We start from the raw sequence: 230686 nt of genomic DNA, 5'->3' as shown, positions 1-230686 counted from the left end.
TCGACGAAATTGCCGGTGAACTGGTTGCCGCTGGCGTCGAAGCGCTGGCCTTCGCCGTTGGGTTTGCCGTTGACGAACGGCCCCTGGTATTGGCTGCCGTCCTCAAGCTCCAGGCGCCCGAAGCCGGAATAGCGGTCGGCCTTGAATTCGCCGCGGTAGACCATGCCGTGTTCCTTGAGCGTACCTTCACCGTCGCGCCGGCCTTGCTTGAAGCCGCCGGTGTAGCTGCTGGTGGGCGTGGTCAGGCTACCCTGGCCGTTGAACAGGCCCTGCTGGAACTGGCCGCGATAGACCTCGCCATTGCTGCCGTGCCATTCCCCGGTGCCGTGCCACTGGCCTTTGTCGAACTGCCCGGCGTACCAACTGCCGTTGGGGTAGTCGACACGCCCCTGGCCTTGCAGCAAACCGTCCACCAGGTCGCCGCGATAGCGTCCGCCGTCGGGCAGGCGCGCGTCGGGAGGCAACAGCGATTCGCCGTCGCCGCAAGCGGTGAGCAGCAGGGTCAGGGCCAAAGGGAGAAATGAGCGCATAACGGGATCCAGATAATCAGGTCACGAGTATGCCGTAGCAATGCGCGTCAGGAGAAGCGATGCGAAACTGCCGCAGCGGCTTCGCATCCGCGAGGGGCTACATGAAGCAGAGCGACAGGGGCTCAGCGATGTAGGCCGGTTTGTCCGAACCTTCGATTTCCAGGGTGGCGGTGGCCTTGAGCAGCCATTGGCCGGGTTTCTTCTCGGTCACGTCCACCAGGTCGACCTTGAGGCGGACCTTGGAGTCGACTTTCACGGGCTGGATGAAGCGCACGCTGTCCAGCCCGTAGTTGACGACCATCTTCACGCCTTCGGGCAGGATCAGGATGTCTTCCATGAGCTTGGGCATCAGCGACAGCGACAGGAAACCGTGGGCGATGGTGCTGCCGAACGGTGTCTGCGCGGCCTTGACCGGATCGACGTGGATGAACTGAAAGTCGCCAGTGGCTTCGGCGAACAGGTTAATGCGATCCTGATCGATGGTAAGCCATTCGGAACGTCCAAGTTCCTTGCCGACATAATCTTTGAGCGCTGCAACGGGAACGTAGGGCATTGAGACTCTCCTTGGGTTCATCGGTTTTGTCTTTTTTGGAACGGGGATCGGCGTCCCCGGAGAACCACTGTAGATCAACATGACGGGCAGGGCAGGTCATCGACCATGCTTTTTACGAATGCCGACCCATAGCGCGGGCGTGCTTATAATGCGCGCGCATTGTTTGCGTACGTGTTGCTGGGGAGGATGAAGGATGTTGCTACGGGGCCTGACCTGGCTGGTGCTGTTCCAATTGCTGGGCACCGCCATCAATCATTTGTTCCTGCCGGTGCTGCCGGGGCCGATCATTGGCCTGCTGTTGCTGCTGGGCTATCTGGTCATCCGTGGTGAAGTCGGCGAGCCATTGAACCTGGCGGCCGGCAGCCTGTTGCGCTACTTGCCGTTGCTGCTGGTGCCGCCGGCGGTGGGGGTGATGGTGTACGCCCGGGCCATCGCTGCCGATTTCTGGGCCATTGTCGGTGCGTTGGTGCTGTCGTTGATCCTGTCCATGGCGTTTACCGGTGTGCTGATGCAACGCCTGGCCCGGCGTCACGCCCCCGAGTCGGAGGATGGGCAATGATGCTTGATTGGCAGGGCGCCTGGAGTTCGGTGATCCATCATCCGCTGTTTGGTATCGGCATCACCCTGGGCGCCTATCAACTGGTGCTGGCGGCGTTCGAAAAGACCCGCTGGGTGTTTCTGCAGCCGGTGCTGATGTCGATGTTGCTGCTGATCGGTGTGCTGGTCGGCTGCGGCATCAGCTACGCCGAGTACCGTGAGAGCACGGAAATTCTCAGCATTCTGCTGGGGCCGGCCACCGTCGCGCTGGCGGTGCCCTTGTACCTGAACCTGCGACGGATCCGGCAATTGTTCTGGCCGATTTTTACTACGCTGGTGATAGGCGGGGTGTTCGCCACGGGCTCTGCGGTGGTGTTGGGCTGGGCTTTTGGCGCCGAACACATGATCCTGATGACCATGGCGCCCAAGTCGGTGACTTCACCGATCGCCATGCTGGTGGCCGAGCAGATCGGCGGCGTAGCGGCCATGGCGGCGGTGTTTGTGTTGATCACCGGGGTGCTCGGGGCGATTCTGGGTCCGAGCATTCTGACTAGGCTTGGGGTCCATAGCCCTGAAGCCCGTGGCATGGCCCTGGGCCTGACCGCTCACGCGGTCGGCACGTCCGTGGCGTTGCAGGAAAGCGAAGAGTCCGGCGCCTTTGCGGCGCTGGCGATGAGTCTGATGGGCGTGGCCACGGCGGTGTTGCTGCCGTTGGTGGTGTCGATGACGGTTTAAGGAACTGCTTATGAGCTTGCCGCTTTTTCCGTTGAACACGGTACTGTTCCCCGGTTGCATCCTCGATTTGCAGATTTTCGAGGCGCGTTACCTCGATATGATCGGTCGCTGCATGAAAATGGGCGAGGGGTTCGGCGTGGTGTGCATCCTCGATGGCGAGGAAGTCGGTATCGCCCCCGACGGCTTTGCGCGGGTGGGCTGTGAAGCGCGAATCACCGATTTCTCCCAGCAGGACAACGGGCTGCTGGGCATTCGTGTGCAGGGTGGACGACGTTTTATCGTACACAGCAGCAGTGTCCAGGCCGATCAACTGACCGTCGCTGAAGTCGAGTGGCTGGAGGATGAGCCGGAACAGCCGCTGCAGGATGAGGATGCCGATCTGGTGGCGTTGCTCAAGGCCCTGGCCGAACACCCGATGGTCGAGGCCCTGAACATGGGCACCGAAGCCACCGGCCAGCAGTCGCTCGCCAATCAACTGGCCTACCTGCTGCCCTTCAATGAACTGGACAAGCTCGACCTGCTGCAACTCGATGATCCTCAGCAGCGGCTGGATGCAATCCAGGCGTTGCTTGATGAATTGCAGGGCGAACTGTTCGCCTGAGGCGCTCATCACTGACCAGGCTGATCTCTTGTGGGAGCGAGCTTGCTCGCGATAACGGTGGCTCAGTTTGCATCAATGCTGAATGTACCGACGTCATCGCGAGCAGGCTCGCTCCCACAGTTGATCTTCAGTGACCACAAAGGGGCGTTTCACGGCCGATTCCCTGTGGGAGCGAGCCTGCTCGCGATAGCTGGCTGCCGGCCTCAATAGGCATACCGCAGCATCCCATTGGGCAGGTGGCGCAGTGCGAAGAAGCTGAACGCCGCCACCATCGCCGGCAGAATCAACCACCAGATTTTCGGCGGCATGGCTGGCAGCGGGGTCTGGCGCTGGCTCAGCCAGAGCATCGCTGCGCAGACACAGGCGGCGAGCATGGCGCCGGCGACGATGTCGCTCGGCCAATGGGCGCCCAGGTACACCCGTGACAGGGCAATGGCCAGCGCTGGCAAACAGCCCAGCAACAGCCAGGTCAGGCGCAGGCGTGGCGGTTGCCCGCGACCGGCCAGGATGGCCAGCGCCAGGAACAGGGCAAAGGCGCCGGAGGCATGACCGCTGGGCATGCTGTAGCTGGTCAGCGGCTCGCTCAGGACTTCCGGGCGTACACGGGCGAAAAAGTGCTTGGTGCCGGTATTGGCCAATGCGGTGAACAGCATCGTGGCCCCGGCAAAGATTGCCTGGCGCCATTGGCGCGCCAGCAATAGCAACCCGGTCAGCAGGGCGCTGAAAATCAGCATGTAGTGGAATTCGCCGATCAGCGTGAAGGTCACGGCGATTTCGTCCAGTGTCGGGCTGCGATGTTCCTGGACCAGCGCCACCAGCCCCTGATCGAAAGCTGTGAGGTAGCGAAAGCCGATGAACAGTCCGATCAGGATCACCAGGCCCAGACCTGCGATCAGCGCTGAGGCATGTCGATGGCGCCGCAGGCTGCTGTTGACGCTCAACGCGATCATCACCGCGATGCTGCCAATCACGACACCGGCCTGTGGCCAGAAACCCTCGGGCAACGGCAGGCGGATCGCTGCGCCAGTGGCCCAGCCGGGCAGCAGGTACGCCACGCTCCAGCCGGCGGCGGCCAACAGGCTGACGGCGGCGAAGCGCGGGAAGGGCATGTCGAACATCCCGGCCACCATCGGCAACATGGGCCGCAACGGGCCAATGAAGCGCCCCACCAGCAGGCTGGCGATGCCGTAGCGCTGGAAATAGCTTTCCGCCGCGCTCATCCATTCGGGGTGATGCCGCAGCCCCGGCAGGCGCCGGATGTTCTGGTGAAAATGCCTGCCCAGGAAATACGACACCAAGTCCCCCAGCAAACCGCCCAGCAGGCCCAGCAGCAAAGTCTCGCCCAGGGACAACGCGCCGCTGCCGGCCAGGACCGCGACCGCAAACAACAGCACCGTGCCCGGCACGAGCAACCCGGCGATGGCCAGGCACTCTACACACGCAACGATAAACACCGCCGCCGCCAGCCATTGCGGGTTGGCGGTCAGCCAGCCAGTGATGCTATCGAGCCATGGGCCCATAAAAACAACTCCATTTCCATTGAGCATTAAGCGGCATGCATTATTTACTGTGGGGGCGAGCCTGCTCGCGATAGCGGTGTATCAGCCAACCTCTGATTCGACTGACCTGGCGCCATCGCGAGCAGGCTCGCTCCCACAGGGTTGGGCAGTGTGGCGTTCAGGAAAGCAAAAAATAATCCCGCCCTTCGACCTGTCCGCGACGCAGCGGGTTCCGCGTGCACCAGGGTGCGTAGGCCGCGTCGACGAAGCGGTAGAGCAGGTGTTCATCCCGTCCCAGTGGGATGCCCAGGCGGGTAGTCTGGATCACATTGACTGTCGGCACGCCCACGTCTTCCACCAGCAAGCGTTCCGGGTCGAAGCGTTTGGCATCCCACTGCGGCACTTTCAGCCCCAGGGCCTTGCACAACAACGTCTGGCCGGCGCAAAGCTTTTGCGAGGGGCGCGGGCGGCCTTGGGCGTCGGGGTTGTTGAGCAGCATCTGCGCCAGGCTCGCCGGGCCGGAAACAGTATCGACCCACGGGTATGCCGATTTGATCAGCACCGCATTGCCAGGGCCATGGGCGCTGAAATTCAGCGAATCGCCACCCCGGGCGTAATACATATAGATGTGGCCGCCATCCAGAAACAAAGCCTTACGTTTTTCCGTGTAGCCCAGCGAGGCGTGGCTGCCCTTTTCAGCGAAGTAATAGGCTTCGGTTTCGATGATCCGCGCGCTGAGCCACAGGTCACCGACCTTGTGGCGAATGACTTTGCCCAGCAGGTCCCGGGCGAGCACTTGGGCATCGCGATCAAAAAAACCGTCGGGCAGGGCGTTTGGCAGTGGAGGCGAATCGGTCATGGCGTGAGACGAAGGGAGGCCAAAGGAAGCGCGATGATAGCAATGGAAAGCTTAATCGGCGCTGAACAGCGACTATTTGCACAGGTTTTGCTCTTCCGCCGGTCACCACTGTGAGTCCACGCTGTTAGTCGAGGGATACGACAGCTATAATCTGCCGCTTTCCCCTTTGCCAAGACCACACAGACCATGACTGAGTCCGTTCTTGACTACATGACCCGCCTGGGTCGCGCCGCTCGCCAGGCGTCGCGCATCATCGGCCGTGCCAGCACCGCGCAGAAAAACCGCGCCCTGCTGGCCGCCGCCAATGCGCTGGACGCCGCTCGCGCCGAGTTGTCCGCCGCCAATGAGCTGGACCTGGCCGCCGGCCGGGCCAACGGCCTCGAGCCGGCCATGCTCGAACGCCTGGCGCTGACCCCGGCACGCATCGACGGCATGATCGTCGGTCTGCGCCAGGTCGCGGCGCTGCCGGACCCGGTCGGGGCCATCCGGGACATGAGCTATCGGCCGTCGGGTATCCAGGTCGGCAAGATGCGCGTGCCCCTGGGCGTGGTCGGCATCATCTACGAGTCGCGGCCGAACGTGACCATCGATGCTGCGAGCCTGTGCCTGAAGTCGGGTAACGCGACCATCCTGCGCGGTGGTTCCGAGGCCATTCATTCCAACCGCGCGATTGCCGCCTGCATCCAGCGCGGTCTGGCCGAAGCCGATCTGCCGGCGGCCGTGGTGCAAGTGGTGGAAACCACCGACCGCGCCGCGGTCGGCGCACTGATCACCATGCCCGAGTTCGTCGACGTCATCGTGCCCCGTGGCGGCAAGGGCCTGATCGAACGAGTCAGCCGCGACGCCCGCGTGCCGGTGATCAAGCACCTGGACGGCATCTGCCACGTTTACGTCAGTGCCCACGCCGAGTTGCCCAAGGCCCAGCGCATTGCCTTCAACGCCAAGACTTACCGCTATGGTATCTGCGGCGCGATGGAAACCCTGCTGGTGGACCAGGCCGTTGCCCAGGACTTCCTGCCGGCGATGGCCGCCCAGTTCCGCGAAAAAGGCGTCGAGCTGCGCGGTTGCCAACGCACCCGGGCAATCATTGAGGCGGCCGAGGCCACCGAAGAAGACTGGAACACCGAGTACCTGGCGCCGATCCTGTCGATCCGCGTGGTCGACGGGCTGGACCAGGCCATCGAGCACATCAATCGCCATGGTTCCCACCACACCGACTCCATCGTCAGCGAACACCAGGGCGAAACCCGGCGTTTCGTGGCCGAAGTGGACTCGGCGTCGGTGATGATCAACACCCCGACCTGTTTCGCCGACGGCTTCGAATACGGATTGGGTGCCGAGATCGGCATTTCTACTGATAAGCTGCACGCCCGTGGCCCGGTGGGCCTCGAAGGCTTGACCTGCGAGAAGTACATCGTGGTCGGTGACGGCCAGTTGCGCGGACAGGAGCCGGTCTGACTTGGGCGACCTTGACCCGTCAGCCGCAGTGACGACGACAACTGCGCCCCAGCGCATCGGTATCCTGGGCGGCACGTTCGACCCAGTGCACATCGGCCACTTGCGCGGTGCGCTGGAAGTCGCCGATGCCCTGGCCCTCGATGAGCTACGCCTGACGCCCAGCGCCAGGCCGCCTCACCGGGATACGCCGCAGGTATCGGCCCAGGACCGTCTGGCGATGGTCGAGTGCGCGGTGGCCGGTGTGGCGCCGTTGGTGGTGGACGCCCGCGAATTGCTGCGGGACAAACCGTCCTACACCATTGATACCCTGGAGCTGATGCGCGCCGAACTGGCCGCCGACGCCCAGGTTTTTCTGCTTTTGGGCTGGGACGCATTTTGCGGCCTGCCCACTTGGCATCGCTGGGAAGAGTTGCTCCAGCATTGCCACATCCTGGTGTTGCAACGCCCGGATGCCGACAGCGAGCCGCCGGATGCCTTGCGCAACCTGCTGGCGGCGCGTTCGGTGAGCGACCCGCTGGCCCTGAAAGGGCCGAGCGGACAGATTGCATTCGTCTGGCAGACGCCGCTCGCGGTATCCGCCACCCAGATCCGTCAACTGCTGGCCAGCGGTAAGTCGGTACGTTTCCTGGTGCCCGACGCGGTCCTGGCCTACATCGATGCGCACGGGCTGTACCGTGCGTCGAACTGAAAAAAGGGCGCGCTTCAAGGCACGTGAATGCGTGTAGCGAAGCGCCCGAACATACGAGCAAAACGAGTTTTATATGACTGACAAAGACGTAAACAAAGTAAAGCGCAAGGGCACATTCAAGAGCGCCCCGCTTCCCGTAGAGGCTCATACTGGCGTGGTACTGGCCGGCGAAGAGCTGGTCAAGGTTGCCGTGGCGGCCCTGGAAGACGTCAAGGCCCAGGACATCCAGGTGATCGACGTTCGCGAGAAGCAGAGCATCACGGACTACATGATCATCGCCACCGGTACCTCCAACCGCCAGATCGGCGCGATGCTGGATAAGGTTCGCGAAGCGGTCAAGGCCCAGGGCGTCAAGCCACTGGGTGAAGAAGGCAAGGGCGACAGCGACTGGGTGTTGCTGGATATGGACGACGTCATCGTGCACATGATGACCGCCTCGGCGCGCCAGTTCTATGACCTGGAGCGCCTGTGGGCCGGTGCCGAGCAAAGCCGTTCGGCCAGCGCCGCGCACCACAGCCCGGAAAATACCCATGAGCATTTCACCAAGCTCAACAAAGACCAGCAATAAGGGATCGCTGTGCGACTGCGCCTGATCGCCGTCGGTTCCCGCATGCCCAAGTGGGTGGAAGAAGGCTGGCATGAATATGCCAAGCGTCTTCCTTCCGAGCTGGCCCTGGAACTGGTGGAAATTCCGCTCAACACCCGCGGCAAGAACGCTGATGTGGCGCGCTTTATCCGTCAGGAAGGCGAAGCCATGTTGGCCAAGGTCGGGCCGAACGAGCGGATCGTCACGCTCGAAGTGCACGGCAAGCCTTGGAGCACCGAGCAACTGGCGGTCGAGCTCGATCGCTGGCGGCTGGACGCGCGCACGGTCAACTTCATGGTGGGTGGCCCGGAAGGGTTGGCACCGGAAGTCTGTGCCCGGGCCGATCAACGCTGGTCGTTGTCGCCTTTGACGTTGCCGCACCCGCTGGTGCGGATTCTGATCGGCGAACAGTTGTATCGTGCCTGGACAGTCCTGTCCGGGCACCCTTACCACAAGTAATCCTGCCCTCATGCCTCAGCCGATTCGCATCAAGGACCACGAAAAAGACGCCCGCCTGGTGCGTGGTCGCGTCGTGTTTGGTGCAATTGCGGTCGTGGCGCTGATTGGTGTGCTGATCGCGCGCCTGTATTTCCTCCAGGTGATTCAGTACGAGTACCACTCGACCCTGTCGGAAAACAATCGCGTGCATGTGCAGCCGATTCCGCCGACTCGCGGGTTGATTTTCGACCGCAACGGCGTGGTGGTGGCCGATAACCGGCCCAGCTTCAGCCTGAGCATGACCCGTGAGCGGTCCGGGGATTGGCAGAAGGTGCTCGACGTGATCGTCGAAGTGCTGCAACTGACCCCCGAGGACCGGGCGATTTTCGAGAAGCGCATGCGCCAGGGCCGGCGCCCGTTCGAGCCGGTGCCGATCCTGTTCGAGCTGACCGAAGAGCAGATCGCCCTGATCGCTGTGAACCAGTTCCGCCTGCCGGGCGTTGAGGTGGTGGCGCAGTTGGTGCGTCACTACCCCCAGGGCGCGCACTTCGCCCATTCGGTGGGTTACATGGGGCGGATCAACGAAAAAGAGCTCAAGAACCTCGACCCGGTCAATTACAGCGGTACCCACCACATCGGCAAGACCGGCATCGAACGCTTCTACGAGGCCGAGCTGCACGGCCAGGTGGGCTACGAGGAAGTCGAGACCAATGCCCGTGGCCGCGTGTTGCGGGTGCTCAAGCGCACCGACCCGATCCCCGGCAAGGACATCGTCCTGAGCCTGGACATCAAATTGCAGGAAGCCGCCGAAGCGGCGTTGGGCGGCCGGCGCGGCGCTGTCGTGGCGCTGGACCCGAACACCGGCGAGGTCCTGGCGATGGTCAGCCAGCCGAGTTTCGACCCGAACCTGTTCGTCACCGGCATCAGTTTCAAGGCCTACGCCGAGTTGCGCGATTCCATCGATCGGCCACTGTTCAACCGCGTGTTGCGCGGCCTCTATCCGCCGGGTTCGACCATCAAGCCGGCGGTGGCCATTGCCGGGCTGGACGCGGGTGTGATCACCGCTTCCAGCCGGGTCTACGACCCCGGTTATTACCAACTGCCGAACTACGACCACAAGTACCGCAACTGGAATCGCTCCGGCGACGGGTACGTGGATCTGGAAACGGCGATCATGCGGTCCAACGACACCTACTTCTATGACCTGGCCCACAAGCTGGGGATCGACCGGCTGGCGTCCTACATGGGCAAGTTCGGTCTCGGTCAGAAAGTGTCCCTGGACATGTTCGAAGAGTCGCCGGGCCTGATGCCATCCCGCGAGTGGAAGCGGGCGACCCGCCGCCAGCCGTGGTTCCCGGGTGAGACGTTGATCCTGGGGATCGGCCAGGGCTACATGCAGGCGACGCCGCTGCAACTGGCCCAGGCCACAGCCCTGGTGGCGAGCAAAGGCAAGTGGTATCGCCCGCATCTGGCCAAGACCATCGAAGGCCAGAAGCCCGTGGACCCCAACCCGGTGCCGGACATCATCCTGCGTAATCCGTCGGACTGGCAGAAGGTCAATATCGGCATGCAGCAGGTGATGCACGGCGCCCGGGGCACCGCGCGCAAGGCTGCCATCGGCGCGCAATACCGGATTGCCGGCAAGAGTGGTACGGCCCAGGTGGTCGCGATCAAGCAGGGCGAAAAGTACGACCGTTCCAAGGTTCAGGAGCGCCACCGCGACCACGCCTTGTTCGTTGGTTTCGCACCGGCCGAAAACCCGAAGATCGTCGTGTCGGTGATGGTCGAGAACGGCGAGTCCGGCTCCGGCGTTGCCGCGCCGGTGGTGCGCCAGATCATGGACGCCTGGCTGCTGGATGAACACGGCCAGCTCAAGCCCGAATACGCAAGCCCCATCACTGCGGAGGCTACGGCCCGTGAAGAATAATTTCGACCGGATCCTCTCCAGCGAAGATGTGATGCGTCGTCGCGCCACTCTGTTGCAGCGCATGCACATCGACGGTCCGTTGTTGATCCTGTTGCTGACACTGGCCGCCGGCAGCCTGTTCGTGCTGTATTCGGCCAGCGGCAAGAATTGGGACCTGCTGGCCAAGCAGGCCACTTCATTCGGCATCGGCCTGGTATCGATGATCTTTATCGCCCAACTGGAGCCTCGGTTCATGGCGCGCTGGGTGCCACTGGCCTATGTGGGCGGCGTGGTCTTGTTGGTGATCGTGGACATCATGGGCCATAACGCCATGGGGGCGACACGCTGGATCAACATCCCTGGGGTGATCCGCTTCCAGCCTTCCGAGTTCCTGAAAATCATCATGCCGGCGACCATCGCCTGGTATCTGTCCAAGCGCACCTTGCCGCCACAGCTCAAGCATGTGGGCATCAGCCTGCTGCTGATTGGGGTCCCGTTTATCCTGATCGTGCGCCAGCCCGATCTCGGCACCTCGTTGCTGATCCTGGCCGGCGGCGCCTTCGTGCTGTTCATGGGCGGGTTGCGCTGGCGCTGGATCCTCAGCGTGATCGCTGCCGCCGTGCCGGTGTCCGTGGCCATGTGGTACTTCGTGATGCACGACTACCAGAAGCAGCGGGTCCTGACGTTCCTCGACCCGGAGAGCGATCCGCTGGGCACCGGCTGGAACATCATCCAGTCCAAGGCCGCCATCGGCTCCGGCGGTGTGTTCGGCAAAGGGTGGTTGCTGGGTACCCAGTCGCACCTGGACTTTCTGCCGGAAAGCCACACCGACTTCATCATCGCCGTGTTGGGCGAAGAGTTCGGTCTGGTGGGTATTTGCGTGCTGCTGCTGATCTACCTGTTGTTGATCGGCCGTGGCCTGGTGATTACCGCCCAGGCCCAGACATTGTTCGGCAAATTGCTCGCGGGCAGTCTGACTATGACGTTTTTTGTTTATGTTTTCGTCAATATCGGTATGGTCAGTGGCCTGTTGCCGGTCGTGGGGGTGCCGTTGCCATTCATTAGCTACGGAGGAACTTCGCTGGTGACGCTACTGTCAGCGTTTGGGGTTTTGATGTCGATCCATACCCATCGCAAGTGGATCGCGCAGGTTTGAATAAGGTGAAGAGTTCAATGCAAGCAATGCGTGGCTGGTCGACGCGATTTGCGCCGTGGGTCGGCCTGTTCGGCCTCCTGGGCGGTGCGTCGCACGCCCTGGCCGGCGAATATGAAGGCTCGCCGCAAGTGGCCGAATTCGTCGGTGAAATGACCCGCGACTACGGTTTTGCCGGTGAACAGCTGATGGGGGTGTTCCGCGAGGCCCAGCGCAAGCAGTCGATTCTCGACGCGATCTCCCGGCCCGCCGAGCGGGTCAAGCAGTGGAGCGAGTATCGGCCGATGTTCATCTCCGAGGCGCGCATCGCCCGGGGCGTGGACTTCTGGCGCCAGCACGAGGCCGTGCTGGCTCGCGCCGAGCAGGAGTATGGCGTGCCGGCGCAGGTCATCGTGTCTATTATTGGTGTCGAGACGTTTTTTGGTCGTAATACCGGGAATTTCCGGGTGGTCGATGCGCTGTCGACCCTGGGCTTCGATTATCCGCCGCGCGCCGAGTTCTTCCGCAAGGAGCTGCGCGAGTTCCTGCTGCTGGCTCGTGAGGAACAGGTCGATCCGTTGACCCTCAAGGGCTCCTATGCCGGAGCCATGGGCTTGCCACAGTTCATGCCCAGCAGTTTCCGCGCCTATGCGGTGGACTTCGACGGCGATGGCCACATTAATATCTGGACCAACCCGACCGATGCCATCGGCAGTGTTGCCAGCTACTTCAAGCGCCACGGCTGGGAGCCTGGCGAGCCGGTGGTCAGCCGTGCAGACGTGCGTGGCGACCAGGTAGACGAAGGCCTGACCACAGGCATCGAGCCGACGAAGACCGTCGGGGAGTTGCGGGCGCTGGGGTGGTCGAGTCATGATGCGCTGCGTGACGACATGCCAGTCACCGCGATTCGCCTGGAAGGCGAACAAGGCCCTGAGTACTGGATGGGCCTGAAGAATTTCTACGCGATTACGCGTTATAACCGCAGTGTGATGTACGCCATGGCCGTGCATCAGCTGTCTGAAGAGCTGGTCAAAGCACGGGGCGTCAAATAATGCAGGCATTGCCTACCTATCAACCCCTGAAAGCCGGACCCCTGAAGCTGGTAGCGCTGGCTGCGCTGTCGTTGCTGGTCGTCAGTTGCTCCACCAGTCGCCCGCCGGCCCAGAAAACCTCCACTGCCGTGCGCGCCACGCCAGGCCTGGACATCAACCGGGCCCACAAGGACGGCGCGCCGTGGTGGGACGTGGATGTTTCGCGCATTCCCGACGCCACGCCAACCCTGCACACCGGCCCGTACAAGGCAAATCCGTACACGGTGCTGGGCAAGACGTATTTCCCGATGGCCGAATCCAAGCGTTACGTCGCTTCGGGCACGGCGTCCTGGTATGGCACCAAGTTCCACGGTCAGAACACCGCCAATGGCGAGGTTTATGACCTGTATGGCATGAGCGCGGCCCACAAGACCTTGCCGCTGCCCAGCTATGTGCGGGTGACCAACCTGGACAACAACAAGGCTGTGATCCTGCGGGTCAATGACCGCGGGCCGTTCTATTCCGACCGCATCATCGACCTGTCGTATGCGGCGGCAAAAAAACTCGGTTACGCTGAAACCGGCACCGCGCGGGTCAAGGTCGAAGGCATCGATCCGCAGGAATGGTGGGCCCAACGAGGCCGTCCGGCGCCTTTGATGCTCAACGAGCCAAAAGTGGCGCAAAATGCCGCGCCGACCGTGACGGCTTCCACCGGTACGGTCGAGCAATGGTCCCCGCCGCCGCAGCAACATGCCGCCGCCGTGGTGCCCGTGCCGCTCGACGCAAAAAAAAACGCTTCTGCAACAGCGTCTGGCCAGTATCTGCAAGTCGGCGCGTTCGCCAACCCGGACGCTGCCGAACTGTTGAGATCCAAGCTCAGCTCGATGGTCAGCGCACCGGTGTTCATCAGCTCCATCGTGCGCAACCAGCAGACACTGCATCGGGTACGCCTGGGGCCGATCGGTTCTCCGGATGAAGTCCAGCAGGTGCAGAACAGTGTGCGCCTGGCCAATCTCGGTTCGCCGAGCCTGGTCAGCGCGGAATGATTTGATTGAAGGCCCGCTAGCGGTTGGAGCGGGCCAGGTTGTTGGCTCTACGAATAACAAAAGCCCGGCAAGGGATGTGAGTGAGCAACTTAAATACGCGGCGACCCGTTAGAAGGTTGCCTGTTTAGTTTTGCCTTCGGGCAGTTTCCATTAGCGATTTCGAGAGACGGATGAACATCACCACCTTTGCCAAACGCCTTTGCCTGCTAGTCCCGCTGCTGCTCTCACCTGCCGCGTTCGCGGTCGAGATGATGCCCGCACCCCCTCAACTGGCCGCCAAATCCTTTGTGCTCATGGATGCCAGCAGCGGCGAGGTCCTGGTGGAGAGCAATGGTGACCAGCGCCTGCCACCGGCCAGCCTGACCAAACTGATGACCGCCTACATCGCCACCCTGGAAATCCGTCGTGGCCAGATCGGTGAAAACGATCCGGTGACCGTCAGCGAAAACGCCTGGCGCACCGGCGGTTCGCGGATGTTCATCAAGGTCGGTTCGCAAGTGACCGTCAGCGACCTGCTGCACGGCATCATCATCCAGTCCGGCAACGACGCCAGCGTCGCCCTGGCCGAGCACATCGCCGGCAGCGAAGATGCGTTCGCCGACATGATGAACAAGACTGCCAGCGACCTGGGTCTGACCAACAGCCACTTCATGAACCCGACCGGCTTGCCGAACCCGGAGCACTACTCTTCGGCTCACGACATGGCGATTCTGGCGCGAGCGATCATTCACGAAGACCCGGCGCACTACGCCATCTACTCCCAGAAGGAATTCTTCTGGAACAACATCAAGCAGCCTAACCGCAACCTGCTGTTGTGGCGCGACAAGACCGTCGATGGCCTGAAGACCGGCCACACCGAAGAGGCCGGCTATTGCATGGTGTCTTCGGCCGTTCGTGACGGCATGCGCCTGATCGCCGTCGTTTTCGGCACCAACAGCGAAGTGGCCCGTGCCGCCGAAACCCAGAAGCTTCTGACCTACGGTTTCCGCTTCTTCGAAACCCAGACCTTCTACCAGAAGGGCACCGAACTGGCCCAGGCCCAGGTGTGGAAAGGCACCACCAATCAGGTGAAGGCCGGTCTGGCTCAGGACCTGACCATGACCCTGCCAAAAGGCCAGCTCAAAAAGCTGGTCGCGACCATGACCATGAATCCGCAAATGATCGCGCCAATCGCCAAGGGCGACGTGATCGGCAAGGTGGAAGTCAAACTGGACGACAAAGTGGTGCACAGCGCCGACCTGATTGCGCTGGACGCGGTCGAGGAAGGTGGTATCTTCCGCCGCATGTGGGATAGCATCCGTCTATTCTTCTACGGCTTGTTCAACTGATTGAAGTGTTGACCTGCATGGCCCCGTTCCTTTCCGGTGCGGGGCCATGTGCGTTATCACGGCTTACGAGGCCGTTACGCCATGACAGACTCAGAAGTAAAGGCGCCAAAGATCGAGTTTCCTTGCGAGGATTATCCGATCAAGGTAATTGGCGACACCGGTGTGGGATTCAAGGACAAGATCATCGCGATTCTTGAAAAACACGCCACCGTTGATCACAAGACCCTGGCCGAACGCCAGAGTACCAACGGCAAGTACACGACGATTCAGTTGCACATCATTGCCACCGGTCAGGAGCAGCTGTACGACATCAACAGCGAGTTGCGAGCGACCGGGTTCGTGCACATGGTGTTGTGATGCCGGGCACGCTGGGCTTTCGCGAGCTGGGCCAGATGGCTTACGAGCCGGTCTGGCATGCCATGCAACGCTTCACCAACGACCGCGGCACCACCGCCGGTGACGAAGTCTGGCTGGTGCAACACCCGCCGGTGTTCACCCAGGGCCAGGCCGGCAAGGCCGAACACCTGTTGCTGCCGGGGAATATCCCGGTGGTGAAGACCGACCGCGGTGGCCAGGTGACCTACCATGGCCCCGGTCAATTGGTGGCCTATCTGTTGCTGGACGTACGCAAGCTGGGGTTCGGCGTGCGCGAGCTGGTCACCCGCATGGAGACCTGCCTGATCGAACTGCTGGCCAGCTACGGCGTGACAGCAGCGGCCAAGCCGGATGCTCCGGGTGTCTACGTCGACGGGGCGAAAATTGCCTCTCTGGGTTTGCGCATCCGCCATGGTTGTTCGTTTCACGGCCTGGCGTTGAACGTGGACATGGACATGGAGCCGTTTCGACGGATTAATCCCTGTGGCTATGCAGGGCTGGCGATGACCCAGCTGTGCGATCACACAGGATCGATTGAATTTGCCGAGGTAAGTGCCCGGCTGCGCGCGCAGCTCGTCAAACACCTCGACTACGCTGAGCAGACGACCCTCACGGGCGGAATCGACTGATATGACTACTGATGCTGTGCAAACCATGATCCCGACGCTGGATGTTACCGAGCGTCCGGCCCCGCGTGCCAAGGTCGAGGCCGGCGTAAAGCTGCGCGGCGCCGAGAAAGTTGCACGTATCCCGGTCAAGATCATCCCGACCACCGAACTGCCGAAGAAACCTGACTGGATCCGCGTGCGCATCCCGGTTTCGCCGGAAGTCGACCGCATCAAGGCGCTGCTGCGTAAACACAAACTGCACAGCGTCTGTGAAGAAGCGTCCTGCCCGAACCTGGGGGAATGCTTCTCCGGCGGCACCGCTACGTTCATGATCATGGGCGACATCTGCACCCGTCGCTGCCCGTTCTGTGACGTCGGCCATGGTCGGCCGAAGCCATTGGACGTGAACGAACCCGAAAGCCTGGCCATCGCCATTGCCGACCTCAAACTCAAGTACGTGGTCATCACCTCGGTGGACCGCGACGACCTGCGTGACGGTGGTGCCCAGCACTTTGCCGATTGCATCCGCGAAATCCGCAAGCTGTCACCGAACGTGCAGCTTGAGACGTTGGTGCCGGACTATCGCGGTCGCATGGACATTGCACTGCAAATCACCGCCGCCGAGCCGCCGGATGTCTTCAACCACAACCTGGAAACCGTACCGCGCCTGTACAAGGCTGCGCGTCCGGGTTCGGACTACCAGTGGTCGCTGACCTTGCTGCAACGTTTCAAGCAGATGATGCCGCACATTCCGACCAAATCCGGCTTGATGCTGGGCCTGGGGGAAACTGACGAAGAAGTCATCGAGGTCATGAAGCGCATGCGTGAGCATGACATCGACATGCTGACCCTGGGTCAGTATCTGCAGCCTTCGCGTAGTCACCTGCCGGTGCAGCGTTTTGTGCACCCGGATACCTTTGCCTGGTTTGCTGAGGAAGGGTACAAGATGGGCTTCAAGAACGTTGCTTCCGGGCCGTTGGTGCGGTCTTCGTATCATGCGGATGAGCAGGCGAAGTTGGTTAAGGCTGAGTTGCTCGGGTCTTGATTTTCTAGGGTTGTTTTTTGGGGCGGTGTGTATATCCGTTGCTGCGGTAACGGCTACTTATGGTTCCGCCCTTACGGCGGGTCACTTTTGAAAATCCGGAAGCCGGCCCAGGCAAAAGTAACCAAAACGCTCTTGCCCCACCACTCGGTGCCTCGCCTAGGCTCGGCATGCCTTCACTCCGGCATTGGTTCGTGGGCCCGCCGCGAAGGGCCATCCATGGCCCAGCGCGGCTAACCCGGCATCCATGCCGGGTTACCCACGAACCAATGCCTGCGTTCAGCCAGCGTGGTTAACGGGGCGCCCCAGATCAACGTCCACCGCGAGGCGGCCTGACAGCCGGCCTGGTTTGGGGGTATCGCGTTTCCCCTATGGGAGCGGGTTTGCTCGCGAAAGCGGTGGTTCAGATACATGGATACTGGCTTTGCTGGCCTCATCGCGAGCAGGCTCGCTCCCACAGTGGGTCTGCGGTTTACATGAGTTTTGTGGCTGCTGAAGATCAAGTGTGGGAGCGAGCCTGCTCGCGATAGCGGTGGTTCAGCCACATAGATGCTGGACATGCCCAGCTCTTGCTTTGCTTTGCTTTGCTTTGCTTTGCTTTGCTTTGGATCTTGATCTTGATCTTGACGCCCCGTTAAACCACGCTGGCCGAACGCAGGTATTGCGCAGTGGGCATCCCGGCATGGATGCCGGGATAGCCGCGCTGGGCCATGGATGGCCCTTCGCGGCGGGCCCACGGAGCAATGCCTTCGTTCGGGCACACCGAGCCTAAGCGAGGTGCCGAGTGGTGGGGCAAAGCGTTTTTGGTTACTTTTGGTTGGTCCGGCATCCGGCTCTTCCAAAAGTGACCCGCTGTAAGAGCGGAACCGCCAGCCGCCGTTACGCAAAAAACGGATATACACCCATAAGCATGCCTAAAAACCGGGAGACTCATGGAACCCACTCACACCCTAAATCCACATCACCCCGTCCCAGCACTCCCGACCGAAGGCCTGATCGCCGTGATCGCCCCCGCCGGCCCAGCAAACCTGGAAACGGACAAAGCCATCCAATGGATGCGCGCCCGGGGCCATGAGCTGCGTATATTCCCAGGTGTGTACGAAAAGGACGGCTACCTGGCCGGCAGCGACGAAGTACGCCTCAACGACCTGCATGCCGCCTTCGCCGACCCAGAAGTAAAAGCGATCATTTGCCTGCGCGGCGGCTACGGCACCCCGCGTTTGCTGGATCGCATCGATTTCGACCTGTTGCGGCGCAACGCCAAGCCCTTCGTCGGCTACAGCGACATCACCGCCTTGCACCTGGCCATCAGCCGCTATGCAGGGTTTGTCACCTTTCATGGCCCGTTGCTAAACGCCGATCTTCTCGGCGACAAGGAACCCTCCACCGTCACTTCTTTTTTCAGCCTGTTGCGTGGGCAGTTGAAGGCCGGCAGTGTGCTGAGCCATCCCGCAGCTTATCCATTGACTACCGTCGCACCCGGCATCGCCTGCGGGCGTTTGCTGGGGGGCAATCTGTCGATGATTGCCGCGACCATGGGCACGCCCTACGAAATCGACGCCGAAGGCGTGATCCTGTTGGTGGAAGACATCAACGAGCCGCTTTACCGCATCGACCGTCTGCTGACCCAGTTACGACTGGCTGGCACGCTGGCAAAGCTGCGGGGTGTGTTGCTGGGGGATGTCGCCGGGGTGGACCTTGAGGCGTTGAACAAGCTGTTCCAGCAGACCTTCGAGCCGTTTGGCATCCCGGTGTTGTCCGGTTGGCGCAGTGGGCATTGCGATCCGAACCTGACGTTGCCCATGGGCGCGTTGGTGACGCTGGATGCGGGGGAGAAGAGGTTGGTGCTGGAGCAGGATGTGGTGGTCAGCCGAGCGCTTGTTGCCTGAAAGTCCCTCATCGCGAGCAGGCTCGCTCCCACACTGGACCGCGTTTGGTAGTCAGCTGTGGGAGCGAGCCTGCTCGCGATGAGGGCAGCGGCCATAAGGCGATCTAGCGGTTACGCAACCCTTCCAGCAGCTTGTGCGTCGGATACCCATCCGCGGGCCAGCCGAACGACTGCTGGGCGCTGCGTATGGCCTTGCGGGTGTTGGCGCCGATGATGCCGTCGGGCGTGCCTGCGTCGAAGTTGTGTTTGCCCAGCAAGGTTTGCAGTTCAAAGCGTTCGCTACGGCTCAAGGGCAGATCGTCCTTTGGCCATTGCCCGCTGATCAGCCCCGCGCCGGCGAAGCGTTCTGACAGCAAACTCACCGCCAGGGCGTACGACGAGGAATTGTTGTACTTGAGGATGGCGCGGAAGTTATCGAGCACCAGGAAGGCCGGCCCGCGATAGCCGGCCGGCAGCAGCAGGGCTGCCGACAAGTGTTCGGCGCCGGCTGGGACCTGGCTGCCGTTGGGCAGGCTGACGCCCAGTTGCAGCCATTCGGAGACGGGTTTGCGGATCGCGCCGTCGGCCAGCGGGTAGTCGAACCCTTCTCTGAGTCGTACCTCGAAGCCCCACGGCTGTCCGCGCTGCCAGCCAGAGCTTTGCAGGTAGTGTGCGGTCGAGGCCAGGGCGTCGGTGGCGCTGCCCCAGATATCGCGGCGGCCGTCACCATCGAAATCCACCGCGTGGGTGTTGTACGTGGTGGGAATGAACTGGGTCTGGCCCATGGCTCCGGCCCAGGAACCGAGCATTTTTTCCGGAGCGATGTCGCCGTCTTGCAGGATCTGCAGTGCGGCGATCAGCTGCGCATGGGCAAACCCCGGGCGTCGCCCTTCATAGGCCAGGGTCGCCAGGGAGTTGATCACCGACTTGGTGCCCTGGAACTGACCGAAGTTGCTTTCCATGCCCCACACCGCAACCAAGGCCTGGCGGTCGACGCCATAGCGCTGCTCGATGCTTTGCAGGATGTCGGCATGCTGTTGGACCAGTGTCTGGCCCCGGCGTACTCGCAGCGGCGACAGCGCTCCATCGAGGTATTCCCACACCGGACGGCTGAATTCCGGCTGGCTGCGGTCGGCTTTGATGACGCTCATGTCCGGGCTGACGCCGATAAAGGCGCGATCAAACAGGTCGGCACGGATTCCCGCGGCCAGGGCTTGCTTGCGAAACCCGGCTTGCCATTCGGCGAAAGTTTGCGTGGGAGCGATGACCAGGTTGTCACCGGTCGGGACCGCGGGCGGCACGATGGCAGGAGCAGGCACGGCAGGGACGGTCTTGAGCGGTTGGGCGTCGGCGGCGGTAGGTTTTTCTGCGCAGGCGACAAGCAGAACGACGCTTGTGGCTGCAATCAATTGGCGCAGGGGCCAACGACGGGAAAGACAAAAGGGCATGCACGGGTCCAGATAAACAAATCAGATGCTGACCTTATCATGCGCAAAGGAGAATAGGGCTGGTCCGGGTGTTTCAAGCCGCCACAAAGCAAGAAGCCTCCCAGTTGTCAGACTGGAAGGCTTCGCGGCGGTAGCTGCCTTTGCCCTTGGCGGGTCGTTCCTGGCGGCTGCGGAACAGGGGCTGGGCGATGATGGATTTGGCCTTGTTGGGGCCATGCTTGGATGGCTTTTTGCTCATGATGGGATCTCTCGTGGGGTGGTTTTTGCGGGGTAAATCATGGGACAGAGTCGGGAGGTTGTCCAGTCCCTGGGGTGTGCAAGAAGTGTCATCAGACGGACACGCAACTTGTGGTGGAAGATGACCCGTGGCGAGGGGATTTATCCCCGCTGGGGCGCGAAGCGTCCCCATTACAAACTGCCTGACACTCCACGGCGCCTAGTTTTGGGGTTGCTTCGCAATCCAACGGGGATAAATCCCCTCGCCACAGGTATGCAGTGTGCTTCTGCCGAGTGACTACTCAGCGGGCAAAGGGAGTCGCTGCCCAGCCATCAACAGCGACAAGCGGCTCAGGCTCATCCATGGCGACCCTGCCGCCTGACCTTTGATCTGCGCATCGATGCGCTGGGCTTCGAGCAGCAGTTGTGCCCAGCGCGGTGCCGAGTAGCGTTGCAGGGCCTTGCTCATCAGCGGCTTGCGTTTGTCCCACACCGGTGGCCTGGCCTGGCTGAAGGCCTTGTCCAGTGGTACACCCTGGCTGTATTGCAATGAGAGGTTGGCCAGCAGGCGCAACTCTCGGGCCAGGGCCCAGAGGATCACCGGAGGCTCGACGCCTTCGCCCCGCAAGCCCTCGAGCATGCGCAGGGCGTGGGCGGCTTCACCGTTGAGGATCGCATCGGTCAGCCCGAACACATCGAAACGCGCACTGTCGGCCACGGCGGCCTGTACCGTTTCCACGGTGATCTGCCCGCCCTCGGCCATCAGCTTGAGCTTTTCGATTTCCTGAGCGGCGGCCAGCAGGTTGCCTTCGACCCGGGCGGCGATCAGTTCCACCGCATCCTGGCTGGCTGATAAGCCGGCCTGGGACAGGCGCTGGCGGATCCAGCTGGGCAACTGGCTGACGTCCACCGGCCAGATCTGTACGAACTGGGTCTGCTGACCTTCAACCAGGGCCTTGCCCCATTTGGTTTTTTGCGCGCTGCCGTCGAGTTTTGGCAGGCTGATGAGCAACAACGTGTCTTCAGCCGGTCGTGAGCAATATTCGATCAGCGCGGCGGCGCCCTTGTCACCGGGTTTGCCGGATGGCAAGCGCAGTTCCAGCAGGCGTTTTTCGGCGAACAGCGACATGCTCGCCCCAGCCTGCAACAGCGTACCCCAGTCGAAACTGGCGTCGGCGGCGAACACCTGGCGTTCGTCGAAGCCTTGCTGACGGGCGGCAGAGCGAATGGCGTCGGCGGCTTCCTGGCACAGCAGCGGATCATCGCCACTGATGATGTAGACCGGCGCGAGGGCGCCTTGCAGGTGTTTGCCGAGTTGGGCGGGAGCGAGCTTCATAAGAGAAGGCGAGCGGGGCGCCGGAGCGCCCCGCAAGGCTTATTCAGAGGGGATTTGCATCGGCGACTGTTGCGGGGTTTCCGCTTCAGCCTTGCGTGCCGCTTCCAGTGCGTCGGCTTCTGCCTTGGCGCGGGCGTCGGCGGTCTGCTGCAACTGGTCCAGTTGGGCCGGGCTCAGTTGTTGCAGGCGCAGCATCATGCGTTGCACGAGGTCACGACGCATTTCGACACGCACTTCGCTCGACTCCTGGTCGGAACCGGTGATGTTGTTGCCATCGTGCAGGTAGACCTTCTGCACTTGCAGTTTGTCGTCCAGCAGCACCAGGTTGTTCTGGCCGCGGATCTCATAGCTCAGGACGTTGTTGAGTTCGTACTCGGCCGAGCGACCGGCACCGGCGTAACTCAGGCTGCGCTGGCTTTGCTGTTCACTGGTCAGCACCAGTTTGTACGGCGCGCCGTTGTAGACCTTCACGCCGCTGTTTTCCAGTGAGTCGCGCAGCATCTTCACGGTCTCGCCATAAGCGTCCCGGGCGCTGAGGTCCAGCTCCGTGATGGCCAGCTCGGTGGTGCCGGTGCCGCGCAGCTGGAAGCCGCAGGCGCTCAACAGGACCGCCAGGCCCATTACCAGCAGATTACGTTTGATCATCTTGTTGCTCCCCTTGAAACCCTATGGCTCGACAGTGCGGCCCCGCAGGTTATATTCGGCGCCCGGCCCAAGCCGGCGCCCGATCCAATTAGCTTGCGACGATGTTGACCAGTTTGCCGGGCACGACGATCACTTTGCGGATCGTCAGGCCATCGACGAAGCGCAACACGTTTTCATTGGCCCGTGCGGCGGCTTCGATTTCTTCGCGAGTGGCGGCGGCTGGCATTTCGATCTGGCCGCGCAGCTTGCCGTTGACCTGGATGACCAGGGTCAGGCTGTCCTGCACCAGCGCGGTTTCGTCCACCACCGGCCAGCTGGCGTCAATCACCGGGTCAGCGTGGCCCAGGCGGTTCCACAGCTCGTGGCTGATGTGCGGCGTGATCGGAGCCAGCAGCAGCGTCACGGCTTCCAGACCTTCGTGAACCAGTGCGCGATCCTGTTCGGTGCCTTGCGCGGCTTTTTCCAGAACATTCATCAGCGTCATCACCTGGGCGATGGCGGTGTTGAATTTGTGGTTCTGGCCGACGTCATGGCTGGCCTGCTTGATGGCCAGGTGGATCGAACGGCGAACGGCTTTCTGCTCGTCGTTCAGGCCGGCGACGTCCAGTTTGCCCGGCAGGCCCTGAGTGACGTGGGCTTGAGCCAGACGCCAGACGCGCTTGAGGAAGCGGTGCGAACCTTCGACGCCGGAGTCGGACCATTCCGCGCTCATGTCGGGTGGCGAGGCGAACATCATGAACAGGCGGCAGGTGTCGGCGCCGAACTGGTCGATCATCGACTGCGGGTCGACGCCGTTGTTCTTCGACTTGGCCATCTTCTCGGTGCCGCCGATTTCCACCGGCAGGCCGTCGGCGATCAGTTTGGCGCTGATGACTTTGGCTTTGCTGTCGCGTTCGAGTTCGACGTCGGCCGGGTTGTACCAGGTGTAGGCACCGTTGGCTTCGCGACGATAGTAAGTCTCGGCGATCACCATGCCTTGGGTCAGCAGGTTCTTGAACGGCTCGTTGGAGCTCACCAGGCCTTCGTCACGCATCAGCTTGTGGAAGAAACGCGCGTAGAGCAGGTGGAGAATGGCGTGTTCGATGCCGCCGATGTACTGATCCACCGGCAACCAGTGGTCAGCCGCGGATTTTTCCACCAGGCCGCCTTCATAGTGCGGCGAGGCGTAGCGGGCGTAGTACCACGAGGACTCGACGAACGTGTCCATGGTGTCGGTTTCACGCCGGGCCGGCGCGCCGCATTTCGGGCAACTGCACTCGTAGAACTCGGGCATGCGCGCCAGGGGCGAGCCGGCGCCGTCGGGTACCACGTCTTCGGGCAGGACCACGGGCAGTTGATCTTCCGGTACCGGTACGTCACCGCAAGTATCGCAGTGCACGATCGGAATCGGGCAGCCCCAGTAGCGCTGGCGGCTGATGCCCCAGTCCCGCAGGCGGAACTGGGTGCGGGAGGCACCGAGGTTTTTCTTGATCAGGGCCACTTCGATGGCGTCGAACGCGCCGGGGAAGTCCAGGCCGTCAAACTCGCCGGAGTTGATCAGTTCGCCGTGTTCGCCATAAGCGTCCTGCCATGGCGCCGGGGTCTGGTCACCGGCGCTGGTACGCACCACAGCCTTGATCGGCAGGTTGTACTTGTGGGCGAATTCGAAATCGCGCTCGTCGTGGGCCGGAACAGCCATGACGGCGCCGTCGCCGTAGTGCATCAGCACATAGTTGGCGACCCATACCGGGAGTTTTTCGCCGGTGAGCGGATGCTCGACGAACAGCGAGGTCGGCAGGCCTTTCTTCTCTTGAGTGGCGACATCGGCTTCCGCGACGCTGCCACCTTTGCATTCGGCAATGAACGCCTGCAGCTCGGGGTTGTTGCGGGCGGCCAGGGTCGCCAGCGGATGCTCGGCGGCCACGGCGACATAGGTAGCGCCCATCAGGGTATCCGGACGGGTGGTGAAGACTTTCAGATTGCCCGCTTCGCCAATGGAGGCGACGTCGTAGGGGAACTGCACTTCCATGCCCCGGGACTTGCCGATCCAGTTGCGCTGCATGGTCTTGACCTGTTCAGGCCAGCCGGTCAGCTCGTCGAGACTCTCCAGCAGTTCATCCGCGTAGGCGGTGATCTTGAAGTAGTACATCGGGATTTCGCGCTTTTCGATCAGCGCGCCGGAGCGCCAGCCGCGACCGTCGATCACCTGCTCGTTGGCCAGTACGGTCTGGTCCACCGGGTCCCAGTTCACGGTACCGTTCTTGCGGTAGATCACACCTTTTTCGAACAGGCGGGTGAACAGCCATTGCTCCCAGCGGTAGTAATCAGGCTTGCAGGTGGTGACCTCGCGGGACCAGTCCACCGCCAGGCCCAGGCTGCGCAGCTGGGTCTTCATGTAGGCGATGTTTTCGTAGGTCCACTTGGCGGGGGCCACGTTGTTCTTCATCGCGGCGTTTTCCGCCGGCATGCCGAAAGCGTCCCAACCCATGGGTTGCAGGACATTCTTGCCTTGCATGCGCTGGTAGCGGGAGATCACATCGCCGATGGTGTAGTTGCGCACATGCCCCATGTGTAGCTTGCCGCTGGGGTAAGGGAACATCGACAGGCAGTAATAAGTCTCCTTGCCTGGCTGTTCACTGACTTCAAAGGACTTTTGCTCGTCCCAGAACGACTGGGCGGCGGCTTCGATTTCACGGGGCTGATAGTGTTCGTGCATGGCTACTTTTGTACTGAATGGGGTGGCCCAATCCTCTTCGTTGCCATGCTGGACGCAGACGACGCCTGATGCGGCGTTTTCGATGCCCAGCCGAGCTGGAAGTGGAGTTACAGGAAGCGCCGTAGCATACATGACCGTGCTCTGCCGAGGGAAACCCTGATTGCGTGCCGGGGCATTGTCGATATCCGGTGACGGCCGCTGTTCAGGGCCGTTGGTCGCGGCGCCCTGCCGGTTTGCCCAGCGAAGCTAAGCTTCTCAATGGGGAGTGAGTCTTATCTTCAATGAGGTGAGGGATGGTTGAATCACAACGTAAAGTAACTACACCTGAGTTGTACGAAAAACTGATCGATCGTCTCGGGGTGGCCCTGGACGCTGCAAGAACCGCCGGTCGCTTGCGCGATGAACGTCCGGCAGAGCTGGAACTGCGTGGCTTGACCCCCGCAGAGTTCGAGCTGGTCAAGGCTTACCTTGAGCAGGTCGGGCATCAAGCCCCCACAAGTGGGGCTCAGCTACTCAAGCGCCTCGATACGCCCCGTTCGGCCAAGGTTGTATGGCTCAAGGATCGGACGCCCACCAGGGATGCTGTAAAAGTCCGGTCACTGCAGTTCAAGTAAAGCCGGATTCACGCTTGTCGCTTTTTTTGATTCAAGATTATTTCGAATCTGTTGTCGCTTTGCGTCAACCCACCTAGGCTTCGGGCATCTATGGAGATGCCCGATGCCGTTTCGCTATTTCATCAAACAACTTTTATTGCCGCCCGGCATTCTTTTGCTGCTGTTGGTGCTTGCCTGGTGGTGGCGCAACTCCCGGCCGCGCCTGGCTCGCCTGTGTTTCATTGCAGGGGTGGGCGGTTTCTGGCTGATGAGTTTGCCTGTGGTGGTGCAATGGAGCGCCAAGGCGTTGGAGCGCGAGCCACCGCTGCCTCGCAGCGAATGGGGGACGCTGGCGCAACGTGCCGATGCCATCGTGTTGCTTGGTTCGGGCCGCGATCGCGGTGACCTGGCCTGGGGTACCGACCAGCCCACCGGCATCGGTCTGGAGCGCCAGCGGTATGCGGCGCGACTGGCCAAGGCATCGGGATTGCCGGTGCTGACCAGCGGCGGCTTGCATTATGGCTCCCCGCCGAGTGAAGCGAAATTGATGGCCGATTCGATGCTCGATGATTTTGGTGTCACCGTGCGCTGGCAGGAAGGGCGCAGTCGCACGACCTGGGAAAACGCCCAGATGAGCGCCGAGATGTTGCTGCCGCAGGGCATCAGACGAGTCGTGGTGGTGACCCATGCGTCGCACATGCCACGGGCAGTCTGGAGTTTCGAGCGCTCGGGGTTTGAAGTGGTTCCTGCACCGGTGGGCTTTCTGGGGCAGGACAATGCCCGCCCGCTGGGCGGCTGGATGCCGGAGTTCAAGTCGATCTGGCAATCGGGGCAGTTGATGAACGAGGCGGTGGGGCAGGTGGGGTATAGGTTGTTTTATCGTTGAAGTGTTCCCGGATCGTTCCCACGCTCCTGCGTGGGCACGCCTCAAGGGACGCTCTGCGTTCCAAGGCGGGCTGGCGTCGGCCACCAATGACGCGGAGCGTCACGGGCTGCATTCCCACGCGGAGCGTGGGAACGAGCAACCTTAAACCGTCTTGGCCATCCGTCCCGCCATCAACGCCCAGCCCAGCAGCAACACGCACACGATGATCAACGGCCACGAGCGCCATTGCAGGTAGGGCGTCAGCCCGTGCATCGGCACGACTTCGCCGTACAGTACGCCACGCTCGAATTGCGGGATCTGTGCGGTGATCTGGCCGAAGGGGTTGATCAGGCCGGTGACGCCGTTGTTGGTGGAGCGGATCATCCAGCGACCGGCTTCCAGGGCGCGCATCTGCGCCATTTGCAGGTGTTGCAACGGGCCGATCGAGGTGCCGAACCAGGTGTCGTTGCTGATGGTCAGTAGCAGGTCGCTGCGCGCCGAGAGGCCGGCGGCGAACTCCGGGTAGACCACTTCATAGCAGATGAACGGTGCGATCTGGTAACCCTTGGCTTGCAGCAAAGGCTGGTCGGCCGGGCCTCGGGCAAAGTCCGACATGGGGAGATCGAAGAACGCGATCAACCCCCGCAGAATGTCCTGCAACGGCACATATTCGCCAAATGGCACCAGTTTTTGCTTCAGATAAGTGCCGTCACCTTCACCGGTCACGGTGATGCCGTTGAAGTAACGCTTCTGCTGGTGCACCAGTTGGCGAATCGGAACGCCGGTAATCAGCGCCGAATTTCGCTCGGCGGCGAAGGTGCCCATCATGTCCAGATAGCCCTGGGCAGACTCCTTGAGCACCGGCACAGCTGTTTCCGGCCAGATCAGCAGGTCGACCCGTTTGGAGGCAAAGCTCATGTCGCGGTACAACGCCAGTTGCGCGTTGAGCTGCTCGGGATCCCACTTCATGCTTTGTTCGATGTTGCCCTGGATCGCCGCGACGCTCAGCGGATCACCCGAAGGGCTGGTCCAGGCATGGTCTTTGAGCGCCATGCCGGCGCCCCACGGGCCGATCAGCAGGACCACGCCCGCTGCGATAAAGCCTTTGCGCCCGGCGCGGATCAACCGTGGCGCGTTGTACAGCAGCGCGGCGGTCAGGGCCAGGGTGAAGGAAATCAGCCACATTCCGCCCAGCGGCGCGAGGCCGGCCAAGGGGCCGTCAAGTTGGCTGTAACCGGAATACAGCCACGGAAACCCGGTGAGGAACCAGCCGCGAAAGGCTTCCTGGCCCAGCCACAGGGCGGCGAAGGCCAAGGCGTCGGCCAGCGGGGCTTCGTTACGCCGCAACCATCGGGCCCAGAGCCAGGCGGGCAGGGCGAAAAACCAGGCAATGGCGGCGATGAACAGCAGCATCAAGAAACCGGCGAGCAGCACCGAGGCGCCGCCGAAGTTGTGAATGCTGACGTAGATCCAGCTGGTGCCGGCGCCAAACAGGCCGAAACCGAAGCACCAGCCACGGCCGAGGGCCTGGCGCGGTGAAAGCTCGCGCAGACCGGCATAGAACAGTCCGACCGCCAGCAGTGCCAGCGGCCAGATGTCGAACGGCGCCAGGGCCAGGGTGGTGATCGCGCCAGCCGCCATGGCCAGCAGGTTACCGGGCCAGCCGGGGCGGGTTGTCCAGCGCATGTGTGTCCTTAGCGGGTCTCGCAGGGTTTATCGGGCAATGGGTGACAGGCGCAGCAAGTGAATCCGACGGCTGTCGGCGTTCAGGATGCGAAAGCGCCAGGAACCGATTTCCGTGGTTTCATTACGCTTGGGCAGGTGCCCGAAAGCACTCATCACCAAGCCGCCGACGGTGTCGAACTCATCGTCGGAGAATTGACTGTCGAAGAACTCGTTGAAGTTCTCGATCGGCGTCAGGGCCTTGATCAGGAAGTCGCCGCTGGGCAGCGGCTTGATGTAGCTGTCTTCCTCGACGTCGTGCTCGTCTTCGATGTCGCCGACGATCTGCTCAAGCACGTCTTCGATGGTGACCAGTCCGGCCACGCCGCCGTATTCGTCGATGACGATGGCCATGTGGTTGTGATTGGCGCGGAATTCACGCAGCAGCACGTTCAGGCGCTTGGACTCGGGCACGAAGGTGGCCGGGCGCAGCAAGTCCTTGATGTTGAAACTGTCGCCGTTCTCCTGAAGGATCAGCGGCAGCAGATCCTTGGCCAGCAGCACGCCCATGACGTCGTCATGGCTCTCGCCGACTACCGGGTAGCGCGAGTGAGCGGAATCGACCACGGCGGGCAGGAATTCGCGAGGTGTCTGGGTCGCCTTGATGCTGACCATCTGCGAACGGGGGACCATGATGTCCCGCACTTGCAGGTCAGCGACCTGGATGGCGCCTTCGACGATGGCCAGCGCTTCGCTGTCTAGCAGTTTGTTCTGGTGTGCATCGCGCAGCAGCTCCAGCAGCTCCTGGCGGTTTTTCGGCTCATGGGCAAAAGCCTGGGTGAGCTTGCCCAGCCATGACTTCTGCCCGTTGCTCGATCGATCTTCGCTCATAGCGATTACTCTGAATCCTTTGTCGTTACAGGTTGATGTATCAGTGTTCGTCGCCGGCGTAGGGGTCGGGGTGACCCAGCTCTGCAAGCAACGTTCGTTCCAGCGATTCCATTTCCTCGGCTTCGTCATCTTCTATATGGTCGTAACCCAATAGATGCAAGCAGCCGTGAATCACCAGATGGGCCCAGTGGGCCTCAGCGGTCTTGCCTTGTTCGGCCGCTTCGCGCTCCACCACCGGGATGCAGATCACCAGATCGCCCAGCAGCGGAATGTCGAGCAGTTCGTCGGGCACGTCGGCGGGGAACGACAACACATTGGTGGCGTAGTCTTTCTGCCGCCAGGTGTGGTTCAACTCGCGGCCTTCGGGCTCGTCCACCAGGCGGATGGTCAGTTCCGAGTCGGCGCTGCGCTGGCGCAGGGCCAGCTCGCACCATTGGCGTAACTGAGCCTCGCTGGGAGCGGGGCGTTCGCTGGCCAGTTGCAGGTCAAGTTCAAGCATCGTGGCGATTGCCCTTCTCAGCGGTCGCCAGCTCATCCTGATGATTCTCGAAGCGCTCGTAGGCTTCGACGATGCGCTGCACCAATGGATGGCGCACGACGTCCTTGGGCATGAAATGCGTGAAACTGATGCCCGGCACGTCCTTGAGCACCTGGATCACATGGTTCAGCCCGGATTTGGTGCCGCGGGGCAGGTCGACCTGGGTGATGTCCCCGGTGATCACCGCGGTGGAGCCGAAGCCGATCCGGGTCAGGAACATTTTCATCTGCTCGACCGTGGTGTTCTGGCTTTCGTCGAGGATGATGAAGCTGTTGTTCAGCGTACGGCCACGCATATAAGCCAGCGGTGCGACCTCGATGACCTGGCGTTCGATCAGCTTGGCGACGTATTCGAAGCCGAGCATTTCGTACAGTGCGTCATACAGCGGACGCAAGTACGGGTCGATTTTCTGGGCGAGGTCGCCGGGCAGGAAACCGAGTTTTTCCCCCGCTTCAACCGCCGGACGCACCAGCAGGATACGGCGCACCTGTTCGCGTTCCAGCGCATCGACGGCGCAGGCCACGGCCAGATAGGTCTTGCCGGTACCGGCCGGACCGATGCCGAAGTTGATGTCGTTGCCCAGGATTTCCTTCACGTAGCGCTGCTGATTCAAGCCGCGAGGGCGAATCATGCCTTTTTTCGTACGCAAGGCCACGGCAGGTTCCGACGGAGCGTGGTTCTCGAGTTCTTCGAGGGCCGACTCCTGCAGGAACAGGTGGACGGTGTCCGGCGACAGCTCGCTTCCCTTGGTTTCCCGATAGAGGCGGCGCAGCAGGTTTTCCGCGGAGGAGGTGTGCTTGGGTTCGCCGATCAGTTCGAACTGGTTTCCGCGGTTGCGGATCTCGATGGCCAGGCGCTGTTCGATCAAGCGCAGATGCTCGTCGAATTGCCCGCACAGATTGGCGAAGCGGCGAGCCTCAAAGGGCTCGAGAATGAAACGATGTGGTTCGATGGGTGCGTTCAAGGTCGTTTTTAGCCGCCCTGGGGCAATTAAGATGAAATCAAGGATAACGCCAGTAGGCTGGGTGCGAAAGCTCTTAAAGAGGCGAATCTGATCACAGGGTTGGCGCAACCCATTGTGGGAGCGAGCCTGCTCGCGATAGCGGCGTCACATTCAACATCGATATTGACTGTCACGCAGCTATCGCGAGCAGGCTCGCTCCCACACGAAACTTTGTGTTACTGGACCAACGAACCGCGCAACGAGTGCGGTTGCGCGGCATCGATGTGGACGTCGGCGAACTGGCCGATCAGGGCCGGAGTGTCGCAGCGGAAGTTGACGATGCGGTTGTTTTCGGTCCGCCCTTGCAATTCGCCCGGGTCTTTTTTCGAGTAATCGGTCACCAGAATCCGCTGGACGGAGCCGACCATCTGTCGGCTGATCTCGAAACCTTGCTGGTTCAAGCGATGTTGCAAGGCGTTGAGCCGTTCTTTTTTCACTTCTTCTGGTGTCTCGTCCGCCAAATCGGCGGCCGGAGTGCCGGGACGCTGGCTGTAGACGAAGGAGTAGGAAAAATCGAAACCCACGTCTTCGATCAGCTTCATGGTCTGCTGGAAATCTTTCTCGGTTTCGCCGGGGAAACCCACGATAAAGTCCGAACTGATGCAGATTCCCGGCACCGCCGCCCGCAGTTTGCGCAGCTTGGATTTGTACTCCAGCGCCGTGTGGTTGCGCTTCATGGCCGCCAGGATCCGGTCGGAGCCCGATTGCACCGGCAGGTGCAGATGCTTGACCAGCTCAGGCACTTCGGCATGGGCCTGGATCAGGCTGTCGGAGAACTCCAGTGGGTGCGACGTGGTGTAGCGGATACGGTCGATGCCCTCCACGGCCGCCACCACGCGGATCAGCTCGGCGAGGTCCGCCAGGCGCCCGTCGTGGGTCAGGCCGCGATAACCGTTGACGTTCTGCCCCAGCAGCGTCACTTCCCGCACGCCGTGTTCCGCCAGGTGGATGATTTCGGCGATGACGTCGTCGAACGGCCGGCTGACTTCTTCGCCACGGGTATAGGGCACCACGCAGAACGTGCAGTACTTGCTGCAACCTTCCATCACTGACACGTAGGCGCTCGGGCCGTCGATACGGGGTTCGGGCAGGTGGTCGAATTTTTCGATTTCCGGAAACGAAACGTCGACTTGCGGCAGTTTGGTGATGCGCGCCGCGTCGATCATCTCCGGCAGGCGGTGCAGGGTCTGCGGGCCGAAGACCACGTCTACGTAGGGCGCGCGGTCACGAATGGCAGCGCCTTCCTGGCTGGCCACGCAACCGCCCACGGCGATGACCATTTCCGGGTTGGCCAGTTTCAGTTCACGCCAGCGGCCGAGCTGGGAGTACACCCGGTCCTGGGCGCGCTCGCGAATCGAACAAGTGTTGAGCAGGATCACGTCGGCGTCTTCGGCACGGGCGGTGACTTCCAGGGCCTGGTGTTCACCCAGCAGATCGACCATGCGCGAGCTGTCGTACTCGTTCATCTGGCAACCGTGGGTTTCGATGTAAAGCTTCTTGGCCATGGACGGAGTCATCACGTGATTCAAAGAACCGCGCATTATAGGGAACAAGTCACCCGGTTCCTACCGCTGCGCGAGCAGTGGCTATGCTATAGTTCGCGCCCTCATTTTTACCCGCCGATGTGTTTCGCCTGCCATGACCAAACGTGAAGCTCCAATCTACAAGGTGATTTTCCTCAACCAGGGCCAGGTGTTCGAAATGTACGCCAAGCAGATCTATCAAAGTGATCTGTGGGGCTTCCTGGAAGTCGAAGAATTCGTCTTTGGCGAGCGCACGCAAATGGTCGTCGATCCGAGCGAAGAAAAGCTTAAGGCGCAGTTCGAAGGCGTGGTGCGCAGCTTCGTGCCGATGCATTCGATCGTGCGTATCGACGAGGTCGAGCGCTTGGGTACCCCGAAAATCAGCGAAGCCCGCGGCGCGGTCGGCAATGTCATGCCGTTTCCGATGCCGATGCCTGAGAAGTAAGCGCCAAGACTGAGTTGCCCCCAATCGCGAGCGGGCTCGCTCCCACACTGGATCTTCTGTGTGCACATTATTTGTGAACACCCGGGATTAACTGTGGGAGCGAGCCTGCTCGCGATTAGGCTCTCAAGGCCGTGGTGGATTCAGGGCAGTGGCGAGAAGGGCGTGCGCCCGTCGGCGTTCTGCAATTCCATCAGGTATTTGCGGAAGATCTGCCCCAGCACCTGGGTCGCGACTTCCAGTTCGTCGCGGGGCATCTGTTCGGCGACTTCGTCGGCGGTGTCCAGGGCTTCTTCGGCGCCATTGACCGCCGCCATCTTCAAGACAATGTAGGCCTGCACGTTGTTGGCCGGCACGCCTTCGCCATGGAAGAACATGCCGCCCAGCTTGTATTGCGCCTGGGCATGGCCTTGCAGTGAGGCTTTTTCGAAGTAGCTGAGGGCCAGTTTGAGGTCGCGCGGCGCAGCCTTGCCGTCGTAGTAGAACTCGCCCAACTCGTATTGCGCTTGTGCATCGCCCGCGTCCGCCGCTTTTTGACAGGCGTCGAGTGCCGGTGCGAGATCTTGTGGCTGGGTGTTGAGCGTGCAACGGCCCATCGCCGGGATCAACAACGAGTTGCCGCCTGCTTGTGCGTTCGCCAGCAGCGGCTGAAGGAGCAACAGGCAGCCCAGGGCAAGGGTGCGGCCGGTGCGGTTCATGGGAATCGACTTACCTCTGAGGGGCACGCGGACCCTCCGGGGGATCCAATAAGCGCGCATTATGAAATAAGCAGGGCCATCCTTACAAAGTCTTTACTCGTTTTTCTGCTGCGAGGGAGCGCTAACGGCAGCTTCGAGGGGTAATACGTAGGAAAAGGGGCAAGAGGTTGTCGTCAATCACTGACGCCAGCGTCAGCCGGCGTCAGTTATCCACAGGCTTACTTCAATGCGGCGAAGGCCCGCTCGGCGGCGTCGAGGGTGATCTTCAGCTCGGCCTCGCCATGGGCGATGGAGGTAAAGCCGGCTTCGAACGCGCTCGGTGCCAGGTACACGCCACCGTCGAGCATCAGGTGGAAGAAACGCTTGAAGCGGTCAGCGTCGCTGGCCATCACATCTTCGAAGGTCACGATGTCATCGGCGCCACTGAAGTACAGGCCGAACATGCCACCGGCCTGGGTGGTCACGAACGGAATGCCCGCTGCGTCGGCACGAATCTGCAAACCGTCGAGCAGACGGGTGGTGTAGTCGGTCAGCTCGGCGTGAAAGCCCGGGCGGCTGATCAGACGCAGGGTGGTCAGGCCGGCGGCCATGGCCAGCGGATTGCCTGACAGCGTACCGGCCTGGTAGACCGGACCCAGCGGCGCGATGCATTCCATGATGGCACGCTTGCCGCCGAAGCAACCGACCGGCATGCCGCCGCCGATGATCTTGCCGAAGGTGCTCAGGTCCGGTGTCACGCCGTAGTGGGCCTGGGCGCCGCCGAGGGCTACGCGGAAACCGGTCATCACTTCGTCGAAAATCAGCACCACGCCGTGCTGGTCGCACAGGCTGCGCAGGCCTTCGAGGAAACCCGGCGCCGGCGGTACGCAGTTCATGTTGCCAGCCACAGGCTCGACGATGATGCAGGCCACTTCCTGGCCGACTTCGCCGAGCATCTTCTCGACTTCTTCGAGGTCGTTGAACGGCAGGGTCAGGGTGTGCTTGGCAAACGCTGCGGGCACGCCGGCCGAACTTGGTACACCTTGGGTCAGCGCGCCGGAACCGGCCTTGACCAGCAGGCTGTCGGAGTGGCCGTGGTAGCAGCCTTCGAACTTGATGATGCTGTCGCGACCGGTGAAGCCCCGCGCCAGGCGAATCGCACTCATGGTTGCCTCGGTGCCGGAGCTGACCATGCGCACCATTTCCATCGACGGCACGATCGAGCAGACCAGGTCGGCCATCTCGGTTTCCATGGCGGTCGGGGCACCGTAGGACAGGCCATGCTGCAACTGGTTGCGCACCGCTTCCAGCACGTCTGGATGGCTGTGGCCGAGGATCATCGGGCCCCACGAACCGACGTAGTCCACATAGCGCTTGTCATCTTCGTCCGTGACGTACGCGCCTTCGGCGTGTTTGAAGAACAGCGGGGTTCCGCCAACGCTCTTGAACGCACGAACGGGGGAGTTCACGCCGCCGGGGATGTGCTTCTGGGCGTTGGCAAACAGGGTTTCGGAACGGGACATGGTTGGGCTCTCGAAATCGAAAAATTATTTGATCTGCAACAGATCGTTGAAGGCACGGGCGCGGCGCGTCACTTCCTGGGGGCTGTCGGCGCCGAACAAACCGTGGACCACGGCCAGCAGGTCGACACCGTGAGCCACCAGCGGGGCGGCGTTGTCCAGGGTGATTCCGCCGATGGCGCACACCGGTATATGCAGTTTGATCCGGGCCTGGTCGAGCAGTTCAAGGTTTGCACTGGGTGCGCCGGGCTTGGTGTTGGAGTTGAAGAACCGTCCGAACGCGACATAGCTCGCGCCCTCGCTGGCGGCCTGTTCGGCCAGTTCCAGGCTGGAGTGACAGGTGGAGCCGATGATTGCGTCGCGCCCCAGCAGCGCCCGTACTGGCGCCAGAGGGCCATCGGTCTGGCCCAGGTGAACGCCGACGCCCAGGCGCGCGGCCAGTTCGGCGTCGTCGTTGATGATCAATCGGGTCTTGTAGCGCTCGCACAGATTGCGCAGCGCTTCGGCTTCGCGCAGACGGCGGGCTTCGTCGCTGCTTTTATCACGGTATTGCAGCAGGGTGACGCCACCTTCCAGTGCCGCTTGCACATACGCGAGGAATTTGCCGGCCAGCAGTTGGCTATCGGTGATGGCGTAAAGGCCACGTAGTTTCATTCCACAGCCTCCGGGGCTACGAGCAGAAATCCAGCGGCAGGCGACGCGGGACGAACTGGCCTTTGCCCAGCTGTTCGGCATCGCGCAGGGTGCGCCAGGTGTAATCCAGCGCTGTCTTGACCGCGCTGGCGAGGTGTTCGCCCTGGGCCAGTCGTCCAGCCAGGGCGCTGGCCAGGGTGCAGCCGGAACCATGGTAGCTGCCGGGCAAGCGCTGGCAGGTGAACGTTTCGCGGCGACCATCGCGGCTGTACAGGCGATTGTGGACTTCATGTTCGTCGCCGTGACCACCGGTGATCAACAGGTGCTTGACGAAGGGCAGCAGTTTTTCGGCGCATTCATCGGCGCTGCCCTCGGGCAGTTCGGCGAGGATGCGTGCTTCCGGCAGATTGGGGGTGGCGATGATTGCCAGGGGCAACAGGCGTTCGCGCATGGCGTAGCCGACTTCATCCTTGCCCAATCGTCCGCCGCCACCGGCACGCAGCACCGGGTCGCAGACCATGGGCAAATGCGGGTGCGCCTGCAGCAGTTCGACCACCGTGTCGACCATTTCCAGTGAGCCGAGCATCCCCAGCTTGACCGCCGCTACCTGCGAATCGTTGAGCACGGCATTGGCTTGCGCCAGCACCCACTCCCGATCGAGCACGCGGAAATCGCTCACGTTAACCGTGTCCTGCACGGTCAACGCGGTAACGGCCGGGGCGGCATGACAACCCTGGGCGAGCAGGGCTTCGATATCTGCCTGCAAACCGGCGCCACCACTGGGGTCGTGGCCGGAGAGACAGAGGACAACGGGGCGAGAGCTGTAGATATTCATGGTGCGCGAGCTTACCACCAAACCTGTTTTGTCGGTGGTCGGACTCTGAGGGTTTTATGCGGAACTGCTTGCTCTGATGATCGCTTTTGAGCCACCCGTTGCCGACCTGACCAAAGCAACAGCTCTATCTCAATGCTTGGCGCTGGAACGCCCGTTCTAGAGCCATCTGTAGGAAAAATTTCAATGGTGCAAATTGGCCATCAGCGGCTATGCTAGAAATGGATCCAACCAATAACAGGTAATGCCGGTTTTACGTCTACTCAGGGAATGGGGGGCTTCCTGATTCAACCGGACAGGCCACGCTGGGGCTTAAATGCGCTATTTGCTGATGTTGCTGCTGTGCTTGCCCGCTTTGGCAAGCGCCCTCGAATTCGATGAGTTCACCCAAAGCCTGCCCTTGGGCCATGCCCTGCAGGTGTTCGAAGACACCCACGGTACGGCCACCATCGACGATGTCCTGGCAGAGGCCGCGGCGGGTCACTTCAAGCCCCATGACAAAGCCACGCTGAACGCTGGTTATTCGCGCTCGGCATTCTGGCTGAAAATAGACCTGCACTACCGTCCCGGCAATCCGGACGCCCAACGCACCTGGTTGTTGGAGCTGGCCTATCCGCCGCTGGACCATTTGGACTTGTATCTGCCTGACAGCGCCGGGGCGTATCGCCTGGTTCGCCAGACCGGCGATGCCTTGCCGTTCGCCAGCCGTGAAATTCGCCAGAACAACTACCTGTTCAGCCTGGACTTCAAACCCGAACAACGCCAGGCCGTGTACCTGCGCCTGCAAAGCCAGGGTTCGATCCAGGCGCCGCTGACGTTGTGGTCGAGCACGGCCTATCTTGAGCAACAACCTGTGCGCTTGTACGTGTTGGGCACCATCTATGGCGTACTGCTGGGGATGCTGGTCTACAACCTGTTCATTTACCTGAGCGTGCGGGACACCAGTTACCTTTATTACATCGTTTATATCGCCTCGTTCGGCCTGTATCAGTTGTCGGTCAACGGAGCGGCCGTGGAGTATTTCTGGCCGGACAACCCCTGGTGGGCCAATGCCGCAACCCCCTTTTTCATCGGCTGTGCGGGTCTGTTCGGCAGCCAGTTTGCGCGCAGCTTCCTGCAAACCGCGCAACACAGTCGTTGGCTTGACCGGCTGCTGCTGGCGCTGATCGCCTACAGCGCCGTAGTGGTGGGCCTGTCGCTGATGACCAGTTACGCCCTGGCCTTGCGCCTGGCGACGGCATTGGCGCTGGTGTTTACCGTGGTGATTTTCGCCGCCGGGCTGTTCGCCTGGTGGCGTGGCCTGCGGGTGGCGCGTTATTTCATCATTGCCTGGTCGGCGTTTCTGCTGGGGGGCGTGGTCAACACGATGATGGTGCTCGGTTATCTGCCGAACGTATTCCTGACCATGTACGCCAGCCAGATCGGCTCGGCCATCGAAGTAGCGCTGTTGTCCCTGGCCCTGGCCGACCGTATCAATGCCATGCGCGAGCAGCAGGCCCAGACGCTGTTCGACGCCGGGCAGAAACTTGAAGTGCTCAACCAGCAATTGGCCCATGGCAACAAACTCAAGGATGAATTCCTCGCCACCTTGACCCATGAGCTGCGCACGCCGATGAATGGCGTGATCGGTTCGCTGGAGTTGATGGAAACCGTCGAAATGAATGAGGAGCTGACCCAGTATCAACAGACCGCCGCAGGTTCTGCGCGGGACATGATGCGCATGGTCAACGGCATCCTCACCCTTACCGAGTTGCAGGCCGGCAAGCTCAAGGCCTACCCGGCGCCGTTCAGCCTGCGCGCGATGGTCGACGCCTTGCAGGTGCAGTTCGGTGCCAATGCGGCGGTCAAGAGCCTGGATTTCAAGGTCGACGTGGCACCCGGCCTGACGGACCGGCTGATCGGTGACAGTGGCAAGCTGGCCCAATGCCTGGAATGCCTGCTGGACAACGCCGTCAAGTTCACCCGCACAGGGGGCCTGGCGCTGCGGGTCAGTGGCAGGCCGTCGGGGCTCGATCGGCTGGTGCTGTCCTTTGCCGTGATCGACACCGGTATTGGTTTCACGGACCTCGGGGAGGCGAGCTTGTACCAGCGCTTCTTCCAGCTGGACGGTTCCATGACCCGGGAATACGGCGGCCTCGGTGTGGGGCTGGCGATCTGTCGGCAGCTGGTGGAGTTGCTGGGCGGACGCCTGACTCACACCTCCGAACCCGGTCGCGGCAGCCGATTCCAGTTGGATGTCGAGGTGGAAATGGCCGTGCCCGTGGAGGCGCCCACGCCATTTTCGTTCAGCCCGCGAGAAAGCGCGCGGTTGCCCCAGGATTGCACGGTGTTGCTGGCTGACGACAACAGCATTGATCTGCTGGTGATGCGCGGCATGTTGCTCAAGCTCGGTTACCGGGTGCGTACCGCCGACAGCGGCCGCGCGGCACTGGATATGCTGCAGGGCGAGAGTGTTGATGCCGTGCTGCTCGATTGCCAATCGCCACCGCTGGACGGGGTGTCGGTCTGCTGTCAGATCCGTACGCTCGCCGGCTGCGAGGACCTGCCGGTGTTTGTGGTCAGTCCCAATCCGAATCACGAGCGCTGCACGTCGGGCGCGTTGACCGATTACCTGAGCAAACCGGTGAAATTCGAGGTGTTGCGCACGATTCTGCAACGGCGGGTACTTTGTCCAAAACAGGGTGAAAGCGCCGATATTTAGGCGGGTATGACACTTTGTTCGACCTTGGGGCGGTGCTTAACTGAACCTCTGCTGGCCGACCAAGGAGCCCTGTCATGAACCTGCACCAGTTCGCCGAGACCCACGAGGTCACCAATCAGCCACCGTCCCTGGATGGCGCCAACCTCTATCGCATCGACCTGCCGCTGCAACAGTGGTCGCAGCGTTTTGGTGCGGGTTGGGCGCAAGGGCGGATCGATGCGTATGGCGCACTGGCCGGCGGGCCGCTGATGGAAGCGGGGTTTCTGGCGAACCAGAACAAGCCGGTGTTTTCCAGCCACGACCGCTACGGCCATCGCATCGATCTGGTGGAATTCCATCCCGCTTACCACCAGTTGATGCGCACCGCCGTCGAGCATGGCTTGCCCAGCCTGCCATGGGCCCAGCCGCAACCCGGCGCCCACGTCGCCCGAGCCTCGATGACTTATCTGCACAGCCAGGCTGAAGCCGGCACCGGTTGTCCGCTGACCATGACCTTCGCCAGCGTCCCGGCGTTGCGTTTGCAACCGGACCTGGCCGAGCTCTGGGTGCCCAAAGCGCTCGCCACCGAGTACGACCCGCGAAACGTCGGCATGGCCCACAAGGCCGGGGTGACCCTCGGCATGGCGATGACTGAAAAGCAGGGCGGCACCGACGTGCGGGCCAACACCACCAAAGCTTATCCGGTGGGCGCCAGCGGTCCGGGCCAGGCCTATGAGCTGGTGGGCCACAAGTGGTTCTGCTCGGCGCCGATGTGCGATGCCTTTCTGACCCTGGCCCAGACCGACAAGGGCCTGAGCTGTTTCCTGCTGCCGCGCCATCGTCCGGACGACACCCGTAATCAGTTCTATATCCAGCGGCTGAAGAACAAGCTGGGCAACTGTTCCAACGCCTCCAGCGAAGTTGAATTCCGTGGTGCACTGGCCTGGATGGTCGGTGAGGAAGGGCGAGGCGTGCCGACCATCATCGAGATGGTCGCCATGACCCGCTTCGATTGCATGGTCGGTTCCAGTGCTCTGATGCGCCAGGCCCTGACCCAGGCCAGCCATCACTGCGCGCATCGCAAGGTCGGTGGCAAGTTGTTGAGCGAACAGCCACTGATGCAAAACGTGCTGGCCGACCTGGCGCTGGAAAGCGAAGCGGCCCTCGCCCTGAGCTTGCGCATGGGCCGGGCGCTGGACCACTTGAGTGACGAACACGAGGCCAAGTTCGCGCGGCTGGTGACTGCGGTGGGCAAATACTGGATCTGCAAACGCGCCCCCGCGATGATCAACGAAGCCGCCGAATGCATGGGCGGCGCCGGTTACGTCGAAGACAGCATCCTGCCGCGCCTCTATCGTGAAGCACCAGTGAACTCGACCTGGGAAGGCTCCGGCAATGTGCAGTGCCTGGATGTGTTGCGGGCGCTGTCCAAGGAACCGGGCGTGCTTGAAGTGCTGTTCACCGAACTGGGTGACGGCCAGGGCGACAAACGCCTGGCTGCCCACATCGATCGGTTGCAGGCGGCGTTCAAGGATACCGCTGACATCCAGTACCGCGCCCGGCAATTGACTGAAGAAATCGCCATCGGCCTGCAAGCCAAGCTGCTGCTGGAAGCGGGCAACAGCGACGTCAGCGACGCCTTCATCGCCAGCCGCTTGGGTTCGGCTGGCCGGGCATACGGCGCCTTACCCCGAGGCCTGAATGTCGAGGCCATCGTGGCACGCTCCACGCCCCAAGGTTTCTAAACGCCGAACCTGTGGGAGCGAGCTTGCTCGCGAAGGCGTAGGCACATCCAACATCTCTGGTGACTGATACACCGCTATCGCGAGCAGGCTCGCTCCCACAGGGGATCTGCGACGAATGAAGAACCTGCGATTGGCGGCGATCAAGGGTGGGAGCGAGCCTGCTCGCGAAGGCGTAGGCACATCCAACATCTCTGGTGACTGATACACCGCTATCGCGAGCAGGCTCGCTCCCACAGGGATCTGCGGTGAATGAAGAACCTGCGGCTGGCGGCGATCAAGGGTGGGAGCGAGCCTGCTCGCGAAGGCGTAGGCACATCCAACATCTCTGGTGACTGATACACCGCTATCGCGAGCAGGCTCGCTCCCACAGGGATCTGCGGTGAATGAAGAACCTGCGGCTGGCGGCGATCAAGGGTGGGAGCGAGCCTGCTCGCGATGGCGTAGGCACATTCAACATCTCTGGAGACTGACACAGCGCTATCGCGAGCAGGCTCGCTCCCACATGGGGATTTGCGGTGAATGAAGAGTCTGCGACTGGTGGTGATCAAGGGTGGGAGCGAGCTTGCTCGCGATGGCGTCGGCACATTCAACATCTCTGGTGACTGATACAGCGCTATCGCGAGCAAGCTCGCTCCCACAGAGGATCTGCGGTGAATGAAGAATCTGCGGCTGGTGGTGATCAAGGGTGGGAGCGAGCCTGCTCGCGATGGCGTAGGCACATCCAACATCTTTGCTGACTGATACACCGCTATCGCGAGCAGGCTCGCTCCCACAGGGGATCTGTGGTGAATGAAGAATCTGCGGCTGGCGGCGATCAAGGGTGGGAGCGAGCTTGCTCGCGATGGCGGCGGCACATTCAACATCTCTGGAGACTGACACAGCGCTATCGCGAGCAAGCTCGCTCCCACAAGGGATCTGCGGCGAGTGAAGAACCTGCGGCTGGTGGTGATCAAGGGTGGGAGCGAGCCTGCTCGCGATGGCGTAGGCACATCCAACATCTTTGCTGACTGATACACCGCTATCGCGAGCAGGCTCGCTCCCACATGGGGATTTGTGGTGGATGATCGATCGCGCCCAATACGCCACTGTTCCCGTCGGCCGACGATGCAGGCAAGATGAAGGCCTGCAAGTCAGAACACAGGAAGCTGATCGTGACCGAAGCGTTTATTGTCGTTCAAACCGCCGAACAAGCCGTGGATCGTCTGGCGGCCCTGCACGAGCGTGCGACCACTGCGCTGAACCAGGCGCTCAAGCGGTACCTCAAGGATCGCATCGAGCCGGATGCCGAACAGCGGGCGTTGTTTCGCTATCCCGCCCTGCGACTGACCTATCACTGCCATGGCGAAGTCCCGCAAACCACCCGCGCCTACGCCAAGGTCCAGTTGCCGGGCACCTACAGTGTCACCGTCACCCATCCGGCTGCGTTCCGTAAATACCTGCTGGAGCAGTTGGTCCCGCTGATGCACGACTTTACCGTCACCGTCGAAGTGGGTGTCAGCGAGCAGAACATCCCCTATCCCTACGTGGTGGAGCAGGGTGATGAACTGGCCGGCTCCGGCGTGACTGCCGCGGTGCTGGCGCGAGTGTTCCCCAGCACCGACCTGTCGGCCGCCACCGATGGCATTGCCGACGGCCTCTATGACTGGGAAAACACCGACCCGCTGCCGCTGGCGTTGTTTGACGCGGCGCGGGTGGACTTTTCCCTGCGTCGGCTGGTGCATTACACCGGCAGCGACTGGCGCCATGTGCAGCCGTGGATCCTGCTGACCAACTATCACCGTTATGTGGATCAGTTCATTGTCCATGGCTTGGAGCAACTGCGCAGTGACCCGCGTTTTGTGCGCATGGTCCTGCCGGGCAACGTGATCATCGAAAAGAGCATGGACCACGGTGAAGCCTCGGCGATCGCCGCGGGCGTGGTCTGGCACCGCTACCAGATGCCGGCCTATCACCTGCAGGCCAGCGACGGCCACGGCGTGACCCTGGTGAACATCGGCGTCGGGCCGTCCAACGCCAAGAACATCACCGACCACCTGGCCGTGCTGCGCCCCCACTGCTGGCTGATGATCGGTCACTGCGGTGGGTTGCGGCAGTCCCAGACCATCGGCGACTACGTGCTGGCCCACGCTTACATGCGTCGAGATGGCATCCTCGACCGGGTCGTGCCGCCGAATATTCCGATCCCGGCCCTGGCTGAAGTGCAGATGGCCTTGCAGCAAGCGGCGGCCAATGTCACCGGTGAAAAGGGCGACGAGCTGAAGAAACGCCTGCGCACCGGCACTGTGCTGACCTACGACGACCGCAACTGGGAATTGCGCTGGGCCCAGGAGCGTCCGTTGATCAACCTGTCCCGCGCCGTGGCGGTGGACATGGAAAGCGGCACCATCGCCGCTCAGGGATACCGCTTGCGGGTGCCGTACGGCACGTTGCTTTGTGTCTCGGACAAACCGCTGCACAGCGAGATCAAATTGCCGGGTTCGGCCAACGCGTTTTACGAACGGGCGGTCAACCAGCACCTGAAGATCGGCATCGCGGCGCTGGACCTGTTGCGCAACGAACTCAACTCGCTGCACTCGCGCAAGTTGCGCAGCTTCGACGAGCCGCCGTTCCGCTGATGAACTGATCCCGGTTGAAGGGGCAGTGGTTATTTAACGGTCGGGCCACTAGCATGGTCGGCCCAGACCGTTAGATGTTGTGTTTGCCATGCCTCGTCCGCCACGTCCCGCTTCCCGCCGCCCTGGCGCGAAACCTCCCGCATCCGCCCCGCGCCGTGTGGCCAAGGCCCCGCCGGCCGAGCCGAGGCTGATCCTGTTCAACAAACCCTTCGATGTGCTGACGCAGTTCAGTGACGATCAAGGGCGGGCGACGCTCAAGGACTTTATCGACGTGCCCGGCATTTATCCCGCCGGGAGGCTGGATCGCGACAGCGAAGGGTTGCTGCTGCTCACCAACGACGGGCAGTTGCAGGCCCGCATCGCCGACCCCCGGCACAAACTGGCCAAGACCTATTGGGTGCAAGTAGAAGGCGAGCCCAGTGCCGAGCAATTGCAGCGTCTGTGCGCTGGCGTGGAACTGAACGACGGCATGACCTTGCCCGCACAAGCGCGACAACTGGACGAACCGCAACTATGGCCGCGCAACCCGCCGGTGCGCTTTCGTAAGAGCGTGCCGACCAGTTGGCTGGAACTGGTGATTCGCGAAGGGCGCAACCGTCAGGTACGGCGCATGACCGCCGCGGTGGGCTTGCCGACATTGCGTCTGGTGCGGGTCAGGATCGGTGACTGGACGCTCGACGGGCTGGATCAGGGACAGTGGAAGGAAGTGCCGGCGCGTTTATAAGGTGCCCGTCTCGATCAGGCCGATCACCACGCTCTTGATGACGAATGCCGCCACGCCCAGTCCCAGCACAAAAAACAGGATGAACGAGCCGAAACGCCCGGCCTTGGACTTCTTCGCCAGATCCCAGACGATAAAACCCATGAAAATGATCAGGATGCTGACAAGGCCAGTCATCATCCACTCTTCGAAAACCACAGGATCCATCGAAACACTCCGGCGTGGGCGAGGTTGAAAAGGCGGGGCGAGTATACGGCATGGGAAGAGGGCGAAGGATTGGGCTGCGACGGTGTGTCGCAGCTATTCATCGCCTGGGCTGACGCAGCGGTGTTCTCTTCAGTCGTGGTGGACACCGGCCCGCTTGAGCATCTGTTTGCAGCGTTCGGACAAGTGAAACACCCGCAGGTGCTTGCCGGCCTTGCTATAGCGTTCACGCAGGGTCTTGAGCGCCGCGATGGCCGAATAGTCGACAAAGCTCAAGTGACGGCAGTCCAGGGTCACCTGGGACGGATCGTTGGCCGGGTCGAACTGGTTGAGAAAGGGCGTGGTCGAGGCGAAGAACAGGGTGCCGTGCAGGCGATAGAGCTTGCTGCCGTCCGCTTCCAGATGCGTATCGGCGTACAGCTCCCGGGCCTGCTGCCAGGCAAAGTTGAGCGCCGCAATGATAATGCCGCACAGCACCGCGGTGGCCAGATCGGTGAATACCGTGATGGTCGTCACCGCGATGATCACCAACACGTCATTGACGGGCACTTTGTTGATCACCCGCAGCGAGGCCCAGGCAAAGGTCTGCTGGGACACCACGAACATCACGCCTACCAGCGCGGCCAATGGGATGCGTTCGATCAACGGCGACAGAAACAACACGAACAGCAGAACCATCACCCCGGCAATCACGCCGGATAACCGGCCGCGCCCGCCCGAACTCAGGTTGATCACGGTCTGGCCGATCATTGCGCAACCGCCCATGCCGCCGAACAGTCCTGAGGCCATGTTGGCCGCGCCCAACGCCACGCACTCGCGGTCCGGGTAGCCGCGGCTCTCGGTGATCTCGTCGGTCAGGTTCAGGGTCAGCAGGGTTTCCAGCAGGCCGACCATCGCCATCACCACCGCATAGGGCGCGATGATCCGCAAGGTATCCAGGCTCCAGGGAATGTCCGGCCAGACAAAAGCCGGCAGGCCGCCGGCGATATGCGCCATATCACCCAGGGTGCGGGTCGGCAGCCCGAAAAAGTACACCGCCAGGCCAACCCCCAGGATCGCCACCAGGGCCGGCGGAACACTGCGGGTCAGGCGCGGCAACAGGTAGACGATGGCCATGGTCAGCGCCACCAGGCCGATCATCAGGTACAACGGGCCGCCACTGAGCCAGGTCTCGCCGCTCTTGAAGTGTTCCAGTTGCGCCAGGGCGATGATGATCGCCAGGCCGTTGACGAAACCGAGCATCACCGGGTGCGGCACCATGCGCACCAGTTTGCCCAGCCGCAACAGCCCGAACGCCATCATGATCAACCCGCCCAGCAGCACAGTGGCCAGCAGGTATTGCACGCCGTGTTGCACCACCAGCGCGACAATCACCACGGCCATCGATCCCGCCGCGCCAGACACCATGCCTGGCCGCCCACCGAACAGCGCGGTCAGCGTGCAGATGATGAAAGCGCCATACAACCCCATCAACGGGTTGAGATGGGCCACCAGGGCGAACGCGATGCATTCGGGCAGCAAGGCAAAAGAAGTGGTGAGGCCGGCGAGGGCGTCGGCGCGAAGACGTGCTGGTTTCATGATTGTCCTGGCGGGGCAGCGCCTGAGAGTCGACTGCCGTGGGCGTGGTGCAAAAACAGGGTGGGGATGGTACGGAATTGAGTGCGGTGCGGCCAGTGGTTGGTCGTCGTATGGATGATTGCGGGGCGGCTTCGCAGCCCGGAAGGCGCACGCTTCCTCGCCACGGGAGACGGCCAGGGATGAAAATCCTGCGCTGAATTTACATGGCAGGTGGTGAGCGATGTCCGTCAGCGACATTTCTTGTCTGTGTACGAAAATTACTTTCAGCGCGTTTGAAGATTAATCCTCGAAATGATTTATGAGTTTCACAAACACAACGACGTGACCCCATTCGAGGAGTAACGCATGGCCCCTGCATTCGGTTATTGGCTGTTGGTCTACGCGGCCATCGCCATCATTGCGCTGATCGTTTTGATCGCCCGATATCGGCTTAATCCGTTCATTGTCATTACGCTGGTGTCCATTGGCCTGGCGCTGCTGGCCGGGATGCCGCCGTCCAGTGTGGTCGGGGCGTATGAGGCGGGCGTGGGCAAGACCCTGGGGCACATCGCGCTGGTGGTGGCCTTGGGCACGATGCTCGGCAAGATGATGGCCGAGTCCGGCGGGGCCGAGCGCATGGCGCAAACGCTGATCGAGCGCTTCGGCGAGCGCAACGCCCATTGGGCGATGGTGTGCATTGCCTTCCTGGTGGGGCTGCCGTTGTTTTTCGAAGTCGGCTTCGTGCTGCTGGTGCCCATCGCGTTCACCATTGCCCGGCGCGTGGGCGTGTCGATCCTGATGGTGGGGTTGCCGATGGTCGCCGGTCTCTCGGTGGTGCATGCCCTGGTGCCGCCGCACCCGGCGGCGATGCTGGCGGTGCAGGCGTTCCAGGCCTCGGTGGGGCAGACCTTGCTGTACGCGATTCTGATCGGTATTCCTACCGCGATCATTGCCGGCCCTGTGTATGCCAAGTTCATCGTGCCGCGCATCCAACTGCCGGACGATAACCCGCTGGAGCGCCAATTCCTCGACCGCGAGCCCCGCGCCAATCTGCCAGGTTTCGGGATAACCCTGGGGACAATCCTGCTGCCGGTGGTGCTGATGTTGATCGGCGGTTGGGCCAACCTGATTTCCGAGCCGGGCAGCGGCTTCAATCAGTTCCTGCTGTTCATCGGCAACTCGGTGATTGCCTTGCTGCTGGCGACCCTTCTCAGCTTCTGGACGCTGGGCCTGGCCCAGGGCTTCAACCGTGAGTCGATCCTCAAGTTCACCAATGAATGCCTGGCGCCAACGGCCAGTATTACGTTGCTGGTGGGCGCTGGCGGTGGTTTGAACCGGATCCTGGTGGACGCCGGAGTCACTCAACAAATCGTCGGCCTGGCTCAGGAATTCCAATTATCGCCACTGGTCATGGGCTGGCTGTTCGCCGCCCTGATGCGTGTCGCCACCGGCTCGGCCACGGTGGCGATGACCACGGCCTCCGGTATCGTCGCCCCCGTGGCGATCGGTCTGGGCTATCCCCATCCCGAGCTGCTAGTGCTGGCCACCGGCGCCGGCTCGGTGATCTTTTCCCACGTCAACGACGGCGGCTTCTGGCTGATCAAGGAATACTTCAATATGACCGTCACTCAAACTTTCAAGACCTGGACCGTACTCGAAACGCTGATCTCCCTGGTTGCGTTCGGCCTGACCCTAGGGCTTGCGCGCTTGCTTTAATCGCAGCGCTCCCACACAGGTGCCGTCATGGACATCCTTTACCAGATTCGCTCCCGTCAGGATTCCTTCAGCGCCGGCGAAGGAAGAATCGCCCGGCTGATGCTCGACGACGTAGGGTTCGCCGCCTCGGCCAGCCTGGATGAACTGGCCCAGCGGGCCGAAGTGAGCAGCGCCACGCTGTCACGGTTTGCCCGTACCGTTGGCTGCCGCGACCTGCGGGACTTGCGCCTGCAACTGGCCCAGGCCAGTGGCGTCGGCAGCCGATTTCTCGACCCCGCCGGCGCGCCCGAGCAGTCGGCGTTTTATGGGCAGATCGTCGGCGATATCGAGACGACCCTGCGTCAGCACCTGTCGGCATTCGAAGAGTCTCGGTTCAGCGACGCGGTGCGGATGCTCGGCAAGGCGCGGATGATTCACGCGTTCGGGCTCGGCGGTTGGTCGGCGTTGTGCGGCGAGGAGTTGCAGGTACGGCTGGTGCGTTTCGGCTACTCGATTGCCGCCTGCCGAGATCCGGTGATGATGCGCATCACCGCCACCTCATTGAGCCAGGAGCATTTGGTCATCGCCTGTTCACTCACCGGCATCACCCCGGAACTGCTCGGCGCGGTGGAACTGGCGCGCAGTTATGGTGCGCCCATCCTGGCCATCACCCGCGCCGACTCACCGTTGGCCCGACTGGCCGATGTAGTGTTGCCGCTGCAAGGCGCGGAAACCTCGTTCATTTATAAGCCCACGGCGGCGCGCTACGGCATGCTGCTGGCCATCGATGTGCTCGCCACCGAGCTTGCGCTGGCCCACCCCGAAGACAATCAAGAGCGTCTGCGGCGAGTCAAACTCGCCCTGGACGATTACCGCGGCGGCGACGATCACTTGCCGCTGGGAGACTGAGATGCTGTACGACACGCTTATCCGCAACGCACGGGTCATCGATGGCAGTAACACCCCCGGTTACAGCGCCGACGTGGCGATCCGTGCCGGTCGCATCGAGCGCATCGCCGACCTGCGCGATGCCCGGGCAATCGAAGAAATAGACGCCGCCGGCCGGGTGCTGGCTCCAGGGTTCATCGATGTGCACACCCACGACGACACGGTGGTCATTCGCCAGCCGCAGATGCTGCCCAAACTCAGCCAGGGCGTGACCACGGTGATTGTCGGCAATTGCGGTATCAGCGCTTCGCCGGTGAGTTTGCGGGGCGAGCCGCCGGACCCGATGAATTTGCTCGGCACCGCCCAAGCGTTCGTCTATCCACGTTTCGATGATTATCGTTCGGCGGTGGAAGCAGCCACGCCGGCGGTCAACGTGGCGGCGCTGGTGGGGCACACGGCGCTGCGCAGCAACCACATGGATGATTTGTTGCGCACCGCCAGCGTGGGAGAAATCGCCGCCATGCGTCAGCAACTGCGCGAAAGCCTGGAGGCCGGCGCACTGGGGTTGTCCACCGGCCTGGCCTACGCCAACGCATTTTCGGCCTCCACCGACGAAGTCATGCAACTGACCCAAGAGCTGAGCGCATTCGGTGCGGTCTACACCACCCATCTGCGCAGCGAATTCGAACCGGTGCTTGAGGCCATGGACGAAGCGTTCCAGATCGGCCGTCACGCCCGCAGCCCGGTGATCATTTCCCACCTCAAATGTGCGGGTGCCGGTAATTGGGGGCGCAGTCCGCAGGTGCTCGCGGCGCTGGAGAATGCGGCGAAAACCCATCCGGTCGGTTGTGATTGCTATCCCTATGCGGCCAGCTCCTCGACCCTGGATCTCAAGCAGGTGACCGATGCCCATCGCATCACCATCACCTGGTCGACGCCTCATCCGCACATGGGAGGGCGTGATCTGGCTGACATCGCTGCCGAATGGAATGTGCCGCTGTTGGAGGCTGCGCGGCGCCTGCAACCGGCCGGCGCGGTGTACTACGGCATGGACGAAGGCGACGTACGACGAATCCTCGCCCACCCGTTGTCCATGGTCGGCTCCGACGGTTTGCCGGAGGATCCGTTTCCGCATCCGCGCTTGTGGGGCGCTTTCCCGCGGGTACTGGGGCATTTCAGCCGAGACGTCGGGCTGTTTCCGTTGCACACCGCCGTGCACAAAATGACTGGCCTGTCGGCGGCGCGCTTCGGCCTGAAGGACCGTGGGGAAGTTCGGGAAGGGCATTGGGCGGATCTGGTGTTGTTCGATCCTCATACCATCAGGGATGTCGCCGATTTCAACGAGCCGCAACGGGCCGCCGAAGGTATCGATGGGGTTTGGGTCAACGGCGTCTTGAGCTACCGCGAGGGCCGGGCGAATGGGCGCAGGCACGGGCGGTTTCTGGCGCGAGAAGGGGATCTACGCCGTGGATTCAGTTCGTCACCCGGCGCTTGAGAGGTGGAAACACAATGGAATGCCCTTGTGATCTGCTTCTCAGTGGTGGCATTGCGATATTAAAGAAGCCGGTGATATAGCCGAAGCAATGAGTTCAACCCATCTAAACTGGGTCTTTTCAGCCAGGGAGCAACCCATGAGCTTCGGTAAAACCACCCCGATCCTGCGGATCTTCGATGAAACCAAGGCATTGGCGTTCTATGTCGACTTCCTGGGATTTACCGTCGACTGGCAACATCGCTTTGGTGACGATTTTCCGCTGTACCTGCAAGTCTCTCGCGACGGATGCGTGCTGCACCTGTCCGAACATCATGGCGACTGCACCCCGGGCTCGGCACTGCGTATCGAAACGGATGAACTGGAAGCTTTCCAGGCGCAACTGCTGGCCAAGCAATACCCCTTCGCCCGCCCTCAGATTCAGGCCATGCCGTGGGGTAGCCAGGACATGACGGTGGTCGATCCGTTTGGCAATCGGTTGGTGTTTACCAATGGGATTAGTGTGTAACGAGGTTGGATACATTGATGGGCGAGCGGGGGCGTTGGGCTAGATCTGCCGCCACGTGACGAAAGAGCCAAGGTGATGGATCTTTTTGACTGATTGTAATGACATTGCGCAAAGCGCCCATTTCTTCCGGGAAATGGGCGCTTGTCATGATCAGACCCGGAAGTGACTCACCATCATTTGCAATTGATTACCCAAACGTGCCAGTTCAACACTGGACGCTGCGGTTTCTTCGCTGGCGGCGGCGGTCTGTTCGGACACGTCGCGTACGTTGATGATGCTGCGGCTGATCTCCTCGGCCACGGCGCTTTGCTCTTCGGCAGCGGCGGCGATCTGCTGGTTCATCGACTGGATGTTCGACACCGTGCGGGTGATGTTTTCCAGTGAGACGCCGGCCTTGCGAGTCAGAGCTACGCTGCTGTCGGTGAGGCTGCGGCTGTTGTTCATCACGGCGGCCACTTGTAGGGTACCGTTCTGCAGACCGGCCACCAGGCCTTCGATTTCCTCGGTGGACTTTTGTGTGCGCTGGGCCAGGCCACGGACTTCGTCGGCAACCACCGCGAAGCCACGACCGGCTTCACCGGCGCGCGCCGCTTCGATTGCCGCGTTCAGGGCCAACAGGTTGGTTTGTTCGGCGACGGCCTTGATCACGTCCATGACACTGCCGATCTTGTCGCTTTCCTGTTGCAGCACGGTCATGGCGTCGGTGGAGCGCTCCACTTCACTGGCCAGGCGTTCGATCTGGGCGATGGCTTCGTTGACCACCTGGTCGCCGGCACGGGCTTCACCGTCTGCCGCGGCGGCTGCCTGGGATGCCTCTTCGGCGTTGCGGGCAACTTCCTGAACCGTGGCGGTCATCTCGTGCATGGCGGTCGCCACCTGATCGGTCTCGACTTTCTGGCTGTTGACGCCGGCGCTGGTCTGCTCGGTTACTGCGGACAATTGTTCGGCAGCACTGGCGATCTGGGTCACGCCATCACGGATGCCGCTGATCAAATCGCGCAGGGTCACGCCCATGCGTGCGATGCCCTGTTGCAGTACGCCCAGCTCATCGCGACGGGTAACGATGAGGTTGTGCGAGAGGTCGCCACTGGCAATGCGATCGACCACGGCCAGGGTTTCGCGCAGCGGTCGGGTGATCTGGCGAGTGATGATGACCGCCGCGATGATGCCTACCAGCAACGCCAACAACGTGCTGACCAGTTGCAGGGTGCGGGCCTGGGCGCTTTCGGCATCGCGACGGTCGAGCTGGATCTGATACAGCTGTTCGCTCAGGGAGACGATGGTCGTGCCCTGGTCGGTCATTTCCTTGCGGGCCTGCACCGCCTCGGCAATGGCCTGGGTGAAAGCCTGGACGGAGCTGCGGTATTGAGTCAGGGCAGCTTCGAGCTGACGCAGCTCACCTTGCCGGGTGCTGGCGAAATACGCATTCAGCGGTTGGAGCGAAGCGAGGGCGGCATCCAGTTGGGCGACGGCCTTGCGTTCGTTTTCGGGGTTGCTGTTGGCGGTGTAGCCGCGCACTTCATAGCGGGCCAACATGAACGCCTGCTTGGCCTCGGTGATGGCCTGGTACTGTTCCAGGCGCTGGTCGCTCGAGAGCATTTGCTGAACGTCGGTATTGATCGTCTCGATCAGCTGGTAAGCGGTCCCGGCGTTGGCAGTCATCGCGTCGCGGGCGGTGTTGGCGCTGCGGTAGGCGTTGCGCATTTTGTTCAGGGACACCTGATAGGCGCTGATCGTCGCGCTCTGCTCCTTGAGCAGCTTGACGTTTTCCGGGCTCTTGAAGCTGCTCAGCAGCGCGTTCTGTTGCGCAACGAAACTATCGAGGGTGGTTTGCACATTCTGTGCGGCGGTCTCGTCGCCATTGGTGAGCATGTATTGCAGGCGCACGACCCGAAGTTTGGTCAAGCCGGCATTGAGCTTGGTGATGTCGCTCATCCAGTTGCTGCGGTCGATCAGCCCTCCCAGGCTGGTCCCACTGGTCAGCGCCAGGACGCAGGTCAGTACCAGCACCAGGCCAAAGCCCAGGCCCAGTTTCATGTTGACGCTAATGTTGCCAAACCAGCTATTCATCATATTCCTCCAGGAACGTTGTGCTGCTTGATCGTCGGTACGCTGGAAGATTGTTGTTTTTGAGCCAGCTAAAACGTGTAACAGGGCTGTATCGGCTGCCGACTCTGGATCTGAAAGGATTTTTTTGGAGTGTCAGGCATTGGCTGGAGAACTTGCTGCGCGCCTCAGGGTTATCCTGAATTCCAGGCAAAAAAAAGCCCGCGGGAGGGCGGGCTAAAACCTTAGTTTCTTGAATGAGCGAGGGGACTTTACCCAATCACGCGAACGCGTGGGGTGAAGAAAAGTTCATGAGAGGCGGGTGGCAATGAGCAGAGAACGAAGCCCTCAACCTGGATCAGATTGAGGGCTTCTCTCAGCGCCTGACAACCTCACCTCAGATCAAACCGATCCAGGTTCATCACCTTGACCCACGCCGCGATGAAGTCGCTAACGAACTGCTCCTGCGCATCTGCGCTGGCATACACTTCGGCCAGGGCCCGTAGTTGGGCGTTGGAGCCGAAGACCAGATCGACACGAGTACCGGTCCATTTGACCTGACCGGTCTTGCGGTCGCGGGCTTCGAACGTTTGCTGGTCGTCTGAGAGCGGTTTCCATTCCACGCCCATGTCCAGCAGGTTGACGAAGAAGTCGTTGGTCAACGCACCTGGCCGTTGGGTGAAAACCCCATGCCGGGTTTGGCCGACATTGGTATCGAGCACACGCAGGCCGCCGATCAGTGCGGTCATTTCCGGTGCACTGAGGGTCAGCAGTTGCGCCTTGTCGATCAGCAGTGCCTCGGCGGATACGCGATACCTGCCCTTTAGGTAGTTGCGAAAGCCATCGGCGATGGGTTCAAGAAAGCCGAACGACTCGACGTCGGTCTGCTCTTGGCTGGCGTCCATACGCCCCGGCGAGAAAGGCACCGTCACGCTGAGCCCGGCATTCTTCGCCGCCTGTTCAATGCCGGCGCTGCCAGCCAGCACGATCAGGTCCGCCAGGGAGATTTTTTTACCACCAGACTGGGCCCCGTTGAACTCGTCCCGGATTTTTTCGAGAGTCGCCAGCACCTGCGCCAATTGTTCCGGCTGGTTGGCCGGCCAATCTTTCTGCGGGGCCAGACGCAGCCGGCCACCGTTGGCACCGCCGCGCTTGTCGGAGCCACGGAAACTGGACGCGGCCGCCCAGGCGGTAGACACCAGTTGTGAAACCGACAGGCCCGAGGCCAACAGTTTGCTTTTAAGGGACGCGATGTCGCTGTCGTTGACCAGAGCATGGTCCACTGCCGGGATAGGGTCCTGCCAGAGCAGCTCTTCGTTGGGCAGTTCCGGGCCGAGGTAGCGCGAGAGCGGGCCCATGTCGCGGTGGATCAGCTTGAACCAGGCCCGGGCGAAGGCGTCGGCCAATTGGTCCGGGTTCTCCAGGAAGCGCCGTGAGATTTTTTCGTAGATCGGGTCGAAGCGCAGCGCCAGGTCGGTGGTCAGCATGGTTGGATTGCGACGCTTGGACGGATCGTGGGCGTCTGGGATGATGCCCGCGCCAGCACCGTTTTTCGGGGTCCACTGATGCGCACCGGCCGGGCTCTTGGTCAGCTCCCACTCAAACCCGAACAGGTTCTCCAGATAATTGTTGCTCCAGCGAGTGGGCGTGGTGGTCCAGGTCACTTCCAGGCCACTGGTGATGGTGTCGGGGCCTTTGCCGGTGCCGAATGCGTTCTTCCAGCCCAGGCCCTGTTGTTCCAGGCCGGCGGCTTCAGGCTCGGCGCCGACATTGTCCGCAGGCCCTGCGCCGTGGGTCTTGCCAAAGGCATGGCCGCCGGCAATCAGGGCCACGGTTTCTTCATCGTTCATCGCCATGCGGCCAAAGGTTTCGCGGATATCCAGCCCCGCAGCGACCGGGTCCGGTTGACCCTCGGGGCCTTCCGGGTTGACGTAGATCAGCCCCATCTGCACGGCGGCCAGCGGGTTCTCCAGATTGCGCCCCAGATCGGTACGGCTTTCTTCATTGCCCGGCTCGGCCACCAGTTGTCCTTCGCCGGGATCTTGCATCGCGGCTTTATCCGGCTTGCCGTAGCGGGTGTCGCCGCCCAACCATTTGTTTTCGGAACCCCAGTAGACGTCTTCATCCGGCTCCCAGACGTCGGGACGACCGCCGGAAAAACCGAAGGTCTTGAAGCCCATGGATTCCAGCGCGACGTTGCCGGTAAGCACGATCAGGTCGGCCCAGGAGATGTTGCGACCGTACTTCTGCTTGATCGGCCATAACAGCCGGCGCGCCTTGTCGAGGCTGACGTTGTCCGGCCAGCTGTTGAGGGGCGCAAAACGCTGTTGGCCGGAGCCTGCGCCACCGCGCCCGTCGCCGGTGCGGTAAGTGCCGGCGCTGTGCCAGGCCATACGGACAAAGAGCGGCCCGTAGTGCCCGAAGTCCGCCGGCCACCAGTCCTGGGAGTCGGTCATCAACGCATTCAGGTCATTTTTCAGGGCCTGGAAATCCAGGCTTTTGAATGCTTCGGCGTAGTTGAAATCCTCGCCCATGGGGTCGGACAGCGGGGAGTGTTGGTGCAGGATTTTCAGATTCAGCTGGTTGGGCCACCAGTCACGGTTCGTGGTGCCACCACCCGCAGCATGATTGAACGGGCATTTCGATTCGTTTGCCATGAGGAGCTACCTTGGTCGTATTCATCCAGCTATCCAGCCCGCGGGGGCTCTATAGCGACAGGTGAAAATCAATACGTAGATGCAGGGCTCACAGTTCGCTCATTGATCGTTCGGCCTTCCGGCAATCGACGTCGATTGCCCACATCGTGGCCCACGGCAAGCCCAGTACGTTTCGAACGCTTTCGTATCTCTTATCAGGTCTGATCCGGCCAGCTTACGCTGGCGCTGAATCAAGGCTAGTCCTTCTGTGGCAGATCGCTAATAGCCGCAGTATTAATGGTTAATAGGCAGATTCTTTTACCCGGCTTGCCGGTCGAGGCAGATGATAAGGCCAGCGCTTGGTTACGGGAGAGGACCGGACCATGAACGAACGCCCCCGCAGCACGGCCATCCACGAAGCCGGCCACGCCTTGGCTTTTTGGTGGAACGGCCAGCCTATAAAACGCGTCACCGTACGCACCCGGGCTGAAGCCCGCGCGGGACCGATGTTCGACCTGCTCGGTCACCCGCAACACGCCGAAGGGTTAGTGGAGGCCGATTACCTCGTCCTGCGCCCGGCCTTCACCGCCCGGGGAATTGCTGAATATTTGCCATCGATGGTCGACTTTATTGAGCGCGACCTGATCCATTGCTTTTCAGGGCCTGTGGCCGAAGCGATCTACCGACATCGCCAATCCGACCGGCTGTTCCGAAGCAGTGGCCGCGCAGACCTCGTCCGCGGGCATGAACTGATCAGCCTGCTGCCCCCACGCCTGTTGCTCGACGCCGAATCCCGAGCCATCGCCCGTAGCAGTTGCCTTGTGCATCGTTACTGGTTTGCCGTCCGCGCGGTGGCGGACCTTTTGCAGGAGCAGGGGGCGATCGAGGGAGAGACCGTCACCGCACTGCTGCACGAGATTACTGGGGAGGCGCCGGTGCGGTTGGGGAATGAGGTGAGGAGCCTTGATGCTTGAGTTGTAGCGGATGATGCAAAAGCTTGGTGATGCCGGGGTTTGTGGGGGAAGCGTTGGCTGTGGCAAGCGGCAACCGAGCGGCTTACCATGCCAAGCAGAGGCCAAAGGAGCGAACTCATGCAAACGCTCAAAGTTGCAATCGCCGGATTCGGCGGCGTCGGACGTGCCACAGCCGACCTGCTCCTGTCCCGACGCGAGCGCTATCGCCAGGTTTACGGCGTGGACGTTAGCCTGGTCGCGGTGTGCGGATCACGTGCAGGCCTGGCTGACGCGAACGGCCTGCACCCGCATCAGTTGAATGCACTGCAGGCGGGTCTTTCAGGGCCGGATTTCGTGATGGCGAGCGGCGCAGACGTTCTTATCGAGGCAGGGCCGAGCGATTTTCGCAGCGGCGAGCCGGGTCTTGCCTACCTTCGTACGGCGCTGTCGGCCGGTCTGGACTGCATCGTTATATCGAAGGGCGCTCTGGTCCACAGCGGGCGACAATTGCGCGAACTCGCGCAGGCCTCGGGGGCGATGCTCAAACTCAGTGGTGCAGCCGCTGCCGCCCTGCCGACACTCGATCTTCTCGACCATAGCCTGGCCGGCTGCAAGGTGCTCGCCCTCGAGGGCATCCTCAACGCCACGACCAACTACCTGCTTGACGCCATGGGCACACAGGGCCTCAGCTTCGATGCGGCGTTGCGTGAAGCGCAGGCAGGAGGGTTCGCCGAAGCTGACCCGCGCAACGACACGGAAGGCTGGGATACCGCGTGCAAGCTCCTGCTACTGGCCAACTTCGGTCTTGGTGCCGATCTGACGATGGACGACCTGGTGGTCGAAGGTATTCAGTCGGTCACGGCAGAGCGCATCGAGGCGTGGCGCGAGAGGGGGCTCGTTCCCAAGCTGATCGCCAGCCTCACCCGCGCAGACGGTGTTATCCGCGCCAGCGTCGGCATCAAGGCCTATCCGCTGTCCGATCCGTTCGCCCACGTCAGCGCAAAGAGCAAGGCGATCCGTATCAGCAGCGACGCAATGGGCGAGACGCTGGCAATCGGCTGTGGCGCTGAGCCGATCGCCACCGCAGCGGCCGCGCTGAAGGACCTCGAACACATCCTCATGGCCAGGACTGCTCGGTATTCATCTCTTTCGCAACCCCCATCCTGACCCTGCGTACCTTGCCACTGTGCCGCAATCAGGCCTTCTCTCATGAGGCCAAACGTACTCGGTCTGCAGTTTCATCCCGAAGTCCGTGGCGCACGATGCGAGCACTGGTTACTGGGGCATGCGAGTGGGCTGGCCACGTCAGGCATGGACCCTGTCAAGAAGGGCCTGTAGAAACCAACGGCCCTAAAGCCACACATTCACCTCATAAATGTTCCAGAACCGTAAGCCTGTCCAATTCGCAGGCAGCCGCTCTGGAGATAGTACCCATGGCTTTCAGCAAGATTGAGGGACTGAGGGCCTACTAAAAATTGGCCTATCTACGACATCGCCATGACTGCAGCACTGCGTTTACGCCATGGCGATCATCAGCATTCACGCGCGAACACACCAGGTGATTGAAATGACCAATCCAAAACTCGAAGTGCTGACACCAAGCAATTGCCAAGTGATCTTCATCGATCAACAGCCGCAAATGGCATTTGGGGTACAAAGCATTGATCGGCAGACATTGAAGAACAACACCGTGGGCCTGGCCAAGGCCGCGAAGATTTTCTCTATTCCAACCATCATCACCACGGTCGAAACAGAAAGCTTTTCGGGTCATACCTATCCGGAATTACTGGCCGTTTTTCCTGAGGCACCGATCCTTGAGCGTACCTCGATGAACTCCTGGGACGACCAGAAAGTACGCGATGCGCTGAAAAAGAATGGCCGTAACAAGGTGATCGTCTCTGGCTTGTGGACCGAAGTCTGCAATACGACTTTCGCACTGTCCGCGATGCATGATGCCGGCTATGAAATTTATATGGTGGCCGATGCCTCTGGCGGTACCAGCCAAGCTGCGCACGATTACTCCATGCAACGCATGATTCAGGCTGGAGTTGTCCCAGTGACCTGGCAGCAAGTTCTGCTGGAGTGGCAGCGTGACTGGAAGAACCGCGATACCTACGACGCCGTTATGGCATTGGTCAAAGAGCACTCTGGCGCGTATGGCATGGGCGTCGACTACGCCTACACCATGGTGCACAAGGCTCCTGAGCGGGTAACACACGGGCCGACGCTGGAGCCTGTTGCGGCGAAGATCTGACCTCTGTCGGGTCGGCACTATAGGTCGACCCGACTTCAAATCAGTTCGGGTCTACCCGCCGTAACGGAGCTGGCTGGATTCGAGTGATCGCCAGGCGCCTGGCTCAACCCACAACGCCACGAGGAATGATCATGAGTGAAGATCTGTCAGACAAAGGCCGTCGCCGGTTTCTCGCTACCAGCTCCGTTCTCGGAGCCGCGGGAGCACTCTGGTCTGCCCTGCCTTTTGCCGGCTCCGCCGGCAGCTCTTTCGCCAACCCTGCGGGAGGTTCCATGGAAGCCGATCTGATTCTTTACAACGGCCGTCTGCACACCGTGGATCGTGAAAAGCCGCAAGCAACAGCTGTGGCCATTAAGGACGGAAAGTTCATTGCCGTGGGCAGCGACGCAGAGGCCATGGCGGTCCGCGGAGATGCGACCCAGGTTGTCGACTTGCAAAAGCGTACGGTGATCCCAGGTCTCAATGACTCGCACCTGCACCTGATCCGTGGTGGCCTGAATTACAACCTGGAACTGCGCTGGGAGGGTGTTCCATCTCTCGCTGACGCGTTGCGGATGCTCAAGGATCAGGCTGATCGCACGCCTGCTCCGCAATGGGTTCGGGTCGTGGGGGGCTGGAATGAATTCCAGTTTGCCGAGCGTCGCCTGCCTACTCTGGACGAATTGAACAAGGCCGCACCAGATACGCCGGTATTCGTTCTGCACCTTTATGACCGCGCCCTCCTGAATCGGGCGGCACTGCGCGTTGTCGGCTATACCCGCGATACGCCTAATCCGCCGGGCGGAGAGATTGTCCGCGACAGCAATGGCGAACCCACCGGCATGCTGGTAGCCAAACCCAACGCGATGATTCTCTATTCGACCCTGGCCAAGGGGCCAAAGCTGCCGCTGGAATACCAGGTCAACTCGACACGCCAGTTTATGCGCGAACTCAACCGCCTTGGCGTGACCAGTGCCATCGATGCTGGTGGTGGTTTTCAGAACTATCCGGACGATTATGAAGTGGTCCGCGAGCTGGCCAAGCACAACCAGTTGAGCGTGCGCATCGCCTACAACCTGTTCACCCAGAAACCCAAGGAAGAGCTGACCGACTTCAAGAACTGGAGCGCCATGGTCAAGCCTGGCGATGGCGATAACTTCTTCCGGCACAACGGTGCCGGTGAAATGCTGGTGTTCTCTGCCGCAGACTTCGAAGACTTCCTCGAACCTCGGCCAGACCTTGCGCCGACTATGGAGCAGGACCTGGAACCCGTGGTCCGTCACTTGGTCGAGCAGCGCTGGCCGTTCCGGCTGCACGCGACCTACGACGAATCCATTTCGCGAATGCTCGATGTGTTCGAGCGAGTCAATCGCGACATTCCGTTCAATGGCCTGCCATGGTTCTTCGATCATGCTGAAACCATCAGTCCGAAGAACATCGAGCGGGTACGCGCCCTTGGCGGTGGCATTGCCATTCAGGACCGCATGGCCTTCCAAGGCGAGTATTTCGTCGACCGCTACGGCAGCAAGGCCGCTGAACAGACCCCGCCAATTCAACGCATGCTGGCTGAAGGCGTACCAGTTGGGGCAGGGACTGATGCAACTCGCGTCTCCAGCTACAACCCCTGGACCTCGCTTTATTGGCTGGTCAGCGGCCGAACCGTTGGAGGGCTGGAGCTGTACCCTAACGGTCTTTCGCGTGACACCGCCCTGCAGCTCTTTACCCATGGCAGTGCCTGGTTTTCGTCAGAGCAAGGCAAGAAGGGCCAGATCAAGGTCGGGCAACTGGCTGACCTCACGGCCCTGTCGGCGGACTTCTTCAGTGTCGAGGAAGAGGCGATCAAGTGGATCGAGTCGGTGCTGACCGTCGTCGACGGCAAAGTGGTCTACGGCGCCGCGGAATTCGACCAGCTGTCGCCGCCGAGCCTGCCGGTCATGCCGGACTGGTCACCGGTTGCCAAGGTACCCGGCCACTGGCGTCCCGCTTCACCGCTGCTGACTCAGGTGCATCAATGCTCAGGCCCTTGCGCGGTGCATGCGCATAGCCATGACAAGGTGCGTCGGTCATCCGTACCCGTCAGTAACTACCAAGGTTTCTGGGGTGCCTTCGGCTGCTCCTGCTTCGCTTTCTGAACATGGACACGACTATCGAAAAGCGCTCCCCCTGGAGCGCGCTGCGCCATAGCACTTTCCGCTGGCTATGGCTGGCCAGCATTGCCTCCAACATCGGCACTTGGATGCACGAAGTAGGGGCCGGCTGGTTGATGACGACGCTGTCGGCCAGCCCCATGCACGTTGCCTTGGTGCAGGTTGCAGGCTCCGCGCCGATGTTCTTTCTTGCTCTTCCAGCGGGAGCCATGGCCGACATCGTCGACAAGCGTCGCTACCTGCTTATGGTGCAAGTGTGGATGGCCGCGGTGGCGATGCTCCTGGCTCTGCTCACGCTAAACGGCATGATGACCGTCGCGCTGCTGCTCCTCCTGACCCTGAGCATGGGCGTGGGGACTGCACTGATGATGCCGGCCTGGTCAGCTTTGACGCCCGAACTGGTCGACAAGCGCGACCTCGGTTCGGCCATCGCCCTGTCCAGCCTTGGCATCAACGTCGCCCGGGCCATCGGACCGGCGATTGCCGGGGTACTGGTCAGCCTCACCGGCCCCTGGGCCACCTTCGCGCTGAACGCCGTATCGTTCCTCGCGGTGATGGCGGTGCTGTATACCTGGAAACGCGAGCAGACACCCGCGTTGTTCCCGGCGGAACGGCTGCTCGGTGCCATGCGCGCAGGCTGGCGCTACAGCCGCAGCTCCCAGCCGTTGCAAGCGGTGCTGGTGCGGTCGGCGGCGTTCTTCGTCGGTGCCAGTGCCGGCATGTCGCTGCTGCCGCTGATCGTACGCGCTGAACTGAACGGCAGCGCCAGCGATTTCGGTCTGCTGCTCGGCAGTGTCGGCGTCGGTGCAGTGCTCGGCGCTACTTTACTGCCGCGCATCCGTGATGCGGTGAACCCCGATCACCTGGTGGCCGGCTCCAGCCTGCTCTACGCCCTGGTGCTTTGCGCGCTGGCCGGGGTGCGCAACCTGTACTGGCTGATACCTGTGATGATGATCAGTGGCGCGGCCTGGATCGCCGTGTTGTCGAGCCTGCAAATGGCAGCACAGACTTCCGTACCCAACTGGGTGCGGGCGCGGGCACTGTCGGTATACATCCTGGTGTTCTTCGGCAGCATGGCGGCCGGCGGCGCGCTGTGGGGCTTCGTCGCCAGCCACCTGTCGATCAGCCTCACCCTGCTGATCGCTGGCGGGGTTCTGCTGGTGGGCATCGTACTGACCCTGCACTTCCATTTGCCGGTCACCGAGACCGAAGACCTGGCCCCGTCCCTGCACTGGCCTGCACCGATCCTTGCCGATGACCAGGACCAGGAACGCGGTCCAGTGATGGTCACCCTTGAATACCAAGTCGATCCGTCGCAGGCAGAACAGTTTCGCCTTGCCATGCAGGATGTACGCAGCATGCGAATGCGCAATGGTGCCTTTTCCTGGGGGCTGGTCCAGGACAGTGAGCATCCGCAACGTTGGCTGGAGTTTTTCTTTGATGAGTCCTGGCTTGAACATCTGCGCCACCACGGCCGGGTAACCCGTGCCGAACAACGCGTCGAGGCTGCGGCTCGCCAGTTCCAAGCGGTCGGGGTCGCCATACGCATTCATCACTACCTGGCCCCCGCTAAGTCCCACACCTGAGCGCATTCACAAAGGAGTCAACGCATGAGCCGCAGTGACATGCGCAAGGTGGATCTCAATCTGCTGATTCTTATTGAGGCGTTGATGCACGAGCGCAATCTCACTCGCGCCTCGGAAAAACGCTTGTTATGGGATCAGGGATGAATACAACCGTGCTATTCATACATGGCGAATGGCTGTCTGCCGCCGCCTGGGATAATTTCTCCAGTCGCTATCGGGCATGCGGCTACACCTGTATTGCGCCACCTTGGCCCTTATCGGAGGGGCCGCCAGAGAGGCTGCGCAGCGCGCCACATACCGATTTCCCACGGCTTGGGATCAGACAAATTATTGAGCACTATGCAGCGCTGATTCGGCGCATGCCTCAGCCGCCCTTGCTGATTGGCCACTCGCTGGGTGGTCTGCTCGTTCAGATGCTGTTGGATCGTGGTCTTGGCTGTGCCGGCATTGCGATTGCAGCGATACCCCCGCGCGGGGTAATACCGCGCTTGAGCGTTCTCTCCAGGGCGATACCCATGCGCATGGCTTGGGGCAGTTGGAAGCGAGTCATGTATTTTCCGCTACCAGAATTTACCCAACAATTTACCCAGGCTATGGCGATCCAGGATATTGCGCTGCTATATGCAAACCATATCGTGCCAGCACCGGGGCGGATTTTCTTTGAAGCGGCTTTCGGTATTGGCACCTATGTCGATTTTGCCAATGACCGCAGAGCACCGCTGCTGTTGATCGCCGCCGAGAACGATCACAGCGTACGGCCATGCGTGGTGACGTCGAACTATCGGCACTACAACCGCTCTGCGGCCAGCACCTCGCTCAAGTGCTTTGCCGGGTACAGCCATTGGCTCATCACCGAACCAGGTTGGGAGCAAGTAGCTGACTACACAATTGAATGGGCGCAAACTCAGCTGGGTCGTTTTTGATTTTTTTCAGGTTCGCGCGGTGATTAGCGTATTGGGATCTTACCCAACCAAACAGCAGATGTTCACCCCAGGAAATCGCTGGCGCACATGCACGGCGTTGGCAATCCATATGCTGTTGGTTTGCCTGCCATGGTTCAGTACGACGGCAACGGCCTCCGACTACTTACTGGACACGCTGGAGCACCACCGTTGGACCGTCGCTGATGAGGGACCTAGCCAGGTAGGGGCTTTGGCCCAGACCCGAGACGGTTATCTCTGGCTCGGAACCAACGATTCGCTCTATCGCTTTGATGGTCTGGACTTCGCGCGCTATACCCCGCCAGACGGTAACCCGCTTGGCATCATTTCCGTACTCAAGGCGGAGGATGAGGGCCTGTGGGCCGGTCTCCGTACTGGGGGCATAAGCCTGATCACCGACACGGGCATAACCACTTACCCAGTCAGCGCTGGGTTGCCTGGCGGAGTGGTCTATAGCATCGCCAAGGATCACAGTGGCGCAGTCTGGATCGCCGCAAATGATGGCTTGGCACGGTTTGACGGTAACGCCTGGCAACGTATCGGTACCGACTGGAACTTTCCGGGACGACATGCTCGCGCGGTACTCCTCGACCGCGATGGGACGCTATGGGCAGCCAATGAAGATCGCCTGTTCTACCTGCCGTCGGGTGCCCGAGCGTTTGTCGATGCAGGCATTGCGGTGGGTTGGGTGAGTCAAATGGCTCAGGCTCCAGATGGGGCCATCTGGATGGCCGAACGATATGGCGGTTCGCTGCGCCGAATCGTGCCAAGCGAAGGCGATGCGGCGACCCAGGTGACCGTAATCGACGGTGCTAATGGTTTGTTATTCGACAGCGCCGGGGCGATATGGGTGGGTACCAGCGGTAAGGGCGTTCGCTATGTGCCAGCCTCTGCCAGCCTCAACGCGCTATCGATAACTGACGCCTTCGATCACCAAGAAGCGTTTATGGCCAAGGATGGCTTGAGTGCAGATAACGTTCTTCCAATACTCGAAGATGTCGACGGCAATATTTGGGTGGGCACTAGCGCCGGACTAGACCGTTTTCGGCCAAGTGCTATGGTCTCGGCCGCATTTCCACACAACGCCCAGAATTTCGCATTGGTTGCCGGTGCGGCAGGCAGTGTCTGGGCAGGTACCAGCAACCTACCTGCAATGCGCCTGAGCAGTACGGGGCTGACCACTCTGGATATACCGGCACCGATTAGTAATGCCTTTGGTGATGCTAACGGTGATATCTGGATGGCTGGCAGCAATGGTATCTGGCGTGCGCAAGGAGACAAAATCGAGCGAGTTGCCTCATTACCAACTCAGGATGCGCTTGACTCAGCCGTACGCGCGATGACTCTCGATCAGGCGGGCGACCTGTGGGTTTCGATCAACCGCAAAGGGTTGTTTGTTCTTCGAGACGGACGTTGGTCAATCGTTGCCCCGCCTAATGCTGATCCAAGCCAGTTAATGCCTGTCAGCGCTACCACTGATCCTCTTGGCAGGCTCTGGTTCGGCTACCGCAATAACCTGATTGTGACTCACGACGGCAAGGTACAACGACACTGGGGGGCGGACGAAGGCTTAAAGGTTGGTCATGTCACCGCGATGCTACATCAGGGCCATCTCACCTGGGTTGGTGGCCAGCGTGGAGTGGCCTTCTTCGATGGTGAGCGCTTCCACAGCCTTCACCTACCGGACAATGGACTGTTCGACAATATCTACGCGATTCTAGCCGTACCTCCCAGAGAACCTGAAGGTGACGGTAGCTATAATCTCTGGCTCCACGGCAAAGCCGGGGTCTATCAGTTGACCGCTCGTGAATTAAAGCGCGCCATCGCTGACCCGCTATACCAGATAGGTTACCGCAGCTATGAGGTGATTGGTGGCCTGGCCAACGACCCCCACCAAGTACTCCCATTACCCACTGCAGTGCGTAGTACGGATGGACGTCTATGGTTTAGCACCAGTAAGGGCGTGACCTGGATCGATCCAACTCGCTACGTGCAGAGTAAAGCCGCCCCCAAGGTAGTTATCCAATCATTCAATGTCGATGGTAAGGAACCCCCACCCAGTGAGTTGTCACGGCTGGGAGCAGAGCCAAGAAGCATCGAAATTTCTTACACAGCGCTCAGCCTCTCAGGCATGCAAGGCTTGCACTTTCGCTATTTGTTGGAGGGGTTCGACACAGACTGGCAGCAGGCGGGTTCAAAACGTAGCGCCATCTATACGGGGCTCGGCCCCGGAGATTATAGGTTCCGCGTATTAGCCTCCAATCAGGATGGGCTACTGAGCACCGAAGAGGCCGTGCTGAGCTTCAGTATTCGACCCGTTTTCTACCACACCCCACTGTTTATCGTATTGAGCGGTCTAGCAGTGGTAAGCGTTTTGTGGATGCTGCATCGCTTCAATATTCGCCGTTCAGCCCAGAATCTGCGGGACCGCCTCGAGGAGCGACACGCCGAGCGCGAGCGAATCGCCCGTGAACTGCATGACACCCTACTCCAGGGTGTGCAGGGCCTTATGTTGAGTTTCCAAGCCGCCACTGAGCAAATCCCCAGTACTCATCCGGCTCGAGGCAGAATGGAGAGAGCGCTAGACCGCGCAGATCAGGTTTTGGTGGAGGCACGAGAGCGGGTGAATAATCTGCGTGATCTGAACGAGCCTGCTCTGAACCTGATCGATGCATTTGCCGCTGTCACGAGTGAGCTGCAGCTAGAAGGCAGTACGCGCTTTACCCTGAGCAGCCACGGCACGCCACTGCCGCTGCACCCTATAGTCGGTGAAGAAAGCTACCGGATAGGCTGTGAAGCGATCATGAACGCCTTTCGACATGCCAATGCGCAGAACGTGGAAATCCAGATCGTCTACACCAAACACGCATTTCAGCTGAGCGTTGGCGATAATGGTAGCGGCATCAACCCACAGTATCTGCCGCCCAATATCCGCCCCAATCACTGGGGCTTACACGGCATGCTGGAGCGGGCCGAAAAAATCGGCGGGCGGCTGTCTATTCAAAGAGGAGCCCACAGTGGCACTGAAATTCAACTGACTGTACCCGCGGCAACGGCCTATCGACGTATCCCGCGACGACTTAGCCAGTGGCTACGTGTATTGACCCAATTGAGGCCCTGAGTGTGCACCCAGAGAATGAACAGATACGCGTGCTGGTCGTCGATGACCACCCTCTGCTGCGCGAGGGCATAGCGGCCGTCCTTGAAGCCCAATCAGACATAGCGCTGGTCGGCGAGGCGACCAATGGGCACGAAGCGCTTCAGCTATTTCGCTCGCTGCGCCCGGACGTCACCCTGATGGATCTACAAATGCCCGAGATGGATGGCATCGAGGCGATTCATGCCATTCGCGCCGAGTTTCCTTGCGCACGCATTGCCATTCTGACCACCTATCGGGGTGATGTACGGGCCTTACATGCAATCAAGGCGGGAGCTATCGGCTACTTATTGAAAAGTAGTCTACGCAAGGAGTTGCTGGATGCCATCCGCTCTATTGCTGCAGGCAACAACCATTTCCCGGCAGAGATAGCTGTTGAACTGGCTGATCACCTAAGCCACGACTGCCTGACCGCTCGTGAAATCCAAGTTCTGCAATGTGTGGCAATGGGTAAACCCAACAAGCAAATCGCCGCGGAACTCATGATCACGGAAGACACCATCAAGGGGCATTTAAGAAATATCATGGACAAGTTGGGTGCCAGCAATCGCACCCATGCGGTCACTCTCGGCATTCAGCGCGGCATCATCACTGTGTAATACCCCACTTTTGAGGGGGGCGCGCGCCCCCCATTGTTGTCTTATGTGCGATCAGTGCACGGCGTAGCATGGTGCCATGGACATAAAGATCCACAGTGGAGCACCGCCATGCGTGCCACCTTGCATGCCGTTACCCCGGCAACTGCAGTAGACAGCCAGACTCAGCGCTGTATTTCCGACGAGGCTTATGACGGCGTCATGCAATTGCTTAGAGATGCTCAAGCGCACCTGAGCATTGACCGTGACTCAGCCTGCCTATGCCTGACCCGCGCCCTGGTCATGTTGCAAAAGAGCGATAGTCAGTTAAAAAGCCGCCATGGCTGCCTATCCAGTTGGCAAACTAAACGGGTGGTTGACTACATCGACGCTAACCTCGACTCATCAATACGCACAAATCAGTTGGCTGCTGTTCTCAGCCTGAGTGTCAGTTACTTCTCGCATGCTTTCAAAAATACCTTTGGTGTAACGCCGCTGGTTTACGTCGCACGTCGTCGCATCGAATCTGCGCGTCAGATCATGCTCACGACCGACTCCTCGCTGACCGACATTGCCCACAGCCACGGATTCTGTGACCAATCCCATTTCATCCGTACCTTCCGCCGCCAGATCGGGGTTACACCTCAGGCTTGGCGACGTTTGTGCGATGCTGGGTTATACGAGGAACAGACCAGTTCCACCCCCAGAACACTGGCCATTGTCAGGGCCTCAGCGTGCAACGCATAGCGCAGGGCTATCGCCCCCGGATATCGAAGCGCAGGGGCTTGCCGCCAGCGCTCATCCAAATTGCGGAGTTCGAAACAATGAGCCCAGAGACCTTCGCTGCGGCAGGCGGATGACTGTGAGTTGGAAATCGTATGCCATCAGGGTGAGTATGTGCCGGGGTAATCTGAACTGAGGACAGAACCCTTTGATTTTAGGGGATATATTCATATCGCATTTTTTGATGGAATACCTTTTGGAATACTCAAAGCCAATACCTGCTCGGAGTTGCAGCGCACAGGGGAAAAGTACTCACTCCGTGAGATGAGAGCGGAAGGGAAATCGAAAAAGTAAAATAGCCCACCTCTGTTTTCGAGCATCTCAGCAGTTACCGGCGCTTGCTCGCGAGCTACATAGTCTCACTCGACAACTGGTCTCTTCCCGCAAAAAACAGCACGATTTTATGCGAAACGATTGCGCGGTCGCTGCTTGGCCTTGGGCATACCTTTTCCCCTTGCCGATGGCTAAGCAGGGTAGTACATTTGATTGGGTGGCTAAATGCCATAAGGACTGATGGATTCAAGGATGAGTTTTTGATTAAAAGATATCTTCCTGCTAAGAATAAACCATCACTCTTTCTAGTGCCTATTGGGCCGCTATTTATAGCACCTGTTTTTTACATTTTAATAATTATAATGTCGTAATGTCCGGGGTGGGTATGGAGCTTTCAAATCTAACAATAGATCGAATTATCATTCATCAGATTTTTCGCCGGGGTGAAGACGCGGAAAAAATAGAACCTATCCGGAGTCGTGATTTTACTCGGTTCGATCTAACTGCAATGGAGGCATTTAAGGGCAGGGTTCGTGATGCTCTTGGCAGTGGTTCAAAAGCAGTCCAAATGGAAATTGTCAACCAGGGACCAAATGACCTTCCAGTTATCATTGATCGTTTGGTTGATATGAATGATGCGGATTTTGCCTTTACCTCATACGACGTAGCAACCAAACTCAACGATGCTCAGCATCGGAAGGCTATTCCGGGGGGGATTGTTGTTGTATTTTCGGGACGCCAGGGTCATCCATTAAAGAGCTTTATTGGTATAATTAAAGCTGAAATTCATAGTGCTTATGAAAAAGAAGTAAATCAACGGACTAATGAGATTTCATTGAAGTTTGTTGAGGAGGTTTTGTTGACGCCTGGTACAAAGCTTTATAAAACAGCTGGATTTTTTGAAAGAGCTACTGCCGAGGCTTCGAGTGAGGACCTTAATGCGCGATGGGTAGTAATGGTTTCTGATAATCAGATCAGCCAGGCAGACGGCAAAGCTGCAGCTCAATACTTTTATTCGGGTTTTTTAGGATGTGGATATCCGCAAACTAGCGCTAGGACGACCCGTCAGTTTTATGAGGAGGCGAGCGAGTTTATTTCTAATTTGAACGTTTCAGCTTCAAATAAAAACGATTTTCTAAATGCCCTAACGACATATTTGAAGGTGAGCAATTCTTCCACGGTTAGCTGTGCGGATTTTGCCTCCCAGTATTTTGATGTGGATACTCAAGACGCTTTCTGCGATCATATGTATGAGGCTGGGATTCCCGAAATCGCTTTCACCAAAGACACCGCCCAAATTGAGAGCAAGCTAAAATTTAGAAAGGTTAATTTCGGTGGCAATGTTAAAATCACCGCGCCATCTGAAGCATTTAAAAATTTGGTCACTATTGAAACTATCGATGGTGATCCTGATGAGACCGGAGATCCTACAGAGTGGACTAAGGTGATTATCAAAGAAAAAGTGGTCGGTCAAGAATGAACGAAGAGGAATTCAAAGCTAGGTGGCATAATGATAAGCCTGTGTATCAGGCTTGGGGGGATTATGTTGTAGCCAAAATTAGCAATGAATTAACCTCTCTCGGAAAGGATGTAAATGTCTTCCTTAAAGTGCCTGCTAAAACTAGGCTCAAAGATGACTCGTCGCTGATAGACAAAGCTTTTAATCGTAAGAAAACTTACAAAGATCCCTATAATGATATCGAGGATAAGGTAGGCGCTCGCTTCGTTGTTCTCTTGCTTGATGATGTTGATCTTATATGCAGCGTGGTCCAAGCTCTAGGTGATTGGGCATTTGACGCATGTAAGAATTTCAAAGAGGATATGCGGACTAATCCGTTACTGTTCACATATAAATCTGTTCATTATATTCTGCGGCCGAAGCAAGACTTTGAGTATAATGGGGTTTTGTTACGTGCGGATGTTGCTTGCGAATTGCAGATTCGCACGTTGCTACAGCATGCGCACTCTGAGCTTACTCATGACTCTATCTATAAGTCTGAGCGTGAAGTTCGTCCGGAAGTGCATCGGACTGTAGCCAAGAGTATGGCTCTCATTGAGACTACTGACGAGTTTTTCTCGCAGGCCACTAAGTTAATTAATTATGGGCCATTTCAGGAGTTTGAGATAGGTGGTCGATTGGACTCGATCTACAAGAACTTGGTGGGGCTTGTAGCTCATAATCAGAAATCCTCATTCGTCGTTTGGAGTGAGTACGAATCTTTTGTTGATGCTGGTTTAGTTGATAGCATAGCTAAATTGCTGGCTAAAAGACCGGACTTAGTTGACAGGGTTTCTGAAAGATATTCGATAAACGTATTCTATCAGCAATCCGTTGTTTTCTTTCTGTATTGGATGTTGCTTAAGCGCAAGCAGAGATTGATTAAAGATTGGCCGTTGGATGAGTCAATATTAAATATGCTTGCTAACGATGTGGGTGTTAGTCTGAATGAGTGAGCTTCCAGTTCTAGGTGAAAATTTCTCGTTTGATGATGAGGCCAGGTAGAGACTAGTGGGGAAGTGACAGATTTATTTGTTTTGATAAATAAATCTATCTCCTGTTCTCTTTCTCACAGACTATGTCAAGTGCCCGTCAACCGCGCATATTCCGCATCCAGATAGGCATCCACCGCTTCCACATCCAGCGACCCCGCCATGTAGTAGGCTTTGACTTCCTTGATCGCCAGCGTCCCGAACCGGGTCCAGGCCACTAGGTTGCTGCGCAACATGAAGGCGACGATGTTGCCGCCCGAACGCAGGGCCGCATCGGTGGTATCGACCAGGCACAACGTGCCGTGGCCGATCAGCAGCATCCGGCGTAACTCCGGATTGTTGGCGGAAGGGACGCAATCGCGCCAATCCTGTTCATGATAAAAGCGCTGCTTCACAACCCACATCATTCGGGTGAGCAGTTCGGTGATCAGTACGGGGATCGCCATCGCCAACCCGTGGCGTAAGTCGTAGCCCGACTCGAAGACTTTCACCGCTATGGTCGAAAACGTCTGGCGATGCTGTCCGAAAGAGCCCACATTGATAAATTGCAGCAGCGAGTAGAAGGGCATTGGAATGCCTGAACCGCGCCCGGCGTTCACTTTGCCGCGCCCGCCCGACGAGCCGGCCATGTCGGAAAACAAATGCCCCAACCAATTCATAAAACCGGCAAATACCTTGGCGACTACGTTGCTGCCGCTGAGCTCGAAGGTGTCAGTATTGATGCTGATCAGCTTCCCCTTGTCGACGAAGTGCGCTGTGTTGCTGAACTGATCGAGGATGGAAAAAAACATTCCGACCAGATCCGGGGAATGGCCGAGGCTTTTGACGTGATGGTTGCTGAGCGACATATTCTTCACAGCTCCGCCCGTGTCATGGCTGGTGCCGTGGTCGTAATTGATCTTGAACTTTTTCTCGAGAAAACCTATGGCGCTGGCGGTCTCTTGGCCAGGCTTGCCCGGACCTTTCCAGCCGTTAAACTTGGCAAACCGCTGCACCGCGTTGTCGGTCTGGTTGTCTGCCCACTTGCTCAGCGCCCCTTTCCCGGGGACTCCGACGAACAGCACATCCACCAGGCCGCCGATCAGGCCGCAGGTGCCGGCAATCATGTAGTCGTATTTGTCGCAGGCCGCCGCTTTTATCGAAAATTCGTCCTTGATGCGTTTCTCCAGCGCAATGCGCTGGCTGTCGGTCATCAAGTCGCGGAACGGGTCTTGGGCGAAGGCGAGGTCGTGCCGCGTGGCGTAGTTCTCCAACTGCGACAGGTAGGACGGCCAGTCGGTGTCGGCATCGATGTCAATGGTGTCGAGCAGGGCTAGGGGTTGCAGCGTCGTTTGATAGTCCGACGGTGCATCCAGCAAGTATTCATCGAAGACCACCAGGTCCTGCTCTTCGACGACGAACACTGTGTCCTGCTCGTTGACAATGCTCTGCGCCTGGGCCAGCAGACTGTCGAGCAGTGTGTCGTTGCTGCGCTGGTCCTGGCTCAAGCTGTTGAGAGAGCTGAGCATACTGTCCAGATGAGCATTGGTCTTGTCGAGCTGGTGCTGCTGGACGAGCATGGCCTGCGCCTGATCGTCCAGAAAGCGCTTCTGCGTCATGAGAACAGACCGCTCAGTTTCTCACGCGCCTTGCCGGCAACGTCTGCCGCCGTGCCTTTGAGAACGTCGCTTACGTTGAAGTAACCAACGGCCTCGAAGGCCCTGGCAAGGCTTTCCAGATCCTTGCTGTTTTTATCGCGTTTAATACCGAGTTTGGTCACCGTTTGTTCTTCGGCGTCCTTACTGGTGACCACGACCGAGCGTTCCTCATAGAAGCCGCGGATGAAGTCATAGAGTTCGGCTTTGGTCGGTTCGCGAGTCAGCGACTTGAGCTTGCCTTCGTCCAGGTACTGGGCGCAGCGCAATTTGGTCGCGCTGGCCTGGGCGGAGTTGGATTTGTCGGTCAGTACCGTGCCGGCGCCGGTCATTTGCGTCATCAGGCCCAGTAGCTTCTTGATTTTCTCGTCCTGAGCGCCGTGGGCCAGGATGTATTCGTTGAGTTTGCCGGTGATGAAATTGATGTCTTTCATCACTAGGGAAATGGTCAGTTGGGTTTGTTTGATCACTTCATTGAGCATCAGCTCACGACGCTTGGAGCGGGTCAGCTCGTTGGCGCCAGTCAGCTTGCGCACGCCGGCATAGGTCCCTACGCCGATCAACACTGCGACGCCTATGCCCGTCATCATTCCTGACATTCCGAGCAAACCACCCATGCCCAAGCTAGCCAGACCAGACGTCAGCCCGGCGGCGGACATGCCCACCACCGACCCCGACAAGTACACCGCCGCCAAGGGAGTGCCTACGGCCGCAGCCTTGGCGGACAGTAGTTTGAGGGCCGAGACAATCTGGTCATCGGTCATGTCATCGCGAAGCATGTCGTGGTCGTTTTTGATTGCCAGCACGGCCAGTTCGATCTCTTCATCGCTGACTAATAACAGCCCGCGGTGTTTTTGCAGAAACCCGAATGCGCCAATATCCCGGCCACCGGTGCTGTAGAAGAGATTGATCAGATCCTTGACCAGGGAAATATGCAGCGCCTTGATTTGACCGCCCGGGCTGTGGTTATCGATTCGGGCCAGCAAGGTTTCCAGGGGGATTTGCGCATTGCTGGAGCCCATGTAGGCCCTCAGGGTAAAGCGAGTTTCGGGGCTCAGGTCCAGACGCGTCATCAACTGCAGGATTTCAGCGAATTCCTTGTCATCGATTATGTCGTCGTTGTCATAAGCCATATTGATGACAGCCTGGACGTAGGCCACTTTCAGCGCTTCGCTCAGTTCATCGATGGAAACTAGTTGGCGCTCTTCCCTGTACTCGCCGAAGTCCTGCACACAGGCTTGTAGCGTTTCCGCCAGTTTGCGGTAGTTACAGTTCAGTAGGCCGGTAATGGACAGGCTGCTACCTTCGTTGCGGTGGATCAGCAGCGACACTTCGATTTTGTCACTCTTGCTGCCGGTGACAGTTTCAACGTATTCCGCCGAGGCAATCGAGGCATAGGGAACATTGACTGGATCGGAGAACGAAGCGCGATAGATGAGCTGTTCACCAGTGAACAGAATGCCGTCCTTGCCGCTGCCCAGCAGTGTGTTATCGAGCAGGGCGACCACGTTGGAAGGGTTGCCACCGAAGGCGAATGATTTGACTGCGTTGTTGAGTTTTTTTTCGTCGATCTGCGGAGCGATGGACATTTTGTTCGAAACGCTGCCGAGGTTCTCGCGCAGGTAAACGTTAACGTTGGTCATCTCACGTCCTTGTCAGTAGTGATCAGTGGCTTTTTGCCATTAACGGAATCTAACAAGATGTGTCGTCCGGGTACAGACCTATCGATTGTTGACTGACGATGGCAGCCACAAAAAGTCCCCGTCTTTTTTGTCATTGCGGCGCTGTTCTTCGAGCACGTTCATTGGGCACGAGAGTATCCACGCTGTAACAGATGCAGGCGGGTAAGCGAGGCTGAAAAGTTGCCTGTCCAGAATTCGAGCGATTGATCAGCATTCTCGGTCATTCCCTAATCTCTTCCAGACCGATAGAGCGGTGAAGGTCACCATGGCTGAGGACGAAATCCTTGTCTTTATCTCGACCGGCTTGAGCTGACGGTCGGAGAGGCGGAGGCAGGCATGAGAGCTACCTCTGTCAGCGTTTTGGTATCCCAAAACAATGACTCGGATGGCTTGGAATACCATGGGAATACTCAACCGGTGAGAACTCACGACTCCTCTGCTGAGCTCAATGGCCCTGAAACCCCCGTATTTACTGGATTTCAGGCACAAAAAAAGACGTCCGTGGACGTCTTTAGATGATGAAGTGGTGGAGCCGGGGGGATTTGAACCCCCGTCCGCCAGTACTCCGCTGTCGGTACTACATGCTTAGCCGTGTCTATTAAGTTAACCCTCAGCGACCCGACGGGCAGGGTGCTTTGGGCGAGTTGTGTAAGTTTTAGCCGATTCGTCCACAACGTACTGCACGGCGATTCCGTTCTATATGACAATCACTTTGGGTTTACGGACATCCCCTGGTGATTGCTGGACCCGAAGGTACCAGAAGGGAAGGGCTAAGGCTGCTTACGCAGCGAGAGCGTATTCCCCGTAGGTTTCGTCATTGGCAACTATAGGAAGTTGCAACAGTGGATTTACGAGTTCTGTTACCAACTCGGCATGCACCTAAAGTTTCGCAACCGGCGTCGAATCCTAAACGGCCCCGAGCCTGTAGCTCCGTGAATCAACTGGAGCGACAAGCCTGTGCAGTGTACGCCAATACGCGGCTGAGGCCAACCCGAAGGTTGGCCTGACGCGAGGTTACTACTGATCGCCTTTGGTGTTGTTCTGCAATTTCTGAATGGCCTGAGTGGTCAGCGAGATGCAGTTCTTGGTGCCTTCCTCGGTGCCTTTGGCCTGTTCCGCCGTGGCTTGTCCGACGGTGGCGTCAATTTCGGTTTTCATGCCTTCGCTCATCTGCTCGGTGCTGACCTGGGCGTCTTTGATTTTCTGCAGATTGATCTGGCAAAGGTCTGCCTGGTTATCTGCGAACACCGGAGAGGCCAACAGCGCAGCGGAAATGAACAAGCCAGCAAATGCAGTGTGCTTCATGTGTATCTCCTTGAACGTTTGGTCTCGGTGCTGCCGGACATCGCCGCCAGGCCCGAGTCGGTAAAGGGCCCAACGGAGCTGGGCCTATTCAAGTGACTACAGCGAAACGTAGGAATTCGATTTTTCTTCGGGTGCGATGGGGAGCCCCTCAGCATCAGCAGATTTGGGCCGGGTGACGCGATCCACCAGATACACCAGGCCGTGGTAGTCGATTTCGCCATGGCGCGTCAGACCGATCTCGCAGGTGCGGCTGGTGGAGACGCCTTCGCTGCAATACTGCACCGCATCCTTGAGCGTTCGCAGTGAGTGGGCGTTGAGCTCCGGTGTGGTGAAGCCTTTGTCTCCGGCAAAACCACAGCAGTGGATGCCTTCGGGGATCACGACTTGCTTGCTGCATTTGCGCGCCAGGTCGATCAGCGCCTGGCTCTCGCCCAGGTGCTGGGTACTGCACGTGACGTGTACGGCAATCGGTGCATCCTGCGGGGTGAATTCGAGACGGTCCATTAAGTGCGTACGAATGAAACGCACCGGGTCGTACAGGTCCAGTCGAACATTTCCCAGGTCCTGGACCAGACGCAGCGTGCAAGGGCTGGTGTCGCAGTAGATCGGGTCGATCCCGCCGCGGCTGGCGTGGAGCAGGGCGCCGATCAACTCCTGGCGTTTGTGCTCGGCCTGTTCCGCGTAGCCTTTGGATGCGAAAGGCTGGCCGCAGCACAGGCTGTCCACGTTGTCTGGGAAGACCACTTGATAACCGGCTTTTTCCAGCAGTCGTTGGGTTTTTTCATACAGCGACATCTGTTCTTTGTCACCCGCCGCCGGCGCCATGGCGCGCGACACACACGCGGCCAGATAGACCACGCGCGGGCGTTCGTCGCAGACGGCAGGGCTGAAGCGAATGGCTTTTTCCGGCTGCGGCATGGCGTTGTCCCACTGGGGAACCTGACCCTTCGACAGCCGGGTCAGGCCGGCTGACAGGCGGGCCAGTCGCGGCGCGCCCAGCAGCATTCGGGCACCGTTGGCGACGTGCAGGGTAAAGCGTGCGCCTTGCAGGGCGATGGCGAAATTGCTTGCCAGCCAATCGGCGGTTTTCGTACGTGTTGCGCTGCGGCTACGGAGTTTTTTCACCAGCTCGCCGGTGTTGATGCCGACCGGGCAACGTTGTGCGCATAACCCGGTGGCGGCGCAGGTGTCGATGCCGTGGTATTGGTAGGCCGTTTCCAGCGCTGAAGTGTCGATGCCTGCGCGCTTTTTCGCCTGGATGTCCCGCCAGATCACGATGCGTTGGCGCGGGCTCAAGGTCAGGTCTTTGGACGGACAGACCGGCTCGCAGAAGCCGCACTCGATGCACTTGTCCACTATCTCGTCGGCCGCCGGCAGCGGCTTGAGGTGCTTGAGGTGAATTTGTGGATCTTCGCTGAGCACCACGTCCGGGTTGAGGATGCCGTTAGGGTCGAGCAGGCGTTTGAGTTGCCACATCAACTGGTAGGCGTCGCTGCCCCACTCCAGTTCGACGAATGGCGCCATGTTGCGGCCGGTGCCGTGTTCGGCCTTCAACGAACCGCCGAACTCCACCGCCACCAACTGCGCCACGTCATCCATGAATGCTTGATAGCGCGCAACTTCTTCGGCGTTGTTGAAGCCTTGGGTGAAGACGAAGTGCAGATTGCCTTCCAGCGCGTGTCCGAAAAGAATCGCTTCGTCGTAGTGATGTTTGTCGAACAGCTCAATCAGGCGGTTCACGCCAAGGGCCAGTTGCTCGACCGGAAAGGTCACGTCTTCGATGATCACCGTGGTCCCGGTTTTGCGTACCGCGCCCACCGCAGGGAAAGTGTCTTTGCGGATGGCCCAGAGTCGCGCGTTTTCTCGCGGGTCTTCGGTGAAGTCGACCTGTTTTTCCACGGGGAAACCGGCCAGCGATGCCATGATCCGGGCCAGTTGCTCTTGCAGCAAAGATGACGAAGCTGCGCGGGATTCAATCAGCAGGGCGCAGGCATTTGTCGACAGATGCTGTACGAAATCCGGCATGCCCGGTTTGTCCTGCACCGAACGCAAGCTGCGCCGGTCCAGCAGCTCCACCGCCGATACCGGTTGGCTTTTCAACACCGTGACTGCATGGCAGCAGGTTTCCACGTCCGGGAAGACGATCAGCGCCGAGGCTTTGTTCGGGTGATCGATGACGGTGTTGTAGGTCACCGCGCTGATGAAGCCGAGCGTGCCTTCGGAACCCACCAGCAGGTGGCTCAAGATATCCACAGGCTCGTCGTAATCCACCAAGGCATTGAGCGACAGGCCAGTGGTATTTTTCAGACGGTATTTGTGACGAATTCGAGCCGCCAGTTCGGTGTTGGCGCGGGTCTCGCGGCCAAGGGTTGCCAGACGTTCCAGCAGCTCGCCATGGCTTGTACGAAAGGCCGCCACGCTGGTTTCATCTTCAGTGTCCAGACGGGTGCCATCGGCCAGTACCAGGCGGATGCCGGCGAGGGTGTGATAGGTGTTTTGCGCGGTGCCGCAGCACATACCGCTGGCATTGTTGGCGACGATGCCGCCGATCTTGCAGGCGTTGATCGATGCCGGATCGGGACCGATCTTGCGGCCGAACGGTGCCAGCCAGGCATTGGCCTGGGCGCCGATCACGCCGGGCTGCAAGCGGATCTGCATGCCCTCGCCGCGAATTTCGCGAGCGTTCCAGTTATCCCCCAGCACGATCAGTACCGAGTCGCTGATGGCTTGCCCGGACAGGCTGGTGCCGGCGGCGCGGAAGGTGACTGGGACCTGGTCGCGTTGGGCCAGTTTCAGCAGGGCGATCACTTCATCTTCGGATTCGACGCGTATCACCAGTTTCGGAATCAGCCGATAGAAACTGGCGTCGGTGCCGAAGGCCAAGGTCGACAGCGGGTCGTCGAAACGGCGCTTTGGCGGGATCAGCTGCTGTACGTCGCGCAGGAAAGGGGCCGGAAGCGTCATTGGTCCTCCAGAATCAGAACCACCAGATCCTTCGGACCATGGGCGCCATAGGCCAGTACCTGTTCGATGTCGGCCGTCTTGGAGGGACCCGAGACCAGCAGGGCGTTGGTGGGCATGCCCTGGGCCCAGGCGAATTCCTGTTGCACTTCATAGAAGTTGTCGCGGATTTCGCTGGCCTTGAGCAAAGCAAAATGCACCGGCGGAACCAGGCTCATCAACCGCGGTTCTTCCCGCGTCGGCCAGAGAATCAGGCTGCCGGTTGCCGCGATTGCACCCAGGGTCCCGGTCAGGCTGGCGGGGGTGTCGTTGAACAGTTCGGCTTTCCATTGCTCGACAGGCCGGTCGTAGGCCTTGAGCGTTGGCAGCTCGGGATTGTTCGCCCAGAACTGTGTGATTTTTTGCCCGTGAGGCGTCGTCGGGGCGATGAGCAGGCTGGGTAATTGACGGTCGCGCAGCAACTGCGCCAGCAGCGCCGGCCAACCTTCGCCAGACGTCAGATGGATCTCGGTGTGCACCGCTTCCATCAGTTTGCGCAGTTGAGCGATGCGCTCCTCGGGGGCGTAGCGATAGATTTTCGTCACCAGGTCGACATCGAAGTTGTCGGCCACTGGTGTGGTGCCGGTCAGACTTTTACGCAGCTTGGCGAGGATATTGTCCTTGGCGCTCATCGACGGTCTCCCTGCTGGTTCAGGTGTTCGCGGGCCAGGTCATGCAATGAGCGGGCGGCGGGTTTGGGGGCGCTGTGGTTCTGCGTCCATGGGCCGACGTTGTCGGGCGTCAGGGCGCGCAGGCGCGTGGCGAGGAAAGCGAACAGCCGATACAGGCGCGGCGAACTGTTGAGTCGGGCCCAGGCATTCCAGATGAAGCGCTCCTTGGGCGAATACTTACTGCCCTGGCCACGCATCACCGGGTTTGGACTGTCCGGTGCCTTGACGTTTTCTTCGCGCAGGCGCCGCAACAGCGCCGGAATTGGAATCTTCACCGGGCACACTTCGCCGCAGGCACCGCACAGTGAAGAGGCGCTTGGGTGGTCCGGCACTTTGGCCAGGCCCACCATGTGCGGCGTGATGATTTTTCCGATAGGCCCCGGGTAAACCTCGCCATAGGCATGACCACCGATGCGGGTGTAGACCGGGCAATGATTCATGCAGGCGCCGCAACGAATGCAGTTCAGGGTCTGGCGCAGTTCGCTGTCGGCAAATGCCTGGCTGCGCCCGTTGTCCAGCAGGACCAGGTGCACTTGCTGGGGGCCGTCCAGTTCGTCGGCCTTGCGTGGGCCGGAGATCATGTTGACGTAGGTGGTGATCGGCTGGCCGAGGGCCGAGCGGGTCAGCAGCGAGAGCAGCGGCACCACGTCCCGCAGGTTCTCCACGACTTTTTCGATGCCGGTCACGGCAATGTGAACCGGTGGCACGGTGGTGGACATCCGCCCGTTGCCTTCGTTTTCCACCAGCAGCAACGTGCCGGTTTCGGCCACGGCGAAGTTGACGCCGGATACGCCGATGTCAGCCTCGAAGAATTTCTGCCGCAAGACCTTGCGACCGATCTGAATGAGTTGGTCAACGTCCTTGGTGTACTCCACGCCAAGTTTGTCGTGGAACAAGGACGCGACCTGACCGGCGTTCTTGTGGATCGCCGGCATAATGATGTGTGAAGGCTTCTCGTGGTCGAGCTGGACGATGTATTCCCCCATGTCGGACTCGAGACATTCGATGTCCCGACCCTCGAGGAAATGGTTCATCTCCATCTCTTCGCTGACCATCGATTTGCCCTTGATCACTTGCCGCGCCTCGTGAGCGCGGATGATCGAGAGGACGATGCCATTGGCTTCGTCCACCGTTTCCGCCCAGTGTACTTTCACACCGTTGCGGGTCAGGTTGGTTTCAAGCTGCTCGAGCAGGTCGGGCAACTTCGATAACGCACGAGCGCGGACGGCATTGCCCAGCACTCGCAGATGTTCTCTTTCGTGGGCATCGCTGAAGGACGCTGCCCGCTTGGTCATCAGTGAATCCATCGCTGTGCGAAAGTTGTTTCGCAGTTGCGTGTCGTCCAGTGCCTTGTGGGCCCTGGCGCGAAAATCTTCCTGCACCTCAACGGTCGGAATCAGCGTCGGTGTGCTCATACGACACCCCCGGTGCGCTGCCAGAGGAAGCTCGCCAGGTGCTGCCCCCGTAATGCTTGCTGCTGTTTCTCCAGGGCGCCATTGATATTCATCAGGCAACCGCAGTCGGCACTGACGACCTGGTGCGCGCCGGATTCCTTCAGCGCGCGGGTTTTGTCGGCCACCATCGCGCCGGAAATATCCGGCATGCGCACGCTGAACGTCCCACCAAACCCACAGCATTCACTTTCATGGCTGTGTTCGACGCGCTCCACGTTGTCCAGCTGCGCCAGCAAGGCGCGGCCATGCAGGTGGGTGTTCATTTCCCGTCGTGCCGAGCAGGAGGTGTGCAGCGCGACCTTCACCGGTTCGCCACTGTCGTTCAACTGCACCTTGCAGACAAACAGCAGAAACTCGGCCAATTCATAGGTCCTGGCCGCCAGGGCCTGGACCTGTTTGAGCGTATCGGGTTCGTCCTTGAACAGGTCGGCGTAATGCTCGCGCAGCATGCCGGCACAGGAGCCCGACGGCACCACCACCGGATAATCCCCGGCAAACAACGCCAATTGCGCCCGCGCTACCGTCCGGGCCTGCTCGGTGTAACCGGAGGTGTACGCCGGTTGTCCGCAACAGGTCTGCCCTTGCGGGTAGTCCACCCGGATCCCTTCGCGCTCCAGAAGATGAATCGCATCCATCCCGGCTTCGGGATAGAACAGGTCCACCACGCAGGTTCCGAACAGGTAAACCCGTTCGGGCTTGTTGCTGGGGTACTGCCGAGGCTCGGGCAATGGCGGGGCGACACGGGTCGCATTCGGCACGGCGTTGTAAAAAAGCTCGCTCATCAGGCGTGTCTCCGGGTGGTCCCGGTTATCCGTCCGCTGAGGCTGCTGAATATAGATAAGGAATCTTTCAACAGCCTTGCAGACCCGGTTATCAATAGCAGGCGTCGAATCGTGGTTCGACGTCGTTCTTTTCGGTGTTAGCTGTCGTGCTTAGTGCACCAGCATGCCGGTGAACCAGTAGGCCTGGGCCAAGGTGATCAAGCCCACGATCGTTGCAAAGAATAGGCTGTGTTTCAGGGTGAAACGGAACAGATCCGATTCCTTGCCCACCAGGCCGGTCGCAGCGCAGGCCACGGCAATGGACTGTGGCGAAATCATCTTGCCGGTCACGCCGCCACTGGTATTGGCTGCCACCAGTAATGTGTCGTTGACGCCGATCTGGTGCGCGGTGGTGGCTTGCAGTGAGCCGAACAGCGCGTTGGACGAGGTATCGGAACCGGTCAGGAACACCCCTAGCCACCCCAGGAAGGGCGAGAAGAATGGGAACGCCGCGCCCGTGCCGGCCAATACCAGGGCCATGGTGGACGACATGCCCGAGAAGTTGGTGACGAAGGCGAACGCCAACACCATGCCAATGGACAGGATAGGCCAACGCAGCTCGTAGAAGGTTTCTTTTAAAGTGGTAAGACCAGTTCTGAGGTTGATCTTCAGCACCAGCATCGAGATCAATGCGGAAAAGAAAATCGCCGTGCCGGTGGCGGAAATCGGATCAAGTTTGAAGATCGCCGGGATGGCTGTTGGATTGGTCACGATCGGCGCGACCTTGATCACCATCTGATCCAGGTGCGGGATGGCGAAATTGAACACCCAGCCGTACATCGATCCGCCCGGGGCGAACATCGCCTTGAACGGTTTGAGCGTCCAGATCGTCACCAGCACGGTGAGGATCAGGAACGGTGACCAGGCCTTGAGGATTTCTCCCAGGCTGTAAGGGGACGCCACGGTGCTGCGTGGCTGGCCGAAACCGCCGACGCTGGCGGTAATGGCTGCGCTGGAGGTGGCGCCGGCAATCTGGGCGCCTGCGGTGCGTTTTGGCTGCCAGATTTTCAGGAACAGGGTCAGGGAAACCAGGCTGGCAAGGGCCGACGTGATGTCCGGCAGTTCCGGGCCGATGAAGTTGGAAGTGAAGTATTGGGTGATGGCGAAGCTCAAGCCTGCCACCAGCGCCGCCGGCCAGGTTTCCCGAACGCCGCGCAGGCCATCCATCATGAACACCAGCCAGAACGGTACAAACAGCGACAGCAATGGCAATTGACGGCCCGTCATGGCGCCGATCTTGAACGCGTCGATCCCGGTGACCTGGCCGGCCACGATAATCGGAATGCCCAGGGCGCCGAAGGCCACGGGGGCGGTGTTGGCGATCAAGCAAAGGCCGGCGGCGTACAGGGGATTGAAGCCCAGGCCGACCAGCAGCGCCGCGGTAATCGCTACCGGCGCGCCGAAGCCGGCGGCACCTTCCAGAAATGCCCCGAAGCAAAAGCCGATCAACAGCACCTGCAGGCGCTGGTCATCGGTGATCGACAGCACCGAGCTGCGGATCACTTCGAACTGGCCGCTCTTGACGGTCAGTTTGTACAGAAACACCGCCGCGACGATGATCCAGGCGATAGGCCACAGGCCATAGGCAAAACCATAACCGGCAGCAGCGAACGCCATGTCCGCCGGCATTTGAAACGCGAAGATCGCCACGGCAATCGCCAAGGCCAGGGTGATGCTGCCGGCCACATGTCCCTTGAGGCGAAACACCGCAAGGGCCAGGAAGAAAAATACGATGGGGATGACGGCCGCAAGTGCGGACAAGCCGAGGCTGCCGAGCGGGCTGTAGAGCTGTTGCCAGGTTTGCATAGTGGGTGGGCCCCTAATTGTTGTTGGTCAGGCACTGGTCAGCGATTTTGGATAATTGGTAAGACCAATTTACAAGCGCTGTCGGCTAGGGTAAAAGCCTTGGTTGTCGCATGTCAATTTGCCGCTCTGAAACTTTCGTCGAATGAGTGCGGCCGATGGCATCTGATCTGTGGGTCGAAGTGGCTTCTGGAGGGTGTCGGCGGGGCGCGGATAGGCGAGAATAGAGAGCCCGGCGAGCCGTCGGGATCGTGGAGAGTCGAGTTATGGGGTTTGATCAGATTCGTCAGCGCCGTTTGTCTGACGATATTGTCGAGCGGCTTGAAGGAATGATCCTTGAAGGCACGCTGAAATCCGGCGAACGCCTGCCTGCCGAGCGTGCCTTGGCCGAGCAGTTCGGCGTGTCACGCCCTTCGTTGCGCGAAGCGATTCAGAAACTGGCGGCCAAGGGTTTGCTGGTCAGCCGCCAGGGCGGCGGCAACTATGTGGTGGAGTCGCTGGGCTCAACCTTCAGTGATCCCCTGTTGCAGTTGTTGGAAAGCAATCCTGAAGCGCAACGTGATTTGCTGGAGTTTCGCCATACGCTGGAAGCTTCCTGCGCTTACTACGCGGCACAGCGGGCCACGGACGTGGACCGCGAGCGGCTGACGGCGGCGTTCGAGGAGCTTCAGGATTGCTATTCACGCCATGAAAATGTGAGTCGGGCTGAGGAGGGCGCGGCGGATGCGCGGTTTCACCTGGCCATCGCCGAAGCCAGTCACAATGCAGTGTTGCTGCATACGATTCGGGGTCTGTTCGATCTGCTCAGGCGCAACGTCGTCACCAACATTGGCGGCATGTACAAACAGCGCAGCGAAACCCGAGACATGCTCATCAGCCAGCATCGGGAGTTGTACCAGGCCATTATGGGCGGGCACGCCGAGCAGGCGCGGGAAGTCTCCAGCCGGCATATTCTGTATGTGCAGGAAGTGTTGGAGGAGGTGCGTCAGGAAGTGCAGCGGGTGGCGCGGGCGGAGCGGCGCAAGGGGATGTAGTCGGTGGGTTCTATAGTGATTGGACCCTTGTGGGAGCGAGCCTGCTCGCGAAAGCGGTCTGTCTGACACATCAAGGTTGCATGTGCCTCCGTCATCGCGAGCAGGCTCGCTCCCACATTGGATCTTCAGCGAACGCATAACCCAGGCGAAAGAATCAGTCTTCCTTGCCCTTGTTGCGTACCGCGCGTTGCAGCTCGCGACCGGCGTCGCGCTCGCGCTCGGTATCACGCTTGTCGTATTCCTTCTTGCCTTTGCCCAGCGCAATTTCGCATTTGATCAAATGCTTGCTCCAGTACAACGACGTGCAGACGCAGGCGTAGCCTTTTTGCTGCACGGACGCGAAGAGCTTTTCCAGCTCGCGCTTGTTGAGCAGCAGCTTGCGCGAGCGTGTCGGATCGGCGATCACGTGGGTGCTGGCGGTGGTCAGGGGCGTGATATGGCTGCCCAGCAGCCAGGCCTCGCCGTCCTTGAGCAGCACATAACTGTCGACCAGTTGCGCCTTGCCTGCACGTAAGCTCTTTACTTCCCAGCCGGCCAGGACCATGCCAGCCTCGAAACGTTGTTCGATGAAGTAGTCGTGTCGCGCTTTTTTATTTTGCGCGATGGTCCCTGTGGGGTGTTTCTTCTGTTTAGCCATAGGGGCGGCATTATAGGCAGTTGCGGGCGTGTCGGCTACGGTGAAGCTACGTGCTTGAGCAGGTTGAATGAATCCCGGACAATGCGGCCTCTTTTTCGAACGCTTGGGCGTGATCACGATGTCGACAGACAAGGTTTCTGTCCACGGCAGTTGGGCTAGCCGCTGGGTCTTCATATTTGCCGCAACCGGTTCGGCCGTGGGGTTGGGCAGTATCTGGAAATTTCCCTACATGGTCGGCGTCTATGGTGGCGGTGCCTTTGTATTGATGTTTCTGGCGTGCATCGCGCTCATCGGCGCGCCGGTGATGCTGGCCGAAACCCTCATCGGTCGTCGCGCCCGACAAAGCCCGGCCAATGCCCTGAAGGTGCTGGCAGTGGAGGCCGGGCACTCGGCCAAGTGGTCGTGGGGCGCGTTTGCCGGAATGATCACGGCGCTGCTGATCCTGTCTTTCTACAGTGTGGTCGGCGGCTGGTCGCTGGACTACATCATCGATATGGGGCGCGGGGACTTTCAGGGGGTGACACCCGATCAGGTCGGCGCCTACTTTGGTGATGTGATCTCCGATCCCTGGCGGCTGACACTTTGGCATACGATTTTCATGCTGCTTTCTGCGGTAGTGATTGCCCGCGGGGTGGTTGCGGGGCTTGAGCGCAGCCTGCGAATCATGATGCCGCTGCTGTTCGTGATGATCCTGGTATTGCTGGGCTACAGCATGACCACCGGGCACTTCATGGAAGGCGTTCACTTCATGTTCGATTTCCAGCCGGAGAAAGTCATGGATGGCCTGCTGCCGGCCATGGGGCATGCGTTTTTCTCCCTGAGCGTGGGGGTGGGCTCGATCATGATCTATGGCGCCTACATGCCCAAGAGCGCCTCGCTGACCAAGACCGTTGTAGGTGTCGCGCTGCTGGATACCTTTGTATCGTTGCTGGCCGGGCTGGCGTTGTTTCCGATTGTCTTCGCCGCCGGCCTGAACCCCAGCGAAGGGCCGGGGCTGATGTTCGTCAGCCTGCCATTCGCCTTCGGCAACATGGCATTTGGTCAATTCATGGGGGTGGTATTTTTTCTCCTGGTGGCCATTGCTGCCTGGAGTTCGGCCATTTCCCTGCTGGAACCCATGGTCGCTTATCTGGTGGAGCGAACCCGGCTCAGTCGCGCCTGGGTGACGTTCTGGCTGGCCTTTACCTGTTGGTTCGTTGGCCTGGGGACGGTGTTTTCCTTCAATATATGGAAGCAAGCGAAGTTTTTCGTGAACGAAGGCGGGATGTTCCATCTCTACCAGTGGGGAGCAACCGGAGGGCTGGATTTCTTCGGCGTGATTGATTTCTTCACCTCACGGATCATGCTGCCGCTGGGTGGTTTGTGTTTCGTGGTGTTTGCAGGATGGGTCATGGGGCGTGAGGCGGTGCGTGACGAATTGTCGTTGCGCAGCCCTGTACTGTTTACCTTGAGCCTGTTCTTGATGCGCTATGTAGCGCCCATTGGCATTCTTGTAGTGTTTGCCGCCCAGCTGTGGAAGTGACGCTTACATGACGACACATATTCAACGCTCGGCCTTGCTGCCCTATCCGGCGCAGGCGTTGTACGACCTGGTCAACGATGTGGCAAGTTACCCGCAATTTTTGCCTTGGTGCTCGTCCGCCGAAGTGCTCGAAAGCTCTGAAGCCCATATGCGCGCCAGGCTCAATGTCGCCAAGGGCGGATTGAGCCAGCACTTTGTCACGCGCAACACCCTGGTGCCTGGACAGTCCATTGAAATGAACCTGGAAGAGGGGCCTTTCAATCAGCTCCACGGCGTCTGGGTGTTCAAGGCGCTAGGAGAGAAGGCCTGCAAGATCAGCCTGGATCTGTCGTTCGACTATGCAGGTCCGTTGGTGCGAGCCACGCTGGGGCCGTTGTTCAATCAGGCGGCCAATACTCTGGTCGACGCGTTCTGCCAGCGCGCCAAGCAAAACGCCGAGCTTGCCCGGTGATTGAGCTGGAAGTGGTGTATGCCGGCGTCGATCGTCAGGTCTTGCGCGTATTTTCCGTGCCGGAAGGCACCAGTGTTCGGGCGGCGTTAGAGGCGTCCGGCATTGCTGCTGAGTTTCCGCAACTGGATCTGGCCACTTGCCCGGTGGGGATTTTTGGCAAGGTGGTTGCCGATCCGGATCGCCAGGTGGTGCGGGCGGCTGATCGACTTGAAATTTATCGACCGTTATTGGCAGATCCAAAAGAGATTCGGCGGCTGCGCGCCGCCAAGGCCGCCCAGGCGCGCCAAGCTGATCAATAGTCAGCTCTGAATTGCAGGCAATAAAAAACCCGGTAAGCCGGGTTTTTTATTGAGCAATTTATTGCGGCGAAGTATCCAGTGGTTCTGGCGTCGGGACCGGTACGGTCTCGACGTTGTCCACGTCCTTCTGGATCTGATCGAGCAACGAGCCTGGCTTGACCGGTTTTTCCGGTTTCGGCTGCTCGGCATTCTGGGTTGGGTCGGTCACCGTAGTGCCGCTGTCCTGGCCCATAATGGCCTCGTCGCGGCTCACGCCGGGCATGAAATCGCCAGACAGGCTGACAAGTTGGTCATTGGCGTTGAAGATAACGCTGATGCGTTCCTGTTGGCGTTCACCACCACCTGGTTGCAGGCTGTACAAATAATCCCAGCGATCGGCATGGAACGTGTCGGTCAGCAGAGGGTTACCCATGATAAACCGTACTTGCCGACGGGTCATTCCCGGGCGTAACTGGTCTATCATGTCCTGCGTGACGACATTGCCCTGCTGGATGTCGATTTTGTAAACCCCGGGGAATGAACAACCGGCGAGTGCGAGCAGTCCCACAAAGGTGAAACTGGTTAGCAAGAGCTTGGTGTTTTGCATCGGTGGGCGACTTCCACTATCTTGGCTGGGACAACGTAAACGCCGATCATACCCGCATTAAGAGAAGCTGCGAAGCAGCATCGCGAGAAAGCTGACCATGGTTGAAAATAGCGAACTACGCAAAGCCGGCCTCAAAGTGACCCTGCCACGGGTCAAAATTCTGCAGATGCTCGATTCCGCCGAGCAACGCCACATGAGTGCCGAGGATGTCTACAAGGCGCTTATGGAAGCTGGCGAGGACGTCGGTCTGGCCACGGTTTACCGTGTCCTGACTCAGTTCGAGGCGGCGGGGCTTGTGGCTCGTCACAATTTCGATGGCGGTCATGCGGTCTTTGAATTGGCCGATGGGGAACATCACGACCACATGGTGGACGTGGAAACCCGTGAGGTCGTCGAATTCACTTGTCCGGCAATCGAAAAGCGCCAAAAGGAAATTGCTGAAGAGCATGGCTTCGAGTTGATCGATCACCATCTCGTCTTGCATGTGCGCAAGAGAAAGCCGGTTTAAAGCTGTTGAAACGCAAAAAGGCGACCCCAGGGTCGCCTTTTTGCGTTTGGGCTGTTCAGATTTTTGCCGCGACGACCATTTTTTTCGCGTGAGCCAGGGACTCCTTGGTGAGGTCGATGCCGCCCAGCATCCGTGCCACTTCTTCCACGCGCTCGTTCTTGTTCAGCTTGGACACGGCGGTGCGAGTGGCGTCCTCGTCACGCACCTTGTGCACAAATAAATGCTGGTGTCCTTGGGCTGCGACCTGGGGCAGGTGAGTCACTGTCAGCACCTGGCCGCGCTCCCCGAGTCGACGCAGCAACTGGCCGACAATTTCCGCCGTAGGGCCGCCAATACCCACGTCCACTTCGTCGAATACCAGCGTCGGCACACGCGAGGTCTGTGCGGTGATGACCTGGATGGCCAGGCTGATGCGTGACAACTCGCCGCCGGAGGCGACTTTGGCCAGGGCCTTGAGCGGTTGGCCAGGGTTGGCGCTGACCAGCAACTCCACCTGCTCCAGCCCGTTGGGTTGAAGCTCGTCCCCCGCGTTGGGGTGCAGCTCGATGGTGAAGCGCCCGCCGGGCATGCCCAGGCGCTGGATTTCCTGCTCAACGGCACTGGCCAGCCCGGTCGCGGCCTGCTGACGCAGCTCACTGAGCTCCCTGGCTTTTTCCTGATAATGACGGGCATAGGACGCCAGTTCGTCTCCCAGGCGCTCAATGGATTCGTCGTTGGCGTTCAGGGTTTCCAGCTCTTCAAGCAGGCGTTGCTGCAGTTCGGCGACATCGGTTGGCTGAACGCGGTGCTTGCGCGCCAGCGTATAGATAGTGTCCAGGCGTTCTTCCAGATATTGCAGGCGCGCCGGGTCGGCGTCGAAATGATCCAGAAACCGGTTCAGCTCCCCGACGGCCTCCTCGACCTGGATCTGTGCGCTCGTGAGCAGATTGGTCGCTTCGCTCAGGGCACCTACCGAATTGTTGACGCTGGACAGCCGGTTCAGGCTGGCGGTCAGCGCATTGAGCACGTTCCCCGAGTCGCTTTCACTGCATTGCTCGACCACTTGCCGGCAAATGCCCAGCAGCGTTTCGGCATTGGTGAGGTTCTTGTGTTCCTGTTCCAGTTCCGCCAGCTCGTTTTCACCCAGGGCCAGGTTCTCCAGCTCTTCGAGCTGATAACTCAGCAACTGGTGGCGGGCACGTTGTTCGTCGCCGGAGTTGGAGAGGCGATCCAGTTCCTGGCGGGTCTGGCGCCACCGCTGGGCGGCCAGTTGAACCTGGCGGGCCAGGTCGGTGGCGCCGGCGTATTCGTCGAGCAGGCGGCGATGGGTCTCGGTCTTGAGCAGGGACTGGTGTTCATGCTGGCTGTGAATGTCGATCAGCAGCTCGCCCAGGGCCTTGAGGTCGCCGAGGGGGCAGGGCGTACCGTTGATGTAACCCCGGGAGCGGCCTTCGGCGGTGATGACCCGGCGCAATATGCACAGGCCGTCGGTATCCAGGTCACGTTCCGCCAGCCAGGCGCTGGCCTCGGGGATGTCGATCAGGTCGAAGGTGGCCAGGATGTCGGCCTTGTCCGCACCGGGGCGTACCACGCCGCTGTCGGCGCGATCGCCCAGCGTCAGGCCCAGGGCGTCGAGCATGATCGATTTGCCGGCACCGGTTTCACCGGTGATCACGCTCATGCCCCGATCGAGCTCGAGGTCGAGGTGTTCGACGATGGCGTAGTTGTGTACGGACAGGTGCACCAGCATAAAGGCCGCTCCCAGGCTTAGGTCTGGTTATTTATACAGTGTTTTGTTTCGGCCTGACAATGCCTTCGCTTAGCTCGATTTGCTTGGGTGGAAGACTTTCTTAGCGCCGGGAGGAATGAATATGCAGGGGTTTTTTGTAAGGTTAATTCGTCGGACCGCCCTTGAAGCTGGAAAACACGGCCCCATATACCGGGGCAGAAGCGCGAGTTGAGCTCGCGGACGAAGTTGAAAGGAGAAATCTATGGCTGACGAACAGACGCAGGACACGCAAAATCTAGACGCCAATCAGGCTCCCCAGGATTCGGGTGACGACCTGGCGGCACGTGTACAAGTGCTCGAAGAGCAACTGGCCGGTGCGCAGGATCAGGCGCTGCGTGTAGCCGCCGACCTGCAGAATGTCCGCCGTCGCGCCGAGCAAGATGTTGAAAAAGCTCATAAATTCGCCCTGGAGCGGTTCGCAGGCGACCTGTTGCCGATCATCGACAGTCTGGAGCGCGGCCTGGAGCTGTCCAATCCGGACGACGAAAACATTCGTCCGATGCGTGAAGGCATCGAGCTGACCCTGAAGATGTTCCAGGACACGCTCAAGCGCTATCAGCTTGAAGCCATTGATCCGCATGGCGAGCCCTTCAATGCCGAGCACCATCAGGCCATGGCGATGCAGGAAAGTGCGGACGTCGAGCCCAACAGCGTATTGAAGGTTTTCCAGAAGGGCTACCTGCTCAACGGTCGCTTGCTGCGCCCGGCCATGGTTGTGGTCAGCAAGACGCCGGCGCCGGTTTCGCCTTCTATTGATGAGCAGGCTTGAAATTTAGCGCAGCGGCCCCATTTAGAAGTCAAGCGTTTAAGTGCTACCGCAGTTAGCCACCACTGCTGCGGCAACAAAATCCAAGTTCCGGGAGAGTTAACATGGGCAAGATTATCGGTATCGACCTGGGGACCACCAACTCGTGCGTCTCCGTGCTGGAAAACGGCAAGGCCAAAGTAATTGAAAACGCTGAGGGCGCGCGTACTACGCCGTCGATCATCGCGTACGCCAACGATGGCGAAATTCTGGTTGGCCAGTCGGCCAAGCGTCAGGCAGTGACCAATCCGCATAACACCCTCTACGCGGTGAAGCGTCTGATCGGTCGCAAGTTCGACGAAGAAGTCGTTCAGAAAGACATCAAGATGGTGCCTTACAAAATCGCCAAGGCTGACAACGGCGACGCCTGGGTTGAAGTGAACGGCCAGAAAATGGCGCCGCCACAGATCTCGGCGGAAATCCTGAAGAAAATGAAGAAAACCGCCGAAGACTACCTCGGCGAAGCGGTGACCGAAGCGGTCATCACTGTTCCGGCCTACTTCAACGACAGCCAGCGTCAGGCGACCAAAGACGCCGGCCGCATCGCGGGCCTGGACGTCAAGCGCATCATCAACGAACCAACCGCGGCCGCTCTGGCTTACGGTATGGACAAGGCCAAGGGCGATCACACCGTGATCGTTTATGACCTGGGTGGCGGTACCTTCGACGTCTCCGTGATCGAGATCGCTGAAGTCGATGGTGAGCACCAGTTCGAAGTACTGGCCACCAACGGTGACACCTTCCTCGGTGGTGAGGACTTCGACATTCGTCTGATCGACTACCTCGTCGACGAATTCAAGAAAGAAAGCGGCATGAACCTCAAGGGTGACCCGCTGGCCATGCAGCGTCTGAAAGAAGCTGCCGAAAAAGCCAAGATCGAGCTGTCCTCGAGCCAGTCGACCGACGTGAACCTGCCGTACATCACTGCAGACGCCACGGGGCCGAAGCACCTGAACGTGAAAATCTCCCGCGCCAAGCTCGAAGCGCTGGTGGAAGACCTGGTTCAGCGCACCATCGAACCTTGCCGCATTGCAATGAAGGACGCCGGTATCGACGTTGGCTCGATCAACGACGTGATCCTGGTCGGCGGCCAGACCCGTATGCCGCTGGTTCAGAAGCTGGTAACCGATTTCTTCGGTAAAGAAGCGCGTAAAGACGTGAACCCGGACGAAGCCGTTGCCATGGGTGCCGCCATCCAGGGTGCTGTTCTGGCCGGTGACGTGAAAGACGTTCTGCTGCTCGACGTCAGCCCGCTGACCCTGGGTATCGAAACCATGGGTGGCGTGATGACTGCGCTGATCGAGAAAAACACTACGATTCCTACCAAGAAATCCCAAGTGTTCTCGACCGCCGATGACAACCAGAACGCCGTGACCATTCACGTGCTGCAGGGTGAGCGCAAGCAAGCCGCGCAGAACAAGTCCCTGGGCAAGTTCGACCTGGCCGAGATTCCGCCAGCTCCACGTGGCGTGCCACAAATCGAAGTGACCTTCGACATCGACGCCAACGGCATCCTGCACGTTGGTGCGAAAGACAAGGCCACCGGCAAGACCCAGTCGATCGTGATCAAGGCCAACTCCGGTCTGTCCGAGGAAGAAATTCAGCAGATGGTTCGCGATGCTGAAGTCAACGCCGAAGAAGACCGCAAGTTCGAAGAGCTGGCCAGTGCCCGCAACCAGGGTGATGCCCTGGTGCACTCGACTCGCAAGATGGTCGCTGATGCTGGCGATAAAGTGACCGCTGAAGAGAAAACCGCCATCGAGGCAGCTGTGGTTGCTCTTGAAGCGGCTGTCAAAGGTGACGACAAGGCGGCCATCGAGGCGAAGATCGAAGAACTGTCCAAGGTCTCCGCTCCAGTGGCTCAGAAGATGTACGCCGAGCAGGCTCAGCCGGCTGAAGGCGCAGCGCAGCAAGGCGAGTCGGCCGAAAAAGCCGATGATGTCGTTGATGCCGAGTTCGAAGAAGTGAAAGACCACAAGTAATCGCTTGTTGGTCGGCCGGTTGACTGCATTTGTGCGGTGACTGGTAGGATGTCGCCGCGCGGGAGCTTGCTCCCGCGTTGGCGTGTCTGGAGTCAGTGAATTTTTACAGCATGCGACAGCGTTCGGATGCTGGCGGCGTGATCGGGAATGCTCCTGCTTTCCGAGCGAGAGACGCCGCGTTTTGGCCGGTTCCCTGGCTGAAAGATGTGGGTTTGTACGAATCGTCGCTCAGCCACTTTTCGTACAGGGCCCAAGACCAGGATCGTTGAATTGACGTGAGTTGGGTCCGGGCCTGTATTGGGGCTCAACGAGTTTGGCAAGGTTCAGGAGAGGTTTGCCGGACGTCCTATAAGAGTGCAAAGACTAATGGCAAAGCGTGACTATTACGAAGTATTGGGTGTTGAGCGTGGTTCAAGCGACGCGGACCTGAAAAAGGCCTACCGTCGTCTGGCAATGAAGCACCACCCGGACCGTAATCCCGACGACAAAGCGTCGGAAGAGTTGTTCAAGGAAGCCAACGAGGCTTACGAAGTACTGTCCGATTCCAGCAAGCGTGCGGCTTACGACCAGTACGGTCATGCCGGTGTCGACCCGAGCATGGGCGGCGGCGGTGCCGGTTTTGGCGGGCAGAACTTTTCCGATATTTTCGGCGATGTGTTCAGCGACTTCTTCGGTGGTGGTCGCGGTGGTGCTCGTGGTGGCGCCCAGCGTGGCAGCGATTTGCGCTACACGCTGGAGTTGAACCTGGAAGAGGCGGTGCGCGGTACCACCGTCAACATCCGCGTTCCCACGCTGGTCAATTGCAAGCCGTGTGACGGGTCGGGCGCCAAGAAGGGCTCCTCGCCCGTCACCTGTCCGACTTGCGGCGGCATCGGTCAGGTGCGCATGCAACAGGGTTTCTTCTCTGTGCAGCAGACCTGTCCGCGTTGCCATGGCCAGGGCAAGATCATTTCCGATCCGTGCGATTCCTGCCACGGCGAAGGGCGCGTCGAAGAGTACAAGACGCTGTCGGTGAAAGTGCCGGCCGGTGTCGATACCGGTGACCGCATCCGTTTGTCTGGCGAAGGCGAGGCGGGTGCCCAGGGCGGTCCGACTGGCGACCTGTACGTGGTCATCAACGTGCGTGAGCACGCGATCTTCCAGCGCGACGGCAAGCATCTGTTCTGCGAAGTGCCGATCAGTTTCGTCGATGCGGCCTTGGGCGGTGAGCTTGAGATCCCGACCCTCGATGGTCGCGTGAAGCTGAAAATCCCCGAGGGCACGCAAACCGGCAAGCAATTCCGGATTCGCGGCAAGGGTGTTGCGCCGGTACGTGGCGGCGGTGCGGGTGACCTGATGTGCCGTGTTGCGGTGGAGACTCCGGTCAATCTGAGTCGGCGTCAGCGCGAATTGCTGGAAGAGTTCCGCAGCTCGCTGGCGGACGATAACAGCCACTCCCCGAAAACCACCGGTTGGTTCGAAGGCGTGAAGCGCTTCTTCGGCGATCTGTAAGGAGCTCGCATGCGACGTATAGCTGTGATGGGCGCTGCCGGGCGCATGGGCAAGGCGTTGGTCGAGGCGGTGCAGCAACGCTCGCCGCTCTCGGGCCTGACAGCCGCTATCGTCCGGCCCGACAGTACGCTGGTCGGTGCTGATGCGGGCGAGCTGGCCTCCCTGGGGCGTATCGGGGTGCCGATGTCCGGTGGCCTGGAAAAGGTCTTGGATGAGTTCGATGTCCTGATCGATTTCACCCTGCCGCAAGTGATGCTGAAAAATCTGGCCATTTGCCGCAAGCATGGCAAGGCCATGGTCATTGGCACGACCGGGCTGGATGCTGCGCAAAAGCAGTTACTGGCCGAGGCTGGCAACGATATTCCGATCGTTTTTGCGGCGAACTTCAGCGTGGGTGTGAATCTGTCGTTGAAGCTGCTGGAGATGACGGCTCGGGTTCTGGGTGACGATGCGGATATCGAAATCATCGAGGCTCACCACCGACACAAGATCGACGCGCCTTCGGGCACGGCCCTGCGCATGGGCGAAGTGATTGCCGATACCTTGGGTCGCGATCTGCAGAAGGTGGCCGTCTACGGGCGCGAAGGGCATACCGGTGCCCGTGAGCGCGACACCATCGGTTTCGCCACGGTTCGTGGTGGGGATGTGGTGGGGGATCACACCGTGCTGTTCGCCACAGAGGGCGAGCGTCTGGAGATCACTCACAAGGCGTCAAGCCGCATGACCTTCGCCAAGGGTGCGGTGCGTGCCGCGTTGTGGCTGGATGGCCGCCCGGCTGGTCTGTACGACATGCAGGATGTTCTCGACCTGCGTTGATGTTCCGGTGTGCTGTCTGGCAAACCTTTTGCCAGACGCAGCGCCAGAAAGCGGGGTTCAGGTTATACTGAGCCCCGTTTTACACCGCCTCGCGACGACCTGTCGCATTCCCCTGCCTTTAAGGCTCATTAGCGGTGGACCAAAAAAGCCTTTTTCTGTAAGCTACAGCTTTAGTGTGTCCACTAAAAGCGCGCAGAATAATTCAGTGAACAAGCGGGGTGACGTGTCCATACGTCACTCCGCTTTTTTACAACCTGCGATCGCCCTTTCAGGCTTTATTTACGGGAGGTCTTCTTGACTAAGCCAGCCATACTCGCCCTTGCTGATGGCAGCATTTTTCGCGGCGAAGCCATTGGAGCCGACGGCCAGACCGTTGGTGAGGTGGTGTTTAACACCGCAATGACCGGCTATCAGGAAATTCTTACCGATCCTTCCTACGCCCAGCAAATCGTTACTTTGACTTACCCGCACATCGGCAACACCGGCACCACGCCGCAAGATGCCGAGTCCGATCGTGTCTGGTCCGCCGGCCTGGTCATCCGTGATCTGCCGCTGGTAGCGAGCAACTGGCGTAACACCATGTCCCTGTCCGACTACCTCAAAGCCAACAACGTTGTGGCAATCGCCGGTATCGACACCCGTCGCCTGACCCGCATCCTTCGCGAGAAGGGAGCGCAGAACGGCTGCATCATGGCTGGTGACAACATCACCGAAGAAGCCGCCATCGCCGCTGCCCAGGGCTTCCCTGGCCTTAAAGGCATGGATCTGGCGAAAGTCGTCAGCACCAAGAAGCAGTATGAGTGGCGCTCCACGGTCTGGGACTTGAAAACCGACAGCCACGCGACGATCGAGGCTTCCGAGCTGCCGTACCATGTGGTTGCGTACGACTACGGCGTCAAGCTGAACATCCTGCGCATGCTCGTGGAGCGTGGTTGCCGCGTGACCGTGGTGCCGGCGCAAACTCCGGCGGCAGATGTCCTGGCCCTCAATCCTGACGGCGTGTTCCTGTCCAACGGCCCGGGTGACCCCGAGCCTTGCGACTACGCGATCCAGGCGATCAAGGACGTGCTGGAAACCGAGATCCCGGTGTTCGGCATCTGCCTCGGTCATCAGTTGCTGGCCCTCGCTTCGGGCGCCAAGACCTTGAAAATGGGGCACGGCCACCACGGCGCCAACCACCCGGTCCAGGACCTGGATACTGGCGTGGTGATGATCACCAGTCAGAACCACGGCTTTGCGGTGGATGAGGCGACCCTGCCGGCAAACGTGCGGGCGATCCACAAGTCGCTGTTCGACGGCACGCTGCAAGGCATCGAGCGTACCGACAAGAGCGCATTCAGCTTCCAGGGCCACCCTGAAGCGAGCCCTGGCCCGAACGATGTAGCGCCGCTGTTCGATCGCTTCATCACCGAGATGGCCAAGCGACGCTGACCGCGTGAAGCCTGAGGGCGGCCCCGAAACCGGTGGTCCCCTTGGGCGCTGCAAAGATTGTTCGACGGCCTAGCCGACTGACCTGCGGATTTGAGTGACAAACCCATGCCAAAACGTACAGACATAAAAAGCATCCTGATTCTCGGCGCTGGCCCGATCGTGATCGGCCAGGCCTGCGAATTCGACTACTCCGGCGCCCAGGCCTGTAAAGCCCTGCGCGAAGAGGGCTATCGCGTCATCCTGGTGAACTCCAACCCGGCCACCATCATGACCGACCCGGCCATGGCCGACGCCACCTACATCGAGCCGATCAAGTGGCAGACCGTTGCCAAGATCATCGAGAAGGAGCGCCCGGACGCACTGCTGCCGACCATGGGTGGCCAGACTGCATTGAACTGCGCCCTGGACCTGGAGCGTGAAGGCGTCCTGGAGAAGTTCGGTGTGGAAATGATCGGCGCCAACGCCGACACCATCGACAAGGCCGAAGACCGTTCGCGCTTCGACAAGGCGATGAAATCCATCGGCCTGGACTGCCCACGCTCGGGCATCGCCCACAGCATGGAAGAAGCCAACGCCGTCCTGGAACGCCTCGGCTTCCCGTGCATCATCCGTCCGTCCTTCACCATGGGCGGCACCGGTGGTGGCATCGCTTACAACCGTGAAGAATTCGAAGAAATCTGTGCCCGTGGTCTGGATCTGTCGCCGACCAAAGAGCTGCTGATCGACGAATCCCTGATTGGCTGGAAAGAATATGAAATGGAAGTTGTCCGCGACAAAAAGGACAACTGCATCATCGTCTGCTCCATCGAAAACTTCGACCCGATGGGCGTGCACACCGGTGACTCCATCACCGTCGCACCCGCCCAGACGCTGACTGACAAGGAATACCAGATCCTGCGGAACGCCTCCCTGGCGGTACTGCGCGAGATCGGCGTGGAAACCGGCGGCTCCAACGTCCAGTTCGGCATCTGCCCGAACACCGGTCGCATGGTGGTCATCGAGATGAACCCGCGGGTATCCCGTTCCTCGGCCCTGGCCTCGAAAGCCACCGGCTTCCCGATCGCCAAGGTCGCGGCCAAACTGGCTGTGGGTTACACCCTGGACGAACTGTCGAACGACATCACCGGTGGCAAGACCCCGGCGTCTTTCGAGCCGTCCATCGACTACGTCGTCACCAAGCTGCCACGTTTCGCCTTCGAGAAATTCGCCAAGGCCGACGCCCGCCTGACCACTCAGATGAAATCGGTCGGTGAAGTCATGGCCATCGGCCGGACCTTCCAGGAATCCCTGCAGAAAGCCCTTCGCGGCCTGGAAGTGGGTGTTTGCGGCCTCGATCCGAAGCTGGACCTGAGCCACCCGGACGCCATGAGCGAGCTCAAGCGTGAGCTGACCGTGCCGGGCGCCGAGCGGATCTGGTACGTGGCGGACGCCTTCCGTGCCGGCATGACCGTCGAGCAGATCTTCGGCATGAACATGATCGACCCTTGGTTCCTGGTGCAGATCGAAGATCTGATCAAGGAAGAAGAGAAGGTCAAGACCCTGGGCATGTCCAGCATTGACCACGACACGATGTTCCGCCTCAAGCGCAAGGGCTTCTCCGACATGCGCCTGGCAAAACTGCTGGGTGTGACCGAGAAGAGCCTGCGCAGTCATCGTCACAAGCTTGAAGTGTTCCCGGTCTACAAGCGCGTGGACACTTGCGCCGCCGAATTCGCCACCGACACTGCTTACCTGTACTCCACGTACGAGGAAGAGTGTGAAGCCGCGCCGTCGACGCGTGACAAGATCATGATCCTGGGTGGCGGTCCTAACCGGATCGGCCAAGGCATCGAGTTCGACTACTGCTGCGTGCACGCGGCACTGGCTCTGCGCGACGACGGGTACGAGACCATCATGGTCAACTGCAACCCGGAAACCGTGTCCACCGACTACGACACCTCCGATCGCCTGTATTTCGAACCAGTGACCCTGGAAGACGTGCTGGAAATCGTCCGTGTCGAGAAGCCAAAAGGCGTGATCGTCCAGTACGGTGGCCAGACCCCTCTGAAACTGGCACGTGCCCTTGAAGCGGCCGGTGTGCCGATCATCGGGACCAGTCCGGATGCCATCGACCGTGCAGAAGACCGTGAGCGCTTCCAACAGATGGTTGAGCGTCTGAACCTGCGTCAGCCACCTAACGCTACCGTGCGCAGCGAAGACGAAGCGATTCGCGCCGCCGCCAAGATCGGTTACCCGCTGGTGGTGCGGCCGTCCTATGTACTGGGCGGTCGGGCGATGGAAATCGTTTACCAGGAAGACGAACTCAAGCGCTACCTGCGCGAAGCGGTTCAGGTGTCCAACGACAGCCCGGTGCTGCTGGACCACTTCCTCAACTGCGCCATCGAAATGGACGTGGATGCGGTCTGTGACGGCAAGGACGTGGTGATCGGCGCGATCATGCAGCACATCGAGCAGGCCGGTGTTCACTCCGGTGACTCCGCTTGTTCGCTGCCGCCTTATTCGTTGCCGGCCCACATCCAGGACGAAATGCGCGAGCAGGTCAAGAAAATGGCCCTGGAGCTGGGCGTGGTCGGCCTGATGAACGTGCAACTGGCCCTGCAGGGCGAGGACATCTACGTCATCGAAGTCAACCCGCGCGCGTCCCGTACCGTACCGTTCGTCTCCAAGTGCATCGGTGTGTCCCTGGCGATGATCGCTGCACGGGTCATGGCCGGTAAGACCCTGAAAGAGCTGAACTTCACCAAGGAAATCATTCCGAACTTCTACAGCGTCAAAGAAGCGGTGTTCCCGTTTGCCAAGTTCCCTGGCGTGGACCCGATCCTTGGCCCTGAAATGAAGTCCACCGGCGAAGTCATGGGCGTGGGCGATACCTTCGGCGAAGCTTTTGCCAAGGCTCAGATGGGCGCCAGCGAAGTTCTGCCAACTGGCGGCACGGCGTTCATCAGCGTGCGTGATGACGACAAGCCGCTGGTTGCAGGCGTGGCCCGTGATCTGATCAACTTGGGCTTCGAAGTGGTCGCCACTGCCGGTACCGCCAAGCTGATCGAGGCGGCTGGCTTGAAGGTGCGCCGCGTGAACAAGGTGACCGAGGGGCGTCCGCACGTGGTCGACATGATCAAGAATGACGAAGTCACGCTGATCATCAACACCACCGAAGGTCGCCAGTCGATCGCCGATTCGTATTCCATTCGTCGCAACGCGCTGCAGCACAAGATCTACTGCACCACGACCATTGCTGCGGGCGAAGCTATCTGCGAAGCGCTCAAGTTCGGTCCCGAGAAGACCGTGCGTCGCTTGCAGGATCTACATGCAGGATTGAAGGCATGAGCATAACCAAGTACCCGATGACGGTTCAGGGCGCGAAGGCCCTGGAAGAAGAACACGCTTTCCTGACCAAGGTCGAGCGTCCGCGCTTGAGCCAGGCGATTGGCGAAGCGCGTGAGCTGGGCGATCTCAAGGAAAACGCCGAATACCACGCTGCCCGCGAGGAGCAGGGTATGGTCGAGGCGCGAGTCCGTGATATCGAAGGTCGCATGCAGAATGCCGTGATCATCGATGTCACGACGATCCCGCACACTGGCAAGGTCATTTTCGGCACCACAGTGGAAATCGCCAACGTTGAGACTGATGAAAGCGTCACTTACCAGATCGTTGGTGAGGACGAGGCGGACATCAAGCTTGGCAAGATTTCCGTCGGCTCCCCCATTGCTCGTGCCTTGATTGCCAAGGAAGAGGGCGATGTAGTGGTTGTGAAGACGCCGGGTGGTGTCATTGAGTATGAGATTGTCGAAGTCCGTCACATCTGAGCGAAGGCGTCCGCTGCGAGCCGGCGCCATGATCTGGCAGCTCACCCAGATGTTGTGGGTGGGCGGCGTCTGGTTGTTGCACGTCGGTTTGCTGCCGGTGCTGGGTCGAATCGGCCTGGCACCGCTGCTCATCGATGAAATCGCAGCTATGCTGACGTCGCTTCTGGTGGGTTTTTCCTCGGCATGCGTAGTGTTTCAGGCTTTGGTGCTGGTTCAGGCCGAGGGCCTTGACAGTCTATGGCGCGACATTCGTGGGCAGTTGCTGCTCATGTCGTTGTATGCGTGCGGGATGTTTCTTGCTGTACGTCTCGGCTGGCCGGATGCGAGTCTGTGGCAGGTATTCAGCTACCTGGTGCTGGGTTTTTCCGGGTTGGTGCTGGTGTTGCAACCGGTACCCGGATGGAGCAGCAGGGTGCGCGAAGCACACCCTTGACCCTTTGGCATTACTTGAAGCGGTGAACGTTCGACAGTTGCTTGTTGACGCTGAAATTCTTGCGATAAATCAGTGCCATCTTGCCGATGACCTGCACCAGGTCTGCCTTGCCGGTCTTGCACAGTTCGGCAACGGCAGCCAGGCGGGCTTCGCGATCGAGAATATTGAGCTTGATCTTGATAAGCTCATGATCGCCCAAGGCGCGTTCCAGCTCAGCTAGAACACCTTCAGTCAAACCGTTGTCAGCCACAGTCAAAACCGGTTTCAGATGGTGGCCAATGGATTTGTATTGTTTCTTCTGCTCTTGAGTGAGCGGCATAATCTGACCCCTGCGTCTGATCTTGTAAAAAGCGGCGGCCAGTTTACCCGAGCGAGTCCGGGACCGCCCAGTTAATCACGACCCGTTTTATTTTTTAGAGGTGGCCCGTGGCCCGTTCCAAGACTAGCCAGAACTGGCTCAGAGAGCATTTCAACGATCCGTACGTCAAAATGGCGCAAAAAGACGGCTATCGTTCTCGTGCCAGCTATAAATTGCTCGAAATCCAGGAAAAGGATCGTCTGATCCGCCCTGGCATGACCGTGATCGACCTTGGCGCCGCGCCGGGGGGGTGGTCTCAGGTGACCAGTCGTCTGATCGGCGGTCAGGGGCGATTGATTGCTTCCGACATCCTGGAAATGGACAGCATCCCCGACGTGACCTTCATCCAGGGCGATTTCACCGAAGACGCCGTGCTGGCGCAGATTCTCGAGGCTGTCGGAAATACGCAGGTTGACCTTGTGATTTCCGATATGGCCCCCAATATGAGTGGATTGGCGGCTGTCGACATGCCTCGAGCAATGTTCCTCAGCGAGCTGGCCCTGGATCTTGCCGGGCGGGTGTTGCGCCCAGGTGGTGATTTTTTGATCAAGGTCTTCCAGGGTGAAGGTTTTGATGAGTACCACAAGGGGATGCGCAAGCTGTTCGACAAAGTGCAGATGCGCAAGCCATTGTCGTCGCGCGATCGCTCTCGTGAGCAGTATCTGCTGGCGCGGGGCTTCCGGGGAATTGAAGGCGCAGCCAGTGATGAGCGTCTTTGATAAAGGCCGATAGTTTTTTTTGTCTCGCCTTGCAAGAGCCGTGTTACGAAAATTACGCGGTCAGAGTTTCACAAAGGGTTACAGACGGCGCCTGCCAGAGTCGTAGGTAATGTAGTAAGTTAGGCCGGTGAATATCATGCGAAGCGCGCGCCAGTAGCGGAGCTTGCTTCAGAGGGTAGTTAATTGAACGATATGGCAAAGAATCTGATCCTGTGGTTGATCATCGCCGCTGTCCTTGTGACCGTGATGAACAACTTCTCCAGCCCTAACGAGCCGCAGACCCTCAACTATTCCGACTTCATCCAGCAAGTCAAGGATGGCAAGGTCGAGCGCGTTGCCGTCGATGGTTATGTGATTACCGGCAAGCGCACCGATGGTGACAGCTTCAAGACCATTCGTCCGGCGATTCAGGACAACGGCCTGATCGGTGACCTGGTGGACAATCATGTCGTGGTCGAAGGCAAGCAGCCTGAGCAGCAGAGCATCTGGACCCAGCTTCTGGTGGCCAGCTTCCCGATCCTGGTGATCATCGCGGTGTTCATGTTCTTCATGCGCCAGATGCAGGGCGGTGCCGGTGGCAAGGGCGGGCCGATGAGTTTCGGCAAAAGCAAGGCCCGACTGCTCTCTGAAGACCAGGTGAAGACCACCCTGGCCGACGTCGCCGGGTGCGATGAGGCCAAGGAAGAGGTCGGCGAGCTGGTTGAATTCCTGCGTGATCCGGGCAAGTTCCAGCGTCTGGGCGGCCGTATCCCACGCGGCGTGCTGATGGTTGGTCCTCCGGGTACCGGTAAAACCTTGCTGGCCAAAGCGATTGCCGGCGAAGCCAAAGTGCCGTTCTTCACGATTTCCGGTTCCGACTTCGTGGAAATGTTCGTCGGTGTGGGCGCCAGTCGTGTGCGTGACATGTTCGAACAGGCCAAGAAACACGCGCCTTGCATCATCTTCATCGACGAAATCGACGCTGTCGGTCGCCATCGTGGCGCCGGCATGGGTGGTGGTCACGACGAGCGCGAGCAGACCCTCAACCAGTTGCTGGTCGAGATGGACGGTTTCGAAATGAATGACGGCATTATCGTGATTGCCGCCACCAACCGTCCGGACGTGCTCGATCCTGCGCTATTGCGTCCAGGCCGTTTCGACCGCCAGGTCGTGGTGGGGCTGCCGGACATTCGTGGTCGCGAACAGATCCTCAAGGTTCATATGCGCAAGGTGCCGATGGGTGACGACGTCGCTCCGGCAGTGATCGCTCGTGGTACACCGGGTTTTTCCGGTGCCGACCTTGCGAACCTGGTCAACGAGGCGTCGCTGTTCGCTGCTCGTACCGGCAAGCGTGTCGTTGAGATGAAAGAGTTCGAACTGGCCAAAGACAAGATCATGATGGGCGCGGAGCGCAAATCCATGGTCATGTCCGAGAAAGAAAAGCAGAACACGGCGTATCACGAGGCGGGCCACGCGATCGTTGGTCGTGTGGTGCCCGAGCATGACCCGGTCTACAAGGTCTCGATCATCCCGCGCGGTCGTGCCTTGGGTGTGACCATGTTCCTGCCGGAAGAAGATCGTTACAGCCTGTCCAAGCGTGCGCTGATCAGCCAGATCTGTTCGCTCTACGGCGGCCGTATTGCCGAAGAAATGACACTGGGCTTTGACGGTGTAACCACCGGCGCGTCCAACGACATCATGCGTGCCAGCCAGATCGCCCGGAACATGGTCACCAAGTGGGGCCTGTCCGAAAAACTGGGCCCACTGATGTACGCCGAAGAAGAGGGTGAAGTGTTCCTCGGTCGTGGTGGCGGTGGCCAGCACGCAAGCTTCTCTGGCGAGACGGCAAAGCTGATCGACTCTGAAGTACGCAGCATCATCGACCAGTGCTATGGCACCGCCAAGCAGATCCTCACGGATAACCGTGACAAGCTCGACGCCATGGCTGATGCCCTGATGAAGTATGAAACCATTGATGCCGAGCAGATCGACGACATCATGGCAGGTCGCGAGCCTCGCGAGCCTCGTGACTGGTCGGGCGGCGGAACTGGTACGTCCGGTACGCCTCCGGCGGTACAGGGCGAGCGTCCGGAGACACCGATTGGCGGTCCGGCTGCTGACGTTTAAGGCTTGAAATGACTTCTGTTCAGTCCTCAACCCGGTTGCCTTGCGGTAACCGGGTTCTTGATTTGTCCCATGTCCATGTCATGGGCATTCTCAATGTCACTCCCGATTCCTTTTCCGATGGTGGTCGATTCAGTCAGCTTGATGCTGCGTTGCGGCATGCCGAGGCTATGGTCGCCGCCGGCGCGACGTTGATCGATGTCGGCGGTGAGTCGACCCGGCCAGGCGCGCGGGCAGTCTCGCCCACCGAAGAGCTGGAGCGGGTGGCGCCGATTGTCGAGCGCATTCATCGCGAACTTGATGTCATCATCTCGGTGGATACATCCACGCCCGCGGTCATGCGTGAGACTGCACGGCTTGGAGCGGGGTTGATCAACGACGTTCGCTCCTTGCGGCGCGATGGTGCCCTGGATGCCGCAGCGGCTACGGGGTTGCCGGTGTGTCTGATGCATATGCTGGGCGAGCCCGGAACGATGCAGGACGACCCGCACTATCATGATGTGACCAGGGAAGTCGGAGAGTTTTTGGTGGAGCGCCTGGATCAATGTGCCGCCGCAGGTATTCCTGCGCAGCGGATCATTCTTGATCCCGGGTTCGGCTTTGCCAAGACGCTGGCTCACAATCTGAGCCTGTTCAAACATATGGAAGCCTTGCATACCTTGGGGCGGCCCCTGTTGGTCGGGGTTTCGCGAAAGAGCATGATAGGCAATGCCCTGGGTCATCCCGTGGGGGAGCGCCTGTACGGCGGTCTTGCGCTGGCGGCCCTGGCTATTACAAAAGGCGCACGCATATTGCGGGTGCATGATGTGGTCGAAACGATGGATGTTGTGCGGATGATCGCAGCAGTGGATTCAGCCGAATAAGAATGACGGAGCACTTATGAGCAAGAAATACTTTGGCACCGACGGTATTCGTGGTCGGGTCGGCGAATACCCCATTACCCCTGATTTCATGCTCAAGCTCGGCTGGGCTGCCGGTATGGCATTCCGCAAGATGGGCGCCTGCAAAGTGCTGGTTGGCAAGGACACGCGAATTTCCGGCTACATGTTCGAATCGGCGCTCGAGGCCGGCCTGACTTCGGCGGGCGCCGATGTGATGCTGCTCGGTCCGATGCCGACGCCGGCCATTGCCTACCTGACGCGTACGTTCCAGGCCCAGGCAGGCATCGTAATCAGTGCTTCGCACAACCCGCATGATGACAACGGCATCAAGTTCTTCTCCGGCCAGGGTACCAAGCTGCCGGATGATATCGAGCTGATGATCGAAGAGCTGCTGGACGCGCCGATGACTGTGGTTGAGTCGAGCAAGATCGGTAAAGTGTCGCGGATCAACGATGCGTCAGGTCGTTATATCGAGTTTTGCAAAGGCAGCGTGCCCACCGGTACGAGCTTTTCGGGTCTGAAAATCGTCGTCGATTGTGCTCATGGTGCGACCTATAAAGTCGCGCCAAGCGTATTTCGCGAATTGGGAGCAGAGGTTGTCGTGCTCTCCGCCCAGCCTAACGGGCTGAACATCAACCACAACTGCGGCTCCACTCATACCGAGGCGCTGCAAGCGGCCGTGCTGGCCGAGCAGGCTGATCTCGGGATTGCCTTTGATGGTGACGGTGACCGGGTTCTGATGGTCGATCACACCGGCACTGTCGTCGATGGTGATGAGCTGCTGTTCATCATTGCTCGCGATCTGCACGGGCGCGGCAAGCTGCAGGGCGGTGTGGTGGGGACGTTGATGAGCAATCTCGGGCTCGAGTTGGCCCTGGCGGACCTGGATATTCCCTTCGTGCGGGCCAATGTCGGTGATCGCTATGTGATCTCGGAGCTGCTGGAGCGCAATTGGGTGATCGGGGGCGAGAACTCCGGGCATATCGTTTGTTTTGACCACACCACCACTGGCGATGCGATTATTGCTGCCTTGCAAGTGCTGATGGCACTCAAGGCGCGCAATGAAGGGCTTGCGCAGTCGCGTCAGGCGTTGCGCAAATGCCCGCAGGTGCTGATTAATGTGCGTTTCGGCGGTGGTGCGAACCCTCTTGAGCATGCGACGGTCAAGCAAGCCAGCGAGCGCGTAACGCAGGCTATGGCTGGGCGGGGGCGAGTGCTATTGCGCAAGTCTGGTACCGAGCCGTTGGTGCGGGTCATGGTCGAAGGCGAGGATGAAGCACAGGTCCGCGGTTATGCTGAAGAGCTGGCGAAGCTTGTTAGTGAAGTTTCTGCCTGAATTCGGCTTGCCAGTCATCAATCGGTTGGGTAACATCTGCGCCCACTTTGACCGACGAGGTACAGCATGCGTCGCCCTATGGTAGCTGGTAACTGGAAGATGCACGGTACCCGCGCCAGCGTCGCTGAGCTGATCAAAGGCCTTCGTCATCTGGCCTTGTCAAGCGGTGTTGACGTCGCGGTATTCCCGCCTTGCCTGTATATCAATCAAGTGGTTGATGGTTTGAAAGGCAAGTCGATTGCGGTTGGTGCGCAGAATTCCGCGGTGGAATCCATGCAGGGCGCGTTGACCGGTGAAATTGCGCCGAGTCAGCTGGTGGATGCAGGTTGTTCCCTGGTTTTGGTCGGGCATTCCGAGCGCCGCATGATCATGGGCGAGCAGGACAAGACCTTGATCCGCAAGTTTGCTGCGGCCCAGGCCTGCGGTCTGACTCCGGTGTTGTGCATAGGGGAAACCCTTGTGCAGCGTGAAGCCGGCAAGACCCTTGAAGTTGTCGAGCGTCAGCTGGGCAGCATCATCGAGGAGCTGGGTGTCGGTGCTTTTGCAAAGGCGGTCATTGCTTACGAGCCGGTCTGGGCCATTGGCACCGGGCTGACTGCTTCGCCGCAACAGGCGCAGGATGTGCACGCCGCCATCCGCGCGCAGTTGGCGGCAGAGAATTCTGAAGTGGCACGAGGTGTGCGGCTTCTATACGGCGGCAGCGTGAAGGCGGCCAATGCGGTCGAACTGTTCGGCATGCCGGATATCGATGGGGGGCTCATTGGTGGAGCGTCCCTGAATGCAGATGAGTTCGGTGCGATCTGTCGCGCCGCGGGAAACTGAAAAAATGCTGGAAACAGTCGTAGTCGTTTTTCATCTGCTGGGTGCATTGGGTGTAGTTGCCCTGGTATTGCTGCAGCAGGGTAAAGGTGCGGATGCTGGTGCGTCTTTCGGTGCAGGTGCTTCAAATACTGTGTTCGGAAGCCAAGGTTCCTCTACCTTTCTTAGTAAGTTTACTGCTATACTTGCCGCCGGTTTCTTCATAACCAGCTTGGGGTTAGGTTACTTTGCTAAAGAGAAGGCTCAAGAGCTGACTCAAGTAGGTTTGCCAAACCCAGCAGTGTTGGAAGTACCAAAGCAACAACCGGCTTCTGATGATGTACCGGTGCTTCAAGAGCAACAGTCGGCCAATCCGGCGACTGATGTGCCTCCAGCTCAAGAGCAGAAGTAAGAAGGTTTCAAACGCTGTATTGCCGAGGTGGTGGAATTGGTAGACACGCAACCTTGAGGTGGTTGTGCCCATAGGGTGTAGGGGTTCGAGTCCCCTTCTCGGTACCAATTATCAGGAGAGCCCGCGATTGCGGGCTTTCTTGTAGGTGGAAGGGTTACATTGACCCTGTAAGGGATCGGTCGTATACTTCCGCCCCAGCTTTGTCGCGGGATGGAGCAGTCTGGTAGCTCGTCGGGCTCATAACCCGAAGGTCGTCGGTTCAAATCCGGCTCCCGCAACCAGTTTCAGGGGCCCCTTCCAAGGGGCTTTTTGTTAGCTGGACACTTTATAACGCCGCTGTTCAACGGCGTTTCAGGGATGGGCTATTCGCCCATTTTTTTTTATTTGCACAGCATGCACAAACATGCACGAGGGGGTTCAGGTGTCGAGCAAGCTAGAACAGTTGCAGGCCTTGTTGGCCCCGGTGGTCGTGGCCCTTGGCTATGAATGCTGGGGTATTGAGTTTTCGGCTCAAGGTCGCCACTCACTGTTGCGCGTTTATATCGATAAGGAAGGCGGCGTATTGGTGGATGACTGCGCCATCGTCAGCCGTCAGATCAGCGGTGTATTGGATGTCGAAGATCCAATCACTTCCGAATACACCCTTGAAGTTTCCTCGCCTGGCATGGAACGCCCTCTGTTCACCCTTGAACAGTTCGCTTCGTTTGCCGGTGAACAAGTGAAGATCAAGCTGCGCTCGCCCTTCGAAGGTCGACGCAACTTTCAAGGCCTTCTGCGCGGTGTAGAAGAGCAGGATGTCGTGGTGCAGGTAGAAGACCATGAGTTCCTGTTGCCGATCGATATGATCGACAAGGCCAACATTATTCCCAGTTTTGACTGATACGTGCCAGATACTGCGGATCCCGCGGATCCAATGGCTTGCGAAAGGCGAGGCGTACGATGAGCAAAGAAGTACTGCTGGTTGTTGAGTCGGTATCCAATGAAAAGGGCGTACCGGCTAACGTTATTTTTGAAGCGCTGGAGCTGGCTCTGGCCACTGCTACCAAGAAGCGGTTTGAAGACGAAGTTGATTTGCGTGTGGAAATCAATCGCCACACCGGTGCCTATGAGACTTTCCGTCGCTGGACGGTCGTCGAAGAAGCCGACCTGGACGATCCGGCTATCGAAACCTGGCCAAGCAAGGTTGCAGAAACGCATCCTGGCGCCAAGGTAGGTGATGTAGTCGAAGAAAAGATCGAATCCATCGAGTTCGGTCGTATTGCTGCGCAGACCGCCAAGCAGGTCATTGTGCAGAAAGTTCGCGAAGCCGAGCGTGCGCAAGTCGTCGATGCTTATCGCGAGCGCCTGGGTGAAATCATCTCCGGCACCGTGAAGAAAGTCACCCGCGACAACGTGATTGTCGACCTGGGCAACAACGCTGAAGCGTTGCTGGCTCGTGAAGACATCATTTCTCGCGAAACTTTCCGGGTTGGCGTGCGACTGCGTGCGCTGCTCAAGGAAATCCGCACCGAGAACCGGGGCCCGCAGCTGATCCTGTCGCGTACCGCGCCGGAAATGCTGATCGAGTTGTTCCGCATCGAAGTGCCGGAAATTGCTGAAGGCCTGATCGAAGTAATGGCCGCCTCCCGTGATCCGGGTTCGCGTGCCAAGATCGCGGTCCGCTCCAAGGACAAGCGCATCGACCCGCAAGGTGCCTGCATTGGCATGCGTGGTTCGCGTGTCCAGGCCGTATCCGGCGAGTTGGGCGGCGAGCGTGTGGATATCGTCCTGTGGGACGACAACCCGGCTCAGTTCGTGATCAACGCCATGTCGCCTGCTGAAGTGGCGGCAATTATCGTCGACGAAGATGCCCATGCAATGGACATCGCCGTTGGCGCAGACAATCTCGCTCAGGCCATCGGTCGCGGTGGTCAGAACGTGCGTCTGGCTAGCCAATTGACTGGCTGGACACTGAACGTGATGACCGAATCGGACATCCAGGCTAAGCAGCAAGCTGAAACCGGCGATATCCTGCGCAACTTCATCGAAGAGCTTGAAGTCGATGAAGAACTGGCGCAGGTGCTGGTGGATGAAGGCTTTACCAGCCTGGAAGAGATTGCCTACGTACCGGTGGAGGAAATGCTCAACATCGACGGCTTTGACGAGGACATCGTCAACGAGCTTCGCGCTCGGGCCAAGGATCGTTTGTTGACCAAAGCCATCGCTACTGAGGAAAAGCTGGCAGACGCCCATCCGGCCGAAGACCTGCTCTCGCTTGAGGGCATGGACAAGGATTTGGCGATGGAACTGGCGGTGCGCGGCGTAATTACCCGCGAAGACCTGGCCGAGCAGTCTATTGACGATCTGCTCGACATCGACGGCATTGACGATGATCGTGCCGGCAAGTTGATCATGGCCGCCCGAGCCCACTGGTTCGAGTAATTAGGCGCGGCCTGAGGAGAGAAGTGCATGACGCAAGTCACGGTGAAACAACTGGCCGATGAGGTCAAAACACCGGTAGAGCGCCTGTTGCAGCAGATGCGTGAGGCAGGTCTGCCGCACACCGCCGCCGAGGAACATGTGACCGACAGTGAGAAGCAGTCCCTGCTGACTCACTTGAAGAGCAGTCACAAGGCGAAAGTGGAAGAACCGCGCAAGATCACTCTGCAGCGTAAAACCACCAGCACCCTGCGTGTTGCCGGTAGCAAAAGCATCAGCGTTGAAGTACGCAAGAAGAAAGTCTTCGTACAGCGCAGCCCGGAAGAAATCGAAGCCGAGCGCAAACGCGAACTGGAAGAACGTCGCGCAGTAGAAAATGCTGCACGTCAGAAGGCTGAAGAAGAAGCCAAGCGTCGCGCCGAAGAAGAAGCGCGTCGCCAGCCTGCTGCTGCGCAATCCGCTCCGGCCGAAGCCGTTGCGGCTCCAGTCCCGGCAGCCGAGCCAGTGCGTGAAAGCGCGCCGGTCCCGACACCCGCTCCAGCACCTGCGGCCGATACCCGCAAGCGCGATGAACAGCGTCGTCCGGACAAACCACGTGCCGACGACAACCGTCGGGGCAGTGGCGATGGCGAGCGCAAAAACGCTCCTCATCGTGCTTCGGTCAAGGAAAAGGCGCCAGCGCCACGCGTTGCGCCACGTACCACCGACGAAGAAAGCGATGGCTTCCGTCGTGGCGGTCGCGGCAAGGCCAAGCTGAAGAAACGCAACGCCCACGGTTTCCAGAGCCCTACCGGCCCTGTCGTGCGTGAAGTGAAAATCGGCGAGACCATCACTGTGGGCGATCTGGCCCAGCAGATGTCGGTCAAGGCTGCTGAAATCATCAAGTTCATGTTCAAGCTGGGTACGCCGGCCACCATCAACCAGGTACTGGATCAGGAAACTGCCCAACTGGTTGCTGAAGAGCTGGGCCACAAAGTGACCCTGGTCAGCGACACTGCCCTGGAAGATTCCCTGGCCGAGTCCCTGAAGTTTGAAGGCGAGGCGGTTTCCCGTGCTCCGGTCGTGACCGTAATGGGCCACGTTGACCACGGTAAAACCTCCCTGCTCGACTATATCCGTCGTGCGAAGGTTGCGGCAGGCGAGGCGGGTGGTATCACCCAGCACATCGGCGCCTACCACGTTGAAACCGACCGCGGCATGGTGACGTTCCTCGACACCCCGGGTCACGCTGCGTTTACCGCAATGCGTGCCCGTGGTGCCAAAGCGACCGACATCGTGATCCTGGTGGTAGCAGCGGACGACGGCGTGATGCCACAAACCATCGAAGCCGTTCAGCATGCCAAGGCAGCTGGCGTCCCTCTGGTGGTTGCGGTGAACAAGATCGACAAGCCGGGCGCCGATCTCGATCGCATCCGTAGCGAACTGTCGGTTCACGGCGTGACTTCCGAAGAGTGGGGTGGCGACACTCCATTCGTACCGGTCTCTGCGAAGATGGGTACCGGCGTTGACGAACTGCTCGAAGCCGTTCTGTTGCAAGCCGAGGTTCTGGAACTGACTGCTACACCTTCGGCTCCTGGCCGTGGCGTGGTCGTCGAATCGCGTCTCGACAAGGGCCGTGGCCCGGTTGCGACCGTTCTGGTTCAAGACGGTACCCTGCGCCAGGGCGACATGGTGCTGGTCGGTTCGAACTATGGCCGCGTGCGCGCCATGCTCGACGAGAACGGCAAGCCCATCAAGGAAGCAGGTCCTGCTATCCCGGTCGAGATCCTCGGCCTGGACGGCACTCCGGACGCTGGCGACGAGATGAGCGTTGTGGCTGACGAGAAGAAAGCCCGTGAAGTGGCTCTGTTCCGTCAAGGCAAGTTCCGCGAAGTCAAACTGGCTCGTGCTCACGCCGGCAAGCTGGAAAACATCTTCGAGAACATGGGTCAGGAAGAGAAGAAGACGCTCAACATCGTCCTCAAATCCGACGTCCGTGGATCGCTGGAAGCGTTGAACGGCGCCTTGAATGGCCTGGGTAACGACGAAGTGCAAGTGCGCGTGGTCGGTGGCGGTGTCGGTGGTATCACCGAATCCGACGCCAACCTGGCACTGGCCTCCAACGCTGTACTGTTTGGCTTCAACGTGCGTGCCGATGCCGGCGCTCGCAAGATCGTCGAGCAGGAAGGTCTGGATATGCGTTACTACAACGTGATCTACGACATCATCGAAGACGTCAAGAAAGCCCTGACCGGTATGTTGGGCAGCGATGTTCGCGAGAACATCCTGGGTACCGCTGAAGTGCGTGACGTGTTCCGTTCGCCGAAGTTTGGCGCGATCGCCGGTTGCATGGTGATCGAAGGTGTCGTTCACCGTAACCGTCCAATCCGTGTACTGCGTGAAGACATCGTTATCTTCGAAGGCGAGCTGGAATCCCTGCGCCGCTTCAAGGATGACGCTTCGGAAGTCCGCGCTGGCATGGAATGCGGTATTGGCGTCAAGAGCTACAACGACGTCAAGGTCGGCGACAAGATCGAAGTCTTCGAGAAGGTCCAGGTTGCTCGCAGCCTCTGACTCGCGTACTTCAAGAGCCGCACCGGGCAGTCGCATGAACATGCGCTGCCTCTCAGGCGGACTCTAAACGCAACGCCCGGTCTGGCTTTTGTCAGGCCGGGCGTTTGCCGCTTTCAGACCTCACGGGTTTGACCGTGGGGCAGTAACAGGTAACAAGACATGGCAAAAGAATATAGCCGTACCCAACGAATCGGCGATCAGATGCAGCGCGAGCTGGCCCAACTGATCCGTCGCGAAGTCAAAGACCCGCGCGTCGGCCTGGTCACCATTACCGCAGTGGAAGTCAGCCGTGACGTCGGTCATGCAAAGATTTTCATCACCGTGATGGGGCAGGACAGCGCCGAAGAAATCGCCCAAAGCATCAAGGTGCTCAACTCGGCTGCCGGTTTCCTGCGGATGCAGTTGGCCCGGGAGATGAAGCTGCGCAGCGTTCCACAGTTGCACTTCCACTACGACGAAAGCGTCGTGCGGGGCGCGCATCTGTCGGCCCTGATCGAGCGCGCCGTGGCTGAAGACAGTCAGCACCCGGTTGCGGCTGAACCCGAAGACACCAAGGAGTAATCGGTGGCTCAGGTCAAACGTATCCGCCGTAACGTCAGCGGCATCATCCTGCTCGACAAACCGCTGGGGTTCACCTCCAATGCGGCGTTGCAGAAGGTTCGCTGGCTGCTCAATGCCGAGAAAGCCGGGCACACCGGCAGCCTTGATCCGCTGGCTACCGGCGTGTTGCCACTGTGTTTTGGCGAGGCGACCAAGTTCTCTCAGTATTTGCTCGATTCGGACAAGGGTTACGAAACCCTGGCGCAACTGGGCAAGACCACCACCACGGCGGACGCCGAAGGTGAGGTGTTGCTGGAGCGGCCGGTGACCGTTGGTCAGGCTGATGTCGAGGCTGTTTTGCCGGATTTTCGCGGACAAATCAGCCAGATACCGCCGATGTACTCTGCTCTCAAGCGTGATGGCCAGCCGTTATACAAGCTGGCCCGTGCAGGCGAAGTAGTGGAGCGTGAACCGCGTTCTGTTACTATTGCGCGCTTGGAATTGCTGGCCTTTGACGGTAATACTGCGCGGCTGGCAGTCGATTGCAGCAAGGGCACCTATATCCGCACCCTGGTGGAGGATATTGGTGAAAAGCTCGGCTGTGGTGCGTACGTGGCCGAACTGCGACGGACCCAGGCCGGACCTTTCACGCTGGCCCAGACGGTCACGCTGGAAGAGCTCGAAGCGGTACATGCCGAAGGCGGCAACGAAGCGGTCGACCGTTTCCTGATGCCATCGGACAGCGGCCTGCTGGACTGGCCACTGTTGCAGTTCTCCGAGCACAGCGCGTTCTACTGGCTCAACGGCCAACCGGTACGTGCTCCGGATGCACCGAAGTTCGGCATGGTACGGGTACAGGATCACAATGGCCGCTTCATCGGTATCGGTGAAGTGAGCGAAGACGGGCGCATTGCGCCGCGTCGACTGATTCGGTCGGAATGACCGGAACCAGCCTGTGTAACAGCAGGTTGGCGAGTGTGGCTGTTAACAGGCACGGTCACTACTCATTTATAGATACAGGGATTTGTCCCTGGCCTGTTGGTACGGTTTCCTTGGGAACGGTACCTTACAAGAGGAAAGCCACATGGCACTCAGCGTTGAAGAAAAAGCTCAGATCGTGACCGACTACCAGCAAGCTGTTGGTGATACTGGTTCGCCAGAAGTGCAAGTTGCACTGCTGACCGCCAACATCAACAAACTGCAGGGTCACTTCAAGGCCAACGGTAAAGATCACCACTCCCGTCGTGGTCTGATCCGCATGGTAAACCAGCGTCGTAAGCTGCTGGATTACCTCAAGGGTAAGGACGTAAGTCGTTACAGCACCTTGATCGGTCGCCTGGGTCTGCGTCGCTAATCAGCGATTGCGCTATGAGGTTGGTTGTCTGCCTGTTGCCTGCGTTTTGCGCCGGCAGCCGGCAGGCTCCCAGCCTCAAGTTTTATCTGGACAGTCGTTGGGCCGATTCCCCGCACTGCCCAAGAATTTCGCAAGAAGACAAGTTCCCCAAGAGCCACAAAGAAGGTAGGACACCGTGAACCCGGTAATCAAAAAATTCCAGTTCGGTCAGTCGACCGTTACCCTCGAGACTGGCCGTATCGCCCGTCAGGCCTCCGGCGCAGTGCTGGTCACCGTTGACGACGACGTCAGCGTATTGGTGACCGTTGTCGGTGCCAAGCAAGCCGATCCAGGCAAGGGCTTCTTCCCTCTGTCTGTCCACTACCAGGAAAAGACTTACGCTGCCGGTAAGATCCCTGGCGGTTTCTTCAAGCGCGAAGGCCGTCCTTCCGAGAAGGAAACCCTGACTTCCCGACTGATCGACCGTCCGATCCGTCCGCTGTTCCCAGAAGGCTTCATGAACGAAGTGCAGGTTGTCTGCACCGTCGTTTCCACCAGCAAGAAGACTGATCCGGACATCGCTGCGATGATCGGTACTTCGGCCGCGCTGGCGATCTCCGGCATTCCTTTCGATGGTCCGATCGGCGCTGCCCGCGTTGCGTTCCACGAAAGCACCGGCTACCTGCTGAACCCGACCTACGAGCAACTGAAAGCTTCGAGCCTGGACATGGTCGTGGCCGGTACTTCCGAAGCCGTGCTGATGGTTGAATCCGAAGCCAAAGAGCTGACCGAAGACCAGATGCTGGGCGCTGTACTGTTCGCCCACGACGAGTTCCAGGTGGTGATCAACGCCGTCAAGGAACTGGCCGCCGAAGCCGCCAAGCCAACCTGGACCTGGGCTCCACAAGCCGAAGCCACCGAACTGCTGGGCGCGATCCGTGCCGAGTTCGGCGAAGCGATCTCCCAGGCTTACACCATCACCGTCAAGGCCGATCGTTATGCGCGCCTGGGCGAGCTGAAAGACCAGGTGGTTGCCAAGCTGTCCGGTGAAGAAGGCCAGCCGACTGCCGCTGAAGTCAAAGCCGCTTTCGGTGAAATCGAATACCGCACCGTTCGCGAAAACATCGTCAACGGCAAGCCACGTATCGACGGTCGCGACACTCGCACCGTGCGTCCGCTGAACATTGAAGTCGGCGTTCTGCCAAAGACCCACGGTTCGGCGCTGTTCACCCGTGGCGAAACCCAGGCCCTGGTCGTTGCAACACTGGGCACCGCCCGTGACGCGCAACTGCTGGACACCCTGGAAGGCGAGAAAAAAGACCCGTTCATGCTGCACTACAACTTCCCTCCGTTCTCGGTGGGCGAGTGTGGTCGCATGGGTGGCGCCGGTCGTCGCGAAATCGGTCACGGCCGTCTGGCCCGTCGTTCGGTCCAGGCCATGCTGCCAGCCGCTGACGTGTTCCCGTACACCATTCGCGTGGTATCGGAAATCACCGAGTCCAACGGTTCGAGCTCCATGGCTTCGGTCTGCGGCGCTTCCCTGGCCCTGATGGACGCCGGTGTGCCGATGAAGGCTCCGGTTGCCGGTATCGCCATGGGTCTGGTGAAAGAAGGCGAGAAGTTCGCCGTCCTGACCGACATCCTGGGTGACGAAGACCACCTGGGCGACATGGACTTCAAAGTGGCCGGTACCGCCAAAGGCGTGACCGCACTGCAGATGGACATCAAGATCAAGGGCATCACCGAAGAGATCATGGAAATCGCCCTGGGCCAAGCCCTGGAAGCGCGCCTGAACATCCTCGGCCAGATGAACCAGATCATTGGTCAGTCGCGTACCGAGTTGTCGGAAAACGCTCCGACCATGATCGCGATGAAAATCGACACCGACAAAATCCGTGATGTCATCGGTAAAGGCGGCGCGACCATCCGTGCGATCTGTGAAGAAACCAAGGCTTCGATCGACATCGAAGACGACGGCTCGATCAAGATCTTCGGCGAAACCAAGGAAGCGGCAGAAGCAGCACGTCAGCGCGTCCTGGGCATCACCGCAGAAGCCGAGATCGGCAAGATCTACGTGGGCAAGGTTGAGCGTATCGTCGACTTCGGCGCGTTCGTCAACATCCTGCCGGGCAAGGACGGTCTGGTTCACATCTCCATGCTGAGCGATGCTCGCGTCGAGAAAGTGACCGACATCCTCAAAGAAGGTCAGGAAGTGGAAGTGCTGGTACTGGACGTGGACAACCGCGGTCGTATCAAGCTGTCCATCAAGGACGTAGCGGCAGCCAAGGCGTCGGGCGTTTAATCACCCCCTCGCTTAGCCGCTGAACAAGCAAACGCCCCGACTGGTTCGGGGCGTTTTGCTGTGTGCGGGAAATCACCGTGTCGCAGGTTGCCTGGCCATAAGCTCAGTGCTAGGTTTAGCCCACCGCCCGTGTAGCTCAGCCGGTAGAGCAGCGCACTCGTAACGCGAAGGTCGCAGGTTCGATTCCTGTCTCGGGCACCAGGTTCTTCTCACTTGCGGTTGTTGCACAGGCTTGTGTCTCTGTTAGGATTCCCTTGTCCCAAAAAGCACACACATTTGTTTTCAGATGATCCCCGAATGGTTCTGAAGGCCAGATAAACCGGGCTTCACACGGTTTTTTGCGTCAGAGAGATCCTTGATGATCCAGATCCATCTTCCATTCCCCAGATCAACGAGAACGCCATGACTGCTAAAGCATTGACCCAGGAAGCCAGACACGAAGAAGCACTGAAGAAGTACGTGCTGGATGCGCCCCAGTTGCTCGAAGAGATCAAGGACCTGAGCGCCGACGATCAAAAAGACCAGATCCAGTGGGCGTTCGAGGATGAGGCCGAAGCCCAGGGATTACAGCCTTGGGAGTTGACGCTCAAGTACACCAGCACACCTGAAGAGTTCGAGGAACAGCGCCTTGCCTTGCACAAGGAAGCGGCCGAGGTACTGGGTGTGGAATGGGATGAATACTGCGAGATGAATAATCTGGTGGTCTGATAAAAACGCCAGCCTTTTGAGGCTGGCGTTTTTTGTTGTCAGAGACTGAGCCGCATCGACAGGTCCACCGCTTTCACATCCTTGGTCATTGCCCCGATCGAGATGTAGTCCACCCCGGTCTCGGCAATCGGGCGCAACGTGCTTTCGTTGATCCCGCCGCTGGCCTCCAGCTTCGCCTTGCCGCCGTTCAGGCGTACGGCTTCGCGCATGTCATCCAGGCTCAGTTCGTCGAGCATGATGATGTCGGCATTGGCCGCCAGCGCTTCTTTCAATTCAGTCAGGCTTTCCACTTCGATTTCCACCGGTTTGCCCGGTGCGATCTTGTGGGCGGCGGCAATGGCCTGGGCGATGCCGCCGCAGGCTGCGATGTGGTTTTCCTTGATCAGGAAGGCATCGTAGAGGCCGATGCGGTGGTTATGGCAACCGCCACAGGTGACGGCGTACTTCTGGGCCAAGCGCAGCCCTGGGAGGGTTTTGCGAGTGTCCAGCAGCTTGACCTGGGTGTCGGCCACAAAGTCGGCCAAGTAGCGGGCTCGGGTGGCCACGCCAGAAAGCATCTGCAGAAAGTTCAGCGCGCTGCGTTCGCCGGTCAGCAGCGAGCGGGCCGGGCCTTCGAGGTGGAACAGCGCCTGGTCGGGGCTTGCCCGGTCGCCATCGCGTACTTGCCAATGCACGGCGACGCGCGGATCCAGTTGCCGGAACACGGCATCGACCCAGGCCGTGCCGCTGATGACTGCGGCTTCCCGGGTAATGATGGTGGCTTTGGCCAGGCGTTCGGCGGGGATCAGTTGCGCGGTGATGTCGCCGCTGCCGATGTCTTCGAGCAACGCGCGGCGCACGTTGGCCTCGATTTCGGCGGTCAGATCGGCGAGACGTAGATTCGGCATAACGGGCTCCACAAACAAAGTGGCCCGATTATAGGGCCAGTGGCTTGTCTCACAAACAATGTTCCTTATGGGGGACGGCGCCGGACGTCTGCGCCAGGCATCGAAACCTGCATTTGGTCGCATCCTCGCAACATTTCCCCGATTGTCCGGTCACTTATTGCGGAGTATTTCGACCTGGGTCACAGAGTCTGCTGGCATGACCGGGTTCTTTTACCAGATAATCCGCCTTTCGATTGACGTCATGGCTTTGACGTTTCGAGCGCAAGAGCACCCTTTCAGGAGACCAGGATGCACAACGACGGGAATGTAGTGCCCTTGCACAAGGTTTCTACCGATCAGGCGAACCGCTCGCCGCTCGCCCGCCTGCCTGTGATTCTGCTTCAGGTGCGCGACAAGGCCGCCCAGCAGTTGCGCCTTGGTTTGCAGGGGCTGTTCGACAATGCCGACGACACGCTGTTTGAAATGGCCGATCGGGCGCGCAACGATGTCGATCAGAACCTGTTCTTCGAAGCCATGCGGGACTTGCGCCTCAAGCGCAAAAGCATTGAGCGCGAATTTATCGAGCAGTTTTTCGAAGCGTTCGTCAGCCTCGCCCAATACGACCCGACCCAAGCCACCTTGGCGCCGGCGCAGGCCTCCGGCCCTCAGGTTCAGCGCACGCATGATGACCTGGAGCGTCATCTGGCGGTGGAGGCCATGGTCACCCGTGTGCTCAGTCGCGATAGCGTGGCTCTTGAGCAACTGACTGCGCGGCTCAGCGTCTTGCTCACCAGGCCGCTGGCAAACCAGCAGAACCCTTTGAGCCCGGCGCTGCTGTGTGAAAACTTTCTACAGGCCGGTCGCAACCTGGGGGTGGAGATCAAGGTCAAGCTGATCCTGCTCAAATTGTTCGAGCGCTATGTGCTCAGCGAGTGCGATCAACTGTATACCGAGGCCAACCAGTTGCTGGCCGCTACGGGCATCCTGCCGGATCTCAAGATTTCACCCTCGCGACGAGCGTCGGATCGCGCCGATGAGGCCCCGCGTACCAAGACTGAAAGTGCCGGCCCCAAGGCCGCCGAAGTCGATGACAGCGTGCAGGAAGTATTTGCTGCGTTGCAGAAACTATTGATGCAGGTGCGTGGCAGCGTGGCCCCGACTCTGGAGGCCAGCGCACCGGCTCAACCGATCTCGACCCGTGATTTGCTGCGCCTGCTCTCCCATTTGCAGCAGTACGTGCCGGCGCCTGCCATCGAGGATGAGTTCGACCTGCGCAGCCAACTCGAACAGCTGCTGACCCGGGTCAGCGTCAGAAGCGGCAAGTCGCGGGTGGTCGACGACGCCGATGAAGACGTGATCAACCTGATCTCGATGATGTTTGAATTCATCCTCGACGACCATAACCTGCCGGACTCCTTCAAGGCGTTGATCGGCCGTCTGCAGATTCCGATGCTCAAGGTTGCGGTGCAGGACAAGAGCTTTTTCAGTCGGGGCAATCATCCGGCCCGACGGCTGCTCAATGAAATCGCCGCTGCTGCCACGGGCTGGGGCGATTGCGACGACCATCAGCGCGACAGCCTCTATCTGCGCATCGAACAGGTGGTGCAGCGGTTGTTGAATGACTTTGTCGATGACCCGGCGATCTTCTCTGAATTGCTGGCCGATTTCCTGGCCTTCACCAGCGATGAAAGACGTCGCAGCGAATTGCTCGAACAGCGTATTCGTGACGCCGAAGAAGGTCGGGCCAAGGCCGAACTGGCGCGCCTGCGCGTCGAAGGCGTGCTGAACCAGGTCATGCTGGGCAAAGTGTTGCCGCAGGCGGTGGTGGAGTTCGTGCAGCACGCCTGGAGCCAGGTGTTATTGCTGACCTGCTTCAAGCACGGCAAATATTCAGCCGAGTGGCAGGCCGACGTTTTGACGCTGGAAGAACTGATCTGGAGCGTCCAGCATCACGAAGAACCGGATGCCGGCCTGCGCTTGCTGACGATAGTGCCGCAGCTGCTCAAAGCCTTGCGTGAAGGCCTGAGCCGTTCGGCGTTCGACCCGTTTGCCACCAGCGAGTTTTTCAGTGAGCTGGAAACCCTCCACGTGCTGGCCCTTGAACGCATGGGACAGGCAACGGAACAAACCCAGTCGTTCAATTCGCCGGTCATGGTCCAGGTCTCGGAGAAAATTGTCCTGCGCACCGCTCAAAAGGCCCCGGAAGACAGTGCGGCGGTGCACTTGCCGGCCGATGATGTGGGCCTGCTTCAGGTCGATCAGTTGCGATTGGGAAGCTGGGTTGAGTTCCAGGAGGACGATGACAACAGCCTGCGTTGCAAACTGGCGGCGATCATCGAGGCCACCGGCAAATATGTCTTCGTCAACCGCACGGGCCTCAAAGTGCTGGAGCACAGCCGCACCAGCCTGGCCCTGGAATTTCGCCGAGGGACGGCGCGTCTGTTGGACGACACCTTACTGTTCGACCGGGCGCTGGAATCGGTGCTGGGCAATCTGCGTCAGCTCAATCGCGGCAAGTGATCGCACAGCCAGGGCCGATCGCGGCATACTGGCGGCATTCACTGACGTCATCGAAGGAACCTGTATGCAGTTGGACCCCGCCAGTGGTTGGTGCGATGGCGTGCGGCATTGCCCATCACCCAACTTCAATGCGCGCCCCGAAGGCGAAATTTCACTGCTGGTGATCCACAACATCAGCCTGCCGCCGGCACAGTTTTCCACGGGCAAGGTGCAGGAGTTTTTCCAGAATCGTCTGGATGTCACGCAACACCCCTATTTTGCCGGTATCGCCGATCTGCGTGTGTCTGCGCATTTTCTGATCGAGCGTGACGGCGCGATTACCCAGTTTGTCTCCTGTCTGGATCGTGCCTGGCACGCGGGCGTTTCGTGCTTTGAAGGGCGGGAGACGTGTAACGATTTTTCCCTGGGCATCGAGCTGGAAGGCACCGACGATCTGCCCTTCACTGACGCGCAATATGCCGCATTGGTCTGCCTGACCCGGCAGTTGCAGGCGGCGTTCAAGGCGATCACGCTGCAGCGCATCTGCGGGCACAGCGACATCGCCCCGGGTCGCAAGACCGATCCGGGACCGGCATTCGACTGGGCGCGCTACCGCGCTGCCTTGATAGAAGGGGAAGGGCAATGAGTTTTCTGGTGCTGCTGCTGGCGATCTGGATCGAGAAGTTCTCGGCGTTGCGCCATCGGGTCCAGCGTGACGGCGGTTGGCTGCGCGAACTGAACAAACTCGAGACGAACCCACGCTGGGTCAACCGGCCCTGGCTGGTGCTGGTTGTGCTGGTCCTGCTGCCCGTGGCGCTGCTGGCCTTGTTACTGTGGGTATTGGAGCCGGTGGCCTATGGTCTGCTGGCACTACCGGTGCATCTGCTGGTGGTGATTTACAGCCTCGGTCGAGGGGATCTGCTCGCTGACCTGGGGCCGTTTCGTGACGCCTGGCGACGGGAAGACCTGCAGGCGGCCGACCATGTGGCCAAGCGCGACCTGAATATCGAGGCCGATAGCGGCGAGCAGTTGCTGGAGCGGGTCCAGGGGCATCTGCTGTGGCAGGCCTATCAGAGTTTTTTCGCGGTGATTTTCTGGTATTTCCTGCTGGGGCCGGTCGCGGCGCTGAGCTATCGCCTGCTGGCGCTGGCCGCCGAGCACAGTCAGAACCCCGGCGTGGCCGAGCGGGCGACGCAGTTGCGCCATGCCTTCGATTGGGTGCCGGTGCGGCTGCTGACCGCGAGCTTCGCCCTGGTGGGCAACTTCGTGGCAGTCAGCCGGGTCATGCTGCATGAGTTGCTGAACTGGAACATCAGCGCGGCAGACCTGATCGGCAAGGTCGGGCTGGTGGCCGGCGAGATTCCCGACCCAGTCGCGGGCCCGGACGGCATCAACAGCCTGGATCGGCTGTGGGAGCTGTTGTTGCGTGCGGCGGTGCTCTGGTATGCCGGGTTTGCACTGTGGACAGTGCTGGCTTAGGCAAACGCACGCTCTGTGGCGAGGGGATTTATCCCCGCTGGGATGCGCAGCAGCCCCATTGATTGCGGGCTTTAAGATAGCTGGGGCCGCTTCGCGCCCCAGCGGGGATAAATCCCCTCGCCACAAGAACCGTGCCACGGCTCGTCGTTAACCTTAAGTTACAAATCTTCCCGCCGATTTAGGCTATACAGGAACAGCGCCCAAATAGTGGCTATCTGCTGTCTCTGTGCGCCTGCCCATAAAAACAAGAAATACAACCGGGAGACTTCCTTGTGAAGAGTTTGCTCTGGCCCGCCGTCGCGCTGATGAACCGCCTGAGCTTCGGCATGAAGTTCAGCCTGATCAGCGTGTTGTTCCTGCTGCCGATGCTGGTGACCAATTTCTTTTTGGTGCGCGATTCCTATCGCGAATTCCAGGGCACGCAAGTGGAGCTGCAAAGCCTCGATCTGCTGGGCAACAGCCTGACCCTGCGGCGCGACCTGGAAACCCTGAACAATCTGGTGCAGATCAATGCCAGCCTCGGTCAGTCCGGCAAGGCCGGGGACGTGGAGGCGAAGATCGGCGCCCTTGAAAAGCAGGTCCTGGCGCGGTTGCAGAGCTTGAAAGCCATGGCCGTCGATCCTGAACAGGTCAGCGCCTTCGATGCCAAGCGCGACGAAATGATTGCCGCTTTCAAGGCCCAGCAGGCCGAGCGCTCCCTGCAAAGCAAAAGCGCACTGATTGGCAAGCTGCTCAACAGCGCGCAGATGTTCAGTCAAATCATCGCCAGCCAGGCTGGCCTGAGCCGCGACAACCAGGGCGACATCCGCCAACTGAGCGAATTGATCATCAGCGTGACCCCCAACGTGACCCAAACCCTGGGTGAAGGCCGTGCGCTGGGCGCTGCGTCCCTGGGCCTGGGCTTTCTCAATTCGGCGTCGAGCACCCGGTTCGACGAGTTGCTGGGGCAAATCGAAAAGCTGCAGGGTGAATATGACCTCAAGCTTCAGGACGCCCTGGGTTCCAGCAAGGCGGCCGAGCAGGCGCTTGCCAGTCAGGCCGAAGGCAGCAAGGCAACCTTGAAGAAAGCCGGTGAACTGATCGAAGAACAGGTGGTGATGGCTGACACGCTGGATGCTCCATGGCTGCCGTTTTACGAGCAGGTCAGCAGTCTGATGGAGCAGACCTACCGACTGAACGATGTGACCCTGGGTTTTCTGGATGTTCAGTTGCAGCATCGCCTGGAGCAGAACCGCAGCCACATGGTGCTGCAAGCTGTTGCGCTGGTCGCCGTATTTCTGCTGATCTTTTACCTGTACGCCGGCTTCTACGCCTCGACCCGCACCACCCTCAAACATCTCGGCGAGATGATGGACAAGGTCGCCGCAGGCGACATGACGGTCAACTTCGTGGCGCGCAGCAAGGATGAGTTGGGGGAGTTGGGTGAAGTGTTCAATGGCACGGTGGCGAAGATCCATGACCTGATCGAACAGGTCGGCCGGACCGTTGCCGAGGTCGAGCGCCAGGCCGGGCAGGTGGAGGCGGTGTCGGCCCAGAGCAACCAGGCCGTGTCCGGGCAGCGCAGCCAGATCGAGCTGGTCGCCACGGCGATGAACCAGATGTCGGCCACCGCCCAGGAAGTGGCTCGTAGCGCCGCCGCGGCGGTCAGTAGCGCCCACAGCGTGAACGACGAAACCCTCAGCGGGCGCGGGCTGGTGGAGTCGCAACAGAGCAGCATCGTGCGCTTGGCCAGCGAGATCGATCAGTCGGTGCAGGTGATCAATCAATTGGCGACTGACAGCCAGGCCATCAGTCGTGTGCTGGACGTGATCAAGAGCATTGCCGAACAGACCAACCTGCTGGCGCTCAACGCCGCGATCGAAGCCGCACGAGCCGGAGAGCAGGGGCGCGGTTTCGCGGTGGTGGCTGACGAAGTGCGGACCCTGGCCAAGCGCACCCAGCAATCGACCGAAGAAATCGAAGAAATGATCACCCGCCTGCACGGCGGTGTGGGTGCTGCCGTCAAAGCCATGGGCACCAGCCATGAGATGGCCAGTGGCACGGTGGGGCAGTCGGAAAAGGTCCAGCAGGCGCTGGAAAATATCCTCGGTGCCGTCGGTATGATCGTCGACCAGAACCAGCAGATCGCTGCAGCGGTGGAGCAGCAGACGGCCGTGGCCCATGACATCGACCAGAACATCGTCGAGATCAATCGCGCCGGTGAACGCACCGCCGAAGGGGCGCACCAGACCGAGGACGCCAGCCGTGAGTTGTCCGCCCAGGTGGTGCAGCTCAAGCAGTTGATCAATGCGTTTCGGGTGTAGTTAAAGGATGGTGCTCACCACCGATCCAATGTGGGAGCAAGCCCGCTCCCACAGGGGGTCACCAATTGAACAATTGGCGGGCGTTGGCCGTGCTGGCCTCTGCCAGCTGCTCAGGGCTGATTGTCATGATCCCAGCCAGTGCTTCACAAATGGCCGGTAAATGCGCCGGGCTGTTGCGTTGGCCGGGGAACATCGCCGGGGCCATGTCCGGCGAATCGGTTTCCAGCACCACCGCGTCCAGCGGCAGTTTTGCCAGTACCCGATGCATGCGCAGGGCCTGAGGCCAAGTGGCGGCGCCACCAAGGCCGAGCTTGAAGCCGAGCTTGATGTACTCGCGAGCCTCCTCAAAACTGCCGGCGAAGGCGTGGATAATCCCCCCGCGCTTGAGGTCAATGCGCTTGAGGGTGGCGATCACGGCGGCGTGGCTGCGGCGCACATGGATCAGCGCCGGCAATTGGAATTCCGCCGCCAGTTGCAGTTGCGCCTCGAACAATGCCTGCTGGCGCTCCCGATCCAGGGTTTGGATGAAGTAGTCCAGACCGATTTCCCCCACCGCACACAACTGCCGATGCCCAGCCAGGCGGATCAGCCATTGGCGCAATTGCCCCAGATCATCGGGGCGATGCTGGTCGAGATACACTGGATGCAGGCCCAGCGCGGCGTGCAGGTCCGGGTCGCTTTGCACCAGATCCCACACCCGTTGCCAGTTATCCCGATACACCCCCAGCACCACCATCTGCCGCACGCCCAAGGCGCGGCTTTCGGCCAGCAGCGCCGGGCGATCCGCATCGAAGTCGGGGAAATCCAGATGGGTGTGGGTATCGATCAGTTCCATGCTTCAATCCTGAAGAATGCTCAGCCCTGATGAATGCGCTGCTTGAACGTGCGTGGGATGGCCTGCACACCGGGTTGGTAATCATCGTTTTCGATGGCGGCCAGGGCCAGCGCCAGGGCTTTGTCGGCGATCAGTTGGTGCTGCTGGGACATGGCGTTGACCGGCAGCGGCAGGAAGTCCAGCAGTTGCGTATCACCAAAGGTGCCCAACCGTAGTGGGCGCGACTTGAGCGGAAAGTCGTGCAGGGCGTCGAACACCCCTTGCAGCAGCACATAGGAGGTGGTGATCAACGCATCAGGCAGGTGCCCCAGTCGCGCGAGCAATTCGTCCATCAACTGGCGACCGCATTCACGGCTGAACGACTCGCCGTGCTCGATCAGCACCTGGCCTTCGAACCCGGCCAGGGCTTCGTTGAACCCGGCGGTGCGTTCCTGGCTGATGCTCAATTCGGGCCGGGCGCTGATCAGCGCGATCTGGCGGGGATTGGTTTCCAGCAGGCTACGGGTCAGTTGCAGGCTGGCCTGGCGGTCATCGCTGATCACCGAGCAGAAGTGCGCAGGCTCCATCACCCGGTCGATGGCGATGATCGGGATACCCTTGGCCTGCAACTGGCGATAACTGTCGTCCCCGGCAGGCAGGCAACTGGCGACAATCAGCGCATCGCAACGTCGGGCGCGGAACAGTTGCAACAGTTGCCGTTCGCTCTCGGGCGCATCGTCGGAGCTGGCGATCAGCAATTGATAACCCCGCGCTCGGGCACCCTGTTCCAGCAGTTTGGCGATGCGGGCGTAACTGGGGTTTTCCAGGTCCGGCAGGATGAAACCCAGCGTGCGCGTATGCCGGCTGCGCAACCCGGCAGCCTGGGGGTTGGGCGTGAAGCCATGCTCCTCGACCACGGCGCGTACGCGTTCGACGGTGGCGCTGCTGATGCGTTGCTGTTCGGCCTTGCCATTGATGACATAGCTGGCGGTGGTCACGGACACACCGGCCAACTGGGCGATATCACTGAGTTTCAACCCGGTTTTCCTTGTTTTTTCGAGTTTGCCCCGACAATGAGGGGCATCCTACCCGATTCAGGACGACGGTTACTGTCGCGACGGCGGCGACAAGTTGCACTTCAAGGATGAGAGATTATCGAGTAACGTGCCAATCTTTCTAGATTAAACGTTTCAGCAGGCGTATTTTCAAGGTTAGCAGGATTTTTTGGCCCGTCTGCCGCGATAGCGCCAAAAGCCGTCCTGTAACGCTAAGCTGATTCATTCAAAACAATACCTGGCGCCAACCCGACGCCAAAAAGGAGAAAGCATGCTCGAGCTCACTCTAGAGCAGATATCCATGGCCCAGACGGCTGTGGATAAAGACGCCGCGCTGCAATTGCTCGCTGACAAACTGGTGGCCGATGGCCTTGTAGCCGAGGGTTACCTGGCCGGCTTGCAGGCTCGCGAGGCCCAGGGCTCGACCTTTCTTGGCCAAGGTATTGCCATCCCCCACGGCACCCCGCAAACCCGCGATCTTGTGTACTCCACCGGTGTGCGTCTGTTGCAGTTCCCCGACGGTGTGGACTGGGGTGACGGTCAGATCGTTTACCTGGCGATCGGTATCGCGGCCAAGTCCGACGAACACTTGCGTCTTTTGCAACTGCTGACCCGCGCCCTCGGCGAGACCGACCTGGGCCAGGCCCTGCGCCGCGCAGGTTCGGCCGAAGCGCTGTTGAAGCTGCTGCAAGGCGCGCCACAGGAACTGGCCTTGGATGCGCAGATGATCGGCCTCGGCGTGTCGGCCGACGATTTCGAAGAGCTGGTCTGGCGCGGTGCCCGTCTGCTGCGCCAGGCCGACTGTGTGAGCAACGGCTTTGCTGGAGTGTTGCAGCAGGTCGAGGCGCTGCCATTGGGCGATGGCCTGTGGTGGCTGCACAGCGAACAGACGGTCAAGCGTCCGGGCCTGGCCTTCGTCACGCCGGACAAGCCCATCCGTTACCTCGGTCAGCCCTTGAGCGGTCTGTTCTGTCTCGCCAGCCTCGGCGAGGCTCACCAGGCTTTGCTCGAAAGGCTCTGCGCGTTGTTGATCGAAGGCCGCGGCCATGAACTGGGTCGCGCCACCAGCAGCCGCAAGGTGCTGGAAGTGTTGGGCGGCGAACTGCCCGCCGATTGGCCCAGCGCCCGCATCGGCCTAGCCAATGCCCATGGTTTGCACGCGCGTCCGGCGAAGATCCTCGCGCAACTGGCGAAAAGCTTCGAAGGCGAGATCCGCGTGCGCATCGTCGACGGCCAGGACAGCGCCGTGTCGGTCAAGAGCCTGAGCAAATTGCTGAGCCTGGGCGCTCGTCGCGGCCAGGTCCTGGAGTTCATCGCCGAACCGAGCATCGCCGCTGACGCCTTGCCGGCGCTGCTGGCCGCCATCGAAGAGGGCCTTGGCGAAGAAGTCGAGCCGCTGCCGCCACCGAGTGCGCCACAGCAAACCACCATGGCCGAGGTTGCTGCCGTCGTGCTGGCGCCTGAATCCGGCAGCTTGATCCAGGCCGTTGCCGCCGCTCCGGGCATTGCCATCGGCCCGGCCCACATCCAGGTGTTGCAGGCCTTCGAGTATCCATTGCGCGGCGAATCAGCGGCCATCGAGCGTGAGCGCTTGCAAAACGCCTTGAACCAAGTGCGCCGCGACATCGAAGGTCTGGTCGAACGCGCCAAGGCCAAGGCCATCCGCGAAATCTTTATCACCCATCAGGAGATGCTCGACGACCCGGCGCTGACCGATGAGGTCGACACTCGATTGAAGCTGGGCGAGAGTGCGCAAGCGGCGTGGATGGGCGTGATCGAAGCGGCTGCCAAAGAACAGGAAGCGCTGCAGGATGCACTGCTCGCCGAACGTGCCGCCGACCTGCGGGACGTCGGTCGGCGTGTGCTGGCGCAATTGTGCGGCGTCGAAACCCCGAGCGAACCCGAGCAACCTTACATTCTGGTGATGGACGAGGTTGGCCCGTCCGACGTCGCCCGTCTGGATCCCGCCCGCGTAGCGGGGATTCTCACCGCGCGCGGCGGCGCCACCGCCCACAGTGCCATCGTCGCCCGAGCCCTGGGGATCCCGGCGCTGGTGGGGGCCGGTGCGGCGGTGTTGCTGCTGGCGCCGGGCACTTCACTGTTGTTGGACGGCCAGCGCGGTCGCCTGCACGTGGACCCCGACGCCCCCACGCTACAACGGGCCACCGAAGAGCGCGACACCCGTGAGCAACGTCTCAAGGTCGCAGCCGAACAACGTCATCAACCGGCGCTGACCCGTGACGGTCACGCCGTGGAAGTGTTCGCCAACATTGGCGAGAGCGCCGGTGTCACCAGTGCGGTGGAGCAGGGCGCCGAAGGCATTGGCCTGTTGCGCACCGAACTGATTTTCATGGCTCATACCCAGGCTCCCGATGAAGCGACTCAGGAAGCCGAATACCGCAAGGTGCTCGATGGCCTGGCCGGGCGACCGCTGGTGGTGCGTACCCTCGATGTGGGCGGCGACAAACCGCTGCCGTACTGGCCGATCGCGAAAGAGGAAAACCCGTTTCTCGGCGTGCGAGGCATTCGCCTGACCTTGCAACGTCCGCAGGTCATGGAAGCGCAATTGCGCGCCTTGTTGCGTTCTGCCGACAACCGTCCGTTGCGGATCATGTTCCCGATGGTGGGCAGCGTCGATGAGTGGCGTCAGGCCCGGGACATGACCGAGCGCCTGCGCCTGGAGATCCCGGTGGCGGACCTGCAACTGGGGATCATGATCGAGGTGCCGTCCGCGGCACTGCTGGCGCCGGTGCTGGCCAAGGAAGTCGACTTCTTCAGTGTCGGCACCAATGACCTGACGCAATACACCCTGGCCATTGACCGCGGTCACCCAACCCTTTCGGCTCAGGCTGACGGCCTGCACCCGGCGGTGCTGCAACTGATCGACATCACCGTGCGTGCCGCCCATGCGCATGGCAAGTGGGTCGGCGTGTGCGGTGAGCTGGCGGCCGACCCTTTGGCGGTGCCGGTGCTGGTGGGCCTGGGCGTAGACGAGCTGAGTGTTTCGGCCCGCAGCATTGCCGAGGTCAAGGCGCGGGTACGCGAAGTGAGCCTGGCGCAGGTAAAAATCCTCGCCCAAGAGGCCTTGGCCGTGGGCAGCGCCAATGACGTGCGCGCATTAGTGGAGGCGCTGTAATGGCCAAGATCCTTACCCTGACCCTCAACCCGGCGCTCGACCTCACGGTGGAACTGGCGCGCCTGGAACCCGGTCAGGTCAACCGCAGCGATGCCATGCACAGCCACGCCGCCGGCAAGGGCGTGAACGTGGCCCAGGTGCTGGCTGACCTCGGCCACACTGTGACCGTCAGTGGCTTTCTCGGTGAAGACAACGCCCAGGCGTTCGAAACGCTGTTCGCCCAGCGCGGTTTTGTCGACGCCTTTATTCGCGTCCCAGGGGAGACCCGCAGCAACATCAAGCTGGCCGAGCAGGACGGACGCATCACAGACCTTAACGGTCCAGGTCCGGTGGTTGATGACGCCGCGCAGCAAGCGTTGCTTGAGCGACTGGAACACATCGCCCCGGGCCACGATGCCGTGGTAGTGGCGGGCAGCCTGCCCCGGGGCGTCAGCCCGCAATGGTTGCAGGCGCTGATCATTCGCTTGAAGGAACTGGGCTTGAACGTGGCCCTCGACACCAGCGGCGAAGCCTTGCGCGTCGCCCTCGCGGCGGGGCCGTGGCTGATCAAGCCAAACACCGAGGAACTGGCCGATGCGCTGGGTTGCGACGTGGTGAGCGAATTTGCCCAGGCGGAAGCGGCGCAACGATTGCACGCCCAAGGCATTGAGCATGTGGTGATTTCCCACGGTGCCGACGGCGTGAACTGGTTCAGTGTCGGTTCGGCGCTGCATGCCTCGCCGCCCAGCGTCACTGTCGCCAGCACCGTGGGGGCCGGCGATTCGCTGCTGGCCGGCATGCTGCATGGCCTGCTCAACGCCGACACGCCGCAACAGACCCTGCGCACCGCCACGGCCATCGCCGCCATGGCCGTGACGCAGATCGGTTTTGGCATCCATGACACCGCGTTGCTGGCGTCGCTTGAACAGGGCGTGCGCGTGCGCCCCCTGACCGAACAATAAGAGGGTTCGCAAGAATGAAATTAGCCATTGTGACGGCCTGCCCGAACGGCATGGTCACCAGTGTGTTGTGCGCCCGCCTGCTGGACGCGGCAGCCCAGCGCCAGGGTTGGAGCACCAGCGTGGAAGTCCATGACGCGGCCCATCCGGAGCGCCAGTTATCGGCGGCGACCCTGGAAGCGGCCGAGTGGGTGTTGCTGGTAGCCAGCGGCCCGGTGGATATGTCGCGATTCGTCGGCAAACGTCTGTTCCGCAGCACCCCGGCCCAGGCCCTGCAGGATGTCGATTCGGTGCTGCGTCGCGGCGCCGAAGAGGCCAAGGTTTTTGTCGAGTCGGATGTGCTGGAAGAGGCACCTGCGGTTTCGGCTGAGCGGGCTCCTCGTCTGGTCGCCATCACTGCTTGCCCAACCGGCGTGGCCCATACCTTCATGGCCGCCGAGGCGTTGCAGCAGGCAGCGAAGAAGCTCGGTTACGACTTGCAAGTGGAAACCCAGGGCTCGGTGGGCGCCCGCAATCCGTTGAGCCCCGAGGCCATCGCCGAGGCCGACGTGGTGCTGCTGGCCACCGACATCGAAGTCGCCACCGAGCGTTTTGCCGGCAAGAAAATTTATCGCTGCGGCACCGGCATTGCCTTGAAGCAGGCCGAAGCCACGCTGAACAAGGCGCTTGCCGAAGGCCGCCAGGAAAGCGCGTCGGGCGGTGCCAGTGCTGCGGCAAAAACGGAGAAGACCGGTGTCTATAAGCACCTGCTGACCGGCGTGTCGTTCATGTTGCCGATGGTGGTGGCCGGTGGTCTGTTGATCGCCTTGTCGTTCGTGTTTGGCATTACCGCGTTCAAGGAGCCCGGCACGCTGGCGGCGGCGCTGATGCAGATCGGCGGTGACACCGCGTTCAAACTGATGGTGCCGTTGCTGGCCGGCTACATCGCCTATTCCATCGCCGACCGTCCCGGCCTGGCGCCCGGCATGATCGGCGGGATGCTCGCAAGCACCTTGGGCGCGGGGTTCATCGGCGGGATCATCGCCGGTTTCCTGGCCGGTTACGCGGCCAAGGCGATCAACCGCTACGCGCGCCTGCCCCAGAGCCTGGAAGCGCTCAAGCCGATCCTGATCATCCCGCTGCTGGCGAGCCTGTTTACCGGTCTGGTGATGATCTACATCGTCGGCAAACCGGTGGCGGGCATGCTGGATGGCCTGACCCATTTCCTCGACAGCATGGGCACCACCAACGCGATTCTGTTGGGTGTTTTGCTGGGGGCGATGATGTGTGTCGACCTTGGCGGGCCGATCAACAAGGCCGCCTATGCGTTTTCCGTGGGACTGCTGGCGTCGCAAAGTTATGCTCCGATGGCGGCGGCCATGGCCGCTGGCATGGTGCCGCCGATTGGCCTGGGCATCGCAACCTTTATCGCCCGTCGCAAGTTTGCCCAGACCGAACGCGAGGCCGGTAAAGCGGCGCTGGTGCTGGGGCTGTGCTTCATCTCCGAAGGGGCGATTCCGTTCGCCGCCAAGGACCCGTTGCGGGTGATCCCGGCCAGCATCGCTGGTGGCGCACTGACCGGTGCGCTGTCGATGTACTTCGGCTGCAAACTGATGGCGCCTCACGGTGGGCTGTTCGTGATGCTAATCCCTAACGCCATCAACCATGCGTTGTTGTATTTGCTGGCGATCGTGGCGGGGAGTCTGCTGACGGCGGTGTCCTATGCGCTGCTCAAGCGGCCGGAAGTGGTGGAGATGGCGTTAGAGCCGGCCAAGGCCTGATCACTTAAGTTTGAACAATGAAAATTCCCTGTGGGAGCGAGCCTGCTCGCGATAGCGGTGTATCAGTCGACAATGGGTTGCCTGATACTCTGCAATCGCGAGCAGGCTCGCTCCCACAGTGGTTTTGGGGTGTTCACAAGATCCCTGTCACGCCTGATTAACACTGCCATGCTTAAGTTTCCCCATTTGGGGGAAACACCATGAGCGAATTTGACCTGGGCCGTCGCCGTGTGATGCAAGCCGTGGGGGCGGGGTTGTTGTTGCCGGGGCTGGCGCCGGCGGTGATTGCCTCAGTCAAGGATCGCCCGGTGCTCACCGATGGCGTGCAGTCTGGCGATCTGCAGGGCGACCGGGCGATGATCTGGAGCCGCTGCGACCGCCCGGCCCGGATGGTGGTGGAATGGGACACCCGCAGCCAGTTGCCCAACCCGCGGCGTGTTGTCTCGCCACTGGTCGACAGCCGCAGCGATTTTACCGCTCGGGTCGAGCTCACCGGGCTGCCGCCTGACCAGGCAATTTTCTACCGCGTGCATTTTGAAGACGCCCAGACCGGTGTCGCCAGTGAGCCCTGGCTCGGTCACCTGCGCAGCGTGCCGCAGTTCAAGCGCAACATCCGGTTTGTCTGGAGCGGCGACACCGTCGGCCAGGGCTTCGGGATCAACCCGGACATTGGCGGCATGCGCATCTACGAAGCCATGCGTTTGCGCCTGCCGGATTTTTTTATCCACAGCGGCGACACCATCTACGCGGACGGTCCGGTGCCGGCGCAGATCACCACCGAAGGCGGGCGTATCTGGCGCAACCTCACCACTGAAGCCAAGAGCAAGGTCGCCGAGACCCTGGACGAATATCGTGGCAACTACCGCTACAACCTGATGGACGAGAACGTGCGCCGCTTCAACGCCGAAGTGCCGCAGATCTGGCAATGGGACGATCATGAGGTGGTCAACAACTGGTCGCCGGGCAAGCAACTGGATGAACGCTACCAGACCAAGGATATCCACAGTCTTGTTGGTCGTGCGCGGCAGGCCTGGCTGGAATACGCCCCCATGCGCTTGCAGAAGGCCGACGGCGGCGGGCGGATCTACCGCAAGCTCGCTTACGGGCCGATGCTGGATGTGTTCGTGCTGGACATGCGCAGCTACCGCGAAGCCAACGACGCCAACCTCGGCGGGGCCAAACCCTTTCTCGGTCGCGAGCAGTTGGACTGGCTCAAGGGCGAACTGAAGCAGTCCCGTGCCCAGTGGAAAGTCATTGCTGCCGACATGCCCATCGGCCTGGGTGTGCCCGACGGCGAAGTCAGCCCCGGCGTGTCGCGTTGGGAAGCGGTCGCCAACGGTGATCCGGGGCCGGCCCAGGGCCGTGAGCTGGAGATCGCCGAGTTGCTCGGCTACCTGCGCAAGCATCAGGTGCGCAACTACGTCTGGCTCACCGCTGACGTGCACTATTGCGCCGCCCACCATTACCACCCGGAACAGGCCGCGTTCCAGGATTTCGAACCCTTCTGGGAGTTTGTCGCCGGGCCGTTGAATGCCGGCAGCTTCGGGCCTAATCCTCTGGACAAGACGTTCGGTCCCGAAGTGGTGTTCCAGAAAGCCCCCCCGGCGCAGAACACGTCGCCGTTTGCCGGATACCAGTTCTTTGGCGAGGTGAACATCGACGGCCAGAGCGGGGAGATGAGCGTGGTGTTGCGGGATCTGGAGGGCGTGGCGGTGTTTGAGAAGAAGTTGCAGCCGGTCTGAGTTTCAAGTACGCCACCAATCAATGTGGGAGCGAGCCTGCTCGCGATGCGCTGTGTCAGTCGACAAAAGTGCCGTCTGATACTCCGCCATCGCGAGCAGGCTCGCTCCCACAGAGGGCAGTGTTTTAGCGGGTGGCTTGTCAGTAGACATCCCGCCGGTACCGGCCCTGTTCGATCAAGCGCTCCACTGCCGCGGCGCCGAGCACGTCGTTGAGCACCTGATCCACGCCCGACGCCATGCCCTGCAAGCTGCCGCAGACATAGATCGCCGCACCGTCGGCCAGCCATTGCTTGAGCAGGGCCGAGGATTCGCGCAGGCGGTCCTGGACGTAGATTTTCTGTTCCTGATCCCGAGAAAACGCCAGGTCCAGGCGTTCCAGATCGCCGGATGTCACCCATTCCTGTAACTCATCACGGCAGTGGAAATCATGCTCGCGCTGGCGCTCGCCGAACAGCAGCCAGTTGCGCTGCATGCCCTCGGCCACGCGCGCCTTGAGCAGGCTGCGCAGGCCGGCCAGACCGGTGCCGTTGCCCAGCAATATCATGGGCACGCCCTGAGGCGGCAGATGGAAGCCGCTGTTGCGGCGTACCCGCAGGCTGATGGCACTGCCCAGCGGCGCATGTTCGGTGAGCCAACCGGAGCCGATACCCAGGTTGCCGTCGGCGTGACGTTCCTGGCGCACCATCAGTTCCAGCAGGCCATCGGCGGGAATCGAAGCGATGGAGTATTCGCGCAGTGCCAGTGGCGCCAGGGCATCCACCAGGGCCTGGGCATGCATGCCCACCAGATGGGCGCGATTTTCCGGCAGTTGGCGGTTGGCCAGGGCCTGATCGAGGCGCTGGGGCAAGCCATCGACCTGCACGCGAGCAACGCCGGCGATGCCCAGGCCCTCCAGGAAATGGTCGATGGCCGACAGGTCATTGCGCGGCAGGATTTCCACCAGGTCACCGGCCAGCCAACTGCTCGGGCCGGGCGCGGTGAGGCCCAACAGATACACGCCAGAGCCGCTGCTCTCGGGGTTGAGCAAGGTGCGCTGGTGCAGGGTCCAGTTCTCGAAACTGGGCGCCTGCCAAGTGTCCAGCGGAGCCTGGCCAGTCAGTTCGGCCAATTGCTGTTGCCAGTGACGCAAGGCGTAAGGGTCGCCACTGTCGACTTCCACCGGAGCGAACAGAGTCTTGCCGCCGTGCTCCGACAGCCAGGTGTGCAGGCGTCGGGCGAAGCCGCAGAAGTTTTCGTATTGCCGATCGCCCAGGCCCAGCACCGAATACTGCAGGCGCTCCAGGCTCATGGCCCGACCCAACACGTTGCGCTCGAAACCCCGGGCGCTGTCCGGTCCTTCGCCGTCGCCAAAGGTGCTGACGACGAACAAGGCGTGGCTGCAATTGCTCAGCTCCTGCTCGCTGACACCGGCCAGCGGCTGGACCTTCACCGGCAAACCGGCAGCCTGGAGCTGGCCGGCGGTCTGCCAGGCCAGTTGCTCGGCGAAACCGCTCTGGCTGGCGAACCCGATCAGCCAGGCGGGCGCATCGCTGCGGTTGGCACCCAGCTCCTGGCGGGCATTCTTGATTTGGCGCTTCTTGCGGCGACGGTCCAGGTACAGCAACCAGCCGGTGATGAAGAACAGCGGCATGGTCAGCGCGGCGACCGTCACCAGGATCCGCCCGATCAGGCCGAAATAGCTGCCGATATGCAAGGCATAGACGCTGGTCAGCAACTGCGCCTTGAGGCTCTTGTCGCTGTAGCGGCTGTGACCACTGATGACACCGGTGGCCGGGTCGAGGATGAGCTGGTTCAGCGCCCGGTCATGAGGCGAGTTTTTCAGCAGGTAGAACACCGTTGCCGGTTGCCCGGCCACCGGCGGCATGCGCACGTTGTAGGCGATCAGGCCAGGGCCCGCGGCGCTGTAGATGCTGCTCCACATGGCCCGATAGTCGGCCACCGGCGGCGGGCCGCTCGGCGCTGGGCCGCGGTTGCGCACCCGTTCTTCTTCGGGGGAATCGGAGAGCAGGTGGGTCACGCCTTTGTTGTACCAATCGTAGGACCAGGTCAGGCCGGTCAGGGCCGCCAGCAGATAGAACGCCAGGCACCAGGTGCCCGCCACCGAGTGCAGGTCCCAGTTGAAGCTGCGGCCTTTTTTCGCCCAGTCGAGGGTCAGCCAGGCACGCCAGCTTTTCCATTGGCGTGGCCAGCGCAGGTACAGCCCGGACAGGCAGAAAAACACCAGGATCAGCGTGCAGGCACCGGTAATCTGTCGACCTACATCCTCCAAGGCCAGGACGCGATGCAGCCTGAGTATCAGAGCGAAGAGATCCTGGCCCACCACATCGCCCATGAATTGTGCGTTGTACGGGTTGAAATAGCGCATGGGCCCGCGCTTTTCCCCAGGCGGGGCGGCGAAAATTGCCCGTGCGGCGTGGCCGCTGTCGGTCTCGACCCAAAGCATGGCGACGGTTTTACCGGAAGCGGCCTCGATCTGTTGCACCAGCTCGGCAGGCGGCAGGACGCCTTCCGGTTGTTTCGGGACCATCAACACCTGGGGGTTCAACGCCCGCAGGATTTCGTCCTGAAACGACACCGCGGCACCGGTAATGCCCATAAACGCCAGGACCAGCCCGGCGCTGATGCCGAAAAACCAGTGCAACTGGAACAGGGTTTTCTTAAACACGTCACTCGCCTTTCAGTCATTGCTGTTCATCATGGCGCGCATGTTATCGAGAACCATTCATAAACACACATAAAAGCCACATGATTCAGACAAGCCTGAAGTCAATAGCATTGCGCTGATGGGCGCGTTTTGCGCTATTGCAAAAAAGCCCGTGACACAGTCACGGGCTTTCGGGTCCAGCGACCAGCGAATTACACGTAGAACGACTTCAGCGGCGGGAAGCCATTGAATTCCACCGCGCTGTAGCTGGTGGTGTAGGCACCGGTCGACAGCCAGTACAGACGGTCACCGATGGCCAGGTTCAGCGGCAAACCGTACTTGTAGTTTTCGTACATGATGTCGGCGCTGTCGCAAGTAGGGCCGGCGATGACCACTTCTTCCATCTCGCCTTTCTTCTCGGTCCAGATCGGGAACTTGATGGCTTCGTCCATGGTTTCGATCAGGCCGGAGAACTTGCCCACGTCCGTGTATACCCAGCGCTCGACGGCGGTACGGGATTTACGGGCCACCAGCACCACTTCGCTGACCAGGATGCCGGCGTTGGCGATCAGCGAACGGCCCGGCTCCAGGATGATCTCCGGCAGTTCGTCGCCGAAGTCTTCCTTGAGGAAACGGATGATTTCCTCTGCGTAGGTTTCCAGGCTGTTGGTGCGGGTGATGTAGTTGGCCGGGAAGCCACCGCCCATGTTGATCAGCTTCAACACGATGCCGTCTTCTTCTTTCAAGCGCTCGAAGATCACTTTGACCTTGGCGATGGCCGCGTCCCAGACGCTGATGTCACGCTGTTGCGAACCGACGTGGAAGGAAATGCCGTACGGCACCAGGCCCAGGTCGCGGGCCAGGATCAGCAGGTCCATGGCCATGTCGGTCTGGCAGCCGAACTTGCGCGACAGCGGCCAGTCAGCGGTGGTCGAGCCTTCGGTAAGAATGCGCACGTAGACTTTCGAGCCCGGCGCGGCCTTGGCGATGTTGCGCAGGTCGGCTTCGGAGTCGGTGGCATACAGGCGCACGCCCTTCTCGTAGAAGTAGCGGATGTCCCGGGATTTCTTGATGGTGTTGCCGTAGCTGATCTGATCCGGGCCTACGCCACGGCTCATGACTTTATCCAGCTCATAGATCGAAGCGATGTCGAAGTTCGAGCCTTTATCCTTGAGCAGGTCGATGATTTCCACTGCCGGGTTGGCCTTGACGGCGTAATAGACCTTGGCGAATTCGAAACCTGCGCGCAGGTCATCGTAGGCCTGGGAGATCATCGCGGTGTCGATCACCACGAACGGGGTTTCCTGCTTGTCGGCGAACGCCTTCATTTTCTGAAAGGTCTCGCGCGCGAAATAATCTTCGACCTGGATCGACATACTTGGGACTCCTACTGGCAAACATCAGGATCAATGGGTGTAAGGGCAAGCAGCCCTCGTGAACGTCCTCCGTATCCCCACTTTGGTTCGCCTACTTCCCAAGGCATGTCGCCGAAAGCAAAAAGGCCACGGGATGCTTGATTCCCTTGGCCTTGCTGTCTCGTCGTCAGTACTTGAGCCGGATGGATCGTTTCCAGCATGGACGTTCGGCGCGAACTTTAGGGCGTGAGGGGCCTGAGATCAACAAAAAATGTCGCGTTTTTGCACTCATTCGTCGTGCGGCCCGCGACAGCTCCTGATGTAACCGACCTGTGTGACAGTCAGATGTTCCTCGGCAATGCGACACAGGCTTCCAGGCTGGCCATTTGCACATGGCAGCTTGGAAGGGCGTTTCATGGCAGATCATTTGTTGACTGATCGGCGGCCGGTTATGAGGAAATCGTTTAAACAGATCTAAAAAACTGTAAGTGTCGACAGTGGGCGCGACGAAGCGATCATCGAATACTCAAGACTCCAGTTGTACTCGCCGCTGAATAAAACCGGTGTTGGGTTTATGCCGGGAACGCAGGTTATTAGGCGGGATTGCATAACTGATTGAGCTGAGCGATGAAAAGCTCTAGGAGAGAGTCATGCGCAGGCGTCGGGTCATACGGATATTAAGCATTTCTTTGTTTCTCGGTTTTGTATCGGGCTCCAGCCTGTTGCAGGCAAGCCCTGGCACCGATACGGCCAAATTGATGGAGTACTGGTATCGATTGACCGCACGGGATTGTGGAAGTGGCAGGTTGGCGTCTGATTGCTCTGGATTGATACTTAGAGGGATCGCCAGTAAACAGAGTTATTTGCCGTGGGATCCCAGTCCGTTATCGCAGAGCCTGGAAGCGGGGGGCACCGGTATAGCGGCCGGAGGTACATCGGTTTCATATTTAAGAAAAGATGTTGAGTACAATGGGCTGGGTATGCTCAGGTTCAATGGTTTTGCCTTGGTGCCCAATGATTTTGTGAATGAAAAGACGCAATTCAAAATCAAAGTATTGTGTGCCTTTCCTATTGATTCCTGGACGAATTATCGGAACAACAGCGGCTGCGGCGATTATCAGGAGAACGGGAACTCCCTCGGCGTTGTCGAGGACTATTGCCAGAAGCTGGGCATCAGCAATGCCAAGGCGTGGATGGAGCACTATGACCGTCAAACCCGAGACCCTGAAGCCACGAAAGCGCACAAGTTTCAATGCGGCTTTGATACCACGAGAGACTACTTCGGTACCTACAACAAGGCTGATGCATTCAATACGTTTGTCGAAGCACGAAAAATTTTGGCCAATGATCCTGAGGAAAAGGACGATGCGATCCATACCCAGTCGGAGCTGCGAATTGAAACCTGGCCACCTAATAAACACTGGAAAAGGGACTGGGGCAGTCAGGCACGGGTGAAGTTTGATGCGCCTGTCGCCAGTGACAGCGACTCAGCAAAAGCCACGTACCTGGAGCTCCCTATCGCTGCTTTTATTTATGAGAGTGGTATTGATTACATTGACAGAACTACAAAGACTTTTACGTCCCGTGAGCTTGCTCGAGATGATCAGCGCCGATGGGTAGAGCAAGACAATACGTGGAAGCCGATCATAAAAATACAATTTCCGAACTCGATCGCTGAGGACGCGAAATTTGCTTACTATCCCGCCGATCAGCATGTTCAACCCCCGGTGGATAGTCGTTCCTGCGATAACTACATAGAAAAGATCGAGTGGGATAACAATTATGTAGAACCCGTATTGGGAAAAATTTCATCGCTTAAGGTCACGCCCACGGCCTGCGGAAGAAAAGCCGGCGTAGGGAAAACCAATGTCGTGCTGGCCGAGCTGGCGATCAAGGCTGCTGCCCTTGATCCGAATCGCAAGGACTGGAATTTCGATAACATGGGCAGCAGCATGCGCCGTCAGTTGGCCTGCCATCTTGATTCCCCCGATATCGCCGAGAATAAACCTACGTGGAGCCTTGAGCCCGCTCGTCCCTATGTGGCCCATGATGTGATTATTAAATTGCCGGGTGATAACCGGTGTAATCCTCATTGAAAGGGTCAGATCAGCCTGTTGACCCGACCGGGATACTCAAGGCGACGAACATGGCAACTCTCACGCTTAAAAAATCAGCAAAGCTGCTGATTCTACTGGGCAGTCTTTGTGTTTCGCCGCTGTCCTTTAGCGAAGCGCTCGTGGCCACGAGCGTGCAATCAGGAGAAGCAACCGCAGCCGCCTTGACTCGCAACTACTACGACACCGCGGTCAACTGTGGCGCTGCCACGGCACCTGCTTTTTTATGCACGGGTGTCGTGGCACGCACGACCAACGCAGGAAACTTCGATCCTTGGGACCATAGCGAATTTTCCAGGACCAGCGGCGCGGTTTCATTTTCCTACCTGAGGGCCGACGCCAAGTTTGGTGGTGCGCCATGGGGCAACAACGAAGCCCGGCATGGCTATATTTTTTATCCCACCCTCCGGGCTCCGCAGGGAAAAATAAGGCCCTCGATCATCTGCTATTTTCCCTACGATGGCGCGACGATCTATCGCAGCAAGCCGGGCGCCCGCGGTTGCCGTGACAGCATTACTCAGTTCGTCTATCCCCTGAGTAAACCCTGTAATGAACAGAATATTTTTCACTGCCAGGGCCTGGCTGACCCATTTTCGAAGGGTCAGTTACGGAAATCCTGCCAGTTGCGCGTGGATGCTCAACGATGCGTTGAATGAGCAAGCCGTGGCTAACTTCAATGCGGGATTGCAAGTCAGAAAACTTGTTGAGCTTGAGGCAGGGGGCGCCGATTTTAATTTCAAGAATCACAACGAGCTTCGCATCGAAGCCTGGCCAGAAAAAAATTCCGGCTGCGCTGCCCATCCAGGCGTTTTTCTGGATCACCGGCTCAAACGATCTGGAAGCCTCCCGAATCGACCAAAAAAAATATCATGAGCGCACCAACGGTCTTTTTATCCCCATCGTTCGCGTCACATTGCCTCCCAGCCCACAAGGTCATTTCAGTTTCCAATATGTGAGTGCGGACCAAGCGATCTCCCCGGTTATCCCGATGCCCGCTTTTGCTGCACCCACCATTCCCAAGGCTTACAGCACAGTCTCTGGCGACCGTCTGAACACTCAGGATATCTATAGGGATGAATACCTCATCGTGCAATTGCCCACCGAAGCAATTGCCGCCTCCGATATCTTGAGCGTTCGGTGGGGAGGCCGAGTGCCATACAGCAGTCCGCCGGTCGCATACGGCGAGCTTCCCGCGAACAAACAGGTGCTGATTCCCCGCACTGAGGTCGTCGATAGCATCGGGCTCACCGTACCGGTGAGCTACACCATCAAGAAAAGCGGTGCCGGTGAAACCCTGGAGTCTGGGGTGCGGTTTCTGACCATCGATCCCCAGGCGCTGGTGCTTCCGGCACCCAGTTATGCCTCGGGGACAGTCACAGTCAACTCTCCAGCTCCGTCGGGCTCGACCCTGCGCGTACGTGTCATAGGGGAAACCTTCCTTGATACGGCCCATCAGCTGGTTACGGCCGGTAAGCCCAACTCTTTCGTTCTTGACCCGACCTGGGTCTCGAAACACAAGGGAAAAACGGTGCTGATCAATTATTCGGTGTTTACCAAACTCAGCCCGCAGTGGTTGTTTTCCCAAGTGCTCCGGGTCCAGCTATAAACGTCAGGCCAACGCTGTCTCGGCTGGCGAAACAATACTGGTCTTACCCCACGGGACTTGCCGGAGCTTAGGTACTCGGCATCGATTCATTCGCTCAGGTACTGCGAGCAGGCGCCGTTCTGACGGTGCAAGTCGCGGCGTCGTACAAAACCCTGGGCCTTGTTCTGATTGCTCTCGCTGATCACTTCTTCTCTGGTGGATTAAGGAGGAACACTCGGTTTTTTATTTCAAATAAGTATTGAGCACTGTGAAAGTTGACAGGTGTTCGAAGGGGAGCGCTCTTGTAGCGTAGATAAAACTGTTAACGGAAAAAGCCTGAAAAAGACATAGCTTACTTAGAGCCTTGTCTGTTCATGTATGGGAGTCTGAAATGAAAAGACAATTTTGCATTGTGCTGTTTTTATTGTTGACGGCTGGCTGTGCAACACATGAATTGGATAGGAGCACTATTGATGAGCCGTCAGGACAGGCTGTTGGCGTCCAAGGCGCAGGTACCGGTCCAGAAATAGCGGCCTATCTCACGGAAGCCTATAACAACGTCTTGACCATGTGTCGCAACAACCCCTCGGCGCCGTCGTTTTTATGCACAGGGGTGACGCTACGGGCAACCCAACACTCCACGCAGTTTCATTTTTGGAATCCCAACCCAGCATCGACGGGCGTCTCTTTTTCCTGGCTGCGTAAAGACGCGAAGTTCAGCAAATTAGTATTTGGCTACAATAACGGCTTTATTCTTTATCCCGATTTTTTTAAACCGACAGGAAAGATCGCATTGGCGGTGCTGTGCTTCTTTCCAGTCGACGGCGCCACTGACCATCGACCTGACGAAGGTTGTGGTCAATATCCCAATCGCCCCAACAGCCGACCTTGCCAATCCCAAGGTATTACCACAGCCGCGCACTATATTGCCCATTTCAACGCTAACGCAGGTATGTACGGTGCATTGTGTGGCTTCGATGTTCGTGACGAGCTGGATGAACGAGGCGCCGTTGCGTTCACCGAGGGCGTGAAGGCCCAGGGGCAACTTCCAGCCTCCGCATTTGGTACGCAGAATGAATTTCGCGTGAGAAAGTGGGCTCAGAATATTGGTCAGACCCTTCCGATTGAGGCCGTTTTTTACATCAATGATACGGGTAAGGTTGGCGCTCAATATGATCAACGGGACTTTAAAACGCAGACCGGCATTTGGATCCCCATGATCAAGATTACGCTTCCCCAAACGGCCGCAAATGACGCGAGATTTGAGTTTATTCCCGCTGATCAGGCTATCTCATCCTGAACCTCTGGGGCTGGGCAGCGGTGATGAAGATGTCTGATTCTTGCGTTGGACGTGTGCCGTCGAGGGGGGGCGAGTCGTTAGGCTGCTCTTGCGCAGGTGGTCCATAGAGGGGGTTCTGGGCTATAATCGCCGCCCTTTTTTGAATCACCTGCCAGGCGATTTCCCATGACCAAACAGGCCGCCGAAGTCGCGAAACGCCGCACTTTCGCCATTATTTCCCACCCCGATGCCGGTAAGACCACCATCACCGAAAAGCTCTTGCTGATGGGCAAGGCGATTGCGGTGGCCGGCACGGTGAAATCTCGCAAGTCCGACCGCCATGCCACCTCCGACTGGATGGAAATGGAAAAACAGCGGGGTATTTCCATTACCACGTCGGTCATGCAGTTCCCGTATCGCGATCACATGATCAACCTGCTCGACACCCCGGGCCACGAAGACTTCTCCGAAGACACCTACCGCACCCTCACGGCGGTGGACTCGGCGCTGATGGTCCTCGACGGCGGTAAAGGCGTCGAGCCACGGACCATCGCCCTGATGGATGTCTGCCGTCTGCGGGACACGCCGATCGTCAGCTTCATCAACAAACTCGACCGTGACATCCGCGACCCGATCGAACTGCTCGACGAGATCGAAGCGGTCCTGAAGATCAAGGCCGCGCCGATCACCTGGCCGATCGGCTGCTATCGCGACTTCAAGGGCGTGTACCACCTGGCCGACGATTACATCATCGTCTACACCGCCGGGCATGGTCATGAACGCACCGAAACCAAAATCATCGAGAAGCTCGACTCCGACGAGGCCCGCGCCCACCTGGGCGACGAGTACGACCGTTTTGTCGAGCAGCTGGAGCTGGTGCAAGGCGCCTGCCATGAGTTCGACCAGCAGGAATTCCTCGACGGCCAACTGACCCCGGTGTTCTTCGGTACCGCGTTGGGCAACTTCGGTGTCGACCATGTGCTCGACGCCGTTGTCGATTGGGCACCGCGCCCGCTGGCCCGCGTCGCCAACGAGCGCACCGTGGAGCCGGTGGAAGAGAAGTTCACCGGCTTCGTGTTCAAGATCCAGGCGAACATGGACCCCAAGCACCGCGACCGCATCGCCTTCATGCGCATCTGCTCGGGCAAATACGAAAAAGGCATGAAGATGCGCCATGTGCGCACCGGCAAGGACGTACGCATCGGTGACGCCCTGACGTTCTTCTCCTCGGAACGCGAGCAACTGGAAGAAGCCTTTGCCGGTGACATCATCGGCCTGCACAACCACGGCACCATCCAGATCGGCGACACCTTCACTGAGGGCGAAGCCCTGGGTTTCACCGGCATCCCGCACTTCGCCCCGGAACTGTTCCGCCGCGTGCGCCTGAAAGACCCGCTCAAGTCCAAGCAACTGCGCCAGGGCCTCCAGCAACTGGCCGAGGAAGGCGCCACCCAGGTGTTCTTCCCGACCCGCAGCAACGACATCATCCTCGGTGCCGTCGGTGTGCTGCAGTTCGACGTCGTCGCCAGCCGCCTGAAGGAGGAATACAAGGTCGAGTGCTCCTACGAGCCGATCACCGTGTACTCCGCTCGTTGGGTCGAATGTGGCGACAAGAAGAAATTCGAAGAGTTTTCCAACAAGGCCGTGGAAAACCTCGCCTTGGATGGCGGCGGTCACCTGACCTACCTGGCCCCGACCCGTGTCAACCTGGCGCTGATGGAAGAGCGCTGGCCGGATGTGAACTTCCGTGCGACGCGTGAGCATCACTAAGCGCTGAGCTTTACACCCAGAACCCCGCACCGAAAGCTGCGGGGTTTTTTATTTCCACTTAACGACTAGGCACCACCAACCCCCGGTGGGAGCGAGCGTGCTCGCGATGGCGCAGTGTCAGTCAATCTCAAAGCTGCTGACCCACCGCCATCGCGAGCAGGCTCGCTCCCACACTGGAACTTCAGCGGGCAAAAAAATTGTGTTCGGCCCAGATTCCTCCGTGGGAGCAAAGCTTGCTCGCGATAGCGGAGTGTCAGTCAATCTCAAAGCTGCTGACCCACCGCCATCGCGAGCCTGCTCGCTCCCACACTGGAACTTCAGCGGGCAAAAAAATTGTGTTCGGCCCAGATTCCTCTGTGGGAGCAAAGCTTGCTCGCGATAGCGGTGGGTCTGGTTGCGGGGGTGTTGAATGTGCCTTCGCCATCGCGGGCAAGCCTTGCTCCCACAAGGTTTGTGGGGTGAGCTGATAGTCGGTCCACTTCATAACCGTTCGGGATAATCCTTATTCGAAACCATTCTGTGCCCGCATGGCATTTCTGTCCGTACATAGGCGTCTTATCTGAGGAACCGACCGTTCAGGATCAGCGTTTCTTGAACGCCGTCAGGCTTAGGGCTTTAACCAGAGAAAAAAGGAATCGGCTATGAACGCATTTCTACGCGCGATGATTTTGCTGAAGGTTGTGCTGATGCTGTCCCTCGGTTCGTCAGCGGCCTGGGCCGAATGCGATGAGCATGAAAAACAAGCGGTGAACGGACAGGTGGCGCAGGGCGAATGGATGCTTGCCGCCAATGAAGAACAGCAACCCGGCGATCAGGATGATGACGATTCGACGATTGATGATCCTGATGCCGATGATGGTGATGAGGGTGATAGCCAGACGTAGGGTACAGACAACAAAAAACCCCTTCCGGCCGATTGATGTTGATCGGAGGGAAGGGGTTAGTTGTGTTCCGGCCTCATAGACCGAGGCGGTCGATTTAGGGCCGCTACGCGCCCCAGCGGGGATAAATCCCCTCGCCACAGGGGCGCGCCTAGTCCTTGACGGGTTTACGCCGCGCCGTCGAGGAATTGCTCGGCGTAGTGACACGCCACCTGCCGGTTATCCAGCAACCGCAAGGCCGGTTCTTCGGTCTGGCAGCGCTCGGTGGCGTATGGGCAGCGCTTGTGGAAGGCGCAGCCGGACGGTGGGTCGAGCGGGTTGGGCAGTTCGCCGACGATTTTGATCTTCGGCTTGTTCGGGTCCGGGTGGATGGTCGGGGTGGCCGAGAGCAGCGCCTGGGTGTACGGGTGCAGCGGACGGCTGTAGATGGACTCGTTAGGGCCCATTTCCACCGGACGGCCGAGATACATCACCATCACGTCGTCGGCCACGTGCTGCACCACCGCCAGGTTGTGGGAGATAAACACGTAAGCGGTGTTGAACTCCTGCTGCAGATCCATGAACAGGTTCAGCACCTGGGCCTGGATCGACACGTCCAGCGCCGATGTCGGTTCGTCCGCCACCAGCACCTTGGGTTGCAGCATCATGGCGCGGGCCAGGGCGATGCGCTGGCGCTGGCCGCCGGAGAACATGTGCGGGTAGCGCTGATAATGCTCGGGGCGCAGGCCCACCTGCTTCATCATCGCCTGGACTTTCTCCCGCCGCTCGGTGGCCGACAGGTTGGTGTTGATGAGCAAGGGCTCGGCCAGTTGATCACCGACTTTCTGCCGTGGGTTGAGGGACGCGTACGGGCTCTGGAACACCATCTGCACGTCTTTGCGCAACTGCTTGCGCTCGGCCTTGTTCGCGCCGGCCACTTCCTGGCCGGCGATTTTCAGGGAGCCGGTGGACGGTTCCTCAATCAGCGTCAGGGCCCGGGCAAGGGTGGATTTGCCGCAACCGGATTCGCCCACCACGGCCAGGGTCTTGCCGGCTTCCAGTTCGAACGACACGCCGTTGAGGGCGCGCACGGTCGCATGGCCCTTGAACATGCCACGGGACACTTCGTAATGACGGGTCAGGTCACGGGCGGTAAGTACGACGGCCATCACGCCACCTCCTGGTTCAACGGGTAGAAGCAGCGGGCGAGGCTGTTGGATTTCGGATCGAGGGCCGGGCGTTGTTGACGACAGTTGTCCTGCACATACGGGCAGCGCGGCGACAGCAGGCAGCCTTGCGGACGATCGTAGCGACCGGGGACGATACCTGGCAGCGTCGCCAGGCGCTCGGCGCCCATGCTGTGTTCCGGAATCGCCGCCAGCAGCGCTTCGCTGTACGGGTGGGCCGGGATGTCGAACAGCTCCGGGACCTTGCCCACTTCCACGGCCTGGCCTGCGTACATCACGCACACGCGCTGGGCGGTTTCAGCCACCACGGCCAGGTCATGGGTGATCAGTACCAGGCCCATGTCCTGCTCTTTTTGCAGGGCCAGCAGCAGGTCCATGATCTGCGCCTGAATGGTCACGTCCAAGGCAGTGGTCGGTTCGTCGGCGATCAACAGTTTCGGCTCGCCGGCAATGGCCATGGCAATCGCCACGCGCTGGCTCATGCCGCCGGACAGTTGGTGCGGGTAGGCGTTCATGCGACTGGCGGCGCCCGGGATTTCGACTTTCTCCAGCAGTTCGATGGCGCGCTGGCGGGCGGCCTTGCCGGACATCTTCAGGTGCAGGCGCAGCACTTCTTCGATCTGGAAACCCACTGTGTAGCTGGGGTTGAGCGCGGTCATCGGGTCTTGGAACACCATCGCCAGGTCCTTGCCGACGATCTGCCGACGCTGGCGGTTGCTCAGCTTGAGCATGTTCTTGCCATCGAAGTTCAGCGCATCGGCGGTGACGATGCCGGGGTGCTCGATCAGCCCCATCAGCGCCATCATGGTCACGGATTTACCCGAGCCTGATTCACCGACGATGGCCAGTACTTCACCCTTTTCCACGCTCAGGTCCAGGCCGTCGACCACCGGCACGGCGGTGGCGTCGCCGAAGCGTACGTTGAGATTCTTGATTTCTAGCAGTGACATGGGAATCTCCTCAGGCGGCATTCTTGAGTTTCGGGTCCAGCGCATCGCGCAAACCGTCGCCCATCAGGTTGATTGCCAGCACGCTGAGCAAAATGGTCAAGCCAGGCAGGCTCACCACCCACCAGGCGCGTTCGATGTAGTCTCGGGCCGAGGCCAGCATGGTGCCCCACTCCGGGGTTGGCGGCTGGACGCCCAGGCCGAGGAAGCCCAGGGCGGCGGCGTCGAGGATCGCCGAGGAAAAGCTCAAGGTTGCCTGCACGATCAGCGGCGCCATGCAGTTGGGCAGCACAGTGATGAACATCAGGCGCGGCAGGCCGGCACCGGCCAGGCGGGCGGCGGTCACGTAGTCACGGTTGAGTTCGCCCATCACCGCGGCGCGGGTCAGGCGCACGTAGGACGGCAGCGACACGATGGCGATGGCGATCACGGTGTTGATCAGGCCAGGGCCGAGGATGGCGACAATCGCCACGGCCAACAGCAGCGAGGGCAGGGCGAGCATGATGTCCATCAAACGCATGATGGTCGGGCCGAGCAGACGCGGGAAGAACCCGGCGAACAGTCCCAGCAGGATGCCCGGGATCAGCGACATCACCACCGACGACAAGCCGATCAGCAGCGACAGACGCGAACCCTGGATCAGCCGCGACAGCAAATCGCGCCCCAGTTCGTCGGTGCCCAGCAAAAATTGCATCTGACCGCCTTCGAGCCAGACCGGCGGTGTCAGCAAAAAGTCGCGGTATTGTTCGCTCGGGTCATGGGGGGCGACCCACGGGGCGAAGATCGCGCAGAACACGATCAGGGTCATGAACATCAGCCCGGCCACGGCGCCCTTGTTGCGGGAAAACGCCTGCCAGAATTCTTTGTAGGGGGACGGGTACAGCAGGCTTTGATCGACTGCTACCGAGGTAGTTGGAGTACTCATGGTTTTTGATCTCAGCGCTGGTGACGGATACGTGGGTTGGCAAAGCCGTAGAGCACGTCCACGACGAAGTTGACCAGAATCACCAGGCAGGCGATTAACAGGATGCCGTTCTGCACCACGGGATAGTCCCGGGCGCCGATGGCTTCGATCAGCCACTTGCCGATACCTGGCCAGGAGAAGATCGTTTCGGTCAGCACCGCACCGGCCAGCAATGTGCCGACTTGCAGGCCGACCACGGTCAGCACCGGGATCAGCGCGTTGCGCAGGCCATGCACGAATACCACTCGCGAAGGCGACAGGCCCTTGGCGCGTGCGGTGCGAATGTAGTCTTCACGCAGCACTTCGAGCATCGAGGAGCGGGTCATGCGGGCGATCACCGCCAGCGGAATAGTACCCAGCACGATGGCCGGCAGGATCAGGTGGTGCAGGGCGTCGAGGAATGCCCCCGGCTCATCGGCCAGCAGCGTGTCGATCAGCATGAAGCCGGTTTTCGGCTCGATGTCGTAGAGCAGGTCGATCCGTCCCGACACCGGCGTCCAGCCCAGGGACACCGAGAAGAACATGATCAGGATCAGGCCCCACCAGAAGATCGGCATCGAATACCCCGCCAGGGAGATGCCCATCACCCCGTGGTCGAACAGGGATCCTCGCTTGAGTGCCGCGATCACCCCGGCCAAAAGGCCCAGGATACCGGCGAACAACAGGGCGGCCATGGACAGTTCCAGGGTCGCGGGAAACAGGGAACTGAACTCGGTCCAGACGCTTTCGCGGGTGCGCAGCGATTCGCCGAGATCGCCCTGGGCCAGTTTGCCGATGTAGTCCAGGTACTGGGCATACAGCGGTTTGTTCAGGCCAAGGCGTTCCATTGCCTGAGCGTGCATTTCGGGATCGACCCGACGTTCGCCCATCATCACTTCCACGGGGTCGCCGGGGATCATGCGAATCAACGCGAAAGTCAGCAAGGTGATGCCGAAGAACGTGGGGATCAATAATCCCAGTCGGCGGGCAATAAAACTAAACATCTTAAGGTGTACCTCATCAGCCGGTTAGGCGTGCCCGACAGCTCCTGGATAAGAGTTGCCGGGCGTTTTCTTATCTACTTCACCTGGGTGGTGGCGAAGTTATTGGTCGTAAGCGGGCTAATCACATAGCCCTCTACGTTCTTGCGCATTGCGGTAAACATTCGGGTGTGGGCCATGCTGATCCACGGCTGGTCCTGGTTGAAAAGCACCTGGGCCTGTTCATAGAGCTTGGTGCGCTCCTCGGGGTTCACTGTGGCGCGGGCCTGGTCGATCAGCGCCTGGAATTGCTCGTTGCACCAGCGCGCGTAGTTTTCGCCGTTCTTGGCCGCTTCGCAACTGAGCATAGGCGTCAGGAAGTTATCCGGGTCGCCGTTATCGCCCGCCCATCCGGCGGAAACCATGTCGTGCTCGCCGTTCTTGGCGCGCTTGAGCATTTCGCCCCATTCCATCACGCGGATGTCGACCTTGATCCCGACTTTGGCCAGGTCGGCCTGCATCATCTGCGCGCCGAGCATCGGGTTGGGGTTGGTCGGGCCGCCGCCGTTACGGGTGAACAGGGTGAACACGGTGCCTTCAGGTACGCCGGCTTCCTTGAGCAGTTGACGGGCTTTGTCCAGGTCCCGGGGCGGGTTTTTCAGATCATGATTGAAGCCCAGCAGCGTCGGTGGGTACGGGTTGACCGCCACGGTGGCATTGCCCTTGCCGAACAGGGCGTTGACGTAGGCTTCCTTATCGAAGGCCAGGTCGATGGCTTTGCGCACCCGCACATCGCTCATGTATTTGTGACTGGTATTCAGGGCGGTGTAGGAAACGGTCATCGCGTCCAGTTCCGTCACCTTCAGGTTCGGGTCTTTCTTGATGCTGGGGATGTCATCGGGTTTTGGATACAGCGCGATCTGGCACTCGTTGGTCTTGAGCTTTTGCATGCGCACGTTGTTGTCGGTGGCGATGGCCAGGATCAGCGCATCGGCCGGTGGCTTGCCACGGAAGTAGTCCGGGTTGGCCTTGAAACGAACCTGGGCATCCTTGTTGTAGCGCTGAAAAATGAACGGGCCGGTGCCAATCGGCTTGCTGTTGAGGTCGCCGGTCTTGTTTGCCTTGAGCAACTGGTCGGCGTATTCGGCCGGGTAGATCGAGGAGAAGGCCATGGCGATGTCCGCCAGAAATGGCGCCTCGCGGCGGGTCAGGCTGAACCTGACGGTGTGCTCGTCGACTTTCTCGACGCTCTTGAGCAGCTCTTTGAAGCCCATGCTTTCAAAGTAGGGGAAGCCTACGCTCGACAGTTTGTGCCAGGGATGATTCGGGTCCAGCTGGCGCTGGAAACTCCAGACCACGTCGTCGGCATTCATGTCGCGGGTCGGCTTGAAATAATCGGTGGTGTGAAACTTGACGCCTTTGCGCAGATGAAACGTGTACGTCAGGCCGTCGTCACTGATGTCCCAGGATTCGGCCAGGGCCGGAATCACTTCGGTGGTGCCGGGCTTGAAGTCGGCCAGGCGATTGAAAATGGTTTCTGCCACGGCGTCGGCAGTGACTGCAGTCGTGTACTGGACCATGTCGAAGCCTTCCGGGCTGGCTTCTGTACAAACCACCAGGGGTTTGGCCGTGGCGCCTACGGCGACACTCAGCAACGCAGCGGCGATGGCTGCGCGTAGGGGATTCATGTTCATCGGCAATCCTCTGCAATCGGTTAAATGGCAAAAACCGAACGACCGACCTCGTGAGTCGGCCGTTCGGTGGATGGTTTAGAGAATGTTGAACGGGATGGTGGTGACCAGGCGGAATTCGTTGATGCTGCCATCAGACTGGTTTTCGCTGGCACGGTGAGCGGTGTAGGTCGCACGGATCGCGGTAGCTTTCAATGGGCCGCTTTGTACGGCATAGGACGCGCCGATGCCGTATTCGTAGTGATGTTCACCGTCTTGAATCTGAATGCCATCGTAGCCTTTGTCGATCACACCGTTGTTGCCTTTGTAATGGGTGCCGTCGATGCCCCAGCCGCGCGCTTGGTAGATGTTGAACTTCAGACCTGGAACGCCATATTCAGCCATGTTCAGGCCGTAGGCGATCTGGAAGGATTTTTCGTTCGGGCCATTGAAGTCCGACAACAGGGAGTTGGCCAGATAGATGCCGTTAGTTTCGTTCAGGTAATCGAAATACTCGTTACCGTTCACTTGCTGGTAGGAGAGTGTCAGGCTGTGGGCCTGGTGCGCGAGGCCAAACGATAAGGAGTAAGTGTCGTTGTCGATGTCGCCGATTAGCGCCTTGCCTTCCTCCTGGGTTTTGTAATAGTTCAGCCCGGTGGTCAGGCTCAGTACCGAACTGTCGCCCAGCACATGAGTGGCGCCGAAATAGTATTGATTCCAGAGATCTTCGGCCTTAGTGGCCCAGAGGCTCGTGGTCAGGCTAGCGAGTGGCGTGTAAGTGATGCCGGCGGTGTTAATGTGATCGGACTCTTGCCGACCGTTAGCATACTCGGCGCGGAATTTACGCAGGCTTTGTTCCGAACGAGGAGATACGCGGTCGAAAGTTGCTACGTCAAAAGTCAGGTTTTCCAGCTCCGCGACATTCAGGCTCACCCCTTGAAAGCTCGACGGCAGGGCACGGTTGCCGATGGTGTCGACTTGCGGGCTGCTATAGCTCTGGCGACCGGCCGTCAGGGTGGTGCTGGAGACCCGCGCCTTTACGTTGGCCAAGCCCAGTTTGCTCCACTGGCCTACCGCGTCACCGCCTTTTTCGGTCAGGGTGCGGTTGTTGCCCGAAGCAGTGCCCGTCTTTGGCGCGCCACCGTTGCCGGCGGCCAGGTTCTCGCGATCCCGCTCTAGTGCAATGGCGTTGTAGGCAGCGATTTCAGTGCTGAAACCAACAGTGCCTTCAGTGAAGCCCGAATTGTAATTGACGATAGTGCCCTGAACCCAGTTGATACGACGATCAGTTTCGGCCAGAGCGCCATTTTTGATGTAGCCAAACTTGGCACCGCGCTTGAGCTGCTCGTTCGCGTACCAGTTACGCGTAGACCCCGTCACCGACTGGCCTTCCAGAAAGCCGGTGGCTTCGCTCTGGGCGTTTTTTTCTTTCACGGTCACCGGAGTGAACGCCTGGCTCTGTGATTCTGCGTACGCCGTGGCCGTAACGCTGCTGATGGCCAAGGCCAGTAACGCGGTGCTGCTAAGTTTCATGGGTAACGCTCCTTTTCTTTCTTTTAATGCCGGTCTTTTTTAGTGATACGGCTATCGGTTTTTGCAACTCATCTTGGCTTCGCAAACGTTTGCATTACGCCTGAACGGTGAATTTCGGCAAGACGTCTGCGTGAGGGCCCCAAATGGGGCCCTGCTGTATGGCTAATCAGTTATGGGTTCAGGCTGACGCCCGAGAACACGTTGCGACCGAAGGGGCTGACCTTGAACCCTTCGATTTTGGCGCTCAGCGGCTGGTTGACCGTCGAGTGAGCGACAGGGGTGATCGGCACTTGCTGCTTGAGCAATTGCTGGGCCTGTTTGTAGAGCACGGTGCGCTGGTCGCGATCGGTGACGACCTTGGCCTGCTTGATCAGCTTGTCGTAGTCCTGATCGCACCACATGGAGTAGTTGTTGCCGCCAATGGCATCGCAGCTGTACAGCGTGCCCAGCCAGTTGTCCGGGTCCCCGTTGTCACCGGTCCAGCCGATCAGGCTGACATCGTGCTCGCCGTTCTTGGTGCGCTTGATGTATTCGCCCCATTCATAGCTGACGATCTTCACCTTCAGGCCGATTTTCGCCCAGTCGGCCTGAAGCATTTCGGCCATCAGCTTGGCGTTGGGGTTGTACGGGCGTTGTACCGGCATGGCCCAGAGGGTGATTTCGGTGCCTTCCTTGACCCCGGCAGCCTTGAGCAACTCCTTGGCTTTTTCCGGGTTGTAGGCGGTGTCCTTGATCGTATCGTCGTAAGACCACTGGGTCGGCGGCATGGCGTTGACCGCCAGTTGCCCTGCGCCCTGGTACACGGCGTTGAGGATGCTCTGCTTGTTCACCGCCATGTCCAGCGCCCGGCGCACTTCGACCTGGTCGAACGGTTTGTGACGGGTGTTATAGGCGATGTAGCCGAGGTTGAAACCGGGTTTCTCGATCAGTTGCAGTTTCGGGTCGTTCTTCAAGGCCGGCACATCGGCTGGACGTGGATGCAGGGTGACCTGGCATTCGTTGGCCTTGAGTTTTTGCACCCGTACCGAGGCATCGGTGTTGATGGAGAAGATCAGGTTGTTCAGCTTGACCCGCTCCGGCGCCCAGTACTGTTTGTTGGCGACATAGCGGATGTTGGAGTCTTTCTGGTAGCTCTTGAACTCGAACGGCCCGGTGCCGATCGGCTTCTGGTTGATGTCGCTGGGCTTGCCGCTCTTGAGCAACTGATCAGCGTATTCGGCCGACAGGATCGAAGCGAAGCTCATGGCGATATTCTGGATGAACGCGGCGTCCACGCTGTTGAGCGTCATGACCACGGTCAGCGGCCCGGTGGCCTCGACCTTGGCGATGTTCTTGTTCAGGCTCATGCCGTTGAAGTATGGAAACTCGGTCGGGTAGGCCTTACGGAAGGGGTGCTGCGGGTCAAGCATGCGGTTGAAGGTGAACAGCACGTCGTCGGCGTTGAAATCCCGGGTCGGCGTAAAGTAATCGGTGGTATGAAACTTCACCCCTTCGCGCAGGTGAAAGGTGTATTTCAGGCCGTCTTCGGAAATGTCCCAGCTAGTCGCCAGACCAGGTACGACGTTGGTCGCGCCCTTTTCAAACTCGGCCAGGCGGTTGTACAGCGGTTCGGCGGCATCGTTGTCAGTGGCGGTGGTGTATTGCGCGGTGTCGAAACCGGCGGGGCTGCCTTCGGAACAGAACACCAGGCTGCCGCCGGCGGCCTGGGCCATGGAAGTGGCGGCCAGCAGGCCGGTGCCCAGCAATGCGGATAAAACCAAGGTATGGCGCATGACGCTCCCTCTCTCTATGGGGTGTTTAACAGTGACCGGCGCCCTTGCAGGACCTGTCCGGGCACTGAGTTCAATCCATTGCGAACAGCGATGCCGCAGCGCCAGCAGATCGACCTGGCTCCCGACGGTATGGGCCGCGGGCCAGGCAGTAAATGCGTAACGCCTGAAAGACTTGTGGGAAAAGGCGATACGTCCTAAACCAGCTGCTGTGGTACGCAGTGCTTTTGGATGTAGGCGTTTTCCTGAGTCTTGGTCTCGGCAGATAAAGCAACGGCGCCGTCAGAAACGCCGCCGTTGCCTACCTTTATTTGCTGACGCTGACGCCGTAGAAGGAGTTCAAGCCAAACGGGCTGATCTTGAAGTCCTGCACATTGGCGCGCATGGGTTGATACACCGTCGAGTGAGCGATAGGTGTCATTGGCACAGCGTCCTTGAGGACGTGTTGCGCCTGTTTGTACAGTTCGGTGCGCTTGGCCTGGTCGGTCGTGCGCTTGGCCTGCTTGACGAGGTCGTCGAACTTCTTGTCGCACCATTTGGAGAAGTTGTTACCGGCCAGCGAGTCGCAGCCGAACAGCACGTTGAGCCAGTTGTCCGGGTCACCGTTGTCACCGCTCCAGCCAATGATCATGGCCTGGTTCTCGCCGCCCTTGGAGCGCTTGATGTACTCGCCCCATTCGTAGCTGACGATGTTGACGTTCAGGCCGATCTTCTTCCAGTCGGACTGCAGCATTTCAGCCATCAGCTTGGCGTTGGGGTTGTACGGACGCTGTACCGGCATCGCCCACAGGGTGATGTTGGTGCCTTCCTTGACGCCGGCTTCCTTGAGCAGCGTCTTGGCTTTCTCAGGGTCGTACTTGGCGTCCTTGATGGTGGTGTCGTAGGACCATTGGGTCGGCGGCATGGCGTTGACCGCCAGTTGACCAGCGCCCTGGTAGACCGAATCGATGATCTGTGGCTTGTTGACCGCCATGTCCAGCGCCTGGCGAACTTTCAGGTCGGCCAGAATGTTCGGCTCGTTGCTGCCCTTGATCTTGTCCATCACGTTGTAAGCGATGTAGCCCAGGTTGAAACCCGCCTGGTCAGGCATCTTCAGTGCCTTGTCTTCCTTCAGCGCCTTGAGGTCGGCTGGGCGTGGGAAGAGGGTGACCTGGCACTCGTTCTTCTTCAGCTTCTGGATGCGTACCGATGGGTCGGTGGTGATGGCGAAGATCAGGTTGTCGATCTTCACGTCTTCAGGCTTCCAGTAATCCTTGTTCCCGGTGTAGCGGATGTTGGAGTCTTTCTGGTAGCTCTTGAACACGAACGGGCCGGTGCCGACCGGCTTCTGGTTGATGTCGGGGGCCTTGCCTTCCTTGAGCAGTTGGGCCGCGTACTCGGCGGACTGGATCGAGGCGAAGCTCATGGCCATGTTCTGGATGAACGCGGCGTCAACATCCTTGAGGGTGAACTTGACGGTGTGGTCGTCGACTTTATCGATCTTGGTGATGTTGGTGTCCATCCCCATGTCGGTGAAGTACGGGAATTCGGTCGGGTAGGCCTTACGGAACGGGTCATCCTTGCTGATCATGCGATTGAAGGTGAACAGCACGTCGTCGGCGTTGAATTCACGAGTCGGCTTGAAATACGGGGTGGTGTGGAACTTGACGCCTTCACGCAAGTGGAAGGTGTAGGTGAGGCCGTCTTCGGAAATGTCCCATTTGGTCGCCAAGCCAGGAATCACAGCGGTGCCGCCGCGTTCGAACTGGGTCAGGCGGTTGAACATGGTTTCTGCAGAGGCGTCGAAGTCGGTTCCGGTGGTGTACTGACCAGGGTCAAAACCGGCCGGACTCCCTTCGGAGCAGAACACCAGGTTAGTCGCCGCATGGGCGAAAGGTGCGCTGGCTAACAAGCCTGCGCCGACTAAAAACGGAATGACCGCGTGTTTAAGCATGTTGGCCTCATGATTTGTTGTCATTTTTGGATTTGAGGGCGACCTCGTGAGTCGTCCTGCGGATACTTATGCAGGCCCCATACCCAATGCAAGATCCAGAGCGGTTACAGGCCTGAAACAGTGGCACGAACGTACCTTAATGTCGCATCTGTGTAACTTCTGACGCATTTGATCGTTTGCGGGGCCGTTTTTGATACAAGTTGCGCCCGATTCCTGTGCGCCTCGAAGGTATTTGTGCACCGCATTGGGGCAGGTATCACCCCATGAAACCCGCGAGATAGAGGGGTGCAACCCAAGGGGCCTTGTGTGTTTAACCACGCGGCCTTTGTGTGTATTGCGCGCTACTGCATGTGACTGATCCTCTGTGGGAGCAAAGCTTGCTCGCGATGGCAGCCTGACAATTACCCCTCCATCTCCAGACCGGTGGTCCGTACAGCCCCTTGTTTGCGCATTCATTCATTGACGCCAGAATAATGGCTATCTAATATCGCGCCACTATTTTGATGTCACTTTCTGGCCCGGGGGTAAGCACCTGCCTTCACCCACCCCTGGAGCAAAGTCGTGTCTGGTTTTGCCGCCGCTCGACATTCGCATGGGAGTGCTTCTTTAAATTCCTGCTGCAACGAGACTCGATCATGGACGACCGCCAACACGCCTTTCTGGCCTGCCAGCCTTCTGCTGCCTTGCAAACCCGCGAGCACTTCTGGGGCATGCCCAAACGCGGCCTTGCGTTCCTGTTGGCCAACGTCATGTTCTGGCAACCGCTGTGGGCCCAGGCTGACGGCATCGTGGTCAGCGCGCCGGGCACAGGCCTGGACCGGGCCGGCAACGGCGTGCCCATCGTCAACATCGCCAAGCCCAACGGCAACGGCCTGTCCCACAACCAGTTCAAGGATTACAACGTCGGCAGCAACGGCGTGATCCTCAACAACGCCACCTCGCGCACCCAGTCCACCCAGTTGGGCGGGATCATCCTCGGCAACCCGAACCTCAATGGCACGGCGGCCAAGACCATCCTCAACGAAGTCAACGGCGGCAACCCGAGCCAGTTGCGCGGCTACACCGAAGTGGCGGGGCAATCGGCCCACGTCATCGTTGCCAACCCGTACGGCATTACCTGTAATGGTTGCGGTTTTATCAACAGCCCGAAAGTGACCTTGAGCACCGGCAAGCCGGTGGTGGAAAACGGTCGGCTGGATCGTTATCAGGTGGATAAAGGCAGCGTCGCCATCGAAGGCGCAGGCCTCAACGCCAACAACGTCGACCACTTCGAAATCATCACCCGCAGCGCCAAGATCAACGCCGAGATCCAGGCCAAGAACCTGACGATTATTGCCGGACGCAATGACGTCAACGCCGACACCTTGAGCGCCACCGCCCGCGCCGATGACGGCAGCGCTAAACCGGAACTGGCCATCGACTCCTCGGCGCTGGGAGGGATGTATGCCGGGGCGATCAAGTTGGTGGGCACCGAGGCCGGTGTTGGCGTGAAGCTGGACGGCAAGTTGATTGCCAGTGGTGGGGATATTCAGCTTGATGCCAACGGCCACCTGAGCCTGATTGACACCTCGGCCAGCGGCGCCGTCAAGGTCAAGGCTGCCAGCCTCGACGCCCGTGGTCCGGTCTACGCCGGCACCACGTTGAACGCGCAAACCCAGGGCAACCTGACCAATCAGAAAACCCTCGCGGCGCGCAACTCCATCACCCTGAATGCCGGTGGGCAGTTGAGCAACAACGGCATCATTGAGGCCGGGGTCAATGCTGATAACTCGCGCAATGCGGCGGGGGATGTGAGCCTCACGGCGCAAAACCTCAGCAACAACGGCAAGAGTGTGATCGCCAGTCGCAATCTGACGGCCAATGTTGCGCAGACGTTGAACAACCAGGGCGGGACGCTCAACGGGTCAGCCGCCGTAATCAACGTCGGAACGTTGGATAACCGCACAACCGGACGCGTTCTGAGCAACAACACCTTGAACCTCAACGCCGGTCAGGTCCTGAACAATAGCGGTGTCATCAGCAGCGGTAGTATCGATGGTAACGTCGGGCAGCTCATTAACAGGAACGGCGAACTCTCCAGCCAAACCAATACCGTACTGACGGTCACGTCGCTGGATAACGTCTCTGGCTTGATGACGGCAGGGCGTCTGCTGGATCTCACCGCGCTCGGCACGATCAATAACAGCACCGGCAAGATCGGCGCAAAACAGGCTCTGGCCGTTCGGGCGCAGCAGCTCGACAACAGTCAGCAGGGTCAACTGACCAGTGAGGGAACGCTGACCACCCGTGTCGGCGCTCAGCTCAACAATCAGAAAGGCCTGATCCAGGCCAATGGTGCGATGGATGTGCAAGCCACTCGCTTGGATAACCGCACCGGCAAAATTTCCAGCCTCAATACCCTGGACATCAACAGCGCCAGTGTCGATAACCGTGGAGGACTCATTCGCGCCGATCAGACCGCAAAACTGTTGATCGATGAACTGGACAACCGAGCCAAGGGCCGCGTCGAAAGCAAGGCCGCGTTGGCGTTCGAAGGTAACTCGCTGGATAACAGTGATGGGGGGCTGCTCACTTCGACAGGGGCGATGAACCTGAAAGTCAAAGAAGTGGCCAACGATGCCGGACGGATTTCCGGCAAGGGTGACATCGAAGCGACCATCGATACTTTGGCCCAACAGGGCGGCGAGCTGGTCGCCGAGGGCAATCTGCTCCTGATCGGTAAGAGTTTGGACAACCGCGAGGATGGTTTGGTCGGGTCACTCAAGACACTGACAATGAACGTCGATCAAATCGACAATCGTGGTGGCTCGCTGTCCAGCCAGTTGGACCTGCACATCCAAGGCACTCGCATGGACAACAGTGAGGGTGGCAAGGTGTTGTCCGACACCACACTGGGTCTGAAGGTCGAGCAGATCATCAACGCCACCAATGGTCTGATCTTCAGCAAAGGTGCGAGCACGCTCAGCGGCATCGGACTGAGCAATATCGGCGGACGGATTGTCACCCAGGGCAGCCTGGGGCTGAACTTCGATGGCATCTTCGACAACCAGCAGGGCCTGCTTAGCAGTGAAGGCCAAATGACTTTAAACGCTGGCCGCCTCGACAATCGCCTTGGCAAATTGTCGAGCCTTGAGGCAATGGCACTAACCTCCGTCGGCGCAGTATTTAACCAGGGCGGCCTGATCGCATCGCAAAAAGGCCTGACGTTCAACAGTGCCAGTCTCGACAACAGTGACCAGGGCCTCATCAGCGCAAAGGCCAATTCAACACTGAGCACCGGTGAGTTGAAGAACCGTCAGGGCGGCAGTTTTGCCACCGACGGCACGCTGTTGCTAACAGCGGCGCATCTCGACAACTCGGGTGGGAAAATCGGCAGCCAACAACAGCTTCAGGTGTCGGTTACCTCTCTGGAGCAGGATGGCGGGGAGCTTTTCAGCAACAGCGACCTGACCCTGGATCTCAACCATGGTCTGCTGAACAACCAGCGCGGCAATCTTCATACACCGGGTCAATTGCTTCTTAAAAATCTCAATGAGGTGAACAATAGCGACGGGGAAATTTCCGGCGCAAAGGCCTGGAGCATCAATGCGCAAAGCCTGAACAACGATGGCGGAAAATTACTGAGCAATGAAAAGCTGACCTTCGTCATCGATCAGGCACTCAGCAACATAAAGGGATTGATTGCCTCCGCCGGCCTCGACAGCCGCAGCACCACTCTAAACAACGCTAACGGAGAAATTCGTAGTCGTGGAGATGTTGATCTCACCATCGCCGGTTTTTTTGATAATCAGGCAGGCGTGGTCATCGCTGATAACGGTCTCACGATCAAAGCGGCCGAGTTGGATAATCGCCAAGAGGGCTTGGTAGGAGCGACAAAAGCACTGGCACTGACCGTCGATCGTCTTGATAACCGCACCGGCGAACTGTCGAGCAAGGCCGACGTGACCCTTACGGGAGCCTGGCTTGATAACAGCGACAGCGGCTACATCCTGGCTGGCGGAAACCTGGCCTTGACTGTGGGGCAGATCATCAACCGCAACAAGGGGCTCGTGTCCGGTGACACGGGACTGACGCTGACAGGGAAAACGCTGGAAAACAGCGGCAGGCTCATCACTCAGCGTGACCTTGCGATCAATCTCTCCTCGGATCTGAACAATGATCAAGGCGGCCTCCTCAGCGAAGGCTTGCTAACGATCAATGCCCAAAGCCTGAGCAACAACGGCGGTACAGCCTCCAGCGCCAAGGCCTTGGCTATCGAAACCCGCGATACCGTCAGTAACCGTGCCGGCCAACTGCTGACCGACACGACGCTCACGATCACCAGCAGTTCGCTGGACAACCAGCAGAAAGGCATCCTGAGCAGCAAGGGCAAACTGAACATCACCACCGGTGCGCTGAACAATAGCCAAGGCAGTATGTATTCCGGTGACCAGTTGGAAATAAGCGCCGGTCAGGTGACTAATGCCGCTGGCAGCTTAGGCGCTGCCAATTCGTTGGTGGCCTCTATCCAGGGGCTCGATCAGCAGGGCGGACAGTTGTTCAGCAAGGGCAACTTGAGTGTCGACTTGAACGGTGGCGGGCTAAATAATCAGGGCGGCTTCATCGGTGCGCCGGGCCAGTTGTTGCTGAAAAATCTAGGTGAGGTAAACAACCGCGATGGTGAAATTTCCAGCGACGTGGCTTTCGATCTGGTCGCCACATCGCTGGACAACAGCGGCGGACAGTTGCTCAGCAATCAAAAGCTCACCCTGACTATCGACAACGCGCTGATGTCGGTGAAAGGCAAGATCGCGGCTGCCGCGCTGCAAATCCGCGCAGCGAGCCTGGATAACAGCGGTGGCGGTGTATTGCTCAGTGACAGCGATCTTGGCGTGACCGTTGATGGATTGCTAACTAACGACAAAGGCACGATCAAGGCTGAGCAACAACTGAGTCTCGACAGCGTCGGTCTGAGCAACGTGGGCGGCACGCTGTTGGGTGGCTCGGGTATCGACATTGATCTGGGGCCGGCAACGGGGGATCTGGATAATCGCAATGGTTTGATCAACACCAAAGGCGTGTTGAGCATCGCTCATCTGCGTGACCTCAATAACCAGATTGGCGAAATCTCCAGCGTCAACAGTTACAGCCTGAGCGGTAACCGTCTGGATAACCGTGGCGGCAACCTGATCAGTAACGATCGTTTGAGCCTATCCGCCGTCGAAATGAAAAACCAGGGCGGCTTGGTGTCCGGCTGGAATGGGCTGACGGTCAGCGGCGGCTCGCTCGATAACAGTCAGGAAGGTACGGTTTCCAGTTTGCTCGGTAACCTGACCATCGACCTCAGCGGCGCGTTGATCAACCACAGCAAAGGCGGTCTGGCCGGTAAGGGCGAGCTGAGCATCACGGCGGCCAGCCTCGACAATAGCAACGGTATCGTTACCAGCGGCGGCAAACAGACGCTGACTTTCACCGGTGGCGCCCTTACCAACACCTTGGGCGGCCTGATCGAAAGCGGTGACACCCTGAATATCCGTGCGGCCGGTTTGGATAATACATCTGGCCGTGTCACCGCCAGCAAAGCGCTGGCCTTCACAGGGTCTCAACTGAATAACACAAGCGGCAGCCTGGTGGGGGCAGACAGCGTCACCCTCGACTTGCTTGGCGTCCTGACGAACGTCAATGGCGCACTTGGCAGTACCGGCCCACTGGTCATCAAGCGCTCCAGTGGCGTCGATAACCAGGGCGGCCAGTTGATCAGCCAGTCCATATTGAGCCTGCTGACTTCTGGCGACTTGAACAACAGCAAAAGCGGGACAATTTCAGCCATCGGCCAATTGAATCTCACCGTTGGTGGCATTGCTCATAACGATGCCGATGGCCTGGTTTCCAGTCGTGACGCTGACGTGACCCTTACCGCCGCCGGATTGAACAATGCCAAAGGCGCGGTGCAGAGCTACAGCGCCCTGAGCGTGAACGCGGGTAACGGCGCCATCGACAACCTGGGCGGCAAAATCATCGCCCAGACCGGTGACTTGAACCTTACTGCCGCCAGCCTAGACAGTCGGAGCGGCGTGCTGTCCAGTTTGAAGGGCCTGTTGCAAACTCGCCTGACCGGAGTGCTACGCAACGGCCAGGGTGGCAAGCTCGAAGGCAGCCGCCTTGACCTGCGAGCGTTGGGCGGCATTTACAGTGACGCCGGCCGTATCGCGGCCAACACTGGTGACATCCTGCTCGATGCTGGTGCTAATGCATTGGACAATGGCGGCGGTGGGATCTACGCCAAGGGACGGGTGAATGTCGCGGCCGGGTCACTGAACAATAACGCCGGTCAAATCAGCGGCAGCAACATCGAACTTGGCGTCAATGGCAGCCTTACCAACAATGGCGGCCTGGTAGAAAGCGCCAGTACTCTGGTCGTGCGAGCCGCCAATCTCTACAACCAGGGCGGGAAATTGCGGGCGTTGGGTAACAGCGGCAAGACCGACTTTCAGATCGGTAGCTTGTTCGATAACCGTAACGGTCTGCTGGAGTCCGCCAATACTGATCTTACCCTCTCAGCACCGAGCTTGCTCAACGCAGGTGGGACCGTCACACACGTTGGCCAAGGTGAGTTCGGCATTTCCACGGCCAACGTCATGAATGCCGGTGGTTCGTTATTGACCCGTGGTGGGTTGACGCTGAACGCAAACAGTTGGACCAACAGCAGCGTGATCCAGGCCGGACGCCTGACGGTCAACGTCAACAACTTCACCCAGACTGCCAGCGGACAATTGTTAGCCGCGAACCAACTTGTGGGTAAAGGGGCAAACTGGATTAACGACGGAGTGATTGCCAGCGATGGCAGCCTGGATATCCAGTTGACTGGCGGCTACAGCGGCAATGGTCGCGTGAGCAGCCTGGGCAATTTGACGTTGAAAGCAGCACAACTCGGTTTGACGAGCGTTTCGAGCATCGGCTCAGGCGGACTCGGCACCATCAACGTGGACGGTTTGCTGAAAAACGTAGGCGGTCGCCTGACGTCCAATGGTGACTTAATGCTCAACGCCGGAGCGGTGAGCAATACCGGTACGCTCGGCGCCGCCCAGGAGCTCACGATCAAGACGGCCAGCCTGGTCAATAACACCGGGCTGATCTTCAGCCGCGGCAACATGAATCTGCTCGCCAACGACTTCACCAACCAGACTGGCGATATTTACAGCATCGGCAATCTGACGATCGCTGGCAGGGATGGCGGACGCGCCAATAATGTCAACAACCTGGCCGCATCGATCAATGTCGATGGTGATTTTTCGTTGTCGGCGAATAGTTTCAACAATAAAACCGAAGGCGTGGTTGGCGAAGAGAAATTCATCTCCGGCGACATCACGTTTGATGGGGCGGGCACGTTCTACGTTAACGAGAGCTTTGAGTCGACATCGACAATTTCCGGACCGCAAGCATCTCTCACTGTTGCAGGTAACTTGACCGGCGACGTCGGATCCTTTACCAACACAGCATCGCTCATTTCTGCTGGCAAAAATATCAAGCTCGATGTCGATACTTTCGATAACTTTGGCCTTCAGTCTGGCAGCTTCACCCGTTCACGAATCTATAAACTGGGTGGATTGCCCGGTAATCGAATAAGTTGGATTAGTGAAGATCTGCAACGTTACGCTGATCGAAACTCAAGAAATCAATATAATTACATCATAAGTTGGCATGAGCCGGACAAGGGCGGAACTCATTGGGATTACGCCGTGCTTAGTCAGCAGAAGCTCAACCAAATCAACGCCAAGTTCGGCATTGGCTCCGAAGTTGCCATACCTACCCAGATATTGTCTGGTGAGCTGAGAAAAGATGACCGTATTTTCACCAACGGCGGCGGCAGCGTTTCGTCCATCGTGCAGGCTGGACAAGCTGTAGAAATCAACGCCAAAACCACGATCAACAACGGCAACCTCAACCCCTACACCAACTTTGATGGCACGGCCAAGGCCTCGGCTGACACAGGCGTCAAGAGCGCCGTCAAACCGACTATAGTGTTCTTGAACCCGCAATTGCCACCGGACTTGGCCCTACAGCAAGTCAACCCGCTGGCGCTACCAGGCTTCACCCTACCGGTAGGAAACAACGGCCTGTTCCGCCTCAGCGGGAAGGGCGCAAGCGAGCAGACGAATGTGCCAGGCGTAGACCGAACCATTGGCTCGGTTATCGCCACGACCGCCGAGCGCTCGGTCGGAGACCAAGCAAGACCCGCCACTGCTTTGCAGTTCGATCAAAATGACCCAGTTGCAATAAACAAGCGCGACCTGATCCTGGCCGCTCGTCCGTCGTTGAACCTTGACGACAAGGCAGTCCTGATCAATGTCAACGCAAGCGCCGGCGATGGCCCGGTTGGTGTGCTGTTGCCCAACCGTGACAAAGGCGCGTTTGACGTGCCACGTGTCCAGGGGCTTCCCGACACCAGCGTGCGCTCCAACCCACAAAAATACCTGATCGAAACTAACCCGGCGCTGACTGACCTCAAGCAGTTCATGAGTTCGGACTACCTATTGGACAAACTGGGTTATGACCCGGACATCAGTGCCAAACGCCTCGGCGATGGCCTGTTCGAACAGCGTCTGGTGCAGCAGGCTGTGGTCGCGCGCACAGGCCAGCGCTTCATTGATGGTCAGACCTCCGACGAAGCAATGTTCAAGTATCTGATGAACAACGCCGTGGCCAGCAAAGAGCAGCTCAATCTGTCGCTGGGTGTGACCTTGACCTCCCAGCAAGTGGCGGCCTTGACGCATGACATCGTCTGGCTCGAAGAGCACGAGGTGAATGGAGAGAAAGTGCTGGTGCCGGTGCTCTACCTGGCCCAGGCCAACAATCGCCTGGCACCCAACGGTGCGTTGGTCCAGGGCGGTGATGTAACCCTGATTGCCGGTGCGGATCTAAACAACGCCGGCACGCTACGAGCTTCGAACAATCTGTCGGCCGAAGCGGGCAACAACCTCACCAATAGCGGTTTGATCGAGGCCGGCGAGCGTCTGACGCTCAAGGCTGGTAACAACATCATCAACAGTGGCGGAGGTATTATTTCCGGCCGTGACGTCAGCTTGACCGCCACCAAAGGCGACGTGATCAATCAGCGGGACGTATATGGTTTTGACACCAACTACGGCGGGACGCTTCAGCACCGGGATGTCTTGAACAGCGCTGCGCGGATTGAAGCGGCCAATGATCTGAAGATCGATGCAGGGCGCAATATCAACAATATTGGTGGGGTACTGCGAAGCGGGGAAGACCTGAAACTTATCGCTGGTCAGGATGTGAATATCACCTCGGTTCAGGACCGTCGCACTGATTCCCGTGGCAGCAACTTCCTCAACCAGACCATTACCCAACATGCAGCGGAAGTGACTTCTGGACGGGATCTGTCGATCAGTGCCGACCGCGATGTCGCGATTGTCGCCAGTCGATTGGATACCAAGCGTGATCTCATCGTCGATTCCGGTAATGACATTGTCATCACCTCGGCCGCCAACGAGAGCGATTACGTCTCGCGCAGCAAAAGACGGGCGAATGAAACGCATAGCGTCACCCAGCAGTCGTCGGTATTAAATGCAGGCCGCGACATCGCACTGAATGCGGGTAATGACCTCGGCATCATCGCTAGCCGGATCAAGGCCACGGATGATGTCAGCCTGAATGCCGATCAAGACGTCGTCATCGCCTCCGCGCAAGACGAGGCTTCCTCTTATTACTACAAGAAGAAGAAAGGTTCGTTCGGACGTAGCAAAACGACTGAGAGGCAAAGTTACAGCAGTACTAATGTGGCGTCTGTCATCGAGGCAGGAAGAGATCTCACCATCAATACAGCTATGGACGGAGACGGCAACGTCAGTCTGAATGGTGGGCGAAATGTCACGGTCATGGGCAGCGAATTGAAGGCAGGGAGTGACTTGATCGTCGGCGCCACCAATGACGTGGCGGTGCTCTCCGCTACTGAAGAAAACGGGGCGTACAGCAAAAAGACAAAGACTGGTTTGTTTGGCCTGTCCAAAAGCGGTAAAAGCCAACTGCAGACCAATGTGACTCAAGTGGGCAGCGAGCTGAGCGCTGCTAACGATGTAGTCCTCGTTGCCGGTCATGACATCGCAATGCAAGCCAGTGAAATCAAGGCGAAAAACAATGCTGAGCTGCACGCCGGTCTGATCGATAAAACAGGCGATATCGATCTCACAGCAGCAGATGACAAGGCCTATAGCCGAACCGAGGAATACAAGAAGAAGGTTGGCCTGTCCCTCAAGGACACGGTCGGTCTGTTCGCCGGTACGCCGGGGGCGGGGGCGGATATCACCCTGAGCTCATCGCAGAAAAAAGGCCGAGAAGTTGTCAGCAGCACCAGCGTGGGGAGTCAGATCAACGCAGGGAACGATGCCGTACTGGACGCGGCCCGAGACATCAATATCGTTGGCAGCGGCGTCAGCGCCGACCGAAATGCGACGCTTGATGCCGGACGTGACGTGAACATACTCGCAGGTACCAATCAGCGCAGAAGCAATGAATGGAAAACTGATAAAAGCTACGGCATCAAGCAGGACGTCGACAACAACGGTTACACCACGTTCGTCGGCAATGAAACGATCAAGAAAGGCCGTGATACCGACGGCAATACGGCGGCAGGTAGCCTTGTCGAAGCAGGGCATGATGTACGGATTGATGCCAAACGCGATATCAATCAACTGGGGTCCGACCTCCAGGCTGACAATGACATCAAGTTGAAAGCGGCACGCGACATCAACATCCTTGCCGTCAACGAGCGCAATCAAGTTACCACTACCGAAAGTGTAAAGCGTAACGGCACCACGACTACTGTCGCCTATAACATAGGAAATACGATAGATGCCCTAGGCGGAACGGGTAAAGGCGAAGATGGCGTCAGTAAAACATCGAGCGTTTTGAAAACCGTTGATGCCCTCGATCAATTCTTCAGCGGTCCTAAATTCGATGGACACATCGGCGGTTCAAGTACCAGCCAGAGCCAGACCCAAACATCGGTGAGCAATCGTTCTTCCAGTCTTTCGGCAGGCAACGACATCAGCCTTGAGGCTGGTAATGATGTGAGCGCAAGTGGCGGCCGGCTCGACGCCGGGCGTGACATCAACGTGAGTGGGCGCAATATCACACTCGACGTGGCTCACGGTGCGCAAAGTACAGATAGTCATCAAACCCAAAGCAAAGGCGGTGTGAAGGGCGGAACCACCGGTGGCTTCAAACTGGGTGTAGGTTTGAGCGCCGCCGGCGGCGAGGATGAGTCGATGCAGGGCACGTCCACCGCGACGCAGCTCAATGCCGGCGGTGATATCAACCTGGACGCCAAAAATGACCTGACCCTGATCGGCACCGAGGCGACGGCTGAGCGTGATATCAAGCTCAAGGCAGGGAACGACCTTCGAGTTCTGTCGGCACAAAATGCTTTCAGTAGTGAAAGCAGTCGGCGCAGTTGGGGTGCTGAAGGCGGCATCATCGCAGGACAAGAAGGTCTCGGTGTCTATGGCAGCGTCAACGTTGGCCTTGGAAAACTCGAGCGAGAAGGAGTCCGCCAGCAGGAAGCGTACCTCTACGCGGGTAACCAACTGAACTTTGGAAGCGGGCGCGACACGATCATCGCCGGTGCCACATTGCGCGGGGATGAAGTGATCGGCGATGTTGGCCGTAATCTCACCGTCTCTTCGGTGCCGAACACAGGTAAAGCCGAAGGGAAAGAGTTCGATGCCAGCCTGACAGTCGCCGTGAGTTTCGGTGTAACCGCCAGCGGCTCAGTGGGCTATGGCCAAACCAACGGCAAAACCAATTGGGTCGACAACCAGACCGTCATCAGCGGCCAAAACAAAGTCGACATTCGCACTGAGGGCCATACCCAGTTAGATGGGGCAGTACTGGCTGCGGATAACGGCAACTTGAAACTCGATACCGATACATTGGGCTCGCGCAATATCACCGGTAAAGACAACGAGCACGGTTATTACCTCAATGTCAGTGGTAGCTACAACATGGGTGGCGGCGCGCAAGCCGACAAACCCAACAAGGGCATGGAAGGGAAGGAAAAAAACAGTTGGGCGGTCGAGGGTTACAACTACAACAAGGATCGTGAGCAAATCCTTCGTGCGACGGTGGGGGCGGGTGAGATTGTTGTGCGTAACGACAAGGTCACAGGCGCGGATTCCACGGTGGGGCTTAACCGGGATGTGAGCAAGGCGTACGAGATCACCAGGGATAAAGAGCATCGGACGGAGTTGTACGCGTCCAGTACTTCTGTCGGCGCGGTACTCGATCCGAAAAAGACTCTCGACAGATGGGAAAAAAGCGTTGAGAACTACGGCGAAAATAGTCTTGAGTCGTTAAATATTCTAACGGACCTGCTTTTTGGTGCCGCGAATATTGCAGTGGGCAATAGTTTTGACGATGCAAACAAAGTCACTATAGTCCGGGCCTTTAAACGGCAGTTAGGCAGTCGTGATGCCGAGCGTAGGGAAGCAGCCGCGGGCGATGCATTACGCGGCATTACTAAAGGTGCTGAAACGGCTGAGGTGCAGGCCCTTGCTAAAAAGATAGCCGATATTGCAGGTCAAAATCCCGATCAGGCGTACGGGATGTTGGTGTTGCTTCAGCGGTTACAGAACCCTCATCCTGAAGTATCGAGTTTCGTACCAATACCCCTGCTGGCCGGCGGTGCCGTTGCTGCTTTAGGGGCGGCGTTAGTGTCAACTGAAAGCTCGCCACAAAACCAAGAAAACATGCGGGTGGCGGCGAATTCAGTCATATCATCTCTAGATGAGGCAGGTTACACCGGGCAACAACAGTTGAGCTTGTCGGCAGAGTTGTGGTTGTTTATTTTTAAAACTACTTTTCCGGTCCATTTGCTTGATCCTAAATATGGTTTACTGGATTTTCCGGCAGAAAATAACGACTCGCTTCATCCTGTTAGCGCGGGTGGGTCCATCGTACTGCCTTCAGGGCCTAATAGTACCGGGGGGAGTACGATCGAGAGTAACGGTGGCTGGAGCACCACTTCGCCTGCGGTGGATGGGGACTTGTCACCCGGGAATATGTATAGCAGCCCAGTGGATTACGACCATATTATTGGAGCGGACTATAAAACGAACGGCACACCTACCGGCGGTCATACTTTGTTGAATGGTGACGTGAGGATAGTGCCGGGGACTCAAACGGCACCTGATCCCTACGGCGTCTACGAGGCTACCGTCGAAGTACCTGACCTAAGAAATCCAGGACAGTGGATTGTGAAGCCCGCTAATAATGAGGTGAATACTATGTTTCCTGCTGCTTGGGATAAGGAAAGGCTGGTTCATGAAGTGGATGCCGCGTGGAACAGTCCTCGTAAAGTAGTTACGGGTACAATGTGGCGATCTGTAACGCCGTCGGGAGTATCGGTTCAAGGGTATATTTCACCCAGAACAACAGTCTATCCTGTGTACAAGCCTTAAATGTGAGGGACGTAACGTGGAATTGAAGTTTTATCATGCGGCAATGGGATTCCATCCGGTAGCTGGAGATGTATTTCATCCGGTAGCCGAAGTTATTCCAGGACAGGAAAATATGGAGCGCTATGAGCTTTATATCTGTAGTGTCCTTGGTGCTATCGCCCAAACCCCGAAACGTTGTGACCAGTTACTGGCCTATCTCGCTTCGGTTGAAGAGGGTTCGCAGGAGCCGACAAGTATAGGGGGAAATGATGTCCTATTAAACATGGACGCCTCAGGTGTACAGGTTGATATTTTGGTCAACGAAGAATGGACCGGTCAGCCTGAAAGCAGGTTTACCTTGCAAGAGTGGCGCAAGATCTTAGAAAAATGGAAGTACCTTCTGGAACTGCCCAAAGGTTCTGATGAGGTCGTTATAGTGAAGTTGCCGTAGGCGGAGGGCGAGCAGAATGAGTTTCGAGTTGGTGGGTTTTGGTGATGTTGGATCAATGCACACCGGCGTGCACCGTGACCAATCGAGAGCGGTATTGGGAGACGAGTTCGAGGAATTTTACAAAGCTCCAGAGTCTACAGTTCCAACTGACGCCTACGATGATCTAGGGGTTCACGTTTATTTTGATGAGCAGTACACCGTCATTGGCATGGAGTTTTTGAAATGGAGTGATCTCCGTTGGCGTGGACAGCACTTGGTCGGTGCTCCTGTACTCGAAGTTCAGCAGTTCCTGATGGAGCAGGGGCAAGCCCTGGACTTTAATTCATCGGGATTTGAAGCAGGTGAGTTGAGGCTTGGGCTGTATGCGCCCGATATGGGCGAAGATGATGCAGGGGGGGATACGGGGACAGACCACGTTTTTGGGCGGTAACGTGGTCTGTCCCCGTTTCTTCACCTAACGGTCAGACAGTATGGGTGCATGGGAACGCAACCGAACACATGGCCGAATATGCGGCTTCGAAGGCTGTCACTCATACCCCAGAAGCAGTACGGTTGACTAGCCAGGTTCAGCTGGAGAGCTTCCAATCTGCGGTGAATACGGCTACCAAAAGCAAAGTGCCGTATGGTGAGAGGGTTAGCGTGGATGGTTGGCAGTTAGAGTTCAAACCACCTAGGGCCGAAGGCGAATTTCCAGCAATAATACATGCCAGGTATACAGGGGCTTACTGAATGGATATTCAAATAGATAGCCCGATTCGGGTTGCTATAAATTTAGTTGAGTTTGATGAGCACATTCATTCGATAAAGTTTTTTGTAGAAATTGTTGTCGATAAGTTTGAGTTTTCTTTCTCGGTCAGCATGGGTTGCTGGGTGGAGTGTGCTGTATTTGATGCGTTTGTTGATATGCTTAAACGGGGGAGGGTAGCGCGGATTGAAGATATGAATAATGACTTTTCGTTGTTGGTTGATGTTGAAAATAAAAAATTGGTCTGGTCATGCGTCAAGAGGGATGTTGCTGGTAATGCGATAGGCGCTGGTGGGGAGGAGGTTTTAGTTGATGGTGCCGCGAACCGAATTAAACAGGCGTTTGAAAGTTATCCGAAATGGTGGTGACTGAAATGGAGAGTTAAATATTGGTCGATTTTTAAATGGGATTTGTAAAGTGAGTTGGCGACTTCCTGGGAGTAATAAAGGTCTGCTGTTTTTGGGGGGGCTTGGCTTGGCGATAGAAGGGGATTTGCTACGCTGAAAGCTTCCACGGAGGAGGAATCAAATATGCCCAGGATGGGACGTATTATTTTACCGATTACCCACTCCATGTCGTACAAGGCGCCATAACCGTCAGGTGGTGTTTGCCGTTGCCGGGAAGTAACGGGCACAGACCACGGTTTCTGTGAGGCAAAAACGTGGTCCGTCCCCGTTTTTACCGCAGTCGGGCGGAGGGAAAGACTCGATCATAGACTTCAGGCCGGATCTATCTAAACCATTGGCCCCCCAGATTAATACAGCATTCAAACGACTGCCCCAGTCAGCAAGAGATCAACTGATCAAAAATGCTGAGAAAGGCCTGAAGCGTTTACAAGAGACAGGAAATATGTAATGAGAAATAGATACGCTGTTGTTTTGGATGCGGGATCTATCTTGCCTGACAGAGCATTCTTGATCAGTCAAGCTTGGGGTGATGTGCCTGTCTCCTATGTCCAAGATCATGAATTTATCAATGAGTGCAGTTTTCTAGACTTGAAAGTCAACAAGTGGGAAATAGATAGTCGATGGAGTATCAAGCAGGAAAGTGAGCCCTGGATAAGAATTGAAGTATTGAAAGGGCAAGCGCTGGAGGAATACTTGCTGAATGAAGGCTGTCCTTTGTCTATAGAGGCCGCACGCGAAACCCTTATCATCTTTGGGTTGGACGAGGGTGGTACGTCGGTAGACGACATGCTGTTACTGCGTCTGGTGTCAGTTTTTTATGGCCGCTTCAGGGTCTACAGATGGTCTGATTGTATTGAGGAGGTGAGCGAAAATACAATTGCCTATCTACCGGCGCTAGACGTTGTTCGCGAGCGACTGCATAAGTGTGAGTAGGCCGTAAAGAGACACGGTCAGGAGCATTTTATGGGGGCGGTATGGGGTGAGGGAGGCGACTAATTAGCTGACTACCTGATACTTTTGTAAAAAAATGAAAAAGTTGGCCTTGGTCTCTTAGGTGGAAAAACCTGCTCCAAGAAGAACTCCATTAGTTTGTTTTTTTGGTTTTTTAAGGATTATTCAATGCACTATTTCGGCACGTCTCTCTTACTGTCCATGATATTGCTTCTGTCAGCCTGCAACACTACCCCCTACGACAAGGCTACCATCTACTACGACCGAACACAGTTTCCTGCACAACTTGTCAAGGACCACCCAGGACTGAACAGCCCTGTTTTGCAACATGGCCGTTGCTCTCTGATCGTATCTACCCCGGGTTCGAATACCGGCACCTACTATTTCTGCACCTACGCGTTGACCGCCAATGATCTGTACGTTCAGGGTTGGGACGCCAAGGCGTTGAAATACGTAGAGATCGCTCATGTGGATATATCGGCGCTTAAAAATATTGCCCTGCATACGATTTTTCGGACCAGTCAGCTCCAGATGACGGAAGAACGGCGTCAATTGGCGTTGAGCGCGTCTATAGATGAGGGGGGCTATATCGACTCGGCAGCTACCAAGGAACTGTTTGAGGCAATTAAACGCAAGGGTGTGCCGGTGGTGAAAAGCGAAGGCATGATTAACCCGCCCGCGCCGCCTTCACCGATGATCATTCCAATCATTATTCCAAAGTAAAAAGTAGTCAGGGCTAGGTAGGCGGGAGCAGGGCTAAGGAACCCCCACAAATCTACCCAAGTTCTGGGCCTGCTATGCACTTCAGCCCGCATTGGAAAAGAGACTTTATTTGTACAACCTGACGCACCGAGGTGTCAGGTCAGGGGCTGCTGCGCAGCCCAGCGGGAGCAAGCTCCCTCGCCACGGGGGTTGCGACGTCAGAAAGCGAAGCGGCACGAGTCATTCATTTGTGTCGGAAGGATCACCGGCCCCGAACCGAAACATCCCACAGTTTTTTAGGGTTGCCGCTCGGAAGTGGGCTCTCTAACCTTTTCCTGTCGCTGCGATTCAGCGACCGGGAGTGGGAACCCGAAATTAATAGGTCGTAAGCCTCACGACCATAACGGCAAGTGATGGCTCCAATTTCATCAGGAGCATGCACATGAACGAAGGAAAGACTGAACCGAACTTCAACAGAACGAATCCATTAGCGGATTTCGACGCGATCGAAGACCTACTCAAAGACCGAGCCGCCGCCGAGCGGGCACTCAATCATTACCTCAATCCAAAAAAACCAGAGCCAAGCACCGACCCCCGCATCGACAGCCTGTTTTCCGTCACCGCCAAAGCCGACGCTGACACGCTGCTGACCAGCACCTCCGAAACCCTGGCCTCGATAAAAGCCATGGCCGAGGACCTGGCCTTTGAAGTGGAGGGCACGCGGCGAAGTGTGGCGCTGGGGATTCATCAGTTGGTGGAGTTGTGCCAGTTGCTGGTGGACAAGGCGTTGGATCAGCTTGAAGTGCCGGCCAGTCCGGCACCTTGATCCCCTCGCCACGGAAGTTGATCGTTCCCATGCTCCGCGTGGGAATGTAGCCCGGGACGCTCTGCGTCCCTTTCCAAAGCCGAACGCGGAGCGTCCGTGGAGGCATTCCCACGCGGAGCGTGGGAACGATCGGCAACGATCAGGCGGGTTACTGCATCAACACCTCAACCACCCCATCCGCCGTCATGTTCACTTTGCTGGTGCCTGCTTCGACTTCCGGCGTGACGGATTCAGCATCCATGGACGCGGCTTTCATCATCATTTGCGGGCGCATGTAAGGCTGTGGGTAGCCGTTGCTGTTGAGGTTCAGGTTGACGATTTTGTAACCCTTGCCGCCCAGGGCTTCGGTGGCCAGTTGGGCGCGGGCCTTGAAGGCGTTGACGGCGTCCTTGAGCAGGGCGTCTTCGCTGGTCTGGCGGGTGGCGGTGGAGATGGTGAAGTCCATGCCGCCCATTTTCAGGTCGGTGAGTAACTCGCCAGTGAGTTTGGACAGGGCCGCGAAGTCGGCGCTTTCCAGGCGCAGTTCAGCGCGTTCGCGCCAGCCGGTGATTTTCTGGCCTTTGTTGTCGTAGACCGGGTAGCTGTTGCGGCTGCCCTGGCGCAGGGTGATGTCCTTGACCTGCTTGGCCTGGCCAATGGCTTTGTTCAGCGTGGTGGTGACGGCCGCGGCGAGTTTGGCCGGGTCGGTGTTTTGTTCCTCGGTGTAGAGGGTGACGATCATCAGGTCGCGGGCGACTTCCTGGCTGGCTTCGGCGCGCAGGGAAATCTGGTTGTAGTGAAGCTCATCGGCGGCCAGGGCCGGCAGGCTGGCGACGGTGCCGAGGCTGAGGGCGAGCAGGGCGGCGTGACGACTGAACGTGTGCATGAAAGCTCCTTGGGATGAGGCGCAGGGGTGAGATCCGGACCTGCGTGAACGGTAAGACTCTAGCTTTTATGGGCGGGTTCGCACAGTTACAACTTCTATACAGATTGCAGGTGAGAGGCTTTTTGTGGCGAGGGGATTTATCCCCGCTGGACTGCGCAGCAGTCCCAGAATTGTCATGATCTAGCTCAGCGTGGTGCCCGACCTTATTTTGGGGGCCGCTTCGCGCCCCAGCGGGGATAAATCCCCTCGCCACAATGGTTAGTGTGTCATTTCGGGGCTGTGGCGCTTTGCCGCATAGCTGCCTGTGCAAGCCGCGCCTTGGTTATACTCCGTGCGATCCGCCTGGAGCGCTCATCAGGAGAGCTCATGCTCGCCCCTTTGCAAATGACTTCCGCCTCTCGCCAGAACCTCTGGCGTCTGACGTTTATCCGAATTCTGGTCCTGGCCGCCCAGGCCGGCTCCGTGGGGCTCGCCTATTGGTTCGAGCTGCTGCCGCTGCCCTGGCTGCAATTGGCGATCACCCTGGCCTGCTCTTCGATACTGTGCGCGCTGACCGCCATCCGTCTGCGCACCTCGTGGCCGGTGACTGAGCTGGAATACGCCGTGCAGCTGGCCTGCGATCTGTTTATCCACAGCGCGTTGCTGTATTTCTCCGGCGGCTCCACCAACCCCTTCGTGTCCTATTACCTGGTGCCGCTGACCATCGCCGCGGTGACGTTGCCGTGGCGGTATTCGCTGATCCTGTCCGGCATCGCCCTGGCGCTGTACACCTTGTTGCTGGCGCGCTTCTATCCGCTGGAAACTTTCCCTATCGCTCGGGAAAACCTGCAGATCTACGGCATGTGGTTGAGTTTCGCCCTGGCGGCGGCGGTCATTACGTTTTTTGCTGCGCGCATGGCCGAAGAGTTGCGTCGTCAAGAAGAACTGCGGGCCATTCGCCGTGAAGAGGGCCTGCGGGACGAGCAATTGCTGGCCGTGGCGACCCAGGCCGCGGGTGCCGCCCATGAGTTGGGCACGCCGTTGGCCACCATGAGCGTACTGCTCAAGGAGATGCGCCAGGATCATCACGACCCGGCGCTGCAGGAAGACCTCGGTGTGTTGCAGGATCAGGTCCAGCTCTGCAAGGAAACCCTGCAGTACCTGGTGCGTGCCGCCGAGGCCAATCGCCGGCTGGCCATCGACATGCAGGACGTCACCGACTGGCTCGACGAGGCCCTGAATCGCTGGCACCTGATGCGCCCTGAGGCCAGCTATCGCTTCCAGCGTCTGGGTCAAGGACCGGTGCCGCGCATGGCGCCGCCGCCGGACCTGACCCAGGCGTTGCTCAACTTGTTGAACAACGCCGCCGACGCCTGCCCCGAAGGCCTGGAAGTGGCGCTGGACTGGAATGCCTACGAGCTGACCATCAGCATCCGCGACCACGGCGCGGGTGTGCCGCTGGCGATTGCCGAGCAAATCGGCAAGCCGTTCTACACCACCAAGGGCAAAGGTTTCGGCCTGGGCCTGTTTTTGAGCAAGGCCAGCGTGACACGCGCCGGCGGCTCGGTGAAACTCTACCCCCATGAGGAGGGCGGCACGCTCACCGAGCTGCGCCTGCCCCATGCCGACCGAGGAGACGAACATGAGTGACGAGATCCAAGTCGACGGCGAAGAACTGCCGCATCTGTGCTGGTGGACGACGACGCCACCTTCACCCGCGTCATGGCCCGGGCCATGTCCCGTCGGGGTTTTCGCGTGAGCACCGCAGGTTCCGCCGAGGAGGGCTTGAGCATCGCCCAGGCCGACCTGCCGGACTACGCCGCGCTGGATTTGAAAATGGACGGCGACTCCGGCCTGGTGCTGTTGCCCAAACTGCTGGAGCTGGACCCGGAAATGCGCGTGGTGATCCTCACCGGTTACTCGAGTATCGCCACCGCGGTGGAGGCGATCAAGCGCGGGTGCCTGCAATTACCTGTGCAAACCGGCCGACGCCGATGACGTGCTGGCGGCGCTGTTGTCCGAACACGCCGATCTGGACACCCTGGTGCCGGAAAACCCCATGTCGGTGGACCGCCTGCAATGGGAGCACATCCAGCGGGTGCTGACCGAGCATGAAGGCAACATTTCCGCCACTGCCCGCGCCTTGGGCATGCACCGGCGCACCTTGCAGCGCAAATTGCAGAAGCGCCCCGTGCGTCGCTGAACCTGCGCTGAACAGATGTTGTCCACCCTCGCGGCAAATCGGGCCGTTGTTCTATGATCGGCCCGAGTTTTTTTTCTTTACAGAGCCTTAACCATGAATCAGAACGCTGAATATTCCGCGGTCAATGATGCGGTGCGCGGGCAGTTTTTCCGCCGTGTCTGGCAAATGACCACGCCGTACTGGCGCAGTGAGGAGAAGGGCAAGGCCTGGACGCTGTTGATTGCCGTCATCGTGCTGTCGCTGTTCAGCGTGGCGATTTCGGTATGGATCAACAGTTGGTACAAGGATTTCTATAACGCCTTGCAGGAGAAGGACAGCGTCGCGTTCTGGCGGTTGATCCTGTATTTCTGCGGCATCGCCGCGGTGGCGATCCTGGGCGCGGTGTATCGCTTGTACCTCACGCAGATGCTCACCATTCGCTGGCGGGCCTGGCTCACGGAGAAACACTTCGCCCGTTGGCTCAATGACAAGAATTACTACCGGCTGGAGCAGGGCGGTTACACCGATAACCCGGACCAGCGGATCTCCGAAGACCTCAACAGTTTTACCAGCAACACCTTGGGACTGGGCCTGGGGCTGCTGCGCACCGTGGTCAGCCTGGTGTCGTTCTCGATCATTTTGTGGGGTGTGTCGGGCAGCATCCAGGTGTTTGGCTACACCATCCCCGGCTACATGTTCTGGTGTGCGCTGGTGTATGCGGCGGTGGGCAGTTGGCTGACGCACCTGATCGGTCGTCGCTTGATCAGCCTGAACAACAACCAGCAACGCTTTGAAGCCGACCTGCGTTTTTCCATGGTGCGGGTGCGTGAGAACGCCGAGAGCATTGCCTTGTACAACGGTGAACCCAACGAGAACCGTCGTCTCAGTGGCCGCTTTGGTCTGGTCTGGCATAACTTCTGGGACATCATGCGGGTGTCCAAGCGCCTGACCTTCTTCACCTCCGGCTACGGCCAGATCGCGATCATCTTCCCGTTCATCGTCGCCGCGCCGCGCTACTTCGCCGGCAAAATCCAGCTGGGCGAGCTTATGCAGATCAACTCGGCGTTCGGCAATGTGCAGGAGAATTTCAGTTGGTTCATCAGCGCGTACACCGACCTCGCCGCGTGGCGCGCCACGTGTGACCGTCTGCTGAGCTTCCGCCAGGCCATGAGCGACAACGAAGAACGCGTGCCGGCCATCGATGTGCAGAACCAAGGCCATGCATTGAAAGTGCAAAACCTGGGGTTGGACCTGGCCGATGGCCGCCATCTGCTCAGCCACACCAACATGACCGTTGAGCCGGGCGAGCGGGTGATGCTCAGCGGGCGTTCGGGCAGCGGTAAATCCACCCTGTTCCGGGCAATGGGGCATTTGTGGCCGGATGGCCACGGCGCGATCCGGTTGCCCGCGGCGCGTTATCTGTTCCTGCCGCAAAAACCCTATCTGCCCATTGGCACCTTGCGCGAAGCGCTGAGTTATCCACAACCGGGCGACACGTACCCGCCAGAGCGGTATGCCCAAGTGCTGGAAACCTGTCGCCTGCCGCATCTGGTGGCGCGACTGGACGAAGCCAACCATTGGCAGCGCATGCTCTCGCCCGGCGAGCAGCAACGCCTGGCGTTCGCCCGCGCATTGCTCTACGCACCACAATGGTTGTATATGGACGAAGCCACGTCGGCGATGGACGAAGAAGATGAAGCGACGCTGTACCAGGCGCTGATTGACCAGTTGCCGGGGCTGAGCATTGTCAGCGTTGGCCATCGCAGCAGTTTGAAACGGTTCCATCCGCGACATGTGCGTATCGAAAATGGCCACTTGGTGGAGCAAGCTGTAGTCGCCTGATTGTCATTGCCGAACACCGTTGTGGCGAGGGGATTTATCCCCGTTGGATGCGAAGCGCCCCTTCAAAATCAAAGGTCAACGATATTGATCTGCTGGTAGATCAAGAGGGCTGCTCCGCAGCCCAGCGGGGATAAATCCCCTCGCCACAACGGTGCATGGCGGCAAACTTTGCCAAGACCGCCAGGGAGCACGGTGATCGTACAACCACGTTGCGCTATCATGATGCGCATTCAGCCGCTTGCCGAGACACAGACACATGGAAAGACCGATCGACGTACCACGCCTTCCCCGCAAGCGCCGCAGCCTGGCGCAGGAGCTGGTGACGGTGTTGACCGAGCAGATTCGCGACGGTCTGCTCAAGCGTGGCGATAAATTGCCCACCGAGTCGGCGATCATGGAAGCCCATGGCGTCAGCCGCACCGTGGTGCGCGAGGCGATTTCCCGTTTGCAGGCCGCCGGCCAGGTGGAAACCCGCCACGGCATCGGCACCTTCGTGCTGGACACGCCCAGCCCGAGCGGCTTTCGCATCGACCCGGCGACGGTGGTCACCTTGCGTGACGTGCTGGCGATCCTGGAGTTGCGCATCAGCCTGGAAGTGGAATCGGCAGGCCTTGCAGCCCAGCGCCGCAGCGACGAGCAACTGGCTGCGATGCGCGCTGCCCTGGATGCGCTGAACGAAAGCGCGGCCCACGCCAGCGACGCGGTGGCCTCGGACTTCGCCTTCCACCTGGAAATCGCCCTGTCCACCGGCAACCGCTACTTCACTGACATCATGACCCACCTGGGCACCAGCATCATCCCGCGCACCCGGTTGAATTCGGCGCGCCTGGCTCACGACGACCACCAGCACTACATGGACCGCCTGAGCCGTGAGCACGAGGAAATCTACGAAGCCATCGCCCGCCAGGACTCCGACGCGGCCCGTGCGGCCATGCGCTTGCACCTGACCAACAGCCGCGAACGGCTGCGCCAAGCTCATGAAGAGGCGCAGGCGCAGGGTTAGAGGCGCTTCACTGCTCTTTTGGCTAGGGAGGATTCAAGCCTCATCCGTTTCGTAATCAACGTATTCGACAGAACCATCAAAAAGGACCTTGAATTTTTTTTGGGTAACCACCCATTCAGTTCCCGGTATCGCTTCAAACTCAATACGGTCGCCGATACTGACATGGAAGTCGAAATCGGACGGCAACTCTTGCACGTTGCGTCCCGTTACCTTAGGGAAATGAAATCGATGTTGGGTTTTCATGGCCTATGGACCTGCTCGTGGAGGGAGGAGGCGATTTTCAATCTCCCTCACCCGCGTCCGAAACTGTAATAACTTACAGTCGCGATGAGCGGTCCGCTGCCCTCGCAGGGCAAGATTCCTCAGTTTGCCAGCAAACCTCAAAGGCCCGATCTCAAAGGCTTTTCGCCAAACTCCGCGCACCTGACCCCCGACAAAAGACGAAATGCAGTTGACGTTCGTATTTTAAGTTGTACGATGACTTACAACTTCTCTTGAAGCTGAACCGTTTCCTACAACACAACATTTGCGTCCAGGGTGTTCGAATAATGAATCCACAAGAACTGAAGTCCATCCTCTCGTCTGGCCTGCTGTCTTTCCCGGTCACCGATTTCACTGCTCAAGGCGATTTCAATCGCGACAGCTACGTCAAGCGCCTCGAGTGGCTGGCCCCGTATGGCGCCTCGGCACTTTTCGCGGCCGGTGGCACCGGTGAGTTTTTCTCCCTGGCCGCCAGCGAGTATTCGCAAGTCATCAAGACAGCTGTTGATACCTGCGCCACCAGCGTGCCAATCCTCGCCGGTGTCGGCGGTGCTACCCGCCAGGCCATCGAGTACGCTCAGGAAGCCGAGCGTCTGGGCGCCAAGGGCCTGTTGCTGCTGCCGCACTACCTGACTGAAGCCAGCCAGGACGGCGTAGCCGCCCACGTTGAAGCCGTGTGCAAATCGGTGAAGATCGGCGTGGTGGTTTACAACCGCAACGTCTGCCGCCTGAACGCCACGCACTTGGAGCAACTGGCCGAGCGCTGCCCGAACCTGATCGGCTATAAGGATGGCCTGGGCGATATCGAATTGATGGTGTCGATCCGCCGTCGTCTCGGCGATCGTTTCAGCTACCTGGGCGGCCTGCCGACCGCAGAAGTCTATGCCGCGGCCTACAAGGCCCTGGGCGTGCCGGTCTACTCCTCGGCGGTGTTCAACTTCATTCCGAAAACCGCGATGGATTTCTACCACGCCATTTCCCGTGAAGATCACGCGACCGTCGGCAAGATCATCGACGACTTCTTCCTGCCTTACCTGGACATTCGTAACCGCAAGGCCGGTTATGCCGTGAGCATCGTCAAGGCTGGCGCGAAGATCGTCGGCTACGACGCAGGCCCTGTGCGTACGCCGCTGACCGACCTGCTGCCGGAAGAATACGATGCCCTGGCCGCGCTGATCGACAAGCAAGGCAAGCAGTAACAGATCCGACGAAGCCGCTGAGCAATCAGCGGCTTTTTGCGTAAGGCTTGATCGTTCCCACGCTCCGCGTGGGCACGCAGCCAGGGACGCTCTGCGTTCCTAGACAGCTATTGTAGAAGGAGTAGCTCCGTGGCAGATTCAAAGCGTTTCGATAACTACATCAACGGTCAGTGGGTGGCCGGTGCCGACTATTGCACCAACATCAACCCGTCTGATTTGTCCGATGTCATTGGTGAATACGCCAAGGCTGATGCAGCTCAAGTCAATGCCGCCATCGAAGCCGCCCGCGCCGCGTTCCCGGCCTGGTCGACCTCGGGCATCCAGGCCCGTCACGATGCGCTGGACAAAGTCGGCAGCGAGATCCTCGCCCGTCGCGAAGAACTCGGCCAACTGTTGGCCCGGGAGGAGGGCAAGACCCTGCCCGAAGCCATTGGCGAAGTGACCCGCGCCGGCAACATTTTCAAGTTTTTCGCTGGCGAGTGCCTGCGCCTGTCGGGCGATTACCTGCCGTCGGTGCGCCCGGGCGTCAACGTCGAAGTCACCCGTGAAGCGTTGGGTGTGGTCGGTTTGATCACGCCGTGGAACTTCCCGATCGCGATCCCTGCCTGGAAGATCGCCCCGGCGCTGGCCTACGGCAACTGTGTGGTGATCAAACCCGCCGAATTGGTGCCAGGTTGTGCCTGGGCCCTGGCGGACATCATTTCCCGCGCCGGTTTCCCGGCCGGTGTGTTCAACCTGGTGATGGGCAGCGGCCGTGTGGTCGGTGAAGTCCTGGTCAACAGCCCGAAGGTCGACGGTATCAGCTTCACCGGTTCCGTGGGCGTGGGGCGGCAGATCGCGGTCAATTGCGTGGCGCGCCAGGCCAAGGTGCAACTGGAGATGGGCGGCAAGAACCCGCAGGTCATCCTCGACGACGCCGATCTCAAACAGGCTGTCGAACTGGCGGTGCAGAGCGCGTTCTACTCCACCGGCCAGCGTTGCACGGCTTCGAGCCGCCTGATCGTGACCGCCGGCATCCACGACAAGTTCGTCGCTGCCATGGCCGAGCGCATGCAGTCGATCAAGGTCGGTCATGCCTTGAAGGCCGGCACCGATATCGGGCCGGTGGTTTCCGAAGCCCAGCTCAACCAGGACTTGAAGTACATCGACATCGGCCAGAGCGAAGGTGCGCGGCTGGTCAGCGGTGGCGGCCTGGTGACGTGTGACACCGAAGGTTATTTCCTGGCGCCGACACTGTTTGCCGACAGCGAAGCCTCGATGCGCATCAGCCGCGAAGAAATCTTTGGCCCGGTGGCCAACGTCGTGCGTGTGGCCGATTATGAAGCGGCGCTGGCGATGGCCAACGACACCGAGTTCGGGCTGTCCGCCGGTATCGCTACCACCTCGCTCAAATATGCCAACCACTTCAAGCGTCATTCCCAGGCGGGCATGGTGATGGTCAATCTGCCGACCGCCGGCGTGGATTACCATGTACCGTTCGGCGGCCGCAAAGGTTCGTCCTATGGCTCGCGCGAGCAAGGTCGCTATGCGCAAGAGTTCTACACCGTGGTGAAAACTTCTTACATCGGATCGTAATTGCGACACCGGCCGGAGCGGGATAACCCGCCCGGCCGTACAACCAGATTTCCCGTATAAAAATAAATAGTGGAAGTAGATTTAAATGCAAGAAACCAAGCCGACTCGCGTCCGCTATTTGATCCTGCTCATGCTGTTTCTGGTGACAACGATCAACTATGCCGACCGCGCAACCATCGCTATCGCCGGCTCCAGCCTGCAGAAAGACCTCGGCATCGATGCCGTTACCCTCGGTTATATCTTCTCCGCCTTCGGCTGGGCCTACGTGGCCGGGCAGATCCCGGGCGGCTGGCTGCTTGACCGGTTCGGGTCGAAAAAAATCTATGCCTTGAGCATTTTTACCTGGTCGCTGTTCACCGTGCTGCAAGGCTATGTCGGTGAGTTCGGCGTCTCCACCGCCGTGGTGGCGCTGTTCATGCTGCGTTTTCTGGTCGGGCTGGCCGAGGCGCCTTCCTTCCCGGGTAACGCCCGCATCGTCGCGGCCTGGTTCCCCACCGCTGAACGCGGCACCGCTTCGGCGATTTTCAACTCGGCCCAGTATTTCGCCACGGTGTTGTTTGCGCCGCTGATGGGCTGGATCGTCTACCGCTTTGGCTGGCAGCACGTGTTTATCGTGATGGGCGTGGTCGGTATCGTGTTCTCGCTGGTCTGGCTGAAGGTTATCCACAGCCCGCGTCAGCACCCGATGATCAATGAGGCCGAGTTCAATCACATCGCCGCCAACGGCGCGATGGTCGACATGGACCAGGACAAGGGCAGGGGTAAGAAGACCGACGGTCCGAAGTGGGATTACATCCGCCAACTGCTGACCAACCGCATGATGCTCGGCGTGTACCTGGGCCAATACTGCATCAACGGCATCACCTACTTCTTCCTGACCTGGTTCCCGGTGTACCTGGTGCAGGAACGCGGCATGACCATCCTCAAGGCTGGTTTCATCGCCTCCTTGCCGGCGATCTGCGGCTTCATCGGTGGCGTGCTCGGCGGGGTGATTTCCGACTACCTGCTGCGCAAGGGCCACTCGCTGACCTTCGCTCGCAAGGCGCCGATCATCGCCGGCCTGCTGGTGTCCAGCAGCATCGTGGCGTGCAACTACGTGGACATCGAATGGATGGTGGTGGGCTTCATGGCCTTGGCCTTCTTCGGTAAAGGCGTAGGCGCACTGGGTTGGGCCGTGGTGTCCGACACTTCGCCAAAACAGATCGCCGGTCTGAGCGGCGGCCTGTTCAACACCTTCGGCAACCTGGCTTCGATCACTACGCCGATCGTTATCGGCTACATCATCAGCTCCACCGGTTCGTTCAAATGGGCGCTGGTGTTCGTGGGCTGCAACGCGCTGATGGCGGTGTTCAGTTACCTGGTGATCGTCGGGCCGATCAAGCGTGTCGTGCTCAAAGAGCCCGCGGCCCGGGATGATCAACTTTCCAGCCTGTCTGAAGCGAAATCCTGAAGGAGCGATGTCGATGCAACTGATTGAACATGCCGATTCGCCCCGTTACATCCGCCTGAATGAGCGGGACAACGTGGTCATTGTGGTGAACGACCAGGGCGTGCCAACCGGGACTGAGTTCCCGGATGGCCTGGTCACCGTGGACTTTGTACCGCAGAGCCACAAGGTCACCCTGGAAGATATTCCCGAGGGCGGCGAGGTGATTCGCTACGGCCAGGTCATTGGCTACGCATTGCAACCAATCCCCCGTGGCAGTTGGGTCAAGGAAGACCAACTGCGCATGCCCACCGCGCCGCCACTGGACAGCCTGCCGCTGTCCACCGACGTGCCGGCGGCCGAAGCGCCGTTGCAAGGCTACACCTTCGAGGGCTATCGCAACGCCGACGGTACCGTGGGCACGCGCAACATCCTGGGCATCACCACCACGGTGCAGTGCGTGACCGGGGTGCTGGACCATGCGGTCAAGCGCATCAAGGACGAATTGCTGCCCAAGTACCCGAACGTCGATGACGTGGTGGCGCTGACCCACAGCTATGGCTGCGGCGTGGCGATCACCGCCACCGACGCGTACATCCCGATCCGCACCGTGCGCAATCTGGCCCGCAACCCGAACCTGGGTGGCGAAGCGCTGGTAATCAGCCTGGGCTGCGAGAAATTGCAGGCCGGGCAGGTGATGCATGAGAACGACAGCTCGGTGGACCTCAGTGAGCCGTGGCTGTATCGCTTGCAGGATTCCAGTCACGGTTTCACCGAAATGATCGAGCAGATCATGGAACTGGCCGAAACCCGGCTGAAGAAACTCGACCAGCGCCGCCGCGAAACCGTGCCGGCCTCGGAGCTGATCCTGGGCATGCAGTGCGGCGGCAGCGATGCGTTTTCCGGCATCACCGCCAACCCGGCCCTGGGCTATGCCTCGGACCTGCTGCTGCGGGCCGGGGCGACGGTGATGTTTTCCGAAGTCACCGAAGTGCGCGATGCGATCTACCTGCTGACCTCCCGGGCGCAAACCCGGGAAGTCGCCCAGGAGCTGGTACGCGAGATGGACTGGTACGACCGTTACCTGGCCAAGGGCGAGGCCGATCGCAGTGCCAACACCACACCGGGCAACAAGAAGGGCGGGCTGTCGAACATCGTCGAAAAATCCCTGGGCTCGATCGTCAAGTCCGGCAGCAGTGCGATCAACGGCGTGTTGGGTCCGGGCGAGCGCTTTAAGCAAAAGGGCCTGATCTTCTGCGCCACGCCGGCCAGTGATTTTGTCTGCGGCACGTTGCAACTGGCGGCGGGGATGAACCTGCACGTATTCACCACCGGCCGTGGCACGCCGTACGGCTTGGCCATGGCGCCGGTGGTAAAGGTCTCGACCCGCAGCGAACTGGCCCAGCGCTGGCCGGACCTGATCGACATCGACGCCGGCCGGATCGCCACCGGGCGCGCCTCCATCGAGGAACTGGGCTGGGAACTGTTCCATTACTACCTGGACGTGGCCAGCGGCAAGAAACAGACCTGGGCCGAGCGGCACAAGCTGTACAACGACATCACCTTGTTCAACCCGGCGCCGATTACTTGATGATTTCGTGATCGCTGGAGATCCAGTGTGGGAGCGAGCTTGCTCGCGATGACGGCGGTACATTCAGCATTTATGCAAGCTGACACACCGCTATCGCGAGCAAGCTCGCTCCCACAGGGGTTTGTGGTGAATATGGATTTTGTTCACCCAGGAACAAATGTGGGAGCGAGCTTGCTCGTGATAGCGGTCTACCAGACGCCAGTGTCGTTAGTGGCTATCATTAGCCACCTAACGACACCCTTCTCAAGGTCCCCGGCATGCTGGCAATTTTCCTCGAAACCCTGAACATCACCGCACCGGTGTTTGCCATGTTGTTTCTGGGGACACTGCTCAAGCGCATTTACTGGATCAACGACAATTTCATTCACATCGCCTCGTCCCTGGGTGTTCAACGTCACCATGCCGGCGCTGTTGTTCCTCGGCATCCTGCATGCCGATCTCCACGCGGCATTGCAGCCGGACCTGCTGATCTATTTCTCCATTGCCACCCTGGTGTGCTTTGCCGTGGCCTGGGGCTGGGCGATCTGGCGTTGCCCGCGTGAGGACCGTGGCATCTATACCCAGGGCGCCTTTCGCGGCAACAACGGCGTGATCGGCCTGGCACTGGCGGCGAGCATGTATGGCGACTACGGGATTTCCCTGGGGGTCGATACTCGCGGCGCTGGTGATCCTGTTCTACAACACCCTGTCGACCATCGTGCTGGCGGTCTACAGCCCAGTGATCAAGTCCGACCCCTGGAGCATCTGCAAAAGCGTGGTCAGCAACCCGCTGATCATCAGTGTGGTCGTAGCCGCGCCGTTGGCCTATTGGCAGATAGGCCTGCCGAACTGGTTTGAAACCTCGGCCAAATACCTTGCCCAGATGACTTTGCCGCTGGCGTTGATCTGCATCGGCGGCACGCTGTCGCTGGCGGCGCTGCGCAAAAGCGGCAAGATGGCCCTGAGTTCGAGCCTGGTGAAAATGATCGGCCTGCCGCTGCTGGCGACCCTCGGCGCATGGCTCTGGGGTTTTCGTGGGGCGGAGCTGGGAATTCTGTTCCTGTACTTTGGCAGTCCCACCGCCGCCGCCAGTTACGTCATGGCCCGCGCGGCCGATGGCAACCATGAACTGGCCGCGGCGATCATCGTCATCACCACGCTGATGGCGGCGATTACCACCAACCTGGGGATTTTTGTGTTGCAGTGGGGTGGGTGGATCTAGGTTCTGGGTTGTGGTGTTCTTGAGGGCCCATCGCGAGCAGGCTCGCTCCCACAGTAGATGGCGGTGTACACAAGTTTCCAGTCCGCCTGCGATCTCTGTGGGAGCGAGCCTGCTCGCGATAGCGATCTAACAGTCACTCAGATTTCTGATAACTATCGATCACTTCCTGCGCCGCCCGAAACGCATCAATCGCCGCCGGCACCCCCGCATACACCGCGCAATGCAGCAACGCCTCGCGAATCTCCTCAACCGTACAACCATTGTTCAGCGCCCCGCGCACGTGGCCTTTCAATTCCTGCGGGCATTTGAGAGCGGTGAGGGCGGCGAGGGTGATCAGGCTGCGGGTTTTGAGCGGCAGGCCTTCGCGGCTCCAGACGCTGCCCCAGGCGTGCTCGTTGACGAAGTCCTGCAGCGGCTGGGTGAATTCGGTGGCGTTGCCCAAGGCACGGTCGACGAACGCGTCGCCCATCACCTGGCGGCGCATGTCCAGGCCGGTCTTTGGAGTGTCGGTCATGGCAAATCCCTCTTGTGGTGTTGACGGCGCCAGGCGCGCAAGGAGCTGAACAGCAAAAACGCGAGCAGGGCCGGCAGCACATAGAACAGCATCAGTCGTTCCAGTTGGCCGGCCAGAGGCATGCCGGTAGTGAACGACACCACATGCAGCCCATAGGCCAGGTACAAGCCCAAAAACAGCAGACCTTCGGCGCGGGTGACGCGGTAGCCGGAATAAAACACCGGCAGGCACAGTACCGCCACGCCGAGCATCACCGGCAGGTCGAAATCCAGAGCATTGGGGGACACCGAGAGCGGCGAGGGCGCGGCGAGGGCCGTCACCCCCAGCACGCCCAGCAGATTGAACAGGTTGCTGCCGATCACGTTGCCCACGGCAATGTCTCGCTGGCCCCGCAGCGCGGCGATCAGCGAGGTGGCGAGTTCCGGCAGCGAGGTGCTGACGGCGACGATGGTCAGGCCGATGATGCGTTCCGACAGCCCCAGGTCCGTCGCCACTTCCACCGCCGCGCCCAACAGCAAGTGCCCGGCGAAAATCAGCATCGCCAGGCCCACGACCATCATCGACAGGCTTTTGGGCCATGACACTTGCGCCACGTCCACGCCCATCCCATGCGGTCGCCCCGAATGCCGCGACTGGCGCAGCAACAGGCCCAGGTACACCGCCAGGGCCATCAACAGCAACGCGCCGTCCAGTTGCGTCAGTTCCTCGTTCCAGGCCAGCACGAACACCAGCAGGCTGGCGCCGATCATCAGCGGGATGTCCAGGCGCACCAGTTGACGCGAGACGCGCAACGGAATGATCAGCGCCGACAACCCGAGGGTGACGAGGATGTTGAAGATGCTGCTGCCGATCACGCTGCCCACGGCGATGTCGGCGTTCTGCGCCAGGGTCGCTTGCAGGCTGACGGCCATTTGCGGGGCGCTGCTGCCAAAGGCGACCACGGTCAGGCCGATGATCAGCGGTCGCACCTGCAAACGTGCCGCCAGGCCCACGGCGGCGCGCACCAGCAGCTCGGCCCCGGCGATCAACAACAGCAGGCCACCGAACAGTTCGATCAGGCTCAGCAGCGGGATGGCATTGAGTAGGGAAATGTCCGGGCTCCGTCTATCAATTGTCGAGGGCTTGCACACGCACCCGTGCGGTGCCGCTGCGTAGCATGCCCAGTTGCTCGGCGGCAGCGCGGGATACATCGATCAGGCGGCCACGAGTGTAGGGGCCACGGTCGTTGATGCGGACCACGACACTGTCGTTGTTTTTCAGGTTGGTGACTTTCACCCGTGTGCCGAACGGCAACTGGCGATGGGCGGCGGTCAGGCCATGCTGGTTGAAGCGCTCGCCGCTGGCGGTGCGCTTGCCATGGTGCCTGGCACCGTAATAAGAGGCGACGCCGGTCTGGTCATAGCCGTGTGGATCGACCGTCCCGCTCTGGCTGGCACAACCGGCCAACAGGGACAGCAGGGCGCAGGCGCCGAGGAGACGCTTCATGGTGGCTTTTCCAAATCCAAATGTGGGAGCGAGCTTGCTCGCGATGACGGCGTCATATTCAGCATCAATGCAAGCTGAACCACCGCTATCGCGAGCAAGCTCGCTCCCACAGGGAATTGAGCCAGACAGCAAGACTGGCTCCATGGTCATCAGCCCTCGAGCTTGCTTTTAAGCAGTTCGTTGACCTGTTGCGGGTTGGCCTTGCCCTTGGAGGCTTTCATGGCCTGGCCGACGAAGAAACCGAACATCTTGCCGCGCTTGGCTTCGTCTGCCGCACGGTATTGCTCGACTTGCTCGGCGTTGGCCGCGAGCATTTCATCGAGTACGGCGCTGATCGCACCGGTGTCGGTGACTTGCTTCAAGCCGCGCTTCTCAATGATCTCATCAGCGCTGCCTTCACCATTGGCCATGGCTTCGAAGACCATTTTGGCGATCTTGCCGGAAATGGTGTTGTCCTTGATCCGCAACAGCATGCCGCCCAGTTGCTCGGCCGATACCGGCGACTGGTCGATCTCCAGGCCCTGCTTGTTCAGCAGACTGCCCAATTCCACCATCACCCAGTTGGCCGCCAGCTTGGCGTCGCCGCCGATGCTCACGACTTTTTCGAAGTAATCGGCCTGTTCGCGGCTGGTGGCCAGGACGTTGGCGTCATAGCTCGACAGCCCGAACTGCGCCTGGAAGCGCTCGCGTTTCTGGGGTGGCAGTTCCGGCAAGGTGGCACGCACGTCATTGAGGAACGAGTCCTCGATCACCACCGGCAGCAGATCCGGGTCGGGGAAGTAACGGTAGTCGTTGGCTTCCTCTTTACTGCGCATCGGACGGGTTTCGTCCTTGTTCGGGTCGTACAGGCGAGTCTGCTGGATGACCTTGCCGCCGTCCTCGATCAGTTCGATCTGGCGCTGGATCTCGCTGTTGATCGCCTTCTCGATGAAACGGAACGAGTTGACGTTCTTGATCTCGCAGCGGGTGCCGAATTCAACCTGGCCCTTGGGCCGGATCGACACGTTGCAGTCGCAACGCAGCGAGCCTTCGGCCATGTTGCCGTCGCAAATGCCCAGGTAGCGCACCAGCGCGTGGATCGCCTTGACGTAGGCCACGGCTTCCTTGGCACTGCGCATGTCCGGTTCAGAGACGATTTCCAGCAACGGCGTGCCGGCACGGTTCAGGTCGATGCCGGTGGCACCGTTGAATTCTTCGTGCAGGCTCTTGCCGGCGTCTTCTTCCAGGTGCGCACGGGTGATGCCCACGCGCTTGACCGTACCGTCTTCCAGGGCGATGTCCAGGTGGCCCTTGCCGACAATCGGCAATTCCATCTGGCTGATCTGGTAGCCCTTGGGCAGGTCCGGATAGAAGTAGTTCTTGCGGGCGAATACGTTGTGCTGGCCAATCTCGGCGTCAATCGCCAGACCGAACATCACCGCCATGCGCACGGCTTCGGCGTTGAGCACCGGCAGCACGCCGGGCATGCCCAGGTCGACCAGGCTGGCCTGGGTGTTGGGCTCGGAGCCGAACGTGGTGGAGCTACCGGAAAAGATTTTCGACCGGGTGGTGAGCTGGGTATGAATCTCCAGCCCGATCACGACTTCCCATTGCATGTGTTTCTCCTCAGAAGCCGGTTGGGGTGCGGGTGTGCCAGTCAGTGTTCAACTGATACTGGTGAGCCACATTGAGCAGGCGGCCTTCCTGGAAGTACGGTGCGAGCAACTGCACGCCCACCGGCAGGCCATCGACGAAACCGGCCGGCATGGACAGGCCCGGCAGGCCAGCGAGGTTGGCGGTGATGGTGTAGACGTCTTCCAGGTACTCAGCGACCGGGTCGCTGCTCTTGGCGCCGAGTTTCCAGGCCGGGTTCGGCGTGGTCGGGCCAAGGATGATGTCGACCTCGTTGAAGGCGGCCATGAAGTCGTTCTTCACCAGGCGACGGATTTTCTGCGCCTTGAGGTAGTAGGCATCGTAGTAGCCGGCGGACAGCGCGTAGGCACCGACCATGATCCGGCGCTGCACTTCGGCGCCGAAGCCTTCGCCACGGGAACGCTTGTACAGGTCCATCAGGTTGTCCGGATTTTCGCAGCGATAGCCGAAGCGCACGCCGTCGAAACGCGACAGGTTCGAGGACGCTTCCGCCGGGGCGATCACGTAGTACGCCGGAATCGCGTGCTGCATGTTCGGCAGGCTGATTGGCTTGATCACCGCGCCGAGCTTCTCCAGCGCCTTGATGCTGTTGTGGGTCAGCTCGGCGATGCGCGGGTCCAGGCCGGCGCTGAAATATTCCTTCGGCACGCCGATGCGCAGGCCTTGCAACGAGCCGTTGAGGCTGGCGCTGTAGTCCGGCACCGGTTCATCGATGCTGGTGGAGTCGTTCGGATCGAAGCCAGCCATGCCTTGCAGCAGGATCGCGCAGTCTTCGGCGGTGCGGGCCAGCGGACCGCCCTGGTCGAGGCTGGAGGCGTAGGCGATCATGCCCCAGCGCGATACGCGGCCATAGGTCGGCTTGAGGCCCGTGAGGTTGGTAAACGCCGCCGGCTGGCGAATCGAACCGCCAGTGTCGGTGGCGGTGGCGGCCGGCAGCAGGCGCGCGGCCACGGCGGCAGCGGAACCACCGGACGAGCCACCCGGTACGTGTTCCAGGTTCCACGGGTTTTTCACTGCGCCGTAGTAGCTCGACTCGTTGGCCGAACCCATGGCGAATTCGTCCATGTTGGTCTTGCCCAGGGTCACGGCGCCGGCTGCGGCCAGTTTGGCGACCACGGTGGCATCGTACGGGGCCTTGAAGTTGTCGAGCATCTTCGAGCCGCAACTGGTGCGGATGCCCTGGGTGCAGAACAGATCCTTGTGGGCAATCGGTGCGCCGAGCAGGGCGCCGCTCTCACCGTTGGCGCGACGGGCGTCGGCGGCCTTGGCCTGGCTCAGGGCCAGTTCTTCGGTGAGGCTGATGAAGCTGTTGAGCTGCGGGTCGAGCTGGGCGATGCGCGCCAGCAGGGCCTGGGTCAGCTCTTCGGAAGAAAACTTTTTATCGGCGAGTCCGCGGGCGATCTCGGCCAGGGTCATGTGATGCATGAGAGGCTCTTTCCCTTTAGTCGATGACTTTCGGAACCAGGTACAGGCCGTTTTCGACCGCTGGTGCGATGGACTGGTAGGCCTCGCGGTGATTGGACTCGGTCACGACGTCGGCGCGCAGGCGCTGGCTGGCTTCCAGTGGGTGGGCCAGGGGTTCGATGCCGTCGGTGTTGACCGCCTGCATTTCGTCGACCAGCCCCAGAATGCTGTTCAGGGCAGAAGTAATGTGTGGAAGATCGGCTTCATCGAGGCCCAGACAGGCCAGGTGAGCGATTTTTTCCACGTCGGAGCGTTCAAGCGCCATGGGATTCTCCAGTGGAAAACAAAACGGACGCAATCTGTCCGTGTGTTAGATTGTCGGAACACTACCGCATTTCTACGGTCCAGTGCCCTGTATCACAAATACTGTTCCTTTTTGACGGCCTCTATTGTCGTCAACAAAGGAACGTATCTGCGAAACAGGGCATTGGCCGCGATTTCGGGGTTTGGTGCACAGAAAAGCGGCCAATTTAACATATTGGCGCCTTGCCCAAAATCCCTGTCGTTGTTAGAGTTTGCCGCACTTTTTTACCCACGCGTTGCCTAGGGTCCCTTTCCCATGTTCAAGAAACTGCGTGGCATGTTTTCCAGCGATCTTTCCATTGACCTGGGCACTGCCAACACCCTTATTTACGTGCGCGAGCGCGGTATCGTCCTGAATGAACCCTCGGTCGTGGCCATCCGCACCCACGGTAACCAGAAGAGTGTCGTGGCTGTCGGTACCGAAGCCAAGCGCATGCTGGGCCGTACTCCGGGCAACATTGCAGCCATTCGCCCCATGAAGGACGGCGTGATCGCCGACTTCAGCGTCTGCGAAAAGATGCTGCAGTACTTCATCAACAAAGTTCACGAAAACAGTTTCCTGCAGCCCAGCCCTCGCGTGCTGATCTGCGTGCCCTGCAAGTCCACCCAGGTGGAGCGTCGTGCCATCCGTGAGTCGGCCCTTGGCGCCGGTGCCCGTGAAGTGTTCCTGATCGAAGAACCGATGGCCGCTGCCATCGGTGCCGGCCTGCCGGTCGAAGAGGCCCGTGGTTCGATGGTCGTCGACATCGGTGGTGGTACCACTGAAATCGCCTTGATCTCCCTCAACGGTGTGGTCTACGCCGAGTCCGTACGTGTGGGCGGCGACCGTTTCGACGAAGCGATCATCACCTACGTGCGCCGCAACTACGGCAGCCTGATCGGCGAATCCACCGCCGAGCGCATCAAGCAGGAAATCGGCACGGCCTATCCGGGCGGCGAAGTACGTGAAGTCGACGTTCGCGGCCGTAACCTGGCTGAAGGCGTTCCACGTGCCTTCACCCTCAACTCCAACGAAGTGCTCGAAGCACTGCAAGAGTCGCTGGCGACCATCGTGCAGGCGGTCAAGAGTGCTCTGGAGCAGTCGCCGCCGGAACTGGCGTCGGACATCGCCGAGCGCGGCCTGGTGCTGACCGGTGGTGGCGCGCTGTTGCGTGACCTCGACAAGCTGCTGGCTCAGGAAACCGGCTTGCCGGTGATCGTTGCCGAAGACCCGCTGACTTGCGTTGCCCGCGGCGGTGGCCGTGCATTGGAAATGATGGACAAGCACACCATGGATCTGCTCTCCAGCGAATAAGCCCGCCTGGATGGTCTATGTTGTTCGCTCCCCGGGCAGCACTTTGCAGTGCTGCCCGTTGACGTTTATCTTCTGTCATTCGTATCCAGGCCGGTTTGATGCCGTATGAATAAAGAAAACATTTGCCTGGGAGGAGCGGCTTATTAAACCGCTTTTCGCCAAAGGCCCCTCATTGGGTGTGCGCCTGCTGGTGCTGACCGTGCTGTCGGTCGCGCTGATGGTGGTCGATGCCCGTTTCACGCTGCTCAAGCCAGTGCGCAGCCAGATGTCGCTGGTATTGATGGAATCCTACTGGATCACCGATTTGCCGCAGCGCTTGTGGCAGGGTGTTGCCAGCCAGTTTGGCAGCCGGACCGAGCTGGTGGCCGAAAACGAAAAACTCAAGACCGAGAACCTGCTGTTGCAGGGACGCATGCAGAAGCTGGCGGCCCTCACCGAGCAAAACGTGCGGCTGCGCGAGCTGCTCAATTCCTCGGCGCTGGTCAACGAGAAGGTCGAAGTGGCCGAGTTGATCGGCATGGACCCCAACCCCTTTACCCATCGCATCATCATCAACAAGGGTGAGCGCGACGGTGTTGTCCTCGGCCAGCCGGTACTCGATGCTCGCGGCCTGATGGGGCAGGTGGTGGAGTTGATGCCCTACACCTCTCGCGTGCTGTTGCTGACCGATACCACCCACAGCATTCCCGTGCAGGTCAACCGCAACGGCTTGCGGGCGATTGCCAGTGGCACCGGTAATCCGGAGCGCCTGGAGCTGCGGCACGTCGCAGACACCGCCGACATCAAGGAAGGCGACCTGCTGGTCAGTTCCGGTCTCGGTCAGCGATTCCCGGCCGGGTATCCGGTGGCGACGGTCAAGGAGGTTATACACGACTCAGGTCAGCCGTTCGCTATCGTGCGTGCGGTGCCAACGGCTGCGCTGAATCGCAGTCGATACCTGCTGCTGGTATTCAGCGACAACCGCACCCCGGAAGAGCGCGCCAACGACGCCGCCGTGGCCCAGGAGGCCGAGGATCGGCAGAACATCGACTCGACCGCGACCCCGGTTACCCCGGCGACAGTCCCGGGCACAACACCGGCACCTGCCCCGGCTGCAACGACCCCGGCGCCAACGCCGGCCACCCAAGCCCCGGCGACTCAACCCGCAAGGCCCGCGGCCAAACCGCCTGTCTCCACGCCGGCCACCGCGCCAGCCACCAGGGGAGCACGAGAATAATGAGCAGTACACATTCCGGTAACGGCTGGATGGTCTGGCTGACGTTCGCCATCGGCCTGTTGCTCAGCGTTTCGCCGCTGCCACAATTCATGGAAATCCTGCGCCCGCTGTGGCTGGCGCTGCTGCTGGCATTCTGGGCGCTGGCGCTGCCGCACAAGGTCGGCATGGTCACCGCCTGGTGCCTGGGGCTGGCCGAAGACGTGCTTTATGGCACGTTGCTGGGGCAGAACGCGCTGATCCTGACGCTGATCACGTTCCTGGTGCTATCGCTGCAACAACGCCTGCGGATGTTCCCCATGTGGCAGCAGTGCCTGGTGATCCTGGTGATTTTCGGCCTGGCGCAGCTGGTGCAGCTGTGGCTCAGCGCGCTGACCGGCAATCGCCAGCCGACCCTGGCGCTGGTGTTGCCGGCACTGGTCAGTGCCTTGCTCTGGCCGTGGGTCAGCTTCGGTTTGCGTGGCTTGCGCCTGCGTTTCAAAATCAACTGATTCGGTCAGGCATTGGCCCGCACCTTGAGAGGGAGATGTCTTGATGAAACCGCTTTACCTCGCCTCGGGCTCGCCGCGTAGGCGTGAGTTGCTCACGCAGATCGGTGTGCCATTCACCGCCGTCAGCGCAGACATCGACGAAACTCCCCTGGATGACGAAACCCCTTCGGCCTATGTCGAACGTCTGGCGCGCGGCAAGGCTGAGGCCGGGCGACGTGCTTTGCCCGCAGGCATGGACGGCTGCGTGCTGGGTGCCGACACCGCCGTGGTGCTGGACGGGCGGATTCTGGGCAAGCCGCTGGATCAGGCCGACTCAATGGCGATGCTTTTGAGCCTGTCCGGTCGTGACCATGAGGTGCTGACCGCCATTGCGGTACTGGACGGACAACGTTGTGAATCCTGTGTGGTGCGCAGCCGGGTCAGCTTTCGCTCCATCACTGAGCAACAAGCGCTAGCCTATTGGAACAGCGGTGAGCCCCGGGACAAGGCCGGCGGCTATGGTATTCAGGGCTTGGGGGCGGTATTCGTCGCCGGGCTTGAAGGCAGCTATTCAGCTGTGGTCGGCCTGCCGCTGTGCGAAACCTCGGAGCTGTTGGGCCATTTCGGCATACCCTGTTGGCAAACCCTGAGCGCGCGCTGAGCGCCGTCTGACTTGATGCGGCCATTATCGTGAACACGCCTGAACGAGACCCTGCCATGAGTGAAGAGATCCTGATCAACATCACGCCGATGGAATCGCGCGTGGCGGTGGTTGAAAACGGTGTTCTGCAAGAAGTTCACGTCGAGCGCACGCAAAAACGTGGGATCGTCGGCAATATCTATAAAGGCAAGGTGGTGCGGGTGTTGCCGGGCATGCAGGCGGCGTTCGTCGATATTGGCCTGGATCGTGCGGCGTTCATTCATGCCTCGGAAATATCCATGCGTGAAGGCCCGGCCGTGGAGAGCATCAGTGCCCTGGTTCATGAAGGCCAGAGCCTGGTGGTCCAGGTCACCAAGGACCCCATCGGTTCAAAGGGCGCGCGCCTGACCACGCAGTTGTCGATTCCGTCGCGCTACTTGGTGTACATGCCGCGTACCGCTCACGTCGGCATTTCCCTGAAGATCGAAGATGAAGCCGAGCGCGAGCGCCTCAAGCAGGTGGTCAGCGATTGCGTGGAGAAAGAGGGCATCAAGGAAGCTGGAGGTTTCATCCTGCGCACCGCCGCCGAAGGGGCCGGGGCCGATGAAATTCTCATGGACATCCGCTATTTGCGCCGGCTCTGGGACCAGATTGCCGATCAGATCAAGACCATCGCCACCCCCAGCGTGATCTACGAAGACCTCGGTCTGGCATTGCGGACCCTGCGGGACCTGGTCAGCCCCAAGATTGAGAAAATCCGCATCGATTCCCGGGAAACCTTCCAGAAAACCACCCAGTTTGTGGCGGAGCTGATGCCGGAAATCGCTGATCGTCTCGAGCATTACCCCGGCGAGCGGCCGATTTTCGACCTGTACGGCGTCGAAGACGAAATCCAGAAGGCCCTGGAGCGTAAGGTGCCGCTCAAGTCCGGCGGCTACCTTGTGGTGGACCCGGCCGAGGCCATGAGCACCATTGACGTCAACACCGGGGCGTTCGTCGGCCATCGCAACCTCGAAGAAACCATCTTCAAGACCAACCTGGAAGCGGCCACCGCCATCGCTCGTCAGCTGCGCCTGCGCAACCTGGGCGGAATCATCATCATCGACTTCATCGACATGGAGCATGAAGAGCACCAGCGCCAGGTGCTGCGGACCCTGGAGAAACAACTCGAGCGCGACCACGCCAAGACCAACATCATCGGGATCACCGAACTGGGCCTGGTGCAGATGACCCGCAAGCGCACTCGCGAGAGCCTTGAGCAGGTGCTGTGCGAACCGTGCAGCAGTTGCCAGGGCCGGGGCAAGCTCAAGACCCCGGAAACCGTGTGTTACGAAATCTTCCGGGAAATCCTCCGGGAGGCACGCGCTTACCAGGCCACAGGTTATAGAGTGTTGGCGAACCAGAAAGTGGTGGATCGCCTGCTCGATGAAGAGTCAGGGAACGTTGCGGAACTGGAGGCCTTTATCGGTCGCACGATTCGCTTTCAGGTGGAAACCATGTATTCCCAGGAACAATACGACGTGGTGCTGCTCTGAAGTGGCTTGATGAGCGGCAGCCCCGCGGATTTGAATACTTTTGCCAGGGGAGCCCGCTGACATGGAGCGTCTGACACGCATTTTGGCCGCGCTGACCCGTTGGGGCCTGGGCCTGTGCGCGCTGCTGTTGGTGCTGGTGGCACTGTATGTCAGCCTCGGGCGAGAACTGGCTCCGCTGGTGGCCGAATACCGCGCCGAGGTCCAGACCCGCGCCAGCGAAGCGTTGGGCATCCCCGTGCATATCGGCAGCCTGGACGGTAGCTGGAGCGCCCTGGCCCCCATCCTGCTGGCCCACGACGTGATGGTCGGCGAGGGCGCCAATGCCTTGCATCTGGATCAGGTGCGGGCCGTGCCGGACTTGTGGGGCAGCCTGGTGGCGCGTCAGGTGCGCATTGCTCACCTGGAACTCAGCGGCCTGAAGATCAGCCTCAAGGAAGACGCCGACGGCAAGTGGGCCCTGGAGGGGCTGCCAGTGCAGGACGATCAGCCCCTGGATCCCCAGCAACTGCTCGAACGTATGCAGATGATCTCGAAGCTGTCGGTGCTCGACAGCCAGGTGACCTTGCAGCCGCTGGAACAACCACCGCTGACCCTGACCTACGTTGGCCTGAGCCTGCGCACCGGTGTTGCCCGTCAGCGTCTGGATGCCCGACTGACCCTGCCTGACGGCCAACCCGTCGCGATCAACTTGCGCACCCGTATCCGCGCCAGCGACTGGAAGAACGGCCAGGCCGATGTCTACCTGAGTCTGCCGCAAAGCGATTGGTCCAAATGGCTGCCGGAACGCCTGACCCGACAATGGCATTTTTCCCGGATCAAGGCTGGCGCAGAGTTCTGGCTGAGCTGGGGCGCGGGCACCGTGCAAAGCGCGGCCATTCGACTGAACGCGCCGGACATCCAGGGCGCCTATGCCGAGCGCAAGCCGGTGCAGATCCATAACCTGGCGCTCAACGGGTATTTCCAGCGCAGCGACCAGGGATTCAGCGCAACCTTCGATTCCCTGGCAATGAGCCTGGGCGAAACCCGTTGGGAATCGCGCCTGCAGTTGCAACAGACCAACGCCACCGAAAAAACCGAAGAACTCTGGCACGTGCAGGCTGATCGCCTCGACCTTACGCCGCTGACGCCGTTGCTCCATGCCCTGGCGCCGTTGCCCGAAGGCGTTGCCACGGCAATCGACCGGCTCAAGTTCACGGGCGGCCTGCGCAACGTGCTGGTGGACTACCGCCCGCAGAACAGCGGTGATCAGAAAGTCAGCTTCGCCACCAACCTGGACACCGTAGGCTTTGATGCCTATCGCGGCGCCCCGGCGGCGCGCAACGTGTCCGGGAGCCTGAGCGGCGACCTGGGCGGCGGTGAGCTGCGCATGGACAGCAAGGATTTTTCCCTGCACCTGGACCCGATCTTCGCCAAGCCCTGGCAATACTTGCAGGCTAACGCCCGGCTGACCTGGAAATTAGACAAACAAGGTTTCACGCTGATTGCGCCGTACCTGAAGGTACTGGGGGAGGAGGGCCGGATTGCCGGTGACTTCCTGATTCGCCTGCATTTCGACCACAGCCAGGAAGACTACATGGACCTGCGGGTCGGCCTGGTGGATGGCGACGGTCGCTATACCGCCAAGTATCTGCCTGCTGTCCTGAGCCCTGCGCTGGATGAGTGGCTGCGCACGGCAATCGTCAAGGGCGCGGTGGATCAGGGTTTTTTCCAGTATCAAGGTTCGCTGAACCACGGTGCCGAAGACGCGGCTCGCAGCATCAGCCTGTTTTTCAAGGTGCATGATGCCGAGCTGGCCTTCCAGCCGGGTTGGCCTTCGGTGAGCAAGGTCAGCGGGGATGTTTTCGTCGAAGACAGCGGCGTGCGTATCTTTGCCAGCCAGGGGCAGTTGCTGGACACCCAGGTCAGGAATGTTTCGGTGAACATCCCCCATGTGCCCAGCGGCCAGAATTCCCATCTGCTGTTGGACGGCGAGTTCGCCGGTGGCTTGGGCGACGGTTTGAAAATCCTGCAGACGGCGCCGATCGGTACGGCGCAGACATTCGCCGGCTGGGAAGGCGAGGGCGACCTGCAAGGCAGTGTGAAGCTGGATATTCCTTTGGCGAAAGGCGAACAACCGAAGATTCTGGTGGACTTCAAGACCGACAAGGCCCGGCTCAAGCTCAGCGAGCCGGTGCTGGAGCTGACGCAGCTCAAGGGCGATTTCCGCTTCGACAGCAACAAAGGACTGAGCGGCAAGAATATCGCGGCTCGAGCGTTCGACCGGCCCGTGACCGCGCAGATTTTTGCCGAAGGCCGTGCCGGTGAACTGACTACGCGGGTGGCCGCCTCCGGACAGGTGGAGGTCAAGAAACTCACTGACTGGCTGAAGGTTACACAACCATTGCCGGTGACTGGCGTGGTGCCGTATCAGTTGCAGGTGATCCTCGACGGTGCCGACAGCCAACTGTCGGTCAGTTCCAGTCTCAAGGGCGTGGCCGTGGATCTGCCCGCGCCCTTCGGGTTGGCGCCCGATGCCGGGCGTGACACGGTGTTTCGCATGACCTTGCAAGGCGCGGAGCGCCGTTACTGGGTGGATTATGGCGACCTGGCCAGCTTCACCTACGCGGCGCCGAATGGACAGGTTGCAGACGGTCGCGGTGAACTCTTGCTCGGTAACGGTGATGCGATTCTGCCGGGAGGCAAGGGCCTGCGCCTGCGCGGGACGCTGTCGCAGCTGGATGTGAGTCCGTGGCAGGAGCTGGTGGGCAAGTATGCGGGGCAGGATCCGGGCGGTAGCGCCAAACAGCTGCTTAGCAGCGTCGATCTGAACATCGGCAAGCTCACCGCCATGGGCACGACCCTGGACCGGGCTTCGGTGCAACTGGACCGCAAGCCTGACGCCTGGGCTTTGCGACTTGCCAGCGAGCAGGCCAAGGGCACCGCCAGTCTGCCGGACGCGAAGGCCGCACCGATCGGTATCAAGCTTGACTACATTCGCCTGCCGGCCGCCGACCCGACGGTCCAGACCGACGAAAACGCGCCGGACCCGCTGGCTTCGGTCGATCCTCGCAACATTCCGGCCATGGATATTGTCATTGACCAGTTGTTCCAGGGGCCCGACCTCATTGGTGCCTGGTCGTTGAAGGTGCGTCCGACAGGCAAGGGCATTGCCTTGAACAACCTGGACATGGGCCTCAAGGGCATGGTCTTGAGCGGCAACGGTGGCTGGGAAGGCGTCCCCGGCTCCACCAGCAGTTGGTACAAAGGCCGCATTGGTGGCAAGAACCTGGCCGATGTGCTCAAGGGCTGGGGCTATGCGCCGAGCGTGACCAGCGAGAAATTCCGCCTGGACGTCGATGGTCGCTGGCCTGGCTCGCCAGCGTGGGTCGCCACGAAGCGCTTCTCCGGGAGTCTGGATGCGTCGCTGAGCAAGGGCCAGTTCGTCGAGTTGGAAGGCGGCGCCCAGGCGCTGCGGGTATTTGGCTTGCTGAACTTCAACTCCATCGGCCGCCGATTGCGCCTGGACTTCTCTGACCTGTTCGGCAAAGGCTTGAGTTACGATCGGGTCAAGGGGCTGCTGGTGGCGAGCGACGGTGTTTACGTGACCCGTGAACCCATCACCCTGACGGGACCGTCGAGCAACCTGGAGCTCAACGGCACACTGGACATGGTGGCCGATCGGGTCGACGCCAAGTTGCAGGTGACGCTGCCGGTGACCAACAACCTGCCGATTGCAGCGCTGATTGTCGGCGCGCCAGCGGTGGGTGGGGCGCTGTTTCTGATCGACAAACTGATTGGCGACCGTGTGGCGCGCTTTGCCAGCGTAAGATACGACGTCAAGGGGCCGTGGAAAGAGCCGAAGATTACCTTCGACAAGCCGTTCTGACAGGCGATGACATCCCCCTTGTGGGAGCGAGCCTGTGGGAGCAAAGCTTGCTCGCGATTGCGGTGTATCAGCCAGCCTATATGTTGGATGTAACTGCCTCATCGCGAGCAAGCTTTGCTCCCACAGCCGCCTCGAGCGAGGATAAAAAAGAGGGAAGCACCATGCCAGTGGCAGTGATTCAGATGGTCAGTCAAAGCGATGTGCTCGCCAATCTGGCCCGCGCTCGTGTGCTGCTGGAACAGGCTGCCGCTGGCGGCGCAAGGCTGGCGGTGCTGCCTGAAAACTTCGCGGCCATGGGCCGGCGGGATGTGGCGGACATCGGTCGTGCCGAGGCCTTTGGTCAGGGACCGATCCTGCCCTGGTTGAAACAGACCGCCCGTGACCTCAAGTTATGGATTGTGGCCGGCACGTTGCCGTTGCCGCCGATGGAACAACCGGACGCCAGGGTGCATGCCTGTTCGTTGCTGATCGATGATCAGGGCCAGATTGTCGCGCGCTACGACAAGCTGCACCTGTTCGATGTGGACGTGGCAGACAACCGCGGTCGTTATCGCGAGTCTGATGACTATGCTTATGGCTACAACGTGGTAGTGGCCGATACCCCTGTAGGGCGGGTTGGTCTGACGGTTTGTTATGACTTGCGTTTCCCGGAACTCTATAGCGAGCTGCGCGCCGCCGGGGCTGAATTGATCACCGCGCCTTCGGCGTTTACCGCAGTGACGGGCGCTGCCCATTGGGAGGTGTTGATTCGCGCCCGGGCTATCGAGACCCAGTGTTATGTGCTGGCAGCCGCTCAGGGTGGGCTGCATCCAGGGCCACGGGAAACCTTTGGCCATGCAGCGATAGTCGATCCGTGGGGCCGTGTGCTGGCGCAACAGGATCAAGGCGAGGCCGTTTTGCTGGCCGAGCGCGACAGCAGCGAACAGGCGTCCATCCGGGCGCGTATGCCGGTGGCTAGCCATCGGCGCTTTTTCTCGCAGGGCGCTCGACAGCGGCCTGTCCAAGACGACGAATTCAAGGCGTAGAACATATGAGCGGGTTGTTATCCTCAGTCAGTGAACACCTTTTAGCCCCCGGTGGCGTCACCCTCGAAAGCCTGCAAGGGGTGCTGGGCGACCTGGCCGGCCCGGGCATCGATGCAGCCGACCTGTATTTCCAAGGGATGATCTCCGAGTCCTGGTCGCTGGAAGACGGCATCGTCAAGGAAGGCAGTTTCAACCTTGACCAGGGTGTGGGCGTGCGTGCCCAGTCCGGGGAAAAAACCGGCTTTGCCTACAGCAACGCCATCACCCTTGAAGCACTGGGCGCCGCAGCCCGTGCCGCTCGTTCGATTTCCCGGGCCGGGCAGAACGGCAAGGTACAGGCCTTCAGCAGCCAGGACGTGACGCAGTTGTATGCGCCGGACAACCCGCTGGAAGTCATGAGCCGCGCCGAAAAGGTCGAGCTGCTCAAGCGCATCGACGTCGCCACTCGCGCCCTTGATCCACGCATCCAGCAAGTATCGGTGAGCATGGCCGGGGTCTGGGAGCGGATCCTGGTGGCGTCCACCGACGGCGGTCTGGCGGCGGACGTCCGGCCGCTGGTGCGTTTCAATGTCAGTGTGATCGTCGAGCAGAACGGTCGTCGCGAGCGTGGCGGCCATGGTGGCGGCGGACGTACCGATTACCGTTATTTCCTCAGCGAAGATCGCGCCATGGGTTACGCCCGCGAAGCGCTGCGCCAGGCCCTGGTCAACCTGGAAGCGATCCCGGCGCCGGCCGGCACATTGCCGGTGGTGCTGGGTTCTGGCTGGTCCGGTGTGCTGCTGCACGAAGCGGTGGGGCACGGTCTGGAAGGCGATTTCAACCGTAAGGGCAGCTCGGCCTACAGCGGCCGCATGGGCGAAATGGTCGCTTCGAAACTCTGCACCATCGTCGATGATGGCACCCTGGCCGGGCGTCGCGGCTCCCTGAGCGTCGACGATGAAGGCACCCCGACCGAATGCACCACCCTGATCGAGAACGGCGTGCTCAAGGGCTATATGCAAGACAAGCTCAACGCCCGCCTGATGGGCGTGGCCCGTACCGGCAATGGTCGCCGCGAGTCTTACGCGCATCTGCCGATGCCGCGCATGACCAACACCTACATGCTGGGCGGTCAGAGCGATCCGGCGGAAATCATCGCTTCGGTGAAAAAGGGTATTTACTGCGCCAACCTCGGCGGCGGCCAGGTGGATATCACCAGCGGAAAATTCGTGTTTTCCACCAGTGAGGCTTACCTGATCGAAGACGGCAAGATCACTGCGCCGGTCAAGGGCGCGACCCTGATCGGCAACGGGCCGGAGGCGATGAGCAAGGTGTCGATGGTCGGTAACGATCTGGCGCTGGACAGCGGCGTGGGGACGTGCGGCAAGGATGGGCAGTCAGTACCGGTGGGTGTCGGTCAGCCGACCCTGAAGATTGATGCGATTACCGTGGGTGGCACGGGCGCATGACGGGAGCGCTGGGTGGAGTGCGAGGCCTCCACCCACGGTCGTTACTCAGCGCAGGCCGCGTTGAGTTTCGTCCAGCTCACGAATGTATTTGAAGATTTTACGGCTCGAGGCCGGTGGCTTGTTTTGCGCCAACTCGTGCTGGGCCTGACGGATCAGGGAGCGCAGTTGCTGACGGTCAGCCTCCGGGTAGTCGATGACGAATTTTTCCAGTACGCCGTCATCGCCTGCGATCAGGCGATCGCGCCAGCGCTCCAGGTTATGGAAGCGTTCGTTGTACTGCCGGGTAGAGGCATCGAGTTGATCGAGCAGAACCAGGATGGCGTCAGTGTCCTGGTCGCGCATCAGTTTGCCGATGAATTGCAGGTGCCGTTTACGCGCGATATTCGCGGTGTGCTTGGGCGCATCGGCCAGGGCCCGGCGCAAGGCGTCGGTCAGAGGCAGTTTGGCCAGCAAGTCAGGCTTGAGTGTTGTCAGGCGCTCGCCGAGGTCAACCAGAGCATGCAGCTCGCGTTTGACCTGGGATTTGCTTTTTTCACCCTCGTAGAGGGAGTCGTCGTAAGAATCAACCATGGTGGCAGTCCGCAAAGAAACGCCGCCATGATAACCAGTCGGGGGCCGCTTGTCCGGCCCGGTCGCTCGAAGGCCTCAGGTTTGTACGCAAAGTCGCGAAGGCACTATTCGTACAAACCCTGACCGAAAGCAGAATTTGAGTGGAGATACACCATGAGTGCAGTTCAGAGCGTCGGCCCGCAAGCATTGCCGGCACTGCAGGAACAAGTCGAGCAGATCCTTGCCGAAGCCAAGCGACAGGGCGCCAGCGCGTGTGAGGTGGCGGTCTCTCTGGAACAAGGTTTGTCGACATCGGTTCGCCAGCGCGAGGTGGAGACTGTCGAATTCAATCGCGACCAAGGGTTTGGCATCACGTTGTACGCCGGCCAGCGCAAGGGCTCGGCCAGCACGTCGGCCAGTGGTCCTGACGCCATTCGTGAAACCGTTGCCGCTGCGCTGGCGATCGCCCAGCACACCTCCGAGGACGAAGCTTCGGGCCTGGCCGATGCTGCGCTGATGTGCAAGGAACTGCGAGACTTCGACCTGTTCCACGCCTGGGAGATCACCCCGGAACAAGCCATCGAGCAGGCGTTGCGCTGTGAAGCGGCGGCTTTCGACGCCGACCCGCGAATCAAAAACGCCGACGGCACGACCCTCAATACCCATCAGGGCTGCCGTGTATACGGTAACAGCCACGGTTTTATCGGTGGTTATGCGTCGACCCGGCACAGCCTCAGTTGCGTCATGATCGCCGAAGCCAACGGCCAGATGCAGCGCGACTACTGGTATGACGTGAACCGCCAGGGCAATCGTCTGGCAGATCCGGTGAGTATTGGCCGCAAAGCCGCGCAGCGGGCGGCCAGCCGCTTGGGTGCGCGGCCGGTGCCGACCTGTGAAGTGCCGGTGCTGTTTGCCGCCGAACTGGCCGGCGGGTTGTTTGGCAGCTTTTTGTCGGCGGTCTCCGGCGGCAATTTGTATCGCAAATCATCGTTTCTCGAAGGGGCACTCGGCCAGAAACTGTTCCCGGAGTGGATGACCATCGATGAGCGTCCGCACCTGATGCAGGCCATGGGCAGCTCGGCCTTCGACGGCGATGGCCTGGCCACCTACGCCAAGCCATTCGTGGAGAATGGCGAACTGGTGTCCTATATTCTCGGCACCTATTCCGGTCGCAAGCTCGGCATGCCCAGCACCGCCAATGCCGGTGGCGTGCATAACCTGTTCGTGACCCATGGCGAAGAGGACCAGGCGGCCTTGCTGCGTCGCATGGGCCGTGGCCTGCTGGTGACGGAACTGATGGGTCATGGCCTGAACATGGTCACCGGGGACTATTCTCGCGGCGCGGCGGGGTTCTGGGTCGAGAACGGCGAGATTCAGTTTGCCGTCCAGGAAGTCACCATCGCCGGTAACATGCGCGATATGTTCAAGCAGATCCTGGCGGTGGGTAACGACCTGGAACTGCGCAGCAACATCCGCACCGGCTCGGTGTTGATCGAGCGAATGACGGTAGCGGGTAGCTGACCTTCAGCGCAGTAAAAAAGGCGCGTCATCCAAGTGGATGACGCGCCTTTTTATATTTAGAGGAACCTTGTGGCGAGGGGATTTATCCCCGTTGGGGTGCGAAGCGCCCCCATTCAAACTGCCTGACTCATCGCCGTGTCAGGTTTTGGGGCTGCTTCGCACCCCAGCGGGGATAAATCCCCTCGCCACAATGAATCTGCTTCAGAGCTTGAGGCTATTCGCCTTCATCGAAGTAGTTGTTGATCAGCCCCACCAACGCATCCAGCGCCTCCTGCTCCTGTTCACCTTCGGTTCGCAGATGGATTTTGGTGCCTTGGCCGGCTGCCAGCATCATCATGGCCATGATGCTTTTGCCATTGATCATTTTCTCGGGGTCACGGCCCACGAGGATCTCGCAAGGAAACTGACCTGCCACACCGACGAACTTGGCTGACGCGCGGGCATGCAAGCCCAGCTTGTTGATGATTTCAATTTCCAGAGCGGGCATCGCGATGTGAATCCTTTAGCTGAGGTCGCGGTGGCGAACCTGGACGTTCTTCAGGGACTGTTGCAGGAGCTGACCCAATCGTTCGGTCAGGTAGACGGAGCGGTGATGGCCACCGGTACAGCCAATGGCAATCGTGACGTAGGCGCGGTTGCTCGCGGCAAAGCGCGGCAGCCATTTGAGCAGGTAGCTGGAGATGTCCTGGTACATTTCCTCGACATCCGGCTGGGCGGCCAGGTAGTCGATCACCGGCTGGTCGAGCCCCGATTGTTCGCGCAGCTCCGGTTTCCAATAAGGATTGGGCAGGCAGCGCACATCGAACACCAGGTCGGCGTCTACCGGCATTCCGCGCTTGAAGCCGAACGACTCCACCAGAAATGCCGTACCCGGTTCCGGCTGGTTCAGCAGACGCAACTTGATGGTGTCGCGCAGTTGATACAGGTTCAGGTGGGTGGTATTGACCTTCAGGTCCGCCAGGTCGGCGATCGGCCCCAGCAGCTGACTCTCGTCATGAATGGCTTCGGCCAGGGAGCGGCTTGCGTTGCTCAGGGGATGACGCCGACGGGTTTCGGAGAAACGCTTGAGCAGCGTCTCCTCATCGGCATCCAGATACAGCACATCGCACTGGATGTGCCGATTGCGCACTTCCGCGAGCAGCTCCGGGAACCGCGACAGGTGGCTCGGCAGATTACGTGCATCGATGGAGACAGCCACCAGCGGTTGCGCCAGTTCGGTATGGATCAGGGCGCGCTCGGCCAGTTCCGGCAGCAGGCCGGCCGGCAGGTTGTCGATGCAGTAGTAGCCGCTGTCCTCAAGCACGTTAAGCGCCGTGCTTTTACCGGAGCCGGAGCGTCCGCTGACAATGATCATGCGCATGTTTAATGACCGTTCTGCTCGTCCAGGACAACCTGATACAAGGCTTCGTTGCTCGGCGCGCTGCGCAATTTCTCGCGCACTTCCTTGCGGTCCAGCATGCTGGCGATCTGGCGCAGCAGCTCAAGGTGCGCATCGGTCGCCGCTTCCGGTACCAGCAGTACAAACAGCAGGTCGACCGGTGCGCCGTCGATGGCGTCGAAATCTATGGGTGCTTCAAGGTGCAGCAACGCACTGATCGGCGCTGTACAGGCCTTGAGGCGGCAATGGGGAATGGCGATACCGTTGCCAAAGCCGGTGGAGCCCAGTTTTTCACGGGCAAACAGGGCCTCGAAGACATCCTGCATTTCCAGATCCGGTACCTCTCGGTGGATCAGGTTGGCAATTTGTTCGAGGGCTTTCTTTTTACTGCCACCCGGCACGTTCACCTGGGAACGGCCGGGGGTCAGGATGGATTCTAGTCGGATCATGGATTAGGGGGGTTAACGACCGGTCGCGCCCTGGAGGAGGCTCTGGGTCTTTTCCTTATGCTTTTTGAGTTGGCGATCCAGCTTGTCGGTCAGCAGGTCAATCGCGGCATACATGTCTTCATGCGCAGCATTGGCAACCACCTCTCCGCCGGGGATATGCAACGTGGCTTCGATTTTCTGCAGCAGCTTCTCGACGTTCATCGTGACTTGCACGTTGGTGATCTTGTCGAAATGCCTCTCCAATCGTTCGAGTTTTTCGCCGATGTATTCGCGAAGAGGTTCGGTCACTTCCAGTTGGTGTCCACTGATGTTGACTTGCATACAGCTTCTCCTTCGTTGCCAGTGCATAAAGCGGCAGGCAGAAATGCCTGCCACTGGAACGCTGTGGCGTGGCCTGTTACATCAACCGCTTGCGTTCGCTCGAAGGTGCGATCCCGAGGGATTCACGGTATTTGGCGACGGTACGGCGGGCCACCTGAATGCCTTGTGCCTCCAGTAAACCAGCGATCTTGCTGTCACTCAACGGCTTTTTCTGATTTTCCGCGGCCACCAGTTTTTTGATGATCGCGCGGATGGCTGTGGACGAGCATTCACCGCCTTCGGAGGTACTGACGTGGCTGGAGAAAAAGTATTTCAGTTCATAAATGCCGCGGGGGGTATGCATGAATTTCTGGGTGGTCACCCGCGAAATCGTCGACTCGTGCATGCCCACTGCTTCGGCAATGTCGTGCAGGACCAACGGCTTCATGGCTTCGTCGCCGTACTCCAGGAAGCCGCGCTGATGCTCGACGATCTGGGTGGCTACTTTCATCAGGGTTTCGTTGCGGCTTTGCAGGCTCTTGATGAACCAGCGCGCTTCCTGCAACTGGTTGCGCATGAAGGTGTTGTCGGCGCTGGTGTCCGCGCGCTTTACGAAGCCGGCGTACTGGGCGTTGACCCGCAGCTTGGGCACCGATTCCTGGTTCAGTTCCACCAGCCAGCGGTCGTTGTGCTTGCGCACGATCACGTCGGGAACCACGTATTCGGGTTCGGTGGACTCGATCTGTGAACCAGGGCGCGGGTTGAGGCTCTGGACCAGCTCGATCACCTGGCGCAGTTCATCTTCCTTGAGCTTCATGCGACGCATCAACTGGCTGTAGTCGCGACCGCCCAGCAAGTCGATGTAATCGGTGACCAGTCGCTTGGCTTCGGCCAGCCAAGGCGTCTTGGCGGGTAACTGACGCAGTTGCAACAGCAGACACTCGCCCAGGTTGCGAGCACCGATGCCGGCGGGTTCGAACTGCTGGATGCGGTGCAGGACGGCTTCGATTTCGTCCAGCTCAATGTCCAGCTCGGGGTCAAAGGCCTCGAGGATTTCTTCAAGCGTCTCGTCCAGGTAGCCCTGATTGTTGATGCAGTCGATCAGGGTCACGGCAATCAGACGATCGGTATCGGACATCGGCGCCAGGTTCAGTTGCCACAGCAAGTGGCTCTGCAGGCTTTCGCCGGTGGAGGTGCGGGTAGTGAAGTCCCACTCGTCGTCATCGCTGCTGGGCAGGCTGCTGGCGCTGGTCTGGTAGACGTCTTCCCAGGCAGTATCCACGGGCAGATCGTTGGGGATGCGTTCATTCCATTCGCCATCCTCAAGGTTATCCACCGTCGGGGCGGCTTCCTGATAGGACGGTTCCGGGATTTCGGTGTTGGTCTTTTGCTCGACGTTATCGGCCAGCGGATCGGTGTTGTCGAAGTCGTCGCCTTCTTCCTGGCGTTCGAGCATCGGATTGGACTCCAGGGCCTCCTGGATTTCCTGTTGCAGGTCCAGGGTCGACAATTGGAGCAGGCGGATGGCCTGTTGCAGCTGCGGTGTCATCGTCAGCTGCTGGCCCATTCTCAAGACTAGCGATGGTTTCATGGCTGGGGCTTAACACCTTATTCGCCGGCGCACATGCGCCATCCACTACAGGGCGCCGAAGCGCCAAACTTAAGCAAATTATATGCCTGAAACTGAAGTGTTTGCCTAGGGCGTCACGTAATAAAATTAGCGACGCCGAGGTGATTGACCAGACACTTTTCGCTTACAGGCGGAACTCATGGCCCAAATACACTTCCTTGACCAGTTCATTGGCCAGGATGGTCGCGGAGTCGCCTTCGGCAATCAACTGGCCATCATTGACGATATAGGCGGTTTCACAGATATCCAGCGTCTCGCGAACGTTGTGGTCGGTGATCAATACGCCGATGCCCTTGGCCTTGAGATGGTGGATGATCTGCTTGATGTCGCCGACCGAAATCGGGTCCACGCCAGCGAATGGTTCGTCCAGCAGGATGAATTTCGGTGCGGTGGCCAGGGCGCGAGCGATTTCCACGCGGCGCCGTTCGCCACCGGACAGGCTCATGCCCAGGTTGTCGCGGATGTGGCTGATGTGGAATTCCTGCAGCAGGCTTTCCAGTTCCTGGCGGCGACCGGCCTTGTCGAGTTCCTTGCGGGTCTCGAGGATCGCCATGATGTTGTCGGCAACCGACAGTTTGCGGAAGATCGACGCTTCTTGCGGCAGATAGCCGATACCGGCCTTCGCCCGGCCATGCATCGGCTGGTGGCTGACGTCCAGGTCGTCGATCAGGACGCGGCCCTGATCGGCCTGAACCAGGCCGACGATCATGTAGAAACAAGTGGTCTTGCCCGCGCCGTTGGGGCCGAGCAGGCCGACGATCTGGCCGCTGTCGATGGACAGGCTGACATCACGCACGACTTGGCGGCTCTTGTAGCTCTTGGCCAGGTGCTGAGCTTTCAGAGTTGCCATTACTGGGCCTTCTGCTCGTCGGTTTTCTTTTTCGGCTGGATGACCATGTCGATCCGTGGACGCTGCTCGGTGACCTTGCTGCCAGTGGCGCGACCGGCGCTGGCCAGCTTCTTGACCGTGTCGTAGACGATTTTCTCGCCCTGGGTGATGTTGTTGTCCTTGTCGACGACCTTGGCGCGATCGATCAGCACCACGCGGTCTTTGGCGGCGTGGTACTGAATGGTTACCCCGTAGCCTTGAACCGGCTTGGTGTCGCCCGCGGTTTGCATCTGCTCGAAGTAGGCCAGATTGCCCACCGAGGTGACGACGTCGATGTCGCCGGACTGGGTGCGGGTGATGGTCACGGTGTTGCCGGTGACCTTCATCGAACCCTGGGTGATGATCACGTCACCTTTATAGGTGGCTACACCGTTCTTGTCGTCCAGTTGGGCGTCGTCGGCCTGGATGCGGATAGGCTGGTCGCGATCGGTGGGGAGGGCCCAGGCGCTCGCGCTTCCCAGTGCTGCGCCCAGACTGAGCAAAATAGGGAGGGTTTTAGCGAGCTTCATACTGTCCTCTTACGTTCGATAGCAGGTGTATCCTGCTTTCCTTCAAATACGCTTTCATTCCCGTGCCGGTCGACACACCACCGGCGCCGTCGATTCTAACGGGTTGCTCGGTCTGCGCATATTCTCGCTGCGGGAAGACTGTCATACGACTGCTGGTAATGATGGTCGTACGGTTCTTCTCATCGGTCCGGGCGATGCGTACCGAATCAATCAGTTCCACTTCGGTGCCGTCGGGATTGACCTCGGCGCGTTCGCTCTGCACGTGCCACGGAAACTCGGTGCCCCTGAACATGTTCAGGTCTGGCTTGGTGACCAGTGTGATTTCGCTGGCCTTGACGTGGTCGACTTTGTCGGACGTCATTTCATACTGCACTTTGCCATCGGGCAGGTATTGCAGGGTATGCGTGTTGGTCGCATACCAGTCGATATCATTTTCCTGGACCTTGACCGCAGGGCGGTCGAGGAAGCGTTCCGGGCTGATGTTCCAATAGCCGACCGCCGCGAAAATCGCTGCGATGCAGCCGAACACCACGATGGTGCGAATTTTCTTGCTTAGCATAAATGGCTCACAGATACGCGGCGTTGGCCGCCTCGAGGCGGCCTTGGGCGCGCAGGATCAGTTCACAGAATTCACGAGCGGCCCCTTCGCCGCCTCGCGCCGTGGTGATGCCGTGGGCGTGCTCGCGCACGAAGCCGGCCGCGTTTGCCACCGCCATGCCCAGGCCGACCCGACGAATCACCGGCAGGTCCGGCAGGTCGTCACCGAGGTAGGCGACCTGTTCATAGCTTAGGTTGAGTTGCCCCAGAAGCTCGTCCAGCACCACCAGTTTATCTTCTCGTCCCTGATACAGGTGGGGGATGCCGAGGTTCTTCGCGCGCCGCTCGACCACTGGGGTCTTGCGGCCACTGATGATGGCGGTCTGCACGCCGGCGGCCATCAGCATCTTGATGCCCTGGCCGTCGAGGGTGTTGAAGGTCTTGAATTCGCTGCCGTCTTCGAGGAAATAAAGGCGGCCGTCGGTCAGGACGCCGTCCACGTCGAACACGGCCAGTTTGATCGCTTTGCCACGTTGCAGCAGGTCTGTGTTCATTTACATGACTCCCGCACGCAGCAAGTCGTGCATGTTCAGGGCGCCCACTGGGCGGTCTTCGTCGTCGACCACCACCAGGGCGCTGATCTTATGGTCTTCCATGATTTTCAAGGCCTCGGCGGCGAGCATCTCGGCGCGGGCAGTCTTGCCGTGGGGGGTCATGACCTGCTCGATGGTCGTACTGTGAATGTCGATCGGGTGGTCCAGGGTGCGACGCAGGTCGCCGTCGGTGAAGATCCCGGCGAGTTTGCCGTCAGTTTCGAGAATGACCGTCATGCCCAGACCCTTGCGGGTCATTTCCATGAGTGCATCCTTGAGCAGCGTGCCGCGTGGCACCTGTGGCAGCTCCTGACCTGCGTGCATCACGTTTTCCACTTTCAACAGCAGGCGACGGCCCAGGGCTCCGCCGGGGTGGGAGAACGCGAAGTCTTCAGCGGTAAACCCCCTGGCTTCCAGCAGCGCCACGGCCAGGGCATCACCCATGACCAGGGTGGCGGTGGTGGAAGAGGTCGGCGCCAGGTTCAGCGGGCAAGCTTCGTGCTCGACATGAACATTGAGATTGACCTCGGCGGCTTTGGCCAGGGGCGAATCCGGATTGCCAGTGACACTGATCAGTTGGATCCCCAGGCGCTTGATCAGCGGCAGCAGGGTGATGATCTCATTGGTGGAGCCAGAGTTGGACAGGGCCAGGATGATGTCTTCCCGGGTGATCATGCCCATGTCACCGTGGCTGGCTTCGGCCGGATGGACAAAAAATGCCGGAGTGCCGGTGCTGGCCAGGGTGGCGGCGATCTTGTTGCCGATGTGTCCGGACTTGCCCATGCCGACCACGACCACCCGACCCTTGCTGGCCAGAATCATCTCGCAGGCACGTACGAAATCAGCGTCGATATGGGGCAGCAAGCCTTGTACGGCTTCGAGCTCGAGGCGGATGGTACGTTGTGCCGATTGAATCAGGTCGCTGGTTTGGTTCATGTCAGAGATCGTATGGCTCGATGAAAAGGCGGCGATTATAGCGGCAATGAACAATTCCCTCACGTTAGTTCGTCATGCTTTGTTCGAGCGATTCACATGACTTGATACAAAGTCTCTTCTTTTAGCTGTATCCGGACTGAACGGGCGCGGGCTTGGGCCTTGGGCGCTTGGGTGTTGCAGTGATATAGTTCGCCGCCGGTTCGGGTGCCCGGCAGTCCGGCGTTTGTCGGTTGGCCAGGGCATTCGGATGTGAGGCTGCATCGCAAGGAGTTTAGATGAGTGCCGACAACGCCTACGCGGTCGAGCTGAAGGGATTGTCCTTCAAGCGAGGGGCGCGCAGCATTTTCAATGACATCGATATCCGCATTCCCCGTGGCAAGGTCACCGGCATCATGGGGCCTTCCGGGTGCGGCAAGACCACGCTGTTGCGGCTGATGGGTGCACAGTTGCGCCCCAGTGCCGGCGAAGTCTGGGTCAATGGGCAGAATCTTCCAAAGCTGTCGCGCAGCGATCTGTTCGATGCGCGCAAGCACATGGGCGTGCTGTTCCAGAGCGGCGCATTGTTCACCGATCTCGACGTGTTCGAGAATGTGGCGTTCCCCTTGCGGGTCCATACCGACCTGCCGGAAGAGATGATTCGCGACATCGTCCTGCTCAAATTGCAGGCGGTCGGGCTGCGGGGCGCCCTGGACTTGATGCCGGACGAACTGTCTGGTGGCATGAAGCGCCGCGTCGCCCTGGCCCGGGCGATTGCCCTTGATCCGAAGATCCTCATGTATGACGAACCCTTCGTCGGCCAGGACCCGATCGCCATGGGCGTGCTGGTGCGCCTGATCCGTCTGCTCAACGATGCGCTGGGTATTACCAGCATTGTGGTATCCCACGACCTGGCCGAAACCGCCAGCATTGCGGACTACATCTACGTGATCGGCGATGGCCAGGTGCTGGGGCAGGGTACGCCCCAGGAATTGAAGGCCTCGGACAGCCCGCGCATTCGTCAATTCATGAAGGGTGATCCGGACGGGCCTGTGGCGTTCCATTTTCCGGCCACGGATTATCGCACCGATCTGCTGGGGAAGCGCTGATGCGCAAGAAATCACTGATAGAAAGAGTTCGCCTGTTTGGTCGTTCCGGCATCGATGTGGTGGCAGTGCTGGGCCGTTCCTCGCTGTTTCTGATGCATGCCCTGCTGGGCCGCAACACGACGGGTGGCGGGTTTGGGCTGCTGGTGAAGCAACTGCACTCGGTGGGCGTGATGTCCCTGGTGATCATCGTGGTCTCCGGGATCTTCATCGGTATGGTCCTGGCGCTGCAGGGGTTCAACATCTTGTCCAGCTACGGTTCGGAGCAGGCGGTTGGACAGATGGTCGCGCTGACATTGTTGCGTGAGCTGGGACCTGTGGTGACCGCGCTGCTGTTTGCCGGGCGTGCCGGTTCGGCGCTGACGGCCGAAATCGGTAACATGAAGTCCACCGAACAGTTGTCCAGTCTGGAAATGATCGGTGTCGACCCGCTCAAGTACATCATTGCCCCGCGCCTGTGGGCCGGTTTCATTTCCCTGCCGGTGCTGGCGATCATTTTCAGCGTCGTGGGGATCTGGGGCGGCTCGTGGGTGGCTGTAGACTGGCTGGGGGTCTATGAAGGTTCCTACTGGTCCAACATGCAGAACAGTGTCGATTTTCTCGACGACGTGCTCAACGGCGTTATCAAAAGTGCCGTATTCGCTTTCGTGGTGACCTGGATCGCCGTGTTTCAAGGCTATGACTGTGAGCCCACGTCAGAGGGGATCAGCCGTGCCACAACCAAGACCGTGGTGTACGCCTCGCTGGCGGTCCTGGGCCTTGACTTTATTCTGACCGCCTTGATGTTTGGAGATTTCTGATGCAAAACCGCACCCTGGAAATCGGTGTCGGCCTTTTCTTGCTGGCTGGCATCCTGGCTTTGCTGTTGTTGGCCCTGCGGGTCAGTGGCCTGGCGCCGACCGCAAGCACCGACACTTATAAACTTTATGCTTATTTTGACAATATCGCCGGTTTGACGGTCAGAGCCAAAGTGACCATGGCTGGTGTAACCATCGGCAAGGTCACGGCAATCGATCTGGACCGCGACAGTTTCACCGGTCGGGTGACGCTGCAGCTGGAAAAGCGCGTGGATAACCTGCCGACTGACTCCACTGCATCGATCCTCACTGCTGGGCTGCTGGGCGAGAAATACATCGGTATCAGCGTTGGCGGTGAAGAAGCTTTGCTCAAGGATGGCGGGACCATCCACGATACGCAGTCGTCGCTGGTGCTTGAGGACCTGATCGGTAAATTCCTGCTCAATACCGTTAGCAAAGACGCCAAATGAGGAGCTTTTGAATGATCTCTATCTTGCGACGTAGCCTGTTGGTGCTGCTCGCGGCGCTGCCGCTGATGGCCAACGCCGTGGCCGCGCCTTCGGCCCATGAAATCATCCAGGACACTACCACCCGGTTGCTGGCAGACCTGGCCGCCAACAAAGAGAAATACAAGCAGGATCCGGGGGCGTTCTACGACGCGCTGAACGGCATCGTCGGTCCCGTGGTGGATGCCGACGGTATTTCCCGAAGCATCATGACCGTCAAGTACTCGCGCAAGGCGACCCCGGCGCAGATGACGCGCTTCCAGGAAAACTTCAAGCGCAGCCTGATGCAGTTCTACGGCAACGCCTTGCTCGAATACAACAACCAGGGCATCACCGTTTCGCCGGCCAAGGACGAAAGCGGCAACCGCACCAGCGTCGATATGCAGGTCAAGGGCAATAACGGCGCCATTTACCCTGTGTCCTACACACTCGAGAAAATCAACGGCGAGTGGAGGGTGCGTAACGTGATCATCAATGGCATCAACATCGGCAAGCTGTTCCGCGATCAGTTCGCTGATGCGATGCAGCAAAACGGCAATGATCTGGACAAAACCATAGACGGTTGGGCCGGTGAAGTCGCCAAGGCCAAGGAAGTTGCCCAGGATGCTCAAGAGAAGCAGGCGCAATGAGTGAGTTGGCGAGTGAGTCGGCCGTTCGTTTGGGCGAATCTGGCGAGCTGTTGCTCAGTGGCGTGCTGGACTATCGCACTGGCCCGGTCTTGCGCAAGCAGGGCCAGGCGCTGATCGGCTCCGCCGGCGCCGCAGAGCTGGTCATTGACTGCTCGGCGGTGCAGAAGTCCAGCAGTGTCGGCCTGTCCCTGCTGCTGTGCTTCATGCGTGACGCCAAAGCTGCCGGAAAAACCTGGAGCATCCGTGGGATGCCCGAAGACATGCGCGAAATAGCCCAGGTCAGCGAACTGACCGAACTATTGGTGCACTCCTGACCCACATCCCTGAAAAAGCCCCCCGTCAGAGTCCTGCTTCGCGGGGTTCGCAGGCGCGGGGCTTTTTTGTATGATGTGCGACCCGTGCGCACAGGGCGCCGATAGAGGTTGAGCATGCAGGCCGTAGAAGTGAAGAGCTTCCTTGAAGGAAAGCTGCCCGAAACTGTCATTGAAGTTGAGGGCGAAGGCTGCAACTTTCAGCTGAACGTGATCAGCGATGAACTGGCGGCGTTGAGCCCGGTGAAGCGTCAGCAGCAGATCTATGCCCATTTGAACCCGTGGATCGCCGATGGCAGCATCCATGCGGTCACTATGAAATTTTTCAGCCGCGCGGCCTGGGCCGAGCGCACCTGAGCCCAAGGGCGTCGAGATTCTTATGGATAAACTGATTATTACCGGCGGCGTTCGTCTTGATGGCGAAATCCGCATCTCCGGGGCAAAGAACTCCGCCCTGCCGATCCTGGCCGCGACGTTGCTGTGCGATGGCCCGGTGACCGTGGCGAACCTGCCGCACTTGCACGACATCACCACCATGATCGAGCTGTTCGGTCGCATGGGCATTGAACCGGTGATCGACGAAAAGCTCAGCGTCGAGATCGACCCGCGCACCATCAAGACCCTGATCGCCCCGTACGAACTGGTGAAGACCATGCGTGCGTCGATTCTGGTACTGGGACCGATGGTCGCCCGTTTTGGTGAAGCCGAAGTTGCCTTGCCGGGTGGTTGCGCCATCGGCTCGCGTCCGGTGGACCTGCATATCCGCGGCCTGGAAGCCATGGGTGCGGTGATCGACGTCGAGGGTGGCTACATCAAGGCCAAGGCGCCTGAAGGCGGCCTGCGCGGCGCTCACTTCTTCTTCGATACCGTCAGTGTGACCGGTACCGAGAACATCATGATGGCGGCCGCACTGGCCAAGGGCCGCAGCGTGCTGCAAAACGCCGCTCGCGAGCCTGAAGTGGTCGACCTGGCGAACTTCCTGATCGCCATGGGCGCCAAGATCAGCGGCGCCGGCACCGATACCATCACCATCGATGGTGTTGAGCGCCTGCATTCGGCCACTTACAAAGTGATGCCGGACCGGATCGAAACCGGCACCTATCTGGTGGCTGCTGCTGTCACCGGTGGCCGCGTCAAGGTCAAGGACACCGATCCGACCATTCTTGAAGCCGTCCTGGAGAAACTCAAGGAAGCCGGTGCCGAAGTCACCTGCGGCGAAGACTGGATCGAAGTGAACATGCACGGCAAGCGGCCTAAAGCCGTCAACGTGCGGACCGCCCCGTACCCGGCGTTCCCGACCGACATGCAGGCGCAGTTCATCTCCCTCAACGCCATTGCCGAAGGCACCGGTGCGGTGATCGAGACGATCTTCGAAAACCGTTTCATGCACGTCTACGAACTGCACCGCATGGGCGCCAAGATCCAGGTCGAAGGCAACACCGCCATCGTGACCGGTACCGAAAAACTCAAGGGCGCGCCAGTGATGGCCACCGACCTGCGGGCTTCGGCCAGTCTGGTGATTTCGGCCCTGGTTGCCGAAGGCGACACCCTGATCGACCGTATCTACCACATCGACCGTGGTTACGAGTGCATCGAAGAGAAACTGCAGATGCTCGGCGCCAAGATCCGTCGCGTACCGGGCTAGGTCCGGCTGCATGGGCGCAGGGACGCGCCTGTTGATTTCGTTTCAGGTCGAGGGTGGTAACACCCTCGATGTGTGTCCGGCGCCGCTTGCGACCGGGCATGAGTACCTTGATAAGGACTGACGTTTCCCATGTTGACCATTGCACTGTCCAAGGGCCGCATCCTTGATGACACCTTGCCGCTTCTGGCTGAAGCGGGCATCGTGCCGACCGAGAATCCGGACAAGAGCCGCAAGCTGATCATTCCCACGACTCAAGCCGATGTGCGCTTGCTGATCGTGCGCGCCACCGATGTTCCGACTTACGTTGAACATGGCGCCGCCGACCTGGGCGTTGCCGGTAAGGACGTGCTGATGGAGTACGGCGGCCAGGGCCTGTACGAGCCCCTGGACCTGCGGATCGCCCGCTGCAAGCTGATGACCGCCGGCAAAGTCGGTGCGCCAGAGCCCAAGGGCCGTTTGCGGGTGGCGACCAAGTTCGTCAACATTGCCAAGCGTTATTACGCCGAGCAGGGCCGTCAGGTCGATATCATCAAGTTGTACGGTTCGATGGAGCTGGCGCCGCTGATCGGCCTGGCGGACAAGATCATCGATGTGGTCGACACCGGCAACACCCTGCGGGCCAATGGCCTGGAGCCCCAGGATTTCATTGCCGACATCACCTCCCGGCTGATCGTCAACAAGGCTTCGATGAAAATGCAGCACGCCCGTATCCAGGCTTTGATCGATACCCTGCGCAAGGCAGTGGAATCGCGACACCGCGGCTGATTCACCTGCGCGACCTTGAGTCGCGCCCGTCTATCCGTGTCATAGCCAATTTTCTCAGGTGCCCACGCGAATGGACTGGTAGCTTAGGGCGCCTGAGCATTTGCCATTAATGAGGCCCTCGCTATGACCGCTCCCACTTCGATTCGCCGACTCAACGCTGCCGACCCGGATTTCGCACATCATCTGGATCATCTGCTGAGCTGGGAAAGTGTGTCTGACGACTCGGTCAATCAGCGGGTGCTGGACATCATCAAGGCTGTGCGCGAGCGTGGCGATGCAGCTTTGGTGGAATTCACCCAGAAATTCGATGGCCTGCAAGTGGCGTCCATGGCTGATCTGATCCTGCCGCGCGAGCGCCTGGAACTGGCCCTGACCCGGATCACGGTGCCGCAGCGCGAAGCCCTGGAAAAAGCCGCATCGCGGGTGCGCGACTATCACGAGAGGCAGAAACAGGACTCCTGGAGCTACACCGAAGCCGACGGCACGGTGCTGGGCCAAAAGGTCACGCCGCTGGACCGCGCCGGTCTGTACGTGCCGGGTGGCAAGGCGTCGTATCCATCCTCGGTGTTGATGAACGCGATCCCAGCCAAGGTCGCTGGCGTGACCGAAGTGGTCATGGTGGTGCCGACCCCGCGCGGCGAAATCAATGAACTGGTGCTGGCCGCTGCCTGCATCGCCGGGGTGGACCGGGTGTTCACCATTGGTGGCGCCCAGGCCGTGGCTGCGCTGGCCTATGGCACCGAGAGCGTGCCGCGGGTCGACAAGGTGGTGGGGCCAGGCAATATCTATGTCGCCACCGCCAAGCGCCACGTGTTCGGTCAGGTCGGCATCGACATGATCGCCGGGCCTTCGGAAATTCTCGTGGTGTGCGACGGCCAGACCGACCCGGACTGGATCGCCATGGACCTGTTTTCCCAGGCCGAGCACGACGAAGACGCCCAGGCGATCCTGGTCAGCCCGGACGCCGAGTTCCTCGACAAAGTGGCTGCCAGCATCGACAAGCTGCTGCCGACCATGGACCGCGCCGAGATCATCAACACCTCGATCAACGGCCGTGGCGCGCTGATCAAGGTCGAGAACATGGAACAGGCCATCGAGGTCGCCAACCGCATCGCGCCGGAGCACCTGGAGTTGTCGGTCGCTGACCCGCAGGCCTGGCTGCCGCAGATCCGCCACGCCGGTGCGATCTTCATGGGCCGCCACACCAGCGAAGCCCTGGGTGACTATTGTGCAGGTCCCAACCACGTCTTGCCGACTTCCGGTACGGCGCGTTTCTCGTCGCCGCTGGGGGTGTATGACTTCCAGAAGCGTTCGTCGATCATCTTCTGCTCCGAGCAAGGTGCGTCCGAACTGGGCAAGACCGCTTCGGTGCTGGCCCGTGGCGAGTCGCTGAGCGCCCACGCCCGCAGTGCCGAATACCGCATCCTTGATGAGCGCTCCATTGAAGGGCAGGGGAAACTGAAATGAGTAAATTCTGGAGCCCGTTCGTCAAGAACCTGGTGCCTTACGTGCCGGGCGAACAGCCGAAGCTGACCCGCCTGGTCAAGCTCAACACCAACGAGAACCCCTACGGCCCGTCGCCCAAGGCCCTGGCGGCGATGCAAACCGAGCTGAACGACAACCTGCGCCTGTACCCGGACCCCAACAGCGATCTGCTGAAAAGCGCCGTGGCCCGCTATTACGGTGTGCAGAGCAACCAGGTGTTCCTGGGCAACGGTTCGGACGAAGTGCTGGCGCACATTTTCCACGGGCTGCTGCAGCACGATCAGCCACTGTTGTTCCCGGACATCAGTTACAGCTTTTATCCGGTGTATTGCGGGCTGTACGGCATCCAGTTCGACGCAGTGCCGCTGGACGCGCAGTTCCAGATCGCCCCGGCGGACTATGCCAAACCAAACGGCGGGATCATCTTCCCCAATCCGAACGCTCCCACCGGCTGCCTGCTGGCCCTGGAAGCGGTCGAGCAGATCCTCAAGGCCAGTCCGGACTCGGTGGTGGTGGTTGATGAAGCCTATATCGACTTCGGCGGCGAGACCGCCATCAGTCTGGTGGACCGCTATCCGAACCTGCTGGTGACCCAGACCCTGTCCAAGTCCCGCTCATTGGCAGGGTTGCGGGTGGGGCTGGCGGTGGGCCATCCGGACCTGATCGAAGCGCTGGAGCGGATCAAGAACAGCTTCAACTCCTACCCGCTGGATCGCCTGGCGAATGTCGGGGGCGCGGCGGCGTTCGACGATCGGGAGTATTTCGAGCAGACCTGCCGGTTGGTCATCGAGCACCGTGAATGGGTGGTGGCGCAGTTGCAGGCCAAGGGCTTTGACGTGTTGCCTTCGGCGGCCAACTTCATCTTCGCCCGTCACCCCCGGCACGATGCGGCAGGGCTGGCGGCGAAATTGCGCGAACAAGGCGTGATCGTGCGGCACTTCAAGCAGGAGCGGATTGCCCAATTCCTGCGGATCAGCATCGGCACGCCGGAGCAGAACCAGGCGCTGATCGATGCCCTGGGTGAACTCTAAAGTTAAGGAAGGGGGCTGATGGCCTTATCGCGAGCAGGCTCGTTCCCACAGTAGAGTCGTTGCGAATACAAATTTTGTAACCAGCAGAGGCACCCTGTGGGAGCGAGCCTGCTCGCGATGGCGTAGTGTCAGTCAACATCCATCTGGCTGATCCACCGCCATCGCGAGCAGACTCGCTCCCATAGTTGTTGGGCCTTACTCGTGATGCTCTTCACCCAGGAAGGTCAGCGAGGTGAACACCCCGCGCGTCGCCACGTCCTTGTTGTCCTTGAGCGCAATTTCCATCTGCGCGGCGATCACATTCAACCCTTCGTTACGCACCAGCACCTTGGCCCGGCCTTCGGCGTCGGTTTCTGCTGATACAGTGTCCGGTGCGCTGCGGTAATCACCCACCAGCTTCACCCCGGCGGCCGGTTTCCCGTCCAGCAGCACCCGTACCGGCAGTGACTGGCCCGGGCCTACGGTCAGCGGGTCGACTTCCGGCAGGATCAGGAACTTGACCTGATCAAGTTTCGGCAACTTCGCTCCCGGCTCGTAGATCGCCAGGCTGTACTTGAAGGTGTGGGTCGATTCAATCGCCCCGGGCACCTTCGTGCGGCCTTCGTTGATCCATTTCTTGTCAGCGGTCTGGGACCACATGCCATTGTCCAGTTCCACGGCCATCACGGCCGGTGGCTTGAGGGGTTGCAAGCGAGCATGGTCGGGCAAGCGTTCGACGGTGACCGGGATCATCTTGCCGCCCAGGTCATAGGCCCACGCACCGCTGATTTTCTGCGCCTTGAAGGCATTGTCCTCGGCGCCGTGGCCGTAGATCACTTCGATGTTGCCGCGCCGTTGTTCGGTCCACAGGCCATGGGCTGAGGCTTGGGTGGCCAGGAACAGGCTGAGAAGGGCGAAGGTCTTGGGGTATTTCATTGATTTTCCTTTTTACAGATCAAGGGTGAGGCTGACGGTAAAGTTGCGCGGCTCGCCGGGGTTGACCCAGTAGTTGCTGTACGAGCGCTCGTAGTATTTTTCGTCGAAGACGTTGTTCAGGTTCAGGCCCACGGTGACGTTGTCGCTGGCTTTGTAATGGGCCAGCAGATCCACGGTGTGGTAGGCCGGCAGTTCGAAGTCCTTGCCGGCTTCGCCGGAGCGATCCCCGACGTATGTAAATGCCGCACCCACGTCGGAGCCGCGCAGGTGGCCGTCCTGGAATTCGTAGACGCCGAGCAGGCTGCCGCTGTGCTTGGCGACGCCAAGAATCCGGCTGCCAGTGGGAATGGTTTCGTCACCCTTGGTCACTTCGGCATCGATGTAGGCGAAGGCGCCGATCACCCGGATGGCGTCAGTTACCTGCCCGGTGACCTGCAGGTCGAGTCCCTGGCTGCGGGCCTTGCCCATGGCGCGGTTGGAGTCTGTGGCCGGGTCCCGCGCCAGGACGTTTTCCTTTTCGATATGGAACGCCGCCAGAGTGGTGCTCAGGCGATCATCGAACAGCTCGCTCTTGATCCCCACTTCATAGCCAACGCCTTCCTCTGGATCGAAGGTTTTGCCCCCGGCATCCAGGCCATTGTTGGGCTTGAACGAGGTGGAGGCGTTGGCGAACAGTCCGACCTCGGGTGTCAGTTGGTACAGCAGGCCGGCCCGTTGCGTGAAGGTGTCATGACGCTGGCGGCTGGTGAGCTGCGTGGTGTGATCGTCAATGCTCTGCTCGAAATGCTCATAACGCACGCCGAGCATGCCCCGCAGTTTGTCGGTGAAGACGATCTGGTCCTGAAGATTCAGCGCACGGCTTTTCACACGCTCGAAAAAATCGGTGCCGGTACGTTGACCATCAGGTTTCGGCTGGCCATAGACCGGTTGATAGATGTCGATGGGGTAAGTGCCACCGTTGATCGTGGTCACGCGCTCGTTCTTGCGATAGTCCTCGTATTCGGTGCCGATCAGCAATTCGTGCTGCCAGGGCCCGAGGTCAAACAGCCCGCGTAATTCAAGCTGGGTAATGCTGTCGTGCCAATTGTTGTCGCGCTCGCGGTAGCGGCGGTTCACCGTACGACCGTCGGCGTTCAGCGGCCGCGCTTCGGAGGCGAAGCCCCAGAGTTCGCCCTGTTTGTAATGGCTGGCCAGGCGCAGTTGCCAGGCGTCGTTGAGCTGATGTTCGAGGGCCGCCTGGAGCATGTTGTTGTGGTTGTCGATGTCGCCGTCGTTGGGTTCGCCCAAAAAGGTCGAGCGGGAAACACCGCTCCAACGGTTGTTCGGCGCCACGATGCCGCGATCGAACGTTGAGCTGTGACGCACGATTTCACTTTCCACCAGCAGGCGCGTATCGGGGCTCAGTTGCCAACTGAGGGAGGGGGCGACGAAGACGCGCTTGCTCTGGACGTGATCGCGAAAGCTGTGATTGTCCTCGACCGCCAGGTTGACCCGCGACAGCAGATTGCCCTCAGCGTCCAGTGGTGTGTTGACGTCCAGCGCGGTGCGGTAGCGATCCCAACTGCCGGCGCTGGTTTGCAGGGTGGTGAAGGCTTCGGGCTGGGGCTTCTTGGTGACGATGTTCACCGTACCGCCGGGGTCGCCGCGCCCGTACAGGCTGGCCGCCGGTCCTTTAAGCACCTCGATGCGTTCAATGTTGGCCGCATCCGGCGTACTCGGATAACCGCGGTTGGCGCTGAAGCCGTCCTTGTAGAACTCCGAAGTGGTAAAGCCACGCACGCTGTATTCGTAGAGTGTCAGGCCGCCGAAGTTGTTTTGCTTTGACACGCCGCCGGCATATTCCAGGGCCCGTTCGACGTTGGTGCTGCCCAGATCATTGAGGACGCTGGCGGGGATCACACTGATCGATTGCGGGATGTCCCGCAGGGCGGTGTCGGTTTTGGTGGCGCTGGCGGAGCGAGTGGCGCGATAGCCTGTCACCGGCCCGGTAGGGGATTCGTAGTCGGCAGAGACGTTGATGGCGTCCAGTTCCATCGGCTGGATTTCCTCGGCGATCACCGGGTCACCCAGCAGACCCAAGGCCAGGCTGGCGAGGGAAATCCGTTTTAGAGATGACATGTTATCTTGTTCCAATTTTTAGTATTGAAACAATATAACACTACTAATGAGAATTTATGCTATTCCTGGCCGACTAAAATAACCGAGGCGAACACGGTTTTTGTGGCGAGGGAGCAAGCTCCCTCACCACAAGGGACCCTTGGCCAGCAAGGCCGTTGCTATCGCGCAGTTACTCTTCTTCCTTCACCACCACCGGTGCCGGCGGTGGGCGCAAACCGATTTCTGCGGTGAGCTTGAGCTCCTTGCCGTTGCGCATCACCTGGATGGCGACCTTGTCGGTGGGTTTGATCCGCGCCACCTGGTTCATCGAGCGACGGCCGTCACCGGCGGGTTCGCCGTCGATGCTCAGGATCACGTCGCCCAGTTGCAGGCCGGCCTTCTGGGCCGGGCCATCGCGGAAAATGCCTGCTACCACGATCCCGGGACGCCCGGACAGGCCGAAGGACTCCGCCAGCTCCTGGGACAGCGGCTGCACTTCAATACCCAGCCAGCCCCGAATCACCTGGCCGTGTTCGATGATGGACTTCATCACTTCCATGGCCAGCTTCACCGGAATCGCAAAACCGATGCCCTGGCTGCCGCCGGACTTGGAGAAGATCGCCGTGTTGATCCCGGTCAGATTGCCGTTGGCATCCACCAGCGCGCCGCCGGAGTTTCCGGGGTTGATCGCGGCATCGGTCTGGATGAAGTCTTCGTAATTGTTCAGGCCCAACTGATTGCGCCCAGTGGCGCTGATGATGCCCATGGTCACGGTCTGGCCGACGCCGAAGGGGTTGCCGATGGCCAGGGTGACATCGCCGATGCGGATGCTGTCCGAACGCCCAATGGTGATGGCCGGCAGGTTCTTCAGGTCGATCTTCAGCACCGCAAGGTCGGTTTCCGGGTCGCTGCCGATCACCCGGGCCAGGGTTTCGCGACCATCCTTGAGCGCCACCACAATCTGGTCGGCGCCGCTGGTGACGTGGTTGTTGGTCAGGATATAACCTTCAGGGCTCATGATTACGCCCGAACCCAGGCTCGACTCCATGCGTTTCTGCTTGGGTGAGTTGTCGCCGAAGAAGCGCCGGAACTGCGGGTCTTCGAACAGGGGATGGCTGGATTTGTTGACGACCTTGGTGGTGTACAGGTTGACCACGGCCGGTGCCGCGATCGTCACGGCATCGGCGTAGGACACCGGCCCTTGTTGCAGTGCCTTGGTCTGTGGTGCCTGCTGCAGGTTGACGTCGAGGCTCGGTAGGCCGACCCACTCCGGATAACGCTGGATAATCAGTAGAGCGACAAGCACGCCGGCCAACAGAGGCCAGCCGGAAAAACGCAGCGCCTTGAGCATTAAGCACGTCCTACAAAGGTTGCAGGCGGTGTGAGACCGCCCATAATGTCGCGCATTATACGAGGCCGCGCGCGCCTCTGAACGGGATATTTAGGAGTCTTTTCATGGCCGTAGCCCTGAACACCCTGGTAGAAGAAGCGGATCGTTACCTGGCCGCCGCCAGGATTGCCGATTACTGCCCCAACGGTTTGCAGGTCGAAGGCGCCCCTCAGGTGACGCGCATAGTCAGCGGTGTCACCGCCAGCCAGGCATTGCTCGATGCTGCAGTGGAGGCTGACGCTGATCTGGTGCTGGTGCATCACGGGTATTTCTGGAAAGGCGAAAATCCGTGCGTCACCGGCATGAAGCAACGTCGCCTCAAAACCTTGCTCAAGCACGATATCAGTCTGCTGGCCTACCACTTGCCGCTGGATCTGCATGCCGAGGTGGGCAATAACGTGCAATTGGCTCGCCAGTTGGACATTACCGTCGAAGGGCCGCTGGACCCGGACAACCCCAAGGTCGTCGGCCTGGTGGGCTCCTTGTCCGAACCGATGACGCCTCGGGACTTCGCCCGTAAAGTGCAGGAAGTCATGGGCCGCGAACCTTTGTTGATCGAAGGCGAGCAGATGATCCGCCGGGTCGGCTGGTGCACGGGCGGAGGCCAGGGCTACATCGATCAGGCCGTGCTGGCCGGGGTTGATCTGTTTCTCAGTGGCGAGGCGTCCGAGCAGACCTTTCACAGCGCCCGGGAAAACGGCATCAGCTTCATCGCCGCCGGGCACCATGCGACCGAGCGCTATGGTGTGCAGGCATTGGGCGATTACCTGGCGCGGCGCTTTGCTTTGGAGCATATCTTCATAGATTGCCCGAATCCCATCTGACTAACGCTGAACTGAATGTGGGAGCGGGCCTGTGGGAGCAAAGCTTGCTCGCGATAGCGGTATTGCATGTGCCGACGTCATCGCGAGCAAGCTTTGCTCCCACGGAGGCCACCGCAACGCCCGAACCGGCAGGCATATCCATATGCTGTTTCGATCTAGTTGGCGCCCTGATTAGAAGAGGTCGCTGTGCTAGGATTCCCCGCTCGAACACGGCCCGCTGGCCGTTCATAAGAAAGTTTTCGTGAGTAGCCATGGTCGACAAACTGACGCATCTGAAACAGCTGGAGGCGGAAAGCATCCACATCATCCGCGAGGTGGCCGCCGAGTTCGATAACCCGGTGATGCTGTACTCCATCGGTAAAGACTCCGCCGTGATGCTGCACCTGGCACGCAAGGCGTTCTTCCCCGGCAAGCTGCCGTTTCCGGTGATGCATGTCGACACCCGCTGGAAATTCCAGGAAATGTACAAGTTCCGCGACCGCATGGTTGAAGAACTGGGCCTGGACCTGATCACTCACGTGAACCCGGACGGCGTGGCGCAAGGCATCAACCCGTTTACTCACGGCAGCGCCAAGCACACCGACATCATGAAGACCGAAGGCCTGAAACAGGCTCTGGACAAGTATGGTTTCGACGCCGCTTTTGGTGGTGCCCGCCGCGATGAAGAGAAGTCCCGCGCCAAGGAGCGCGTGTACTCGTTCCGCGACAGCAAGCATCGCTGGGATCCGAAGAACCAGCGCCCGGAGCTGTGGAACGTCTACAACGGCAAGGTCAACAAGGGCGAGTCGATCCGCGTATTCCCGCTGTCGAACTGGACCGAGCTGGACATCTGGCAGTACATCTACCTCGAAGGTATCCCGATCGTGCCGCTGTACTTCGCCGCCGAGCGCGAAGTGATCGAGAAGAACGGCACGCTGATCATGATCGACGACGAGCGCATCCTCGAGCACCTGTCCGATGAAGACAAAGCCCGTATCGTCAAAAAGAAAGTGCGGTTCCGTACCCTTGGCTGCTACCCGTTGACGGGCGCGGTGGAGTCCGAGGCCGAAAGCCTGACGGACATCATTCAGGAAATGCTCCTGACGCGAACTTCCGAGCGCCAGGGCCGGGTCATCGACCACGATGGCGCAGGCTCGATGGAAGATAAGAAACGTCAGGGTTATTTCTAAGGGGTTGTCATGTCGCACCAATCTGATTTGATCAGCGAGGACATCCTCGCTTACCTGGGCCAGCACGAGCGCAAAGAGCTGCTGCGTTTTTTGACCTGCGGTAACGTCGACGACGGCAAGAGCACCCTGATCGGGCGCCTGCTGCACGACTCCAAGATGATCTACGAAGATCATCTGGAAGCCATTACCCGCGATTCGAAGAAAGTCGGCACCACCGGTGACGACATCGACCTGGCGTTGCTGGTCGATGGCTTGCAGGCCGAGCGCGAGCAAGGCATCACCATCGATGTCGCGTACCGCTATTTCTCCACGGCCAAGCGCAAATTCATCATCGCCGACACCCCGGGCCATGAGCAGTACACCCGCAACATGGCCACCGGAGCTTCCACCTGTGACCTGGCGATCATTCTGGTGGATGCCCGCTACGGCGTGCAGACCCAGACCCGTCGCCACAGCTTTATCGCCTCGTTGCTGGGCATCAAGCACATCGTCGTGGCCATCAACAAGATGGACCTCAAGGACTTCGACCAGGGAGTGTTCGAGTCGATCAAGGCCGACTATCTGAAGTTCGCCGAAGGCTTGAAGATGAAGCCCACCAGCATGCACTTCGTGCCGATGTCGGCCCTCAAGGGCGACAACGTGGTGAACAAGTCCGAGCGCTCGCCTTGGTACACCGGCCAGTCGCTGATGGAAATTCTCGAGACCGTGGAAGTGGCGGGCGACCGTAACTTCACCGACCTGCGTTTCCCGGTGCAGTACGTCAACCGTCCGAACCTGAACTTCCGCGGTTTCGCCGGCACCCTGGCCAGCGGCATCGTGCACAAGGGCGACGAAGTGGTGGTGCTGCCTTCGGGCAAGAGCAGCCGCGTGAAGTCCATCGTCACTTTCGAAGGCGAGCTGGAACACGCGGGCCCTGGCCAGGCAGTGACGCTGACCATGGAAGATGAGATCGACATCTCCCGTGGCGACCTGCTGGTGCATGCCGACAGCGTGCCGCCGGTCACCGACAGCTTCGAAGCGATGTTGGTGTGGATGGCCGAAGAGCCGATGCTGCCGGGCAAGAAATACGACATCAAGCGCGCCACCAGTTACGTGCCGGGCTCGATTGCCAGCATCGTCAACAAGGTCGACGTGAACACCTTGGAAGAAGGCCTGGCCAGCGCGTTGCAGCTCAACGAAATCGGCAAGGTGAAGATCGCCCTGGATGCGCCGATCGCCCTGGACGGTTACGAGAGCAACCGCACCACCGGCGCGTTCATCGTCATCGATCGCCTGACCAATGGCACTGTCGGCGCCGGCATGATCGTCGCCCAGCCGCTGGCTCACGGCACCAGCACGCACCACGGCAAACTGGCTCATGTGTCGGTGGAAGAGCGCGCCCAACGCTTCGGCCAGCAACCGGCCACGGTGCTGTTCAGCGGCCTGTCGGGTGCTGGCAAAAGCACGCTGGCCTATGCGGTGGAACGCAAGCTGTTCGACATGGGTCGTGCGGTCTTCGTGCTCGATGGCCAGAACCTGCGTCATGACTTGAACAAGGGCTTGCCACAGGACCGTGCCGGACGTACCGAGAACTGGCGTCGTGCGGCCCACGTTGCCCGTCAGTTCAACGAAGCCGGGCTGCTGACCCTAGCCGCGTTCGTCGCGCCGAATGCAGAAGGGCGCGAGCAGGCCAAAGACCTGATCGGCAAGGAACGTCTGCTGACGGTCTATGTCCAGGCCTCGCCAATCGTCTGCGCCCAGCGTGATCCGCAAGGTTTGTACGCTGCTGCCGGCGACAACATCCCCGGTGAGTCCTTCCCGTATGACGTGCCGCTGGACGCCGATCTGGTGATCGACACCCAGTCGCTGACCCTGGAAGAGAGCGTCAAGCAGGTGCTGGATCTGCTGCGCAAGCGTGGGGCGATCTAAGGAAGCCGCTGCAAGCTTCTAGCTTCAAGCGACAAGAAAAAGCCCGCAGATGAGCGATCATCTGCGGGCTTTTTCATTTCAAGGAACAACTCGGTCAACTGTGGGAGCGAGCCTGCTCGCGATAGCGGTGGGTCAGTCTCCATTTATCCAAGCTGAGACACCGCAATCGCGAGCAGGCTCGCTCCCACAAGGGATTCAATGGCGGTCTGGATACTCCCGATGCATCTGTTCCAGCAACGCATCTTTATCCTGCCACAACTGATTGATCCAGCCCTGGAACTCCAGGCGATAGGCGCCGTCCTGGTCGTAGTTCCTGCCGATGAACTGCGGCGGAATCTTCAGTTCCTGGAAATGCACCACCACTTCGTCAACTTTTCCGCAGAGCAAATCCCAGTACCCCGGTCGGCCGCCGGGATAGTGGATGGTCACGTTGATGATCGACTCCAGCTGTTCGCCCATGGCATCGAGCACAAACGCAATCCCACCGGCCTTGGGTTTGAGCAGGTAGCGAAAGGGTGACTGTTGCTGGGCATGCTTGCCTTCGGTGAAGCGTGTGCCTTCGACGAAGTTGAAGATGCCCACGGGGTTGTTGCGAAATTTCGCGCAGGTCTTGCGGGTGGTTTCCAGGTCCTTGCCTTTCTTTTCCGGGTACTTCTCCAGGTAAGCCTTGGAGTAGCGCTTCATGAACGGGAACCCCAGGGCCCACCAGGCCAGGCCGATCACCGGTACCCAGATCAGTTCCTGCTTGAGAAAGAACTTCAATGGGCGAATGCGCCGGTTCAGCACGTACTGCAACACCATGATATCGACCCAACTCTGGTGGTTGCTGGTGATCAGGTACGAGTGCTGGTAGTCCAGGCCTTCCAGGCCGCTGAGGTGCCAGCGGGTGCGGCGCAGCAGGTTCATCCAGGCCTTGTTGTTGCTGATCCAGGCTTCATGAATGTGGCCCATCAGCCAGTCGGTGAAACGCTGGGCGGCGGGGAAGGGCAGCAACAGCTTGAAGATGGCCACGATGAACAGCGGGGTGCAGCAGGCGATGGTGTTCAACGCCAACAGCAGCGAGGCAATGACGCCGCGCACAGGAGCAGGCAGGAAATCCAGCATTTAAATATCCATGGGTCGGTTGGCGGCCTGGATCGCGGTCAGGGCGATGGTGTACACGATGTCGTCGACCTGAGCGCCGCGGGGCAAGTCGTTTACGGGTTTGCGCAGGCCTTGCAGCATTGGCCCGAGGCTGACGCAATCGGCGCTGCGTTGCACGGCCTTGTGGGTGGTGTTGCCGGTGTTCAGGTCCGGGAAGATGAACACCGTCGCCCGGCCGGCCACCTGGCTATTGGGCGCCAGTTGTCGGGCCACGGTTTCGTTGGCGGCGGCGTCGTATTGCAGCGGCCCGTCGATCAGCAAGCCGTGTTGCGCCTCGTGGGCCAGCAGGGTGGCTTCGCGGACTTTCTCCACCTCTTCACCGCTGGCCGACTCGCCGCTGGAAT

At 59.8% G+C, this 230686-nt stretch carries 187 protein-coding genes, 3 tRNA genes, 1 other RNA gene and 6 pseudogenes (2 of these 197 cut by a window edge); 122 read left to right on the top strand and 75 right to left on the bottom strand.

The genetic code is table 11. From position 1 onward, the window contains the following. Together PSH91_RS23350 and PSH91_RS23345 are read right to left on the bottom strand one after the other, a co-directional pair. Positions 1 to 530, bottom strand: the 5' end (the start) of a protein-coding gene (locus PSH91_RS23350) for a C13 family peptidase (protein ID WP_305466846.1). Its footprint begins 1189 nt before the window's first position; only the first 530 of its 1719 coding nucleotides appear in the window; the start codon lies at positions 528 to 530; its stop codon lies beyond the left edge, outside the window. 97 nt (positions 531 to 627) lie between these two features. After that, on the bottom strand, positions 628 to 1083 hold the full coding sequence (locus PSH91_RS23345) for a MaoC family dehydratase (protein ID WP_305466845.1): 456 nt from the start codon (positions 1081 to 1083) through the stop codon (positions 628 to 630). 193 nt (positions 1084 to 1276) lie between these two features. Between PSH91_RS23345 and PSH91_RS23340 the strand changes: the two genes are divergently transcribed. From PSH91_RS23340 to PSH91_RS23330, 3 genes are read left to right on the top strand one after another with little or no spacing between them, the layout of a single operon-like run. Continuing rightward, positions 1277 to 1642 (top strand): CidA/LrgA family protein, encoded by a 366-nt coding sequence (locus tag PSH91_RS23340; RefSeq protein WP_047229483.1) that lies wholly within the window; start codon positions 1277 to 1279, stop codon positions 1640 to 1642. Next, complete coding sequence (locus PSH91_RS23335) at positions 1639 to 2355, top strand: LrgB family protein (protein ID WP_047229484.1); 717 nt, start codon at positions 1639 to 1641, stop codon at positions 2353 to 2355. The genes PSH91_RS23340 and PSH91_RS23335 overlap by 4 nt, the downstream gene beginning before the upstream one ends. A gap of 10 nt (positions 2356 to 2365) precedes the next feature. Then, positions 2366 to 2956, top strand: coding sequence for an LON peptidase substrate-binding domain-containing protein (locus tag PSH91_RS23330; protein ID WP_047229485.1), 591 nt, complete (start codon positions 2366 to 2368; stop codon positions 2954 to 2956). A gap of 203 nt (positions 2957 to 3159) precedes the next feature. Here PSH91_RS23330 and PSH91_RS23325 read toward each other — a convergent pair whose 3' ends face one another. Both PSH91_RS23325 and PSH91_RS23320 read right to left on the bottom strand, forming a co-directional pair. After that, positions 3160 to 4476 carry a bifunctional DedA family/phosphatase PAP2 family protein gene (locus tag PSH91_RS23325; RefSeq protein ID WP_305466844.1) on the bottom strand — a complete coding sequence of 439 codons (1317 nt, stop codon included), beginning with the start codon at positions 4474 to 4476 and terminating at the stop codon, positions 3160 to 3162. Between the two features lie 157 nt (positions 4477 to 4633). Then, positions 4634 to 5314 carry a DNA-3-methyladenine glycosylase gene (locus PSH91_RS23320; RefSeq protein ID WP_047229487.1) on the bottom strand — a complete coding sequence of 227 codons (681 nt, stop codon included), beginning with the start codon at positions 5312 to 5314 and terminating at the stop codon, positions 4634 to 4636. 186 nt (positions 5315 to 5500) lie between these two features. Here PSH91_RS23320 and PSH91_RS23315 point away from each other — a divergent pair, with 186 nt between their 5' ends. The 12 genes from PSH91_RS23315 to lipA all read left to right on the top strand — a co-directional run bounded on the left by PSH91_RS23315 (position 5501) and on the right by lipA (position 16955). Further along, on the top strand, positions 5501 to 6772 hold the full coding sequence (locus PSH91_RS23315) for a glutamate-5-semialdehyde dehydrogenase (RefSeq protein WP_047229488.1): 1272 nt from the start codon (positions 5501 to 5503) through the stop codon (positions 6770 to 6772). 1 nt (position 6773) lies between these two features. Further along, positions 6774 to 7460, top strand: coding sequence for a nicotinate-nucleotide adenylyltransferase (gene nadD / locus PSH91_RS23310; RefSeq protein ID WP_047229489.1), 687 nt, complete (start codon positions 6774 to 6776; stop codon positions 7458 to 7460). A gap of 73 nt (positions 7461 to 7533) precedes the next feature. Then, positions 7534 to 8028: a ribosome silencing factor gene (rsfS, locus tag PSH91_RS23305; protein WP_014340379.1), complete on the top strand. Its 495-nt coding sequence runs from the start codon at positions 7534 to 7536 to the stop codon at positions 8026 to 8028. A 9-nt stretch (positions 8029 to 8037) separates the two neighbouring features. After that, entirely contained in the window at positions 8038 to 8505 is a 468-nt protein-coding gene (gene rlmH, locus PSH91_RS23300; protein WP_047229490.1) for a 23S rRNA (pseudouridine(1915)-N(3))-methyltransferase RlmH, read from the top strand. A 10-nt stretch (positions 8506 to 8515) separates the two neighbouring features. After that, a complete protein-coding gene (gene mrdA, locus PSH91_RS23295; protein ID WP_047229491.1) occupies positions 8516 to 10411 on the top strand; it encodes a penicillin-binding protein 2 in 1896 nt (631 codons plus the stop codon). Between the two features lie 31 nt (positions 10412 to 10442). Next, positions 10443 to 11546 (top strand): rod shape-determining protein RodA, encoded by a 1104-nt coding sequence (gene rodA, locus PSH91_RS23290; protein ID WP_047229517.1) that lies wholly within the window; start codon positions 10443 to 10445, stop codon positions 11544 to 11546. A gap of 17 nt (positions 11547 to 11563) precedes the next feature. Then, the gene (gene mltB, locus PSH91_RS23285; protein WP_047229492.1) at positions 11564 to 12574 is read left to right on the top strand and encodes a lytic murein transglycosylase B; all 1011 of its coding nucleotides are present in this window, start codon (positions 11564 to 11566) and stop codon (positions 12572 to 12574) included. After that, positions 12574 to 13599, top strand: a complete 1026-nt coding sequence (locus tag PSH91_RS23280; protein ID WP_047229493.1) for a septal ring lytic transglycosylase RlpA family protein — start codon at positions 12574 to 12576, stop codon at positions 13597 to 13599. Before mltB ends, PSH91_RS23280 begins: the two co-directional genes overlap by 1 nt. 170 nt (positions 13600 to 13769) lie before the next feature. Next, complete coding sequence (locus tag PSH91_RS23275) at positions 13770 to 14927, top strand: D-alanyl-D-alanine carboxypeptidase family protein (RefSeq protein ID WP_047229494.1); 1158 nt, start codon at positions 13770 to 13772, stop codon at positions 14925 to 14927. Between the two features lie 81 nt (positions 14928 to 15008). Continuing rightward, positions 15009 to 15284, top strand: coding sequence for a DUF493 domain-containing protein (locus PSH91_RS23270; protein WP_047229495.1), 276 nt, complete (start codon positions 15009 to 15011; stop codon positions 15282 to 15284). Next, positions 15284 to 15931 carry a lipoyl(octanoyl) transferase LipB gene (gene lipB / locus PSH91_RS23265; protein WP_107321818.1) on the top strand — a complete coding sequence of 216 codons (648 nt, stop codon included), beginning with the start codon at positions 15284 to 15286 and terminating at the stop codon, positions 15929 to 15931. Before PSH91_RS23270 ends, lipB begins: the two co-directional genes overlap by 1 nt. A 1-nt stretch (position 15932) precedes the next feature. Continuing rightward, positions 15933 to 16955, top strand: a complete 1023-nt coding sequence (gene lipA, locus PSH91_RS23260) for a lipoyl synthase (protein WP_047229497.1) — start codon at positions 15933 to 15935, stop codon at positions 16953 to 16955. Between the two features lie 631 nt (positions 16956 to 17586). Here lipA and PSH91_RS23255 read toward each other — a convergent pair. Then, entirely contained in the window at positions 17587 to 17781 is a 195-nt protein-coding gene (locus tag PSH91_RS23255; protein WP_178129680.1) for a nucleoid-structuring protein H-NS, read from the bottom strand. A 103-nt stretch (positions 17782 to 17884) separates the two neighbouring features. Here PSH91_RS23255 and PSH91_RS23250 point away from each other — a divergent pair, with 103 nt between their 5' ends. Then, positions 17885 to 18841, top strand: coding sequence for an LD-carboxypeptidase (locus PSH91_RS23250; protein ID WP_047229498.1), 957 nt, complete (start codon positions 17885 to 17887; stop codon positions 18839 to 18841). 103 nt (positions 18842 to 18944) lie between these two features. Here PSH91_RS23250 and PSH91_RS23245 read toward each other — a convergent pair whose 3' ends face one another. The 5 genes from PSH91_RS23245 to leuS form a co-directional block, all read right to left on the bottom strand. Beyond that, complete coding sequence (locus PSH91_RS23245; protein ID WP_305466843.1) at positions 18945 to 20267, bottom strand: lytic murein transglycosylase; 1323 nt, start codon at positions 20265 to 20267, stop codon at positions 18945 to 18947. A 73-nt stretch (positions 20268 to 20340) separates the two neighbouring features. Next, positions 20341 to 20505, bottom strand: a complete 165-nt coding sequence (arfA, locus tag PSH91_RS23240; RefSeq protein ID WP_047229500.1) for an alternative ribosome rescue factor ArfA — start codon at positions 20503 to 20505, stop codon at positions 20341 to 20343. A gap of 276 nt (positions 20506 to 20781) precedes the next feature. Next, the gene (holA, locus tag PSH91_RS23235) at positions 20782 to 21819 is read right to left on the bottom strand and encodes a DNA polymerase III subunit delta (RefSeq protein ID WP_076383505.1); all 1038 of its coding nucleotides are present in this window, start codon (positions 21817 to 21819) and stop codon (positions 20782 to 20784) included. 39 nt (positions 21820 to 21858) lie between these two features. Next, positions 21859 to 22464, bottom strand: coding sequence for an LPS assembly lipoprotein LptE (gene lptE / locus PSH91_RS23230; RefSeq protein ID WP_107321820.1), 606 nt, complete (start codon positions 22462 to 22464; stop codon positions 21859 to 21861). Between the two features lie 88 nt (positions 22465 to 22552). Next, positions 22553 to 25159 carry a leucine--tRNA ligase gene (gene leuS / locus PSH91_RS23225; protein ID WP_047229503.1) on the bottom strand — a complete coding sequence of 869 codons (2607 nt, stop codon included), beginning with the start codon at positions 25157 to 25159 and terminating at the stop codon, positions 22553 to 22555. A 293-nt stretch (positions 25160 to 25452) separates the two neighbouring features. Between leuS and PSH91_RS23220 the strand changes: the two genes are divergently transcribed. After that, on the top strand, positions 25453 to 25773 hold the full coding sequence (locus tag PSH91_RS23220; protein WP_047229504.1) for a hypothetical protein: 321 nt from the start codon (positions 25453 to 25455) through the stop codon (positions 25771 to 25773). 103 nt (positions 25774 to 25876) lie between these two features. Further along, the gene (locus PSH91_RS23215) at positions 25877 to 26638 is read left to right on the top strand and encodes a YdcF family protein (RefSeq protein WP_047229505.1); all 762 of its coding nucleotides are present in this window, start codon (positions 25877 to 25879) and stop codon (positions 26636 to 26638) included. Positions 26639 to 26779: 141 nt separating this feature from the next. Here PSH91_RS23215 and lnt read toward each other — a convergent pair whose 3' ends face one another. The 5 genes from lnt to miaB form a co-directional block, all read right to left on the bottom strand. Further along, entirely contained in the window at positions 26780 to 28303 is a 1524-nt protein-coding gene (gene lnt / locus PSH91_RS23210) for an apolipoprotein N-acyltransferase (protein WP_281459808.1), read from the bottom strand. A 27-nt stretch (positions 28304 to 28330) separates the two neighbouring features. Then, complete coding sequence (locus tag PSH91_RS23205; RefSeq protein ID WP_025215634.1) at positions 28331 to 29170, bottom strand: HlyC/CorC family transporter; 840 nt, start codon at positions 29168 to 29170, stop codon at positions 28331 to 28333. Between the two features lie 40 nt (positions 29171 to 29210). Continuing rightward, positions 29211 to 29669, bottom strand: a complete 459-nt coding sequence (ybeY, locus tag PSH91_RS23200) for an rRNA maturation RNase YbeY (RefSeq protein WP_047229507.1) — start codon at positions 29667 to 29669, stop codon at positions 29211 to 29213. After that, positions 29662 to 30672 carry a PhoH family protein gene (locus PSH91_RS23195; RefSeq protein WP_047229508.1) on the bottom strand — a complete coding sequence of 337 codons (1011 nt, stop codon included), beginning with the start codon at positions 30670 to 30672 and terminating at the stop codon, positions 29662 to 29664. Before PSH91_RS23195 ends, ybeY begins: the two co-directional genes overlap by 8 nt. Before the next feature lie 215 nt (positions 30673 to 30887). After that, entirely contained in the window at positions 30888 to 32216 is a 1329-nt protein-coding gene (miaB, locus tag PSH91_RS23190; RefSeq protein ID WP_172833785.1) for a tRNA (N6-isopentenyl adenosine(37)-C2)-methylthiotransferase MiaB, read from the bottom strand. 133 nt (positions 32217 to 32349) lie between these two features. Between miaB and PSH91_RS23185 the strand changes: the two genes are divergently transcribed. After that, on the top strand, positions 32350 to 32679 hold the full coding sequence (locus tag PSH91_RS23185; RefSeq protein WP_016773045.1) for a DUF1820 family protein: 330 nt from the start codon (positions 32350 to 32352) through the stop codon (positions 32677 to 32679). 140 nt (positions 32680 to 32819) lie between these two features. On the opposite strand, the gene PSH91_RS23180 is transcribed toward PSH91_RS23185, so the two are convergent. From PSH91_RS23180 to PSH91_RS23165, 4 genes are all read right to left on the bottom strand, one after another. Further along, the gene (locus tag PSH91_RS23180) at positions 32820 to 33374 is read right to left on the bottom strand and encodes a tetratricopeptide repeat protein (RefSeq protein ID WP_047229510.1); all 555 of its coding nucleotides are present in this window, start codon (positions 33372 to 33374) and stop codon (positions 32820 to 32822) included. Positions 33375 to 33592: 218 nt separating this feature from the next. After that, entirely contained in the window at positions 33593 to 34876 is a 1284-nt protein-coding gene (gene hemL, locus PSH91_RS23175; protein WP_047229511.1) for a glutamate-1-semialdehyde 2,1-aminomutase, read from the bottom strand. 24 nt (positions 34877 to 34900) lie between these two features. Then, entirely contained in the window at positions 34901 to 35527 is a 627-nt protein-coding gene (gene thiE, locus PSH91_RS23170; RefSeq protein WP_047229512.1) for a thiamine phosphate synthase, read from the bottom strand. 16 nt (positions 35528 to 35543) lie between these two features. Further along, positions 35544 to 36341 (bottom strand): hydroxymethylpyrimidine/phosphomethylpyrimidine kinase, encoded by a 798-nt coding sequence (locus tag PSH91_RS23165; RefSeq protein WP_076383510.1) that lies wholly within the window; start codon positions 36339 to 36341, stop codon positions 35544 to 35546. A gap of 313 nt (positions 36342 to 36654) precedes the next feature. On the opposite strand from PSH91_RS23165, the gene PSH91_RS23160 reads away from it, so the two are divergent. The 4 genes from PSH91_RS23160 to PSH91_RS23145 all read left to right on the top strand — a co-directional run bounded on the left by PSH91_RS23160 (position 36655) and on the right by PSH91_RS23145 (position 44102). Further along, the gene (locus tag PSH91_RS23160; protein WP_047229514.1) at positions 36655 to 39039 is read left to right on the top strand and encodes a hybrid sensor histidine kinase/response regulator; all 2385 of its coding nucleotides are present in this window, start codon (positions 36655 to 36657) and stop codon (positions 39037 to 39039) included. A 74-nt stretch (positions 39040 to 39113) separates the two neighbouring features. Further along, complete coding sequence (locus PSH91_RS23155; RefSeq protein WP_305466842.1) at positions 39114 to 40763, top strand: acyl-CoA dehydrogenase family protein; 1650 nt, start codon at positions 39114 to 39116, stop codon at positions 40761 to 40763. A 1115-nt stretch (positions 40764 to 41878) separates the two neighbouring features. Beyond that, a complete protein-coding gene (amn, locus tag PSH91_RS23150) occupies positions 41879 to 43378 on the top strand; it encodes an AMP nucleosidase (protein WP_160893475.1) in 1500 nt (499 codons plus the stop codon). A gap of 157 nt (positions 43379 to 43535) precedes the next feature. After that, on the top strand, positions 43536 to 44102 hold the full coding sequence (locus PSH91_RS23145) for a pseudouridine synthase (RefSeq protein WP_173407511.1): 567 nt from the start codon (positions 43536 to 43538) through the stop codon (positions 44100 to 44102). Here the strand turns inward: PSH91_RS23145 and PSH91_RS23140 are convergent. Continuing rightward, entirely contained in the window at positions 44097 to 44306 is a 210-nt protein-coding gene (locus PSH91_RS23140) for a DUF2788 domain-containing protein (RefSeq protein ID WP_047230243.1), read from the bottom strand. The genes PSH91_RS23145 and PSH91_RS23140 overlap by 6 nt on opposite strands. A gap of 129 nt (positions 44307 to 44435) precedes the next feature. Beyond that, positions 44436 to 45881: a SulP family inorganic anion transporter gene (locus tag PSH91_RS23135; RefSeq protein WP_305466841.1), complete on the bottom strand. Its 1446-nt coding sequence runs from the start codon at positions 45879 to 45881 to the stop codon at positions 44436 to 44438. A gap of 345 nt (positions 45882 to 46226) precedes the next feature. Between PSH91_RS23135 and PSH91_RS23130 the strand changes: the two genes are divergently transcribed. From PSH91_RS23130 to PSH91_RS23115, 4 genes are all read left to right on the top strand, one after another. Beyond that, complete coding sequence (locus PSH91_RS23130; protein WP_047230241.1) at positions 46227 to 47576, top strand: gluconate:H+ symporter; 1350 nt, start codon at positions 46227 to 46229, stop codon at positions 47574 to 47576. Between the two features lie 27 nt (positions 47577 to 47603). Further along, positions 47604 to 48464, top strand: a complete 861-nt coding sequence (locus PSH91_RS23125) for a MurR/RpiR family transcriptional regulator (protein WP_047230240.1) — start codon at positions 47604 to 47606, stop codon at positions 48462 to 48464. A gap of 1 nt (position 48465) precedes the next feature. After that, a complete protein-coding gene (locus PSH91_RS23120) occupies positions 48466 to 49938 on the top strand; it encodes an amidohydrolase family protein (protein ID WP_305466840.1) in 1473 nt (490 codons plus the stop codon). 136 nt (positions 49939 to 50074) lie between these two features. Continuing rightward, on the top strand, positions 50075 to 50443 hold the full coding sequence (locus PSH91_RS23115; RefSeq protein WP_047230238.1) for a glyoxalase superfamily protein: 369 nt from the start codon (positions 50075 to 50077) through the stop codon (positions 50441 to 50443). Between the two features lie 150 nt (positions 50444 to 50593). Here the strand turns inward: PSH91_RS23115 and PSH91_RS26860 are convergent, their stop codons facing one another. The 3 genes and pseudogenes from PSH91_RS26860 to katG form a co-directional block, all read right to left on the bottom strand. Beyond that, a complete protein-coding gene (locus tag PSH91_RS26860) occupies positions 50594 to 51298 on the bottom strand; it encodes a methyl-accepting chemotaxis protein (RefSeq protein ID WP_370695209.1) in 705 nt (234 codons plus the stop codon). 201 nt (positions 51299 to 51499) lie between these two features. After that, a pseudogene (locus tag PSH91_RS26855) lies at positions 51500 to 52378 on the bottom strand (methyl-accepting chemotaxis protein); the annotation flags it as partial. 503 nt (positions 52379 to 52881) lie between these two features. Next, positions 52882 to 55146 (bottom strand): catalase/peroxidase HPI, encoded by a 2265-nt coding sequence (gene katG, locus PSH91_RS23105; protein WP_305466838.1) that lies wholly within the window; start codon positions 55144 to 55146, stop codon positions 52882 to 52884. 362 nt (positions 55147 to 55508) lie between these two features. Here katG and PSH91_RS23100 point away from each other — a divergent pair, with 362 nt between their 5' ends. The 12 genes and pseudogenes from PSH91_RS23100 (at position 55509) to PSH91_RS23045 (ending at position 70227) form a co-directional block, all read left to right on the top strand. Further along, positions 55509 to 56099: a hypothetical protein gene (locus PSH91_RS23100; RefSeq protein WP_107321829.1), complete on the top strand. Its 591-nt coding sequence runs from the start codon at positions 55509 to 55511 to the stop codon at positions 56097 to 56099. A gap of 117 nt (positions 56100 to 56216) precedes the next feature. Next, positions 56217 to 57245 (top strand): homoserine dehydrogenase, encoded by a 1029-nt coding sequence (locus PSH91_RS23095; protein WP_173406532.1) that lies wholly within the window; start codon positions 56217 to 56219, stop codon positions 57243 to 57245. Between the two features lie 400 nt (positions 57246 to 57645). Then, positions 57646 to 58332, top strand: coding sequence for a hydrolase (locus PSH91_RS23090; protein WP_047230248.1), 687 nt, complete (start codon positions 57646 to 57648; stop codon positions 58330 to 58332). Between the two features lie 272 nt (positions 58333 to 58604). Continuing rightward, positions 58605 to 60443 carry an amidohydrolase gene (locus tag PSH91_RS23085; RefSeq protein ID WP_047230233.1) on the top strand — a complete coding sequence of 613 codons (1839 nt, stop codon included), beginning with the start codon at positions 58605 to 58607 and terminating at the stop codon, positions 60441 to 60443. A 2-nt stretch (positions 60444 to 60445) separates the two neighbouring features. After that, on the top strand, positions 60446 to 62044 hold the full coding sequence (locus PSH91_RS23080; RefSeq protein WP_305466837.1) for an MFS transporter: 1599 nt from the start codon (positions 60446 to 60448) through the stop codon (positions 62042 to 62044). Between the two features lie 24 nt (positions 62045 to 62068). Then, positions 62069 to 62173 (top strand): annotated as a pseudogene (locus tag PSH91_RS23075) (LysR family transcriptional regulator); the annotation flags it as partial. 11 nt (positions 62174 to 62184) lie between these two features. Beyond that, the gene (locus PSH91_RS23070; RefSeq protein WP_107321832.1) at positions 62185 to 62967 is read left to right on the top strand and encodes an alpha/beta hydrolase; all 783 of its coding nucleotides are present in this window, start codon (positions 62185 to 62187) and stop codon (positions 62965 to 62967) included. Continuing rightward, complete coding sequence (locus tag PSH91_RS23065; RefSeq protein WP_305466836.1) at positions 62933 to 66106, top strand: sensor histidine kinase; 3174 nt, start codon at positions 62933 to 62935, stop codon at positions 66104 to 66106. The genes PSH91_RS23070 and PSH91_RS23065 overlap by 35 nt, the downstream gene beginning before the upstream one ends. A gap of 23 nt (positions 66107 to 66129) precedes the next feature. Continuing rightward, positions 66130 to 66741, top strand: a complete 612-nt coding sequence (locus PSH91_RS23060) for a response regulator transcription factor (RefSeq protein ID WP_218277736.1) — start codon at positions 66130 to 66132, stop codon at positions 66739 to 66741. Between the two features lie 108 nt (positions 66742 to 66849). Beyond that, positions 66850 to 67464: an AraC family transcriptional regulator gene (locus PSH91_RS23055; protein WP_160893464.1), complete on the top strand. Its 615-nt coding sequence runs from the start codon at positions 66850 to 66852 to the stop codon at positions 67462 to 67464. A gap of 694 nt (positions 67465 to 68158) precedes the next feature. Continuing rightward, positions 68159 to 69253, top strand: coding sequence for a nucleoid-associated protein (locus PSH91_RS23050; protein ID WP_305466835.1), 1095 nt, complete (start codon positions 68159 to 68161; stop codon positions 69251 to 69253). Further along, positions 69250 to 70227: a GTP pyrophosphokinase family protein gene (locus PSH91_RS23045; RefSeq protein WP_305466834.1), complete on the top strand. Its 978-nt coding sequence runs from the start codon at positions 69250 to 69252 to the stop codon at positions 70225 to 70227. The genes PSH91_RS23050 and PSH91_RS23045 overlap by 4 nt, the downstream gene beginning before the upstream one ends. Positions 70228 to 70352: 125 nt before the next feature. On the opposite strand, the gene PSH91_RS23040 is transcribed toward PSH91_RS23045, so the two are convergent. The 9 genes from PSH91_RS23040 to PSH91_RS23000 all read right to left on the bottom strand — a co-directional run bounded on the left by PSH91_RS23040 (position 70353) and on the right by PSH91_RS23000 (position 82636). Beyond that, on the bottom strand, positions 70353 to 71861 hold the full coding sequence (locus PSH91_RS23040; protein WP_076383519.1) for a hypothetical protein: 1509 nt from the start codon (positions 71859 to 71861) through the stop codon (positions 70353 to 70355). After that, on the bottom strand, positions 71858 to 73540 hold the full coding sequence (locus PSH91_RS23035; protein ID WP_305466833.1) for a hypothetical protein: 1683 nt from the start codon (positions 73538 to 73540) through the stop codon (positions 71858 to 71860). Before PSH91_RS23035 ends, PSH91_RS23040 begins: the two co-directional genes overlap by 4 nt. Positions 73541 to 74103: 563 nt before the next feature. Further along, positions 74104 to 74497: a transfer-messenger RNA gene (gene ssrA / locus PSH91_RS23030) on the bottom strand. Positions 74498 to 74596: 99 nt separating this feature from the next. Beyond that, complete coding sequence (locus PSH91_RS23025; RefSeq protein ID WP_047229080.1) at positions 74597 to 74884, bottom strand: hypothetical protein; 288 nt, start codon at positions 74882 to 74884, stop codon at positions 74597 to 74599. A 96-nt stretch (positions 74885 to 74980) separates the two neighbouring features. Further along, entirely contained in the window at positions 74981 to 77848 is a 2868-nt protein-coding gene (locus tag PSH91_RS23020; RefSeq protein WP_305466831.1) for an FAD-binding and (Fe-S)-binding domain-containing protein, read from the bottom strand. After that, complete coding sequence (locus PSH91_RS23015; RefSeq protein WP_305466830.1) at positions 77845 to 78516, bottom strand: lactate utilization protein C; 672 nt, start codon at positions 78514 to 78516, stop codon at positions 77845 to 77847. The genes PSH91_RS23020 and PSH91_RS23015 overlap by 4 nt, the downstream gene beginning before the upstream one ends. Beyond that, positions 78513 to 79970: a LutB/LldF family L-lactate oxidation iron-sulfur protein gene (locus PSH91_RS23010; protein ID WP_047229077.1), complete on the bottom strand. Its 1458-nt coding sequence runs from the start codon at positions 79968 to 79970 to the stop codon at positions 78513 to 78515. Before PSH91_RS23010 ends, PSH91_RS23015 begins: the two co-directional genes overlap by 4 nt. Beyond that, positions 79967 to 80791, bottom strand: coding sequence for a (Fe-S)-binding protein (locus tag PSH91_RS23005; protein WP_107321857.1), 825 nt, complete (start codon positions 80789 to 80791; stop codon positions 79967 to 79969). The genes PSH91_RS23010 and PSH91_RS23005 overlap by 4 nt, the downstream gene beginning before the upstream one ends. Before the next feature lie 150 nt (positions 80792 to 80941). Continuing rightward, positions 80942 to 82636: a lactate permease LctP family transporter gene (locus PSH91_RS23000; protein ID WP_076383524.1), complete on the bottom strand. Its 1695-nt coding sequence runs from the start codon at positions 82634 to 82636 to the stop codon at positions 80942 to 80944. 263 nt (positions 82637 to 82899) lie between these two features. Between PSH91_RS23000 and PSH91_RS22995 the strand changes: the two genes are divergently transcribed. Next, positions 82900 to 83667 carry an FCD domain-containing protein gene (locus tag PSH91_RS22995; protein ID WP_047229074.1) on the top strand — a complete coding sequence of 256 codons (768 nt, stop codon included), beginning with the start codon at positions 82900 to 82902 and terminating at the stop codon, positions 83665 to 83667. A gap of 154 nt (positions 83668 to 83821) precedes the next feature. Here PSH91_RS22995 and smpB read toward each other — a convergent pair whose 3' ends face one another. After that, positions 83822 to 84304, bottom strand: coding sequence for an SsrA-binding protein SmpB (gene smpB, locus PSH91_RS22990; RefSeq protein ID WP_047229073.1), 483 nt, complete (start codon positions 84302 to 84304; stop codon positions 83822 to 83824). A 118-nt stretch (positions 84305 to 84422) separates the two neighbouring features. Here smpB and PSH91_RS22985 point away from each other — a divergent pair, with 118 nt between their 5' ends. The 3 genes from PSH91_RS22985 to PSH91_RS22975 are packed head-to-tail and all read left to right on the top strand — an operon-like array spanning position 84423 to position 86576. Further along, positions 84423 to 85826 carry a sodium-dependent transporter gene (locus tag PSH91_RS22985; RefSeq protein WP_047229088.1) on the top strand — a complete coding sequence of 468 codons (1404 nt, stop codon included), beginning with the start codon at positions 84423 to 84425 and terminating at the stop codon, positions 85824 to 85826. Between the two features lie 7 nt (positions 85827 to 85833). Next, positions 85834 to 86277 carry a type II toxin-antitoxin system RatA family toxin gene (locus PSH91_RS22980; RefSeq protein WP_047229072.1) on the top strand — a complete coding sequence of 148 codons (444 nt, stop codon included), beginning with the start codon at positions 85834 to 85836 and terminating at the stop codon, positions 86275 to 86277. After that, positions 86274 to 86576: an RnfH family protein gene (locus PSH91_RS22975; protein WP_107321859.1), complete on the top strand. Its 303-nt coding sequence runs from the start codon at positions 86274 to 86276 to the stop codon at positions 86574 to 86576. Before PSH91_RS22980 ends, PSH91_RS22975 begins: the two co-directional genes overlap by 4 nt. A 58-nt stretch (positions 86577 to 86634) precedes the next feature. On the opposite strand, the gene PSH91_RS22970 is transcribed toward PSH91_RS22975, so the two are convergent. After that, on the bottom strand, positions 86635 to 87162 hold the full coding sequence (locus tag PSH91_RS22970; protein WP_047229070.1) for an outer membrane protein assembly factor BamE: 528 nt from the start codon (positions 87160 to 87162) through the stop codon (positions 86635 to 86637). A gap of 97 nt (positions 87163 to 87259) precedes the next feature. On the opposite strand from PSH91_RS22970, the gene fur reads away from it, so the two are divergent. Then, positions 87260 to 87670 carry a ferric iron uptake transcriptional regulator gene (fur, locus tag PSH91_RS22965; RefSeq protein ID WP_076383526.1) on the top strand — a complete coding sequence of 137 codons (411 nt, stop codon included), beginning with the start codon at positions 87260 to 87262 and terminating at the stop codon, positions 87668 to 87670. Between the two features lie 55 nt (positions 87671 to 87725). Here fur and recN read toward each other — a convergent pair whose 3' ends face one another. Then, entirely contained in the window at positions 87726 to 89399 is a 1674-nt protein-coding gene (gene recN / locus PSH91_RS22960) for a DNA repair protein RecN (protein WP_047229068.1), read from the bottom strand. A gap of 241 nt (positions 89400 to 89640) precedes the next feature. Here recN and grpE point away from each other — a divergent pair, with 241 nt between their 5' ends. From grpE to PSH91_RS22920, 8 genes are all read left to right on the top strand, one after another. After that, positions 89641 to 90207: a nucleotide exchange factor GrpE gene (grpE, locus tag PSH91_RS22955; protein WP_076383527.1), complete on the top strand. Its 567-nt coding sequence runs from the start codon at positions 89641 to 89643 to the stop codon at positions 90205 to 90207. A gap of 101 nt (positions 90208 to 90308) precedes the next feature. Further along, the gene (dnaK, locus tag PSH91_RS22950; protein WP_047229066.1) at positions 90309 to 92225 is read left to right on the top strand and encodes a molecular chaperone DnaK; all 1917 of its coding nucleotides are present in this window, start codon (positions 90309 to 90311) and stop codon (positions 92223 to 92225) included. A 366-nt stretch (positions 92226 to 92591) separates the two neighbouring features. Continuing rightward, on the top strand, positions 92592 to 93716 hold the full coding sequence (gene dnaJ / locus PSH91_RS22945) for a molecular chaperone DnaJ (protein WP_047229065.1): 1125 nt from the start codon (positions 92592 to 92594) through the stop codon (positions 93714 to 93716). A 9-nt stretch (positions 93717 to 93725) separates the two neighbouring features. Continuing rightward, a complete protein-coding gene (gene dapB, locus PSH91_RS22940; protein ID WP_107321860.1) occupies positions 93726 to 94532 on the top strand; it encodes a 4-hydroxy-tetrahydrodipicolinate reductase in 807 nt (268 codons plus the stop codon). A gap of 294 nt (positions 94533 to 94826) precedes the next feature. Then, positions 94827 to 95963, top strand: coding sequence for a glutamine-hydrolyzing carbamoyl-phosphate synthase small subunit (gene carA / locus PSH91_RS22935; RefSeq protein WP_047229063.1), 1137 nt, complete (start codon positions 94827 to 94829; stop codon positions 95961 to 95963). A gap of 105 nt (positions 95964 to 96068) precedes the next feature. Further along, positions 96069 to 99290 (top strand): carbamoyl-phosphate synthase large subunit, encoded by a 3222-nt coding sequence (gene carB / locus PSH91_RS22930; RefSeq protein ID WP_047229062.1) that lies wholly within the window; start codon positions 96069 to 96071, stop codon positions 99288 to 99290. A gap of 2 nt (positions 99291 to 99292) precedes the next feature. Then, entirely contained in the window at positions 99293 to 99769 is a 477-nt protein-coding gene (greA, locus tag PSH91_RS22925; RefSeq protein ID WP_027911987.1) for a transcription elongation factor GreA, read from the top strand. Positions 99770 to 99797: 28 nt separating this feature from the next. Next, positions 99798 to 100202 (top strand): hypothetical protein, encoded by a 405-nt coding sequence (locus tag PSH91_RS22920; protein ID WP_047229061.1) that lies wholly within the window; start codon positions 99798 to 99800, stop codon positions 100200 to 100202. 10 nt (positions 100203 to 100212) lie between these two features. Here PSH91_RS22920 and PSH91_RS22915 read toward each other — a convergent pair whose 3' ends face one another. Further along, positions 100213 to 100521 (bottom strand): YhbY family RNA-binding protein, encoded by a 309-nt coding sequence (locus tag PSH91_RS22915; protein ID WP_003177852.1) that lies wholly within the window; start codon positions 100519 to 100521, stop codon positions 100213 to 100215. Positions 100522 to 100628: 107 nt separating this feature from the next. Here PSH91_RS22915 and rlmE point away from each other — a divergent pair, with 107 nt between their 5' ends. The 17 genes from rlmE (at position 100629) to PSH91_RS22830 (ending at position 116663) form a co-directional block, all read left to right on the top strand. Next, positions 100629 to 101279: a 23S rRNA (uridine(2552)-2'-O)-methyltransferase RlmE gene (gene rlmE / locus PSH91_RS22910; RefSeq protein WP_047229060.1), complete on the top strand. Its 651-nt coding sequence runs from the start codon at positions 100629 to 100631 to the stop codon at positions 101277 to 101279. Between the two features lie 192 nt (positions 101280 to 101471). Then, the gene (gene ftsH / locus PSH91_RS22905; RefSeq protein ID WP_047229059.1) at positions 101472 to 103385 is read left to right on the top strand and encodes an ATP-dependent zinc metalloprotease FtsH; all 1914 of its coding nucleotides are present in this window, start codon (positions 101472 to 101474) and stop codon (positions 103383 to 103385) included. Between the two features lie 8 nt (positions 103386 to 103393). Next, positions 103394 to 104245 (top strand): dihydropteroate synthase, encoded by an 852-nt coding sequence (gene folP / locus PSH91_RS22900; protein WP_305466825.1) that lies wholly within the window; start codon positions 103394 to 103396, stop codon positions 104243 to 104245. Positions 104246 to 104261: 16 nt separating this feature from the next. Then, positions 104262 to 105599: a phosphoglucosamine mutase gene (gene glmM, locus PSH91_RS22895; RefSeq protein ID WP_139049106.1), complete on the top strand. Its 1338-nt coding sequence runs from the start codon at positions 104262 to 104264 to the stop codon at positions 105597 to 105599. A 66-nt stretch (positions 105600 to 105665) separates the two neighbouring features. Next, the gene (tpiA, locus tag PSH91_RS22890; protein ID WP_107321863.1) at positions 105666 to 106421 is read left to right on the top strand and encodes a triose-phosphate isomerase; all 756 of its coding nucleotides are present in this window, start codon (positions 105666 to 105668) and stop codon (positions 106419 to 106421) included. A 4-nt stretch (positions 106422 to 106425) separates the two neighbouring features. Next, positions 106426 to 106809 (top strand): preprotein translocase subunit SecG, encoded by a 384-nt coding sequence (gene secG / locus PSH91_RS22885; RefSeq protein ID WP_047229055.1) that lies wholly within the window; start codon positions 106426 to 106428, stop codon positions 106807 to 106809. A 21-nt stretch (positions 106810 to 106830) separates the two neighbouring features. Continuing rightward, a tRNA-Leu gene (locus PSH91_RS22880) sits at positions 106831 to 106916 on the top strand. A gap of 97 nt (positions 106917 to 107013) precedes the next feature. Beyond that, a tRNA-Met gene (locus PSH91_RS22875) sits at positions 107014 to 107090 on the top strand. A gap of 140 nt (positions 107091 to 107230) precedes the next feature. Next, on the top strand, positions 107231 to 107689 hold the full coding sequence (rimP, locus tag PSH91_RS22870) for a ribosome maturation factor RimP (protein ID WP_025211790.1): 459 nt from the start codon (positions 107231 to 107233) through the stop codon (positions 107687 to 107689). Positions 107690 to 107748: 59 nt separating this feature from the next. After that, a complete protein-coding gene (nusA, locus tag PSH91_RS22865) occupies positions 107749 to 109230 on the top strand; it encodes a transcription termination factor NusA (RefSeq protein WP_047229054.1) in 1482 nt (493 codons plus the stop codon). 27 nt (positions 109231 to 109257) lie between these two features. After that, on the top strand, positions 109258 to 111780 hold the full coding sequence (gene infB / locus PSH91_RS22860; RefSeq protein ID WP_139049107.1) for a translation initiation factor IF-2: 2523 nt from the start codon (positions 109258 to 109260) through the stop codon (positions 111778 to 111780). Positions 111781 to 111939: 159 nt separating this feature from the next. Then, on the top strand, positions 111940 to 112341 hold the full coding sequence (gene rbfA, locus PSH91_RS22855; protein ID WP_003177871.1) for a 30S ribosome-binding factor RbfA: 402 nt from the start codon (positions 111940 to 111942) through the stop codon (positions 112339 to 112341). A gap of 3 nt (positions 112342 to 112344) precedes the next feature. Further along, positions 112345 to 113262: a tRNA pseudouridine(55) synthase TruB gene (truB, locus tag PSH91_RS22850; protein ID WP_305466823.1), complete on the top strand. Its 918-nt coding sequence runs from the start codon at positions 112345 to 112347 to the stop codon at positions 113260 to 113262. 142 nt (positions 113263 to 113404) lie between these two features. After that, positions 113405 to 113674, top strand: a complete 270-nt coding sequence (rpsO, locus tag PSH91_RS22845) for a 30S ribosomal protein S15 (protein ID WP_024684882.1) — start codon at positions 113405 to 113407, stop codon at positions 113672 to 113674. Positions 113675 to 113849: 175 nt separating this feature from the next. Then, a complete protein-coding gene (pnp, locus tag PSH91_RS22840) occupies positions 113850 to 115955 on the top strand; it encodes a polyribonucleotide nucleotidyltransferase (RefSeq protein ID WP_047229052.1) in 2106 nt (701 codons plus the stop codon). A gap of 125 nt (positions 115956 to 116080) precedes the next feature. Then, positions 116081 to 116156 (top strand) — tRNA-Thr (locus tag PSH91_RS22835). Positions 116157 to 116357: 201 nt separating this feature from the next. Beyond that, complete coding sequence (locus PSH91_RS22830) at positions 116358 to 116663, top strand: DUF6388 family protein (RefSeq protein ID WP_047229051.1); 306 nt, start codon at positions 116358 to 116360, stop codon at positions 116661 to 116663. A 38-nt stretch (positions 116664 to 116701) separates the two neighbouring features. Here PSH91_RS22830 and nadC read toward each other — a convergent pair whose 3' ends face one another. Further along, positions 116702 to 117550: a carboxylating nicotinate-nucleotide diphosphorylase gene (nadC, locus tag PSH91_RS22825; protein ID WP_047229050.1), complete on the bottom strand. Its 849-nt coding sequence runs from the start codon at positions 117548 to 117550 to the stop codon at positions 116702 to 116704. Positions 117551 to 117838: 288 nt separating this feature from the next. On the opposite strand from nadC, the gene PSH91_RS22820 reads away from it, so the two are divergent. The 5 genes and pseudogenes from PSH91_RS22820 to PSH91_RS26845 all read left to right on the top strand — a co-directional run bounded on the left by PSH91_RS22820 (position 117839) and on the right by PSH91_RS26845 (position 123810). Then, positions 117839 to 120049, top strand: coding sequence for a DUF1631 domain-containing protein (locus tag PSH91_RS22820; protein WP_076383531.1), 2211 nt, complete (start codon positions 117839 to 117841; stop codon positions 120047 to 120049). Between the two features lie 64 nt (positions 120050 to 120113). Further along, a complete protein-coding gene (ampD, locus tag PSH91_RS22815) occupies positions 120114 to 120674 on the top strand; it encodes a 1,6-anhydro-N-acetylmuramyl-L-alanine amidase AmpD (RefSeq protein WP_047229048.1) in 561 nt (186 codons plus the stop codon). Further along, entirely contained in the window at positions 120671 to 121507 is an 837-nt protein-coding gene (gene ampE / locus PSH91_RS22810; protein WP_076383532.1) for a regulatory signaling modulator protein AmpE, read from the top strand. The genes ampD and ampE overlap by 4 nt, the downstream gene beginning before the upstream one ends. A gap of 305 nt (positions 121508 to 121812) precedes the next feature. Continuing rightward, positions 121813 to 122904 (top strand): annotated as a pseudogene (locus PSH91_RS26850) (methyl-accepting chemotaxis protein); the annotation flags it as partial. After that, positions 122881 to 123810, top strand: a complete 930-nt coding sequence (locus PSH91_RS26845) for a methyl-accepting chemotaxis protein (protein WP_370695208.1) — start codon at positions 122881 to 122883, stop codon at positions 123808 to 123810. The pseudogene PSH91_RS26850 and the gene PSH91_RS26845, both read left to right, overlap by 24 nt. Positions 123811 to 123868: 58 nt before the next feature. On the opposite strand, the gene PSH91_RS22800 is transcribed toward PSH91_RS26845, so the two are convergent. Then, positions 123869 to 124645 (bottom strand): TatD family hydrolase, encoded by a 777-nt coding sequence (locus PSH91_RS22800; RefSeq protein WP_160893423.1) that lies wholly within the window; start codon positions 124643 to 124645, stop codon positions 123869 to 123871. 20 nt (positions 124646 to 124665) lie between these two features. Next, the gene (cra, locus tag PSH91_RS22795; RefSeq protein WP_047229044.1) at positions 124666 to 125661 is read right to left on the bottom strand and encodes a catabolite repressor/activator; all 996 of its coding nucleotides are present in this window, start codon (positions 125659 to 125661) and stop codon (positions 124666 to 124668) included. Positions 125662 to 125950: 289 nt separating this feature from the next. On the opposite strand from cra, the gene ptsP reads away from it, so the two are divergent. The 4 genes from ptsP (at position 125951) to PSH91_RS22775 (ending at position 133255) form a co-directional block, all read left to right on the top strand. Continuing rightward, complete coding sequence (ptsP, locus tag PSH91_RS22790) at positions 125951 to 128815, top strand: phosphoenolpyruvate--protein phosphotransferase (protein WP_047229043.1); 2865 nt, start codon at positions 125951 to 125953, stop codon at positions 128813 to 128815. Continuing rightward, complete coding sequence (gene pfkB / locus PSH91_RS22785) at positions 128815 to 129756, top strand: 1-phosphofructokinase (protein ID WP_305466819.1); 942 nt, start codon at positions 128815 to 128817, stop codon at positions 129754 to 129756. The genes ptsP and pfkB overlap by 1 nt, the downstream gene beginning before the upstream one ends. A gap of 14 nt (positions 129757 to 129770) precedes the next feature. Further along, entirely contained in the window at positions 129771 to 131513 is a 1743-nt protein-coding gene (locus PSH91_RS22780; protein ID WP_107321866.1) for a PTS fructose-like transporter subunit IIB, read from the top strand. A gap of 200 nt (positions 131514 to 131713) precedes the next feature. Next, the gene (locus PSH91_RS22775; RefSeq protein WP_305466818.1) at positions 131714 to 133255 is read left to right on the top strand and encodes an alkaline phosphatase; all 1542 of its coding nucleotides are present in this window, start codon (positions 131714 to 131716) and stop codon (positions 133253 to 133255) included. 139 nt (positions 133256 to 133394) lie between these two features. Here PSH91_RS22775 and PSH91_RS22770 read toward each other — a convergent pair whose 3' ends face one another. After that, positions 133395 to 135920, bottom strand: a complete 2526-nt coding sequence (locus tag PSH91_RS22770; protein ID WP_305466816.1) for a sulfite reductase flavoprotein subunit alpha — start codon at positions 135918 to 135920, stop codon at positions 133395 to 133397. Positions 135921 to 136111: 191 nt separating this feature from the next. Next, positions 136112 to 137275, bottom strand: a complete 1164-nt coding sequence (locus PSH91_RS22765; protein ID WP_047229038.1) for a type III PLP-dependent enzyme — start codon at positions 137273 to 137275, stop codon at positions 136112 to 136114. Positions 137276 to 137904: 629 nt separating this feature from the next. Here PSH91_RS22765 and PSH91_RS22760 point away from each other — a divergent pair. From PSH91_RS22760 to PSH91_RS22750, 3 genes are read left to right on the top strand one after another with little or no spacing between them, the layout of a single operon-like run. Beyond that, positions 137905 to 139350, top strand: coding sequence for a DUF2599 domain-containing protein (locus PSH91_RS22760; protein WP_305466814.1), 1446 nt, complete (start codon positions 137905 to 137907; stop codon positions 139348 to 139350). 50 nt (positions 139351 to 139400) lie between these two features. Next, positions 139401 to 140024 (top strand): hypothetical protein, encoded by a 624-nt coding sequence (locus PSH91_RS22755; protein WP_305466813.1) that lies wholly within the window; start codon positions 139401 to 139403, stop codon positions 140022 to 140024. Continuing rightward, the gene (locus tag PSH91_RS22750) at positions 140021 to 140974 is read left to right on the top strand and encodes a hypothetical protein (protein WP_305466811.1); all 954 of its coding nucleotides are present in this window, start codon (positions 140021 to 140023) and stop codon (positions 140972 to 140974) included. The genes PSH91_RS22755 and PSH91_RS22750 overlap by 4 nt, the downstream gene beginning before the upstream one ends. Before the next feature lie 3 nt (positions 140975 to 140977). Here the strand turns inward: PSH91_RS22750 and PSH91_RS22745 are convergent. Continuing rightward, positions 140978 to 141168, bottom strand: a pseudogene (locus PSH91_RS22745) (glycine/betaine ABC transporter ATP-binding protein); the annotation flags it as partial. A 176-nt stretch (positions 141169 to 141344) separates the two neighbouring features. On the opposite strand from PSH91_RS22745, the gene PSH91_RS22740 reads away from it, so the two are divergent. The 3 genes from PSH91_RS22740 to PSH91_RS22730 all read left to right on the top strand — a co-directional run bounded on the left by PSH91_RS22740 (position 141345) and on the right by PSH91_RS22730 (position 144886). Further along, a complete protein-coding gene (locus PSH91_RS22740; protein WP_047229035.1) occupies positions 141345 to 142253 on the top strand; it encodes a hypothetical protein in 909 nt (302 codons plus the stop codon). A gap of 165 nt (positions 142254 to 142418) precedes the next feature. Next, positions 142419 to 144002 carry a peptide chain release factor 3 gene (locus PSH91_RS22735; RefSeq protein WP_047229034.1) on the top strand — a complete coding sequence of 528 codons (1584 nt, stop codon included), beginning with the start codon at positions 142419 to 142421 and terminating at the stop codon, positions 144000 to 144002. 641 nt (positions 144003 to 144643) lie between these two features. Further along, positions 144644 to 144886 (top strand): hypothetical protein, encoded by a 243-nt coding sequence (locus tag PSH91_RS22730; RefSeq protein WP_305466808.1) that lies wholly within the window; start codon positions 144644 to 144646, stop codon positions 144884 to 144886. 164 nt (positions 144887 to 145050) lie between these two features. On the opposite strand, the gene PSH91_RS22725 is transcribed toward PSH91_RS22730, so the two are convergent. The 8 genes from PSH91_RS22725 to PSH91_RS22690 form a co-directional block, all read right to left on the bottom strand. Continuing rightward, entirely contained in the window at positions 145051 to 146031 is a 981-nt protein-coding gene (locus PSH91_RS22725) for a peptide ABC transporter ATP-binding protein (protein WP_047229032.1), read from the bottom strand. Further along, positions 146031 to 146999 (bottom strand): ABC transporter ATP-binding protein, encoded by a 969-nt coding sequence (locus tag PSH91_RS22720; protein ID WP_173406555.1) that lies wholly within the window; start codon positions 146997 to 146999, stop codon positions 146031 to 146033. Before PSH91_RS22720 ends, PSH91_RS22725 begins: the two co-directional genes overlap by 1 nt. 10 nt (positions 147000 to 147009) lie before the next feature. Further along, positions 147010 to 147921, bottom strand: a complete 912-nt coding sequence (locus tag PSH91_RS22715; protein WP_047229030.1) for an ABC transporter permease subunit — start codon at positions 147919 to 147921, stop codon at positions 147010 to 147012. Positions 147922 to 147932: 11 nt separating this feature from the next. After that, the gene (locus PSH91_RS22710) at positions 147933 to 148943 is read right to left on the bottom strand and encodes an ABC transporter permease subunit (protein WP_047229029.1); all 1011 of its coding nucleotides are present in this window, start codon (positions 148941 to 148943) and stop codon (positions 147933 to 147935) included. 74 nt (positions 148944 to 149017) lie between these two features. Then, on the bottom strand, positions 149018 to 150613 hold the full coding sequence (locus PSH91_RS22705; RefSeq protein ID WP_076383542.1) for an ABC transporter substrate-binding protein: 1596 nt from the start codon (positions 150611 to 150613) through the stop codon (positions 149018 to 149020). A gap of 75 nt (positions 150614 to 150688) precedes the next feature. Further along, a complete protein-coding gene (locus PSH91_RS22700; RefSeq protein ID WP_305466805.1) occupies positions 150689 to 152122 on the bottom strand; it encodes an OprD family porin in 1434 nt (477 codons plus the stop codon). A gap of 170 nt (positions 152123 to 152292) precedes the next feature. Further along, positions 152293 to 153894 (bottom strand): ABC transporter substrate-binding protein, encoded by a 1602-nt coding sequence (locus PSH91_RS22695; RefSeq protein ID WP_305466804.1) that lies wholly within the window; start codon positions 153892 to 153894, stop codon positions 152293 to 152295. Between the two features lie 304 nt (positions 153895 to 154198). Next, positions 154199 to 155824, bottom strand: a complete 1626-nt coding sequence (locus PSH91_RS22690) for an ABC transporter substrate-binding protein (protein WP_076383545.1) — start codon at positions 155822 to 155824, stop codon at positions 154199 to 154201. 635 nt (positions 155825 to 156459) lie between these two features. Between PSH91_RS22690 and PSH91_RS22685 the strand changes: the two genes are divergently transcribed. The 7 genes from PSH91_RS22685 to PSH91_RS22655 all read left to right on the top strand — a co-directional run bounded on the left by PSH91_RS22685 (position 156460) and on the right by PSH91_RS22655 (position 173342). Beyond that, on the top strand, positions 156460 to 169281 hold the full coding sequence (locus PSH91_RS22685) for a hemagglutinin repeat-containing protein (RefSeq protein WP_305466803.1): 12822 nt from the start codon (positions 156460 to 156462) through the stop codon (positions 169279 to 169281). A 16-nt stretch (positions 169282 to 169297) separates the two neighbouring features. Continuing rightward, on the top strand, positions 169298 to 169711 hold the full coding sequence (locus PSH91_RS22680; protein ID WP_076383549.1) for a hypothetical protein: 414 nt from the start codon (positions 169298 to 169300) through the stop codon (positions 169709 to 169711). Positions 169712 to 169727: 16 nt separating this feature from the next. Then, complete coding sequence (locus PSH91_RS22675; protein WP_076383550.1) at positions 169728 to 170141, top strand: hypothetical protein; 414 nt, start codon at positions 169728 to 169730, stop codon at positions 170139 to 170141. Positions 170142 to 170440: 299 nt separating this feature from the next. Beyond that, on the top strand, positions 170441 to 170824 hold the full coding sequence (locus PSH91_RS22670) for a hypothetical protein (protein WP_076383551.1): 384 nt from the start codon (positions 170441 to 170443) through the stop codon (positions 170822 to 170824). Between the two features lie 486 nt (positions 170825 to 171310). After that, positions 171311 to 171796 (top strand): hypothetical protein, encoded by a 486-nt coding sequence (locus tag PSH91_RS22665; protein WP_076383552.1) that lies wholly within the window; start codon positions 171311 to 171313, stop codon positions 171794 to 171796. 186 nt (positions 171797 to 171982) lie between these two features. Then, complete coding sequence (locus tag PSH91_RS22660) at positions 171983 to 172537, top strand: hypothetical protein (protein WP_076383553.1); 555 nt, start codon at positions 171983 to 171985, stop codon at positions 172535 to 172537. A gap of 421 nt (positions 172538 to 172958) precedes the next feature. Continuing rightward, complete coding sequence (locus tag PSH91_RS22655; RefSeq protein ID WP_076383554.1) at positions 172959 to 173342, top strand: DUF6124 family protein; 384 nt, start codon at positions 172959 to 172961, stop codon at positions 173340 to 173342. A gap of 148 nt (positions 173343 to 173490) precedes the next feature. On the opposite strand, the gene PSH91_RS22650 is transcribed toward PSH91_RS22655, so the two are convergent. Continuing rightward, positions 173491 to 174207, bottom strand: coding sequence for an SIMPL domain-containing protein (locus tag PSH91_RS22650; protein WP_107321875.1), 717 nt, complete (start codon positions 174205 to 174207; stop codon positions 173491 to 173493). Positions 174208 to 174573: 366 nt separating this feature from the next. Between PSH91_RS22650 and PSH91_RS22645 the strand changes: the two genes are divergently transcribed. From PSH91_RS22645 to PSH91_RS22630, 4 genes and pseudogenes are all read left to right on the top strand, one after another. Then, complete coding sequence (locus PSH91_RS22645; RefSeq protein ID WP_047229018.1) at positions 174574 to 175836, top strand: ATP-binding protein; 1263 nt, start codon at positions 174574 to 174576, stop codon at positions 175834 to 175836. Beyond that, positions 175829 to 176389 (top strand): annotated as a pseudogene (locus PSH91_RS22640) (response regulator transcription factor). The gene PSH91_RS22645 and the pseudogene PSH91_RS22640 overlap by 8 nt, the downstream one beginning before the upstream one ends. 93 nt (positions 176390 to 176482) lie before the next feature. Then, entirely contained in the window at positions 176483 to 178210 is a 1728-nt protein-coding gene (locus PSH91_RS22635) for an ABC transporter ATP-binding protein/permease (RefSeq protein ID WP_305466800.1), read from the top strand. Positions 178211 to 178466: 256 nt separating this feature from the next. Next, the gene (locus tag PSH91_RS22630; RefSeq protein ID WP_047229015.1) at positions 178467 to 179213 is read left to right on the top strand and encodes a FadR/GntR family transcriptional regulator; all 747 of its coding nucleotides are present in this window, start codon (positions 178467 to 178469) and stop codon (positions 179211 to 179213) included. Between the two features lie 33 nt (positions 179214 to 179246). Here the strand turns inward: PSH91_RS22630 and PSH91_RS22625 are convergent, their stop codons facing one another. Beyond that, positions 179247 to 179456, bottom strand: a complete 210-nt coding sequence (locus PSH91_RS22625) for a hypothetical protein (RefSeq protein WP_107321876.1) — start codon at positions 179454 to 179456, stop codon at positions 179247 to 179249. Positions 179457 to 179761: 305 nt separating this feature from the next. Here PSH91_RS22625 and kdgD point away from each other — a divergent pair, with 305 nt between their 5' ends. The 5 genes and pseudogenes from kdgD to PSH91_RS22600 all read left to right on the top strand — a co-directional run bounded on the left by kdgD (position 179762) and on the right by PSH91_RS22600 (position 186466). Further along, positions 179762 to 180673 (top strand): 5-dehydro-4-deoxyglucarate dehydratase, encoded by a 912-nt coding sequence (kdgD, locus tag PSH91_RS22620; RefSeq protein WP_107321877.1) that lies wholly within the window; start codon positions 179762 to 179764, stop codon positions 180671 to 180673. Positions 180674 to 180802: 129 nt separating this feature from the next. After that, on the top strand, positions 180803 to 182248 hold the full coding sequence (locus PSH91_RS22615; protein WP_047228689.1) for an aldehyde dehydrogenase family protein: 1446 nt from the start codon (positions 180803 to 180805) through the stop codon (positions 182246 to 182248). 85 nt (positions 182249 to 182333) lie between these two features. Then, the gene (locus PSH91_RS22610) at positions 182334 to 183698 is read left to right on the top strand and encodes an MFS transporter (RefSeq protein ID WP_047228688.1); all 1365 of its coding nucleotides are present in this window, start codon (positions 182334 to 182336) and stop codon (positions 183696 to 183698) included. A gap of 13 nt (positions 183699 to 183711) precedes the next feature. Beyond that, the gene (gene garD / locus PSH91_RS22605) at positions 183712 to 185265 is read left to right on the top strand and encodes a galactarate dehydratase (protein WP_305466799.1); all 1554 of its coding nucleotides are present in this window, start codon (positions 183712 to 183714) and stop codon (positions 185263 to 185265) included. A gap of 257 nt (positions 185266 to 185522) precedes the next feature. Next, positions 185523 to 186466 (top strand): annotated as a pseudogene (locus PSH91_RS22600) (AEC family transporter). A 133-nt stretch (positions 186467 to 186599) separates the two neighbouring features. On the opposite strand, the gene PSH91_RS22595 reads toward PSH91_RS22600, so the two are convergent. From PSH91_RS22595 to gatC, 6 genes are all read right to left on the bottom strand, one after another. Further along, positions 186600 to 186980: a carboxymuconolactone decarboxylase family protein gene (locus tag PSH91_RS22595; RefSeq protein WP_076383558.1), complete on the bottom strand. Its 381-nt coding sequence runs from the start codon at positions 186978 to 186980 to the stop codon at positions 186600 to 186602. Further along, entirely contained in the window at positions 186977 to 188038 is a 1062-nt protein-coding gene (locus PSH91_RS22590; RefSeq protein WP_047228693.1) for a calcium/sodium antiporter, read from the bottom strand. The genes PSH91_RS22595 and PSH91_RS22590 overlap by 4 nt, the downstream gene beginning before the upstream one ends. A 49-nt stretch (positions 188039 to 188087) precedes the next feature. Continuing rightward, the gene (locus PSH91_RS22585) at positions 188088 to 188465 is read right to left on the bottom strand and encodes a septal ring lytic transglycosylase RlpA family protein (RefSeq protein WP_274090010.1); all 378 of its coding nucleotides are present in this window, start codon (positions 188463 to 188465) and stop codon (positions 188088 to 188090) included. A gap of 149 nt (positions 188466 to 188614) precedes the next feature. Further along, on the bottom strand, positions 188615 to 190060 hold the full coding sequence (gatB, locus tag PSH91_RS22580) for an Asp-tRNA(Asn)/Glu-tRNA(Gln) amidotransferase subunit GatB (protein WP_047228683.1): 1446 nt from the start codon (positions 190058 to 190060) through the stop codon (positions 188615 to 188617). Between the two features lie 10 nt (positions 190061 to 190070). Then, positions 190071 to 191522: an Asp-tRNA(Asn)/Glu-tRNA(Gln) amidotransferase subunit GatA gene (gene gatA / locus PSH91_RS22575; RefSeq protein WP_047228682.1), complete on the bottom strand. Its 1452-nt coding sequence runs from the start codon at positions 191520 to 191522 to the stop codon at positions 190071 to 190073. Between the two features lie 16 nt (positions 191523 to 191538). Then, positions 191539 to 191826, bottom strand: a complete 288-nt coding sequence (gatC, locus tag PSH91_RS22570) for an Asp-tRNA(Asn)/Glu-tRNA(Gln) amidotransferase subunit GatC (protein ID WP_047228681.1) — start codon at positions 191824 to 191826, stop codon at positions 191539 to 191541. A 294-nt stretch (positions 191827 to 192120) separates the two neighbouring features. On the opposite strand from gatC, the gene mreB reads away from it, so the two are divergent. The 8 genes from mreB to tldD all read left to right on the top strand — a co-directional run bounded on the left by mreB (position 192121) and on the right by tldD (position 203354). After that, the gene (mreB, locus tag PSH91_RS22565) at positions 192121 to 193158 is read left to right on the top strand and encodes a rod shape-determining protein MreB (RefSeq protein ID WP_002555108.1); all 1038 of its coding nucleotides are present in this window, start codon (positions 192121 to 192123) and stop codon (positions 193156 to 193158) included. A 172-nt stretch (positions 193159 to 193330) separates the two neighbouring features. Continuing rightward, positions 193331 to 194374: a rod shape-determining protein MreC gene (gene mreC, locus PSH91_RS22560; RefSeq protein ID WP_231990609.1), complete on the top strand. Its 1044-nt coding sequence runs from the start codon at positions 193331 to 193333 to the stop codon at positions 194372 to 194374. Further along, the gene (gene mreD, locus PSH91_RS22555) at positions 194374 to 194862 is read left to right on the top strand and encodes a rod shape-determining protein MreD (RefSeq protein WP_047228679.1); all 489 of its coding nucleotides are present in this window, start codon (positions 194374 to 194376) and stop codon (positions 194860 to 194862) included. Before mreC ends, mreD begins: the two co-directional genes overlap by 1 nt. Positions 194863 to 194905: 43 nt before the next feature. Continuing rightward, positions 194906 to 195502 carry a nucleoside triphosphate pyrophosphatase gene (locus tag PSH91_RS22550; RefSeq protein WP_047228678.1) on the top strand — a complete coding sequence of 199 codons (597 nt, stop codon included), beginning with the start codon at positions 194906 to 194908 and terminating at the stop codon, positions 195500 to 195502. A gap of 56 nt (positions 195503 to 195558) precedes the next feature. Continuing rightward, positions 195559 to 197016: a ribonuclease G gene (gene rng, locus PSH91_RS22545; protein WP_047228677.1), complete on the top strand. Its 1458-nt coding sequence runs from the start codon at positions 195559 to 195561 to the stop codon at positions 197014 to 197016. A 61-nt stretch (positions 197017 to 197077) separates the two neighbouring features. Beyond that, positions 197078 to 200881: a YhdP family protein gene (locus tag PSH91_RS22540; RefSeq protein ID WP_305466796.1), complete on the top strand. Its 3804-nt coding sequence runs from the start codon at positions 197078 to 197080 to the stop codon at positions 200879 to 200881. Between the two features lie 161 nt (positions 200882 to 201042). Next, on the top strand, positions 201043 to 201906 hold the full coding sequence (locus tag PSH91_RS22535) for a carbon-nitrogen hydrolase family protein (RefSeq protein ID WP_047228675.1): 864 nt from the start codon (positions 201043 to 201045) through the stop codon (positions 201904 to 201906). Positions 201907 to 201911: 5 nt separating this feature from the next. Next, a complete protein-coding gene (gene tldD / locus PSH91_RS22530; protein WP_047228674.1) occupies positions 201912 to 203354 on the top strand; it encodes a metalloprotease TldD in 1443 nt (480 codons plus the stop codon). Positions 203355 to 203399: 45 nt separating this feature from the next. Here tldD and yjgA read toward each other — a convergent pair whose 3' ends face one another. Beyond that, entirely contained in the window at positions 203400 to 203924 is a 525-nt protein-coding gene (gene yjgA, locus PSH91_RS22525; RefSeq protein WP_003197830.1) for a ribosome biogenesis factor YjgA, read from the bottom strand. A 153-nt stretch (positions 203925 to 204077) separates the two neighbouring features. On the opposite strand from yjgA, the gene pmbA reads away from it, so the two are divergent. Then, positions 204078 to 205424 (top strand): metalloprotease PmbA, encoded by a 1347-nt coding sequence (pmbA, locus tag PSH91_RS22520; RefSeq protein ID WP_305466794.1) that lies wholly within the window; start codon positions 204078 to 204080, stop codon positions 205422 to 205424. Positions 205425 to 205638: 214 nt separating this feature from the next. Here the strand turns inward: pmbA and PSH91_RS22515 are convergent, their stop codons facing one another. The 10 genes from PSH91_RS22515 to PSH91_RS22470 all read right to left on the bottom strand — a co-directional run bounded on the left by PSH91_RS22515 (position 205639) and on the right by PSH91_RS22470 (position 212645). Then, a complete protein-coding gene (locus PSH91_RS22515) occupies positions 205639 to 205911 on the bottom strand; it encodes an HPr family phosphocarrier protein (RefSeq protein WP_047228672.1) in 273 nt (90 codons plus the stop codon). 15 nt (positions 205912 to 205926) lie between these two features. Continuing rightward, positions 205927 to 206784 carry an RNase adapter RapZ gene (gene rapZ, locus PSH91_RS22510; RefSeq protein WP_047228671.1) on the bottom strand — a complete coding sequence of 286 codons (858 nt, stop codon included), beginning with the start codon at positions 206782 to 206784 and terminating at the stop codon, positions 205927 to 205929. Between the two features lie 2 nt (positions 206785 to 206786). Beyond that, positions 206787 to 207251, bottom strand: coding sequence for a PTS IIA-like nitrogen regulatory protein PtsN (gene ptsN, locus PSH91_RS22505; protein WP_047228670.1), 465 nt, complete (start codon positions 207249 to 207251; stop codon positions 206787 to 206789). A gap of 12 nt (positions 207252 to 207263) precedes the next feature. After that, the gene (gene hpf / locus PSH91_RS22500; RefSeq protein ID WP_047228669.1) at positions 207264 to 207572 is read right to left on the bottom strand and encodes a ribosome hibernation-promoting factor, HPF/YfiA family; all 309 of its coding nucleotides are present in this window, start codon (positions 207570 to 207572) and stop codon (positions 207264 to 207266) included. Positions 207573 to 207648: 76 nt separating this feature from the next. Continuing rightward, a complete protein-coding gene (locus PSH91_RS22495) occupies positions 207649 to 209142 on the bottom strand; it encodes an RNA polymerase factor sigma-54 (protein WP_160893408.1) in 1494 nt (497 codons plus the stop codon). Between the two features lie 163 nt (positions 209143 to 209305). Further along, entirely contained in the window at positions 209306 to 210031 is a 726-nt protein-coding gene (gene lptB / locus PSH91_RS22490) for an LPS export ABC transporter ATP-binding protein (protein WP_047228667.1), read from the bottom strand. Beyond that, complete coding sequence (gene lptA, locus PSH91_RS22485; protein WP_076383562.1) at positions 210031 to 210579, bottom strand: lipopolysaccharide transport periplasmic protein LptA; 549 nt, start codon at positions 210577 to 210579, stop codon at positions 210031 to 210033. The genes lptB and lptA overlap by 1 nt, the downstream gene beginning before the upstream one ends. Then, a complete protein-coding gene (gene lptC, locus PSH91_RS22480; RefSeq protein WP_047228665.1) occupies positions 210566 to 211138 on the bottom strand; it encodes an LPS export ABC transporter periplasmic protein LptC in 573 nt (190 codons plus the stop codon). Before lptC ends, lptA begins: the two co-directional genes overlap by 14 nt. A 7-nt stretch (positions 211139 to 211145) precedes the next feature. Further along, positions 211146 to 211670 (bottom strand): HAD family hydrolase, encoded by a 525-nt coding sequence (locus tag PSH91_RS22475; protein ID WP_047228664.1) that lies wholly within the window; start codon positions 211668 to 211670, stop codon positions 211146 to 211148. Next, positions 211671 to 212645, bottom strand: a complete 975-nt coding sequence (locus tag PSH91_RS22470) for a KpsF/GutQ family sugar-phosphate isomerase (protein ID WP_076383563.1) — start codon at positions 212643 to 212645, stop codon at positions 211671 to 211673. Positions 212646 to 212920: 275 nt separating this feature from the next. Here PSH91_RS22470 and PSH91_RS22465 point away from each other — a divergent pair, with 275 nt between their 5' ends. From PSH91_RS22465 to hisC, 10 genes are all read left to right on the top strand, one after another. Further along, the gene (locus PSH91_RS22465) at positions 212921 to 213730 is read left to right on the top strand and encodes an ATP-binding cassette domain-containing protein (protein ID WP_047228662.1); all 810 of its coding nucleotides are present in this window, start codon (positions 212921 to 212923) and stop codon (positions 213728 to 213730) included. Next, positions 213730 to 214527 (top strand): lipid asymmetry maintenance ABC transporter permease subunit MlaE, encoded by a 798-nt coding sequence (mlaE, locus tag PSH91_RS22460; RefSeq protein ID WP_047228661.1) that lies wholly within the window; start codon positions 213730 to 213732, stop codon positions 214525 to 214527. Before PSH91_RS22465 ends, mlaE begins: the two co-directional genes overlap by 1 nt. Then, positions 214527 to 214994 carry an outer membrane lipid asymmetry maintenance protein MlaD gene (gene mlaD / locus PSH91_RS22455; RefSeq protein ID WP_047228660.1) on the top strand — a complete coding sequence of 156 codons (468 nt, stop codon included), beginning with the start codon at positions 214527 to 214529 and terminating at the stop codon, positions 214992 to 214994. The genes mlaE and mlaD overlap by 1 nt, the downstream gene beginning before the upstream one ends. Positions 214995 to 215005: 11 nt before the next feature. Further along, positions 215006 to 215659, top strand: coding sequence for a phospholipid-binding protein MlaC (locus PSH91_RS22450; RefSeq protein WP_107321880.1), 654 nt, complete (start codon positions 215006 to 215008; stop codon positions 215657 to 215659). Next, complete coding sequence (locus PSH91_RS22445) at positions 215656 to 215973, top strand: lipid asymmetry maintenance protein MlaB (protein ID WP_047228658.1); 318 nt, start codon at positions 215656 to 215658, stop codon at positions 215971 to 215973. Before PSH91_RS22450 ends, PSH91_RS22445 begins: the two co-directional genes overlap by 4 nt. A 114-nt stretch (positions 215974 to 216087) precedes the next feature. Continuing rightward, positions 216088 to 216327 carry a BolA family protein gene (locus PSH91_RS22440; RefSeq protein ID WP_047228657.1) on the top strand — a complete coding sequence of 80 codons (240 nt, stop codon included), beginning with the start codon at positions 216088 to 216090 and terminating at the stop codon, positions 216325 to 216327. A gap of 22 nt (positions 216328 to 216349) precedes the next feature. Continuing rightward, positions 216350 to 217615 carry a UDP-N-acetylglucosamine 1-carboxyvinyltransferase gene (murA, locus tag PSH91_RS22435; RefSeq protein ID WP_018614024.1) on the top strand — a complete coding sequence of 422 codons (1266 nt, stop codon included), beginning with the start codon at positions 216350 to 216352 and terminating at the stop codon, positions 217613 to 217615. A 129-nt stretch (positions 217616 to 217744) separates the two neighbouring features. Further along, the gene (gene hisG / locus PSH91_RS22430; RefSeq protein WP_047228656.1) at positions 217745 to 218380 is read left to right on the top strand and encodes an ATP phosphoribosyltransferase; all 636 of its coding nucleotides are present in this window, start codon (positions 217745 to 217747) and stop codon (positions 218378 to 218380) included. A gap of 123 nt (positions 218381 to 218503) precedes the next feature. After that, positions 218504 to 219847, top strand: coding sequence for a histidinol dehydrogenase (gene hisD, locus PSH91_RS22425; RefSeq protein WP_047228655.1), 1344 nt, complete (start codon positions 218504 to 218506; stop codon positions 219845 to 219847). Further along, positions 219844 to 220896: a histidinol-phosphate transaminase gene (gene hisC / locus PSH91_RS22420; RefSeq protein WP_305466789.1), complete on the top strand. Its 1053-nt coding sequence runs from the start codon at positions 219844 to 219846 to the stop codon at positions 220894 to 220896. The genes hisD and hisC overlap by 4 nt, the downstream gene beginning before the upstream one ends. A gap of 195 nt (positions 220897 to 221091) precedes the next feature. Here hisC and PSH91_RS22415 read toward each other — a convergent pair whose 3' ends face one another. The 3 genes from PSH91_RS22415 to algW all read right to left on the bottom strand — a co-directional run bounded on the left by PSH91_RS22415 (position 221092) and on the right by algW (position 225259). After that, positions 221092 to 221811 carry a DUF4198 domain-containing protein gene (locus PSH91_RS22415; RefSeq protein ID WP_047228653.1) on the bottom strand — a complete coding sequence of 240 codons (720 nt, stop codon included), beginning with the start codon at positions 221809 to 221811 and terminating at the stop codon, positions 221092 to 221094. Between the two features lie 12 nt (positions 221812 to 221823). After that, the gene (locus tag PSH91_RS22410) at positions 221824 to 223929 is read right to left on the bottom strand and encodes a TonB-dependent siderophore receptor (RefSeq protein ID WP_305466787.1); all 2106 of its coding nucleotides are present in this window, start codon (positions 223927 to 223929) and stop codon (positions 221824 to 221826) included. Between the two features lie 169 nt (positions 223930 to 224098). Continuing rightward, entirely contained in the window at positions 224099 to 225259 is a 1161-nt protein-coding gene (gene algW, locus PSH91_RS22405; protein WP_047228651.1) for a Do family serine endopeptidase AlgW, read from the bottom strand. 104 nt (positions 225260 to 225363) lie between these two features. Here algW and PSH91_RS22400 point away from each other — a divergent pair, with 104 nt between their 5' ends. The 3 genes from PSH91_RS22400 to cysN all read left to right on the top strand — a co-directional run bounded on the left by PSH91_RS22400 (position 225364) and on the right by cysN (position 229199). Beyond that, positions 225364 to 226122, top strand: a complete 759-nt coding sequence (locus tag PSH91_RS22400; RefSeq protein WP_047228650.1) for a Nif3-like dinuclear metal center hexameric protein — start codon at positions 225364 to 225366, stop codon at positions 226120 to 226122. Between the two features lie 251 nt (positions 226123 to 226373). Further along, a complete protein-coding gene (cysD, locus tag PSH91_RS22395; protein ID WP_003178041.1) occupies positions 226374 to 227291 on the top strand; it encodes a sulfate adenylyltransferase subunit CysD in 918 nt (305 codons plus the stop codon). 9 nt (positions 227292 to 227300) lie between these two features. Further along, positions 227301 to 229199, top strand: coding sequence for a sulfate adenylyltransferase subunit CysN (gene cysN / locus PSH91_RS22390; protein WP_305466785.1), 1899 nt, complete (start codon positions 227301 to 227303; stop codon positions 229197 to 229199). Positions 229200 to 229394: 195 nt separating this feature from the next. On the opposite strand, the gene PSH91_RS22385 is transcribed toward cysN, so the two are convergent. Together PSH91_RS22385 and pta are read right to left on the bottom strand one after the other, a co-directional pair. After that, positions 229395 to 230303 carry an acyltransferase gene (locus PSH91_RS22385; RefSeq protein ID WP_047228648.1) on the bottom strand — a complete coding sequence of 303 codons (909 nt, stop codon included), beginning with the start codon at positions 230301 to 230303 and terminating at the stop codon, positions 229395 to 229397. Continuing rightward, on the bottom strand, positions 230304 to 230686 hold the end of the coding sequence (pta, locus tag PSH91_RS22380) for a phosphate acetyltransferase (RefSeq protein WP_047228647.1). 1717 nt of this gene lie beyond the right edge of the window; only the last 383 of its 2100 coding nucleotides appear in the window; the start codon falls outside the window, past its right edge; it ends in the stop codon at positions 230304 to 230306. It abuts the gene before it with no gap.

It is taken from the genome of Pseudomonas sp. FP1154 (assembly GCF_030687245.1).
In the GTDB taxonomy this organism is placed as follows: Bacteria; Pseudomonadota; Gammaproteobacteria; order Pseudomonadales; family Pseudomonadaceae; genus Aquipseudomonas; species Aquipseudomonas rhizophila.
The sequence above is the reverse complement of the archived record's forward strand: the minus strand, read 5'-3'. Positions and strand labels throughout refer to the sequence as shown.

Coding starts and splice junctions, on each gene's coding strand:
- PSH91_RS23345 (WP_305466845.1), bottom strand. CDS start 1,083: ATGCCCTACGTTCCCGTTGCAGCGCTCAAAGATTATGTCGGCAAGGAA.
- PSH91_RS23340 (WP_047229483.1), top strand. CDS start 1,277: ATGTTGCTACGGGGCCTGACCTGGCTGGTGCTGTTCCAATTGCTGGGC.
- PSH91_RS23335 (WP_047229484.1), top strand. CDS start 1,639: ATGATGCTTGATTGGCAGGGCGCCTGGAGTTCGGTGATCCATCATCCG.
- PSH91_RS23330 (WP_047229485.1), top strand. CDS start 2,366: ATGAGCTTGCCGCTTTTTCCGTTGAACACGGTACTGTTCCCCGGTTGC.
- PSH91_RS23325 (WP_305466844.1), bottom strand. CDS start 4,476: ATGGGCCCATGGCTCGATAGCATCACTGGCTGGCTGACCGCCAACCCG.
- PSH91_RS23320 (WP_047229487.1), bottom strand. CDS start 5,314: ATGACCGATTCGCCTCCACTGCCAAACGCCCTGCCCGACGGTTTTTTT.
- PSH91_RS23315 (WP_047229488.1), top strand. CDS start 5,501: ATGACTGAGTCCGTTCTTGACTACATGACCCGCCTGGGTCGCGCCGCT.
- rsfS (WP_014340379.1), top strand. CDS start 7,534: ATGACTGACAAAGACGTAAACAAAGTAAAGCGCAAGGGCACATTCAAG.
- mrdA (WP_047229491.1), top strand. CDS start 8,516: ATGCCTCAGCCGATTCGCATCAAGGACCACGAAAAAGACGCCCGCCTG.
- rodA (WP_047229517.1), top strand. CDS start 10,443: ATGCGTCGTCGCGCCACTCTGTTGCAGCGCATGCACATCGACGGTCCG.
- mltB (WP_047229492.1), top strand. CDS start 11,564: ATGCAAGCAATGCGTGGCTGGTCGACGCGATTTGCGCCGTGGGTCGGC.
- PSH91_RS23280 (WP_047229493.1), top strand. CDS start 12,574: ATGCAGGCATTGCCTACCTATCAACCCCTGAAAGCCGGACCCCTGAAG.
- PSH91_RS23275 (WP_047229494.1), top strand. CDS start 13,770: ATGAACATCACCACCTTTGCCAAACGCCTTTGCCTGCTAGTCCCGCTG.
- PSH91_RS23270 (WP_047229495.1), top strand. CDS start 15,009: ATGACAGACTCAGAAGTAAAGGCGCCAAAGATCGAGTTTCCTTGCGAG.
- lipB (WP_107321818.1), top strand. CDS start 15,284: ATGCCGGGCACGCTGGGCTTTCGCGAGCTGGGCCAGATGGCTTACGAG.
- lipA (WP_047229497.1), top strand. CDS start 15,933: ATGACTACTGATGCTGTGCAAACCATGATCCCGACGCTGGATGTTACC.
- PSH91_RS23255 (WP_178129680.1), bottom strand. CDS start 17,781: ATGCCGGACCAACCAAAAGTAACCAAAAACGCTTTGCCCCACCACTCG.
- PSH91_RS23250 (WP_047229498.1), top strand. CDS start 17,885: ATGGAACCCACTCACACCCTAAATCCACATCACCCCGTCCCAGCACTC.
- PSH91_RS23245 (WP_305466843.1), bottom strand. CDS start 20,267: ATGCCCTTTTGTCTTTCCCGTCGTTGGCCCCTGCGCCAATTGATTGCA.
- arfA (WP_047229500.1), bottom strand. CDS start 20,505: ATGAGCAAAAAGCCATCCAAGCATGGCCCCAACAAGGCCAAATCCATC.
- holA (WP_076383505.1), bottom strand. CDS start 21,819: ATGAAGCTCGCTCCCGCCCAACTCGGCAAACACCTGCAAGGCGCCCTC.
- lptE (WP_107321820.1), bottom strand. CDS start 22,464: ATGATCAAACGTAATCTGCTGGTAATGGGCCTGGCGGTCCTGTTGAGC.
- leuS (WP_047229503.1), bottom strand. CDS start 25,159: ATGCACGAACACTATCAGCCCCGTGAAATCGAAGCCGCCGCCCAGTCG.
- PSH91_RS23220 (WP_047229504.1), top strand. CDS start 25,453: ATGGTTGAATCACAACGTAAAGTAACTACACCTGAGTTGTACGAAAAA.
- PSH91_RS23215 (WP_047229505.1), top strand. CDS start 25,877: ATGCCGTTTCGCTATTTCATCAAACAACTTTTATTGCCGCCCGGCATT.
- lnt (WP_281459808.1), bottom strand. CDS start 28,303: ATGCGCTGGACAACCCGCCCCGGCTGGCCCGGTAACCTGCTGGCCATG.
- PSH91_RS23205 (WP_025215634.1), bottom strand. CDS start 29,170: ATGAGCGAAGATCGATCGAGCAACGGGCAGAAGTCATGGCTGGGCAAG.
- ybeY (WP_047229507.1), bottom strand. CDS start 29,669: ATGCTTGAACTTGACCTGCAACTGGCCAGCGAACGCCCCGCTCCCAGC.
- miaB (WP_172833785.1), bottom strand. CDS start 32,216: ATGGCCAAGAAGCTTTACATCGAAACCCACGGTTGCCAGATGAACGAG.
- PSH91_RS23185 (WP_016773045.1), top strand. CDS start 32,350: ATGACCAAACGTGAAGCTCCAATCTACAAGGTGATTTTCCTCAACCAG.
- PSH91_RS23180 (WP_047229510.1), bottom strand. CDS start 33,374: ATGAACCGCACCGGCCGCACCCTTGCCCTGGGCTGCCTGTTGCTCCTT.
- hemL (WP_047229511.1), bottom strand. CDS start 34,876: ATGTCCCGTTCCGAAACCCTGTTTGCCAACGCCCAGAAGCACATCCCC.
- thiE (WP_047229512.1), bottom strand. CDS start 35,527: ATGAAACTACGTGGCCTTTACGCCATCACCGATAGCCAACTGCTGGCC.
- PSH91_RS23165 (WP_076383510.1), bottom strand. CDS start 36,341: ATGAATATCTACAGCTCTCGCCCCGTTGTCCTCTGTCTCTCCGGCCAC.
- PSH91_RS23160 (WP_047229514.1), top strand. CDS start 36,655: ATGCGCTATTTGCTGATGTTGCTGCTGTGCTTGCCCGCTTTGGCAAGC.
- PSH91_RS23155 (WP_305466842.1), top strand. CDS start 39,114: ATGAACCTGCACCAGTTCGCCGAGACCCACGAGGTCACCAATCAGCCA.
- amn (WP_160893475.1), top strand. CDS start 41,879: ATGAAGGCCTGCAAGTCAGAACACAGGAAGCTGATCGTGACCGAAGCG.
- PSH91_RS23140 (WP_047230243.1), bottom strand. CDS start 44,306: ATGGATCCTGTGGTTTTCGAAGAGTGGATGATGACTGGCCTTGTCAGC.
- PSH91_RS23135 (WP_305466841.1), bottom strand. CDS start 45,881: ATGAAACCAGCACGTCTTCGCGCCGACGCCCTCGCCGGCCTCACCACT.
- PSH91_RS23130 (WP_047230241.1), top strand. CDS start 46,227: ATGGCCCCTGCATTCGGTTATTGGCTGTTGGTCTACGCGGCCATCGCC.
- PSH91_RS23125 (WP_047230240.1), top strand. CDS start 47,604: ATGGACATCCTTTACCAGATTCGCTCCCGTCAGGATTCCTTCAGCGCC.
- PSH91_RS23120 (WP_305466840.1), top strand. CDS start 48,466: ATGCTGTACGACACGCTTATCCGCAACGCACGGGTCATCGATGGCAGT.
- PSH91_RS23115 (WP_047230238.1), top strand. CDS start 50,075: ATGAGCTTCGGTAAAACCACCCCGATCCTGCGGATCTTCGATGAAACC.
- PSH91_RS26860 (WP_370695209.1), bottom strand. CDS start 51,298: ATGACCGCCACGGTTCAGGAAGTTGCCCGCAACGCCGAAGAGGCATCC.
- katG (WP_305466838.1), bottom strand. CDS start 55,146: ATGGCAAACGAATCGAAATGCCCGTTCAATCATGCTGCGGGTGGTGGC.
- PSH91_RS23100 (WP_107321829.1), top strand. CDS start 55,509: ATGAACGAACGCCCCCGCAGCACGGCCATCCACGAAGCCGGCCACGCC.
- PSH91_RS23095 (WP_173406532.1), top strand. CDS start 56,217: ATGCAAACGCTCAAAGTTGCAATCGCCGGATTCGGCGGCGTCGGACGT.
- PSH91_RS23090 (WP_047230248.1), top strand. CDS start 57,646: ATGACCAATCCAAAACTCGAAGTGCTGACACCAAGCAATTGCCAAGTG.
- PSH91_RS23085 (WP_047230233.1), top strand. CDS start 58,605: ATGGAAGCCGATCTGATTCTTTACAACGGCCGTCTGCACACCGTGGAT.
- PSH91_RS23080 (WP_305466837.1), top strand. CDS start 60,446: ATGGACACGACTATCGAAAAGCGCTCCCCCTGGAGCGCGCTGCGCCAT.
- PSH91_RS23070 (WP_107321832.1), top strand. CDS start 62,185: ATGAATACAACCGTGCTATTCATACATGGCGAATGGCTGTCTGCCGCC.
- PSH91_RS23055 (WP_160893464.1), top strand. CDS start 66,850: ATGCGTGCCACCTTGCATGCCGTTACCCCGGCAACTGCAGTAGACAGC.
- PSH91_RS23050 (WP_305466835.1), top strand. CDS start 68,159: ATGGAGCTTTCAAATCTAACAATAGATCGAATTATCATTCATCAGATT.
- PSH91_RS23045 (WP_305466834.1), top strand. CDS start 69,250: ATGAACGAAGAGGAATTCAAAGCTAGGTGGCATAATGATAAGCCTGTG.
- PSH91_RS23040 (WP_076383519.1), bottom strand. CDS start 71,861: ATGACGCAGAAGCGCTTTCTGGACGATCAGGCGCAGGCCATGCTCGTC.
- PSH91_RS23035 (WP_305466833.1), bottom strand. CDS start 73,540: ATGACCAACGTTAACGTTTACCTGCGCGAGAACCTCGGCAGCGTTTCG.
- PSH91_RS23025 (WP_047229080.1), bottom strand. CDS start 74,884: ATGAAGCACACTGCATTTGCTGGCTTGTTCATTTCCGCTGCGCTGTTG.
- PSH91_RS23020 (WP_305466831.1), bottom strand. CDS start 77,848: ATGACGCTTCCGGCCCCTTTCCTGCGCGACGTACAGCAGCTGATCCCG.
- PSH91_RS23015 (WP_305466830.1), bottom strand. CDS start 78,516: ATGAGCGCCAAGGACAATATCCTCGCCAAGCTGCGTAAAAGTCTGACC.
- PSH91_RS23010 (WP_047229077.1), bottom strand. CDS start 79,970: ATGAGCACACCGACGCTGATTCCGACCGTTGAGGTGCAGGAAGATTTT.
- PSH91_RS23005 (WP_107321857.1), bottom strand. CDS start 80,791: ATGAGCGAGCTTTTTTACAACGCCGTGCCGAATGCGACCCGTGTCGCC.
- PSH91_RS23000 (WP_076383524.1), bottom strand. CDS start 82,636: ATGCAAACCTGGCAACAGCTCTACAGCCCGCTCGGCAGCCTCGGCTTG.
- PSH91_RS22995 (WP_047229074.1), top strand. CDS start 82,900: ATGGGGTTTGATCAGATTCGTCAGCGCCGTTTGTCTGACGATATTGTC.
- smpB (WP_047229073.1), bottom strand. CDS start 84,304: ATGGCTAAACAGAAGAAACACCCCACAGGGACCATCGCGCAAAATAAA.
- PSH91_RS22985 (WP_047229088.1), top strand. CDS start 84,423: ATGTCGACAGACAAGGTTTCTGTCCACGGCAGTTGGGCTAGCCGCTGG.
- PSH91_RS22980 (WP_047229072.1), top strand. CDS start 85,834: ATGACGACACATATTCAACGCTCGGCCTTGCTGCCCTATCCGGCGCAG.
- PSH91_RS22970 (WP_047229070.1), bottom strand. CDS start 87,162: ATGCAAAACACCAAGCTCTTGCTAACCAGTTTCACCTTTGTGGGACTG.
- fur (WP_076383526.1), top strand. CDS start 87,260: ATGGTTGAAAATAGCGAACTACGCAAAGCCGGCCTCAAAGTGACCCTG.
- recN (WP_047229068.1), bottom strand. CDS start 89,399: ATGCTGGTGCACCTGTCCGTACACAACTACGCCATCGTCGAACACCTC.
- grpE (WP_076383527.1), top strand. CDS start 89,641: ATGGCTGACGAACAGACGCAGGACACGCAAAATCTAGACGCCAATCAG.
- dnaK (WP_047229066.1), top strand. CDS start 90,309: ATGGGCAAGATTATCGGTATCGACCTGGGGACCACCAACTCGTGCGTC.
- dnaJ (WP_047229065.1), top strand. CDS start 92,592: ATGGCAAAGCGTGACTATTACGAAGTATTGGGTGTTGAGCGTGGTTCA.
- dapB (WP_107321860.1), top strand. CDS start 93,726: ATGCGACGTATAGCTGTGATGGGCGCTGCCGGGCGCATGGGCAAGGCG.
- carB (WP_047229062.1), top strand. CDS start 96,069: ATGCCAAAACGTACAGACATAAAAAGCATCCTGATTCTCGGCGCTGGC.
- PSH91_RS22920 (WP_047229061.1), top strand. CDS start 99,798: ATGATCTGGCAGCTCACCCAGATGTTGTGGGTGGGCGGCGTCTGGTTG.
- PSH91_RS22915 (WP_003177852.1), bottom strand. CDS start 100,521: ATGCCGCTCACTCAAGAGCAGAAGAAACAATACAAATCCATTGGCCAC.
- ftsH (WP_047229059.1), top strand. CDS start 101,472: ATGGCAAAGAATCTGATCCTGTGGTTGATCATCGCCGCTGTCCTTGTG.
- folP (WP_305466825.1), top strand. CDS start 103,394: ATGACTTCTGTTCAGTCCTCAACCCGGTTGCCTTGCGGTAACCGGGTT.
- glmM (WP_139049106.1), top strand. CDS start 104,262: ATGAGCAAGAAATACTTTGGCACCGACGGTATTCGTGGTCGGGTCGGC.
- tpiA (WP_107321863.1), top strand. CDS start 105,666: ATGCGTCGCCCTATGGTAGCTGGTAACTGGAAGATGCACGGTACCCGC.
- secG (WP_047229055.1), top strand. CDS start 106,426: ATGCTGGAAACAGTCGTAGTCGTTTTTCATCTGCTGGGTGCATTGGGT.
- nusA (WP_047229054.1), top strand. CDS start 107,749: ATGAGCAAAGAAGTACTGCTGGTTGTTGAGTCGGTATCCAATGAAAAG.
- infB (WP_139049107.1), top strand. CDS start 109,258: ATGACGCAAGTCACGGTGAAACAACTGGCCGATGAGGTCAAAACACCG.
- rbfA (WP_003177871.1), top strand. CDS start 111,940: ATGGCAAAAGAATATAGCCGTACCCAACGAATCGGCGATCAGATGCAG.
- rpsO (WP_024684882.1), top strand. CDS start 113,405: ATGGCACTCAGCGTTGAAGAAAAAGCTCAGATCGTGACCGACTACCAG.
- PSH91_RS22830 (WP_047229051.1), top strand. CDS start 116,358: ATGACTGCTAAAGCATTGACCCAGGAAGCCAGACACGAAGAAGCACTG.
- nadC (WP_047229050.1), bottom strand. CDS start 117,550: ATGCCGAATCTACGTCTCGCCGATCTGACCGCCGAAATCGAGGCCAAC.
- PSH91_RS22820 (WP_076383531.1), top strand. CDS start 117,839: ATGCACAACGACGGGAATGTAGTGCCCTTGCACAAGGTTTCTACCGAT.
- ampD (WP_047229048.1), top strand. CDS start 120,114: ATGCAGTTGGACCCCGCCAGTGGTTGGTGCGATGGCGTGCGGCATTGC.
- ampE (WP_076383532.1), top strand. CDS start 120,671: ATGAGTTTTCTGGTGCTGCTGCTGGCGATCTGGATCGAGAAGTTCTCG.
- PSH91_RS26845 (WP_370695208.1), top strand. CDS start 122,881: ATGACGGTCAACTTCGTGGCGCGCAGCAAGGATGAGTTGGGGGAGTTG.
- PSH91_RS22800 (WP_160893423.1), bottom strand. CDS start 124,645: ATGGAACTGATCGATACCCACACCCATCTGGATTTCCCCGACTTCGAT.
- ptsP (WP_047229043.1), top strand. CDS start 125,951: ATGCTCGAGCTCACTCTAGAGCAGATATCCATGGCCCAGACGGCTGTG.
- pfkB (WP_305466819.1), top strand. CDS start 128,815: ATGGCCAAGATCCTTACCCTGACCCTCAACCCGGCGCTCGACCTCACG.
- PSH91_RS22780 (WP_107321866.1), top strand. CDS start 129,771: ATGAAATTAGCCATTGTGACGGCCTGCCCGAACGGCATGGTCACCAGT.
- PSH91_RS22775 (WP_305466818.1), top strand. CDS start 131,714: ATGAGCGAATTTGACCTGGGCCGTCGCCGTGTGATGCAAGCCGTGGGG.
- PSH91_RS22765 (WP_047229038.1), bottom strand. CDS start 137,275: ATGTCGATCCAGGTCGAAGATTATTTCGCGCGCGAGACCTTTCAGAAA.
- PSH91_RS22760 (WP_305466814.1), top strand. CDS start 137,905: ATGCGCAGGCGTCGGGTCATACGGATATTAAGCATTTCTTTGTTTCTC.
- PSH91_RS22755 (WP_305466813.1), top strand. CDS start 139,401: ATGGCAACTCTCACGCTTAAAAAATCAGCAAAGCTGCTGATTCTACTG.
- PSH91_RS22750 (WP_305466811.1), top strand. CDS start 140,021: ATGAGCAAGCCGTGGCTAACTTCAATGCGGGATTGCAAGTCAGAAAAC.
- PSH91_RS22740 (WP_047229035.1), top strand. CDS start 141,345: ATGAAAAGACAATTTTGCATTGTGCTGTTTTTATTGTTGACGGCTGGC.
- PSH91_RS22735 (WP_047229034.1), top strand. CDS start 142,419: ATGACCAAACAGGCCGCCGAAGTCGCGAAACGCCGCACTTTCGCCATT.
- PSH91_RS22730 (WP_305466808.1), top strand. CDS start 144,644: ATGAACGCATTTCTACGCGCGATGATTTTGCTGAAGGTTGTGCTGATG.
- PSH91_RS22725 (WP_047229032.1), bottom strand. CDS start 146,031: ATGGCCGTCGTACTTACCGCCCGTGACCTGACCCGTCATTACGAAGTG.
- PSH91_RS22720 (WP_173406555.1), bottom strand. CDS start 146,999: ATGTCACTGCTAGAAATCAAGAATCTCAACGTACGCTTCGGCGACGCC.
- PSH91_RS22715 (WP_047229030.1), bottom strand. CDS start 147,921: ATGAGTACTCCAACTACCTCGGTAGCAGTCGATCAAAGCCTGCTGTAC.
- PSH91_RS22710 (WP_047229029.1), bottom strand. CDS start 148,943: ATGTTTAGTTTTATTGCCCGCCGACTGGGATTATTGATCCCCACGTTC.
- PSH91_RS22705 (WP_076383542.1), bottom strand. CDS start 150,613: ATGAACATGAATCCCCTACGCGCAGCCATCGCCGCTGCGTTGCTGAGT.
- PSH91_RS22700 (WP_305466805.1), bottom strand. CDS start 152,122: ATGAAACTTAGCAGCACCGCGTTACTGGCCTTGGCCATCAGCAGCGTT.
- PSH91_RS22695 (WP_305466804.1), bottom strand. CDS start 153,894: ATGCGCCATACCTTGGTTTTATCCGCATTGCTGGGCACCGGCCTGCTG.
- PSH91_RS22690 (WP_076383545.1), bottom strand. CDS start 155,824: ATGCTTAAACACGCGGTCATTCCGTTTTTAGTCGGCGCAGGCTTGTTA.
- PSH91_RS22685 (WP_305466803.1), top strand. CDS start 156,460: ATGGACGACCGCCAACACGCCTTTCTGGCCTGCCAGCCTTCTGCTGCC.
- PSH91_RS22675 (WP_076383550.1), top strand. CDS start 169,728: ATGAGTTTCGAGTTGGTGGGTTTTGGTGATGTTGGATCAATGCACACC.
- PSH91_RS22670 (WP_076383551.1), top strand. CDS start 170,441: ATGGATATTCAAATAGATAGCCCGATTCGGGTTGCTATAAATTTAGTT.
- PSH91_RS22665 (WP_076383552.1), top strand. CDS start 171,311: ATGAGAAATAGATACGCTGTTGTTTTGGATGCGGGATCTATCTTGCCT.
- PSH91_RS22660 (WP_076383553.1), top strand. CDS start 171,983: ATGCACTATTTCGGCACGTCTCTCTTACTGTCCATGATATTGCTTCTG.
- PSH91_RS22655 (WP_076383554.1), top strand. CDS start 172,959: ATGAACGAAGGAAAGACTGAACCGAACTTCAACAGAACGAATCCATTA.
- PSH91_RS22650 (WP_107321875.1), bottom strand. CDS start 174,207: ATGCACACGTTCAGTCGTCACGCCGCCCTGCTCGCCCTCAGCCTCGGC.
- PSH91_RS22645 (WP_047229018.1), top strand. CDS start 174,574: ATGCTCGCCCCTTTGCAAATGACTTCCGCCTCTCGCCAGAACCTCTGG.
- PSH91_RS22635 (WP_305466800.1), top strand. CDS start 176,483: ATGAATCAGAACGCTGAATATTCCGCGGTCAATGATGCGGTGCGCGGG.
- PSH91_RS22630 (WP_047229015.1), top strand. CDS start 178,467: ATGGAAAGACCGATCGACGTACCACGCCTTCCCCGCAAGCGCCGCAGC.
- PSH91_RS22625 (WP_107321876.1), bottom strand. CDS start 179,456: ATGAAAACCCAACATCGATTTCATTTCCCTAAGGTAACGGGACGCAAC.
- kdgD (WP_107321877.1), top strand. CDS start 179,762: ATGAATCCACAAGAACTGAAGTCCATCCTCTCGTCTGGCCTGCTGTCT.
- PSH91_RS22610 (WP_047228688.1), top strand. CDS start 182,334: ATGCAAGAAACCAAGCCGACTCGCGTCCGCTATTTGATCCTGCTCATG.
- garD (WP_305466799.1), top strand. CDS start 183,712: ATGCAACTGATTGAACATGCCGATTCGCCCCGTTACATCCGCCTGAAT.
- PSH91_RS22595 (WP_076383558.1), bottom strand. CDS start 186,980: ATGACCGACACTCCAAAGACCGGCCTGGACATGCGCCGCCAGGTGATG.
- PSH91_RS22585 (WP_274090010.1), bottom strand. CDS start 188,465: ATGAAGCGTCTCCTCGGCGCCTGCGCCCTGCTGTCCCTGTTGGCCGGT.
- gatB (WP_047228683.1), bottom strand. CDS start 190,060: ATGCAATGGGAAGTCGTGATCGGGCTGGAGATTCATACCCAGCTCACC.
- gatA (WP_047228682.1), bottom strand. CDS start 191,522: ATGCATCACATGACCCTGGCCGAGATCGCCCGCGGACTCGCCGATAAA.
- gatC (WP_047228681.1), bottom strand. CDS start 191,826: ATGGCGCTTGAACGCTCCGACGTGGAAAAAATCGCTCACCTGGCCTGT.
- mreB (WP_002555108.1), top strand. CDS start 192,121: ATGTTCAAGAAACTGCGTGGCATGTTTTCCAGCGATCTTTCCATTGAC.
- mreD (WP_047228679.1), top strand. CDS start 194,374: ATGAGCAGTACACATTCCGGTAACGGCTGGATGGTCTGGCTGACGTTC.
- PSH91_RS22550 (WP_047228678.1), top strand. CDS start 194,906: ATGAAACCGCTTTACCTCGCCTCGGGCTCGCCGCGTAGGCGTGAGTTG.
- rng (WP_047228677.1), top strand. CDS start 195,559: ATGAGTGAAGAGATCCTGATCAACATCACGCCGATGGAATCGCGCGTG.
- PSH91_RS22540 (WP_305466796.1), top strand. CDS start 197,078: ATGGAGCGTCTGACACGCATTTTGGCCGCGCTGACCCGTTGGGGCCTG.
- PSH91_RS22535 (WP_047228675.1), top strand. CDS start 201,043: ATGCCAGTGGCAGTGATTCAGATGGTCAGTCAAAGCGATGTGCTCGCC.
- tldD (WP_047228674.1), top strand. CDS start 201,912: ATGAGCGGGTTGTTATCCTCAGTCAGTGAACACCTTTTAGCCCCCGGT.
- yjgA (WP_003197830.1), bottom strand. CDS start 203,924: ATGGTTGATTCTTACGACGACTCCCTCTACGAGGGTGAAAAAAGCAAA.
- pmbA (WP_305466794.1), top strand. CDS start 204,078: ATGAGTGCAGTTCAGAGCGTCGGCCCGCAAGCATTGCCGGCACTGCAG.
- PSH91_RS22515 (WP_047228672.1), bottom strand. CDS start 205,911: ATGCCCGCTCTGGAAATTGAAATCATCAACAAGCTGGGCTTGCATGCC.
- rapZ (WP_047228671.1), bottom strand. CDS start 206,784: ATGCGCATGATCATTGTCAGCGGACGCTCCGGCTCCGGTAAAAGCACG.
- ptsN (WP_047228670.1), bottom strand. CDS start 207,251: ATGATCCGACTAGAATCCATCCTGACCCCCGGCCGTTCCCAGGTGAAC.
- hpf (WP_047228669.1), bottom strand. CDS start 207,572: ATGCAAGTCAACATCAGTGGACACCAACTGGAAGTGACCGAACCTCTT.
- PSH91_RS22495 (WP_160893408.1), bottom strand. CDS start 209,142: ATGAAACCATCGCTAGTCTTGAGAATGGGCCAGCAGCTGACGATGACA.
- lptB (WP_047228667.1), bottom strand. CDS start 210,031: ATGGCAACTCTGAAAGCTCAGCACCTGGCCAAGAGCTACAAGAGCCGC.
- lptA (WP_076383562.1), bottom strand. CDS start 210,579: ATGAAGCTCGCTAAAACCCTCCCTATTTTGCTCAGTCTGGGCGCAGCA.
- lptC (WP_047228665.1), bottom strand. CDS start 211,138: ATGCTAAGCAAGAAAATTCGCACCATCGTGGTGTTCGGCTGCATCGCA.
- PSH91_RS22475 (WP_047228664.1), bottom strand. CDS start 211,670: ATGAACACAGACCTGCTGCAACGTGGCAAAGCGATCAAACTGGCCGTG.
- PSH91_RS22470 (WP_076383563.1), bottom strand. CDS start 212,645: ATGAACCAAACCAGCGACCTGATTCAATCGGCACAACGTACCATCCGC.
- PSH91_RS22465 (WP_047228662.1), top strand. CDS start 212,921: ATGAGTGCCGACAACGCCTACGCGGTCGAGCTGAAGGGATTGTCCTTC.
- mlaE (WP_047228661.1), top strand. CDS start 213,730: ATGCGCAAGAAATCACTGATAGAAAGAGTTCGCCTGTTTGGTCGTTCC.
- mlaD (WP_047228660.1), top strand. CDS start 214,527: ATGCAAAACCGCACCCTGGAAATCGGTGTCGGCCTTTTCTTGCTGGCT.
- PSH91_RS22450 (WP_107321880.1), top strand. CDS start 215,006: ATGATCTCTATCTTGCGACGTAGCCTGTTGGTGCTGCTCGCGGCGCTG.
- PSH91_RS22445 (WP_047228658.1), top strand. CDS start 215,656: ATGAGTGAGTTGGCGAGTGAGTCGGCCGTTCGTTTGGGCGAATCTGGC.
- PSH91_RS22440 (WP_047228657.1), top strand. CDS start 216,088: ATGCAGGCCGTAGAAGTGAAGAGCTTCCTTGAAGGAAAGCTGCCCGAA.
- murA (WP_018614024.1), top strand. CDS start 216,350: ATGGATAAACTGATTATTACCGGCGGCGTTCGTCTTGATGGCGAAATC.
- hisG (WP_047228656.1), top strand. CDS start 217,745: ATGTTGACCATTGCACTGTCCAAGGGCCGCATCCTTGATGACACCTTG.
- hisD (WP_047228655.1), top strand. CDS start 218,504: ATGACCGCTCCCACTTCGATTCGCCGACTCAACGCTGCCGACCCGGAT.
- hisC (WP_305466789.1), top strand. CDS start 219,844: ATGAGTAAATTCTGGAGCCCGTTCGTCAAGAACCTGGTGCCTTACGTG.
- PSH91_RS22415 (WP_047228653.1), bottom strand. CDS start 221,811: ATGAAATACCCCAAGACCTTCGCCCTTCTCAGCCTGTTCCTGGCCACC.
- PSH91_RS22410 (WP_305466787.1), bottom strand. CDS start 223,929: ATGTCATCTCTAAAACGGATTTCCCTCGCCAGCCTGGCCTTGGGTCTG.
- algW (WP_047228651.1), bottom strand. CDS start 225,259: ATGCTCAAGGCGCTGCGTTTTTCCGGCTGGCCTCTGTTGGCCGGCGTG.
- PSH91_RS22400 (WP_047228650.1), top strand. CDS start 225,364: ATGGCCGTAGCCCTGAACACCCTGGTAGAAGAAGCGGATCGTTACCTG.
- cysD (WP_003178041.1), top strand. CDS start 226,374: ATGGTCGACAAACTGACGCATCTGAAACAGCTGGAGGCGGAAAGCATC.
- cysN (WP_305466785.1), top strand. CDS start 227,301: ATGTCGCACCAATCTGATTTGATCAGCGAGGACATCCTCGCTTACCTG.
- PSH91_RS22385 (WP_047228648.1), bottom strand. CDS start 230,303: ATGCTGGATTTCCTGCCTGCTCCTGTGCGCGGCGTCATTGCCTCGCTG.